General features: G+C 69.0%; 200 protein-coding genes, 1 pseudogene and 1 riboswitch (2 of these 202 running past the window's edge). Of the genes and pseudogenes, 69 read left to right on the forward strand and 132 right to left on the reverse strand.

The window, feature by feature from the left end; all coding sequences use genetic code 11:
- A protein-coding gene (locus AB0F43_RS01270; protein ID WP_360468943.1) for an acyl-CoA dehydrogenase family protein crosses the window boundary here: on the forward strand, positions 1 to 45 show its 3' end. The gene continues 1119 nt to the left of window position 1, outside the view; only the last 45 of its 1164 coding nucleotides appear in the window; its start codon lies beyond the left edge, outside the window; it ends in the stop codon at positions 43 to 45.
- Between the two features lie 160 nt (positions 46 to 205).
- On the forward strand, positions 206 to 535 hold the full coding sequence (locus tag AB0F43_RS01275; protein WP_360468945.1) for a hypothetical protein: 330 nt from the start codon (positions 206 to 208) through the stop codon (positions 533 to 535).
- Here AB0F43_RS01275 and AB0F43_RS01280 read toward each other — a convergent pair.
- From AB0F43_RS01280 to AB0F43_RS01295, 4 genes are all read right to left on the reverse strand, one after another.
- Complete coding sequence (locus AB0F43_RS01280) at positions 459 to 1007, reverse strand: GNAT family N-acetyltransferase (RefSeq protein ID WP_360468947.1); 549 nt, start codon at positions 1005 to 1007, stop codon at positions 459 to 461. The genes AB0F43_RS01275 and AB0F43_RS01280 overlap by 77 nt on opposite strands.
- 43 nt (positions 1008 to 1050) lie before the next feature.
- Positions 1051 to 2715 carry a ribonuclease Y gene (rny, locus tag AB0F43_RS01285; RefSeq protein WP_360468949.1) on the reverse strand — a complete coding sequence of 555 codons (1665 nt, stop codon included), beginning with the start codon at positions 2713 to 2715 and terminating at the stop codon, positions 1051 to 1053.
- 1189 nt (positions 2716 to 3904) lie between these two features.
- Positions 3905 to 4720, reverse strand: coding sequence for an Rv0909 family putative TA system antitoxin (locus tag AB0F43_RS01290; protein ID WP_360468951.1), 816 nt, complete (start codon positions 4718 to 4720; stop codon positions 3905 to 3907).
- A 104-nt stretch (positions 4721 to 4824) separates the two neighbouring features.
- Positions 4825 to 7083, reverse strand: a complete 2259-nt coding sequence (locus tag AB0F43_RS01295) for an excinuclease ABC subunit UvrA (RefSeq protein WP_360468954.1) — start codon at positions 7081 to 7083, stop codon at positions 4825 to 4827.
- Between the two features lie 62 nt (positions 7084 to 7145).
- On the opposite strand from AB0F43_RS01295, the gene AB0F43_RS01300 reads away from it, so the two are divergent.
- Positions 7146 to 8111: a WYL domain-containing protein gene (locus AB0F43_RS01300; protein ID WP_360468956.1), complete on the forward strand. Its 966-nt coding sequence runs from the start codon at positions 7146 to 7148 to the stop codon at positions 8109 to 8111.
- Between the two features lie 324 nt (positions 8112 to 8435).
- On the opposite strand, the gene AB0F43_RS01305 is transcribed toward AB0F43_RS01300, so the two are convergent.
- From AB0F43_RS01305 to recA, 3 genes are all read right to left on the reverse strand, one after another.
- Complete coding sequence (locus AB0F43_RS01305; RefSeq protein WP_360468959.1) at positions 8436 to 8828, reverse strand: hypothetical protein; 393 nt, start codon at positions 8826 to 8828, stop codon at positions 8436 to 8438.
- Positions 8829 to 9541: 713 nt separating this feature from the next.
- Positions 9542 to 10021, reverse strand: coding sequence for a regulatory protein RecX (locus AB0F43_RS01310; protein ID WP_360468961.1), 480 nt, complete (start codon positions 10019 to 10021; stop codon positions 9542 to 9544).
- Between the two features lie 1669 nt (positions 10022 to 11690).
- Positions 11691 to 12764: a recombinase RecA gene (recA, locus tag AB0F43_RS01315; protein WP_360468963.1), complete on the reverse strand. Its 1074-nt coding sequence runs from the start codon at positions 12762 to 12764 to the stop codon at positions 11691 to 11693.
- 249 nt (positions 12765 to 13013) lie between these two features.
- Between recA and AB0F43_RS01320 the strand changes: the two genes are divergently transcribed.
- From AB0F43_RS01320 to AB0F43_RS01330, 3 genes are all read left to right on the forward strand, one after another.
- On the forward strand, positions 13014 to 13793 hold the full coding sequence (locus tag AB0F43_RS01320; protein ID WP_360468966.1) for a hypothetical protein: 780 nt from the start codon (positions 13014 to 13016) through the stop codon (positions 13791 to 13793).
- Positions 13794 to 13833: 40 nt separating this feature from the next.
- A complete protein-coding gene (locus AB0F43_RS01325) occupies positions 13834 to 14397 on the forward strand; it encodes a GrpB family protein (protein WP_360468968.1) in 564 nt (187 codons plus the stop codon).
- A gap of 146 nt (positions 14398 to 14543) precedes the next feature.
- Positions 14544 to 16661, forward strand: coding sequence for an MMPL family transporter (locus tag AB0F43_RS01330; RefSeq protein ID WP_360468970.1), 2118 nt, complete (start codon positions 14544 to 14546; stop codon positions 16659 to 16661).
- A 23-nt stretch (positions 16662 to 16684) separates the two neighbouring features.
- Here the strand turns inward: AB0F43_RS01330 and AB0F43_RS01335 are convergent, their stop codons facing one another.
- The gene (locus AB0F43_RS01335) at positions 16685 to 16879 is read right to left on the reverse strand and encodes a DUF3046 domain-containing protein (protein WP_360468971.1); all 195 of its coding nucleotides are present in this window, start codon (positions 16877 to 16879) and stop codon (positions 16685 to 16687) included.
- Entirely contained in the window at positions 16876 to 18132 is a 1257-nt protein-coding gene (locus tag AB0F43_RS01340; RefSeq protein WP_360468974.1) for a hypothetical protein, read from the reverse strand. Before AB0F43_RS01340 ends, AB0F43_RS01335 begins: the two co-directional genes overlap by 4 nt.
- 98 nt (positions 18133 to 18230) lie before the next feature.
- Here AB0F43_RS01340 and AB0F43_RS01345 point away from each other — a divergent pair, with 98 nt between their 5' ends.
- The 3 genes from AB0F43_RS01345 to AB0F43_RS01355 all read left to right on the forward strand — a co-directional run bounded on the left by AB0F43_RS01345 (position 18231) and on the right by AB0F43_RS01355 (position 24801).
- Positions 18231 to 22871, forward strand: coding sequence for an ATP-dependent helicase (locus tag AB0F43_RS01345; protein WP_360468977.1), 4641 nt, complete (start codon positions 18231 to 18233; stop codon positions 22869 to 22871).
- Between the two features lie 3 nt (positions 22872 to 22874).
- Positions 22875 to 23663, forward strand: coding sequence for a DNA-formamidopyrimidine glycosylase family protein (locus AB0F43_RS01350; protein ID WP_360468980.1), 789 nt, complete (start codon positions 22875 to 22877; stop codon positions 23661 to 23663).
- Between the two features lie 679 nt (positions 23664 to 24342).
- Positions 24343 to 24801, forward strand: a complete 459-nt coding sequence (locus tag AB0F43_RS01355; protein ID WP_360468982.1) for a DUF4262 domain-containing protein — start codon at positions 24343 to 24345, stop codon at positions 24799 to 24801.
- A gap of 308 nt (positions 24802 to 25109) precedes the next feature.
- Here AB0F43_RS01355 and AB0F43_RS01360 read toward each other — a convergent pair whose 3' ends face one another.
- From AB0F43_RS01360 to AB0F43_RS01395, 8 genes are all read right to left on the reverse strand, one after another.
- Positions 25110 to 25397 carry a helix-turn-helix transcriptional regulator gene (locus AB0F43_RS01360; protein WP_360468985.1) on the reverse strand — a complete coding sequence of 96 codons (288 nt, stop codon included), beginning with the start codon at positions 25395 to 25397 and terminating at the stop codon, positions 25110 to 25112.
- Between the two features lie 163 nt (positions 25398 to 25560).
- Complete coding sequence (locus AB0F43_RS01365) at positions 25561 to 26031, reverse strand: CinA family protein (RefSeq protein ID WP_360472972.1); 471 nt, start codon at positions 26029 to 26031, stop codon at positions 25561 to 25563.
- A 977-nt stretch (positions 26032 to 27008) separates the two neighbouring features.
- Positions 27009 to 27632 (reverse strand): CDP-diacylglycerol--glycerol-3-phosphate 3-phosphatidyltransferase, encoded by a 624-nt coding sequence (gene pgsA, locus AB0F43_RS01370; RefSeq protein WP_360468988.1) that lies wholly within the window; start codon positions 27630 to 27632, stop codon positions 27009 to 27011.
- Complete coding sequence (locus tag AB0F43_RS01375; protein WP_360468991.1) at positions 27629 to 29437, reverse strand: radical SAM protein; 1809 nt, start codon at positions 29435 to 29437, stop codon at positions 27629 to 27631. The genes pgsA and AB0F43_RS01375 overlap by 4 nt, the downstream gene beginning before the upstream one ends.
- A gap of 416 nt (positions 29438 to 29853) precedes the next feature.
- Entirely contained in the window at positions 29854 to 30606 is a 753-nt protein-coding gene (locus AB0F43_RS01380; RefSeq protein ID WP_360468993.1) for a RodZ domain-containing protein, read from the reverse strand.
- A 115-nt stretch (positions 30607 to 30721) separates the two neighbouring features.
- Positions 30722 to 31288 carry a hypothetical protein gene (locus AB0F43_RS01385; RefSeq protein WP_360468996.1) on the reverse strand — a complete coding sequence of 189 codons (567 nt, stop codon included), beginning with the start codon at positions 31286 to 31288 and terminating at the stop codon, positions 30722 to 30724.
- A 1-nt stretch (position 31289) separates the two neighbouring features.
- Positions 31290 to 33911 (reverse strand): DNA translocase FtsK 4TM domain-containing protein, encoded by a 2622-nt coding sequence (locus AB0F43_RS01390; protein ID WP_360468998.1) that lies wholly within the window; start codon positions 33909 to 33911, stop codon positions 31290 to 31292.
- Positions 33912 to 34097: 186 nt separating this feature from the next.
- A complete protein-coding gene (locus AB0F43_RS01395) occupies positions 34098 to 34616 on the reverse strand; it encodes a DinB family protein (protein ID WP_360469001.1) in 519 nt (172 codons plus the stop codon).
- A gap of 92 nt (positions 34617 to 34708) precedes the next feature.
- A riboswitch (SAM riboswitch) is annotated at positions 34709 to 34822 on the forward strand.
- A gap of 16 nt (positions 34823 to 34838) precedes the next feature.
- On the opposite strand from AB0F43_RS01395, the gene AB0F43_RS01400 reads away from it, so the two are divergent.
- On the forward strand, positions 34839 to 36203 hold the full coding sequence (locus tag AB0F43_RS01400; RefSeq protein WP_360469003.1) for an aminotransferase class V-fold PLP-dependent enzyme: 1365 nt from the start codon (positions 34839 to 34841) through the stop codon (positions 36201 to 36203).
- Positions 36204 to 36216: 13 nt separating this feature from the next.
- On the opposite strand, the gene AB0F43_RS01405 is transcribed toward AB0F43_RS01400, so the two are convergent.
- Positions 36217 to 38277 (reverse strand): prolyl oligopeptidase family serine peptidase, encoded by a 2061-nt coding sequence (locus AB0F43_RS01405; protein WP_360469005.1) that lies wholly within the window; start codon positions 38275 to 38277, stop codon positions 36217 to 36219.
- 85 nt (positions 38278 to 38362) lie between these two features.
- Between AB0F43_RS01405 and AB0F43_RS01410 the strand changes: the two genes are divergently transcribed.
- Positions 38363 to 38629, forward strand: a complete 267-nt coding sequence (locus AB0F43_RS01410; RefSeq protein WP_360469008.1) for a hypothetical protein — start codon at positions 38363 to 38365, stop codon at positions 38627 to 38629.
- Positions 38630 to 38644: 15 nt separating this feature from the next.
- Here the strand turns inward: AB0F43_RS01410 and AB0F43_RS01415 are convergent, their stop codons facing one another.
- A complete protein-coding gene (locus AB0F43_RS01415) occupies positions 38645 to 40165 on the reverse strand; it encodes an alkaline phosphatase D family protein (RefSeq protein WP_360469010.1) in 1521 nt (506 codons plus the stop codon).
- 126 nt (positions 40166 to 40291) lie between these two features.
- On the opposite strand from AB0F43_RS01415, the gene AB0F43_RS01420 reads away from it, so the two are divergent.
- Both AB0F43_RS01420 and AB0F43_RS01425 read left to right on the forward strand, forming a co-directional pair.
- Complete coding sequence (locus AB0F43_RS01420) at positions 40292 to 41002, forward strand: GAF and ANTAR domain-containing protein (protein ID WP_360469013.1); 711 nt, start codon at positions 40292 to 40294, stop codon at positions 41000 to 41002.
- 123 nt (positions 41003 to 41125) lie between these two features.
- Positions 41126 to 42205 carry an acyl-CoA desaturase gene (locus tag AB0F43_RS01425; protein WP_360469016.1) on the forward strand — a complete coding sequence of 360 codons (1080 nt, stop codon included), beginning with the start codon at positions 41126 to 41128 and terminating at the stop codon, positions 42203 to 42205.
- Between the two features lie 3 nt (positions 42206 to 42208).
- Here the strand turns inward: AB0F43_RS01425 and AB0F43_RS01430 are convergent, their stop codons facing one another.
- The 3 genes from AB0F43_RS01430 to dapA are packed head-to-tail and all read right to left on the reverse strand — an operon-like array spanning position 42209 to position 45860.
- Entirely contained in the window at positions 42209 to 43240 is a 1032-nt protein-coding gene (locus AB0F43_RS01430; RefSeq protein ID WP_360469019.1) for a LacI family DNA-binding transcriptional regulator, read from the reverse strand.
- A gap of 14 nt (positions 43241 to 43254) precedes the next feature.
- The gene (locus tag AB0F43_RS01435; protein WP_360469022.1) at positions 43255 to 44949 is read right to left on the reverse strand and encodes a ribonuclease J; all 1695 of its coding nucleotides are present in this window, start codon (positions 44947 to 44949) and stop codon (positions 43255 to 43257) included.
- A complete protein-coding gene (gene dapA / locus AB0F43_RS01440) occupies positions 44946 to 45860 on the reverse strand; it encodes a 4-hydroxy-tetrahydrodipicolinate synthase (protein WP_360469024.1) in 915 nt (304 codons plus the stop codon). The genes AB0F43_RS01435 and dapA overlap by 4 nt, the downstream gene beginning before the upstream one ends.
- A gap of 229 nt (positions 45861 to 46089) precedes the next feature.
- On the opposite strand from dapA, the gene AB0F43_RS01445 reads away from it, so the two are divergent.
- Positions 46090 to 46578, forward strand: coding sequence for a hypothetical protein (locus tag AB0F43_RS01445; RefSeq protein WP_360469027.1), 489 nt, complete (start codon positions 46090 to 46092; stop codon positions 46576 to 46578).
- On the opposite strand, the gene AB0F43_RS01450 is transcribed toward AB0F43_RS01445, so the two are convergent.
- Positions 46575 to 47369, reverse strand: a complete 795-nt coding sequence (locus tag AB0F43_RS01450; RefSeq protein WP_360469029.1) for a metal-dependent hydrolase — start codon at positions 47367 to 47369, stop codon at positions 46575 to 46577. The two genes, AB0F43_RS01445 and AB0F43_RS01450, sit on opposite strands and share 4 nt — an antisense overlap.
- 155 nt (positions 47370 to 47524) lie before the next feature.
- Here AB0F43_RS01450 and argG point away from each other — a divergent pair, with 155 nt between their 5' ends.
- Positions 47525 to 48958, forward strand: coding sequence for an argininosuccinate synthase (argG, locus tag AB0F43_RS01455; protein ID WP_360469032.1), 1434 nt, complete (start codon positions 47525 to 47527; stop codon positions 48956 to 48958).
- 99 nt (positions 48959 to 49057) lie between these two features.
- On the opposite strand, the gene paaE is transcribed toward argG, so the two are convergent.
- The 5 genes from paaE to paaA form a co-directional block, all read right to left on the reverse strand.
- Entirely contained in the window at positions 49058 to 50143 is a 1086-nt protein-coding gene (paaE, locus tag AB0F43_RS01460; protein WP_360469034.1) for a 1,2-phenylacetyl-CoA epoxidase subunit PaaE, read from the reverse strand.
- Complete coding sequence (gene paaD, locus AB0F43_RS01465) at positions 50144 to 50620, reverse strand: 1,2-phenylacetyl-CoA epoxidase subunit PaaD (RefSeq protein WP_360469036.1); 477 nt, start codon at positions 50618 to 50620, stop codon at positions 50144 to 50146. It abuts the gene before it with no gap.
- The gene (paaC, locus tag AB0F43_RS01470; RefSeq protein ID WP_360469039.1) at positions 50614 to 51354 is read right to left on the reverse strand and encodes a 1,2-phenylacetyl-CoA epoxidase subunit PaaC; all 741 of its coding nucleotides are present in this window, start codon (positions 51352 to 51354) and stop codon (positions 50614 to 50616) included. Before paaC ends, paaD begins: the two co-directional genes overlap by 7 nt.
- Positions 51351 to 51632 (reverse strand): 1,2-phenylacetyl-CoA epoxidase subunit PaaB, encoded by a 282-nt coding sequence (gene paaB / locus AB0F43_RS01475; protein WP_132315431.1) that lies wholly within the window; start codon positions 51630 to 51632, stop codon positions 51351 to 51353. The genes paaC and paaB overlap by 4 nt, the downstream gene beginning before the upstream one ends.
- Positions 51633 to 51708: 76 nt before the next feature.
- Positions 51709 to 52641 carry a 1,2-phenylacetyl-CoA epoxidase subunit PaaA gene (paaA, locus tag AB0F43_RS01480; RefSeq protein WP_360469043.1) on the reverse strand — a complete coding sequence of 311 codons (933 nt, stop codon included), beginning with the start codon at positions 52639 to 52641 and terminating at the stop codon, positions 51709 to 51711.
- Between the two features lie 260 nt (positions 52642 to 52901).
- On the opposite strand from paaA, the gene AB0F43_RS01485 reads away from it, so the two are divergent.
- Positions 52902 to 54089 (forward strand): DUF418 domain-containing protein, encoded by a 1188-nt coding sequence (locus AB0F43_RS01485; RefSeq protein WP_360469045.1) that lies wholly within the window; start codon positions 52902 to 52904, stop codon positions 54087 to 54089.
- A gap of 67 nt (positions 54090 to 54156) precedes the next feature.
- The gene (locus AB0F43_RS01490) at positions 54157 to 54759 is read left to right on the forward strand and encodes a GNAT family N-acetyltransferase (protein ID WP_360469048.1); all 603 of its coding nucleotides are present in this window, start codon (positions 54157 to 54159) and stop codon (positions 54757 to 54759) included.
- A gap of 52 nt (positions 54760 to 54811) precedes the next feature.
- Here the strand turns inward: AB0F43_RS01490 and AB0F43_RS01495 are convergent, their stop codons facing one another.
- Together AB0F43_RS01495 and AB0F43_RS01500 are read right to left on the reverse strand one after the other, a co-directional pair.
- Entirely contained in the window at positions 54812 to 55252 is a 441-nt protein-coding gene (locus AB0F43_RS01495) for a VOC family protein (protein ID WP_360469051.1), read from the reverse strand.
- Positions 55239 to 55817 carry a DinB family protein gene (locus AB0F43_RS01500; RefSeq protein ID WP_360469053.1) on the reverse strand — a complete coding sequence of 193 codons (579 nt, stop codon included), beginning with the start codon at positions 55815 to 55817 and terminating at the stop codon, positions 55239 to 55241. The genes AB0F43_RS01495 and AB0F43_RS01500 overlap by 14 nt, the downstream gene beginning before the upstream one ends.
- Positions 55818 to 56004: 187 nt before the next feature.
- Between AB0F43_RS01500 and AB0F43_RS01505 the strand changes: the two genes are divergently transcribed.
- Positions 56005 to 57732: an alpha/beta hydrolase gene (locus AB0F43_RS01505; protein WP_360469055.1), complete on the forward strand. Its 1728-nt coding sequence runs from the start codon at positions 56005 to 56007 to the stop codon at positions 57730 to 57732.
- Positions 57733 to 58211: 479 nt separating this feature from the next.
- On the opposite strand, the gene AB0F43_RS01510 is transcribed toward AB0F43_RS01505, so the two are convergent.
- The 4 genes from AB0F43_RS01510 to AB0F43_RS01525 form a co-directional block, all read right to left on the reverse strand.
- Positions 58212 to 60689 (reverse strand): tetratricopeptide repeat protein, encoded by a 2478-nt coding sequence (locus tag AB0F43_RS01510; RefSeq protein ID WP_360469057.1) that lies wholly within the window; start codon positions 60687 to 60689, stop codon positions 58212 to 58214.
- 152 nt (positions 60690 to 60841) lie between these two features.
- The gene (locus tag AB0F43_RS01515; protein WP_360469059.1) at positions 60842 to 61285 is read right to left on the reverse strand and encodes a hypothetical protein; all 444 of its coding nucleotides are present in this window, start codon (positions 61283 to 61285) and stop codon (positions 60842 to 60844) included.
- Positions 61286 to 61298: 13 nt separating this feature from the next.
- The gene (dapB, locus tag AB0F43_RS01520) at positions 61299 to 62045 is read right to left on the reverse strand and encodes a 4-hydroxy-tetrahydrodipicolinate reductase (RefSeq protein WP_360469062.1); all 747 of its coding nucleotides are present in this window, start codon (positions 62043 to 62045) and stop codon (positions 61299 to 61301) included.
- A gap of 61 nt (positions 62046 to 62106) precedes the next feature.
- Positions 62107 to 63903 (reverse strand): hypothetical protein, encoded by a 1797-nt coding sequence (locus AB0F43_RS01525; protein ID WP_360469064.1) that lies wholly within the window; start codon positions 63901 to 63903, stop codon positions 62107 to 62109.
- Positions 63904 to 64550: 647 nt separating this feature from the next.
- On the opposite strand from AB0F43_RS01525, the gene AB0F43_RS01530 reads away from it, so the two are divergent.
- The gene (locus AB0F43_RS01530) at positions 64551 to 66068 is read left to right on the forward strand and encodes a right-handed parallel beta-helix repeat-containing protein (RefSeq protein WP_360469067.1); all 1518 of its coding nucleotides are present in this window, start codon (positions 64551 to 64553) and stop codon (positions 66066 to 66068) included.
- Positions 66069 to 66405: 337 nt separating this feature from the next.
- Here the strand turns inward: AB0F43_RS01530 and AB0F43_RS01535 are convergent, their stop codons facing one another.
- From AB0F43_RS01535 to AB0F43_RS01555, 5 genes are all read right to left on the reverse strand, one after another.
- The gene (locus AB0F43_RS01535; protein WP_360469069.1) at positions 66406 to 67788 is read right to left on the reverse strand and encodes an FAD-binding oxidoreductase; all 1383 of its coding nucleotides are present in this window, start codon (positions 67786 to 67788) and stop codon (positions 66406 to 66408) included.
- 89 nt (positions 67789 to 67877) lie between these two features.
- Entirely contained in the window at positions 67878 to 69191 is a 1314-nt protein-coding gene (locus AB0F43_RS01540) for a pitrilysin family protein (protein ID WP_360469071.1), read from the reverse strand.
- Positions 69188 to 71425, reverse strand: a complete 2238-nt coding sequence (locus AB0F43_RS01545) for a polyribonucleotide nucleotidyltransferase (RefSeq protein ID WP_360469073.1) — start codon at positions 71423 to 71425, stop codon at positions 69188 to 69190. Before AB0F43_RS01545 ends, AB0F43_RS01540 begins: the two co-directional genes overlap by 4 nt.
- Positions 71426 to 71706: 281 nt before the next feature.
- Entirely contained in the window at positions 71707 to 71979 is a 273-nt protein-coding gene (gene rpsO / locus AB0F43_RS01550) for a 30S ribosomal protein S15 (RefSeq protein ID WP_131351575.1), read from the reverse strand.
- Between the two features lie 116 nt (positions 71980 to 72095).
- The gene (locus tag AB0F43_RS01555; RefSeq protein ID WP_360469076.1) at positions 72096 to 73058 is read right to left on the reverse strand and encodes a bifunctional riboflavin kinase/FAD synthetase; all 963 of its coding nucleotides are present in this window, start codon (positions 73056 to 73058) and stop codon (positions 72096 to 72098) included.
- Positions 73059 to 73207: 149 nt separating this feature from the next.
- On the opposite strand from AB0F43_RS01555, the gene AB0F43_RS01560 reads away from it, so the two are divergent.
- Positions 73208 to 74230: an SGNH/GDSL hydrolase family protein gene (locus AB0F43_RS01560; protein ID WP_360469079.1), complete on the forward strand. Its 1023-nt coding sequence runs from the start codon at positions 73208 to 73210 to the stop codon at positions 74228 to 74230.
- Between the two features lie 67 nt (positions 74231 to 74297).
- Here the strand turns inward: AB0F43_RS01560 and AB0F43_RS01565 are convergent, their stop codons facing one another.
- Genes AB0F43_RS01565 through AB0F43_RS01575 form a run of 3 tightly spaced genes read right to left on the reverse strand, consistent with a single transcriptional unit; the run spans position 74298 to position 76308 of the window.
- Entirely contained in the window at positions 74298 to 75176 is an 879-nt protein-coding gene (locus AB0F43_RS01565; protein WP_360469081.1) for an NAD-dependent protein deacetylase, read from the reverse strand.
- 50 nt (positions 75177 to 75226) lie between these two features.
- A complete protein-coding gene (locus AB0F43_RS01570) occupies positions 75227 to 75865 on the reverse strand; it encodes a transcriptional regulator (protein WP_360469083.1) in 639 nt (212 codons plus the stop codon).
- Complete coding sequence (locus tag AB0F43_RS01575) at positions 75862 to 76308, reverse strand: hypothetical protein (protein WP_360469085.1); 447 nt, start codon at positions 76306 to 76308, stop codon at positions 75862 to 75864. Before AB0F43_RS01575 ends, AB0F43_RS01570 begins: the two co-directional genes overlap by 4 nt.
- A gap of 41 nt (positions 76309 to 76349) precedes the next feature.
- Here AB0F43_RS01575 and AB0F43_RS01580 point away from each other — a divergent pair, with 41 nt between their 5' ends.
- Together AB0F43_RS01580 and AB0F43_RS01585 are read left to right on the forward strand one after the other, a co-directional pair.
- The gene (locus AB0F43_RS01580) at positions 76350 to 77543 is read left to right on the forward strand and encodes a PEP/pyruvate-binding domain-containing protein (protein WP_360469088.1); all 1194 of its coding nucleotides are present in this window, start codon (positions 76350 to 76352) and stop codon (positions 77541 to 77543) included.
- Positions 77544 to 77634: 91 nt separating this feature from the next.
- Entirely contained in the window at positions 77635 to 77829 is a 195-nt protein-coding gene (locus tag AB0F43_RS01585) for a hypothetical protein (protein WP_360469089.1), read from the forward strand.
- A 102-nt stretch (positions 77830 to 77931) separates the two neighbouring features.
- On the opposite strand, the gene AB0F43_RS01590 is transcribed toward AB0F43_RS01585, so the two are convergent.
- The 7 genes from AB0F43_RS01590 to rimP form a co-directional block, all read right to left on the reverse strand.
- Positions 77932 to 78795, reverse strand: a complete 864-nt coding sequence (locus AB0F43_RS01590; RefSeq protein ID WP_360469090.1) for an LLM class flavin-dependent oxidoreductase — start codon at positions 78793 to 78795, stop codon at positions 77932 to 77934.
- Positions 78796 to 79073: 278 nt separating this feature from the next.
- Positions 79074 to 79985 (reverse strand): tRNA pseudouridine(55) synthase TruB, encoded by a 912-nt coding sequence (gene truB, locus AB0F43_RS01595; RefSeq protein WP_360469093.1) that lies wholly within the window; start codon positions 79983 to 79985, stop codon positions 79074 to 79076.
- Complete coding sequence (gene rbfA / locus AB0F43_RS01600) at positions 79966 to 80403, reverse strand: 30S ribosome-binding factor RbfA (protein ID WP_360469095.1); 438 nt, start codon at positions 80401 to 80403, stop codon at positions 79966 to 79968. The genes truB and rbfA overlap by 20 nt, the downstream gene beginning before the upstream one ends.
- A gap of 97 nt (positions 80404 to 80500) precedes the next feature.
- A complete protein-coding gene (infB, locus tag AB0F43_RS01605) occupies positions 80501 to 83638 on the reverse strand; it encodes a translation initiation factor IF-2 (protein WP_360469098.1) in 3138 nt (1045 codons plus the stop codon).
- A gap of 112 nt (positions 83639 to 83750) precedes the next feature.
- Positions 83751 to 84098: a YlxR family protein gene (locus AB0F43_RS01610; RefSeq protein WP_360469100.1), complete on the reverse strand. Its 348-nt coding sequence runs from the start codon at positions 84096 to 84098 to the stop codon at positions 83751 to 83753.
- Between the two features lie 45 nt (positions 84099 to 84143).
- Complete coding sequence (nusA, locus tag AB0F43_RS01615) at positions 84144 to 85136, reverse strand: transcription termination factor NusA (RefSeq protein WP_360469103.1); 993 nt, start codon at positions 85134 to 85136, stop codon at positions 84144 to 84146.
- Between the two features lies 1 nt (position 85137).
- Entirely contained in the window at positions 85138 to 85665 is a 528-nt protein-coding gene (gene rimP / locus AB0F43_RS01620) for a ribosome maturation factor RimP (protein ID WP_360469105.1), read from the reverse strand.
- A gap of 152 nt (positions 85666 to 85817) precedes the next feature.
- Here rimP and AB0F43_RS01625 point away from each other — a divergent pair, with 152 nt between their 5' ends.
- The 3 genes from AB0F43_RS01625 to AB0F43_RS01635 all read left to right on the forward strand — a co-directional run bounded on the left by AB0F43_RS01625 (position 85818) and on the right by AB0F43_RS01635 (position 87410).
- Entirely contained in the window at positions 85818 to 86363 is a 546-nt protein-coding gene (locus AB0F43_RS01625) for a cell division protein FtsK (protein WP_360469108.1), read from the forward strand.
- Between the two features lie 135 nt (positions 86364 to 86498).
- The gene (locus tag AB0F43_RS01630) at positions 86499 to 86909 is read left to right on the forward strand and encodes a ferritin-like domain-containing protein (protein ID WP_360469111.1); all 411 of its coding nucleotides are present in this window, start codon (positions 86499 to 86501) and stop codon (positions 86907 to 86909) included.
- Positions 86910 to 87026: 117 nt separating this feature from the next.
- Positions 87027 to 87410 (forward strand): YchJ family metal-binding protein, encoded by a 384-nt coding sequence (locus tag AB0F43_RS01635; RefSeq protein WP_360469113.1) that lies wholly within the window; start codon positions 87027 to 87029, stop codon positions 87408 to 87410.
- 10 nt (positions 87411 to 87420) lie between these two features.
- Here AB0F43_RS01635 and AB0F43_RS01640 read toward each other — a convergent pair whose 3' ends face one another.
- From AB0F43_RS01640 to hisD, 11 genes are all read right to left on the reverse strand, one after another.
- On the reverse strand, positions 87421 to 88821 hold the full coding sequence (locus AB0F43_RS01640) for an alkaline phosphatase PhoX (protein ID WP_360469116.1): 1401 nt from the start codon (positions 88819 to 88821) through the stop codon (positions 87421 to 87423).
- 135 nt (positions 88822 to 88956) lie between these two features.
- Entirely contained in the window at positions 88957 to 90258 is a 1302-nt protein-coding gene (locus AB0F43_RS01645; protein ID WP_360469119.1) for an ABC transporter substrate-binding protein, read from the reverse strand.
- Between the two features lie 10 nt (positions 90259 to 90268).
- Entirely contained in the window at positions 90269 to 91372 is a 1104-nt protein-coding gene (locus tag AB0F43_RS01650; RefSeq protein ID WP_360469122.1) for a branched-chain amino acid ABC transporter permease, read from the reverse strand.
- Positions 91369 to 92256 (reverse strand): branched-chain amino acid ABC transporter permease, encoded by an 888-nt coding sequence (locus AB0F43_RS01655; protein WP_360469124.1) that lies wholly within the window; start codon positions 92254 to 92256, stop codon positions 91369 to 91371. Before AB0F43_RS01655 ends, AB0F43_RS01650 begins: the two co-directional genes overlap by 4 nt.
- The gene (locus AB0F43_RS01660; protein WP_360469127.1) at positions 92253 to 94109 is read right to left on the reverse strand and encodes an AMP-binding protein; all 1857 of its coding nucleotides are present in this window, start codon (positions 94107 to 94109) and stop codon (positions 92253 to 92255) included. The genes AB0F43_RS01655 and AB0F43_RS01660 overlap by 4 nt, the downstream gene beginning before the upstream one ends.
- Before the next feature lie 76 nt (positions 94110 to 94185).
- Entirely contained in the window at positions 94186 to 95013 is an 828-nt protein-coding gene (locus tag AB0F43_RS01665; protein WP_360469130.1) for an ABC transporter ATP-binding protein, read from the reverse strand.
- Positions 95014 to 95182: 169 nt separating this feature from the next.
- The gene (locus AB0F43_RS01670) at positions 95183 to 95926 is read right to left on the reverse strand and encodes an ABC transporter ATP-binding protein (protein ID WP_360472975.1); all 744 of its coding nucleotides are present in this window, start codon (positions 95924 to 95926) and stop codon (positions 95183 to 95185) included.
- A gap of 199 nt (positions 95927 to 96125) precedes the next feature.
- A complete protein-coding gene (gene hisH, locus AB0F43_RS01675) occupies positions 96126 to 96767 on the reverse strand; it encodes an imidazole glycerol phosphate synthase subunit HisH (protein ID WP_360469133.1) in 642 nt (213 codons plus the stop codon).
- On the reverse strand, positions 96764 to 97363 hold the full coding sequence (hisB, locus tag AB0F43_RS01680) for an imidazoleglycerol-phosphate dehydratase HisB (protein ID WP_360469136.1): 600 nt from the start codon (positions 97361 to 97363) through the stop codon (positions 96764 to 96766). The genes hisH and hisB overlap by 4 nt, the downstream gene beginning before the upstream one ends.
- Positions 97364 to 97439: 76 nt before the next feature.
- Positions 97440 to 98558, reverse strand: a complete 1119-nt coding sequence (locus AB0F43_RS01685) for a histidinol-phosphate transaminase (RefSeq protein ID WP_360469139.1) — start codon at positions 98556 to 98558, stop codon at positions 97440 to 97442.
- Positions 98558 to 99883 (reverse strand): histidinol dehydrogenase, encoded by a 1326-nt coding sequence (gene hisD, locus AB0F43_RS01690; protein WP_360469142.1) that lies wholly within the window; start codon positions 99881 to 99883, stop codon positions 98558 to 98560. The genes AB0F43_RS01685 and hisD overlap by 1 nt, the downstream gene beginning before the upstream one ends.
- 101 nt (positions 99884 to 99984) lie before the next feature.
- Between hisD and AB0F43_RS01695 the strand changes: the two genes are divergently transcribed.
- The 3 genes from AB0F43_RS01695 (at position 99985) to AB0F43_RS01705 (ending at position 101291) form a co-directional block, all read left to right on the forward strand.
- Positions 99985 to 100653, forward strand: a complete 669-nt coding sequence (locus AB0F43_RS01695; RefSeq protein WP_360469144.1) for an LON peptidase substrate-binding domain-containing protein — start codon at positions 99985 to 99987, stop codon at positions 100651 to 100653.
- A 99-nt stretch (positions 100654 to 100752) separates the two neighbouring features.
- The gene (locus AB0F43_RS01700; protein WP_360469147.1) at positions 100753 to 100989 is read left to right on the forward strand and encodes a YlcI/YnfO family protein; all 237 of its coding nucleotides are present in this window, start codon (positions 100753 to 100755) and stop codon (positions 100987 to 100989) included.
- Positions 100989 to 101291, forward strand: coding sequence for a type II toxin-antitoxin system PemK/MazF family toxin (locus AB0F43_RS01705; protein ID WP_360469150.1), 303 nt, complete (start codon positions 100989 to 100991; stop codon positions 101289 to 101291). Before AB0F43_RS01700 ends, AB0F43_RS01705 begins: the two co-directional genes overlap by 1 nt.
- An 851-nt stretch (positions 101292 to 102142) precedes the next feature.
- Here AB0F43_RS01705 and ilvD read toward each other — a convergent pair.
- Complete coding sequence (gene ilvD, locus AB0F43_RS01710) at positions 102143 to 103993, reverse strand: dihydroxy-acid dehydratase (RefSeq protein WP_360469152.1); 1851 nt, start codon at positions 103991 to 103993, stop codon at positions 102143 to 102145.
- Between the two features lie 153 nt (positions 103994 to 104146).
- Between ilvD and AB0F43_RS01715 the strand changes: the two genes are divergently transcribed.
- The 4 genes from AB0F43_RS01715 (at position 104147) to AB0F43_RS01730 (ending at position 107986) form a co-directional block, all read left to right on the forward strand.
- Positions 104147 to 104992 (forward strand): AraC family transcriptional regulator, encoded by an 846-nt coding sequence (locus AB0F43_RS01715; RefSeq protein WP_360469155.1) that lies wholly within the window; start codon positions 104147 to 104149, stop codon positions 104990 to 104992.
- Positions 104989 to 105420, forward strand: a complete 432-nt coding sequence (locus AB0F43_RS01720) for a VOC family protein (RefSeq protein ID WP_360469157.1) — start codon at positions 104989 to 104991, stop codon at positions 105418 to 105420. Before AB0F43_RS01715 ends, AB0F43_RS01720 begins: the two co-directional genes overlap by 4 nt.
- A gap of 58 nt (positions 105421 to 105478) precedes the next feature.
- The gene (gene recQ, locus AB0F43_RS01725; protein WP_360469160.1) at positions 105479 to 107320 is read left to right on the forward strand and encodes a DNA helicase RecQ; all 1842 of its coding nucleotides are present in this window, start codon (positions 105479 to 105481) and stop codon (positions 107318 to 107320) included.
- An 87-nt stretch (positions 107321 to 107407) separates the two neighbouring features.
- Positions 107408 to 107986 carry a dihydrofolate reductase family protein gene (locus AB0F43_RS01730; protein ID WP_360469162.1) on the forward strand — a complete coding sequence of 193 codons (579 nt, stop codon included), beginning with the start codon at positions 107408 to 107410 and terminating at the stop codon, positions 107984 to 107986.
- Between the two features lie 100 nt (positions 107987 to 108086).
- Here AB0F43_RS01730 and AB0F43_RS01735 read toward each other — a convergent pair whose 3' ends face one another.
- Both AB0F43_RS01735 and AB0F43_RS01740 read right to left on the reverse strand, forming a co-directional pair.
- Positions 108087 to 109247, reverse strand: a complete 1161-nt coding sequence (locus tag AB0F43_RS01735; protein WP_360469165.1) for a serine hydrolase domain-containing protein — start codon at positions 109245 to 109247, stop codon at positions 108087 to 108089.
- Between the two features lie 25 nt (positions 109248 to 109272).
- Positions 109273 to 110148: a LysR substrate-binding domain-containing protein gene (locus AB0F43_RS01740; protein ID WP_360469168.1), complete on the reverse strand. Its 876-nt coding sequence runs from the start codon at positions 110146 to 110148 to the stop codon at positions 109273 to 109275.
- A gap of 102 nt (positions 110149 to 110250) precedes the next feature.
- Here AB0F43_RS01740 and AB0F43_RS01745 point away from each other — a divergent pair, with 102 nt between their 5' ends.
- Complete coding sequence (locus AB0F43_RS01745; RefSeq protein WP_360469170.1) at positions 110251 to 110961, forward strand: SDR family oxidoreductase; 711 nt, start codon at positions 110251 to 110253, stop codon at positions 110959 to 110961.
- A gap of 18 nt (positions 110962 to 110979) precedes the next feature.
- Positions 110980 to 111741, forward strand: a complete 762-nt coding sequence (locus AB0F43_RS01750; protein WP_360469172.1) for an SDR family NAD(P)-dependent oxidoreductase — start codon at positions 110980 to 110982, stop codon at positions 111739 to 111741.
- On the opposite strand, the gene AB0F43_RS01755 is transcribed toward AB0F43_RS01750, so the two are convergent.
- The 7 genes from AB0F43_RS01755 to AB0F43_RS01785 all read right to left on the reverse strand — a co-directional run bounded on the left by AB0F43_RS01755 (position 111742) and on the right by AB0F43_RS01785 (position 123197).
- Positions 111742 to 112107 carry a VOC family protein gene (locus AB0F43_RS01755; protein WP_360469175.1) on the reverse strand — a complete coding sequence of 122 codons (366 nt, stop codon included), beginning with the start codon at positions 112105 to 112107 and terminating at the stop codon, positions 111742 to 111744.
- 147 nt (positions 112108 to 112254) lie between these two features.
- Entirely contained in the window at positions 112255 to 114177 is a 1923-nt protein-coding gene (locus AB0F43_RS01760) for a DUF3352 domain-containing protein (RefSeq protein ID WP_360469177.1), read from the reverse strand.
- Between the two features lie 61 nt (positions 114178 to 114238).
- Positions 114239 to 114769 (reverse strand): hypothetical protein, encoded by a 531-nt coding sequence (locus AB0F43_RS01765; RefSeq protein ID WP_360469180.1) that lies wholly within the window; start codon positions 114767 to 114769, stop codon positions 114239 to 114241.
- 123 nt (positions 114770 to 114892) lie between these two features.
- Positions 114893 to 118450: a DNA polymerase III subunit alpha gene (gene dnaE / locus AB0F43_RS01770; RefSeq protein ID WP_360469182.1), complete on the reverse strand. Its 3558-nt coding sequence runs from the start codon at positions 118448 to 118450 to the stop codon at positions 114893 to 114895.
- A 253-nt stretch (positions 118451 to 118703) separates the two neighbouring features.
- Entirely contained in the window at positions 118704 to 119027 is a 324-nt protein-coding gene (locus AB0F43_RS01775) for a hypothetical protein (RefSeq protein WP_360469184.1), read from the reverse strand.
- Positions 119028 to 119115: 88 nt separating this feature from the next.
- Entirely contained in the window at positions 119116 to 120759 is a 1644-nt protein-coding gene (locus AB0F43_RS01780; protein WP_360469187.1) for a glycoside hydrolase family 13 protein, read from the reverse strand.
- A gap of 119 nt (positions 120760 to 120878) precedes the next feature.
- Complete coding sequence (locus AB0F43_RS01785; protein ID WP_360469189.1) at positions 120879 to 123197, reverse strand: LuxR C-terminal-related transcriptional regulator; 2319 nt, start codon at positions 123195 to 123197, stop codon at positions 120879 to 120881.
- A 51-nt stretch (positions 123198 to 123248) separates the two neighbouring features.
- Between AB0F43_RS01785 and AB0F43_RS01790 the strand changes: the two genes are divergently transcribed.
- Complete coding sequence (locus AB0F43_RS01790) at positions 123249 to 124043, forward strand: alpha/beta fold hydrolase (protein ID WP_360469192.1); 795 nt, start codon at positions 123249 to 123251, stop codon at positions 124041 to 124043.
- Here the strand turns inward: AB0F43_RS01790 and AB0F43_RS01795 are convergent.
- From AB0F43_RS01795 to AB0F43_RS01815, 5 genes are all read right to left on the reverse strand, one after another.
- The gene (locus tag AB0F43_RS01795) at positions 124040 to 124663 is read right to left on the reverse strand and encodes a Type 1 glutamine amidotransferase-like domain-containing protein (RefSeq protein WP_360469195.1); all 624 of its coding nucleotides are present in this window, start codon (positions 124661 to 124663) and stop codon (positions 124040 to 124042) included. The genes AB0F43_RS01790 and AB0F43_RS01795 overlap by 4 nt on opposite strands.
- Positions 124660 to 125568: an RluA family pseudouridine synthase gene (locus tag AB0F43_RS01800; RefSeq protein WP_360472978.1), complete on the reverse strand. Its 909-nt coding sequence runs from the start codon at positions 125566 to 125568 to the stop codon at positions 124660 to 124662. Before AB0F43_RS01800 ends, AB0F43_RS01795 begins: the two co-directional genes overlap by 4 nt.
- A gap of 20 nt (positions 125569 to 125588) precedes the next feature.
- On the reverse strand, positions 125589 to 126116 hold the full coding sequence (lspA, locus tag AB0F43_RS01805; protein ID WP_360469197.1) for a signal peptidase II: 528 nt from the start codon (positions 126114 to 126116) through the stop codon (positions 125589 to 125591).
- A 113-nt stretch (positions 126117 to 126229) separates the two neighbouring features.
- On the reverse strand, positions 126230 to 126931 hold the full coding sequence (locus AB0F43_RS01810) for a TraR/DksA C4-type zinc finger protein (RefSeq protein ID WP_360469200.1): 702 nt from the start codon (positions 126929 to 126931) through the stop codon (positions 126230 to 126232).
- A gap of 174 nt (positions 126932 to 127105) precedes the next feature.
- The gene (locus AB0F43_RS01815; RefSeq protein WP_360469202.1) at positions 127106 to 127381 is read right to left on the reverse strand and encodes a DUF167 domain-containing protein; all 276 of its coding nucleotides are present in this window, start codon (positions 127379 to 127381) and stop codon (positions 127106 to 127108) included.
- A gap of 279 nt (positions 127382 to 127660) precedes the next feature.
- On the opposite strand from AB0F43_RS01815, the gene ileS reads away from it, so the two are divergent.
- Both ileS and AB0F43_RS01825 read left to right on the forward strand, forming a co-directional pair.
- On the forward strand, positions 127661 to 130804 hold the full coding sequence (gene ileS, locus AB0F43_RS01820; protein WP_360469205.1) for an isoleucine--tRNA ligase: 3144 nt from the start codon (positions 127661 to 127663) through the stop codon (positions 130802 to 130804).
- Between the two features lie 450 nt (positions 130805 to 131254).
- A complete protein-coding gene (locus AB0F43_RS01825; protein ID WP_360469208.1) occupies positions 131255 to 131500 on the forward strand; it encodes a hypothetical protein in 246 nt (81 codons plus the stop codon).
- A gap of 104 nt (positions 131501 to 131604) precedes the next feature.
- Here the strand turns inward: AB0F43_RS01825 and AB0F43_RS01830 are convergent, their stop codons facing one another.
- From AB0F43_RS01830 to mraZ, 18 genes and pseudogenes are all read right to left on the reverse strand, one after another.
- Positions 131605 to 132363, reverse strand: a complete 759-nt coding sequence (locus AB0F43_RS01830; RefSeq protein ID WP_360469210.1) for a DivIVA domain-containing protein — start codon at positions 132361 to 132363, stop codon at positions 131605 to 131607.
- A gap of 245 nt (positions 132364 to 132608) precedes the next feature.
- Positions 132609 to 132914 (reverse strand): YggT family protein, encoded by a 306-nt coding sequence (locus AB0F43_RS01835; protein WP_360469212.1) that lies wholly within the window; start codon positions 132912 to 132914, stop codon positions 132609 to 132611.
- A gap of 50 nt (positions 132915 to 132964) precedes the next feature.
- Positions 132965 to 133519, reverse strand: coding sequence for a cell division protein SepF (sepF, locus tag AB0F43_RS01840; protein WP_360469215.1), 555 nt, complete (start codon positions 133517 to 133519; stop codon positions 132965 to 132967).
- A gap of 70 nt (positions 133520 to 133589) precedes the next feature.
- Positions 133590 to 134303, reverse strand: a complete 714-nt coding sequence (locus AB0F43_RS01845; RefSeq protein WP_360469218.1) for a YggS family pyridoxal phosphate-dependent enzyme — start codon at positions 134301 to 134303, stop codon at positions 133590 to 133592.
- Between the two features lie 76 nt (positions 134304 to 134379).
- Positions 134380 to 135111, reverse strand: a complete 732-nt coding sequence (locus tag AB0F43_RS01850; RefSeq protein WP_360469220.1) for a polyphenol oxidase family protein — start codon at positions 135109 to 135111, stop codon at positions 134380 to 134382.
- A gap of 571 nt (positions 135112 to 135682) precedes the next feature.
- Positions 135683 to 136753 (reverse strand): annotated as a pseudogene (ftsZ, locus tag AB0F43_RS01855) (cell division protein FtsZ); the annotation flags it as partial.
- 122 nt (positions 136754 to 136875) lie between these two features.
- Positions 136876 to 137616 (reverse strand): FtsQ-type POTRA domain-containing protein, encoded by a 741-nt coding sequence (locus AB0F43_RS01860; protein WP_360469223.1) that lies wholly within the window; start codon positions 137614 to 137616, stop codon positions 136876 to 136878.
- A gap of 18 nt (positions 137617 to 137634) precedes the next feature.
- Complete coding sequence (gene murC, locus AB0F43_RS01865) at positions 137635 to 139095, reverse strand: UDP-N-acetylmuramate--L-alanine ligase (RefSeq protein WP_360469225.1); 1461 nt, start codon at positions 139093 to 139095, stop codon at positions 137635 to 137637.
- Positions 139092 to 140180, reverse strand: a complete 1089-nt coding sequence (murG, locus tag AB0F43_RS01870; RefSeq protein WP_360469228.1) for an undecaprenyldiphospho-muramoylpentapeptide beta-N-acetylglucosaminyltransferase — start codon at positions 140178 to 140180, stop codon at positions 139092 to 139094. The genes murC and murG overlap by 4 nt, the downstream gene beginning before the upstream one ends.
- Positions 140181 to 140207: 27 nt before the next feature.
- Entirely contained in the window at positions 140208 to 141482 is a 1275-nt protein-coding gene (gene ftsW, locus AB0F43_RS01875) for a putative lipid II flippase FtsW (protein ID WP_360469231.1), read from the reverse strand.
- Between the two features lie 12 nt (positions 141483 to 141494).
- Positions 141495 to 142934: a UDP-N-acetylmuramoyl-L-alanine--D-glutamate ligase gene (gene murD, locus AB0F43_RS01880; protein ID WP_360469234.1), complete on the reverse strand. Its 1440-nt coding sequence runs from the start codon at positions 142932 to 142934 to the stop codon at positions 141495 to 141497.
- Complete coding sequence (mraY, locus tag AB0F43_RS01885) at positions 142931 to 143992, reverse strand: phospho-N-acetylmuramoyl-pentapeptide-transferase (protein WP_360469236.1); 1062 nt, start codon at positions 143990 to 143992, stop codon at positions 142931 to 142933. Before mraY ends, murD begins: the two co-directional genes overlap by 4 nt.
- Positions 143989 to 145380, reverse strand: coding sequence for a UDP-N-acetylmuramoyl-tripeptide--D-alanyl-D-alanine ligase (murF, locus tag AB0F43_RS01890; protein ID WP_360469239.1), 1392 nt, complete (start codon positions 145378 to 145380; stop codon positions 143989 to 143991). Before murF ends, mraY begins: the two co-directional genes overlap by 4 nt.
- The gene (locus AB0F43_RS01895) at positions 145377 to 146903 is read right to left on the reverse strand and encodes a UDP-N-acetylmuramoyl-L-alanyl-D-glutamate--2,6-diaminopimelate ligase (protein ID WP_360469241.1); all 1527 of its coding nucleotides are present in this window, start codon (positions 146901 to 146903) and stop codon (positions 145377 to 145379) included. The genes murF and AB0F43_RS01895 overlap by 4 nt, the downstream gene beginning before the upstream one ends.
- Positions 146904 to 146959: 56 nt before the next feature.
- The gene (locus tag AB0F43_RS01900; RefSeq protein ID WP_360469243.1) at positions 146960 to 148867 is read right to left on the reverse strand and encodes a penicillin-binding protein 2; all 1908 of its coding nucleotides are present in this window, start codon (positions 148865 to 148867) and stop codon (positions 146960 to 146962) included.
- 445 nt (positions 148868 to 149312) lie between these two features.
- Complete coding sequence (locus tag AB0F43_RS01905) at positions 149313 to 149966, reverse strand: hypothetical protein (protein ID WP_360469245.1); 654 nt, start codon at positions 149964 to 149966, stop codon at positions 149313 to 149315.
- Positions 149966 to 150931: a 16S rRNA (cytosine(1402)-N(4))-methyltransferase RsmH gene (gene rsmH / locus AB0F43_RS01910; RefSeq protein WP_360469248.1), complete on the reverse strand. Its 966-nt coding sequence runs from the start codon at positions 150929 to 150931 to the stop codon at positions 149966 to 149968. The genes AB0F43_RS01905 and rsmH overlap by 1 nt, the downstream gene beginning before the upstream one ends.
- 405 nt (positions 150932 to 151336) lie before the next feature.
- Complete coding sequence (gene mraZ, locus AB0F43_RS01915; RefSeq protein ID WP_360469250.1) at positions 151337 to 151768, reverse strand: division/cell wall cluster transcriptional repressor MraZ; 432 nt, start codon at positions 151766 to 151768, stop codon at positions 151337 to 151339.
- Positions 151769 to 152380: 612 nt separating this feature from the next.
- Between mraZ and AB0F43_RS01920 the strand changes: the two genes are divergently transcribed.
- The 3 genes from AB0F43_RS01920 to AB0F43_RS01930 all read left to right on the forward strand — a co-directional run bounded on the left by AB0F43_RS01920 (position 152381) and on the right by AB0F43_RS01930 (position 157049).
- Complete coding sequence (locus AB0F43_RS01920; protein ID WP_360472981.1) at positions 152381 to 153286, forward strand: AAA family ATPase; 906 nt, start codon at positions 152381 to 152383, stop codon at positions 153284 to 153286.
- Positions 153287 to 153289: 3 nt separating this feature from the next.
- Positions 153290 to 154576, forward strand: coding sequence for a DUF58 domain-containing protein (locus AB0F43_RS01925; RefSeq protein WP_360469252.1), 1287 nt, complete (start codon positions 153290 to 153292; stop codon positions 154574 to 154576).
- 115 nt (positions 154577 to 154691) lie between these two features.
- On the forward strand, positions 154692 to 157049 hold the full coding sequence (locus AB0F43_RS01930) for a DUF3488 and transglutaminase-like domain-containing protein (RefSeq protein WP_360469254.1): 2358 nt from the start codon (positions 154692 to 154694) through the stop codon (positions 157047 to 157049).
- A gap of 340 nt (positions 157050 to 157389) precedes the next feature.
- Here the strand turns inward: AB0F43_RS01930 and AB0F43_RS01935 are convergent, their stop codons facing one another.
- Both AB0F43_RS01935 and AB0F43_RS01940 read right to left on the reverse strand, forming a co-directional pair.
- The gene (locus tag AB0F43_RS01935) at positions 157390 to 157809 is read right to left on the reverse strand and encodes a DUF3040 domain-containing protein (protein WP_360469256.1); all 420 of its coding nucleotides are present in this window, start codon (positions 157807 to 157809) and stop codon (positions 157390 to 157392) included.
- Between the two features lie 619 nt (positions 157810 to 158428).
- Entirely contained in the window at positions 158429 to 159181 is a 753-nt protein-coding gene (locus AB0F43_RS01940) for a methyltransferase domain-containing protein (protein WP_360469259.1), read from the reverse strand.
- Positions 159182 to 159603: 422 nt separating this feature from the next.
- On the opposite strand from AB0F43_RS01940, the gene AB0F43_RS01945 reads away from it, so the two are divergent.
- Positions 159604 to 159963, forward strand: coding sequence for a cupin domain-containing protein (locus AB0F43_RS01945; RefSeq protein WP_360469262.1), 360 nt, complete (start codon positions 159604 to 159606; stop codon positions 159961 to 159963).
- An 82-nt stretch (positions 159964 to 160045) separates the two neighbouring features.
- On the opposite strand, the gene AB0F43_RS01950 is transcribed toward AB0F43_RS01945, so the two are convergent.
- The 4 genes from AB0F43_RS01950 to AB0F43_RS01965 form a co-directional block, all read right to left on the reverse strand.
- Positions 160046 to 161257, reverse strand: a complete 1212-nt coding sequence (locus tag AB0F43_RS01950) for a DUF480 domain-containing protein (protein WP_360469265.1) — start codon at positions 161255 to 161257, stop codon at positions 160046 to 160048.
- A gap of 600 nt (positions 161258 to 161857) precedes the next feature.
- On the reverse strand, positions 161858 to 162067 hold the full coding sequence (locus AB0F43_RS01955; protein ID WP_360469268.1) for a hypothetical protein: 210 nt from the start codon (positions 162065 to 162067) through the stop codon (positions 161858 to 161860).
- 105 nt (positions 162068 to 162172) lie between these two features.
- Positions 162173 to 162628, reverse strand: a complete 456-nt coding sequence (locus AB0F43_RS01960) for an SAV_6107 family HEPN domain-containing protein (RefSeq protein ID WP_360469271.1) — start codon at positions 162626 to 162628, stop codon at positions 162173 to 162175.
- Positions 162625 to 163125 (reverse strand): DUF6504 family protein, encoded by a 501-nt coding sequence (locus tag AB0F43_RS01965; protein ID WP_360469272.1) that lies wholly within the window; start codon positions 163123 to 163125, stop codon positions 162625 to 162627. The genes AB0F43_RS01960 and AB0F43_RS01965 overlap by 4 nt, the downstream gene beginning before the upstream one ends.
- A gap of 367 nt (positions 163126 to 163492) precedes the next feature.
- Between AB0F43_RS01965 and AB0F43_RS01970 the strand changes: the two genes are divergently transcribed.
- Both AB0F43_RS01970 and AB0F43_RS01975 read left to right on the forward strand, forming a co-directional pair.
- Positions 163493 to 164089 (forward strand): DM13 domain-containing protein, encoded by a 597-nt coding sequence (locus AB0F43_RS01970; protein WP_360469275.1) that lies wholly within the window; start codon positions 163493 to 163495, stop codon positions 164087 to 164089.
- 22 nt (positions 164090 to 164111) lie between these two features.
- The gene (locus AB0F43_RS01975; protein WP_360469278.1) at positions 164112 to 164582 is read left to right on the forward strand and encodes a YbaK/EbsC family protein; all 471 of its coding nucleotides are present in this window, start codon (positions 164112 to 164114) and stop codon (positions 164580 to 164582) included.
- Here AB0F43_RS01975 and AB0F43_RS01980 read toward each other — a convergent pair.
- Together AB0F43_RS01980 and AB0F43_RS01985 are read right to left on the reverse strand one after the other, a co-directional pair.
- Positions 164569 to 165306, reverse strand: a complete 738-nt coding sequence (locus AB0F43_RS01980) for a nucleotidyltransferase domain-containing protein (protein ID WP_360469280.1) — start codon at positions 165304 to 165306, stop codon at positions 164569 to 164571. The genes AB0F43_RS01975 and AB0F43_RS01980 overlap by 14 nt on opposite strands.
- A gap of 10 nt (positions 165307 to 165316) precedes the next feature.
- Entirely contained in the window at positions 165317 to 167236 is a 1920-nt protein-coding gene (locus AB0F43_RS01985) for an N-acetylmuramoyl-L-alanine amidase (protein ID WP_360469282.1), read from the reverse strand.
- Between the two features lie 162 nt (positions 167237 to 167398).
- Here AB0F43_RS01985 and AB0F43_RS01990 point away from each other — a divergent pair, with 162 nt between their 5' ends.
- The 3 genes from AB0F43_RS01990 (at position 167399) to AB0F43_RS02000 (ending at position 171614) form a co-directional block, all read left to right on the forward strand.
- On the forward strand, positions 167399 to 168010 hold the full coding sequence (locus AB0F43_RS01990) for a DUF4126 domain-containing protein (protein WP_360469285.1): 612 nt from the start codon (positions 167399 to 167401) through the stop codon (positions 168008 to 168010).
- On the forward strand, positions 168010 to 169317 hold the full coding sequence (locus AB0F43_RS01995) for an NAD(P)/FAD-dependent oxidoreductase (RefSeq protein WP_360469287.1): 1308 nt from the start codon (positions 168010 to 168012) through the stop codon (positions 169315 to 169317). The genes AB0F43_RS01990 and AB0F43_RS01995 overlap by 1 nt, the downstream gene beginning before the upstream one ends.
- Positions 169318 to 169409: 92 nt before the next feature.
- The gene (locus AB0F43_RS02000; RefSeq protein ID WP_360469290.1) at positions 169410 to 171614 is read left to right on the forward strand and encodes a UvrD-helicase domain-containing protein; all 2205 of its coding nucleotides are present in this window, start codon (positions 169410 to 169412) and stop codon (positions 171612 to 171614) included.
- Here the strand turns inward: AB0F43_RS02000 and AB0F43_RS02005 are convergent.
- On the reverse strand, positions 171611 to 172141 hold the full coding sequence (locus AB0F43_RS02005; protein ID WP_360469292.1) for a histidine phosphatase family protein: 531 nt from the start codon (positions 172139 to 172141) through the stop codon (positions 171611 to 171613). The genes AB0F43_RS02000 and AB0F43_RS02005 overlap by 4 nt on opposite strands.
- A gap of 28 nt (positions 172142 to 172169) precedes the next feature.
- Positions 172170 to 173087, reverse strand: coding sequence for a methylenetetrahydrofolate reductase [NAD(P)H] (gene metF / locus AB0F43_RS02010; protein ID WP_360469295.1), 918 nt, complete (start codon positions 173085 to 173087; stop codon positions 172170 to 172172).
- 57 nt (positions 173088 to 173144) lie between these two features.
- Here metF and AB0F43_RS02015 point away from each other — a divergent pair, with 57 nt between their 5' ends.
- Positions 173145 to 174215: a polyprenyl synthetase family protein gene (locus tag AB0F43_RS02015; RefSeq protein ID WP_360469297.1), complete on the forward strand. Its 1071-nt coding sequence runs from the start codon at positions 173145 to 173147 to the stop codon at positions 174213 to 174215.
- 174 nt (positions 174216 to 174389) lie between these two features.
- Here the strand turns inward: AB0F43_RS02015 and AB0F43_RS02020 are convergent, their stop codons facing one another.
- The gene (locus tag AB0F43_RS02020) at positions 174390 to 174809 is read right to left on the reverse strand and encodes a helix-turn-helix domain-containing protein (protein ID WP_360469300.1); all 420 of its coding nucleotides are present in this window, start codon (positions 174807 to 174809) and stop codon (positions 174390 to 174392) included.
- A 98-nt stretch (positions 174810 to 174907) separates the two neighbouring features.
- Here AB0F43_RS02020 and AB0F43_RS02025 point away from each other — a divergent pair, with 98 nt between their 5' ends.
- Positions 174908 to 175258, forward strand: coding sequence for a DUF4180 domain-containing protein (locus AB0F43_RS02025; RefSeq protein ID WP_360469302.1), 351 nt, complete (start codon positions 174908 to 174910; stop codon positions 175256 to 175258).
- A 29-nt stretch (positions 175259 to 175287) separates the two neighbouring features.
- On the opposite strand, the gene AB0F43_RS02030 is transcribed toward AB0F43_RS02025, so the two are convergent.
- The 3 genes from AB0F43_RS02030 to thiE are packed head-to-tail and all read right to left on the reverse strand — an operon-like array spanning position 175288 to position 176794.
- A complete protein-coding gene (locus AB0F43_RS02030) occupies positions 175288 to 175722 on the reverse strand; it encodes a barstar family protein (RefSeq protein WP_360469305.1) in 435 nt (144 codons plus the stop codon).
- Positions 175719 to 176141, reverse strand: a complete 423-nt coding sequence (locus AB0F43_RS02035; RefSeq protein WP_360469308.1) for a ribonuclease domain-containing protein — start codon at positions 176139 to 176141, stop codon at positions 175719 to 175721. Before AB0F43_RS02035 ends, AB0F43_RS02030 begins: the two co-directional genes overlap by 4 nt.
- The gene (gene thiE, locus AB0F43_RS02040; RefSeq protein ID WP_360469310.1) at positions 176138 to 176794 is read right to left on the reverse strand and encodes a thiamine phosphate synthase; all 657 of its coding nucleotides are present in this window, start codon (positions 176792 to 176794) and stop codon (positions 176138 to 176140) included. Before thiE ends, AB0F43_RS02035 begins: the two co-directional genes overlap by 4 nt.
- Positions 176795 to 176955: 161 nt before the next feature.
- Here thiE and thiO point away from each other — a divergent pair, with 161 nt between their 5' ends.
- From thiO to AB0F43_RS02065, 5 genes are all read left to right on the forward strand, one after another.
- A complete protein-coding gene (gene thiO / locus AB0F43_RS02045; protein ID WP_360469313.1) occupies positions 176956 to 178107 on the forward strand; it encodes a glycine oxidase ThiO in 1152 nt (383 codons plus the stop codon).
- Positions 178108 to 178255: 148 nt separating this feature from the next.
- The gene (locus tag AB0F43_RS02050; RefSeq protein WP_360469316.1) at positions 178256 to 179203 is read left to right on the forward strand and encodes a LysM peptidoglycan-binding domain-containing protein; all 948 of its coding nucleotides are present in this window, start codon (positions 178256 to 178258) and stop codon (positions 179201 to 179203) included.
- Positions 179204 to 179295: 92 nt separating this feature from the next.
- Positions 179296 to 181245, forward strand: a complete 1950-nt coding sequence (gene pknB, locus AB0F43_RS02055) for a Stk1 family PASTA domain-containing Ser/Thr kinase (RefSeq protein ID WP_360469319.1) — start codon at positions 179296 to 179298, stop codon at positions 181243 to 181245.
- Between the two features lie 34 nt (positions 181246 to 181279).
- Complete coding sequence (locus AB0F43_RS02060; protein WP_360469322.1) at positions 181280 to 182170, forward strand: DMT family transporter; 891 nt, start codon at positions 181280 to 181282, stop codon at positions 182168 to 182170.
- Positions 182171 to 182191: 21 nt separating this feature from the next.
- Complete coding sequence (locus AB0F43_RS02065) at positions 182192 to 183394, forward strand: glucoamylase (protein ID WP_360469325.1); 1203 nt, start codon at positions 182192 to 182194, stop codon at positions 183392 to 183394.
- Here the strand turns inward: AB0F43_RS02065 and AB0F43_RS02070 are convergent.
- Complete coding sequence (locus tag AB0F43_RS02070) at positions 183391 to 184461, reverse strand: glycoside hydrolase family 172 protein (RefSeq protein WP_360469328.1); 1071 nt, start codon at positions 184459 to 184461, stop codon at positions 183391 to 183393. The two genes, AB0F43_RS02065 and AB0F43_RS02070, sit on opposite strands and share 4 nt — an antisense overlap.
- 116 nt (positions 184462 to 184577) lie before the next feature.
- Positions 184578 to 185105: a hypothetical protein gene (locus AB0F43_RS02075; protein WP_360469331.1), complete on the reverse strand. Its 528-nt coding sequence runs from the start codon at positions 185103 to 185105 to the stop codon at positions 184578 to 184580.
- A 188-nt stretch (positions 185106 to 185293) separates the two neighbouring features.
- Between AB0F43_RS02075 and AB0F43_RS02080 the strand changes: the two genes are divergently transcribed.
- Entirely contained in the window at positions 185294 to 188455 is a 3162-nt protein-coding gene (locus AB0F43_RS02080; protein WP_360469334.1) for an amidohydrolase family protein, read from the forward strand.
- A 61-nt stretch (positions 188456 to 188516) separates the two neighbouring features.
- Here AB0F43_RS02080 and AB0F43_RS02085 read toward each other — a convergent pair whose 3' ends face one another.
- From AB0F43_RS02085 to AB0F43_RS02095, 3 genes are all read right to left on the reverse strand, one after another.
- A complete protein-coding gene (locus AB0F43_RS02085; RefSeq protein ID WP_360469336.1) occupies positions 188517 to 189494 on the reverse strand; it encodes a ribose-phosphate pyrophosphokinase in 978 nt (325 codons plus the stop codon).
- 84 nt (positions 189495 to 189578) lie between these two features.
- Complete coding sequence (locus AB0F43_RS02090; protein ID WP_360469339.1) at positions 189579 to 190604, reverse strand: GntG family PLP-dependent aldolase; 1026 nt, start codon at positions 190602 to 190604, stop codon at positions 189579 to 189581.
- Between the two features lie 13 nt (positions 190605 to 190617).
- On the reverse strand, positions 190618 to 191991 hold the full coding sequence (locus AB0F43_RS02095; RefSeq protein ID WP_360469342.1) for a class II 3-deoxy-7-phosphoheptulonate synthase: 1374 nt from the start codon (positions 191989 to 191991) through the stop codon (positions 190618 to 190620).
- Between the two features lie 194 nt (positions 191992 to 192185).
- Between AB0F43_RS02095 and AB0F43_RS02100 the strand changes: the two genes are divergently transcribed.
- Complete coding sequence (locus tag AB0F43_RS02100) at positions 192186 to 193187, forward strand: type IV toxin-antitoxin system AbiEi family antitoxin domain-containing protein (RefSeq protein WP_360469345.1); 1002 nt, start codon at positions 192186 to 192188, stop codon at positions 193185 to 193187.
- A gap of 20 nt (positions 193188 to 193207) precedes the next feature.
- Here AB0F43_RS02100 and AB0F43_RS02105 read toward each other — a convergent pair whose 3' ends face one another.
- The gene (locus tag AB0F43_RS02105; RefSeq protein ID WP_360469348.1) at positions 193208 to 193600 is read right to left on the reverse strand and encodes a DUF2237 domain-containing protein; all 393 of its coding nucleotides are present in this window, start codon (positions 193598 to 193600) and stop codon (positions 193208 to 193210) included.
- A gap of 36 nt (positions 193601 to 193636) precedes the next feature.
- Positions 193637 to 194401, reverse strand: a complete 765-nt coding sequence (locus AB0F43_RS02110; RefSeq protein ID WP_360469351.1) for a lysophospholipid acyltransferase family protein — start codon at positions 194399 to 194401, stop codon at positions 193637 to 193639.
- 298 nt (positions 194402 to 194699) lie between these two features.
- Here AB0F43_RS02110 and AB0F43_RS02115 point away from each other — a divergent pair, with 298 nt between their 5' ends.
- From AB0F43_RS02115 to AB0F43_RS02125, 3 genes are all read left to right on the forward strand, one after another.
- Positions 194700 to 195482: an alpha/beta fold hydrolase gene (locus tag AB0F43_RS02115; protein ID WP_360469353.1), complete on the forward strand. Its 783-nt coding sequence runs from the start codon at positions 194700 to 194702 to the stop codon at positions 195480 to 195482.
- Positions 195475 to 196443, forward strand: coding sequence for a hypothetical protein (locus AB0F43_RS02120; protein ID WP_360469356.1), 969 nt, complete (start codon positions 195475 to 195477; stop codon positions 196441 to 196443). Before AB0F43_RS02115 ends, AB0F43_RS02120 begins: the two co-directional genes overlap by 8 nt.
- 91 nt (positions 196444 to 196534) lie before the next feature.
- On the forward strand, positions 196535 to 197764 hold the full coding sequence (locus AB0F43_RS02125) for a TIGR00300 family protein (protein WP_360469359.1): 1230 nt from the start codon (positions 196535 to 196537) through the stop codon (positions 197762 to 197764).
- A gap of 64 nt (positions 197765 to 197828) precedes the next feature.
- Here the strand turns inward: AB0F43_RS02125 and AB0F43_RS02130 are convergent, their stop codons facing one another.
- On the reverse strand, positions 197829 to 198383 hold the full coding sequence (locus tag AB0F43_RS02130) for a hypothetical protein (protein ID WP_360469362.1): 555 nt from the start codon (positions 198381 to 198383) through the stop codon (positions 197829 to 197831).
- A gap of 107 nt (positions 198384 to 198490) precedes the next feature.
- Between AB0F43_RS02130 and AB0F43_RS02135 the strand changes: the two genes are divergently transcribed.
- Complete coding sequence (locus tag AB0F43_RS02135) at positions 198491 to 199240, forward strand: enoyl-CoA hydratase-related protein (protein WP_360469364.1); 750 nt, start codon at positions 198491 to 198493, stop codon at positions 199238 to 199240.
- Here AB0F43_RS02135 and AB0F43_RS02140 read toward each other — a convergent pair.
- From AB0F43_RS02140 to AB0F43_RS02170, 7 genes are all read right to left on the reverse strand, one after another.
- Positions 199237 to 201576: a glycoside hydrolase family 95 protein gene (locus tag AB0F43_RS02140; RefSeq protein ID WP_360469367.1), complete on the reverse strand. Its 2340-nt coding sequence runs from the start codon at positions 201574 to 201576 to the stop codon at positions 199237 to 199239. The two genes, AB0F43_RS02135 and AB0F43_RS02140, sit on opposite strands and share 4 nt — an antisense overlap.
- Positions 201577 to 201617: 41 nt before the next feature.
- Positions 201618 to 202418, reverse strand: coding sequence for an endonuclease/exonuclease/phosphatase family protein (locus AB0F43_RS02145; RefSeq protein ID WP_360469370.1), 801 nt, complete (start codon positions 202416 to 202418; stop codon positions 201618 to 201620).
- Positions 202415 to 203581 carry an ROK family glucokinase gene (locus tag AB0F43_RS02150; protein WP_360469373.1) on the reverse strand — a complete coding sequence of 389 codons (1167 nt, stop codon included), beginning with the start codon at positions 203579 to 203581 and terminating at the stop codon, positions 202415 to 202417. Before AB0F43_RS02150 ends, AB0F43_RS02145 begins: the two co-directional genes overlap by 4 nt.
- Before the next feature lie 70 nt (positions 203582 to 203651).
- The gene (locus AB0F43_RS02155; protein WP_360469376.1) at positions 203652 to 204617 is read right to left on the reverse strand and encodes an ROK family glucokinase; all 966 of its coding nucleotides are present in this window, start codon (positions 204615 to 204617) and stop codon (positions 203652 to 203654) included.
- The gene (locus tag AB0F43_RS02160) at positions 204608 to 204988 is read right to left on the reverse strand and encodes a hypothetical protein (RefSeq protein WP_360469379.1); all 381 of its coding nucleotides are present in this window, start codon (positions 204986 to 204988) and stop codon (positions 204608 to 204610) included. Before AB0F43_RS02160 ends, AB0F43_RS02155 begins: the two co-directional genes overlap by 10 nt.
- Positions 204989 to 205103: 115 nt before the next feature.
- On the reverse strand, positions 205104 to 206432 hold the full coding sequence (locus AB0F43_RS02165; RefSeq protein ID WP_360469382.1) for an ArsA family ATPase: 1329 nt from the start codon (positions 206430 to 206432) through the stop codon (positions 205104 to 205106).
- Between the two features lie 4 nt (positions 206433 to 206436).
- Complete coding sequence (locus AB0F43_RS02170) at positions 206437 to 207339, reverse strand: SRPBCC family protein (protein ID WP_360469384.1); 903 nt, start codon at positions 207337 to 207339, stop codon at positions 206437 to 206439.
- Positions 207340 to 207450: 111 nt separating this feature from the next.
- Here AB0F43_RS02170 and AB0F43_RS02175 point away from each other — a divergent pair, with 111 nt between their 5' ends.
- Both AB0F43_RS02175 and AB0F43_RS02180 read left to right on the forward strand, forming a co-directional pair.
- The gene (locus AB0F43_RS02175) at positions 207451 to 209250 is read left to right on the forward strand and encodes an AMP-dependent synthetase/ligase (RefSeq protein ID WP_360469387.1); all 1800 of its coding nucleotides are present in this window, start codon (positions 207451 to 207453) and stop codon (positions 209248 to 209250) included.
- Positions 209251 to 209347: 97 nt separating this feature from the next.
- Positions 209348 to 209758 (forward strand): STAS domain-containing protein, encoded by a 411-nt coding sequence (locus AB0F43_RS02180; protein ID WP_360469390.1) that lies wholly within the window; start codon positions 209348 to 209350, stop codon positions 209756 to 209758.
- On the opposite strand, the gene AB0F43_RS02185 is transcribed toward AB0F43_RS02180, so the two are convergent.
- On the reverse strand, positions 209710 to 210921 hold the full coding sequence (locus tag AB0F43_RS02185) for an MFS transporter (protein WP_360469392.1): 1212 nt from the start codon (positions 210919 to 210921) through the stop codon (positions 209710 to 209712). The two genes, AB0F43_RS02180 and AB0F43_RS02185, sit on opposite strands and share 49 nt — an antisense overlap.
- Positions 210922 to 210987: 66 nt before the next feature.
- Between AB0F43_RS02185 and AB0F43_RS02190 the strand changes: the two genes are divergently transcribed.
- From AB0F43_RS02190 to AB0F43_RS02200, 3 genes are all read left to right on the forward strand, one after another.
- Positions 210988 to 211965, forward strand: a complete 978-nt coding sequence (locus tag AB0F43_RS02190) for a DUF5937 family protein (RefSeq protein WP_360469394.1) — start codon at positions 210988 to 210990, stop codon at positions 211963 to 211965.
- An 8-nt stretch (positions 211966 to 211973) separates the two neighbouring features.
- Entirely contained in the window at positions 211974 to 212621 is a 648-nt protein-coding gene (locus AB0F43_RS02195) for a hypothetical protein (RefSeq protein ID WP_360469396.1), read from the forward strand.
- Between the two features lie 108 nt (positions 212622 to 212729).
- Positions 212730 to 213710 (forward strand): EamA family transporter, encoded by a 981-nt coding sequence (locus AB0F43_RS02200; RefSeq protein ID WP_360469399.1) that lies wholly within the window; start codon positions 212730 to 212732, stop codon positions 213708 to 213710.
- 130 nt (positions 213711 to 213840) lie between these two features.
- On the opposite strand, the gene AB0F43_RS02205 is transcribed toward AB0F43_RS02200, so the two are convergent.
- The 7 genes from AB0F43_RS02205 to AB0F43_RS02235 all read right to left on the reverse strand — a co-directional run bounded on the left by AB0F43_RS02205 (position 213841) and on the right by AB0F43_RS02235 (position 222030).
- Positions 213841 to 215034, reverse strand: coding sequence for an alanine--tRNA ligase-related protein (locus tag AB0F43_RS02205; RefSeq protein WP_360469402.1), 1194 nt, complete (start codon positions 215032 to 215034; stop codon positions 213841 to 213843).
- Positions 215035 to 215228: 194 nt separating this feature from the next.
- Positions 215229 to 216347, reverse strand: a complete 1119-nt coding sequence (locus tag AB0F43_RS02210; RefSeq protein ID WP_360469404.1) for a glycosyltransferase family 4 protein — start codon at positions 216345 to 216347, stop codon at positions 215229 to 215231.
- Positions 216344 to 217588 carry a M48 family metallopeptidase gene (locus AB0F43_RS02215; RefSeq protein ID WP_360469407.1) on the reverse strand — a complete coding sequence of 415 codons (1245 nt, stop codon included), beginning with the start codon at positions 217586 to 217588 and terminating at the stop codon, positions 216344 to 216346. Before AB0F43_RS02215 ends, AB0F43_RS02210 begins: the two co-directional genes overlap by 4 nt.
- Positions 217581 to 219053 (reverse strand): hypothetical protein, encoded by a 1473-nt coding sequence (locus tag AB0F43_RS02220; RefSeq protein WP_360469410.1) that lies wholly within the window; start codon positions 219051 to 219053, stop codon positions 217581 to 217583. Before AB0F43_RS02220 ends, AB0F43_RS02215 begins: the two co-directional genes overlap by 8 nt.
- A gap of 95 nt (positions 219054 to 219148) precedes the next feature.
- Positions 219149 to 220198: an NlpC/P60 family protein gene (locus tag AB0F43_RS02225; protein WP_360469413.1), complete on the reverse strand. Its 1050-nt coding sequence runs from the start codon at positions 220196 to 220198 to the stop codon at positions 219149 to 219151.
- A gap of 216 nt (positions 220199 to 220414) precedes the next feature.
- Positions 220415 to 220651, reverse strand: coding sequence for a hypothetical protein (locus tag AB0F43_RS02230; protein WP_360469416.1), 237 nt, complete (start codon positions 220649 to 220651; stop codon positions 220415 to 220417).
- A 107-nt stretch (positions 220652 to 220758) separates the two neighbouring features.
- Positions 220759 to 222030: an NYN domain-containing protein gene (locus AB0F43_RS02235; RefSeq protein WP_360469418.1), complete on the reverse strand. Its 1272-nt coding sequence runs from the start codon at positions 222028 to 222030 to the stop codon at positions 220759 to 220761.
- A gap of 225 nt (positions 222031 to 222255) precedes the next feature.
- Here AB0F43_RS02235 and AB0F43_RS02240 point away from each other — a divergent pair, with 225 nt between their 5' ends.
- Positions 222256 to 224037 carry a DEDD exonuclease domain-containing protein gene (locus tag AB0F43_RS02240; RefSeq protein ID WP_360469421.1) on the forward strand — a complete coding sequence of 594 codons (1782 nt, stop codon included), beginning with the start codon at positions 222256 to 222258 and terminating at the stop codon, positions 224035 to 224037.
- A 57-nt stretch (positions 224038 to 224094) separates the two neighbouring features.
- Here AB0F43_RS02240 and AB0F43_RS02245 read toward each other — a convergent pair whose 3' ends face one another.
- Positions 224095 to 224520, reverse strand: a complete 426-nt coding sequence (locus AB0F43_RS02245; protein ID WP_360469423.1) for a hypothetical protein — start codon at positions 224518 to 224520, stop codon at positions 224095 to 224097.
- Positions 224521 to 224645: 125 nt separating this feature from the next.
- Between AB0F43_RS02245 and AB0F43_RS02250 the strand changes: the two genes are divergently transcribed.
- On the forward strand, positions 224646 to 225446 hold the full coding sequence (locus tag AB0F43_RS02250; RefSeq protein WP_360469426.1) for a helix-turn-helix transcriptional regulator: 801 nt from the start codon (positions 224646 to 224648) through the stop codon (positions 225444 to 225446).
- Positions 225447 to 225570: 124 nt separating this feature from the next.
- On the forward strand, positions 225571 to 225858 hold the full coding sequence (locus tag AB0F43_RS02255) for an Lrp/AsnC ligand binding domain-containing protein (RefSeq protein WP_360469428.1): 288 nt from the start codon (positions 225571 to 225573) through the stop codon (positions 225856 to 225858).
- A gap of 936 nt (positions 225859 to 226794) precedes the next feature.
- Here the strand turns inward: AB0F43_RS02255 and AB0F43_RS02260 are convergent.
- Positions 226795 to 228603, reverse strand: a complete 1809-nt coding sequence (locus AB0F43_RS02260) for a hypothetical protein (protein WP_360469431.1) — start codon at positions 228601 to 228603, stop codon at positions 226795 to 226797.
- A gap of 522 nt (positions 228604 to 229125) precedes the next feature.
- Here AB0F43_RS02260 and AB0F43_RS02265 point away from each other — a divergent pair.
- A complete protein-coding gene (locus AB0F43_RS02265; protein WP_360469433.1) occupies positions 229126 to 229794 on the forward strand; it encodes a hypothetical protein in 669 nt (222 codons plus the stop codon).
- A protein-coding gene (locus AB0F43_RS02270; RefSeq protein ID WP_360469436.1) for a hypothetical protein crosses the window boundary here: on the forward strand, positions 229787 to 230686 show its start. The gene runs 1086 nt beyond the window's last position; the window shows 900 of its 1986 coding nt (coding positions 1-900); its start codon is at positions 229787 to 229789; its stop codon lies off the right edge, out of view. Before AB0F43_RS02265 ends, AB0F43_RS02270 begins: the two co-directional genes overlap by 8 nt.

Consider the following 230686-nt stretch of genomic DNA (forward strand, 5'->3'; position numbering starts at 1 on the left):
CTGGTCATAGGCCAGGCCCTAACCGGCCACGCCGCCTTCCGCTGAGACCGCACCAGCGCTCGGTCGGGGCGGCTCTCGGCCTGCGCGGTGCATGACTGATGGGGGCTTGGGTACTGAAAGTAAGCGGGGACTACAGACCGTCATACTGACACCCCGCTCCGTCGTCGTCTCCGCCCGCGGCGTTCCACGCCAGGAAGGAGCAATCATGAGGATCGGGGCCGGCATCGCGCTGACCGCCCTCGGCGCCATCATCGCCTTCGCCGTCCGCGACACGTCCGAGTCGCTCAACCTGACCGCGCTGGGCATCATCATCATGCTCGCCGGCGTCGCCGGCATCTGGGTGTCCTATCGCCTCGCCAACCCACGTGCGCGGGACGAGTTCACGGTGATCGACCCGTCGGTCGAGAAGCAGTACAACACGGACCCGCCGGAACAGGTGGCCACGCGGCAGATCGACGTCACGCCGAGCCATCTGCGCGAAGAGCGGCAGGATCAGGCGGGGAATCGTCAGACACGGCCTGGCTCAACGGCTTGAGCAGGTAGTCGCAGGGATCCGCGTGCGTGCGGACAACGTTGCCGTCGGCATCTTGTTCGGTCCAGGTGTCGATCACCTGGGGGCCGTCCCACGGCTCGTAGCCCAGGCGTTCATACAGCCGGCGGGCGCCGTGGTTGTCCAGGCCGACTGCCAAGCCGATCAGCGGCCGCGACCAACTGCCCGCGATCTCCTCGGCCGCCCGGATGATCGCCGTACCGACGCCCTGGTTGGGCACGAAGGCGTGCAGTGCGTTGATCTCGACCGGGTCGAGCGCCGCGCGGACTTCGGCGTAGTACGAGTGGTGCAGCAGCATCGTCTGGCCGACGATCTCGCCGTCGCGGCGCGCGAGCAGGAACAGGCCGTCACCTCGTTGCTGCGTTTCCCAGCGGGCGCGGAGGTGGTGCTGGGCGGCGGGGCCGGCCGCGGCGATCAACTGGTCGACCTCGGCCTGGGTGGCTGGGCTGATGTCCATCGACCGACCGTACGACGTGACTCACCGCCGGCTTTACCGCGTCCTACTTGGCGACTTCGGTGGCGCGGGACTCGCGGACGACGGTGACGCGGATCTGGCCGGGATAGGTGAGCTCCTCCTCGACCTGCTTGGCGATGTCGCGGGCCATCACCTGCGCGCCGATGTCGTCGACCGCGTCCGGTAGCACCATCACCCGGATCTCCCGGCCGGCCTGCATCGCGAACACCTTCTCCACCCCGTCGTGGTGCATCGCGATCTCCTCCAGCCGCTCGAGCCGCTGCACGTACGCCTCCAGCGACTCCCGCCGCGCACCCGGCCGGCCACCGCTGACCGCGTCCGCCGCCTGGGTCAGCACCGCCTCGACGGTCCGTACCTCGACCTCGTTGTGGTGCGCCTCGATGCAGTGCACGACGTCGTCGTTCTCGCCGTACTTGCGGGCCAGCTCCGCACCGACGATCGCGTGACTGCCCTCGGACTCGTGCGTCAGCGCCTTGCCGATGTCATGCAGGAACGCACCGCGCTTGCACAGCTTCGGATCCAATCCGAGCTCGGCCGCCATCATCCCGGCGATGTGCGCCGACTCGATCAGGTGTTTGAGCACGTTCTGCCCGTACGACGTCCGGTACCGCAACAGGCCCATCGTCCGGGCCAGCTCCGGATGCAGGTCGGTGATCCCGACCTCCGCCATCGCGTCCTCGGCGGCGCGCTCGCACAGCTCGGCAACCTCACCCTTGCTGCGTTCGTAGATCTCCTCGATCCGGCTGGGGTGGATCCGCCCGTCCAGCACCAGCGAATCCAGGGTCAGCCGCGCGGTCTCCCGGCGTACCGGATCGAAGCAGGACAGCAGCACGGCCTCGGGGGTGTCGTCGATGATCAGGTTGACCCCGGTGGTCTGCTCGAACGACCGGATGTTGCGGCCCTCGCGGCCGATGATCCGGCCCTTCATGTCGTCGCTCGGCAGATGCACGACCGACACGACCGACTCGCTGGTCTGCTCCGACGCCAGCCGCTGCACGGCCCCGGTGATGATCTTGCGGGCCTTCGTCTCGCCCTCGTCCAGCGCCTGCCGCTCGATGTCGCGGACGATCGTGTGCGCGTGCCGCTTCGCCTCGGCCTCGATCGACGCGACCAGCTCGGCCCTCGCCTGCTCGGTGGTCAGGTTCGCGACGCCTTCCAGGATCCGGCGGCGCTCGTCCTCGAGGTCGCGGATCTCGGCCTTGCGGCGGTCCAGCTCGGCCAGCTGCGCGGTCAACTCGGTCTGCCGCTCCTCGATCGAGCGGTGCTGCTCGTCGAGCCGCTCCTCACGCTCGGTCAGCCGGTGCTCACGGCGTTCCATCTCCAGTCGTTGCTCGCGCAAGTCGTCCCGGATCAACTGCGCCTCTGACTCTGCTTCCCGCCGTACGTCGGACGCCCGCTGCTCGGCCTCCCGACGTACCTCCGACGCCCGGTCCTCCGCGGCCCGGCGGATCTCCTCGGCCCGCTGCTCGGCGGCCTCGGCCCGGACCCGCAGTACGGCGGCCTCCTCCTCGGCCTGGCGTCGTACCAGCTCGGCCGAGGACTTCGCGGCGGCGGTGATGCCGGCGGCTTCGAGCTCGGCGGCCGCTGATCCCTCGGCGGCTTTGCGGCGGGAGAGGGTGAAACCGATCCAGGCCAGCAGCCCGGCGATCAGCAGTCCGATCAGAGACAGCCCGACTGACGTAGACGTCATCGGCGTCTCCCCTCTATCGAGTCACGCACCGGGCGGGACTTTGGCGTCGGTCGAAGGGATTCGCCACTGGGGCGGCCGACTGACGGTACGGCTGACCGCACCACCGGCGTACGGCGGTGCGCTGGTCCGTCCGTTGCGGCGGTACCGCTCGGCTCGTCTGTGCCGGCGACCCCTGGGTGTGCGCCACCCAGGCACGTGCTCATGGCCGCCACCGTCGAACCGCGGTGCCGTCTATCCGACGGCGCTGCGAGTCGCCGTCTTCAGTCCTCAGCTCGGTCGAGCGTGGTGTCGTGTCTTGTCTCCGGCCTTGCGGCCGGTGATCAACCGGCCCGCCGGTGCTATAACCGCCACCGTCAGGTGGAGTGATCCCTTACTGATTCCGAGGCTAGGCGTGCCCCACCACCCGGTCAAGACGGACACTCCCACCCCACCCCACCCATCACACAGGGCCCCGAACTCAACCACCTCCGTCACCCTGCGACCCCGTCGCACCAGCAGACCACCACCCCCACTGGTCCACTCCAGAATCTCACCCCGCAACAAAGTCCCGAACCACTCCAGCCAGCGCGACCACCAACCCACCAGCAGTCAGCAACACCGTGACCCGCTCATACCCCGACTGCGCCGCACTGGCTGCCCTAGCCTGATCCGTCTGCGGCGGAGGCTCCGATCGGGCAACCACCCCGACGAAGTCGTCCCGCGGCCACATGAAGGTAGGAAGCCCGGCAAACCTCGCACCACGAACGAGGCGAGGCAGCCCGCGTTTGAGTCCGCCATGGTGCTCACAGGTGCCCAACGTCCCATGGACTCCCAGTTGACACGGCCGATGCTTGCGGGTCTCGACCCGGCAACGGGTGCGGCGCAGAAATCCGAAGTACGCCATGAGAAGAGCTGCAAGCACGAATGCCGTCGGCCAGTCTTGCGCGTAGGCGGCGAGGCCGATGCTCGCAGTCATCAGCCAGCCCCAATGCCGGAATCGCGCCGACCGCCTACCCCTACGCCGCGACCGTCCCATGCCACCCTCCCCTGAGGATGACACTCTAAATTCGGCCGACTACTCAATGCGACGAGTATCGGCGGGTCGCCTTGACATCAGCAGATGACACTGCATCGACTCCCGTCCCGCGCTGGGCAGAGCGGTGCATCCGGCCGGTCCGACTCTCTCGGACCGGGCGCGGCGATCCGAGGACTACTCTCGTGAACCGGGGAGGCCTTCCTTCGAGGGAGCCGGCTGGCCTGTCACAGTCCCGCCAGTCTCAGCGCCTTCCGGGCGCGAGCCGGCTGAGCTTGCCGGCTCAGTGGACGGGTCCGGCGCTTCTCCGCCTACCACTGCTCCCGGAGCAACGCCACCACCGGGCTCGGGCACATTACCTTCGGTCTGACCCGAAGTTCCCGCCTGCCCCTCAGCCTCCGGAGCTCCGTCACCAGGACCCGACTCGGCCTCCGCCTCAGCACTCGCGGTCCCACCAGTCGCGGCTTCACCACCAGGCGTTCCGGCCTCACGACCAGCGGTTCCGGCGTCACCACCAACACGCCCGGCCTCACCACTCGCAGCCTCACCACTCGCAGCCTCACCGCTCGCAGCCTCACCGCTCGCAGCCTCACCGCTCGCAGCCTCACCAGTCGCGGCGGCATCGACGGAGCTCGCGGCCTCGCCGCCGGCGCTCGCGGACTGCTCTCCGGTTGGAGCCCCGCCCGCCGGCTGCCCGCCGGCCGAGGTCGCCTCGCCACCTGCGGATTGCTCCCGGCCGGCCGAACCCTCGGCTCCCGCCTGCCCCGGCTCGGTGCCGGCGGTCGGCTCAGGCGGCTGGGACGACTCGGAGGACTGTGAATCGACGTAGGTGCCGACCTTCTGCTGCATCGCGTCGACCTTCTCCGCGTACTTGCCGCCGGTCTGCTTGTCGATCAGGTCACCCGCCTTCTCCACGCCGGCCTTGATCTTGTCCGGGTTCTGCTTGACGACGTTCCGGAGCCAGTTCTTCGCCTGTTCCTGGAATTCGCTCATTGCACCCTCCGCGGTGTCAGGGGCGGATCGACCGAAAATGCCAGCCTACGGACCGGCCCAAACACCGGTCCTACTTCGGATCACACACCGTCGCACCCCACCCGTCAACGCCCCTCGCCGTACGGCGGCCTCCCGGCCAGCGCCAGGCTCGTCGGCGTCGAGTGATCGCCGTAGTCAGCGGGTCGCCCTTCGAACAGGACGGTGCCGCCGTGCCTGCCCGGCCCCGGACCCAGGTCGATCAACCAATCGGCTTGGCGGATCACGTCCAGGTTGTGCTCGACAACGACGACCGTGTGGCCGTGCTCAACCAGGCTGTCCAGTACCTCCAGCAGCGTGTCGATGTCATCCAGATGCAGCCCGGTCGTCGGCTCGTCGAGCACGTACGTCGTGGGCTCCTCGGCCTGCCGTAGTTCCTTGGCAACCTTCACGCGCTGACACTCACCACCCGACAATGTGTTGAGCGACTGCCCCAACCGCAGGTACCCCAGCCCGACGGCGGCAAGCTGCCGTAGCGCCCGCGCGATCCGCGCGTCCGGCAACTCCTCGATCGCCTGGTCGATCGTCAGTTCGTCGACGTCCGCGATCGAGTGCCCATTTACTGTGTACGCGAGAACTTCCGGAGTGAACCGCCGTCCTTGGCAGGTCTCGCACACGACCTCCTGCCCCTCCATGAAAGCGAGGTCCGTGTAGATGACCCCGAGTCCCTTGCAATCCGGGCACGCCCCCGCCGAGTTGGCACTGAACAACCCGGCCGGCACATTGTTGTACTGGGCAAACAACTTCCGGATCGCCGGAGCGATACCGGTGTACGTGACCGGCGTCGAGCGACGGTTGGTGCTCACCGGCTTCTGATCGATCACCACCGCGGAGCCCTGAGCAACCAACTCCTGTGCCAGGCTCGACTTGCCCGACCCGGCGACGCCCGTCAGGACAGTCATCACACCGGTCGGGAAGTCGACCGTCACCTTCTGCAGGTTGTTGCGCCTGGCATCCTTCACGGTCAGCTTCCCGGTTGCCTGACGCGGTCTGAGCTTCGCCGGCCGCTGCCGGGCCAGCGCCCTCCCGGTCGGCGTACCGGCTTCCTGGAGCTCGGCAAAGCTCCCTTGGAACACGAGCCGCCCACCGGCCGCACCCGCGCCCGGGCCGACCTCGACGACCAGATCCGCGTGGCGCATCACGGCCGGGTCGTGTTCGACCACGAGCACGCTGTTCCCGCTCTCGCGCAGCCGCTCGAGCAGCTTGATCATCGAGTCGACGTCGGTCGGATGCAGGCCGACGGTCGGCTCGTCCACGACGTACGTCAGCTCGGTAAGGCTCGACCCGAGGTGCTTCACGGTCTTGATCCGTTGTGACTCGCCGCCGGACAGCGTGGTCGTTGCCCGCGACAGGGACAGGTAGCCGAGGCCGATGGTGACCATCGCCTCGAGCCGTGCCGTCAGCGCCGCCACGGCCGGTACGACGCTCGCCGCGTCGATGTCACGGACGACGTCGAGCAGTTCGGTGATCTCGAGTCGCGACAGCTCACCAATGGTGCGTCCGAGGACCGTCGCCGTACGCGCGGCCTCGTTGAGCCGATCGCCCGCGCAGTCAGGGCAGATCTCGGCACGCGTGAATCTGCGAATGGTCTCCTGCTTCCGTTCCGACAGGTTGTCGGAGGTGTGCAGGTAGATTCGCTCGAAGCGCTCGACCACGCCCTCGTAGTCCTTCGGCGGCTTCCGACCCAGGTCGGCTGCGGCTTGTCCGCCGTACAGCAAGGCCTCGCGTTCCGACTCGGTCCAATCTCTGAGCGGAGTGTCGACGTCGAACGTGCCGATGTCGGCGTACTGGCTGTACCAGTAGCCACCATTGCCGAATCCCGGCAGCAGGATCGCGCCGGCGGCGAGTGATTTGCTCAGATCCAGGAACTTCTCGACCGCGCTCACGACCACCTCACCCAGCCCGGAGCAGGTCGGGCACATACCGACGGGATCGTTGAAGGAGAAGTGGTTCGACTCGCCGACGTACGGCGTACTGAGCCGGGAGAACAGCAGGCGGAGGTAGGTCCACGCGTCGGTGATCGTACCTACTGTCGACCGCGCGTTGCCGCCGATGCGGCGCTGGTCGATCACGATCACCGGCGTCAGGCCGTCGATGTGTTCGACGTCGGGGCGCGTCCACTTGGGCAGCCGGTTGCGCGCGAACGGCGGGAACGTCTCGTTCAACTGAAAGCCCGCCTCCGCGGCGATCGTGTCGAAAACCAGTGACGACTTACCCGACCCCGACCTGCCGACGAACACGACCAGCTGATTGCGCGGTACGACGAGGTCCAGCCCGTCGAGATTGTTGGTCCGGGCCCGGTGAATGGTGATGCTTCGGTCAGCCATGCGTACGACGGTATGCGCAGATGTGGCCGGATTCTGGCCGCATTTGCTGGCATCATGGCGACATGGCGGACGTCACCGCACGCATGCTGGCTCTGCTGTCGACCTTGCAGACTGGGCGGTCGTTCAGCGGGGACGAACTGACCCGGCGTTTGAACGTCAGTCCGCGGACGCTGCGGAGGGACGTGGATCGGCTGCGCGGGTACGGCTACCCCGTCGAGACTCAACCCGGTCCAGGCGGTTACTACCGCCTCGCCGCGGGGCGCACGTTGCCACCACTCGTCCTGGATGACGACGAAGCTGTGGCGACGCTCCTCGCCCTGGCCTCACTTGCCGCGGTCGGCCCCGCCGACCCTTCGACTGAAGGTGGCATCGATGACGCGGCGTTGCGTGCCTATGGCAAGGTCGACCAGTTCCTGCCCGCCCGCCTTCGCGGCCAGGTGGTCTCCGTCCGCTCCAGCCTCGAGACCAGTCCACAGCCCGCGCCCAAGGTCACCGCGGATCAACTCGCCCTCATCGCGGAGGCCATCGCTCACCAGGAACTGATCACCTTCTCGTACATGAGCGCCCGCGGCCGGCAGGCGATCCGCCGGGTCGAGCCGTATCGGCAGATCCACCACCTGCTGCGCTGGTATCTGCTCGCCTGGGATCTCGACCGCGACGACTGGCGGGTGTTCCGTCTCGACCGCATTAGCGACGAGCGCCGTACCAACACTTACTTCGCCCCACGCCCACTGCCCGCCGAGTCCGCGACCGCCTATCTCCGCCAGGGACTCAACAAGTCCAAGCAGGAGGTCACCCTGATCATCGACGCACCGATCGCTGCCGTCATCGATGCTCTGAAATACCAGGACGCCGAGATTCAGCCGGTCGACGACGACCACACCAGCGTCACAGTCGCCCTCGACACCTGGCAGTGGCTGATCCTCAACCTCGCATTCCTGGACGCCGACTTCCACTTCACCCCAGGCGCCCCCTTCACCACCGCCTGCCGCGCCTTCGCCCACCGCCTCCTCAACGCCACCACCTAACAAACCCCACTGAACGAACACCGACGATCTCCTGACCACGCCCGCCGTCGAGATCCCCTACACCGGCTCGACAGCGTCAGGCCAAGGGCCTAGTCGCGGTGCAATTCCTTCGCCGACTCACAGCCGTGAAGTCGCCAAGCTACTCGCAGTCGAGCTGCGCCTTCGCCAGCCGTACCGGCCCAAAGACGGGCCAACCTGTACCGGCTCGACAGCGGGGAGCCGCGGGACCTACTCGCCGTCCAGGTGCGCCTGCGCCAGTTGCCGGCCCAAACATGAGCCGTCGAGGTGTCCCGTCACCGGCTCGCAACGGCGAACGCGCGGGACCTACTCGCCGTCGAGGTGCGCCTTCGCCAGCTCTTTCGGCGCAAAGATGAGCCAGCCGTCGAGAAGCGCTTCCCGCAGGACGGGCTCCGAGACCTTGTCGAGCTCGATGAGTACGGCGGCATAGTTGTCGAAGTGCGGGATCGTGAAGAATCCATCCGTCTCCCGTGCCGCGAGCACCGCTTCCTTCTCGGCAAGATCCTCCACCCGGACCGCCAGGATCTGCCCATCCGGCGGGGTTTCAGCTCCGAAGCGCCGCAGATCCGCCTTACTGAACGGGCGTTCCCACGCGTACGCCTTACCAGCGACCGCCCACGTCCGGTTGCCATACCGCGTCGTCTCCACCGTCTCCGGCAACCTCGCGACCAACCGCTCCACATCATCGAACGTCGCCACGACGGTCACGCTACTCGACAGCCATCCCCCGGCCGAGCAACAAACACCTTGGCACGCCGACGCGACGACGCCGCCTGGGGATGCCCAAGTGCCAGCGTGTTCAACGCACCAAACTCCCCCGAGAGTCAGCACATTGACACCATCACCTTCAAACGTTGGTGGCCCGAACCAGCCGGCGAGCAGCAGCCGTCGAACACCATGACCGGCGCATCCGCGATCCCACGACCCCAACCGCCGTACCGTCCGCCGTCCGGGTCCTGTCCGCCCGGCCGTCCTCTCCCGGCAGCGGTCTCGCGCCACGACTGCAGGCGGCATCCAACCAGCCAACTGTGGGTTCCTGAGCCGCCTCACCCGCTGGTCAACAGCCCCGAAGAAGTCGCTCCCGCTCCTGCTCTCAGGAGCAACCAGCCCAACCAGACCCAACAACGCGGAACCAGGGACTCACATCCGACAACCCACCACCCGCACCACCCCAGCAACACACCCCATTCAACCCGGACCCGACCCACACCGCAGGAACCAGCGACACTTACGGCCGAGCAGACAAACCTCAGGAAGTCACCGCACCCACCCAAGCCTGCCGAACTCCACCGGACGAATCAGCCGGACTCGCACCGACAAGGCCACACACTCAAACTCTCAGGAACTCGCCGGACTCCACCTGATGTGGTCGGACTTCGCGCCGAGAAGGAGTGGGCTCGCTTGCGAGGGGTTCAGTCGGGTTCGAGGCCGGAGGGGTCCAGAAGGGGAAGTTCTTCGTGCGAGGCGGAGAGTTCTTGTTTGACCACGGTCATGGCCAGGCCGCCGGGGTACCCCTTGCGGGCGAGCATGCCGAGGAGCCGGCGCATGGCGACTTCGCGATCCAGGGAGCGCATGGACTTGAGCTTTCGGCGTACCAGAGCGCGAGCGGTCTCCTCCTCCTGCTCCGGATCCAGCTCATCGAGCGCGTCGCGGGCCAGTTGGTCGTCCACTCCGCGGCGGCGGAGCTCCTGGGCCAGCGCCCGCTTGCCAAGACCGCGCCCACGGTGTCGAGACTCGACCCACGCATTCGCGAACGCGGCGTCATCGATCAACCCAACCTCGGTAAACCGATCGAGCACCTCGTCGGCCACGTCGTCCGGGATCTCCCGTTCAGCAAGCAACCCAGCCAGTTCGGCGCGCGTACGCGGCTGACCCGTCAGCTTGTCCAGCAAGATCGTCCGAGCCACCGAATGCGGATCCGCCACGCCATCGACCGCGGGATCCGCCGGCCCGTCCGGCCCCTCCGCCGTACGCCGCCTCCCCCGCCGCGACCCCCCGAACTGCCGCCGCGGCACCCCTGCACGCCGACTCCCACCCGCAACCCCGCCCTGACCTCCGAACTGGCCGCCGCGAGCCGCATCATCTTCGTCAGGTTCGCGCAGCTCACTGCCGCCCCGGCCTGGTGCCAGCTCCCGAGTCTCTTTCCCAACTCCGGCGTCAGCGTGACGCCTACCCTCAGCCGAAATGCTGTCTCCAGCCGAAGTCCTGCCTCCGCGCGCAGGCTTTATGTCTGCGCCCACCCCACCCCCAACTCGCGCCTCAGCCTCGGCGTCAGCCGCAGGTCCGCCCCAGTGGCCAGCCTCCGGAAGCTGATCCGCCCCAACCGCCGCACCCCCGGCATCAGCCCCGCTGCCCCGCGCACCGTCAGCATCCGAATCAGCCAGGTGTGCCGACCGCCCTCCCCCGACCGCTGCAGGGCCGGCTGAATGGGTCGCGTCCACGCCAGCGCGAGCCGACTGGTCGGTCCCGTCCATTGCAGGCCGAGCTGGACCGGCCGCGTCCACGCGGGCCGGCTGCTCGGTCGCGCCCACAGCAGGCCGAGCTGGATCGGCCGCGTCCGCGGCAGGCCGAGCTGGATCGGCCGCGTCCGCGGCAGCGCGAGCTGACTGGTCAGTCGCGCCCACAGCAGGCCCAGCTGGACCGGCCACGTCCACGCCAGCGCGAGCCGACTGGCCAGTCGCGCCCACAGCAGGCCGAGCTGGTTGGTCGCTTGTGTCCGTGCCAGCGTCTGGGTTCGCTTTGGGACGCCGTGGTTGGTACTGCGTATGGTCGGCCGCTTCGTCGTCCGGGTCCGCCCACGGATCGACGGACTTCGAGTGCGCCCCGCGGCCCCCGGTCACCTCTGAGGTCGGCCCCTCGTCAGCCGCAAAGGCCCTCGCGGCCGCCAACTGATCCTCAGAACTCGCGGCTCGTCGGACGCCGGCGGCACGGCGACCAGCACGTCCCGAATCGGTGGAAGCGTCGGCCGCGACGTCGCCCCAAGGATCCGCAGACCCGGAAGCTCGTCCGGCTGCGCCGGTACGGCGACCAGTGCGGCCAGACTCGGTGGAGTCCTCGGCCGTGGCTTCTGCCCAAGGATCCGCAGACCCCGCAGTTCGACGGATACCGCCCGTACGGCGCCTGGCACGACCCGACTCGGCCGAGACGTTGTCTTCGGGTTCGTCCCAGGGATCCGTGGTGCCTGGAGTTTGCCGGATTCTGCCGACACGACGGCTGGGGCGGCCCGACTCGGAGGGCTCGTCAGAGGTGACGTCCTCTGCCCAAAGGTCGTCGTTGCTCGCACTGCGCCTGACGCTGCCGGCGGTGTGGCGGGGCCTTGAGTAAGGGGCGCCGGGTACGGCGTCGTCCTCCACCGCTTGTGGATCGGCGGAGGCGCCTGCGCCGCTCTGTCGCCGACGCGGGCTGCGCACGGAGCCGTCGGTGGGTGAGGGGGTCGCACCTGGGCCCTGGGCCAGGAGGGCTCGGGCCAGGGCCAGTCGGTCGTCATGGGGTAATGACAGTGCCGCGGGGGCAGCGTCTTCGACGGAGTGCCGAGGATCGCTGCCGCCCGCGGGGGGTCGATCAGAAGTCGACATCGACCTCGGCCGTGGCGGCCTCGTCGGCCGGCTGGTCCAGCGTCGGACCGATGCCCATCTTCTCCTTGATCTTCTTCTCCAGCTCGTTGGCCAGATCGGGGTTGTCGCGCAGGAAGTTCCGCGCGTTCTCCCGGCCCTGGCCGAGCTGGTCGCTCTCGTAGGTGAACCAGGCGCCGGCCTTGCGGACGAAGCCCTGCTCCACGCCGAGGTCCAGCAGGCTGCCCTCACGGCTGATGCCCTGGCCGTAGATGATGTCGAACTCGGCCTGCTTGAACGGCGGGGCAACCTTGTTCTTCACGACCTTCACCCGGGTCCGGTTGCCGACCACGTCGCTGCCGTCCTTGAGCGACTCGATCCGGCGCACGTCCAGCCGGACCGAGGCGTAGAACTTCAGCGCCTTACCACCGGTCGTCGTCTCCGGTGAGCCGAACATGACACCGATCTTCTCGCGCAACTGGTTGATGAAGATCGCCGTGGTGCCGGTCCCGCTGACCGCTCCGGTCATCTTGCGCAGCGCCTGGCTCATCAGCCGGGCCTGCAGGCCGACGTGGCTGTCGCCCATCTCGCCCTCGATCTCGGCCCGCGGCACCAGCGCGGCCACCGAGTCGATCACGACGATGTCGATCGCGCCGGAGCGGACCAGCATGTCGGCGATCTCCAGCGCCTGCTCACCGGAGTCGGGCTGCGAGACCAGCAGCGCGTCGGTGTCGACGCCCAGCTTCCGCGCGTAGTCCGGGTCGAGCGCGTGCTCGGCGTCGATGAAGGCTGCGATACCGCCGGCCCGCTGAGCGTTCGCGACCGCGTGCAGCGCGACCGTCGTCTTACCCGAGGACTCAGGGCCGTAGATCTCCACCACCCGGCCGCGGGGCAGACCACCGATCCCGAGCGCGATGTCGAGCGAGATCGAGCCGGTCGGAATGACCTCGATCGGCGCCTTGCCCTGCTCGCCCAGGCGCATCACCGATCCCTTGCCGCACTGCCGCTCGATCTGCGTCAGCGCGGTCGCCAGCGCCTTCTCGCGATCCGCCGCCGCGCGCTCCGCACTCGCTGCACCAGCCATGTGACTGCCACCTGACCCATCTGCTTATCGGGGCCGCCATCCCAGCCGCCCAGAGGAAATCCTTGTCGCCAGAGAAGGTACGGGTTACCTCGGACAGTTTTCGTCGCCACCTGAAAGCTGTGGACAACTCGACCCTCCGGCGCACCTTCTGGAGTCCAAACTATCCCGAACACGTGTTCGAATCACAACCTGACACGCCGAGGTTGCCCTGACAACCATCCTGGCCCGTCGACTCCCTACGCTTGCGGCGTGGCAGACCGTCCAGACGTCCCCGACTCAGCCGTCGTCCTCGCGCTCAGCCGGGTCGAGTTCGGGATCGATTCCGTACTCGACGCGCTCCGTACCCAGGACCCGTTCGGCATCCGCAGCATCCTCAGCGACTACTCCGCCCAGGAGCAACCCAATCTGGCCGAGAAAGGCCTGATCCTGGCGATCGACCGGCTGCTGAAGATGAAGGTGCCCGGCCACGCCGAGTGGCCGTCACTGCCGCTGGCGGAGCGCTGTGACTGGTGGGTCGAGCGGCTCGGCGGGTTCGCCGCCGTCGTCGCGGGTCTCCCCCGCATCAGCGGTGCCGCCGCCGACCGGCTGCCCATCAAGGACACCCTCGGTGCGGCCGTCCAGGCCATGGTCATCGGCGCGGTCTGCCGCGAGTACGGCGTCGAGGCCCATGCCGACCGTACGGCGGTCATCGCACGCGTGCTCACGGACCGGCCGATCACGCCGGACGACGTACTCAAGTACGACGACCCCACCGCGGCCGGCGAGGACATCGCCAAGCAACTGGGACTCGGCGACGAGTCGGACGAGGCAGGACTGCGCAAGGGGGTCCGGCTGGTCTGGCGGATCAGCAAGCTGTTCGGTGGGCTTGGCAGGTCTTCGAGGAACGCCCACGCGGGAGTCTGGGTGCCAGGTTCATCGGCAAGCTCCCCGCCATCGGAGTGGTCGGCGGCTTCTTCGACGAGCGCAAGGGCATCCGTAAAGCGGCATACGCGGCCGCGGAGCTCCTCACCAGCAGCGCCTTCCGGGTGAAACCTGTCTGAGCACCGGGCAGGGCTGGGATGATCTCCGCATGACTGGGATCGTCATCGTGAGGGCGGACGAGAGTTGGCCGGCGCAGTACGAGAAGACCGCACGGGTGGTGAGCGACCTGCTCGGGGAGACGGCGCAGCGGATCGACCACATCGGGTCGACGTCCGTGCCTGGGCTGGCCGCGAAGGACGTCCTCGACATGCAGGTCACCGTCGAGACGGAACCGGAGCTGGATGACGTGGTGGAGCGGATGACCGCGGCCGACTGGGAGCTCCGCCCACCCAGGCGGGATCATCCGGTGCCTGGCCTGCCCGCCGACGACCTGCAATGGGTCAAGCGCCTGGTGGTGGAGCCGATGTACCGACGGCGGGTGAACCTGCACATCCGCGTCGCCGGGCGGGCCAACCAGCGCTATGCGTTGCTGTTCCGCGACTACTTGCGCACCCACCCCGAGACTGCTGCGGCGTACGGCGAGTTCAAGCGCCGGGCGGCGGCACTGCCGATCGAATCGGTCGGGGACTATGCCGACCTGAAGGACCCGGTCTGCGACCTCATCTATCTTCCCGCGGAAGAGTGGGCAGCCCGCACCGGCTGGACGCCCTGACCGACCGGGCAGCGAGACGCAGCGTGAGCGCACTACTACAGAGGGATCGTTGACCCTGTCCGGTGCGGCCCGTCAGGCTGGACCGGGGGGTGCGTCGTGGACAGTCCGACGTACGGGCGGGCGTCCCTCCAGGGGGCGTGGTCGCGGTGGGTGGAGCAGGTCGGCTGGCGGCGTTGCCGTGCGGCAAGGTGTCAAAGTGGATCGTGCTGGCGCTGTGGATCGTCGCCATGGCGGCGTCGTTCGGTCCAGCAGGCAAGCTGACTGGTGCTCAGGAGAACGATGCGGTGTCCTGGCTGCCGGGCAAGGCCGAGTCCACCGAGGTACTGAAGGCGACCGAGCAGTTCTCCTCCGCCGACGAAATCCCTGCCGTGTTGGTGTACGAGCGATCGGCCGGGATCACCCCTGCTGACCAGCAAGCGGTGGCACGACACGTGACGCAGTTCTCGCAATTGGAGGACGTCGACCGCGAGGTGGTCGGGCCGATCCCGTCCAAAGACGGCAAGGCGCTGCAAGTGCTCGTACCGATCAACGCCGGTTCCGGCGGCTGGGAGACACTCGGCGAGCGAGCGGATGACATCAGGCACGTGGCAGCCGATCGCCCGGATGGCATGTCGTTCCATCTGACCGGACCCGGTGGCTTCGCGGCTGACTCGCAGGAGGCGTTTGCGGGTATCGACGGCAAGCTCCTGTACTCCGCCGCAGCCGTGGTGATCATCATCCTCTTGCTGACGTACCGCAGTCCTGTGCTCTGGTTGCTGCCGCTGTTCTCCGCCGGGGTAGCTCTGTTCGCCGCTCAAGCGGTCATCTACTACCTGGCGACTGAGGCCGACCTGACGGTCAACGCGCAAAGCGCCGGCATCCTCACAGTGCTCGTATTCGGCGCTGGGACGGACTATGCCCTGCTCCTGGTGGCCCGCTATCGCGAGGAGCTCAGGAGACACGAGGACAGGCACGAGGCCATGGCGTTCGCGCTGCACCGGTCCGGCCCGGCGATCATCGCGTCCGGGTCCACTGTGGTCGCAGGCATGCTCTGCCTGCTGCTCGCCTCGATGAACTCGACCCGTGGCCTCGGACCGGTCGCAGCAGTCGGCATCGTCATCGCACTGGCCGCCATGTTGACTCTGCTGCCCGCATTGCTGGTCATCTGCGGTCGCTGGGTGTTCTGGCCGTTGCGGCCGACCTATGGCTCGGACGACCACACCGAAACGAGCGTGTGGGGTCGCATCGGGCGAAGGATCGCCGTACGACCGCGCCTGACCTGGATCACCACCACCGTCGTACTGGCCATCGCGGCACTCGGCATGCTGCGGCTGGACGCGAACGGACTCAGCAACGAGGAGTCCTTCATCGGTACGCCGGAATCCGTGGTCGGCGAGAAGATCCTGGCAGCCCACTTCCCGGCCGGCGCGGGCAACCCGCTGGTCGTGGTGAGCAACGCCGACAAGGCAGCAGAGGTCCGTACGGCGATCGCCTCGACGCAAGGTATCGCCGCAGTGGCCGAGCCACGCGTATCCGGTGGACTGGCCTATCTCGAGGGGACCATGACGGACGCGGCGGACACCCAGGCCGCGAAGGACACCGTGGATCGAGTCCGGACGGCGGTCCACGCAGTGCCCGGAGCCGACGCGCGGGCCGGCGGCGGCGCCGCGATCCTGCTGGACACGCAGCGGGCGGCCGACCAGGACAACAGGGTGATCATCCCTGTCGTACTGGCGGTGGTGCTGCTGATCCTCGCGCTCTTGCTGCGCTCGTTGTTCGCACCGGTGTTGCTGGTGGCAACAGTCGTGTTGTCCTTCGGCGCTGCGCTGGGCATCAGCGCGCTGGTGTTCGACGTCGTGCTCGGGTTCGGCGGTGCGGATGTGTCGCTGCCGCTGTTCGTGTTCGTCTTCTTGGTTGCCTTGGGCATCGACTACAACATCTTCCTGATGACCCGCGTGCATGAGGAGTCGAAGACGTACGGTACCCGGCGCGGTGCGCTGATCGGCGTGGCCGCGACAGGTGGCGTGATCACCTCGGCCGGGCTGGTGCTGGCCGGGACGTTCGCGGTGCTGGCGACCATGCCGGTGGTGGCATTCGCGGAGATCGGCATCGCGGTGGCGCTCGGTGTCCTGCTGGACACCATCGTCGTCCGCTCGGTGCTGGTGACCGCACTGAACCTCGACATCGGCCGGCACTTGTGGTGGCCGAGCAAGCTGGCGCAGAAGCGTGACTCGGAACCGGTCGACAACCTCCAGGAGCCGGAACCGGAGTTGACGACAACCTGAGCCGGGTCAGCAGCGCTAGTTGGTCAGCGCTCGCTGGGCGGGAGTTGCAGGTGGGCCCAGACGGCGCGCCAAACCGTCTTGGCGTGCTCGCCGTCCGCCAGGGCCTCGGCGACCGTCCGGCCGCCGAGCCCCTGGACGACCTGGGTCTCGGCCCAGGTGCGTGCGTAGGCGGGACCCAGATGGCGTTCCATCCGGTCCCAGAACTCCGTCAGTCTCATGCCTGCCCGTCGTCGTCCCTCGGTCGCTGTCCCCAACCACCCTGTGATCCGTCCTGCCCACCAGGCTGGTCCTGCTGAGTCGGACGACCCTGCTGCTGCGGGCCCCAGCCACCCTGCTGCGGCTGGCCCGGCTGTTGACCCCAGCCGCCCTGACCCTGCTGCGGCGGCTGCCCCTGCGGACCCCACTGACCCTGCCCCGGTTGGCCCTGCTGCGGCTGAGGCTGTCCAGGGTACTGCGGCTGACCAGGCTGACCGGAGTACGGCGCCTGACCCGCCTGACCGCCCTGACCAGGCTGACCTTGCCCCGGCTGACCGCCGTACTGCCCGGGCTGTCCGCCGTACTGGCCCGGCTTACCGGGCTGGCCGCCGTACTGGCCCGGCTGACCGGGTTGGCCGCCGTACTGGCCCGGCTGACCGGGCTGGCCGCCGTACTGGCCTGGCTGACCGGACTGTCCGCCGTACTGACCGCCCGGGCCGGGCTGCGCGTATCCGGTCTGCTGGCCGTACCCAGGCTGTCCGGGATACTGACCCGGCTGGCCGCCGTACTGCGGACCCCACTGGCCCTGCTGTGGCTGACCCGGGTACTGACCGTACTGCCCGTAGCCCTGCTGCGCCTTGGCCTTGCGGCTGCGCAGGACAAAAAAAACGACCGCACCGGCCGCCAGCAACAGCAGGACGACGATGAGGATGATCGCCCAAAGCGGGAAGCTGCTGCCGGCCTCGGAGGTCAGTGACACATTGCCGAGCTTGTCGAGGCTGTCGTACGTCGCCGTACGCCCGTCGACCTTGGCACCGTCGTCGTGCTCGATGATCTTGCCGGGCATGGTGATCTTGAAGTTCACCGAGGGCTGGCTGCCGGACGGCATGTTGCTGCCGAGGTTCGGCACCTTGACCGCGACCTTGATCTTGTCGCCCTCCTTGCGGAAGCCGACCCCATCACCGCTCGAGCTGCCCATCTTGTTGAACGGCACGCTCTCGAAGGTGCAGTTGGAACCGATGTACCGCTCGTCGTCGAAGGCCTTGCAGGTGACCCCGTCGGTGGTGGTCTCCTTGATCCCGTCCTCGATCCGCTCGCGGACCTTGTCGAGCGACTGACCGCTGGACTCCAGCAGCTGCTTGTCCACGCCGATCTGCATATTGCCCGAGACGGTCTCGTTCGACTTGACCTTCAGGTCGGCATCGAGTTTCACGCACCCGGTCAGGGCGACCAGGCAGGCCACGACGACGACCGCTGCACGTACGCGGTTGATCATGCGGCCGATCATTCCAGAAGCCGCGGACAACGCCTTCACCGGAGGGAAAACGCCTGGTCAGAGACGGGAAGTGAAAACTGTCCGAGGGAACCGGCAAGATGGACGACGTGAAGAAGACCAGCGCGTTGAGCCGGTTCTCGCCCGCGACCCGGGCGTGGTTCGGCGACGTCTTCGAGTCGGCCACCCCGGCCCAGCTCGAGGCGTGGGACGCCATCACCGCGGGCCGGGATGCGCTGGTGGTCGCCCCAACGGGTTCGGGCAAGACGCTGGCGGCCTTCCTCTGGGCGCTCGACCGGCTGGCCACGGCCTCACCGCCTGACGATCCGAAACTGCGCTGCCGGGTGCTGTACGTCTCGCCGCTGAAGGCACTGGCGGTCGACGTCGAGCGCAACCTGCGGGCACCACTGATCGGGATCCGCGAAACGGCGCGACGGCTCGGTGAGGCGCCGATCGACGTCGAGGTCGCGGTGAGGTCGGGTGATACGCCCGCCGGTGAGCGACGACGGTTCGCCACCCGGCCGTCCGACGTACTGATCACCACCCCTGAGTCGCTTTTCCTGTTGCTGACCTCGCAGGGACGCGATGCGTTGCGGGGTGTCGACACAGTGATCGTCGACGAGGTGCATGCGGTCGCGGGGACTAAGCGCGGCGCACACTTGGCGCTCACGCTGGAGCGGCTGGACTCCTTGTTGCCGAAGCCTGCGCAGCGGATCGGCCTGTCGGCGACCGTCCGGCCGGTCGAGGAGGTCGCGCGTTTCCTCGGTGGCGAGCGGCCGGTGACGGTGGTGCAGCCGAAGTTCACCAAACAGTGGGATCTGAGCGTCGTCGTGCCGGTCGAGGACATGGCCGAGCTGGCGAGCACCGAGGTCGAGACCTCCGGATCGGCCGCCGGTCCACCACAACACGCCTCGATCTGGCCGCACGTCGAGGAGCAGGTCTTCGACCTCATCTCGCGGCACCAGTCGACGATCGTCTTTGCCAACTCGCGCCGGCTGGCCGAGCGGCTCACCGCCCGGCTGAACGAGATCGCGGCCGAGCGGGCGGAGATGGAGCTGCCCGACGTCGGTTCGCCGGCTCAGCTGATGGCGCAGTCGGGCGCGTCGCTCGCGGCGCCGCCGCTCATCGCGCGGGCGCACCACGGTTCGGTCAGCAAGGAGCAACGGCTGCTGATCGAGGCGGACCTGAAGTCCGGGCGCCTGCCGTGCGTGGTGGCGACGAGCAGCCTCGAGCTCGGTATCGACATGGGGGCGGTCGACCTCGTCGTGCAGGTGGAGGCACCGCCGTCGGTCGCCAGCGGCCTACAGCGGGTCGGACGCGCCGGTCACCAGGTCGGCGCTGTGTCGCGTGGTGTCTTGTTCCCCAAGTTCCGCGGCGATCTGATCGACACGGCCGTCGTCGTGCAGCGGATGCGCGACGGACTGATCGAGAGCCTGCACATCCCAGCCAACCCGCTCGACGTACTGGCTCAGCAGATCGTGTCGATCGTCGCGTTGGACACGGTCGACGTCGACGAGCTCTTCGCGCTGGTACGACGCTGCGCGCCGTTCGCGACGTTGCCACGCTCGGCGTACGACGGTGTGCTCGACATGCTGTCTGGTCGCTACCCGTCGGACGAGTTCGCCGAGCTGCGGCCGCGGATCGTGTTCGACCGGGTGAGCGGAGAGATCTCCGGGCGGCCGGGCGCCCAGCGGCTCGCGGTGACGAGCGGTGGCACGATCCCCGACCGCGGGTTGTTCGGTGTGTTCCTGGTCGGCGAGTCGACGAACCACCGCGTCGGTGAGCTGGACGAGGAGATGGTGTACGAGTCGCGCGTCGGCGACGTCTTCACCCTCGGTGCGTCGAGCTGGCGGATCGAGGACATCACGCATGACCGCGTGCTGGTCTCCCCCGCGCCCGGTCAGCCAGGGCGGTTGCCGTTCTGGAAAGGCGACGCGGTGGGACGGCCCGCTGAGCTGGGCGCGGCGACCGGGGCCTTCGTCCGGAAGATGGCTGCGCTGCCGGCGGCCAAGGCGGTCGAGCGGGCCCGCGCGGCCGGACTGGACGAGTACGCGGCGAACAACCTGGTGTCGTATCTGGCTGAGCAACGGGACGCCACCAGCCGAGTGCCGGACGACGTTACTGTCGTGGTGGAGCGGTTCCGCGACGAGCTGGGTGACTGGCGGGTCTGCGTGCATTCGCCGTACGGCGGTCAGGTGCATGGACCGTGGGCACTGGCGATCGCGGCGCGGCTGCGGGAGCGGTACGGGATGGATGCCCAGTCGGTCTCGGGTGACGACGGCATCGTGCTGCGGTTGCCGGAGACGGACGAGCCGCCTCCGGGCGCCGAGCTGGTGCTGTTCGATCCAGCTGAGATCGAGGACGTGATCACCGCGGAGGTCGGTGGATCGGCGCTGTTCGCCGCACGGTTCCGTGAGTGTGCGGCACGCGCGTTGCTGCTGCCGCGGCGGAATCCGGGTCGGCGGTCGCCACTGTGGCAACAGCGGCAGCGATCCGCGCAGCTTCTCAGCGTGGCCAGCAAGTATGGCTCGTTCCCGATCGTGCTCGAGACTTTGCGTGAGGTGCTGCAGGACGTCTACGACCTGCCCGCGTTGAAGGATCTGCTCACCGGGATCAGTGAGCGACGGGTATCGGTCGTCGAGGTCGAGACGCCTGAGGCCTCCCCGTTCGCGAAGTCCCTGCTCTTCGGGTACATCGGCGCGTTTATGTACGAGGGCGACACACCGCTCGCGGAGAAACGTGCCGCTGCCCTCGCGCTCGACCAGAGCCTGCTCGCCGAGCTGCTCGGGCGGACGGAATTGCGCGAGCTCCTCGACGCCGAGGTCGTGCTGCGGACGGAGGCCGAGCTGCAACGCCTGGCCGAAGATCGCCGTGCTCGCAATGCCGAGGGATTGTTCGACGTACTGCGGATGGTCGGTCCGCTGTCGCTGTCCGAGGCGTCCCAGCGCTGTGTGGACGGTGTGGACACCGAGTCCTGGCTGACGGAGCTGGCGGCTGCCCGACGGGTGGTGCGCGTGCGGATCGCCGGCGAACACCGGTGGGCCGTCGTCGAGGATGTGGCTCGGCTTCGCGACGCTCTCGGCGTACCGCTTCCTCCTGGGATCGCGGAGGCACACGCGGAGCCGGTCGCGGATCCTCTCGGGGATCTCGTCTCGCGGTATGCACGGACGCACGGCCCGTTCCGTGCCATCGATCTCGCAACCCATCTGGGCATCGGCGTGGCCGTGGTCACCGATGCGCTGCGCCGGTTGAATGCGGCCGGCCGGGTCGTCGAGGGCGAGTTCCTGCCTGGCGGGATCGCGCTCGAGTGGTGCGACAGCGAGGTTCTCCGGTTGCTGCGGCGCAGGTCGCTGGCCGCACTGCGCAAGGAGGTCGAGCCCGTCGACCCGTCTGCCCTCGCACGCTTCCTCCCGGCCTGGCAGGGCATCACCAGCAGCCGCGGCCGTGGGTACGACGTACTGCTGGGTGCTGTCGAGCAGTTGGCCGGGTGTGCGGTTCCGGCGTCGGCGTTGGAGTCGATCGTGCTGCCGTCACGCGTGCCCGGGTATCAGCCGTCCATGCTGGACGAGTTGACCGCGACCGGTGAGGTCGTGTGGGCCGGTTCGGGTTCGTTGCCAGGCACGGACGGCTGGGTGTCGTTGCACCTCGCGGACAACTGCGATCTGACCTTGCCTGACCCCGATCCGGCATTCGAGATCGGTGAGACACATCAGGCCGTCCTCGACGCGTTGTCAGGCGGAGGTGCGTTCTTCTTCCGCCAGCTGAGTGATGCGGTCGGGGCCGCGGCCGGCGTGGTGGACGACGAGACCCTGGTCGGTGTGCTGTGGGATCTCGTCTGGGCGGGTCACCTGACGAACGACACGCTCGCGCCGGTCCGCTCACTCGTTGGCGGGGGTCGCGGCGCACATCGAACCCGCCGAACGACGCCACGGGCAAGACCGGGTCGCCCGCTGCGACCGGGGCGACCTGCGCTGCCGGCCCGGAGCGGACCACCGAATGCCGGCGGGCGATGGTCGTTGCTTCCGGCCCGTAATCCGGATGCGACCCGGCGGGCGCATGCGGCCGCCGAAACGCTGCTCGACCGGTACGGGATCGTCACGCGGGGGTCGGTGATCACCGAGCGGACTCCGGGCGGATTCGCGGCGGTCTACAAGGTGCTGAGCGCTTTCGAGGAGTCGGGGCGGTGCAGGCGCGGGTACTTCGTGGCAGGGCTTGGGGCGGCACAGTTCGCGTTGCCTGGTGCGGTTGATCGGCTGCGGGCGATGGCCGAGCTCGGCGGCGTCAGCGGTGCTGGGCCGAGTGGTGGTGCTGGGCCCAGTGGTGCCGGCGGTGGTGCTGGGCCTGGGCGCGGTCGGCGTGATGACGAGCCGGCGGCGCGGGCCGTCGTACTCGCGGCTTCTGATCCGGCGAATCCGTATGGCGCCGCGTTGCCGTGGCCCGAGCGCGAGAGTGCTGGTGGGCACCGGCCCGGCCGGAAGGCGGGAGCGCTCGTCATGCTGGTCGACGGCAAGTTGATCGTGTACGTCGAGCGCGGCGGACGGACGGTGCTCAGTTTCACCGAGGACCCGGATCTGCTCCAGCCTGCTGTCGATGCGCTTGCCCTGGCGATCAGGGACGGTCAGCTCGGCAAACTCAGTGTCGAGACAGCCGATGGTGAGCAGGTCCGACATACTGCGTTCGGCGACGCGTTGGCGAAGGCAGGGTTCCACGCGACGCCGCGGGGATTGCGATTGCGAGCCTGAGTCATGCCTGAGGGCGATACTGTCTGGCGGGCCTGTCAGCGATTGGACCAGGCGTTGGGCGGGCAGGAGCTGGTCCGGACCGACTTCCGTGTGCCTGCCTTGGCGACGACGGACCTCAGCGGGCGGACGGTCCTCGAGGTGGTTGCGCGTGGCAAGCATCTGCTGATGCGGGTTTCCGGTGGGGTGACCGTGCACAGCCACTTCCGGATGGACGGAAGCTGGCACCTGTACCGGCCGGGCGAGCGGTGGCGGGGCGGACCGGACCATCAGGTCCGTGCGGTGCTGGAGACCGCAGCCTGGACAGCCGTCGGCTATCGCCTGCCGGTGCTCGAACTGGTCGCGACCGACGCCGAGGACAGCGTCGTCGGGCACCTTGGGCCGGACCTGCTGTCACCGTCGTTCGATCGCGCGCAGGCGATCGCCAACATCGACGCCGAGCCGGCGCGAACCATCAGCGAGGCGCTCCTCGACCAGCGGAACCTGGCCGGCATCGGCAACTTCTACCGCACCGAGGTCTGCTTCCTTCTCGGTCTGCATCCGTGGCGACCAGTCTCGTCGGTCGACGTCGCCGCGGCGGTCGACCTGAGTCGGCGGCTGATGAAGTCGAACGTGCGCAACGGGACGCAGGTCAGCACCGGCATCGACCGACCCGGCCAACGCTCCTGGGTCTTCGAACGAGCAGGCAAGCCCTGCCGCCGCTGCGGCACCACAATCCAGTCCGCCTCGATCGGCGAACCTTCCCGAGACCGAATCACCTACTGGTGCCCAACCTGCCAACCCGAAACAACCTGACCGCAACGACCAAAGCCCCAACCCCCAGCCCCGGCACACCCACGATTCCATCAGCCCTGCGACCAACCACCACGCCCTGAGGCGGCCCTCTCACCTCGGGCTCACTCACGGTCCGGGCTCCCGCGCGCCGCCTGCCGCATGCCGGCTTCCCGGCGTCCTCGCGCCCCGGCTCGGTCCCTCGCGCCCCACGCCCCGCACGCCAGCGATTCCCGGCTCCCTCCGACGTCCGGCCCTCGCCTGCTCGGCTCCCTCCGACGTCCGGCCCTCGCCTGCTCGGCTCCCTCCGACGTCCGGCCCTCGCCTGCTCGGCTCCCCCCGCACACACACCACGCAGCGCGCCCCACCCCACCTCGGCGTCCCTGGCACCCCGGCTGCGCCCCAACCGCGCAGAACTCGGATCCGGCATCCGCGGATCCATCAGCCTCGCACCGGGTTCACCCGAGTCCCGGTAACTCTGCTCCGGGCGCCACCGCACTCCGGGCACCATCCACGCCTCGGCGCACAGCGAGCCCGCAGCCTCGGCTTGCCAGGCTGAGCGGGCAGCTTTGGGCGGCTGGGTTTCGCGAGGCACAGGAGCTCAGCAGCCCGGTACTCGCCTGTGGACAACCGCAGACGCGGGGTGGAAGGCGGATATCTTCTCCGGCGTATCGAACACCTGTTCGAGCGAGAGGAGAAGTTCATGTGTGACGCGTGTGGTGGCCTGGCCGACGAGCAGTACTCGCAGCGCCTGCGCCGGAACATCCTGACGTACGGCTGGACCATGCAGTTCGTCGAGGGTGACGGCGTACGCAATCCCGCCTTCGGGTACACGCTGGGCCTCAGCCTGTACGACCACCCGGAGATCATCGCCTTCGACCCCGACCCGGACTGGATCTACCTCGGGCTCAAACCGCTGGTGTGGGCAGTGCAGACCGGCGAGGTGTTCGACGAGGGCGATGACTTGTCGGCGTACTTCCCGCCGCCGGAGCGGGCGGAGTTGCTCCGCTTTCCGGACTCGGCGACACATCTGTTCACTGCGAACACCATGTTCCGGCAGCCAGGCGACGACCCACTTCCGGCCCTGCAACTGATCTGGCCAAGCCGGAACGGCCTGATCCAGGCGGCCCTCACAGCGCCGACACGCAGGGAGGACGACTGATGAGCGCCGCATCGTCCAGGTCGGTCAAGCGGGCATGCGCCCTCACAGGCGCGATCGCAGATCGAGTCTCAGTGCTCGCGCTCAGCGACTCGGACGGTACAGCGGTCGCTGCCAGAGTTCCCCTGCTGCGGCTGGTCGACTTGCACCGCCAGATAGCCATCGACGGGCATTCCAGCACGGCAGCGGTCGGCACGTGCGTCCTCACGGGGTCGACAATGCCTCGTCAAGTGGAGGCCCGGATCGTCGGATCCGGCCGCGCAGGTGGTCAGCCCGTCAGGTCGGGCGGCGCGGGAGGCCAGGCCGTTGGGTCAGGCGGCGGAGGCGACTTCGGGCTCGATGGTCGGGTGGGCCAGGACCAGGGCCTCTTCGCGGGCCAGGTCTTCGCTGACCTCGGCGAAGATCGTGGACAACGGGACGTCCAGCGCCATGCAGATCGCCGCCAGCAGCTCGCTGGAGGCTTCCTTCTGCCCGCGCTCGACCTCGGACAGGTAGCCCAGACTCACTCGGGCATCGGCGGATACCTCGCGGAGAGTGCGCCCCTGGCGCAGCCGCTTACGCCGCAGGACGTCGCCCAGCAGGCCACGAACCAGCACCATGAGGTTTCTCCCTTCCGCCTGTCCGGTCGTCTCTACTCGCACGGTAGCTCGACCGTAGGAACCAACGGTACCCGTTGCTGGGTCACTACTCCTCGCAATGTCCACCTTCGGTGCGCCGTGCCAGTCTGCCTTACCTGTCCCCATGGTGGTCTCAACACCCCGGTCAGTCGAGTTCTTCCGCCACCAGCGCCGCGGCGAGTTCCAGAACTGCCTGCACGCTCCCTCTGCGGATGGCTGCCCGATCCCCGCTCAGCTCTAGCTTGCGCACTTCGACCGCGTCTGGTCCAGCGGCTGCGACGTATACAGTGCCGGCCTCCACCCCAGCCTGGGGGTCCGGTCCGGCCACACCGGTCGTTGCGAGGCCGTAGGTGGCGTTCAGCCGCTCCCGGACGCCCCTAGCCAGTGCTGCGGCCGTATCCGGGTGCACCGGTCCCACAGCGGCCAGAAGGTCGTCAGGCACGCCCGCAAGCTTGGCCTTGAGGTCCGTGGCGTAAACGATCACACCACCGCGGTAGACAGCCGACACACCAGGTACGTCGGTCAGCGCTGCCCCGACCAGCCCACCAGTCAGCGACTCCGCCGTGGCAAGTGTCTCGCCTCGACTCTTCAGCAGCCCCACCAACCGCTCCAGCACCGCCTCCAACTCGCCTCCTCCGAGAAATACCCGCTCAGCCTCGTTGACCAAGCCACGCTCGGTCTGAGCCGTCACCCGCAAGGTACCCGGCCAGCCGTGACTGTCCCGCCGAGCACACCGTCAGCCCGTGACGCCCCCAAGTAACCCAGCAGCCCCGTCGCCCCAGCCACGTACCCGTCAGGGCCCTCACCGCCGGGCAAGTACCCCTCAGGGCCCTCACCCGCGCCAGCTACCCGTCAGCCCCGACCCCCGACCAGTACCAAGTCAGTGCCTTCATCCCCGCCAGGCAACCGGTCAGTCCGACTCGCCCTCCAGGTACCCGGGTGAGTCCCGACTCCCCACCGGGGACCCCGTCAGCCCCGTCACCCCCACCGGGGACCCCGCCAACCCCGTCAGCCCCGTCACCCCCACCGGGGACCCCGTCAGCCCCGTCACCCCCGCGGGGACCGCGTCAGTCCCGTCACCCCCGCCGAGTTCCTGGCAACCCTGCTAGCCGCGTCAGACACGGTCAGTCCCGACTCCTAGACCAAGCACCGGGTCATGGCAGTCACCCCCGCCAGGTACCCAGTCAGTCCCGCCTCCCCGCCGCGGACCCCGGCACCCCGCCAAGTTCCCCGGCAGCCGTGTCAGCCGCGTCAGGTGCCCGGGCAGTCCTGACTCCCCGACCAAGCACCAGGGGCAGTCCCATCAACCGCGCCAGGTACCCCGTCAGTCCTGACTCCCACCCAGGCACCAGCTCAGCCCTGTCACCCCACCAGGTATCCCAGCAACCCCGTCGAAGCGGAAGAACTAGCAGCACTCATCTCGCGGGCGGTCAGGTCGGCCGTAGTCGCGTGCGCCGCGGCCCCGCCATGCACTCCGTCAGCGCCATCTCTCCCAGCAAGCACGGGGTTAGCTTCGTCTCGCGCAGCGGCCAGGGCCGCGAACTCCACTTCTCAGATCAGCACCCGTGTCGGCTTCAGTGCTAACCACCGAGGTCATGGGAGGGGGCGTTTGGCGGCGGCGCGGAGGCGGACGGCTCGGCCTACGTAGTCGAGGCCGGTGACGATGGTCACGATGACTGCGGCGCCCATGAAGGCGACGGCGGTCCAGTGGAGGACTGCCACCGATTGCCACGGAAGGAGGTAGAGACCTAGCGCGATCGCCTGCAGAACGGTCTTCAGCTTGCCGCCACGACTGGCCGGCATGACCCCGTGCCGGATCACCCAGAACCGCAGTACGGTCACACCCCACTCGCGGACCATCACCAGCACGGTGACCCACCATGGCAGTTCGCCGAGGAGGGACAAGCAGATGAAGGCGGCTCCGGTGAGCGCCTTGTCGGCGATCGGGTCGGCGATCTTGCCGAAGTTCGTGACCAGGTTCCACCGGCGCGCGATGTCGCCGTCGAAGCGGTCGGTGACGATCGCGACCACGAACGCGGCGGTGGCGAGCAGCCGGTTGCCGTCGTCGGTGCCGGCGTCACGCAGCAGCAACCAGACGAACAGCGGCACCAGGATCAGCCGTAGGACCGTGAGCGCGTTGGCCACGTTCCAGGCGCTGGGCGCGCTGAGCGGACCGGTGGCTGCGCGCGGCACCGGGTTCGTCGGCGGGTTGGTCACGCGGTCAGGTTAGCTGCCGGAAGGCCGTCCCGGGGGTTCACGAGTGCCGCGAACTCGGCGATCAGATCAACACCGTCGCTCCCGACCACCTTCGCCGTCACCAAGTCACCGATCCGCACGCCCGCCGGAAGCCCAGTCACCGAGGTAGACCCATCCACCTCCGGCCCCTGATGAGCGGCCCGCCCCTCGGCGGTACGCGCCTCGACCGAGAGGTCGGCCCCGGCTTCTACTGGAAGGTCGGACTCGGGGTCGATGGATTCGATGAGAACTTCTACGAGTTCGCCGATGCGGGATTCGGCTCGGGCCGAGGTGAGGTCTTCGGCGAGGCGGGTGACGCGGTCCAGGCGGGCGGCGATGGTGTCCTCGTCGAGCTTGCCGTCGTACGTCTCGGCCTCGGTGCCGTCCTCGTCCGAGTAGCCGAACACACCGATCGCGTCGAGGCCGGCGCGGGAAAGGAAGTCGCACAGGATGTCGACGTCTTCCTCGGTCTCCCCAGGGAAGCCGACGATCACGTTGCTCCGGATGCCCGCCGACGGTGCGGCCGCGCGGACCTGCGCGATGAGGTCCAGGAAGCGCTCCGCGTCACCGAAGCGGCGCATACGGCGCAGGAGCGGGCCGGAGGCGTGCTGGAAGGAGAGATCGAAGTACGGTACGACGCCTGGCGTCGACGTCATCGCTGAGATCAGCGTCGGGCGCATCTCGGCGGGCTGCAGGTACGAGACCCGGACGCGGGTGATGCGCGGTACCTCGGCGAGGTCGCCGACGAGCGTCTCGAGCAGGCGGAGGTCGCCGAGGTCCTTGCCGTACGAAGTGGAGTTCTCTGAGACGAGGAAGAGTTCGCGTACGCCGTTCTCCGCGAGCCAGTGGGCTTCGCCGAGTACCTCGGTCGGCCGGCGCGAGACGAACGCACCGCGGAACATCGGGATCGCGCAGAACGCGCACCGCCGGTCGCACCCGGACGCCAGCTTCAACGGCGCCATCGGGCCGCCGTCCAGGCGCCGCCGTACTACACGAGGCCCACTCGCCGGCGCCGAGGGCAGATCAGGCGCTTCGATGGTGAGCTCGAACCCGGTCCCAGAGCCGTCGGCGGATGCCGCCCGGCCCTCGCTCTCACGCTCCGCTGCGGTCGACGGGCCGCCGAGCGCTCTTGCAGCCGCGGCTGGATTTCCGGCGCCCGTAGTACCGCCGAGCTGCGTGCCAGCATCTTGCGAGCCAGCAACCTGGGTGCTGGAGACCGCAGACCCGCCTGATTGAGTCCCAGAGGCCGACGTACCAGCCGGCTGCGTGGCAGAGGACGGTGTTGTTCTGCCCTTGAGTTGTTGGGGGATGTGGTCGCCGTGGCCGGGGATGGCTACGGCGGTGCTGGTGGCGCGGTCGGCGGGGGCCAGTGGGAGGAGCTTGCGGCGGTCGCGCGGGACGTGCGGTTGGTGCTTGGTGCCGGAGAGGATCGAGCGGAGGCGGTCCGAGATGTCGGCGTAGTCGTCGAAGCTGAGGACCGCGTCGGTTTCGGGGAGAGCTTCGGCGAGTTGTTCCCCGTACCGCTCGGCGAGGCAACCGACCGCGACGACTGCCTGGGTGCGGCCGGCGTCCTTGTAGTCGGCCGCCGCGAGGAGGGTGTCGACGGAGTCCTTCTTGGCTGCTTCGACGAACCCACAGGTGTTCACCACCACGGTGTCCGCTTCGGCCGCGTCCTCGACCAGCCGGAATCCACCGGCTTCGAGTCGGCCGGCCAGTTCCTCGGAGTCGACGTCGTTGCGGGCACAGCCCAGCGTGACCAGGGCGACGGTGGTGGGTTGCGTAGTCATCCCCCCGAGTATGACGCGCCGCCCACGCCCCGACCTAACTCACCACCACATCGCCCAACCCCACCCGGACCCTTTCCAGCAGGTTGTGCTGGGGCTCGCACACGAGCGTGCTGGCAGGCGATGCGCTGGGCGCAAGGCGTGGTGGCGGCAACAGCCGGCGGTGTCAGCCGGAGCACGATGGTGGTGACTGCGGCCGCGCGGTGTCAGGCGGAGCAGGTGGCGGTCGCGAGAGTTAGCCGCTGGAGCCGGGGTGGCGTACGGCGCGAACGGCGCAGGGGCGGGACCTCGGGGTTGTGCCGGGATGCCTGTCTGAGGTCGGGCGGCTGTGGGTGGCGGGGGCTCGGGTTCGACCCGGGATGCCTGCGGGAGGCCGGGCTGCCGTGGGTGGGCAGGGCTTGGACAGTGATGGGTGGGGGTTATTCGGGTTTGGTGAGGGTGCCGTTGGGGTGGGCGGTGAAGCGGTAGAGCTTGGTGGAGTGGGTGTGGTTGTTGACGGTGATGGAGAGGTTGGCGGGGACACCTGCGGAGACTCGGAGGTCGCCGGTGGCGGTGATGGTTTGGGAGGTGCCGGGGCCGAGAAGGCCCTGGAAGAGGCGTTTGCCCTTCTTGTCGCGGACGGTCACGTAGGAGCCGTCGCCTTTCGCGGTGAGGGTGAGCTTGGTCTTGGCGGGGACCGGGGGCTTGGTCGCCTTGCGCTTGGTGGGTTTGACCGTCGGCGTCGGGGTCGCCTTCGGGATCACCGGGGTGACGACCGGGGTCGAGGCGGTCTTGGCGGCGTTGGCCTCGACGTCGCTGGGGAGTGTGAAGAGGCGAACCATGCCCCAGCCCATCAGGCCGATCAGGATCGCGCCGACCACGACGGCCCAGCGGGGCCGGGCCGGGTGCAGGGTCGGGCCCTTGAGGGAGGCGCGTTCCTCGCGGCGGGACTTGTCCTCCTCGACGGCGTGTTCGGCGTCGAAGGTGGCCAGCAGCGGCGCCGGGTCCGCTTTGACCACGCGGGCGATCGCGCGGATGTGGCCGCGGGCGTAGAACGTCCCGCCACAGCGGGAGAAGTCATCGGCCTCCATGGCGACGAGCAGGCCCGTTCTGATCCGGGTCGCGGCGCTCAGCTGCTCGATCGTCATGTCGGCCCGTTCGCGGGCCGCCGTGAGCTCGCTGCCGATGCTCACGTCCCCACCGTCCTCTCCATCGCCCGACTGTTCGCGGACCGTCGACATCGAAACGCCGACAGCCGGACCGCCGACATCAAGTCAACGGCCTTGGTACGACGGGGTCACGGACGCGTCAGAGTTGTTCCCTGACCGGACACCTGGCATCCGCCAGCATGTGCAGTGCCTGTACCACTTCCCCGTTCGACGGCCGAGCCGTCAACCCGAACGGTACCGCGAGCGACGAGCCGGTCAACCGACGATTCGCATCGGTTGTCTTGCGAGTCGAACTCGGCATCGCGCCCAGGATCGGGCCCGGATCGTGCAGATGGACGGCGATCCTGCCGTCGTCCAGCGGGTGCCGGCGCTTCAGCACCGTCACCTGGTCGATGTCCTCCCAGCGGGTTCCGATCCAGTCGTGGCCGATCCGCAGCCGGATCCCGACCTCGTCGGCCACCAGCATGTCCCCGACCGTCAGCGCTCGCGCACAGACCAGCGCCAGTACGGCGAACGCACCCGCGGCGATCCAGCGCAGTACGCCGGTCGGGCTGGTGGATGCGGAGGCGGCGAAGCCCACCGCTACCAGCGCGGCGCCGAGGGCGAGCCCGCCGTGCACCTTCTGGGAGGCGCGGATGGTGAACGGCACGGGCTCGGGGTCGAGGTCAAAGCGTTCCTGTCTGGGCAGTGCGCTCGCGGCGGTCACGTCACTCTCCTCGCAGGGTGGTGATGAAGTCCTCTAGGTCGTCGGGTTTCACCAGGACGTCGCGGGCCTTGGAACCCTCGCTCGGCCCGACCACTCCCCGGCTCTCCAGGATGTCCATCAGCCGGCCCGCCTTGGCGAAACCGACCCGGAGCTTACGCTGCAGCATCGACGTGGAGCCGAACTGCGTGGAGACGATCAGCTCGGCCGCCTGCACGACCAGGTCGAGGTCGTCGCCGATCTCGTCGTCGAGGTCCTTGCTCGGCCCGGCCACGGCGGTGACGTCCTCGCGGTACGTCGGCTGCAGTTGCTCCTTGCAGTGGTCGACCACGCCGCGGATCTCGGACTCGGTCACCCAGGCGCCCTGGATACGCATCGGCTTGCTCGCGCCCATCGGCAGGAACAGGCCGTCACCCTGGCCGACCAGCTTCTCCGCACCCGGCTGGTCCAGGATGACCCGGCTGTCAGCCAGCGACGAGGTCGCGAACGCGAGCCGCGACGGCACGTTCGCCTTGATCAGACCCGTGACGACGTCAACCGACGGCCGCTGGGTGGCGAGCACCAGGTGGATACCGGCCGCACGGGCCAGCTGGGTGATCCGGACGATCGAGTCCTCGACGTCGCGCGGGGCGACCATCATCAGGTCGGCCAGCTCGTCGACGATCACGAGCAGATAGGGGTACGGCGACAGCACTCGCTCGCTACCTGGTGGCGGCTTCACCTTGCCGCCGCGGACCGCCTTGTTGAAGTCGTCGACGTGCCGGAACCCGAACGCGGCCAGGTCGTCGTACCGCATGTCCATCTCGCGGACGACCCACTGCAGCGCCTCGGCGGCCTTCTTGGCGTTGGTGATGATCGGGGTGATCAGGTGCGGGATGCCCTCGTAGTTGTTCAGCTCGACCCGCTTGGGGTCGACCAGGATCATCCGCACCTCGTCCGGCGTGGCCCGCATCAGGATCGAGGTGATCAGCGAGTTGACGAACGACGACTTACCCGAACCGGTCGCACCGGCGACCAGCAGGTGCGGCATCTTCGCCATGTTGGCGACGACGAAACCGCCCTCGACGTCCTTGCCGAGCCCGGCCACCATCGGGTGGTGGTCGTTGCGGGCGGTCGCCGACCGGATCACGTCGCCGAGGCTGACGATCTCCTTGTCGGTGTTCGGGATCTCGATACCGATCGCGGACTTGCCCGGGATCGGCGACAGGATGCGTACGTCGGCCGACGCGACCGCGTAAGCGATGTTCTTCGACAGCGCGGTGACCTTCTCGACCTTCACCGCCGAGCCCAGCTCGACCTCGTACCGGGTCACGGTCGGGCCGCGGGTGTACCCGGTGACCTGGGCGTCGATGCCGAACTGCTCGAACACCTCGGTCAGCCGGTCGACAACAGCGTCGGAGGCCTTTGTCCGGGCCTTGTGCACCGAGCCGGGCTTGAGCATCTGCCCGTCGGGCAGCGTGTAGGTGATGTCGCCGGACAGGCTGAGCTGCTCGACCCGCTGCGGCAGCGGCGTGTGCGGCGGCGGCTCCGGCGGCGAGTCAGAAGACTTGGGCCCGGGCACGACCGGGGACGGCGACGGTACGGCGGCCGCCGCGTCGACGTCGTACGCGTCCTCGTCCGAACGAGCGGGAGCAGCTGCCTTCGACTTGCGGCCGCGCTTGGTGAGCTCGCGCCCCTCGAGCACCGGCGAGTCGTACGGCTTGATCGCGGGCTCGCCGTCCTCATCCATCGCAGCCGCCTTGGCGCGACGCTCCTTGCGGGTCAGCCGCACGGTGTCGTCGCTGGACGCGGTCGCGACGGACGGTGCGTCTTCCGGCAGCGCCGTACGTCCCATCAGTACGTCGAACGCCGCGCGGACCCGGAGTGGGATCGCGTAGACCGGGGTGCCGGTGATCACCAGCGCGCCGAAGATCGACAGCAGGACCAGCAGCGGTGCGGCGACGTACTGGGTGAGCAGGTCGGACAGGAAGGTCGAGATGAAGTACCCGATCGCGCCGCCGGCCTCCTGGATCGGGGCGTCGGCGGGGTTGCCGGGCCGCGGCAGGCCGTTGGCGATGTGGATCAGGCCGAGCACACCGAGGGTGAACGTGGTCCAGCCGATCACCTGGCGTCCGGCCGGGCCGTTGCGGTCCGGGTCGCGCATGGTGCGCAGGGCGGTGAACAGGAGCATCAGGGGGACGGCCCAGCCGAGCATGCCGACGCTGCCGCCGACGACGACCCGGATGACGTGGCCGACCGCTCCCGGCAGGTCCCACCAGATGGCGGCGGCCACTACGACCGCCAGGCCGATCAGGAACAGGCCGGCGCCGTCGCGGCGGTGCTCGGGGTCGAGGTCGCGGGCACCGTTGCCGATCCCGCGGACCATGCCGCCGAGCACGTGGGCGATCCCGATCCACATCTTCACGATGCCGCGACCGAGCGCGAGCATGGCGGCGGCGAACGGGCCCGGTCCGCTGTTTTTGGGCGTGCTGGTCCGCGCAGCGGTGGATCCACCGCGCTTCGCGCTCTGCCCACGCTTCTGGGCGCCTGACGGACGGGAGCGTCCACCAGCAGCCGACCTCGCCGTACCCGGCCGGTTGGCTGCTGACTTCTGCGCCCGCGCCGGGGAAGACGTGCGGGTCGCCATATCCCTCAGGCTACCCCGACTACCTCTCGAGTCACACGTGTCACACGCCGGTCACACCGCCCCATCCGTAGCGTCACGACGCCGCCACCGGAACAGGTGCCACAGCACGACGTACCACCCGAGCGCCGCCAGACCGCCGAGAACGAGGCCGGGTCAACTACGAGCGCAGAAGGTCGCCGGCAACAGTCAGGCGCCGGTGGTGCCGTCCAGTTGTTCGCGGAGGAGGTCGGCGTGGCCGCAGTGGCGGGCGTACTCGCCGATCAGGTGGAGGTAGATCATCCGGAGCGTCGACTCGACGCCTTTGAAGGCGAAACGCTCGTCGAGCGATCGCCCGGCCGCGGCCTCGTCGGACAGCTTCCACTCCGCGATCAAGCCGTCGTACGCCGCCTGCGCCTCGGCCGGATCGATCAGCTCGAAGTCCGCATCCTTGCCCAGCTCCAGCGGGAACACCGGCTCAGCCGGCTCCCCCGAGGCGAAGTGGATCCGGAACCAGATCCGCTCCACCTTGGTCAGATGCCGGATCAGCCCGAGCAGCGAGAGGGTCGACGGCGGCGAGGGTCGCTCGGCCAACTGCTCCGCGGTCAGGCCGGCGCACTTGAACAGCAGGGTGGTGCGATAGAAGTCCAGGTACCCCTGCAGCAGGTCGCGTTCGGGCGCGGTCAGCGAGCCGTCCGGTCGTTCGACGGCGGGTGCTCTCCAGGTCACTACGTTCCTCTCGTCCACAATGTGTTCGTCCATCTCATCATATGAGATTGACACTGGCGTTCACCGTAGCCCGTTCGTTACCGTCTTCGGCAGGTCATGAGCGCCAGCGTCAAGCCCCGGCTCGCTGGCCGGCAACCCTCCTCCGCGGTGGGGTGCCCCGGGTGAAGACCAGGCCGTGCGGATACCCCGCTCGGCAAGTGCGGACTTCCTGGGAGCAGCAGCATGTCGATTCTCTCCATCCTCGAGCCTGCCAGTACGACGACCCCGCGGCCTACGGGGGCCCGGCTCGCGACCGGCAGCATCCCCGCCACGGTGGGTTCGGACCTGCTGGTCCCCCTGGCCGACGGCCGGGTCACCGACTACGCCAACTTCGACCACGGCGCCAGTGCGCCGTGCCTGGAGTCGGTGCGCGCGAGCGTCGAGGCGGCGCTGCCGTCGTACGCGTCGGTGCACCGCGGCAACGGGTACGCCTCGCGGATCACCACACAGTGGTACGAGCGGGCGCGTGCCGAGGTGCACGCGTTCGTCGGCGCTCGGCCGGACGACCAGGTGATCTTCACCCGGCAGACGACCGACGCGCTCAACCTGCTCGCGCACGCGGTGCCGGCGGACGCGACCGTGATCGTGTTCGAGTCCGAGCACCATGCAGCGCTCCTCCCCTGGCCGGCCGAGCGGACCGTGCGCCTCGAGGCGCCGAGCACGCCGAACGATGCCGTGAGCAACGTTGCCGACGCACTGCGCAAGGCGCCCGAGGGTCCGCGGCTCGTCGTCGTGACCGGCGCGTCCAACGTCACCGGCGAGATCTTCCCGATCGCCGAGATCGCGGCCGTTGCCAGGGCCCACGGCGCTCGGGTCTGCCTGGACGCGGCGCAGCTCGCGCCGCACCGGCCGGTCGACATCGCCGAGCTCGACGTCGACTGGGTCGCGCTGTCCGGCCACAAGCTCTACGCGCCGTACGGCGCCGGTGCCCTGATCGGCCGCGCTGACTGGCTGGACGCCGCCGAGCCTTACCTGTACGGCGGTGGCGCCACGACCGCGGTCACCGATGACCTCGTGGTCTGGGCGACCGGTCCGGCCCGGCACGAGGGCGGCTCCCCCAACGTCATCGGCGCGATCGCGCTGGCCTCGGCCTGTGCGGCGATCAGCAAGCACCGCGACGCGATCGAGCAGCATGAGCGCAGCCTGCTCGCCCGGCTTCGGACCGGTCTGGCTCAGATTCCCGGCGTCACGACGTACTCGCTCTTCGGCCAGGACGCGGATCGGGTCGGCACGGTGTGTTTCACCGTCGCCGGGCTGACCTCGACGCTGGTGTCCGCGGCGCTGAGCGCGGAGTACGGCATCGGTGTCCGGGACGGCAAGTTCTGTGCGCACCCGCTGGTCGGCCACCTGCTGGCCGGCGCCCCCGAGCACCGCACAGCCGTCCGGGCGAGCCTGGGTCTCGGTACGACGCGCGAGCACGTCGACCGCCTCGTCAACGCCGTCCGAACGCTGGCCACCAGCGGACCCCGGTCGGAGTACGAGGAGTCGGCGCACGGCTGTCAGCCTGCCGACGATCCCCGCGATCTCCACGCCCCGCGGATCTGGTAGTCAAGCCGCCCTCCTACTGCTCAGGAGGTACAAGGCCTACGTGGTGAGCAGCGAACGCCAGTAGGTCCGCCCATTCCGACGCGACCATCGCGGCGGGTTTCCCGAAGCCGTGACCGGTGTTGACCTCAACCCGGGTCAAGACAGGTTCGGCGGAGGACTGGGCATGCTGCAACGCGGCGATGAACTTGTGACTGTGCAGCGGCACCACCCGGTCGTCGTGGTCACCGGTGACCACGAGAGTCGCCGGGTACGCCGTGCCCTCCTGCACCCGGTGCAACGGCGAGTACGCCAGCAGGTCCTCGAACTGGTCCGGATCGTCCGGGTGCCCGAAGTCGGACGTCCACGCGGCCCCCACCGTGAACAGGTGGAACCGGAGCATGTCCAGTACGCCGACGCCCGGCAGCGCGACCGCGAACAGGTCCGGGCGCTGCGTCATCACGGCACCGACCAGCAGACCGCCGTTGCTGCGACCGTGGATGGCGAGCTGCGACGGCGTGGTCACCCCGGTGTCGCGCAGGTGCCCGGCGACGGCGATGAAGTCGTCGAAGACGTTCTGCTTGTTCTTCAGCCGACCCGCATCGTGCCAGTCGCTGCCGTACTCACCACCACCGCGCAGATTCGCGATCACCAGCACACCACCTGCCGCCAGCCAGGCCGGCCAGCCGGGCCGGTACTCGGCCAGGATCGGGATGCGGAAGCCGCCGTACCCGTAGAGCATCGTCGGACGCGGTGACGAGTGGTCCAGATCGGCACGGCTGATCAGGAAGTACGGCACCTCGCGGCCGGGCTCGAGCCGGCGCTCGATCGTGATCGCCGGCGACGTGAAGCCACCCGACCCGCGGACCAGCGAGGGCAGTGCGCGTACGGCGCCGGTCGAGGACGAGACGACGTACGAGAGGGTCGGGTCGGTGGGAGTCGACAGGCCGACGAAGAGCTCGTCGTACTCCGGCGAGGCGTTCAGACCCACCACTCCCCCGCCCGGCGCATCGACGACCCGCGCACCGGAGCCGTCCAGCGCGTACAGCGTCAGCACGGGCTGAGCGTCGACCAGACTCAACGTCGCGAGACCGTTCGCCGTACCGCGGACCGCCTGCAGGGCGCTGTCGCCCTCCGGGATCAGATCGGTGAACCGACCGTCGAGTGACGCGAGCACCACCCGGCCGCGCGGGGCGTCACGATCCGTCCGCAGTACCAGCCGGTCACCGGACATCCGCACGAACGTGATCTCGTCCGCGAAGTAGTCCACCACCTTGACCGGCTCGCCGATGCCGTCGTCCGAGGTGATCGGGAAGACCCACAGCCGGGTCGCCGGGTCGGTCCCTTCGGTGATGTGGACGACGAGGTACCGGTCGTCCTCGGTCACCTCGGGCGTGATGAAGATGCGGTCGTTCTCCGGGAACGCCAGCACCAGTTCGTCCGCGGACTGCGGCGTACCGACCTTGTGCAGCATCAACCGGCCGCCGGACAACGTCTTTGTCTCGGTGCCCTCACTCCGGCCACTCGCCGGGTAGTGCAGATAGAGGTACGCCGAACTGTCCGGCAACCACGTGGCCTCGCAGAACTTGGCTTCCGTCACCACGTCGTCGACAGGAGTGCCGGTGGCGATGTCGAGCAGCCGGAACGTCGTCCAGTCGCTGCCGCTCTCGTTGATGCCGTAGGCGAAGTACTTGCCATCAGGGCTGATCGTGAACGTGCCCAGCGAATCCGTGCCGTCGGCGGACAACGTGTTCGGGTCGATCAGCACCCGGCCGCCGGAGACCAGTTCGTCGAGCGACTCGGCGACGTACACCACGTCCTGCGCCTGGGTGCCGTCGTTGCGGCCGACGAAGTACCAGCCGGACTTCTTCACCGGTACGCCGGCCCGCGGCCGGGCCAGGATCGCGGACATGGTGCGCTGGAACCAGTCCCGCTCCGGATAGGTCGCGAGCTCGGCCTCGGTGAAGGCGTTCTGCCGAGTGACCCAGTCGCGGGTGTCGGGTGAGTCTGGGTCTTCCAGCCAGCGGTACGGATCCGCGATCCGATGCCCGTGCAGCGTTTCGACCACATCGTCGCGGCGGCTTTCCGGATAGGTCATGCGGTCAAACCTAATGCCGACGAGCAACCGGGGTGTCAGGGCGGAGGGGCTGGCGGAGTGGTGTACAGCCGGTCACACTGCGAGCGTGGCCAACACCCGCTCGGTCGACCCCGACGCAGACCGGATGCTCAGCGCCGCCGCCGTGGCCGGCGAGCGGGTCCGCCTCGACGTACTCGGCCGGATCGTCGATCTTCCGGCCGACGACTTCTTGACCGCGGTTGAGGCTCTGGTCCGCTCCGGCGCGCTCGTGGTGGCTCCGGGCACCGCTCCAAGGTGTGAACCGCTCAGGTCGCGGGCGTCGTACCCACCGGCCGCGGTGGGCGGCATCCCGCGCAGGCGCCGGGGCCAGTGAGTACGACGGGCCCTCTCAGTGGGCCGGGTGGATGTCCTTGGTCCAGAGGACCGTGCCGTGCAGGTCGCGCAGTGACGCGGTGAAGACGCCGGTGCGCGGGTCGATGTCGACGTGCCCGAAGAACTGGTTGCCACCGCTCGGCGGCTGGTTCGGGAAGTCGGCCGCCTTGACGAACTCGACCTTCGGCCCGAACGTCGAGTCCAGCGCGTTCGGCCCGAACGTGCCGGCGTTGATCGGCCCGGCGACCAGCTCCCAGAACGGGTCGAAGTCGGTGAAGGCCGCCCGCGACGGGTCGTAGTGATGCGCCGCGCAGTAGTGCACGTCCGCGGTCAGCCAGATCGTGTTGCGCACCTTGCGCCGCTTGAACTGGCTCAGCACCCAGGCGATCTCGTGCTCGCGACCACCCGGCGCACCCGGTAGTCCGTTGGCAACCGCCTCGATCTCGGTGCCGTCCGGGACCAGCAACCCGAGCGGCATGTCACTGGCGATCACCTTCCAGGTCGCCTTCGAAGCCGCGACCTCGCGGACCAGCCACGCGGCCTGCTCCGCGCCGAGGAGCGCCACCGAACCACTCACACCGGGTTTCGGGTTCGTGTCGCGATACGTCCGCATGTCCAGGCAGAAGATGTCCAGCAGCGGGCCGTAACTCACCGTGCGGTAGATCCGGCCGCGACCCGCGTGCTCCATCGGCAGGTACTCCAGGAAGGCTTTCCGGGCCCGGGCCGCGAGTACGTCGACCCGCTTCTCGGTGTACCGGTCATCGGCCAGGATCTCGCCCGGGTACCAGTTGTTGACCGTCTCGTGGTCGTCCCACTGGCTGATGATCGGCACCTCGGCGTACAGGTCCCGGACGTTGCCGTCGAGCAGGTTGTACTTGTACCGGCCGCGGTATTCGGCCAGCGTCTCGGCGACCTTGGACACCTGCTCGGTCACCACGTTCTTCCAGATGGTGCCGTCGGCAACCTTCACCTCGGCCGCGATCGGGCCGTCGGCGTAGATGTTGTCGCCGGAGTGCAGGAAGAAGTCCGGCCGGGTGTCGTGCATCGCCCGGTACGCCGCCATGCCGCCGAACTCGGGGTTGATCCCGTAACCCTGGCCCGCGGTGTCGCCGGTCCAGACGAAGGACAGTCCGCGGTTGCGTCCCGGCGTACTGAACGAACCTTCCAGCGACTCGCCGCGACGGCCGGAGGAGTCCTCGAACGAGATCCGGTAGTCGTACCGCTGGCCCGGGCGCAGGCCCTTCAGCGGCAACTGCGCGGTGAAATCGTCATCCGGCCCGGTGATCGGGCCGCGCAGGCGGATCGCCCGGTCGAACCGGCCGTGGCTGGTAACGTCGACGACGAGGCGGGCCCGGCGGTCGGTCCGGGACCAGACCACAGCCGAGTTCGCGGTGACGTCGCCGGACATGATCCCGGACGGCAACCCGGGCCGGTCGCGCCGGACGAGGTTCGGCGTCGCGGCGGCAACCCCGGGCAGGACCAGGGACGCGCCGGCGACTGTGGATGCGGCCAGGAACTGGCGGCGGCTCGAGTTCATGGCCTGACGGTGACCGTACTGTGCATCAACTCGATGACACCGAGGTGACAGCCGGGCGAATTGGGTACCAAATCACCTACTTCCCGCCGCGGGTGCGGACAATGTAACTGTCGAAAGGGAACACAGTTGAGACGGGAACACCGCATCACGCAGGTCTTCATCGAGCTGGCCGACACGTTGGTGGACGAGTTCGACCTGGTCGACTTCCTGCGCACGCTGGCCGAGGTCAGCGTCGAGTTGCTCGATGTCGACGCCGCCGGGTTGATGCTCGCCGACTCGGACGGCGTACTCCAGGTGATGGCGTCGTCGGACGAGCAGGTGGAGTTGCTCGAGCTGTTCGAGCTCCAGCAGAACGAAGGTCCTTGTCCGGAGTGCTTCTCCACCGGCGCGCCGGTGGTCAATGCCGATCTCGGCCGGTGGCCCGAGTTCGCCGCGGCGGCAGCGGCGGGCGGCTACGCCACGGCCCACGCCTTGCCGCTGCGCCATCGCGGGCAGGTGATCGGCGCGCTGAACCTGTTCCGCACCAGCACAGAGCCACTGGCCGACGAGGACGTCGCGCTGGGCCAGGCGCTGTCCGACATAGCCACCATCGGCCTGCTGCACGAACGTCAGGTGCGCGGACAGCAGGAACTGGCCGAGCAGCTCCAGCAGGCGTTGGGCAGCAGGATCCTGATCGAGCAGGCCAAGGGCATGCTGGCCGAGCGCGCCGGCCTGAGCCCGGACGACGCCTTCACCGCGATGCGTTCGTACGCCCGAGGCACCGGGCAACGCCTGGGCGTCGTGGCACAGGGCGTTCTCGACGGCTCTCTCAAGACCTCGGCGCTGCCGACTCGTTAGCTGGACGTCGGCTTGCGCCTGCCAGCCGAGCGTGGTTCTGTTGAAGTACAAGCCACCTTCTCGTGGCGCTGCCCCGGACCCGGTAGCGCATCGACCGATGCACTCCCGGACTGGGGCGTTCTCATGTCACAGCTTGTCGCGGACGAACACCATCCGCAGGGCCCGCAGCAGCGGTACACGAACCTCTACACCGAGCTCGCCCGGACCGTGCGTGAGCTCGGACTGCTCCGGCGGCGACGCGGGTACTACTGGACTCGCATCGGCCTGGTGATCGCGGCCTTCGCCGGTGTGTGGGTCGGTGTCGGACTGCTCGGAAACTCCTGGCTGCAACTGCTGATGGCCGGCGCGCTCGCGCTCGTGCTCACCCAGGTCGCCTTCCTCAGCCACGACGGCGCGCATCGGCAGATCTTCGACTCCGCGGCCTGGAACGACTGGACCGCACGCCTGCTGGGCGGTGGACTGATCGGGATGAGTTCCAGCTGGTGGCGTTCGAAGCACAGCCGCCACCACCAGGCTCCGAACCAGGTGGACCATGACCCGGACATCGGTTCCGGAGTCGTGGCCTTCACCCCGGAGCACGTCGAGAAGCGCACTGGTTTCAGCGGATGGCTCACCCGCCGCCAGGGATGGCTCTTCTTCCCGCTGCTCACCCTGGAGGGCCTGAGCCTGTATGTCGCGAGCCTGCGCCATCTGCTCCGTCGGTCCGCCACCAGAGTGGAGCGCATCGAGGCCGCGATCATCCTGACCCGGCTCGGTGGCTACCTGGCCGTGCTGTTGATCCTGCTGCCGGTCGGCAAGGCCGGCGCCTTCCTCGGGCTGCAGTTGGCCGTGTTCGGGATCTGCCTCGGCGGCTCGTTCGCCCCGAACCACAAGGGCATGCCACTCGTGCCGGCGACGATGAAGCTCGACTTCCTGCGCCGCCAGGTGCTGATGTCGCGCAACATCCGCGGCGGCGTGGTGGTCGACTTCGCGCTCGGCGGTCTCAACTACCAGATCGAGCACCACCTGTTCCCGAGCATGCCCAGGCCGACCCTCAAAGCGGTCCAGCCGATCGTGCGCGAGTACTGCGAGCTGCACGGGGTGAAGTACACCGAGGTCGGGCTGTTGTCGTCGTACCGGATCGTCGTCGACTACCTGAACAACGTCGGCCTCCGGGCCCGGGACCCGTTCGAGTGCCCGCTCGTCGCGCAGTACCGGAACTGAGCCTCAGCCGGCCGGTGGGATCTCGCCGGAGCCGCGGATCGTCAGCTTGACCGGCACGCGGACCGTGCGGCCCGGGCGGTGCGGTTCCGGGAGGCGCTCGGTCATCAGCTGGATCGCCGTACGGGCCATCACGTCGGCCGACTGGGCGACGGCCGTGAGGCCCGGGCTGAGCAGGTCGCCGAGGGCGAGGTCGTCGAAGGAGACCAGCGCGACCCGGTCCCGCCGGCCGGCGAGACCACGGAGCACCTCGGCAGTGGTCATGTTGTTTGCCGACAGCAACGCCGTGGCCGGCTCCGGCCGATCCAGTACGGCGGACAGCGTGATGCCGATGCCCTCGGTGGTCGGCTCGGACAGGTGGACCAGGTCCTCGTCCACCTCGATCCGGTGCCGGGCCATCGCGGCCCGGTAGGCGACCACGCGTTCGCGGGAGGTGAAGATCCGCTCGTCGTCACCGAGGTACGCGATCCGCCGGTGGCCCTGCCGGACCAGATGGTCGATCGCCTGGTCGATGCCGCCGGCGTTGTCGGCCAGTACGGCGTCCGCCTCGATCCCGTGCGCCGGCCGGTCGATCGTGACCACGGCCATCCCCGCGTCGACGTGCGGCGCGAGGTACTCCTGGGTCTCCCCGATCGGAGCCATGATCAGCGCGTCCGGGCGGCGGGCGACGAACTCCAGGCAGACCTCCCGCTCCCGGTCCGGATCCTCGTCGGTCAGCCCGATCATCACCACCGAGCCGGACGACCGGGCCCACAGCTCGACCGCCCGGCCGAGAGAGGCGAAGAACGGGTCGCCGATATCGCGGATGACCACCGCGATCGTGCCGGTCTTGCCGCGGCGCAGCATCCGGGCGCTCTCGTTCGGGGTGTAGTTGAGCTCCTTGATCGCGGCCTGGACCTTGGCGGTCAGCTCCGGGCTGACGTTCGGCTCCTCGTTCACCACCCGGGAGACGGTCTTCAGCGCGACGCCGGCCCGGGCCGCGACCTCCTTCATCGTCGGCCGGCGCTGACCAGTGCCGTTCACACCGCTGATTGTCATCGCCGGCCCCTCTCTCAGCTCTCGACCACAACCGGGATGATCATCGGGCGGCGGCGGTGGGTGTCACTGACCCACTTGCCGACCACCCGCCGGATCACCTGCTGCAGCTGGTACATGTCGTCCACGCCGCCGCCGATCGCCTTCTCGATCTCCGCCTCGATCTTCGGCTTCAGGTCGTCGAAGACGGTGTCGTCCTCGGCGAACCCGCGCGCCTGGATCTCCGGCCCGGCTGTCAGTTTGCCGGTGACAGAGTCCATCACGGCGATCACCGAGATGAAACCCTCGTCGCCGAGGATCCGGCGGTCCTTCAGCGAGGTCTCGGTGATGTCGCCGACCGTCGACCCGTCGACGAACACGTACCCACAGTCCACCTTGCCGGCCACGACGGCCTTGCGGTCGATCAGGTCGACCACCACACCGTCCTCGACGACGACCACGTTCTGCGCCGGTACGCCGGTCCGGATGGCCAGCTCGGCGTTCGCGTGCAAGTGCCGGATCTCGCCGTGCACCGGCATCACGTTGCGCGGCTGGACGATGTTGTAGCAGTACAGCAGCTCGCCGGCGCTGGCGTGGCCGGAGACGTGCACCAGCGCGTTGCCCTTGTGGACCACGTTCGCGCCGTGCCGGGTCAGCCCGTTGATCACCCGGTAGACCGAGTTCTCGTTCCCCGGGATCAGCGACGACGCCAGTACGACGGTGTCACCCGGCTGGATCTGGACGACGTGATGGTCGTTCGCGGCGATCCGGGACAGCGCCGACATCGGCTCGCCCTGGGAACCGGTCGAGACCAGTACCACCTGCTCCGGCGGGTAGTCGTCCAGCTCGCGCATGTCGATCAGCGTGTCGCCGGGCACGTTCAGGAAGCCGAGATCCCGGGCCACGCCCATGTTGCGGACCATCGAGCGGCCGACGTACGCGACCTTGCGGCGGTGCTTCACGGCCGCGTCCATCACCTGCTGGACCCGGTGCACGTGCGAGGCGAAGCAGGCGACGATGATGCGCTGGTTCCTCGCCTTGGCGAAGACCCCGTCCAGCACCGGCGCGATGTCGCGCTCGTGGGTGGTGAACCCGGGCACCTCGGAGTTGGTCGAGTCGACGCAGAACAGGTCCACGCCCTCCGCGCCGAGCCGGGCGAACGCCCGCAGGTCGGTGATCCGGTTGTCCAGCGGCAACTGATCCATCTTGAAGTCACCGGTGTGCAGCACCAGGCCGGCCGGGGTCCGGATCGCCACCGCGAGCGCGTCCGGGATCGAGTGGTTGACCGCGATGAACTCACAGACGAACGGGCCGATCTGGAGCGACTCGCCCTCGACCACGGTCTGCTGCGGCACGTTGCGGTGCCGGTGCTCCTTCAGCTTCCCCTCGAGCAGCGCGAGCGTGAGCTGCGAGCCGATGACCGGGATGTCACCCCGCTCACGCAGCAGGTAGGGCAGGCCGCCGATGTGGTCCTCGTGGCCGTGGGTCAGAACGACGGCGACGATGTCGTCGAGCCGGTGCCGGATGGGCTGGAAGTCCGGCAGGATCAGGTCCACGCCGGGCTGGTTCTCGTCCGGGAACAGTACGCCGCAGTCGACGATCAGCAGCTTCCCGTCGTACTCGAACACCGTCATATTGCGGCCGACCTCGCCGAGGCCGCCCAGCGGGATGACCCGCAAAGCGCCCGGGGCCAGTGGTCCGGGCGCGTCGAGATCTGGATGAGGATGGCTCATGCAATCAGTCCTGCCGTCTTGAGGTCGGTGGTGAGCCAGTCCACTTGCTCGGCGGTCGCCTCAACCAACGGCGACCGGAGTGTCGCGTGCTCGATGACGCCGGCCAGCTTGAGCGCGGCCTTCACCATGATGGCGCCCTGGGTCCTGGTCATGATCGCCTCGACGGCGGGCACCACCCGTCGGTCGATCTCTCGTGCGGTGGCGAGGTCGCCGGCCACCACGGCGTCGATCAGCTGCCGGTACGGCTCGCTCGCGACATGCGCGACGACGCTGGCGATTCCCACCGCGCCGATCGCGAGCCAGGCGAGATTCAGCTCGTCCGCACCGCAGTAGTAGAACAGATCGGTGTTCGCCAGCACCTTGGTGGCCCCGGCGACATCGCCCTTGGCGTCCTTGACCGCGACGATCCGCGGGTGCTCCGCGAGCGCGATCAGGGTCTCGGTCCTGACCTCGACGCCGGCCCGGCCGGGGATGTCGTAGATCATGTTCGGCAGGCCGGTGGCGTCGGCGACCGCGGTGAAGTGCGCGCGCAGCCCGTCCTGCGGAGGCTTGTTGTAGTACGGCGTGACGACCAGCAGACCGTGTGCACCGGCGGCCTCGGCCTGCTTCGCGCACTCGATCGTGTGCGCGGTGTCGTTGGTGCCCACCCCGGCGACCACCTTGGCGCGGTCGCCGACCGCCGCCAGCACCGCCTGGATGAGCTGGACCTTCTCCTGGTCCGAGGTGGTCGGCGCCTCGCCGGTCGTCCCGTTCACGATCAGGGCGTCGTTACCACGGTCGACCAGGTAGGTCGCGACCTTCTGCGCAGCATCGAGATCGAGCGAGCCGTCGGGCCGGAACGGGGTGATCATCGCCGTCGTCAGGCGGCCGAAGGGCGGCGCCGGTGAGGCGGAGCTTGCTGCTGAGGACATGGACGTCAGATTACCGCTCCGAAGCCTCTGAGAAATGAGTAGGCCTGGTGGCTGTCCGCTCGGGGGTCCGGGCAGCCACCAGGCTCACTCGTCCTATCGGGCCGGCCCTGGGAGGCGTTACAGCTTCCGGCAAAAAAATCCGGAAAAAATTCTGTGCATACTTTCCGCCATCAAGTGGTTGCTCTTCGTGGAGAACTCGGTGACTTCCTGGGCCGTTAGTCTCTGCCGCGTGACCACTGTCTCCCCCGCCCAACGATCCCTGACCGTCACGGCGAGCGCCCTGCTCGCCGCGATCCCGCTGATCACCCTGGCCATGTGGTTTGTGCTGGCCGTCGACGGGATCGGCGACTTCCCGCCCACGTGGGCGCCGTCGTTCGTGTTGCTCGCCGCCGCGCTGGCCTACGCGGTCTGCGAGCTCGTCGGCTTCCGGACTAGCCCGCTTCAGCACAGCGACCGGTCGCCGGCGGAGGTCGGGATGGACTCCTGGCGACGGTTCACCGCGTCGACCTTCGTCCGGTTCGCGGCGTGCGAGGCGGTCTTCTTGATCTCGCTCCCGCTCGCGTTCGTGGTCGAGAGCTTCTGGGTCATCTTGACCGGCGCGGCGCTGGCGATCCCGCTGTTCCTCTGGGAGGTGTGGCCGGGCGTCCGCAACCAGCAGCGGTTCGCGGCTGCGCTCGAGGCCGGCGGCGTACCGTCGTACCTGACCGAAGGGCGCTAGCGTCCCGCCAGCCAGATCGAGGTGGCGGTGAAGAGCCGCTCGACTGCCTGCAGAGCCCCGGGGAGCAGGAGTACGGCGGCGCCGAGCAGCAGCGGGACGACGATCAGGCGCTCGAACCAGCCGTTCGTGCGGAAGCGGAGCGGGCGCGGCAGGCGGATCTCGAACCAGGTCTCGCCGCGGATCGGCACTGGCCACAGCCACGGGCAGCCGGAGCGGGTGAGGCTGTCACCCAGGCAGTGAACGAACATGCCCAGTCCGACGGCCACTCCGATCCACCCGCCGATGCCGGTGAGGCCTGCTTGGACGGCGTCCGCGGTCGTCGTACCGGGTAACGCCGTACCAGCGACGGACCAGGCGGTGGCGCCGAGCGCGAGGACGATCAGCCCGTCCCCCAGCACGTCGGCTGCCAGCAGCAGACCGGTGACGGCCACCGCGAGGACTGCCCACTTGCCGCGGTCACCGGCGCTGGCGGCGAGCATGCCGAGCAGGATCGCGGCGACCAGGGTGTGCGTCGCGTGCCGGTGCCGGCCGGTGCTGTCCTCGTCGCGTGGTCCCTTGGTGAGGTTGTAGAGGACGCTCGAGAAGGCGCGGACCGCTTCGGAGAGGATGCGGGTCACCGGACCGACCAGACGAGACGCGCGCGCTCCTGGGTGATCCAGGTCGGGCACCAGCGCGTACCCAGCCGTCGCCGCGGCGAACGGCACCACCTCAGCGACCGTGGTCAGCCCCACCAGCGGCGCCACCACCAGGCCCGCGCACCACCCCGACAACGCATGCGACCGCCCCATCATCTGGCGCCCCACTCCCCTCAGTCAGCAGAACTGACATCCTCTCAACCCCAACCCCTCCTCCCCCAACAGCCACGCTGACCACACCAACCACCTCAGTTCACGGCGCTTCTCCCACCCGGTTTGCATAATCATTCAGAGGAGTGCATACTTTTCCTGTGTCCAAGGTTCTTAGGTCTTTGCCTGTTGGTGAACGGGTCGGCATCGCTTTCTCGGGCGGGCTCGACACGTCGGTCGCGGTCGCGTGGATGCGGGACAAGGGAGCCGTCCCCTGCACCTACACGGCCGATCTCGGTCAGTACGACGAGCCCGACATCGCCTCCGTCCCGGGTCGTGCCACGGCGTACGGCGCCGAGATCACCCGACTGGTCGACTGCCGCGCGGCGCTGGTCGAGGAGGGGCTGGCCGCGCTCGCCTGTGGCGCGTTCCACATCCGGTCGGCCGGGCGGACGTACTTCAACACCACCCCGATCGGCCGGGCGGTGACCGGCACCCTGCTGGTCCGGGCGATGCTCGACGACGACGTCCAGATCTGGGGCGACGGCTCGACCTTCAAGGGCAACGACATCGAGCGGTTCTACCGCTACGGCCTGCTGGCGAACCCGCACCTGCGGATCTACAAGCCGTGGCTGGACGCGGACTTCGTCACCGAGCTCGGCGGCCGCAAGGAGATGTCCGAGTGGCTGGTCGCGCACGGCCTGCCGTACCGGGACAGCACCGAGAAGGCGTACTCCACCGACGCCAACATCTGGGGTGCCACCCACGAGGCCAAGACGCTCGAGCACCTCGACACCGGGGTCGAGACCGTCGACCCGATCATGGGTGTGAAGCACTGGGACCCGTCGGTCGAGATCCTGCCGGAGGACGTCACCATCGGCTTCGAGCAGGGCCGGCCGGTGACGATCAACGGCAAGGAGTTCGGCTCCGCGGTCGACCTGGTGCTGGAGGCCAACACGATCGGCGGCCGGCACGGGCTGGGCATGTCGGACCAGATCGAGAACCGGGTGATCGAGGCCAAGAGCCGGGGCATCTACGAGGCTCCCGGGATGGCTCTGCTGCACGCGGCGTACGAGCGGCTGGTCAACGCGATCCACAACGAGGACACGCTGGCGAGCTACCACAACGAGGGCCGGAAGCTCGGGCGGCTGATGTACGAAGGCCGCTGGCTCGACCCGCAGTCACTGATGCTGCGGGAGTCCCTGCAGCGGTGGGTCGGTACGGCGGTGACCGGTGAGGTCACGTTGCGGCTCCGGCGCGGCGAGGACTACTCGATCCTCGACACCACCGGCCCGGCGCTCAGCTACCACCCGGACAAGCTGTCGATGGAGCGGATCGAGGACTCCGCGTTCGGCCCGGTCGACCGGATCGGTCAGCTGACCATGCGGAACCTGGACATCGCCGACTCCCGCTCGAAGCTGGAGCAGTACGCCGGCCTCGGCATGTTCGGCTCCACCCACCCGGCGCTGGCGTCCTCCACCGACCTGATCGGCGCGATGCCGACCGGCGGAGCCGAGGCGATCGCCTCCCGCGGCGAGGCCACGGACGAGGACGAACTCCTGGACCGCGCCGCGATGGAGTCGGGCACGGACTGAGTCCCGGCATGTGGCTGGCAGACCGCCCAATTCGTGGGTTTGCCAGCCGGGTTCCTGGTGGCAAACCCACCATTCCGATGGTCTGCCAGCCAAATGGGGTCAGGCGTCGAAGTCGAGGGTGACGGTGGGGGTGGTGGGGTGGGACTGGCAGGTGAGGACGTAGCCGGCTCGGATTTCGTCGGGCTCGAGGGCCCAGTTGGTGTCCATCCGGACCGAGCCTTCCAGGACCTTGGCTCGGCAGGTGCCGCAGACGCCGCCCTTGCAGGCGAAAGGTGCGTCTGACCGGACCGCCAGGGTTGCGTCCAGGACCGCCTTGGAGTGTTCGGCCAGGGCGAACGTCGAGCGGCGGCCGTCCAGGATCACGGTGACCTGGGCGGCATCCTCGTCGACCGGAGCTTCTTCGACCGGAGCCATGGGAGCCTCGTCGCCGACGTGAAAGAGCTCGGCGTGCACGTGCTCCCGCGGGACACCCTGCTCGAGCAGCAACTCCTGCGCGCCGACGACCATCGCGTACGGACCACACAGGAACCACTCGTCGACGCTCGTCACCGGGAGGATCGTCGCGAACATCCGCTTCAACCGCTCGGCGTCGATCCGCCCGCTGAACAGCTCCACCTCGGTCGACTCCCGCGACAACACGTGCACGAGATGGAACCGTTCGGCGTACCGGTCCTTCAGATCGGCCAGCTCGTCGGCGAACATCACCGACCCCGCGGTCCGGTTGCCATACAGCAAGGTGACACGGCTGGAGGGCTCGGTCGCCAGGATCGTCGCGACCAGCGAGAGCACCGGCGTGATGCCGCTGCCCGCGGCGACGAAGGCGTAGTGCTTCGCGTTGGCCGGATCGAACGTCGTACCGAAACGTCCGAGCGGCGTCATCACCTCGAGCTCGTCGCCGACCTTCAGTCCATCCGCGGCGTACGCCGAGAACTCGCCGCCCGGGAGCCGCTTCACGCCGATCCGCAGCACGCCGGATCCGGCCGGTGAGCAGATCGAGTAGCTGCGCCGAACGTCGTCACCGGTACGGCGAATGGTCAGGTGCTGCCCCGCGCTGAACTCATACTCGTCGGCCAACTCGGGCGGCACCTCGAAGGTGATCGCGACCGAGTCGTCGGTGATCGCCTCGATCGCGGCCACCCTCAACGGATGAAAGACCGCCCGCCGCCGGGCCAGAGTCGTCGTCATCTAGATCGCCTTGAAATGGTCGAAGGGCTCCCGGCACGCATTGCATCGCCACAGCGACTTGCAGGACGTGGACCCGAACCGGCTCAGCTCCGTCGTGTCCGGCGAACCGCACAACGGGCACCGGATGGTCAGACTCAGCATCACCGGCCCGACAGCATGCCGTCCGGTCGGCGGAGCGATACCGTACTCGACCAGCTTCGCCTTACCGGCCTCACTCATCCAGTCCGTCGTCCAAGCCGGCGACAGTACGGTCTCCACCCGGCCATCGACCCCCAAGTGGTCAAGCGTCAGCTCCACCTCCTGCCGGATCACATCCATCGCCGGACACCCGGAGTACGTCGGTGTGATCGTCACGACGACCTGATCACCCTCATGCCGAACGCCTCGCAGTACGCCGAGGTCCGCGATCGTCAGCACCGGCACCTCAGGATCCGCCACCTCACCAACGGCCTCGAAGATGGCCGTGTCCGTCACCATGTGGCCCCCGGATGCGAGCGCGCCACATGCTGCAGCTCCGCGAGCAGGTAGCCCAGGTGCTCGGTGTGCCGTCCGGAACGACCGCCAGTGTGCTGGTACGATGATGATGGCCGGCTGCACGTGGACTCGTCGATCACCGCCATCACCCGGCGCTCCCACTCCTCCTGGAACGTCGACGGGTCGACAGCGACGGCAAGACGTCGTACGAGGTCGTCGGACTCGAACATCTCCGCGGTGTAAGGCCAGAACGCCTCCAGCCCGGCCTGCATCCGGCGGTTACTCTCCTCGGTCCCGTCCCCGAGTCGCAGCACCCACTGGGTCGCGTGGTCGACGTGGTACGCAACCTCTTTGACCGCCTTGCCCGCGACACCGGACAACGTCTCGTCAGCGCACTTCAGCAGACCTTCGTAGAGCAGTTGCTGGTACGTCGCGAAGTACAGCAAGCGAGCCATCGCGTGAGCGAAGTCGCCGCTCGGGAGCTCACACAGCTGCAGGTTGAGGAAATCGCGCTCGTCCCGGAAGTAGGCGAGGTCGTCCTCGGACCGCCCCTCCCCCTCGACCTGGCCGGCGTACTGCAGCAGCGATCGCGCCTGGCCGAGCTGGTCGAGACCGATGTTGCCTAGGGCAACGTCTTCCTCGAGCTGCGGGGCGGCCGCGATCCACTCGGCGGTGCGCTGGGCGGAGATCAGCGCGTCGTCGCCGAGCCGGAGCGTGTAGACGAACAGGTCGTTCACAGGTGCTCGACACCTTCCGGGACCTGGTAGAAGGTCGGGTGCCGGTAGACCTTGTCACCGGCCGGATCGAAGAACTCGTCCTTCTCGTCCGGGCTCGAAGCGGTGATGTCGGCCGCACGCACGACCCAGATCGACACACCCTCCTGCCGGCGGGTGTAGACGTCCCGCGCGTTCCGGAGCGCCATCGTCGCGTCCGGCGCGTGCAGACTGCCGACGTGTGTGTGCGACAGCCCACGCCGCGACCGCACGAACACCTCCCACAACGGCTCGATGCTCATCCGCGTCCTCGCTTCGCTCCGGGCGCGGATGAGACACGGGGCGCGCTGTGCTTGATGATGAACTCGCTCCACTCGTTCATGCCGCACTCCCCTCGCGACGAGCAGCCTGCTTGGCCGCGTACGCCGCCGCGGCCTCACGAACCCACGCGCCTTCCTCATGCGCCTTCACCCGATGCGCGAGCCGCTGCTGGTTGCACGGCCCGTTACCCTTCACCACTTCGTACAGCTCGGTGTAGTCGGGCTCGGTGAATCGGTAGTGCCCGGTCTCCTCGTCGTACGACAGGCCGTCGTCGGGCACCCGAAGCCCGAGTACGTCGGCCTGCGGGACGGTCATGTCGACGAAGCGCTGGCGCAGTTCGTCGTTGCTGTGCCGCTTGATCCCCCACGCCATCGACTGCTCCGAGTGCGTGGACGCGGAGTCCGGCGGGCCGAACATCATCAGCGAGGGCCACCACCACCGGTCCAGCGCGTCCTGGGCCATCGCCTTCTGCGCCTCGGTGCCGTTGCACAGCGTGTACAGGATCTCGAAGCCCTGCCGCTGGTGGAACGACTCCTCCTTGCAGACCCGGACCATCGCCCGCGCGTACGGCCCGTAGGAGCAGCGGCAGAGCGGGACCTGGTTGACGATCGCGGCGCCGTCGACGAGCCAGCCGATCGCGCCGATGTCGGCCCAGGTCAACGTCGGGTAGTTGAAGATGCTGGAGTACTTCTGCCGGCCGCTGTGCAGCAGGTCGAGCAGATCCGCCCGGTCCACACCGAGCGTCTCGGCGGCGGCGTACAGGTAGAGCCCGTGGCCGGCCTCGTCCTGCACCTTGGCCATCAGGATCGCCTTCCGGCGCAGCGACGGCGCGCGACTGATCCAGTTGCCCTCCGGCTGCATGCCGATGATCTCCGAGTGCGCGTGCTGCGCGATCTGCCGGATCAGGGTCTTGCGGTACCCGTCCGGCATCGCATCCCGCGGCTCGATCCGGCCGTCGGCGTCGATGGTCGCCTGGAAACTGTCGTCCATACCGTCAGCATAGCCGAGATGTGACACTTCCTGTCGAGATCAACCAACAAGTGTCACAAAGCCGGACGCATGTGCCTGGTTGGCCAGCGAGGTGGATGGTGCTGCACCCGGAATCAGGGTGCAGAACCCACCAGAAGGTGGGTCAACCAGGGTGGTGGTAGGTCCACCGTCGGGGTGGTGGCAGGGCGCTGGGTGCGCGACTGGCGAGCCGGGAGGATTTCAGTGGAAGGACTACACAGTTTCCCGAGAGGGCGGACCCCATGACCACCATGCAGATTCTCCCGGCCGCGGCGGTCCGCGGGCCGGTCACCGGTAAGGAACGTGCGCTCGCCCCCGACCTGATCCGGGGCGCGATGCTGCTGCTGATCGGGCTGGCCAACAGCGCCAACTTCGCGTTCGCCGGGCAGCCGGGCATCGAAAGTACGCCGCACGGCCTCGAGCGCGTCGTCAACTTCCTCAAGCTCACTCTCGTGGACGCCCGGGCCTATCCGGTGTTCGCGGTGATGTTCGGCTACGGCCTGGTCCAGCTGGCCCGGCGGCAGCGATCTGCCGGCGTCGCGCCGAGCGCCGTACGGCGGATCCTGCTGAAGCGGAACGGCTGGCTGATCGCGTTCGGCGCGGTCCACGCGACGCTGCTGTACTTCGGTGACTTCCTCGGCGCCTACGGGATCGTCGGCATCATCTGCACGCTGCTGCTGCTCAACCGCGGGGACAAGTTCCACCGCATCGCGGTCGGCATCTGGGCCGTCGAACTCCTGTACGTGCTCTATGTCGGCTTCCAGTCCGTCGTCGCGGTGATGAGCAGCTCCGGTCCCGCGCATTCGCTCACGAACAGCCCGAACCCGTCGCTGGCGGCATCGTCGTACGGCGAGAGTCTGATCGACCGGTTGCACGAGTACCCGCTGCACACCGCGAGCGTGATCGGCTTCGTCATGGTCGTCTGGCTGGGGATCTGGGCCGCCCGCAAGCAGATCCTGGAGAACCCCGGCGCCCACCGCGGCCTGCTGACCGGCGTCGCCGTCGGCGGCCTGAGCATCACGATCCTGGGCGGTCTGCCGCTCGCGCTCGTCGGCGCCGGCTGGTTGCACGTCGACCAGGCCGCAGTGAACTCACTGAGCTACCTCTCCCACGTCAGCGGGATGTTCGGCGGTCCTGGGTACATCGCTCTGTTCGGTCTGCTGGTCTCTCGGCTGACCAAGCTCACCCTGCCGGTACGGGCGATCTCCGCTCTGGGCCAGCGCTCGCTGTCTGGCTACCTGTTCCAGTCCGTGAGCTGGATGGTGCTGCTGGCCCCGTTCACGCTGGACCTCGACTTCGGCAGTACGGCGTACACCGCGGCACTTATCGCGGTAGGTGTCTGGGTGCTGTCGGTCATCGGCGCTCACGCGATGAGCAAGCGTTCCTATCGCGGTCCGGCCGAGACACTGCTGCGGCGGCTCGTCTACTGATTCATCCGGCCGTTCGCCGGTGGGACCGACGTCCCGACGGCGAACGGCCTTTGCGAGGATGGGCGCCATGAGTGATTTCGGCGTACCAGAGCCCGCCAACCTGTCGGAGCTGTCCGGTGAGAGCCCGGTGGCCGAGAGCAGCGTGCGGCTGGCCCTTCCGGCCGAGGCCAACGAGATCGGCGAGATCCAGGTCGCGGCCTGGCGGACGTCGTACGCCGGTCTGCTGCCCGCGGATGTGCTCGCCGACCTCAACCCGGCGCAGTTCGCCGCCCAGTGGCGAGCCGCGCTGATCGCTCCTGGTGAGGCCCGCAATCGGGTGATGGTCGCGCTGGCCGGCCGGACGCTGGTCGGGTTCGCCGCGATCACGCCGTCGGACGACCCGGACGCCGATCCGCGGCGCGACGCGTTGATCGCCGAGCTGGCGATCAAGCCCGAGGCGACCCGGGCCGGTCACGGCTCGCGGTTGCTCAACGCCGTGGTCGACACCGTCCGCGCCGATGGCTTCAACCGGGTCACCGTGTGGGTCAACTCGACCGATGACGTCGTCCGCGCCTTCTACACCGAGGCCGGCTGGGCCCCCGACGGCGCCCACCGCGAGCTCGATCTCTACGGCGACGAATCCGTCCGCATCAAGCAGATCCGGCTCCACACCGACCCCGGCGCCGAGTGACGGTCCTGCCGGCGACCAACGGCCTACACGGTGCGTCGGCCGGCCTTCGCGCTCAGGCCAGGCAGAACTCGTTGCCTTCCGGGTCCCGCATGATGATGTGAAAACCGTCGGGTTCGTCCAGTCGGTTCGCGACGGTGGCGCCGAGCGGGATCAAGCGTTCGGCTTCCGCTTCGATCGCCGTACGGCGGTCGTCGCCGTCGAGACCGGGGGCGACCTTGATGTCGAGGTGGACGCGGTTCTTCACCTGCTTCGACTCCGGCACGCGCAGGAAGAAGATGTCCGGCCGGGTGCCGCGTTCCTTGTCGACCAGGGTGCGGCCGGCGTTGCGCTGGTCGACCGGGATGCCGTTGGCGTCGGCCCACTCGTCCCAGGACGCGAAGCCGGCCGGGACACCGACCGGGAAGTCGTAGCCGCCGAGCGCCGCCATCCAGAAGCGGGCGACCCGATCCGGATCCGCGCAGTCGAAGACGATGTGCAGGTCAAACGCGGGCACGTCGATCACCTGCCACACCGGCGCGATAGAGATCGCGGAGCAGGCAGATCTCGGCGCCGTGGTGGATGGTCTCGCGGTTCACATGGGTGATCAGGGCGAGCATGGTGTCCTCGGCGAAATACGCCCCTTTCGGCCCGAGCGGACGCTGCAGAGCCTCCTCGGACAGGCCACGAATCGACTGCCGCCAGCGCCCGTACCAGTGCTCGAGGAACGCCAACCCGTCGGCCGCCGTGGCCGGTAGGTCGGCCGGGATGTGCCGCGGGTCGAACATGTCCGCGTCGTCCGGCACGCTCCCGTCGCCGAAGAACGTGCTGACGCGGGTCGCGAAACAGCCGACACCGATGTGCACCAGCCGCCAGGCGATCGTCGTCACCGGCGGCGGGTCCGGCACCGGGTCGTCGTCATCGACAACGGTCCGCCCGCTCTCATCGGGCCGCACCGACCACGCGCCCTCGGCGGGCTCCCACAGGTACTCGTCATCCGTGAGGCCCTGCAGCCGCGGCCACAGATGAAAATCCCAGTAGAACTCCACCTGCCCGATCACCAGGTCACCACAGCCGGACATCCAGCACCTCCACTCCAGTTCGGTACGGCGACCCTAGACCGCCCCACCGACAAACCGACACCGGCATGGACCAGATCCCTTAGCACGCAGCGGATCCGCGACTAGCCGGGGGTGGTGCTCGACCGATCAACCTTGGCATGACAGATTGCGACGGTCCGATTACGCGTGGCCATCCGCTGGAGTCTGCATGAAGTACCTCACCCTGGTCGTCGGCCTAGGGCTGTCCGCTGCTGCTGTTCTCGTCGTACCGGGGTCCGGGGCGACCGCATCGATGGAACAGGCGACCGTGGTCGACCGGGCGCATCCGGTGGCCAACAAGTACCTCAGGCAGAAACCGGCATGGAAGCAGTGTGGGGACCCGGAGCTCCGGACGTTCTGCGCCAAGATCACCGCACCCCGCGACTGGGCCAACCAGTACTCCGGCAACGACATCCAACTCGCGGTCAGCAAGGTCGCGCCGGTGAAGGGCAGGCCGAGCCGCGTGGTCTTCGGCAACCCGGGTGGGCCGGGTGGTGCCGGCCTCGGCATGGCGCCCTACCTGGCCAGTCAGGCGCCGCTGGCGAAGGACCACCTCGCGGTCGGGTTCGACCCGCGCGGCACCGGTGACAGCACCAACGTCACCTGCCAGGGCGCACCCGGGTACACCATGGACGCGCGCGATCGCGACCCGTGGAACCTCGACCTGATCGCGGAGGCGTCGCAACTCAGCCAGCCGTACTGCGACCGGCAGTCCCGCGGCCTGCTCCCGTACGTGACCACCGCGCAGACCGTTCAGGACATGGACCTGATCCGCCGACTGCTCGGTTTCGACAAGATCGACTTCGTCGGGTACTCCGGCGGCACCTGGATGGGCGCCTACTACCAGACCTACTTCCCGCAGCACGTCGGCCGCTTCGTGCTCGACTCCAACACCGACTTCACCCAGCCGTGGATCAACACCTTTGTCGGACAGCCGCAGGCGTTCGAGCGCCGGTTCCGCGAGGACTTCGCGCCCTGGGCGGCGAAGTACGACGGTCAACTGAAACTCGGTGACTCACCACGCGCCGTGATCCGCACCTATGAGAAGCTCCGGGCCGCACTGAAAAAGCAGCCGGCGGTCGAGGAGTTCCTGGACGGGTCGATCAAGATCAGCTACGACCAGAACGCCCTGGACGAGATCGTCACCGGGGATATGTATACGAAGATCGACTTCTATTCGCTCGCGGTCGACCTGGCATTTCTTCGCGACCTTTCCGCCGCGCAGACCACCGACGGTCCGCGCGCCGCACAGCGCAAGGTGGACGCGTTGTCACTCGCCCGGCAGCACGAGCTGGTACGCCGTGCGTCCCGCGACACCGTCGGCCTGCGTCCACTCGGCCGGATCGTCGGCGACGACGCCGAGGGCGCGACCTTCACCGCGATCACCTGCAACGACACCCCGTGGCCGCAGGGACGCGAGTACGGCGACCAGTTGGCCGCTCGCCTCGGGCCGAAGTACCCGCTGCTCGGATGGGGTATGAACGAGAACCCCTGCTTCTACTGGGACCGCCCCAACCTGACCATGCCGCAGCCGACCGGCAAGGGCCTGCCGACCACGCTGATGGTCCAGTCGGTCCACGACCCGGCGACGAACTACTCGCTCGCGGTATCGGCCCACAACCGGTACGCCGGCTCGCGCCTGGTCACCGTCAGCCGGGAAGGCGACCACGGCATCTACGGCGGCGTGAACCAGTGCGCCGACAAGATCGTCAACGCGTTCCTCACCACCGGTAAGGCACCGGCCAAGGACGTCACCTGCGTCGGCGAGGGCATCCCGGCCCCGTCGTCCCCACCGCCAGGCGCGGAGGAGTACGGCGCCGGCCAGGCGTACCAGGCGCACACACCGCTGCGCCGGATCGCCGGACTCACCAAAGCCGTCTCGGGCTATTTGCAATGAGTCCGCGAAGTTTCGCCAACTGCCCGATAGGGCAATAAAACCGCACGATTTCAGGCAGAATCCCCTACCCACCGGGATTTCGTGATCACCGTCCGCGAAGTCGTCGGAGGGCTTTCGTTGTCAGGACATATTTGTCAGGGCGATGTCAGGGTTCCGTCCCTGTGCGACAGAGTGTGATTTCGACAACCTTGAGTCAGCGCGGAGGAACCGCCCGTCGACTGGGAGGGATCGACGAGGGGCGACATCGCCGATACGGTTTCGGCCGGCTGTGGGGTGGGGGGACTGCCTGGGGGGTCAGACAGGGACACAGCCGGCCGAGTCCGTGACTCGCAGCCCGCGCGCTCAGATCCCTCGCGGGGTACCGTCGATCCCCCAGGTCGTGGTGCTCCGCGAGGCTCCATCCGATCAGCAGCTCTGGTGGACTGCTGATCGGTTTCTTCTGCCCGCTGCCTGTCTCCCTGGGGCTGCGGTGGAGACGCTCAGAGCCGGCCGGTGCGGTCGTGGTCCGGGCTGTGCGGGGCGGGTGGGTACCCGTCCGCCACGGCGGCGAGCGGAGCGGCTCGGCCGGCCGACCAGGCGGCCCGGAACGCCCGGCGCTCGAGCGACTGCTCGATCGCGGTCCGGGTAGCCAGGTAGTCGGCCTTCTCGATCTCGGGCACCGGGGCGCCGATGACCTCGCGGACGTCGTCCGCGGCCCCGAGCAGGAAGGCGGCGTACTCACTCCTTCCCCGCTGCTGTGCGACGGTCGCCAGTTCTTCGAGCACACTCGCCGACCGCCACCGGTCGCCCAGGTCCCGGTGCTCGGCGAGACTCTCGTCCAGCAGGTGTACGGCGCGCTCCGTCAGGCCGCGACGCCGTTCGACGATGCCGAGCTGGTTCAGCGACCAGGCGACACCTTCGCGGTATCCGAGCCGCTGGGACAACGCCAGGCTCTCCTGCAGCAGGTCCTCGGCCTCGATCAGGTCACCGCTGTACTGCGCGATCGTCCCGAGGCTGATGAGCGACCAGGCGAGTCCTTCGCCATCGCCGAGCAGCCGGAAGCTGTCCCGGGCCTGACGACACCGCCGGGCACCGACCTCGAGGTCACCGCGCAGCCAGGCGACGAAGCCCAAGTGGTTGTGTGCCCACGCCATCCCGGCCCTGTCGCCAAGACTCTCGTACAGGTCGTAGCTCTCGCAGTGCAGGTCCTCGGCGGCCGCATAGTCGCCGCGCTCCCGGGCGATCCCACCAAGCCGTTGCAGCACCAGCGCCGTACCGGCTGTGTCGCCCAGCTCCTTGTACAGCGTCAGTGCGGTTCTCAGCCGTGCGGTCGCCGCGTCGTACTCGCACTGCAGGAACGCGAGCATCCCTGCGCCCAGGTTCGCCTTCGCACACGCGGGAGCCAGCGCGGCGGTCTCCGCCGCGGGCATGGTCTCTACCAAGGCCAGAGCGCGCTCGAGCCACTGACTGCCCTCCGCATAGTGCCCTCGCAGGTAGCAGAACTGCCATAGCCCACCGGCCAGCCGCAGGGCCTCCTTGACCGACCGTGTCCGCAAGGACCAGCCCATGGCTGCCCGGAGGTTGTCGAGCTCATTGTCGAGACGTTCGAGCCACTCCGCCTGGCTCTCGCCGCGCAGCCGGGTTTCGGCTTCCTCGGCCAGACCGATGTAGAAGTGCGCGTGCCGACGGGCCGCCTCGTCCGCCAAGCCTGCGGCCCCAAGCCTGTCGGCGGCGAACTCTCGGATCACCGCGAGCATGTAGTACCGCCCAACACCGCTGCGCCTGGTGACCCGGATCAGCGACTTGTCCACGAGCCGTCCGGTCAGGTCGAGCGCTTCGGCTCGCTCCAGGGGCCCCGGTGACGGCTGCCCGGACATGACTGTGGCGGCCGCGCTCAGCGTCCACCCGCCGACGAACACCGACAGCTGCGCGAACACCTCCCGCTCCGCCGGGGTCAGCAGGTCATGGCTCCACTCGATCGCGCCGTACATCGACTGTTGTCGTGGCGAGGCCGTCCGCGGTCCGCCGGCCAGGATGCCGAACGACGTCTCCAGCTCGGACGCGAGCTCCTCGACGGTCATCACGTTCGTCCGGGCCGCGGCCAGCTCGATCGCGAGCGGCATCCCCTCCAGCCGCCGTACGACGCGGGCGATCTGGTCGACTTGGCCGTCCACGTCGTAGCCCCGGGCGGTCGCTCGCTCGACGAAGAGCCGTACGGCGGCGGCCGACTCGAGCTGGTCCTCGTCGTGCGGCAGCGCCAGCGCGGGGACGACGTACACACTCTCGCCGGGGACGCGGAGGAGCTCCCGGCTGGACGCGAGGATCGACAGGTTCGGGCAGTACTCCAGCAGTGAGACGCAGATCTGCCCGACCGTGGCGACCACGTGCGAGCAGTTGTCGAACACCAGCAGCATGGTCCGGCGGCCGATCTGCTCGGCGATCGTCTCGACGAGCTGGGTGTTCTCCATCGGGTGCAGACCGGTCGAGGCCGCGACGGCCGGGATCACGCCGGCGGGATCAGTGAGCGAGGCGAGGGGAACCCAGCAGACGCCGTCGGGGAAGCTGTCCTCCAGCTCAGCCGCCAGTGCGAGCGTGAGGCGTGTCTTTCCGACTCCGCCCGGCCCGGTGAGGGTCAGCAGCCGGGTGATGCGTTGCCCGAGCAAGCGTTTGGTCGCCGTCAACTCGGTGATGCGGCCGATGAGCTCGTTCGGCGGGGCGGGCGGCCGGCGCAGCTGGACCTGCGCGGACTCGGTGTCGCGGCGGGCGGCGGCGGTGAACTGCGCCCGGTCGGCCAGGCCGAGCCGGAGCGCGTCGGCGAGCAGGCGCAAGGTATGCGCCCGAGGCGCACGACGGCGTCCCCGCTCCAATGCCGCGATCGCGTCGACACTCAGACCGGCGAGCTCGGCCAGACCTTCCTGCGACAACCCGGCCTCACGCCGGTGCCGCCGCAACAGATCGCCGAAACCTGCCCCCTGCATATCGTCCGTGCCGCGGCGAGACCCGTCTGATGGCACAGGACGGCTCCGCCCAGTCTCCGACCCACACGTGACGGTTGCCACGCGCCTTCCACTGAAAGTATCCCGTTCCGCACCGGGTTGTCAGTTCCCTTGACCGCCAACTCCCGAGTAACTCAGCTGGACCGGTCGTGGTGCGCAATCGCGGTGCGCATCGTGGCGCGGGCTCGTCGCCGGTCGCCGGCCGCGTCGTACGCGGTCGACAACCGGAACCAGACCTGCCAGTCCTCGGGCGCGGCTTCGGCTTCGGCCTTGTACTTCTCGAACGCCGCGTCCGCCGCGGCCCGGTCGATCCGGCCGGACGGCCGGCGCGGCAGATCGTCGACCGGCAAACCGCCGACCGCCTCCAGTTCGCGCGCCAGAACCTCGGTACGGCGGCCGAACTGCAGCTCGCGCCAGACCAGGTACGCCCCGAGCACCGGGATGACCAGTACGGCGATCCCCAGACCGACCGCGACCGGATCGCCGGTGCCGATCAGCAGCACGCCACGCCAGCCGAGCAGTACGGCGTACACGCCGAAAACGACCGCCAGCACGACCGCGGTCCGCTTCCCGGTCACGGGGCCTCCCGCCCTAGTCGAGGTCCATGAAGTGCTCGAGGCCGACGGTGAGACCCGGCGTGCCGCCGATCCGGCGGACACCGAGCAGGACGCCGGCCATGAACGAGACCCGGGCCATCGAGTCGTGCCGGATGGTGAGCGTCTCGCCGGTGTCGCCGAACAGCACCTCCTGGTGCGCGATCAGGCCGCGGAGCCGGACGCCGTGCACCCGGATCCCGTCGACGTCCGCGCCGCGCGCGCCGTCGAGCGCCGTGGTGGTCGCGTCCGGGATCGGCCCGGCCCCGGCTGCCCGGCGCGCCTCCGCGATCAGCTCGGCGGTACGGCGCGCCGTACCCGACGGAGCGTCGACCTTGTCCGGGTGGTGCAGTTCGATGATCTCGACCGACTCGTAGTACCGCGCTGCCTTGGCGGCGAACTGCATCATCAGCACGGCGCCGATGGAGAAGTTGGGCGCGATCAGCACACCGGTGCCGGGGCTCTTGTCCAGCAGACCACGCAGCGTCGCGAGGCGGTCGTCGTCGAACCCGGTGGTGCCGACGACCGCGTGGATGCCGTGGTCGATGCACCAGGCCAGGTTGTCCATCACCACCTCTGGACGGGTGAAATCGACCACCACCTCGGCGCCTGCCGCGGTCAGCTCGTCCAGCTGGTCGCCATGGTCGAGCCGGGCGACCAGCTCGCAGTCGTCGGCTTCGTCCACCGCGAGGCACGTCTGAGCGCCCATCTTGCCCTTGGCCCCGAGCACACCGACCTTGATCATCCGCACCCTTTCGACAGACTTCGACCGACCCAAGGATCTCATCAGGCCGCTCGGGCCCGAGTCAGGGTGTCGCGGTGACTCTTTCGGCACGCGGCACGTACACCTGCAGGTTCATCGTCTGCTGCGGCGGAGCCAGCAGCTCGTAGTCGGCGGTGAAGTCCAGCGCGCAGGCACGCAGCGCGGTGATCTCGACGTCGGAGATGCGGCGGTTCAGCAGGATGATCGGCGGCCGGCCGGGACTCCACGGCTGGCCTTGCCGGCAGACCTCCTCGATCCCCGCGGCCGTCCGGTTGCGCTCCTTCGGCGCGACCCACGCCTCGCCGACAGGTTTGCCCTGCAGGACCAGGACCAGCCCGGCCATCTTGTCGAACGCGAGGACCGGCCGGCCGGGCGGCTGCAGGTACGGCCGCAGCACGGCCTCGAGCTCGGCGTACTTCCGCGCCGCCGAGGGCTGGAGGTAGACGCCCTTCAACGGCTGCAGCGTGGCCGGCTCGGTCAGTTCGGCATGACCGACCGAGCGGTACGGGTGCAGGAACATCCCGCTGTAGGAGATGGACGCCACCGCCACCAGCGACGCCACCGTGACCAGGCCGACGGTCATGCGCGCCACCACCGGGACCGCCCAGATCCCGGTCACCACCGCGATCAGCACCGCGACCCACGCGGCGAACGCATTGAAGCCGATCGTGTAAAGCGGGTTGTTCGTGCCGAACGCCTGCACCATCGGCAAGACCAGGAGCAGCCCGAGAACGACCCAGCCGCGGGTGTTCTCCCGGCTCAACGCCGACCGCCGCGTCAGCCCGTACCGTCCCGCGACCACAGCGGTGACAGCCGTCACCAGCCCCACCAGTACGGCGGCCAGCAGCGTGACGGTGTAGTCCGAGGTGTGGGCCGACCCACCGACCGCGGCATCGTCGATGACGACCCGCCGGACCGACAACACGAACCCGGCCACCGCGAGAACCGCGGCAAGGATCCGCAGCCACGGCCAGCGGCCGATCACCGCGACGGCTGCCGCGAACAGCAGGATCGCGTGCTGGCGCAGGGTTCTCCCGAGCAGGTCGAGACCGGTCGACCAGTAGACCTCCAGCAGCGCGGTCGGCGAGTACGACGTCTCCGCGATGAACCTGTTCACGGTCACGATCCCCGGCACCGCGACGTTCAGCCGGACCACGAACAGCTGCACCACGAGCGCGGCCAGGCCGAGCCCGGCCAGCGCGAGACCGATGCCTCGGGCAACAGCTTGCCAGCCCTGCCCGGCCAGCACGATCAGGGCCGCGAGCACGATCAGCCCGATCAGCACGATCGACGTCCACTTCGCCAGCACCATCACGCCGATCACGACACCGGCGACCACCAGCACCCAGAACGGCACCGGCGTACCGCGATCCACCGCGGTCGCCATCCACAGCACGCACGCGACCAGCGTCAGCGCCCCGAGCAGGATGACGTCGTTGTAGCCGGGCGACATCGGCAGCCAGCTGTAACACATGCCGCCGGCTGCCAGGATGGTCGCCATCCCGGCCAACTCCCACAGCTTGGTCGGCGGTGCACCCGGCCGCCGCCCGCGCAGCCAGCGCATGAAGCTGTAGCCGAAGAGCAGGTGTACGACGACCACGGTCAGCAGCCGGAAGAACCGCAGCCGGACGATGTCGTACCCGAGCCACTCGAAGACCGGGCCGTAGAGGTACTGCACCCCGGTCAGCGCGAGCGGGTTCTGGTCCCACCACCGGTAGGACAGCAGGTAATAGCCCTCGTCGGTGATGTCGAAGCCCTCGTTCGCGGCCCGTCCTGCGGTCAGCACCCACCATGCGGCGAGCCCACCGGAAACCACGATCACACCGATAAGCAACACCATCTGCCTACGCAGCGTGCTCGTTCGGGCCACCGACTCCACGGCCGACACCTTAGGCCATCACTCCGCGATTACCCGGGCGGCATCAAGCCGTGGCCGCCGGGGCGTAAGCGGTCTGGGCCTGTTCGGCGAAATGGCAGGAGACGGTCTGCACCGGCAGGTGTACGACGTACCGGCGCATCCCTGCCGGAACACCTCCATCTGCTCACGTCGCCGTGAGAGCGATGTGATCTGGGCCATGGCCCTGGAGGTCGCTGGTGAGAAATCCCAGGGGGCGCGGCTTGCAGACACCCCTCCAACGTTTACCGACCAGAGGAGTCATGCCTGTCCGCAACTCGCATTGGTCACCGATTTCCGCCGCCCCGGCAGGACTTTGGTCCTGAATTTTCCCTTCGCCGAAATTTCGCGATCCGAGGCTTCCGTTCTCTCTCATGGGACTTTGGTCCTCAGTTTCTGGCCGGCCGCGAGCGTCTTGGTCCTGAGTTGACGGGCCGGCCGAAGGACTAAGGTCCCGCATTTTATGATTTCCCCCCAAAATACCCGCGGTCCCGGATTTCCTAACATTTCTCACTTTCCGTATTCACCTGGTTATCTAGCGTAATGTCGCTGATAGGTCGCGTTTTAGCGACCTGTCGTGGAAGGCACTAATTATGAAGCTCGTGAATACCTCGCTCACAATGATCGTCGCGGCCCTCGCCGCGGGCGGTCTCGCCGCACCAGTGGCGCAAGCGACAACCCTGGCCGCCTCGGCGGCCCCCACCGGACCCATGGCCGACTTCACCGTCGGGCCCAGGTACCTCACCACCGCCTGTCAGGGAACGTCGATCCAGACGACCCACAACGCCGCTGCTGTCATCGCCGCGGCACCGGCCGGTACGACGTTCTGCTTCGCCGCCGGCACCCACCGGATCGGACAGACACTCAAGCCCAAGAACGGTGACAGCCTCGTCGGCGTCAGCGGCGCTCTGCTCACCGGCTCGATCCGCCTGCCGACCTGGACCGCCACCGGCGGCCAGTGGCGAGCGACCGGTCACTTACCTGCCGCCTACGCCGCGTCAGGACAGTGCGAGAACAACGTCGCGAACATCTGTGGCTTGCGAGAGCAGATCTTCGTGAACGGAGTCCATCTGACCCGCGTCGCGAGCCAGGCGGCCGTCAAGGCCGGGACTTTCTACGCCAACTACGCCACCAACGCGATCTACCTGGGCTCCGATCCGACCGGCAAGGCAGTTGAGATGTCGAAGACCGGCACGGCGATCCAGTCGACCGCCGTCGGCGTCACGGTTCGCGGCCTCGCCATCGAGCACTTCGCTTCCGCCCCCCAAGGCGGAGCCCTGGTCGTCGGCAAGCAGTGGTACGTGTGGGCCAACGACGTGCGCTGGAACCACGCGGTCGGGATCATGATGGTCACGGCCGACAACGCCCGGGTCCTGCGCAACAACGTTCACCACAACGGGCAGCTCGGAATGGGCCAGTACAAGGCCGTCAGCGCGACGATCTCCCGCAACTACATCACCGCCAACAACACCGACGGATTCTGGATCGCCGACTGGGAGTCCGGTGGCCTCAAGACCACTTGGTCGACCGGCGGATCGGTGCTGGAAAACATGATTCACAATAATCTCGGAGTAGGGCTGTGGAGTGACGCCTACGATGACAACCGATTGTTCTCCGGCAATTCGATCAGGACCAACGCCGCGGACGGCATCCGCTTCGAGATCGGCCGCAACGGCGTGATCGAGAAGAACTGGATCGCCGGCAACGGCTTCGGCACCGGCCGCAATTCGGGAACGTCGCTGTGGGACGGCGGAGGGATCAACGTGAACACTTCCAACACCGTCGCGGTTCGCAACAACAGTGTGGTGGACAACGTGAACGGAGTCTCGATCCAGTCACGCACCCGCGGCACCGGGCCCTGGGGCACGAACGTCCTGCGTGATGTGACGGTCAGCGGGAACTTCATCCGCATGCACGCCGGGGTTCAGTCGACCGGGATGGTACAGAACAGCGGCTCGCCGATCCCGGCGGGCGAGGTGGTGCTGAGCGCGAACCAGTACCGCGTGGACAGCCTGACGGCGAAGCGCTTCCAGCGGGCGGGCGTCTGGTACACCCCGGCCACCTGGGCACGGGCAGGCCTGGACGCCGGCAGCACTTACGCAGTCGGCTGATCACACTCACAGGCGGCTGATCGGCGGAGAGACTTCCACTGAGTAGCTGCCAGTACAAGAAGCGGCCGTTGCGATCGACTCGCAACGGCCGCTTCGGCGATCAGTTCGGCTTCGCCCGGCCCCACCGCGACTTCCGCGACCTCCTCCGACGCCTCTGCCCGCTACCTTGCTCGGTGACGATTCGCGACGTCCGGGCGGCGGGGAGCAGTCAAGCTATCAGCCTGGGCAGGTCGTACCGGGGCGAGCGGCGGCCCTCACTCCACTGGTGCGGCGAACCGGCCGCCCCCAGCGGCAGATCACGTGGTGGCGCGACACAACTTCTCGAACGGTTGCCGGGTCACTGAGGTGGGATGTTCTGGTTGAGGTGGAAGAGGTTGTTGGGGTCGTACTTGCGTTTGAGGTCTTTCAGGCGGTCGTAGGCGGTGGCGCCGTACGCGGAGCGGATCCGGTCGGTGCCCTCGTCGGTCAGGAAGTTGACGTAAACGCCGCTCTGGTGGGGCTCCATCGCCCGCCAGGAGTCCCGGGCCCACTGCCGCTGTTCCTCGAAGCCTTCCGGCCCGGGCGTGGCGGCGACGAAGTTGAAGGTGTGGCCGTTCGAGCGGTCGCCGAACGCGGTGGCGTCCGCCTGGACCCGGGAGATCGCGCCACCGAGGTGGTAGATCGGGTACGACGTGAGCGGCCCGCTGATCGCCAGACCGCGCTCGACCGCGATGTCGACCACCTCGTCGGTCAGCTCGGCGACGTCACACGCGCGCATGTAGTACCACCTGCCGTGCGGGTAGCTCAGGTCGAACATCGCCTGCACGTCCACGAACGGCTTCGGCGCGCACAGGTCCAGCAGCGGCGGCGCGAACGCCTTGAGCGGCGCCACGACGCGCTCGCCGTCCTCGATCGAGCCGGCGTAGCAGGCCAGGACGACCACCACGGGCCGGCCGTGCAGCTCAGGCGGGATCGCCGGCAGCGCCGGAATCCACCGGTGGATCACCGCGGTGGTCAGCTCGTCGGGTACGCCGGTGATCCAGTCCCGGTAAAAGCGCAGGATCCGCGGCGACTCCTCCATCGGCCACATGATGGGGCCGGCGTACACGATCGGCCCGACCGGGTGCAGCTGGAACTCGAACTCGGTCACGATGCCGAAGTTCCCGCCACCACCCCGGATACCCCAGAACAGGTCGGCGTTGACATCCTCACTCGCGGTCAGCAGTTCGCCCTCGGCGGTGACGAGGTCGACCGAGAGCAGATTGTCGATGGTCAGCCCGTACTTGCGCATCAGCCACCCGATCCCACCGCCGAGCGTGAGCCCGGCGACTCCGGTGTGCGTGACGATGCCGGACGGCGTGGCGAGGCCGAACGCCTGGGTTTCCCGATCGAGTTCCCCGAGCAGCACACCTGCCTGCGCCCGGGCGGTACGCCGTACCGGGTCGACCCGGATCCCCTTCAGCGGCGACAGGTCCAGCACGACACCGCCGTCGCAGGTCGAATGGCCGGGGAAACTGTGCCCGCCGCCGCGCACCGCGACCGGCAGACCGGTGCGGCGCGCGTACGTCAGCGCGGACCGGATGTCGGCGACACCGGTGCAGCGGGCGATCAGTGCGGGCCGACGGTCGATCGACCCGTTCCAGACACTCCGGAGCTCGTCGTACGACGGTTCGCCCGGATGGACCAGCTCCCCGCGGAAGTCGTCGCCGAGTGCCTGGATTTCCGACGTGATCGTGCTCATGACCAGCTCCCGCAGCCCCTCCCCCAGGCCCCCTTTGCACGGCCAGTCTGCGCCTGCCGGGAGAGCCTGTCGAGGCGGACCCAGGCTGCTCAGAGCGTGAAGGCCGAGGTGTCCTCGTCGAACGGGCCCATCACGGTCAGGGCCGGGGTGCCGGCGTACAGGTCCGCGGCCAGCTGGATGACGTCGTCGAGGGTGACCGCGTCGATCCGGTGCAGGATCTGGTCCACGGTCGGCAGCTCGCCGTACACGAGCTCGGCCTTGGCGATCCGGGTCATCTTGGCGCCGGTGTCCTCCAGGCCCATCACCACCGAACCACGCATCTGGCCCTTGCCACGGAGCAGCTCGTCCGGCGTGATGTTGCCGCTGGCAATCGACTCCAGCTCGGCCCGGACCACGTCGAGCACCTCGCCGGCCTTCTTCGGCAGGCAGCCCGCGTACACGCCGACCATGCCGGAGTCGGCGTACGCCGAACCGAAGGTGAACACCGAGTAGGCCAGACCGCGCTTCTCCCGGACCTCCTGGAACAACCGCGACGACATACCGCCGCCGACGATCCCGTGCAGGACGCCGGCGACGTACCGGCGCTCGTCGTTGCGGACCAGGCCCGGCATCCCGAGCACCAGGTGCGCCTGCTCGACATCCCGGTGGTGCACTCGCACCCCGCCGTACGTCGGAACCCGCCGGCCGGAGCCACGGCGCACCGGGGCGGGCTCGGCCTCGCCGGTCACCCAGTGGCGCTCGAACGCCTTGCGGACCAGGCGGACCACGTCGGTGTGGTCGACGTTGCCCGCGACCGAGACGACGATGTTGGCCGGCTTGTAGCGGCGGCGGTACCACCCGACCACCTGCCGGCGGGACAGTCCGGCCACGGATTCCGGCGTACCGGTGATCGAACGGCCGAGCGGGGACGTGCCCCACAGCTGTTCGGCGAAGAGGTCGTGGATGTGGTCCGACGTCTCGTCGGCGTGCATCGCGATCTCCTCGTCGATGACGTCGCGCTCACTCTCCAGGTCCGCGCTGGTCAGCGTGGCGGAGGTGATCATGTCGCAGATGACGTCGACCGCGAGCGGCAGGTCGGAGTCGAGCACCCGCGCGTAGTAGCAGGTGTACTCCTTGCCGGTGAACGCGTTCATCTCGCCGCCGACCGCGTCGATCGCGGCGGAGATCTCCAGCGCGTCGCGCCGCTCGGTGCCCTTGAACAGCAGGTGCTCGAGGAAGTGCGTCGCACCGGCCAGTTGCTCCGGCTCGTCCCGGGAGCCGACACCGACCCAGACGCCGAAGGTGACCGAGCGGAAGCCCGGCTCGGACTGGGACAGAACCCGGAGCCCGGAGGGCAGGACGGTCCGTTTCACCGGACCGCCCGCCTCCGGGCTCAGCAGGGTGCTGGTGATCGCTCGGGTCACTCGGCCTCTGCGGCCTCGGCCCCTGCGGAGGACGCCGCCTTCTCGTCGGCCTTGTCGTCACCCTCGACCACCGGGATCAGCGACAGCTTGCCCCGGTCGTCGATCTCGGCGATCTCGACCTGCAGCTTCTGGCCGACCGAGAGGACATCCTCGACCGCCTCGACCCGCTTGCCGCCGGCCAGGCCGCGCAGCTTGCTGATGTGCAGCAGGCCGTCCTTGCCCGGCAGCAGGCTGATGAACGCACCGAAGTTGGTCGTCTTCACGACCGTGCCCAGGTAGCGCTCGCCCTTCTCCGGCATGGTCGGGTTCGCGATCGCGTTGATCGCGGCCCGGGCCGCCTCGGCCGACGGGCCGTCGGTCGCGCCGATGTAGACGGTGCCGTCGTCCTCGATCGAGATGTCGGCGCCGGTGTCCTCGGTGATCTGGTTGATCATCTTGCCCTTCGGGCCGATGACCTCGCCGATCTTGTCGACCGGGACCTTCACCGAGATGACCCGCGGCGCGAACTCGCTCATCTCACCCGGCGCGTCGATGGCCTTGGCCATCACGTCCAGGATGGTGAGGCGGGCGTCCTTGGCCTGCGTCAGGGCCGCGCCCAGGACACTGGCCGGGATACCGTCCAGCTTGGTGTCCAGCTGCAGCGCGGTGACGAAGTCCTTTGTGCCGGCGACCTTGAAGTCCATGTCGCCGAAGGCGTCCTCGGCGCCGAGGATGTCGGTCAGCGCGACGTACTCGGTCTTGCCGTCGACCTCACCGGAGATCAGGCCCATCGCGATACCGGCGACCGGGGCCTTCAGCGGCACACCGGCGGACAGCAGCGACAGCGTCGAGGCGCAGACCGAACCCATCGAGGTCGAGCCGTTGGAGCCGAGCGCCTCGGACACCTGACGCAACGCGTACGGGAAGTCCTCGCGGGACGGCAGCACCGGCACCAGGGCCCGCTCGGCCAGCGCGCCGTGACCGATCTCGCGACGCTTCGGCGAACCCACCCGGCCGGTCTCACCGGTCGAGTACGGCGGGAAGTTGTAGTTGTGCATGTACCGCTTGCGGGTCTCCGGGGAGAGCGTGTCCAGCTGCTGCTCCATCCGCAGCATGTTCAGCGTGGTGACACCCAGGATCTGGGTCTCGCCGCGCTCGAACAGCGCCGAACCGTGCACCCGCGGCAGCACCCGCACCTGGGCCTTGAGCGGCCGGATGTCGGCCAGCCCGCGGCCGTCCATGCGGACCTTGTCCTTCAGCACCCGCTGCCGGACCAGCTTCTTGGTCAGCGACCGGAACGCCGCGGACAGCTCCTTCTCGCGGCCCTCGAAGTCGGCGGCCAGCTTCTCCACCACGGCGCTCTTGATCGCGTCGGTGGCGCTCTCGCGCTCGGCCTTGCCGGCGATGGTCAGCGCCTGGCTGAGCTCCTCGGTGGCGGCGGCCTCGACGGCGGCGAACGCGTCGTCCTGGTAGTCCGGGAAGACCGGGAACTCGCCGGTCGGCTTCGCGGCCCGCGCGGCCAGGTCGGCCTGCGCCTCGACCAGGGTCTTGATGAACGCCTTCGAGGCCTCCAGGCCCTCGGCGACGATCTCCTCGGTCGGCGCCTGCGCGCCACCGGCGACCGCGTCGAAGGTGCCCGGGGTGGACTCGGCCTCGACCATCATGATCGCGACGTCACCGGAATCGGTCACCCGGCCCGCGACCACCATGTCGAAGACCGCGTCCTCGAGCTCGGTGTGGGTCGGGAACGCCACCCACTGGCCCTCGATCAGCGCGACGCGGACGCCGCCGATCGGGCCGGAGAACGGCAGGCCGGCCAGCTGGGTCGACATCGACGCCGCGTTGATGGCGAGAACGTCGTACAGCTTGTCCGGGTTCAGCGCCAGGACGGTGATGACGACCTGGATCTCGTTGCGCAGGCCGGACACGAACGACGGCCGCAGCGGGCGGTCGATCAGCCGGCAGGTCAGGATGGCCTCCTCGGACGGGCGGCCCTCCCGGCGGAAGAACGAGCCAGGGATGCGGCCCGCGGCGTACATCCGCTCCTCGACGTCGACCGTCAGCGGGAAGAAGTCGAACTGGTCCTTGGGCTTCTTGCTGGCCGTGGTGGCCGACAGCACCATCGTGTCGCCGTCGAGGTAGGCGGCGGCCGAACCGGCGGCCTGCTGGGCCAGACGGCCCGTCTCGAAGCGGATGGTGCGGGTGCCGAAGCTGCCGTTGTCGATGACGGCTTCAGCGAAATCTGCGCCCTCCATGGGCACACTGGTGGATCCCGACACGGGATACCCCTCTCTCACGGTCGACGACTGCGAGGCGCGAGCTTCCGGGGTGCCGGTCTTCGATCGAGGCCCGCGGGTGCCAACTGCTGTGTGTGCAGTCCGCACCCGAGAGCCACTACCGAGGACCGGTCGTCCTCCCGCTACGCGCTCCGCGGCGTCTCGTTTGTCGCTTGGTTATTCGGTTGTGCCGTACCCAGTCTGGGCACGGATACGCCAGGAGCGGCCACCCCGGAATCGGGAGGCCGCTCCTCGCGACGTCATCGGCGAAGGCCGAGCCGCTCGATCAGGGACCGATAGCGGTTGATGTCCTTCTTCGCCAGGTAGTTCAGCAGCCGGCGGCGCTGACCGACGAGAAGCAGCAGGCCACGACGGCTGTGGTGGTCGTGCTTGTGCTCCTTGAGGTGCTCGGTCAGATCGGCGATGCGGTGGGTCAGCAGCGCGACCTGGACCTCGGGGGACCCGGTGTCACCCTCGGTCAGGGCGTACTCACCGATGATCTTCTTCTTCGTTGCGGCATCAACAGATGACACGGAGTTCCTCTCGATTTCCGTTGCGCGGCGCACCGGGGCATTCTTCACCCGAGCACTCTCTGTCCGCGGCCGTTCAGACGGCAGCAGCCAGCGTATCAGTCCGTGGACGCGCCACCCTAATTCCCTGCCAGGATGCGGCGGGCCCCGTCGGCATCGGCCTTGATCTGGAATCGCAGCTCGTCGATGGTGTCGAACCGGATCTGACTGCCGCGCAGCCGGGCGACGAAGTCCACCGCGATCGTGGACCCGTAGAGCTCCAGGTCGTCGCGGTCCAGCACGTACGACTCGACCCGCCGGTCCACGCCGTCGAAGGTGGGGTTGCTGCCCACGCTGATCGCAGCCGGCAGCGGTTCGGGGTACGACGGAGTGCCCGGAGCCGGCTCGAGCACGGTCAGCCAGCCCGCGTACACGCCGTCCAGCGGGATCGCGGCGTGCGGGTCCGCGGGGATGTTCGCGGTCGGGAACCCGAGCTCCCGGCCACGCTTGTCACCCTCCACGACGACCCCGGTGATCCGCAGCGGCCGCCCGAGCGCATCCGCGGCCGCCTCGACGTCACCCTCGGCGATACGCCCCCGGATGTACGTCGACGACCACGGCTGCCCGTCCCCGGCCAGACTCAGGCCCTCGACCTGGAACCCGTGCGTCACCCCGGCCTCGACCAGCGTGTCCACGTGCCCGGCCGCCTTGTGGCCGAAGCGGAAGTTCTCGCCGACCACGACCGCCTTGGCGCGCAGTGTGCCGACCAGGACGCGCTCGATGAAATCCTCCGGCGGCCAGCTCGCCACCTCCTTGTCGAACGGCAGGATCAGCACCGCGTCGGCGCCGTGCTTTCCGAGCATCTCGGCCCGCTCCACCGGCTCGCTGAGCATCGCGGGCGCCCGGTCGGGCCGCAGGACCGCCATCGGGTGCGGATCGAAGGTGAGCGCGACCACCGGCAGGCCACCCAGCTCGGCCGCCCGCGCCTTGGCGTGCGCGAGCACCTCCTGGTGCCCCCGGTGCACGCCGTCGAAGTTGCCGATGGTGACGACCGACGGGCCGAACTCGGGCTCCACCTGGTCCAAACCGTGCCAGACACGCATGAGAGCAGGATTCCATGTCTGTTGCTGCCCCGCCCCACCGCCCCGGTCACCGGACCCGGGCTCACTCAAGCGGGTCCATGGTCACCCCTTGTAATCGGAGTGTCACTCAACTTAGGGTGTGTCGGCACCACGTTCAGGGGAGGTCACAGGTGAAGCTTCGTCGAATCGCCGCCGCCACCGTCGTGGCATTGTCGCTCTTTCCCGGTACGGCGATGGCAGCCGCACCGACCGGATCGTCGTACGAACCGCCGATGTTCAAGCACTACGTGGCGCTCGGCGACTCCTACACCTCGGCACCGCTGGTTCCGCTGCCGGAGCTGCTGTCGCTGGGGTGTGTGCGGTCGACGAGCAACTACCCGAAGATGCTGGCCACGATGCTGCGGACCTACCAGTTCACCGACGTGAGCTGCGGTGGTGCCGACACCACGAACATGACGCAGCCGCAGAGCACGCTCGTCGGTACGTCCGCGCCGCAGTTCAACGCACTGCGGCCGGACACGGATCTGGTCACGCTCGGGATCGGCGGCAACGACTTCGGGGTCTTCGGCGACATCATCGACACCTGCCCGGCGTTGCGGGCCTCCGATCCGGCCGGGGCGCCGTGCAAGGCGCACTTCACCGTCAACGGCGTGGACTCGCTGAAGGCGCGCATCGTCCAGACCCAGGCCCGCATCACGACCGTTGTCAAAGGCATCAAAGAAAGGTCGCCGAAGGCAACGATCGCGCTGATCGGCTATCCGAAGATCGCACCGGAACACGGCACCTGTCCGGCGATCCTGCCGTTCGCGGACGGCGACTACGCCTATCTGTACTCGATCGAGCAGGCGCTGAACGCCGCGATCGCCACCGCGGCGGCCGCTACCGGGGCGACGTACGTCGACACTTTCGAGCCGTCGACCGGGCACGACGCCTGTGCGCCGGACGGGCAGGCATGGATCCAGGGCAAGGACATCAACCTGCTGCGGGCGCTGAACTACCACCCGCGCTACGAAGGGCAGGCCGGTGTCGCATCGCTGACCTACAAGACCTTGACCGGTGAGCCGGTCGTCGTGACCGCGGCCGAACAGGCCGCCTGGGCAGCCCGGGGACGCGAGCTGTCCCGGCAAGCGGCTGCCTCACCTCAGGCCCTCCAGGCCTCCCTGAACCGTCTACGGACCAGCGCGCAACGCTGACCCTTTCCAATCCGTAGAGCGGACCCCGGGCCGAGCCACCTCACGCGTGGCCCGGCCCGGCGGTGTTCTACAGCAACTCGGTGAGCTCGCTGAGGGCCTGGCCCAGGGGGAGGTTGACGCGGTGGGCGGCGTACGGGTCGCCGCGGGTGACGCCCTGGTTGACGATCAGGACCGGTTTGCCGGCCTTGGCGGCGTGGCGGACGAACCGGAAGCCGGACATCACGGTCAGGGACGAGCCGAGGACGAGCATCGCGGCCGCTTCGTCGATCAGGCGGTAGCACCGTTCGACGCGTGGTTTCGGCACGTTCTCGCCGAAGAACACCACGTCGGGTTTGAGCACTCCCCCGCAGTTGGTGCAGTCGACGAGGCGGAACTCGCGGACCGCCGCCGCGGGCAGCTCGGCGTCACCATCGGGATTGATCCGCGTCACCTCGGCCTCGAAATCGGGGTTCGCGGCCCGGAGGCGACGGTCGAGAGCCTCGCGGGCGGACGTCGTACCGCACTGGAGACAGATGACGCGGTCGAGGTTGCCGTGCAACTCGATCACGTCGCGTGCGCCGGCGGCCTGATGCAGGCCGTCGACGTTCTGGGTGATGACGCCGCTGAGGTAGCCACGGGCCTGGAGGGCCGCGACCGCTCGATGGCCGTCGTTCGGCAGCGCCCGGGCGATCGTGCGCCAGCCGAGGTGGCTGCGCGCCCAGTACCGTTGCCGGCCGGACTCGCTCGCGACGAAGTCGCCGTACGTCATCGGCGTGTGCGTCCGGAGGCTGCCGGTCTCGCCGCGGTAGTCCGGGATCCCTGACTCGGTGGAGATGCCAGCGCCGGTGAGTACGACGACATCCCCGGCGGACACCACGTCCGCGACCGGCGCGACGTCCGTCGTACCGGGCTCGAGCGCCAACACGTCAGGGCCGGGAACCCATTGCAGTGTCGGACGCGAACGCACCCCTCCAGGGTAACCAGGACACGGTTGTGCGGACTGTCGACGCGGTCCCGTCACGCAGGCTCGACGCCGCGGGGAAGTCCGAGGGTGGCGATCAGGTCCTCGTGGAGTTCGAACCAGACCCTGTGGCAGGAGTCGACGTCGGTTCGGTCGACCCAGGCGTGGTCGCCGGCCAGGACGTGGTCGAGGGCGGCGGTGAAGCGGGGCCGGTAGCCCCGGAAGCGGTCGAGGACCGCGGCGAGGTCCTCCGACAGTGGGCCCAAGTGATCGGCGAGTGCGGACAGTTCGGCGACGACGCGGCGGTCCCAGGCCGGATCGGAGTGGTCGTTGAAGGCGTGCGGGTCGGCGTCCGTGGGTCTCAACTGCCATTGGGTGCAGGCGATCTGCAGCCGCTCGTTGAGTGGGAGGAAGGCTCGATAGACCTCGCGGACCGCGTGGGCGCCCTCAACCAGTTCGAGCTCTGCCGCGAGGCGGCGCTCGTTCTCCTCCCGTCCGCGCGCCGTCAGCGACCAGCCACCGATGCCGGCGAACTCGTTCCAGGTGATCCACCCGAAGGCCTGATCGTCGAGCAGCAACTCCTTCGCGACCGCGGGGTCGAGGGCGAAGCGCCGAGCGACCGCGTCGTCGTCTGCGACGCCCAGCAGCCGTACGGCGTGCAGGACCAGGAGGTCTGCGGTCGAGGCGTGGGTCATGTCTTCGAGTCCTCTGCTGAGTGGGTCGTGCGTGCGGTCAGCCGGTCCAGTCGTTGCTGACACGCCTGAGGCGAGTTGAGGCCGAGTGCTCGTGCCATCTCGGCCCAGGTCAGACCGAGGCCGCGCGCCGTGAACATCAGGCCTGTCTCGAGTTGATCGAGCTCGGCCCGTGCGGCCGCCAGCAATCGCAGACCGGCCACCGCCAGCTCCCGCCCGGCTTGCTCCGTTTCGTCGGCCGGCGCACTGGACTTCCAGACAACGAAGTGGAGGAGGTCGATCGCGGACGGCGGCACCGGGTCCTGCTGCCAGGGGCGCCGCGTCAGCTGGTCGGCTCCACGGTCGAGCAGGAGTCGGCGGGCCTCGTGTTCGCGCCGGGCCTGCACCTGGTCGTCGGCCGCATCGGGCCAGTCGTGGTTGCCTCGCACCCCAGGATCCTGGATCATTCAACAGAATGTTGTCAATGTTTTGTTGAAAGGATCGTCTGGTGATCGTCAGCCTGGACGCGGCCACCCCTTTGGAGGCGGGTGGGAAGGCCGCCGTCCTCGGAGCGCTCGCCCGGGCGGGCTTCCCGGTCCCACCCGGTTTCGTCGTACCGGCCGGCGTGTATCGGGCGGTGACGAGCGGCTTGAGCCTGCCCGCCGTACTGGCCGAGCGCGGGCCGGAGGACGTACGGCGGCTGATCGAGGCCGCTGCTTTTCCGTCAGAGCTCATCGCCGAGCTGACGGATGCGCTGCGGCGGCTCGGCGACGACGCGGTCGCCGTACGGTCGTCCGGGTCGAGCGAAGACGGTGCGGTCGCATCGGCCGCAGGGCAGCACGACTCCTTCCTGGGCGTGCGTGGACAGGCCGCAGTTGCCCAGCGTCTTGTGGCCACCTGGGCGTCTTTGTGGTCGGACCGGGCGGTCGCGTATCGCGGGGCTGGTGAGGCTGAGATGGGCGTCGTCGTCCAGCGACAGATCGACGCCGAGGTCGCAGGGGTGCTCTTCACCGGGAGTACGACGGTGATCGAAGCGTCGTGGGGTCTTGGAGAGAGCGTCGTCCGGGGCGTGGTGACGCCGGACGCCTACACAGTCACCGCAGCCGGTGTGGTCGATCGGCGCATGGGAGACAAGCAGACACGCATCGATCGCGGCGAGAACGGGACCATCACCACCCAGGTGCCACCCGAGGCCGCCGGCCGACTGTGCCTCGACGACCAGCAGCTCGTCCGCCTGGCCCAGCTCGGCCAGGACGTCGCCGAGCACCTGGGCGCACCGCAAGACATCGAGTTCGCCCTCAAGAACAACGAGATCTGGCTACTCCAGGCCCGCCCGATCACAGCCCCCATCTCTCAAACCCCCGCCGGACGCAGTGCAGCAGGCGGCGACCTCCATGGGACCGGCGGCAGTTCTGGGCGTGTGTCGGGGACGGCTCGGGTCGTGCACGGGCCGGAGGACTTTCGCAGGGTACGTCGCGGCGACATCCTCGTCTGCCGCTTCACCGACCCGGCCTGGACTCCGCTGTTCGGCGTCGTGGCCGGAGTCGTCACCGAAACAGGCGGTCGCCTCTCCCACGCCGCAATCGTGGCTCGCGAACACCGCATCCCCGCCGTCCTCGGCGTCCCCGGCGCCATGACCACGCTCCACGACGGCCAACAGCTGACCCTGGACGGCGCCGCCGGCACAATCCACCGGCGATAACCAGGATGCGGCCGCACGGCCGGACGGCCGCACGGCCGGACGGCCGGACGGCTAGCGTCTCCCATCCTGGATGGAGCTGGAGGGATTTGCGGTGGACACGGGTTGGCACGGATTGACGCTGCGGATGTTCCGCAGGGTGCGCGACGACGTGCGTACGTCGATCGAGGGAGCGACCGCCGAGGAGCTGGACCAGCGACTCGGGTCGCGTACCACGACGCCACCCATGGGCTCGCTGAGGCATACCTGGCGGCCGCGGCTGATGACGACCTCGCGCGGCTCGTCGTGAGCCCCACGCTCGGCAACACCCACACCGTCGCGGACCGCCTGGCTGGGCAGTTGCATGATTCCTTTGCCCACGCTGGACAGATCGGGCTGCTGCGCGGCGGGCTCAGCTGACTCGGGGTGGGCCTGCTTTGAGGCGGCGTTCGGCGGCGGTGCGGACCTCGGCGGGATCCAGGGAGGACCAGTCGGCGTCGATCCACCAGGTGGCGCCGGCTTCGGCCCAGGGGCGGACGGTCTCGGCGGCTTTGGGGTCGTCCGCGGAGGTGTTGCCTTCGGCCACCACGTCGTACCCGTCCATCGTCAGGCCGTGGGCGGCGCGCTCGGCGCGGATCCAGGCGACACCCTCGGCGAGCAACTCGGGTGACCACTCCCCTGGCTCCGCACCCGGCTGGACGATCGGCGCGTGGTTCGGCAGCCAGCCGTCCTGCAGGGCCGCCCGGCGCATCGACTTGGGCCGCGGCCAGGCACCCACCACCCAGGTCGGGATCCGCGGCTGCTGAACCGGTGGCGGCGGCGCGGGCGGCACCAGGTCGGCGATCTTCCGCGACCGGTAATGCTTTCCGGCGTACTCGAACGGCTGGTCGCGCCACAGGTGCTGCAGCATCTCCAGTGACTCGTCCATCAGCTCCGCGCGGACCTTGCGGCCCGGATCGTCCTCGAACAACCAGAACCGATCCTGGCCGGCGACACCGAGCCCGACCGCTAGAGTCACCCGCCCGTTGCTCAGGTTGTCCACGGTCGAGGTCTGCCCGGCCACGTCCCATGGTTTTCGCCGCGGCAACGGCGTCAGCATCGTGCCCAGCCGGATCCGCTCGGTCGTCATCGCCGCGGCGGCCAGCATCGCCCACGCGTCGATCCCCCAGATCGACTCCCAGACGAAGAATCCGTCCCAGCCATGCTCCTCGGCCAACTGCGCCAACTCAGCCGCAGCCCGGGCATCCCCATACGCCATCACGAAGCCGTATCTCATGTTCCCAGAGCGTAGAGCCGAGCACGGACAGTTTCGGCACACCAGCCCCAAGCAATCGGTGGAAGGCGCCCGGAAGCGTCCGCTCAGCGGTTCACTTCCGAAAAATTCCGGCACGGCCCGGTCCGAATCGGCCTACGCTGAAGGAGTCCACCTGGCGGCACATACCCCACTACCCGGACAGCCCGCCGAATGCGCCGGGCCGCGACTCTCCCCCCACGAGCGTCGCCGAATCGCCCCGATCGGCCAGCCAGCTGTCTGGGGCCGCCAGGCGGACCTGCCTAGCCGACGAAGACAGCCGTGGGTTTGGCAACCGGTCCGTGGGGTTCATACAGGGCCAGGAACGTGCCGGTCGGGTCGAACATCGCGGTCTGGCCAGCCGGCAGCTTCAGCCCCGGCAGCGGGCGGCCGGTGCGGATCGCGGCCGCCTGCTCGGCGTCGGCGTCGTACCGGGGAAAGGTCCCCGCCGCGACGTCGGCAATCGGCAGCCACTCGAACGAATCGGCCAGCGACTCGAGCGTATGCGCGACCGAGAGGTCGAAAGCACCGACCCGGGTACGGCGAAGTGCGGTGAGGTGACCGCCGACGCCGAGCTCGGCGCCGAGGTCACGGGCGAGAGCACGGATGTAGGTCCCGCTGGAGCAGTCGACCGAGATGTCGACCTCCAGGCCGGACGGCCCCGGGCGTACGTCGAGCACGTCGTACCGGGACACCGTCACGCTCCGGGGCTTGAGTGCGACCTCCTCACCGGCCCGCACGCGTTCGTACGCCCGCCGCCCGTCGACCTTGATCGCGGACACCTTCGACGGGACCTGCGAGATCTCGCCGCGGAACCCCGCCACAGCAGCCTCGATCGCCTCGGCCGTCACGCCGTCGACCGGCGCGGTCGTCAGGACCTCTCCCTCCGCGTCGTCGGTCGTCGTGGTCGCCCCGAGCAGGACGGTGGCGTCGTACGACTTGTCGGCCAGCTGGAGGTGGCCGAGCAGCCGGGTGGCGCGGTTCAGGCCGACCACCAGGACGCCGGTGGCCATCGGGTCCAGCGTGCCGGCGTGACCGACCTTGCGGGTGCCGGCCAGCCGGCGGATCCGGGCCACCACCGTGTGCGAGGTCAGGCCCGCCGGCTTGTCGACGATGACGATGCCATCGGCAACAGCGGAGGCACCGGCGCCGGCCTCATTCGTCGTCGCTGTCATCGTCCTCGCGGTGCTTGTAGGGGTCGGCCTCGCCGGCCGGCTTGGCGCGCGCGGCGGCCTTGGCCACCTCGGCGTCGGCCTGCCGGGCCTGCGCCAGCAACTCCTCGATGTGCCCGGCAGTCTCCGGGACGGCGTCCAGGAAGAACGCGACGCTCGGGGAGTGCCGCAGCCCGAGGGCCTTACCGACTTCACTGCGGATCAGCCCGCGCGCCGACTCCAGCGCCGCCGCGGTCGAGGCGCGCGCCTGCTCGTCGCCGTACACCGTGTAGAAGACGCTGGCCTCGCGCAGGTCGCCGGTCAGCCGGGCGTCGGTCACGGTGACGAAGCCGAGCCGGGGGTCTTTCACCCGGCGCTCGAGCAGTTCGGCCACGAGTACCTGGATCCGGTCGGCCAGCTGCTTCGCCCTTGCTTCACCCATCAGGGCTCACTCCCTCAATCATGAGTAACGTCCGGAGAGAACGATCGCCTCCCCGGACGTTACTCCGGTGCCCGGAGGACCCGGGCACCGACTGCTGTCAGTTGCGCGGCTTCTCGCGAAGCTCGAACGCCTCGACCACGTCGCCGATCTTGATGTCGTTGTAGCCGTTGACGGTCAGACCACACTCGAAGCCCTCGCGGACCTCGGACGCGTCGTCCTTGAACCTCTTCAGCGACGACAGCTCGGTGTTGTCGACCACCACCGCGCCGTCCCGGATCAACCGGACCTTGGCGTTGCGGCGGATGACGCCACTGGTCACCCAGCAACCGGCGATGTTGCCCACCTTCGAGGAGCGGAAGATCTCCCGGATCTCCGCCTGGCCCAGGGTGACCTCCTCGTAGATCGGCTTGAGCATGCCCTTCAGGGCGGCCTCGATGTCGTCGATCGCCGAGTAGATGACCGAGTAGTACCGGACATCCACGCCCTCGCGCTCGGCCAGGTCACCGGCCTTGCCCGCCGGCCGCACGTTGAAGCCGATGATGACGGCGTTCGACGCGATGGCCAGGTTGACGTCGTTCTCGTTGATCGCACCGACACCGCGGTCGATGACGCGCAGGTTGACCTCGTCGCCGACCTCGATCCGGACCAGCGCGTCCTCCAGCGCCTCGACCGAACCGGACACGTCGCCCTTGAGGATGAGCAGCAGCTCCTGCGTCTCGCCCTTCTCCATCGAGGCCATGAAGTCCTCGAGGGTCCGGCGCGCGCGCCGCTTGGCGTTGGCCGCCGCACGAGCGCGGGCTTCCCGCTTCTCGGCGATCTGCCGCGCCATCCGGTCGTCGTCGACCACCAGGAACTTGTCACCCGCACCTGGTACGGCGGTCAGACCGAGGACCAGCACCGGACGCGACGGAGTCGCCTCCTCGACCGGGTCACCGTGCTCGTCGAGCATGGCCCGGACCCGGCCGTACGCCGGACCGGCCACCATCGAGTCGCCGACCCGCAGCGTGCCGCGCTGCACCAGCACGGTCGCCACCGGACCACGACCCTTGTCCAGGTTCGCCTCGATCGCGATGCCCTGGGCCGGCATGTTCGGGTTGGCCCGCAGGTCGAGTGCCGCGTCCGCGGTCAGTACGACGCTTTCGAGCAGCCCGTCGATGTTGATCCGGGACTTCGCCGACACGTCGACGAACATGGTGTCGCCGCCGTACTCCTCGGGGACCAGGCCGTACTCGGTCAGCTGACCGCGCACCTTGGCCGGGTCCGCACTCGGGACGTCGATCTTGTTCACCGCGACCACGATCGGGACGTTCGCCGCCCGGGCGTGGTTCAGTGCCTCGATCGTCTGCGGCATCACGCCGTCGTCGGCCGCGACCACCAGGATGACGATGTCGGTGGCCTGCGCACCACGGGCACGCATGGCGGTGAACGCCTCGTGACCCGGGGTGTCGACGAAGGTGATGGCCCGCTGCTCGCCGTCGACCTCGGTGGTCACCTGGTACGCACCGATGTGCTGGGTGATGCCACCGGCCTCCTTGGCGACCACGTTCGCCTCGCGGACCGCATCCAGCAGCTTCGTCTTACCGTGGTCGACGTGACCCATCACGGTCACCACCGGCGGCCGCTTGACCAGGTCGCCCTCGTCGCCCTCGTCGGAGCCGAAGTCGATGTCGAACGACTGGAGCAGCTCGCGGTCCTCGTCCTCCGGAGACACGATCTGGACGTCGTAGTTCAGCTCGGTGCCGAGCAGCTGCAGCGTCTCCTCGTTGACCGACTGGGTCGCGGTCACCATCTCGCCGAGGTGGAACAGCACCTGCACCAGCGACGCCGGGTCGACGCCGACCTTCTCGGCGAAGTCCGTCAGCGACGCGCCACGGGCGAGCTTCACGACCTCGCCGTCACCGTGCTTGACCCGGACGCCGCCGACCGCCGGCGCCTGCATGTTGTCGAACTCCTGGCGCTTGGCCCGCTTCGACTTGCGGCCACGACGGGCCGGACCGCCCGGACGCCCGAAGGCACCCTGGGTGCCGCCACGACCGCGGTTGCCCGGACCCGGACGGCCACCGCCGCCACCGGGCGGGCCGCTCGGGCCGCCACCGCCACCCGGACGGAAGCCGCCACCGCCGCCACCGCCACCCGGACGCGCGCCGGCGCCAGGTCCACCCGAACCGCCGCCGGGACGGCCACGGCCACCGCCGCCGCCACCCCCGCCGCCGCCCGGACCGGACGGACGGCCGGTGAACGTACCGGCCGAGGACTTCGGCATCATCGCCGGGTTGGGCCGCGGCGCACCGGGCACACCCGACGGACGCGGACGGTCGCTACCGCCACCACTGCGGGCCTGCGGCGGCCGCGGCGGCATCCCGGCCGGGCTCGCACCCTGGCCGGGTCCACCCTGACCGCCCGGACCCGGACGGGCGCCACCGCGCTGCATGCCCTGGGTCGAGCTGAACGGGTTGTTGCCCGGACGCGGCGCACCCGGACGCGAACGGTCGCCACCGCCCTGACCACCTTGACCGCCGGGGCGCGGGCCGCCGCCGGGACGCGGGGCGCCACCGGGACGCGGCGCACCACCCGGACGCGGGGTCGCACCCGGCGCGCCGGGACGCGGCCCGGAACCCTGTCCACCCGGACGCGGCGCCGGCCGGGCCGGAGCCTCGGCGGCGGGCCGCTGCTGGGCCGGGGTGGCCGGCTGAGCCGGCGTCCGGCTCGGCGCCGGAGCCTCGGGCGTGGCCTTGGCGGCCGGAGCCTCGAACGACGGAGTCGCCGCGGGAGCCTCGGCCGGCGCAGCCGGCGCGGTCTCCTGCCGCGGACCGGGCTTGGGACCCGGACGCGGACCCGGCTTGACCGGGGACGGCGCGCTGGACGCCGCCTTGGCCGGTGCCGGCGCTGCCTTCTCTGTGACGGTCGGTTCGGCGGCCACCGGAGCCGGTGCCGCCTCAGCGGCCGGCGCGGGGCGCTCGGCCGGGGCCGCGGGCGCGGCCTTCCTCGCCGGCTCGGCAGGCGCGACCGGTGCGGTCGCCTGCGGCGCGGCAGACGTGCTGGCGGCGGCCTTCTTGGCCGCGCGCTTCTTCGGCGGGTTCTTCTCGAACTCTTCCGCCAACCTACGGACTACCGGCGCCTCGATCGTCGAGGACGCCGATCGGACGAACTCGCCCATGTCGTTCAACCTGGTCAGAACGACCTTGCTGGTAACTCCGAGCTCCTTCGCGAGCTCGTAGACCCGGACCTTTGCCACTACTCTCCCTCTGGTCCGAGCCTGGGCGCGGACCGTTAGTTGACGTACGTGCTCATCGCATTGCACTCATCGGTAGACACTCATCGAGTGGTCATGAGTCGATGACCCGCCTTCATGTCGTCGCGACGGTCGTCGCGGGCGGCCGGGTGGCCGCCGTTTGCACTGCACTTGCGTCTTGCTTATCACGCTGCGCGACGTACTCCCGCAGCGCGGTCACATCGAGCGGACCCGGGACCCGGAAGGCCCGCGGGAACGCCTTGCGCCGCTCAGCGAGGTCGAGACACTCGGCCACCGGGTGCAGATGCGCCCCGCGGCCGGGCGCCCGATGAGCGGGATCCGGGAGGACACGCCCTCCGGAAACCGTCATCCGCAGCAGGTCAGCCGGACTGCACCGCTTCCGGCACCCGATGCAGGTACGCTCCCTGGGCTTACCAGGGCGCGCTTCCACCGTCACTGACACGTGATCCTCAGGGTGTGGTTGCGACTCAGTCGACCGACCGAGAGATCAGTCTACCTTCTCGCCCTCACGAGTCACATCAGTATCCGGCCGGATGTCGATTCGCCAGCCGGTGAGGCGGGCGGCGAGGCGGGCGTTCTGCCCCTCCTTGCCGATCGCGAGCGAGAGCTGGTAGTCGGGCACGACGACCCGCGCGGCGCGGGCCGCGGCGTCGACGACCTCGACCGACGTAACCTGCGCCGGCGACAGCGCATTCCCGACGAAGGTGGCCGGGTCGTCGCTGTGGTCGATGATGTCGATCTTCTCGCCGTGCAGCTCGTGCATGATGTTGCGCACCCGCTGGCCCATCGGCCCGATGCATGCGCCCTTGCCGTTCACCGACGGGTTCAGCGTCCGTACGGCGATCTTGGTCCGGTGACCGGCCTCGCGGGCGATCGCGGTGATCTCGACCGTGCCGTCGGCGATCTCCGGCACCTCGAGCGCGAACAGCTTCTTGACCAGGTTCGGGTGGGTCCGGCTGACGGTGATCTGCGGTCCCTTGAAGCCCTTGCGGACGCCGACCACGTAGACCCGCAGCCGGGAGCCGTGCTCGTACTTCTCCCCCGGCACCTGCTCCGGGGCCGGCAGCACCGCCTCGATCTTGCCGAGGTCGACCATCACCGAGCGCGGGTCGCGGCCCTGCTGGATGACACCGGAGACGATGTCACCCTCCTTACCCGAGAACTCGCCGTACCGGACCTCGTCCTCGGCGTCGCGCAGGCGTTGCAGGATGATCTGCTTGGCCGTGGTGGCCGCGATCCGGCCGAAGTCGTGGGGTGTGTCGTCGTACTCGCGGGCCAGCGTGCCGTCCTCGTTGAACTCGCGCGCGTACACGGTGACGTGCCCGGTCTTGCGGTCCAGCTCGGCCCGGGCGTGCTGCTGGGCCCCCTCGGTGCGGTGGTACGCCACCAGCAGTGCCTGCTCGATCGCCTCGATGACCACGTCCAGGGAGATGTCCTTCTCCCGCTCCAGCGACCGCAGGACGGCCATGTCGATGTCCATGTCAGTTCTCCTCCACCGTGCCGTCAGCAGGTGATTCTGGGCCAGCTTCGTCCTTGCCGGCAGCCCGGTTGAACTCGATCTGGACCTTGGCCTTGGCCACGTCGGTGTACGGCACGGTCCGCAGCGTGCCGTCCACGTCCAGTTCGGCCGCCTCCTCGGAGGCGGACTTGATCCGGCCGGTCACCTTCCCGCCCGCGGTCAGGGTGACCGCGACCAGCCGGCTGACGTTGCGGCGCCAGTGCCGGGGCAGGGTGAGCGGCCGGTCGACGCCCGGGCTGGAGACCTCCAGCGTGTAGGCGCCGTCGCCCATGATGTCGTCGGCGTCGAGTGCCTTGGAGATGGCCCGGGTGACCTCGGCGACGTCATCCAGGCTGATCCCGCCGTCCCGGTCGACGAGCACGCGCAGCAATCGCCGGCGGCCGGCCGGCGCGATGTCGGCGGCCTCCAGGTCGCAGCCGAACTGCTCGACGATCGGCCGCAGGAAGTTCTCGAGGCTCGAGGTGTCCGTGTGGTCAGTCTTTCGGCTCACAGGTAGACCTGCCTCTCTCCAGTTGTGCACCCGTCCCACCACCCGGCGATCCAACCGAGGGCAGTAGCCCACCATATCCGGCCAGTGGCGGTGTGCGCGTCACCGCCTCGTCCCAGGCCGGTCACCGGCTCGTCACCAGGTATCGTTCCGCCGTGCCGAACGAACCTCTCCGCCTGTCGCGCCGCGCCGCACTCACGACCGCAGCCCTCGCCTCGGGCGCGCTCGTGCTGTCCGGCTGCGACGACGAACCGGGCGGTTCCGGTACGCCGGGCGGCGCCGGCCGGCCGAAGTCCGGCCAGCCGGCCGAGGAGACGCCCAGCACCGACCCGGTGATCGTCGCGGCCCTCAGTACGGCGGCCGCTCAGGTGACTCAATTGTCGCTCCGATACACCACGATGACTCAGAAATTCCCCGCCCTCCGTGCCCAGCTCGCGGCCGGCGCGAAGTACCACGCCGGCCACCTGGCCCGGCTCAAGGAGACCGCGGGCGTGCAGGCGGCCGCGGCCGGCAAGCTCCCGGCCCTCCCGAGTACGTCGTCCGCCGCGCTCGCGGACCTCGCGAAGCGCGAGAAGGCCGCGGCGGTCGCGCATGCCGCGGCCGCGGGCAAGCTGTCCGGCGAGCACGCTCGCCTGCTCGCGATGATCGCCGCGGCCGAGACTCAACTCGCCATCACGCTCACCCCGAAGAAGGCCCGATGAAGAAGGCAGAGACCGAGTGACCGTGTTGAATGCCGCACCTCCGGCGCGGGGGTCATGGGGCCTTGGCTCCCGGCCTTCCCTCGTCACTCCAGTCGCTGCGCTCCTTGCGCTCCTCAGTCCAGGCCGGGAGGCCCCATGACCCAGGTAGAGGCGCTCCAGGCGGCGCTCGCCGGTGAACACGCGGCCATGTACGGCGTGGGCGTTGCGGGCGGCAAGCTCAGCGGCGCCCGGTTCCGCGCGGCGACCGACACCTACGAGCTACACCGCCGCAATCGCGACCGCCTGACCGAGCTGGTGGTCGCGGCCGGCGAGACACCGGCCGCGGCCGAGGCGGCGTACGACCTGCCGCAGGCGGTCACGAACGCGGCGACGGCCTCGGCTCTGGTCCTGCTGATCGAGCGCCGGCTGGCGGCCGTGTACGGCGACCTGGTCGAAGCGGCCGAGCAGCCGGCCGTCCGCGCGTTCGCGATCCAGAGCCTGCTGGCGACAGCGAGCGCCCAGCTCGCCTGGGGTGGGGTCCCAGTCGCTTTCCCCGGCGACGTCTGAGCGTAACTAGACGCTCACTGAAAGCATCTCTGACGAAGAAACATCCGGGGCCGGCTAGTTCGGCGATGGCCCAGGCCCGGGCGGACACCACCGCCCCGGCCGGGCCACAATCTGCCTATGCCCAGACCCTCTTCTCCCTGCCCCTGCGGGCTCGACGCGTCGTACGGCGAGTGCTGTGGCCGCCTCCACGACGGCCGTGCCGAGGCGGCCACCGCCGAACAGCTGATGCGGTCGCGCTACTCGGCCTTCGTCGTCGGCGACGCGGCCTACCTCCTCCGCACCTGGTCGTCCGCGACCCGTCCGGCCGGCCTGCAACTGGATCGGGACATCGAATGGACTGGCCTCGAGATCCTCGGCACCGCCGACGGAAGTCCGTTCCACACCGAGGGCATGGTCGAGTTCCGGGCCGGCTACCAGGTCGGCGGACGGCCCGGTCACCAGCACGAGCGCAGCCGCTTCGTCCGCGAGGACGGCGCCTGGGTGTACGTCGCGGCGCTGTGACTTCCTCGGACTACCTCCTCCGGCGCCAGGGTCCGGTGATCGCGTAGGTGATCCCCGGGGTGTAGACGTTGAAGAACATCGTCCGGCCGTCGGCGGAGAAGCCGGCGCCGGCCAGCTCACCGAACTCCGGGTCCTCCGGGGTCCCGTTGTTCACCCGGTTGCGGGCGAACTTGAACACCTCGCCGTCCTCGGTGGTGCCGAGGATGTGCTGCTCGCCGAGGCCGTCCTCACACATCATCAGACCGCCGTACGGCGACATCGTGATGTTGTCCGGGGCATCGAACTCCGGGTCGTCCGACCCTGGCTTCGGCCGGGTGAAGATCACCTCGAGGCGCAGCGTCTTCTTCCGCGGGTCGAATCGCCAGACCTGACCGTCGTGGTCGACCTTCGGCCCGAGCTCGGTCCGGGCGAACGACGAGACGAAGTACACGCAGCGGTCCCGGGTCCCCCACCAGCAGCCCTCGAGCTTGTAGCCGCCGGTGATCGGCTTGCTGTAGTCCTGCGCGCGGACCGACTCGGTGGTGGCCAGCGGGTCCGGCACCTTGACCCACTGCACGCCACCGAACTCGGCGCCCGCCTCCTGGACCACGGACAGATCCGGCAGGCCCGGGATGTGCATGGCCTGCAGTTCCCCACCCGCCCGCAGCGAACCCCATCCACCGCGCGGACGGTTCGGCAGGAACCGGTAGAACCCGCCGAGCGGCGCGACGAACGCGTCTTCGGTCTCGTACACGATCCCGGTCGCCGGATCGACCGCGACCGCCTCGTGCTGGAACCGGCCCATCGCCGTCAGCGGGACCGGGTTCACGTTGCGGCGGTCGTCGTACGGATCGACCTCGAAGATGAAGCCGTGGTCCTTGGTGTAGCCGCGGGTGCCGGCCTTGTCCTCGGTCTCCTCACAGGTCAGCCAGGTCCGCCACGGCGTGATGCCGCCGGAGCAGTTGATCGCCGAGCCGCCCAGGCTGACGAACTCCTTGGTGGTGTTGTTGTGCCGGTCGACCACCAGCGTGCTGGTGCCGCCCGCGGCGGCCGGGTCGTAGGTGCGCTCGGGCGGCGCGACCACCTTGATCGTGGCGGTCGGGCTGCACTCGTGGTTGCGGACCAGCCGCGAGCCGCCGTGCCGGTCCGGGAAGGCGCCCATACCGTCGAACCGGCTCGGCACCTTCAGGCCGTCCGGGCGGACGGTGCCCTCGCGGGACAGGATCTTGTAGCTGAACCCGCGCGGCAGGTCGAGCATGCCGTTCGGGTCCTCGACCAGCGGGCCGTACCCGATCTTCGGGCCGGAGGTGCCGAGGGCCGGCTGAGCGGTGTACAGGGCCTCCACCGAGCCGGCCAGGCTGACCGCGACTCCGGCCGCGGCGGCGCGGCCGACGAACTGGCGGCGGGACAGGGGATTCGAATCGACGGACACGGATGCCTCCTCGTGGGCGGAAAAGATCTGCCGGTCATCGATGAACGTACGGTGAACGACAGACAACGACAAGGGGAACCGCGCGCCGCGACACCCGCGAGTTCCAGCCTCGCGGGTGCCACGAAATTCAACTAACTATTGGTAACAGGGCTTGGTGAACTTGTGCGCCTGAGCCGTCTTCCCGGTGAAGAAGTCCCGCTCCACCGTCACGCCGGTCGGTGCCGACGGGTTCACCTTCGAGATGATGCTGGCCCGGAACACCCGCTCGTTCGGCTCACCGCCGAACCGGCCCGCCTCGGCCGGCAGCATTCCTTCGTAATCCACTGTCTGCAGCGACTTCACCGCGGCCAGCAGCCCGGCCCGGGTGAGATCCTTCGACTCGACCGCCTTCGTCAGCGCGGCCTTCAGCGGGTACGACCAGATCCAGCCGGCCGTGTACCCGTCGTTCGGCGCGGCCTTGAAGGTCGCCTGGTCGATCGACTCGGCCAGTGCCTTGTGGCCCGGGGTGTCCGCGCCGTACGGCGCCCAGGGACCGGATTGCCGGTAGAGCGCGGTCAGTGCCGGCGCGGCCGGGCTCTTCAGCAGGGCCGGGTTCCAGGTCGGGCTGGTGCCGATGAACTGTCCCTTGAAGCCGCTCTGCGCGGCGCCGCCGACGATGGTCGCCGCTTCGGTCGGACCGGTGGTCAGGATGACCAGATCCGGCTTGGCCGCGATCAGTTTCTGGATCGCCGCGCCCTGGTTCTCCTGGCCCGGCGCGGTCGGAATGTCGGTGAACGCCAGCCCGTTGGCCTCGGCCGCGATCTTCGCCCCGGCCGCCGCGTCGTCACCGTAGTCACCCGGGAAGTGCACCGCGGCGACACTCTTCGGTTTGAGCGTCTCGACCGCGAAGTCGACCGAGTTCATCGACTCGAAGCAGTAGTTCGTGCCCGACTCCAAGATGACGTCCTCGAACGCCCACGCCGACGTCCAGGACGCCGGTACGCCGATCATGCCGCTGGACTTGAGGTCGGCCAGGATCGCCGCGGTGGTCGGTGAGCCGAGGGTCTGGGCCAGTCCGAGCACGTCCGGCTTGATCTCGGCGTACACCTCGTTGTGGATCTGCGGGTTGTACTTGTTGTCCTTGACGTACTTGGTCACGTCGACCTCGAAGTCGCCGATCCCGCCGGCCTCGTTGACCCGGTGCCAGAACGCCTTCTGGCTCTCGGTGATCGGTACGCCGAGCGCCTTGAACGGGCCCTCGGTGAGATCCGAGATCGACCCGAGGTAGATGCAGCCCTTGGCCTTGTCGACCGCCGCCGGGCACGGCTCGGACGTGACCCCGACGTCGAACTTGACGCCCGAGCCGCCTTCTTGCGTCTCCGGGGCGTCGTTGCGGCACCCCGCGATCACGACCATCGCCGCCACCAGCGCGATGGTGATTCCCTTGTGAATGCCCATCGATACTCCTTCAATGCGAGAACGGCCACGACTTCCAGTAGGTGCGGACTCTGATCCAGATCCCGAACAGCCCCCGCGGTTCGAAGATCAGGAAGCCGATGATCAACAGGCCGTAGAGGATCGTCTCGACCTGGAAGACCGTGATGCCCCCGGCCGCCGAGCTGGCGCTGATGAACGGCAGCACGGCCGGGAGCTCGCGGGTGACCCGCGGCAGCAGGGTGATGAACAGCGCGCCGAGCACCGATCCGGAGATGGTGGCGACACCGCCGATCAGCACCATCGCGATGTACTGCACCGACATGCCGAGGTTGAACGATCCCGGCTCGACGAAGCCGATCATCACGTACAGCAAGGCGCCCGCGACACCGGCGTAGAACGACGACACCGCGAACGCGATCATCTTGTACCGGGTCACGTCGACCCCGATCACCTCGGCGGCCAGGTCCCGGTCCCGGACGGCGGCCAGCGCCCGGCCGATCCTGGACCGGACCAGGTTCCGGGCCAGTACGCCGAAGATCACCAGCAGCACGAGCATCAGCAGGTACAGCTTCTGCGCCTTGGTGAACATCGCGCCGTCCACCGCGAACTCGAACCCGAACAACTCCGGTACGGCGGCCGGCCGCCCGACCCCTACTCCCCCGGTGAGCTCACGCCAGTGCTTGAACACGTGTTCCCCGATGAACACCAGCCCGAGCGTCACCACGGCCAGGTACAACCCGCGCAACCGGGCCGCCAGCGGCGCCACGATCAACCCGGCCAGCCCGGCGACCAGTCCGGCCGCGAGCAGCCAGATCGGCAGCGAGGTGATCCCGAACCCGATCAGCCGGGTGCTGTCCGGATCCCCTGACAACGCCGCCGCCGTGTAGGCACCGATGGCCAGGAAGAACGCATGCCCGAGCGACACCTGACCGGCGTACCCGGTGACGATGTTCAGCCCGATCGCCCCGATCGACGCGACACAGGCCGTCGCCAGCACAATGAGCAGGTCGTCAGTGAGCAGGAACGGCAACGCCACCGCCCCGAGCCCCAGCACCAGCGTCCAGACCCGCTTGGCCGGCGTGTTGAGCAATGCCATGTCCTGCTTGTAGGACAGGTAGAGCAGTGGCCGACTCATATCCGCTCCACCTCTCTGGTGCCGAACAAGCCGTACGGTTTGACCAGCAGGACGAGGAGCATCAGCAGGTACGGGACGACCAGGAAGAAGTCACCGCCGAAGACGGGGTGCAGGTTGTCGCCGTAGCTGCCGACCAGCGCCTCGACCACTCCGATGGCGATCCCGGCGATCACCGCACCGCCCAGGGAATCGAGACCGCCGAGGATGATCACCGGCAACGCCTTCAAAGCCGTCAGCCAAAGGTTCTGCTCGAGTCCGATACCGGTTGACAGGAACACCCCGGCCAAGCCGGCGAGGGCGGCCGCGAGCGCCCACGACAGCGAGAACACCCGCCCGACCGACACGCCCTGCGCGAGGGCGACCTCCTGGTCCGACGACGCCGCCCGCATCGCCAGTCCGGTCCGCGACCAGCGGTAGAACGCGAACAACGCCGCGACCACGATCAACGTCGTCACCAACGTGGCCAGATGCCGCTGGTCGATCTTGGCCCCCAGTACGTCGACCTGCTTCAGGCCCCACGGATCACCCATCTGGCGGATGTCCAGGCCGATGAACGAGTTGACCACCGTGCGAATGACGATGTCGACGCCGAGGGTGATGATCGCGATCACGAACACCGGCTTGCCGATCATCGGCCGCAACGCGAGCCGTTCCACCCCGACGCCGAGCAGCGCGGTCAGCAGCAGCGCGACCAGCACGGCGAGGAAGAAGTTCATCGACAGCACCAGGTAGCCGACCAGCAGCGCGCCGGCCATCATGAACGCCGGCTGGGCGAAACTGATCACCCGCATGGACTTGTAGACGATCACGAAACCCAGTGCCAGCAGGGCGTAGATCGCCCCGTTGCCGAGACCGCGGACGACGGTTGCGACGAACTCGTTCACCTGGCACCGCCGGCGTACATCGACTCGACCAGGCCGGCGAACAAGTCCTCGACCGCCTTGCGCTTCACCTTCTGCGTCGCGGTCAGCTCGCCGTCCTCATGATCGAGCAGCTTCGGCAGCAGCCGGAACGCTCGCACCTGCTCGACCGTGGCGAACCGTTCGTTCACCTCGTCCACAACGCCTTGGACCAGCGCGATCACCTCAGCCTTCGCGGACAGGTCGCCGTACGTCGTGTACGGCAGCCGGTGGACCTGGGCCCAGTGGCCGACGGTGTCCGGCTCGATGCCGATCAGCGCGGTGAGGAACTTCCGCCGGTCGCCGATCACGACCGCTTCCTTGATGTACGGCGAGGCCTTGAGCGCGTTCTCGATCTCGGACGGAGCGACGTTCTTACCGCCCGCGGTGATGATGATGTCCTTCATCCGGTCGGTGATGCACAGGTGCGTGCCGTCGACCCACTCGCCCACGTCGCCGGTGTGCAGCCAGCCGTCGGGGTCGATCACCTTGGCGGTCGCCTCGGGGTCCTGCCAGTAGCCGGCGAACGTGCCGGGATGGCGGGTGAGGATCTCGCCGGTGCTCTCGTCGATCCGCACCTCGACACCGGCGTGCGGTTCGCCGACCGTGCCCACCTTGACCCGGCCCGGACGGTTGGCGGTCGCGACGGCGGTGTTCTCGGTCATGCCGTACACCTCGTGCATCGGCAGGCCGAGGCCCATGAAGAACCGGAGTACCTCGGGTGCGATCGGCGCGGCCCCGGAGGCGGCGTACCGGACCTTGCGCAGGCCGACGCGATCCTTCAGCGCGCGGTAGCAGAACAGCCAGCCGACGGCGTAGACCGCTTTGGAGACAGCGGTATGACGGCCGCCGTTGGCCGCGAGTACGCCGCCGATCCAGTCCGCCCGGCGCAGCCAGTAGCCACCGATCATCCGCTTGACCGGATCCGCGGACTCGACCCGGATCTGCACCCCGGCCGCGATCTTCTCCCAGATCCGGGGTACGCCGAACAGGATGCTCGGCTGGACCTCGTGCAGGTTGGTCGCAACGGTCTCGATCGACTCGGCGAAGTGGACGCAGACGCCGGCCCCGGCGCCGAACCAGCCGCTGAAGATCCGCTCGGCAACGTGGCACAACGGCAGGTAGGACAGCACGCTGTCCCGCGGCGACGGCGGCGGTGCGGTGAACCCACCCCGCTCGACCAGCTCCTGGATGGCGAAGTCGACGTTCGCCGCCGTCAGCATCACGCCCTTCGGCGGACCGGTGGTGCCGGAGGTGTAGATCAGCGTCACCACGTCGTCCGGCTGTGACTCGTCCATCCGGTCGGTCACGGCGTGCGGGTGTGCCTCCCGGTGCTCATTGCCGAGAGCAAGGAAGTCGGGCCAGGCGAGCAGCCGCGGGTCGTCGTACCGGTACCGGATGCCGCGCGGCTCGACGTACACGATGTGTTTCAGATCCGGCAGGTCGTCGATCGCCAGCGCTTTGTCGACCTGCTCCTGGTCCTCGGCGATCAGGACCTTGGCACCCGAGTGGCGGAGCAGGTAGCCGACCTCGCTGACCGGGTTGGTCGGGTAGAGACCGACGGTGGCGGCCCGGACGGCGACCGTGCCGACGTCGGTGTAGAGCCATTCGCGGCGGTTCTCCGAATGGATCGCGACCCGGTCACCCGGTTCGATGCTGAGGGCAATCAACGCGTGACCGACCAGCTCGGCGGTGTCCCAGTACTGTGCCCAGCTGACCTGCTGCCAGATGCCCAGATCCTTTTCCCGCAAGGCGATCACGTCCGGTCTCGCGGCAGCCCGGTCCCGCACCCGGCCCGCGATCGTCCGCACCCGCGTCCGCGTTGCGACGGTGCTCATCCACGTCCTCGCTTCACTCCGGGCGCGGATGAGACACGACCTGCGCTGTGCTTGATGCTGAACTCGCTGCGCTCGCTCATGACCTCTCCACCACCCGGTGTTCCTCGCCGAGGTAGGCGCGGACGACGTCGGGGTCGGTCGCGACCTCCTTGGGGGTGCCGGTGCGGATCGGCTTGCCGAAGTCGATCACCATGATCCGGTCGGCCAGATCCATCACCAGGCCCATGTCGTGCTCGACCATCACCATCGGCAGTCCGAGCTCGTCGCGAATGTCGAGGATGAACCGGGCCATGTCCTCGGTCTCCTCCAGGTTCATCCCGGCGACCGGCTCGTCCAGCAACAGCAGCTTCGGCTCGGCCGCGAGCGCCCGGCCGAGCTCCACCCGCTTCTGTACGCCGTACGGCAGCAGGCCGACCGGAAATCGTCGCCACTGCGCGAGCTCGAGGAAGTCGACGATCTCCTCGACGGCCCGGCGGTTGGCGCGTTCGTTCCGGCTGGCCTTGCCGAGCCACGCGAACGCCGCGAGCACGCCGTACGGGTGATGGTGGTGCCGGCCGAGCATCAGGTTGTCGAGCACGGTCAGGTTGGCGAAGAGCTCGATGTTCTGGAACGTCCGGGCGATGCCGAGCCGGGCGATCGCGTGCGGCCGCCGGCCGAGCAGATCCTCACCGCCGAACCGGACGGTCCCACGTTGTGGCCGGTACACACCGGAGAGCACGTTGAAGATCGACGTCTTGCCGGCACCGTTCGGCCCGATCACCGCGAACAACTCGCCCGGGTCCACGGTGAAACTCACGCCGTTCAGCGCGGTCACCCCTTCGAACCCCAGGACGACATCCTCGAACGTGAGCACCGGATCCGCCGCTCGCGTGCTCTCGCTCTCCCGAGCCTGCGTCGCGGTCATGGGGCCTCCCGCCCTGGACTGAGGAGCGCAGGGAGCGAAGCGACGGTCATGGGGCCCTCCCGCCCTGGACTGAGGAGCGGAGGGAGCGCAGCGACCGGAGTGACGAGGGAAGGGCGGGAGCCAAGGCCCCATGACCCCGCCGCGCCGGAGGCGCGGCAATTCAACACGGTCAAGACAACCACCGCTTCCGGCGGCGGTAGTGCTTCACGTCGCGGAACGACTTCGCCGATCCTTCGGCGCCGAGGCCGAGGTAGAACTCGCGGACGTCGCCGTCCGCGAGCAGATCGGCCGCGGGCTTGTCCATCACCATCGCGCCGTTCTCCAGCACGTAGCCGTGCTCGGCGATCGACAGCGCCATCGCCGCGTTCTGCTCGACCAGCAAGACGGTCGTGCCCTGCTGGTTGATCTGCACGATCACGTCCCGGATCTGCCGCACGATCATCGGGGCCAGGCCGAGGCTCGGCTCGTCCAGCAGCAGGTACTTCGGGTCGGACATCAGCGCCCGGCCGATGGCCAGCATCTGCTGCTCGCCGCCGGACAGATAGCCGGCCAGCTTGCGGCGCCGGTCGGCCAGCACCGGGAACAGCTGGTACGTCCGGTCCAGGTTGGATCTGATCGAACGCGGGCTGACGTGACCGCCGATCCGGAGGTTCTCCTCGACCGTCAGATCGGCCAGGATGCGCCTGCCCTCCAACACCTGTTTGATGCCCAGGGCAGCGATCCGGCTGGCGCCGTACGTGTGGATCGGCTCACCGTCGAGCGTGATCGACCCACGCCGGACCTCGCCGTCGTGGACGTCGAGCAGGCCCGAGAACGCGCGCAACAGCGTCGACTTGCCGGCGCCGTTCGCGCCGAGCAGGGCGACGATCCGCCCCTGCGGGACTTCGAGACCGACACCCCGCAGCACCAGCATCACGTCGTCGTAGACGACTTCGAGGTTCTTCGCCGCCAGCACCAGGCCTCCTCAGTGCTTGGAGGTTCCCAACCACCGTCCTGGCGAGTGAGTGTGACACCGCGAGTGGCGTCTTTGAAGGGGTGGCAGCCCGGAAATCGGACACTGCCACCCAAACCGTGACCGATGGTCAGGTGTAAAACCAGCTATGCCACTGGTATTACAACGAACGCACCCAGTTGGCAAGCAGGGCGGCGCCGGCGTCACCGGACTTCTCCGGGTGGAACTGGGTGGCGGACAGCGGGCCGTTCTCGACGGCGGCGACGAAGCGGTCGTCGCCGTACGTCGTCCAGGTCACCAGCGGAGTGACCGACTCGCGGGTGTCCTGGAGCTCCCACTCGCGGACGCCGTAGGAGTGGACGAAGTAGAACCGCTCCTTCTCGATGCCGTCGAACAGGGTGGTGCCGCCCGGGACGTCGACGGTGTTCCAGCCCATGTGTGGGACCGGCTCGTCATTGTGCGGCTGCAGGCGCTCAACCGTCCCCGGCCACTGCTCGCAACCGTCGGTCTCCACACCGTGTTCGATGCCGCGGGCAAAGAGGATCTGCATGCCGACGCAGATGCCGAGCACCGGCCGGCCGCCGGTCAGGCGGCGGTCGACGAGAACGTCACCGCGCACCTTCCGAAGGCCGGTCATGCAGGCTTCGAAGGCGCCGACGCCCGGCACCAGCAGGCCGTCGGCGTTCAGCGCCTGGTCGAAATCCGAGGTGACGGTGACGTCCGCGCCGACGCGCCGCAGCGCCCGCTCCCCCGACCGGATGTTGCCGGAACCGTAGTCGAGCAGGACGACCTTCTTGCTCACAAGGCTCCCTTCGTGGAGGGAATCCCCGGCTGCCGCGGGTCGAGCTCGGCGGCGGCCCTGAGCGCGCGGGCGAACGCCTTGAACTGCGCCTCGACGATGTGGTGCGGGTCCCGACCGGACAGCACCCGGATGTGGATGCAGATCGCGGCGTTGAACGCGAGCGTCTCGAACACGTGCTGGGTCAGCGAACCGGCATAGTCGCCGCCGATGATCGCGTACACCTGCCCCTCCGGCTCACCGGTGTGCACGCAGTACGGCCGGCCGGACAGGTCGACCGTGCAGTGCACGAGCGCCTCGTCCAGCGGCACGGTCGCGTCACCGAACCGCCGGATGCCGCGCTTGTCACCCAGCGCCTCACGCAACGCCTGGCCGAGACCGATCGCGGTGTCCTCGACCGTGTGGTGGGCGTCGATCTCCAGGTCGCCGACCGTGTTCACGTGCAGGTCGAGCAGCGCGTGCTTGGCCAGCGCGTTCAGCATGTGGTCGTAGAACCCGACACCGGTCGAGATGTCGGCGCGGCCCTCGCCGTCGATGTTCAGCTCGACCAGGACCTTCGACTCGCTGGTCTCCCGGTCGATCCGTGCGGTCCTGCTCATCCACGTCCTCGCTTCGCTCCGGGCGCGGATGAGGCACCAAACGCGCTGTGTTTTCTGATGACCTCGCTTCGCTCGCTCATGTGAGCCTTCCCACGTCTGTCTTGAGGACGCGCTCCAGCGAAGCGCGGAATGCGGCCATCTCGGCACCGGTGCCGATTGAGACCCGCAGCCAGCCGTCCGGGCCGGTCTCGCGGATCAGTACGCCGTCGTCCAGCAGCGACTGCCAGACCGCGTGCCGGTCGGCGAAGGTGCCGAACAGGACGAAGTTCGCGTCCGAGTCGACCGCACGCAGGCCCAGCGACCGCAGCCAGTCGACCGTCTCGTCCCGCTCGACCCGCAACTGCTCGACCCGGCCGAGCAACTCGTCGGAGTGCCGCAGCGCCGCCCGCGCGACCGCCTGGGTCACCGCGGACAGGTGGTACGGCAGCCGGACGATCCGCAGCGCGTCCACCAACTGCTTGCTCGCGGCAAGGTATCCGACCCGGCCGCCGGCCATCGCGAACGCCTTCGACATGGTCCGCGCGACCGCCAGGTTCGGGTACGACGGCAGCAGCGTGACAGCACTCGGTGTCCCGGCCCGGCGGAACTCGGCGTACGCCTCGTCCACCACCAGGACGGCACCGATCGCGGCGGTCCGGGCGGCGAGCGCCTCGACCACCTGGATCGGCAGCGCCGTACCGGTCGGGTTGTTCGGCGAGGCGAGCAGCACGACGGACGGGCGGTGCCGGGAGATCGCGGCCAGCGCCTTGCTCTGGTCGAGGGTGAAGTCCTCGGCCCGGCGGCCGGTGACCCATGCCGTATTCGTGTCACGCGCGTACTCCGGATACATCGAGTACGTCGGGGCGAAGGACAGCGCCGTACGCCCTGGGCCGCCGAAGGCCTGCAGCAGGTGCAGCATGACCTCGTTGGAGCCGTTGGCCGCCCACACCTGCTCGGCGGTGAGGTGCGCACCGGACTCCCGGCCCAGGTACGCCGCCAGGTCCGCCCGGAGGTCGAGGAACTCGCGGTCGGGGTACCGGTTCATCCCGCGCGCCGCCTCGGTGACCGACGCGGCGATGTCGGCGACGGTCTCCTCACTCGGCGGGTACGGGTTCTCGTTCACGTTGAGCAGGACGGGTACGTCGAGTTGCGGGGCGCCGTACGGCTCGAAGCTCTTCAGCTCCTCGCGGATCGGCAGCCCGTCGAAACGGCCCATCAGCTCTCCCCCGGGAAGCGCACGGACACGGCGGCGCCGTGCGCCGGGAGGTCCTCGGCGTGGGCGAGCGCGACCACGTGACCGGCGACCTGCTGGAGGGCGTCGCGGGAGTAGTTCACGACGTGCATCGCCTTCAGGAAGCTGCGCACGGACAGGCCGGACGAGTGGCACGCGCAGCCGGCGGTCGGCAGGACGTGGTTGGAGCCCGCGCAGTAGTCACCGAGGGAGACCGGCGACCAGCCGCCGATGAAGATCGCGCCGGCGTTGTTGACCAGCCCGGCCCGCTCCTCGGCGTCCTCGGTCTGGATCTCCAGGTGCTCGGCGGCGTACGCGTCCACGACCGCGGTGCCCTGGTCCAGGTCGTCCACGAGGACGACGGCCGACTGCTGGCCGGCGAGCGCTTCGGTGATGCGGTCCTGGTGCTTGGTCTTCGCGACCTGGCCGGGGAGCTCCGCCTCGACGGCCGCGGCGAGCGTTTCACTCGGGGTGACCAGCACGCTGGCGGCCATCGGGTCGTGCTCAGCCTGGCTGATCAGGTCGGCGGCGACGTGCGCCGGGTCGGCGGTGTCGTCGGCCAGGACCGCGATCTCGGTCGGCCCGGCTTCGGAGTCGATGCCGACCTCGCCGAGCAGGAACCGCTTGGCCGCGACCACGTAGATGTTGCCGGGGCCGGTGATCAGGTTGACCTTCTTGCAGCCGTCAAAGCCGTACGCGAATCCGGCGATCGCTTGTGCGCCGCCCATCGCATAGACCTCTTCGATCCCGAGCAGCGCACACACCGCGAGCACCGTCGGGTGCGGCAGACCGCCGTACTCCTTCTGGGGCGGAGACGCGACGGCGAGCGATGGGACGCCGGCGACCTGCGCCGGTACGACGTTCATCACCACGCTGGACGCGAGGGGGGCGCGGCCGCCCGGGACGTACAGGCCGACGCGCTGGACCGGGACGAAGCGCTGCGTCACCCGGCCGCCGGGCGCCGGCTCGGAGGCGATGTCAGCCGTCAGCTCGTCCTGGCTGACTTCACGGACCCGGCGGATCGATTCTTCGAACGCGCTGCGGACCTCCGGGTCGAGCTCCTCGAGCGCGGTCTTCAAGGCGTCGGCCGGGACCCGGAGGTCCTCGACGCGCACATGGTCGAACTTCTCGCCGTACTCCCTGATCGCCTCGAGTCCACGATGACGGACGTCCAGGCAGATCGGTCGGACGACGTCGAGAGCCTTCTCGACGTCGAACACGGCTCGGGGGACCAGGGCGTTCACTTCGGCTTGGAGGTCAGGCACCTCTCCGGCCGCCACTCGGCCCCGCAGGTCGACGCGGCGAATCATGGCCTCAGTCTAGTGGTGACGACCCGTGGACCACCCGCCATATCCACAAGCTGGTTGTCACCAGGCGTGATCAGGGTGTGGCTGGCACTAAGCTCATTGGCATGGACTCCCGCCTGCCTCTGCTCACTGTCGACACGGTGATCTTCCCCGGGCTGGTGCTTCCCATTCCGGTCACCGACGTCCAGGGCCGGGCGGTCGTTCGTGACCTGGTCGAGAACGGCGGCGAGCTCGTCTGCGGTGCGCTCGCGGTCCGGGACGGGTACGAGCTGGGTGAGCGGGTTTTCCGGTCGCTGTACGGGACCGGCTGCGCGGCGACGATCTCGGAGATCACGCTGGACGCGGACGACGACGGGCCGGTCGAGATCACGCTGACCGGCAACCGGCGGTTCAAGGTGGCGGAGTTGGACGGCAGCGGTGACTACCTGGTCGCGGACGTCGAGTGGATGGTCGAGAGCCTCGGCGACGACCCCCTGGGTACGGCGACCATCGCGATCGACCGCTTCCGCCGGTACGCCGCCGCCGTCACCGAGATCAGCCGCCCGGGCCTGCACATCGCCGACCTTCCCGACGACCCGAGCACGCTCTCGTACCTGATGTCCGCTGCGATGACGCTGATCACTCCCGACCGCCAGAAACTCCTCGAGGCCGAAGACACCACCTCTCGCCTGGTCCAGCTGGTGGGTCTCATCGACACCGAACTCACCGCCATCGCCGCCCTCCCCTCCCTCCCGGCCATCGACATCAGCTGGTCGACCATGGCGCCGAACTGACTGGGACTCTGTCGGGAGCTCGGAGCTGATGTGGGACGCCGTACATTCCCGCACGCTCGACCGGTAGTAAAGTGAATCCCACATCGGTATGCTCTTGGTATGAGCAAGCAGATCACTGTGCGGTTGCCGGATGAGTTGGTGGAGTTCATGGACCAGCTGGTGGCCGCCGACAAGGCGTCGAGCCGGGCCACCGTGGTCGCCCGGGCGATGGAGCGTGAACGGCGCCGGGAGCTCGCCGCGCGTGATCTCGCCATCCTGACCGAGTCCGGCGACTACGACGACCTGGACGGCCTGGCCACCGCCGCGTCCGGGACCGTGCTCAGCGACCTCGACTGATGCGGCCGATCCACATCGCCCGGCTGGACAAGCCGCGGCCGGTGGTGGTCCTGACCCGCGAACTGATCCGCCCGCGCCTCACCAACGTGACGGTCGCCCCCATCACCAGCACCATCCGCGGCCTCTCCACCGAGGTCCCGGTCGGCCCTCGCAACGGCCTGGATCACAACAGCGCCATCTCCTGCGACAACATCCAGACCATCCCCAAACTCCAACTGGGCCGCCTGATCGGCTATCTCCACCCCGACCAGGAACCCACCCTCGCCGAAGCCATCAGCCTCGCCTTCGACCTGGAGTTCTAACCCACCTGCTCGCACTCCAGTAAGACGAATCGTCGGCCGCTGCTCCGAGCTGCTTGATGGTGTTAGACGAGATGTGGGTCGCGGCTCCGGGCTGCCTCATGGCGCTAGACGAATGTGGTGGCGTGCGTCAAGGGCGCCTTCGGCGTCCGCTGCGCGGATCTCGCAGGCTCGACCCTTGACCCACACCACCACGACCAGGGAAGGACGCAGCTATCCCGGAGCTGCTCACCCGAGTAGTCACACTCCAGGGTGGACACGTGAGCCGATGGTGGATCGCCGGTTATGTGGGTTGGCCCGTTGTGTGTATTGGCCGGTTCCGTGGTGGCCGACGGGCCGCCATTTCGGGGGTTGACCCCTCACGTGGGGGGTTGCCCGCTGAGATTCTGAGTGGGCAACCCCCCAGCTCAGGGGGCAACCCTCAAAATGCACGCCTCTGAGGAGGTGCCGGGAGCGGTGTCGCGGTGGTGTGCCCGGATGGTGGCTGGTTTCGTCCGGATGCCGGGATTTCGGGGCGGGACGGGGCTGTCGCGGTGATTTGGGGAGGGTATTACACCGATACGGGGGTAAAACCCTCCCCGAACCAAGTCACCCGGACCCGGCGACACCCACCCGGGGTCCCCTTTACTCAAAGGCATCCCACCACCCGGATCAGACCTCTGCGCGGGATCCGCGTAGCTGCGTCCTTCCCTGGTCGGTGTGGCGTGGGTCAAGGGTCGAAGATCCCGCAGGGACGCCGCAGGCGCCCTTGACGCACGCCACACCGACTAGCACCATCACGCAGCGGAGCCCGCGGAACCACACCGACGTTCCGGCCGCCCGGAACCACGCCGACGTCCTGAGCCCTGACCCGGTCAGCCGAGTTTGCTGACATCCCGTACGGCGCCCTTGTCGGCGCTGGTCGCCATCGCGGCGTACGCACGCAGCGCCTGCGAGACCTTGCGGTCGCGCGACCGCGGGGCGTAGACACCGTTCAGCGCGGCACGGCGTACGTCGAGCTCCTCGTCGGAGATCAGCAGGTCGATGGACCGGTTGGGGATGTCGATGCGGATCTGGTCGCCGTCCTGGACCAGGGCGATGGTGCCACCGGAGGCCGCCTCGGGTGAGGCGTGGCCGATGGACAGGCCCGAGGTGCCGCCGGAGAAACGGCCGTCGGTGACCAGCGCGCAGACCTTGCCCAGGCCGCGGCCCTTCAGGAACGAGGTCGGGTAAAGCATCTCCTGCATGCCCGGACCGCCCTTCGGGCCCTCGTACCGGATCACCACGACGTCACCCGGCTGGACCTGCTTGGCGAGGATCTTCTCGACCGCTTCCTCCTGCGACTCACACACCACCGCGGGACCCTGGAACGTCCAGATCGACTCGTCCACGCCGGCTGTCTTCACTACGCAGCCGTCGACGGCCAGGTTGCCCGTCAGCACCGCGAGACCGCCGTCCTGGGAGTACGCATGCTCCAGATCCCGGATGCACCCACCGGCCGCGTCCGTGTCGAGGGTCTCCCACCGCTCCGACTGCGAGAACGCCGTCGCCGACCGCTTGCACCCCGGCGCCGCGTGCCACAGCTCGACCGCCTCCGGCGACGGCGAACCACCGCGCAGGTCCCAGGTCTTCAGCCACTCGTCGATCGAGTCGCTGTGGACGGTGTGGACGTTCTCGTTCAGCAGCCCGGCCCGGTGCAGCTCGCCGAGGATCGCGGGGATCCCGCCGGCCCGGTGGACATCCTCCATGTAGTAGGTCCCGCCCGGCGCGACGTTCGGCGCGACCTTGGCCAGGCACGGCACCCGGCGCGAGACCGCGTTGATGTCCTCCAGGTCGAAGCCGGCCTCGGCCTCCTGCGCGGCCGCGAGCAGGTGCAGGATCGTGTTCGTCGACCCGCCCATCGCGATGTCCAGGGCCATCGCGTTCTCGAACGCCTCCTTGGATGCGACCGCCCGCGGCAACACAGTGGCGTCGTCCTGGTCGTAGTACCGCTTGGTGATCTGTACGACGGTCTCGCCGGCCTTCTCGTACAACGCGCGCCGGGCGGTGTGCGTCGCCAGCACCGAACCGTTGCCGGGCAGCGACAGCCCGATCGCCTCGGTCAGGCAGTTCATCGAGTTCGCGGTGAACATGCCCGAGCACGAACCGCAGGTCGGGCAGGCGTTCTCCTCGATCCGCAGGATGTCGGCGTCGGAGACGTTCTCGTTCACCGCCTCGGACATCGCGTCGATCAGGTCGAGCTTGCGGACCGTCCCGTCGACCAGCGTGGCCCGGCCGGCCTCCATCGGGCCGCCGGAGACGAACACGGTCGGGATGTTCAGCCGGAGCGCGGCCATCAGCATGCCCGGGGTGATCTTGTCGCAGTTCGAGATGCACACCAGGGCGTCCGCGCAGTGCGCCTCGACCATGTACTCGACCGAGTCCGCGATCAGGTCCCGTGACGGCAGGCTGTAGAGCATCCCGCCGTGGCCCATCGCGATCCCGTCGTCGACGGCGATCGTGTTGAACTCGCGCGCGATCCCGCCGGCCTGCTTGATCGCGTCGGACACGATCCGGCCGACCGGGGCCAGGTGGGTGTGGCCGGGGACGAACTCGGTGAAGCTGTTCGCCACCGCGATGATCGGCTTGCCGAAGTCCTCCCGGGCTACCCCGGAGGCCTGCATGAGCGCACGGGCGCCCGCCATGTTGCGGCCGTGGGTGACGGTACGGGACCTCAGTGCAGGCACGACGACATCTCCTCGCTGTGGGACAACTCATCCGCCGGATCGGGCCGGGGTGGAGGGGATTTACATGGTGCCACGCCCGTCCAGATGGCGGTACGCGGGTCCCGCATTCCGGAGGACGTGAAACTGTCCACGGCCGGTTCTAGCCTGGTGAACATGGCGGGGTTCGAGCTCCACACGCGGCGGGTGCACCCCGCCCTGCGCCCGTACGTCGCCGATCTCACCGGTTACGCGTACGACGGTGAGCCGCCGCCTCTCCATCGCGGCCTGCCGTCGCAGTACCTGACCCTCGTCATCACCCTGGACGACCCGCTGGGGGTCGCCTGGCCGGACTCCCCCGTCCAGAGGTTCGACACCCTGATCGGCGGCCTGCACTCCACCGCTGTGCACATCAGCGAGTCCCCCAATCGTTCCGGCATTCAACTCGGCCTCACCCCCGCGGCCTCGCGCGCTCTGCTCGGCCTGCCACCCGGCGAGCTCGCCTCGACCGTGGTGGGGCTCGACGACGTCCTCGGCACGCCGGCACGGGTTCTGACCGAGCGCCTGCGCGAAGCGCCGACGTGGGTCCACCGCTTCGACCTGCTGGAAACCCTGCTGCTCGGGCAGTGGGCCGACCCACCTGCCGCGGAGACGCGGGCCGAGGTCGGCTGGGCGTGGCGTCGACTCCGCGAGACGGCCGGCGGTATCGGCGTACAGGATCTGGCCGCGGAGGTCGGGTGGAGCCGGCGGTATCTGACCGACCGGTTCACCACCGAGTTCGGGCTGGGTCCGAAGGTGGCCGCCCGGGTGATGCGGTTCGAGCAGGCGGTCGGGCGGCTCAGGCAGGACCCGAACGCCAAGCTGGCGGACCTGTCGGCCGAGCTCGGGTACGCCGACCAGGCTCACCTGACCCGGGAGTGGCACGCGATCGCGGGCTGCTCGCCGCGGCAGTGGATCGCCGAGGAGCTCTTCCCAAACCTTCAAGACGTACCACTGACTGCTGCCGCACAGTCGGAGGTATGAACACCACAACCGAGAACAAGATCGTCATCGGGGTCTGGCCGACCCTGGTGTACCGCGACGGCCAGGCGGCCCTGAAGTTCCTCGCCGAAGGACTGGGCTTCACCCAGGTCTGCCTGTACGCCGGTGAGGCGGAAGGATCGATCGCGCACTGCGAGCTGGCCTGGCCGGCCGGTGGCGGCGTGATGGTCAGCTCGACCGGCCGCAAGGAGGAGCCGGACGACTTCTCCTCGCTGGCCGACCACCCGCAGTCGGTGTATCTCGTCGTCGAGGACGACCCGGACCCGTTGCTGGCCAAGGCGATCGCCGCGGGCGCGGTCGTCGTTCGTGGGCTGCGGGACGAGGACTACGGGTCGCGCGGTTTCACCGTGAAGGACCAGGAGGGCAACCTGTGGAGTGTCGGCACCTATCGCGGTGAGATCACCGAGTAATCCACAGGTCCCCGCTCGGCACCCTTCGCCGTCTCGTGAATCTCACTAGAATCGCCGGGTGACCGAGACAGCCGTAGTCCTGGACGAATCCGCCGGCGAAGCACTGCAGGTGCTTCGCCGGGTGTTCGGGTACGACGCCTTCCGCGGTGAGCAGGCCGACATCATCGACACCGTCGTGGCGGGTGGGGACGCGCTGGTGCTGATGCCGACCGGCGGCGGGAAGTCGTTGTGCTACCAGATCCCCGCGCTGGTCAGATCCGGTGTGGGTGTGGTGATCTCGCCGTTGATCGCGCTGATGCAGGACCAGGTGGACGCGCTGACGGCGCTCGGGGTGCGGGCCGGATTCCTGAACTCCACCCAGGACTTCGAGCAGCGCCGTGAGGTGGAGCAGGCGTTCCTGGCCGGTGAGCTGGATCTGCTCTACCTCGCGCCCGAGCGGCTCCGGGTCGAGGCGACGGTGCGGTTGCTCGACCAGGGCAAGATCGCGCTGTTCGCGATCGACGAGGCGCACTGCGTGTCCCAGTGGGGCCACGACTTCCGGCCCGACTACCTGATGTTGTCGGAGCTGCACGAGCGCTGGCCCGACGTACCGCGGATCGCGCTCACCGCGACGGCGACCGAGGCGACGCACCGGGAGATCGCGACCCGGCTGAAGCTGACCGACGCGAAGCACTTCGTCGCCAGCTTCGACCGGCCGAACATCCAGTACCGGATCGTCCCGAAGGACAACCCGCAGCGGCAACTGCTCGACCTGCTGCGCACCGAGCATGCCGGCGACGCCGGCATCGTCTACTGCCTGTCCCGCAACAGTGTCGAGAAGACGGCGGACTTCCTGACCAGGAACGGTATCGAGGCCGTGCCGTACCACGCGGGTCTGGACAGTCGCACCCGTGCGGCGAACCAGGCCAGATTCCTGCGCGAGGACGGCCTGGTCGTGGTCGCGACGATCGCGTTCGGGATGGGGATCGACAAGCCGGACGTGCGCTTCGTCGCCCATCTCGACCTGCCGAAGTCGGTCGAGGGGTACTACCAGGAGACCGGTCGCGCCGGGCGGGACGGGCTGCCGTCGACCGCATGGCTCGCCTACGGGCTGCAGGACGTCGTCCAGCAGCGCAAGATGATCGACACGTCCGAGGGAGATCTCGCGCATCGGCGCCGCCTGAGCACGCATCTCGACGCGATGCTGGCGCTGTGCGAGACCGTGGAGTGCCGCCGGTCGCAGTTGCTCGCGTACTTCGGTCAGCACGGCGACCCCTGTGGCAACTGCGACACCTGTTTGACCCCGCCGGAGTCGTGGGACGGCACGATCGCGGCGCAGAAGCTGCTGTCGGCGGTCTATCGGCTGCAGCACGAGCGCGGGCAGAAGTTCGGCGCCGGCCAGCTGATCGACATCCTGCTCGGTAAGGAGACCGACAAGGTCAAGCAGTTCCGGCACGACCAGTTGACCGTGTTCGGGATCGGCACCGAGCTGACCGATTCCGAGTGGCGCGGTGTCGTCCGGCAGTTGCTCGCCCAGCGGCTGCTCACGGTCGAGGGCGATTACGGCACCCTCGTGCTCACCGAGGAGAGCGGCGAGGTGCTCGGCCGCCGGCGCGAGGTGATGATGCGCCGCGAGCCGGAGCGGGTGCGCACGAAGAGCAGGTCCTCCGCAGGCAAGAAGGCCGCCGCGGACCTCTCCCCCGAGGCGGCCCCGATCTTCGAACGGCTGCGGGCCTGGCGGGCCGGTGTCGCCAAGGAGCAGGGCGTCCCGGCGTACGTCATCTTCCACGACGCGACGCTGCGCCAGATCGCCACCGACCTCCCGGGCAGCCTGGCCGAGCTCGGCCGGATCAGCGGCGTCGGCGAGAACAAGCTGGCCAAGTACGGCGAGGGCGTGCTGGCGGCTCTGGACGAAGACTAGGCGAAGGTGTCGATCCGGGTCGGCCTGCTTCGACGGGAAGGTACGGAGCGCGGAACGGCCGCGCCGACGGACTGAAGGAGCAGGCTCATGTCTTCATCGGTGCTGTTGATGTCGATGTCCCTCGACGGCTTCATCGCGGGCCCGAACGACGTACCGGGCAACCCGGGCGGCGACGGCTTCATGCGGTTGCACAAGTGGTACGAGCGCGCGGACGGGGAGTTCGGCAAGCCGGAGGGGCCGGCCGGGGTCATCTGGGACGAGCTGAACGCGACCGGCGCGGTGCTGGTCGGGCGGCGGACCGCGGAGCAGGTCGACTACTACGGCGGTGACCATCACGGTGCGCCGCTCTTCGTGTTCACTCAGGATCCGGCGCCGGCCGCGGCGGCGAAGTACCCGGCCGTGACCTTCGCGACCGACATCGAGAGCGCGATGGCCCAGGCGAAGGCGGCGGCCGGAGACAAGGACGTCCTGGTCCACGGTGCATACACCGCGCAGCGGGCACTCGAAGCCGGCGTGCTGGACGAGTTGCAGATCGACCAGGTCCCGGTCCTGTTCGGCCAGGGACGCCGGTTGTTCGACGTACTGCCGGATCGGATCGAGCTGGACATCGTTCGCGTGATCGACACCCCGGCCGCGACGCACATCCGCTACCGCGTCCGTCGCTGAGCCGATCAGCTGGGTGACTTCGCGACGGTTCCGACGCGTCTTTGGTCTGTTGGAACCCGCTGATCGCAGACGCCTTGCTGAGTCGTCGGCGGCAAGCCCGCTAGCTGAGCAGGGGCTGAAGGGCCGCGGTCAGCTCGGTCATCGCGGTGTCGATCTGTTTGTTGCCGTCGGCAAGGAGGAGGGCGACGGACATCTTCTTCTCCGGTACGACGACCAGGAGGCTGGTGTAGTCGGGCATCACCCCACGGTGCCCTACCGCCGTACCGATACCGAAGCGCTGGGTGAACAGCATCGTGCCCAGGCCGTACTCCCCGTCGCCCTTCGTCATCTGGCTGACCAGCTCGGCCGGGACCACGCGGCCGCCGTACAACTGGTAGCCCCAACGCGCGACCGTCGGTGCGTCCGCCGCGAGTCCACCGTTCGCGGCGGACAGGCTCGCGATCGCCCGGCAGGGCAGGTAGCCGTCATCCGCCTTGCCACACACGGGATTCGCGTCGCCGACGACCGGCGGCTGCGGTTTCTCGCCGTCCTGGAACGCGGCCCGCCGCAGACCGGCGGGATCGGCCAGTTCCGTCCGGAGCACCGTCGACAGCGGCCGGCCGGTGATCTTCTCGATCAGCCGGCCGAGGACCACGTAATTGGGGTTGCTGTAGTCGTACGTGCCGCCCGGTTGCCCGATCGGCGCCGTGTGGTACGCCAACGCCTGCTCGGGTGTGAAGTGCCTGGCCGGCGCCGCCTTGATCGCGGTGTCCATCCGGCCGTAGTCGGCGGCCAGGTAGTTCGGTACGCCGGACAGCATCGACAAGTGCTGTCGCACAGTCGCGTCGTTGGCGGTGAGCTTGTTCTTCACGTACGTCGATACCGGTGCGTCCAGGTCCACCTGCCCGGCCTTGGCGAGCAGCATCACTTCGGCCGCGACGAACGTCTTGGTGATGCTGGCGACGCCCATGCTCGTCGTCGGGCCGATCGTCGTACCAACAGCGTCGCGCCCGGCCGCGCCGGACCAGGTCCACTGATCGGTGACCACGGCCGCCGTCGCACCCCGCGACGCGGACTCGTCGTCCGGGTTCGCGGCGTACCGGCTGACAATCTTGCCCAGCACGGCTTGCAGCGTCTCCGCCTTCGCGGCGTCCAGCGGCGCCGCGCCCGGCTCGGGGAAACTCTGCGCCGGCGCCGGTGTGACCGCGGGCGCCTCCCCGCCGCCGGCACCACATCCGGCCAGTGCGAGCACGAGCACCGCGGCGATCCCCCACCTGTTCATCTGCCGATGGTCCCACCACCGGAGTTCACCGCGGCGGTGTCCAGTCGACGGTGACGGCGAGATCTGCGAAGTCGTAGATCAGGCGGGACCGCCGGGACGCGATCCAGGCCAGGCAGACTTTGTTGGCGGCGATGTCGTTCACCGGTACGGCGGTCACGTCTGCACGCTGGTAGAAGACCGCCACCGACAGCGGAATGATCGACACGCCGCGCCCGGCCGCGACATGCTCCAGCTTCTCCTCGACACTGCGCATCTCCGGCACCGGCTTGGCCTTGCCGGTGCGCAGTTCCCGCGCGATGTCCCGCCACTCCGGTACGGCGTCCGGCGGCTGCAGCAGGTGCTCGCCGGCGAGATCGGCGATGTCGATGGCGGGCTTGCCGGCCAGCCGGTGGTCGGCCGGGAGCATCGCGACCCGCGGCTCCTCGAACAGCGGGCGGATACTCAACCCCTCCTGCGGTATCGGCAGCCGGACGAGGCTGACGTCGACCCGGCCGTCGCGCAGCACCTCCACCTGGTCGATCCAGGTCGTCCGGATCAACTCGACCTCGACAGCGGGATGTACGGCGCCGAACGCCCGGACGGCTGGGGTGACGGTGAGGCCGGGCATGAAGCCGATGGTGAACGTCTGCGGCCCCCGGGACGCCTGTACCACCCGCCGCCGCATCGCCTCGGCGGAGGCGAGCAGTGGCCGGGCGTCGTCGAGCAACTGCCGGCCGGCCGAGGTCAGCTCGGTGGACCGCTTGGTGCGGGCGAACAGCTGAACCTTGAGCTCGTCCTCCAGCGCACGGATCTGCCGGGACAGCACCGGCTGCGCGATGTGCAGGCGATCGGCCGCCCGGCCGAAGTGCAACTCCTCGGCGACCGCGACGAAGTACCGGAGCTTGCGGAGGTCGACGTCCATAATACCTTCAGGGTATTACAGCCGCCGAAACAGGTCTTGGACCGCAGCGGCCGTACGGACGCATCGTGGACGCGAGATCCCCACCACGAAAGGCAGTTCGTCATGACTCTGCAGGACCAGCGCGTCGTCGTTCTCGGTGGTACGTCGGGTATCGGCCTGGCGACCGCCCAGCTCGCCGCGGCCGAGGGCGCCACCGTAATTGTTGCCTCCAGCAACCCAGAGTCGGTGAAGCGCGTCCTCGAAACCCTGCCGCCGTCGGCGACCGGTGACGCCGTGGACCTGACCGACGCCGGGGCGGTCAAGGCCTTCTTCGACGGTCTCGAGCCCTTCGACCACCTCGTCTTCACGGCCGGCGAACCGCTGACACTGCTCGAGGTCGAGTCGATAGAGCTGGCCCGCGCCCGGCAGGCGTTCGAGCTCCGCTACTTCGGCGCCCTCGGTGCGGTCAGCGCCGCGGCACCGCGGATCCGCCCGGGTGGTTCCGTCGTACTGACGACCGGAGCGGCCGCCGATCGTCCCGGGCCGGGCTGGTCGGTCGCCGCGAGCATCTGTGGTGCGGTGGACGCCCTCGTGCGCGCCCTCGCGGTCGAGCTCGCGCCGCTGCGCGTCAACGCCGTCAAGCCCGGAGTGGTCCGGACACCTCTGTGGTCCGGCCTGTCGCCTGAGATGCTTTACGAAGAGACGGCCAAGACGCTACCGGTGGGCCGGGTGGGTGAACCGTCCGACATCGCCGCCGCCTACGTCTACCTGATGAACCAGGGGTTCGCGACCGGTGCCATCATCAGTGTCGACGGCGGCCACGTGCTCGCGTGACCTGGCAGAGTGGGCACCATGGCACGGATTCTGGTGACTGGTTCTGCTGACGGTCTGGGGCAGCTGGTGGCGGGTGAGCTGATCGACCAGGGGCATGAGGTCGTTCTGCACGCGCGGAACGAGAGGCGTGGCGACGATGCCCTGGGTGCGTTACCGAAGGCCGCCGGCGTGCTGATCGGCGACCTCGCCAGCATTGCCGAGACGCGTGAGCTGGCTCGGCAGGCGAACGAGTCCGGCCGGTTCGACGTCGTGATCCACAACGCGGCGGTCGGCTATCAGGAACCGCGGATCGAGACCGTCGACGGGCTCGAGCATGTGTTCGCGATCAACGCCTTGGCGCCGTACCTGCTCACTGCGCTGATGGACCGTCCGGAGCGGTTGGTCTACCTGAGTTCCGGCATGCACGAGAGCGGCGACGTCGTACTGGACGATCTGCAGTGGGTACGGCGGCGGTGGAGTGGATCGCGGGCGTACTCCGACTCGAAGCTGCACAACGTGATCCTCACGTTCGCGGACGCGCGACTGTGGCCCGGCGTACTGTCGAATGCCGTCGACCCGGGCTGGGTGCCGACCAAGATGGGCGGCCGGGGTGCGCCCGGCGATATCAGCCAGGCGCACCTCACCCAGGTCTGGCTGGCCACGGCCCCGACCACACCCAGCGGTGGGTACTACTACCACCTCCGCCCGCACGCGACGCACCCGGCGGCCTCGGACCCCGAGGTCCAGGACGCGTTCCTCGAGGTCTGCGGCTCGCTCACCGGCGTGCCGTTCCCCAGCTGATCACTCCTGTACGACGTACAGCGTGTTGCCGTCCTGGTCGCGGAAGGTGAACATCGGTGGCACGCCCGGCCAGGTGATCAGCTCGTCGGTGTCCACACCCTCCTTGGACAGATGCTCGTGCGCCGCGACGGAATCCGCCGTGACCAGGCGTACGCCGGTGTCGACCGGGCCGTCATTCGAAGCGGGCGTGAGCGCGAGGTTCGTCGCCGCGCCGGGCGGGGCAACCACGATCCAGCGGCCGCCGATCTGCGGCAGCGGCGCGTCCATCACCAGCTCGAACCCGAGCGTCGCGGCGTAGAACGCGACCGCCCGGTCCTGGTCACGGACCGGTACGCCGATGGTCCGGATGCCAATGAAGTGGTTCATCTCTACCTCCTGGTGGTGGGTCCTTTCACCACGAGGTAGAGACCGCCACCCCGATTTCGACATCAGCGCGCGACGAATTCCCAAGATGTTGAGACAGCGAAGCCCCGGACGGCTACAGCAATGCCGTCCGGGGCTTCGTGAGAGCAACTACTTCGCGACCACCCGGAGGCTGAACTCGGCCTCGCCGTTGCCGGTGGAGCGGACGACGTAGCCGGCGGAGCGGAGTGCGGCCAGGTCCTTCTCGGAGCTGAACCGCTCGCTCAGCGAGCCGGCCGCCTCGAAGTCGACGTAGCCGATCGTCACCGCGCCCTTGGTGTCGGGCAGGGCCTGCTTGAAGTTCTCGGTGCCGCCGAGGTTGCCGCCCTTCAAGACCTGCTCGGCGTACGACTGGTCGGTGGCGACCACCAGCGAGTCGTTGTCCTTCGCCGTCTCGATCGGGATGTTCGCGGACGCCTTGCGACGCAGCAGCGTGGTCAGCTTCTCCACCACCGGCTCGGCCTTGGCCGGGTCGGTCTCCATCCGGGCCGCGATCTTCGGGCCGTTCCCGGCGTCCTTGTCGATCGCGACGGCCAGGTTCTTGCCCAGCAGGCTCTTCAGGTCGTCGGGCAGGGTCAGACCGGTCTCCTCGGTGACCTCCTGGGTCAGCTCCTCGAGGTTGCCGTTCGACGCCTTCTCCAACTGCTTCCACATCGTGTCGACGAGGTTCTCGCCGCCGGAGATCGCGAGCGCACCGGCCGTGGTGTCGGGCAGTTGCCCGATCAGCTCACCGGCGTCGGCGCCGTCGACCTTGACGCTCTGGTCACCGCGGGCGATGCCTTTCAGCTCGACGTACGAGGAGTCGAACCGGAGCGCGGCCGCCATGGTCGCGTCGGTGATGCCGGCCAGCTGCTCCGACTGCACCTTGCCGGAGATCCCGGCGAGGCCCTTCATGTCGGCCCAGACCGAGGCGAAGCCCTGCTCGCCGAGCGCGTCCATGTCGGCGCTGAACTTGGCGTTCTTCTCCAGCGGGTTGTCCTTGCTGGTGGCAACGGCCTGGTCGACGGTGGCCTGGTCGTCGGCGAGCAGCACGTAACCGTTGCTGAACGCACGACCCGGCTTCTTCTTCTCCTTGGCCATCAGCTTGTCCAGGCCCTTGGCGGCGTCGTCCTCGTTCTTCACCTCGATGGCGACCACCACGACCGGGTCGTCCTTGCCGTCAGCCGGCGGCAGCGCGGCCAGGCCGGCGCGTTCGCCGAGCCACGGCTTGACGTCCTTGTCGTAGTCCACATCGGCCAGGTCGTCACCGGCGTACTTCTTGATGCTCTCGAACAGCTTCTGCCGCAGGTCGTCGTTCTCGCCGGTCAGGCCGAGGTTCTCCTTCACCGACGGGAACTTCAGCAGGTACCGGATCGCGGCGACCTTCTGGCCGGCCGACGGGTTCAGGTCGACGCGGGCGTAGGCGACCGCGTTCCCCGGCAGCACCGCGGCGGGCTGCTTGCCGCCGTTCAGCTTGCCGTAGGCGAAGATGCCGCCGCCGGCGACGACCAGCACCATGGCCAGCGCCGCGATGATCGGGATCAGCTTGCCGCGCTTCTTCTTCGGCTCCGGCTGCCACTGCTGCTGCCCCGGCCCGAACCCGGGCCCCTGCGGCGGCTGCCCACCGACGTGCAGCTGCTCGTACGACGACTGACCGCCGGCATGACCGGCCTGAGCCGGCTGCCCGTACGATGCCGCACCGGGCTGACCGTACTGCGGCCCACCCTGCTGCTGGTACCGCGGCTGCTGCGGGCGACGCGGCGGCTGCCCATACTGCTGCCCAGCCTGACCAGACTGACCCGGGAGCCCAGGCTGTCCCTGCTGCGGGCCAGACTGCCCGTACTGCGGCTGGCCCGGCTGGCCGTACTGCGGCGGCCCCTGCGGCGCCGGACCAGGACGGCCCTGCTGCGGCCACTGGCCCTGCTGGTTGCCCTGGGCATTCATCGGCGGACGCGGTGCGCCCGGCTGACCGCCGTACTGGTTCGGGTTCTGCTGCGGACCGCCCGGGTACTGCGGGTTGGGCGGGGTGTTCTGGTCGGACATATGCTCCCTCATGTGGTCCAGTGGCCTCACCCACCGGCAGGGTCGTGTCTCGTGATCGACCCGACCAGACAGGCTAGTGCACCTGCGGCGAGGACTCGGACGCACCAGGTTGCGATGTGGTTGCAACCGGCTCGCTGCGCCAGGTCGTGGCGGCGATGATCGCGGCCGCCAGCGCCGCACCGACCAACCATGCCGCGGCAGGGGTCCAGGTGTGCAGCTCCAGCGGCGCTGCGACCAGATCACCCGGTTTGGCGGCCTGCAGCCGGGGCTGTAGCGGCTCATGGCCGAGCAGCATGCCCACGCCCCAGGCGACACCGGAGCCGAGCAGCGCCCCCAGCGCGACGATCCCGACCGACCACGGTCCGTAGTTCCGCAACCACAAGAACAGCGCGGCGCCGAGCACCAGCGCGGTGATGAACCCGATCGCGGTGAAGGTGCCGTCCGGCCCGAACACCCGAGTCATCTGCTCCTCCCCCAGCGCGCCGCCGTTCTCGTCCACGGTGTACTGCGCCAGCGGCGAGAACTGCTGCCACGCCCACCCGGCCACCACACCGGCGACCAGGAACACGACCACGGTCACCGCGATCGCCTTCGCCCAGGGCATCTTCGGCTCCGGCGGAGGCGGCGTACCAAAAGGAACCCCCGATGGCGGGGGCAGGTACGGCGAAGATTGAGCAGACTGAGGTTGCGTCACCTCGACAGTGTGCCGCACTGATTCCACCAAACCTCAACTGGCCAGGCAGGAGGGACCGAGCAGCGCCTTCAGATCCGCCATCAGCGCCGAGGTCGGCGTCACCCGGAACCGGTCGCCGATCCGCATCACCGTCGTCTTCTGCCGGGCCTGCAGGCGCAGCTGCACCTCCGTCATCCCCGGGTGCGACTGCAGCACGTCCCGGAGCTGCTCGACGACCGGCGGCGTACACCTGTTGACCGCCATCGTGATGACCACCGGGCCGCTCGGGCCTTCGGTCAGGTCCGGCACGATCACCTCGGAGCCGCTCAGCTCGACCCGGTCCTCGCGACGGCGCAGCCGGCCCTTCATCAGGATGATCGCGTCGTTGCTCAGCAGGTGGGCGTGCAACTGGTACGCCGAGGAGAACATCATCACCTCGATCGAACCTTCCAGGTCCTCGATGGTGACGATGGCGTAGATGTCGCCGCGCTTGTTCACCTTCCGCTGGACGGCGGTGACCAGGCCGCCGATCGTGACCTGGGAGCCGTCCGGCCGGTCCTCGTCGGCGAGCAGCTGACCGATCGTGCAGTCGCTGCCGTTGGTGAGCACGTGCTCGACACCGAACAGCGGGTGGTCGGAGACGTAGAGACCGAGCATGTCCCGCTCGTGCGAGAGCTTGGTCGCCTTGTCCCACTCCTCGATCTCGGGCACCGTGACGGTGAGCCGGCTGTTGGCTGTGCCGTCCTCGTCCGCCTCGTCGTCCGGGAGGCCCATCGAGAACAGGTCGAACTGGCCGTGCGCCTCGTTCCGCTTCAGGTCGATCGCCTCGTCGACCGCCTGCTCGTGCACCGCGACGACCGCGCGCCGGGCGTGGCCCATCGAGTCGAACGAACCGGCCTTGGCCAGCGACTCGATCACCCGCTTGTTGCAGACCGGCAGCGGCACCTTGTCGATGAAGTCGACGAAGTCGGTGAACCGGCCCTTCTCCTCCCGGGCCGCGACGATCTCGGCCACCACGTTGACCCCGACGTTGCGGATCGCGGACAGGCCGAAGCGGATGTCGGTGCCGACCGGGGTGAAGTTCGAGTCCGACTCGTTCACGTCCGGCGGCAGCACCTTGATGCCCATCCGGCGGCACTCGTTCAGGTAGATGGCCATCTTGTCCTTGTCGTCCTTCACGGACGTCAGGACGGCGGCCATGTACTCCGCCGGGTAGTTCGCCTTCAGGTACGCCGTCCAGTACGAGACCAGCCCGTACGCCGCCGAGTGCGCCTTGTTGAACGCGTAGTCGGAGAACGGGACCAGCACGTCCCAGAGTGCCTTGATCGACTGCTCGGAGAAGCCGTTCGCCTTCATCCCCTCGGAGAAGCCGACGTACTCCGCGTCCAGCACCTCGCGCTTCTTCTTGCCCATCGCGCGGCGGAGCAGATCCGCTTTGCCGAGCGTGTAGCCGGCCAGCTGCTGGGCGATCGCCATCACCTGCTCCTGGTAGACGATCAGACCGTAGGTCGTCCCCAGGATCGGCTCGAGTGCGACCGCCAGCTCGTCGTGCGGGTAGCTGATCTCCTGCTGCTTGTTCTTGCGCAGGGCGTAGTTGGTGTGGCTGTTGGCACCCATCGGGCCGGGCCGGTACAGCGCGCCGACGGCGGAGATGTCCTCGAAGTTGTCCGGCCGCATCAGCCGCAGCAGCGCCCGCATCGGACCGCCGTCGAACTGGAACACACCGAGCGTGTCACCGCGGGCGAGCAGGTCGTACGTCGGCTTGTCGTCGAGCGTCTTGGCCAGCTCGTCCAGGTCCAGCTTGATCCCGCGGCTGGCCTCGACGTTCTTGACCGCGTCGTCCATGATCGTCAGGTTGCGCAGGCCCAGGAAGTCCATCTTGACCAGGCCGAGCGTCTCGCAGCTCGGGTAGTCGAACTGGGTGATGATCTGGCCGTCCTGCTCACGGCGCATGATCGGGATCAGGTCGATCAGCGGCTCGCTGGACATGATCACGCCGGCCGCGTGCACACCCCACTGGCGTTTCAGGTTCTCCAGGCCGCGGGCGGTGTCAACGATCTTGCGGACGTCCTGGTCGGACTCGTACAGCTGGCGGAACTCGGTCGCCTCGGAGTACCGCTTGTGCTGCGGGTCGAAGATGCCGGACAGCGGGATGTCCTTGCCCATCACCGACGGCGGCATCGCCTTGGTGATCCGGTCGCCCATCGCGAACGGGTAGTCCAGCACCCGGCCGGCGTCCTTGATCGCCTGCTTGGCCTTGATGGTGCCGTAGGTGACGATCATCGCGACCCGGTCGTCGCCGTACTTCTCGGTGACGTAGCGGATCACCTCGGGGCGGCGGCGGTCGTCGAAGTCGACGTCGAAGTCGGGCATCGACATCCGCTCCGGGTTCAGGAACCGCTCGAAGATCAGGCCGTGCTGGAGCGGGTCCAGGTCGGTGATCTTCATCGCGTACGCGCACATCGAGCCGGCCCCGGAACCACGGCCCGGGCCGACCCGGATGCCGTTCTTCTTGGCCCAGTTGATGAAGTCCGCGACGACGAGGAAGTAGCCGGCGTACCCCTTCGAGACGATGACCTCGATCTCGTACTCGGCCTGCTTGCGGACGTGGTCCGGGATGCCGTCGGGGTAGCGGTGGTGCAGACCGGTCTCGACCTCGGCGACGAACCAGGACTCCTCGTTGTGGCCCTCCGGGCAGGGGAAGCGCGGCATGAACCGGCCCTCGCCCTCGGTGAAGCTGACGTCGCACTGCTCGGCGATCAGCAGCGTGTTGTCACACGCCTCCGGCAGGTCCTTCCAGACCTCCCGCATCTCGGCCGCGGTCTTGACGTAGAACTCGTTCGCGTCGAACTTGAACCGGTTCGGGTCGGACAGCGTCGAGCCGGACTGCACGCACAGCAGCGCGGCGTGCGCGGTGGCGTCCTCGGGCTTGGTGTAGTGCAGGTCGTTGGTGGCGACCAGCGGCAGGTCGAGCTCCCTGGCCAGCTTGAGCAGGTCCTTCTGGACGTCCCGCTCGATGCCGAGGCCGTGGTCCATCAGCTCGCAGTAGTAGTTCTCCTTGCCGAAGATGTCGCGGAACTCCGCGGCCGCCTCGACGGCCTCCTTGTACTGCCCGAGGCGGAGCCGGGTCTGCACCTCGCCGGACGGGCAGCCGGTGGTCGCGATCAGGCCCTGGCCGTAGGTGTTCAGCAACTCGCGGTCCATCCGGGGCTTGAAGTAGTAGCCCTCGAGGCTGGCCAGCGAGCTCATCCTGAACAGGTTGTGCATACCGGACGTGTTCTTCGCCAGCAGCGTCATGTGCGTGTAGGCACCGCTACCCGAGACGTCGTCGCGACCCGAGTTCGCGTCGCCCCACTTGACCCGCTTGCGCTCACTGCGGTGGGTGTGCGGTGTCAGGTACGCCTCCACGCCGATGATCGGCTTGACGTCGTACTTCTTCGCCGTCTTCCAGAACTCGTACGCCCCGAACACGTACCCGTGGTCGGTGGTCGCGATCGCCGGCATGCCCATCTCCTGGGCGGTTTTGAACAACTCGTCGATCCGCGCGGCGCCGTCCAGCATGGAGTACTCGGTGTGCACGTGTAGATGCACGAAACTGTCGCTGGACGCCATGTCTGCGCAGACCTCCCAGGGCGTGAGTGTGGGTGACTACAGCACCCTAATCCGCGCCACCGACAGTCTCTGAACCGGCGCTCCGATCACCGCTCCACCGCCCGATATCCGGGCAGGCGGCGGCCCGCGACAGGGCCCGGGGGATAGCGCTGTCGCGGGCCGCCGGATCCATCTCTCCGATCGGAGGGGGCGAAGAGATGGAACGGCGGGCCTGGCGCCGAGCAGGGGTCCTCAAGACGCCAGGCCCGCCGGTCTAGGGGTGTGCCGCGACCATCACGTGCACGGTTCCGTGGTGCTCGAGGCGGCTTCTCATCGCCGGCAGACCGCCGTCGGGCTGGTGGTCGGCCGTCGGCACCAGCACGGCCCAGACGTCGTTGTCGCTGCGGACCTCGTCGAGCAACGCCTCGAACGCGGCCGGCGCGGTGTGCGGGTGTTCGAGGTAGACGGTGCCGAGGGCGAGTCCTTCGGCCAGGGCGAACGCCGCCAGGCTCACTCTCGCCGCAGAGATGTCGTCGGCTGTCATCAGCACGCCCGCCCGGATGTAGCCGAGAGCCAGTGGGCGCGTACAGGTCTCCATCAGCGGTCCCGCAGGTCACGCGCCACGTCGCGCACCATCAGGATCGCGATCACGCCGGTGATGAGGATCAGGGCCCACATGCTCGCGATCACGACGCGACCTCCAGCATGATCCACGCGGCGGAGTTGGCGGGCAGCTTCTCGCCGGCCTCGAGGTCGCTGGCGAGGAGCAGGATGCCGTCGACCGGCATGCAGACCGGCCGGGACGTGCAGTTGACCACGCAGGCGAAGCCGTCGCCGCGGGTGAACGCCAGTACGCCGGGCTCCGTCGGCAGCCAGCGGAAGTCGCCGGAGCCCAGCGCGGGGATCCGGTGCCGCAGCGCCAGCGCCTCGCGGTAGAGGTGCACCATCGAGTCGCCGCTGCCGAGCAGCAGGTCTGCCGCGTGGTCGGCGAACCACTCCGGCTGCGGCAGCCACGTCGTACCCGGACCGCCGTCGGGTGAGAAACCGAAGGAGTCGTGCTCGGCCTTCCACGGCAGCGGCACCCGGCACCCGTCCCGGCCGCGGCGGACGCCGCCGGTGCGATGGAACATCGGGTCGGTCAGCACGTGCTCCGGCAGGTCGGTGACCTCCGGCAGGCCCAGCTCCTCACCTTGGTAGAGGTACGCCGATCCCGGCAGCGCCAGCATCAGCAGAGCGGCCGACCGGGCCCGGGCCAGTCCGAGCTCGAGATCGCCGGGTCCGGCGCCAGGCGCACCGCCGGCATACCGGGTGACGGACCTCGGCATGTCGTGGTTGTTCAGCACCCAGGCGACGGAAGATCCGGACCCGGCGATCGTCTCGAGGCCCCGGTCGATCACGTCGTACAGCGACCGGTCGTCCCAGGCGGCGCGGAGGAACTCGAAGAAGAAGGTCTGGTGCAGCTCGTCCGGGCGCTGGTACCGGGCGAGCTGCTCGGTGTCGAGCAGGCCGACCTCGCCGACCAGGACGCGCTCACGCCCGGTGGCCTGGGTGTACTCCTCCGCGATCGCTCGCCAGCTGCGCCACACATCGTGCACCTCGGGTTGGTTCCAGGCGTGCGGGTTGATCGGGTCCCCGGTCAGCTCGTCGTGGTCGGCGTACTCGTGGTCCGGCAGTCCGTCGGCCTTGTGCAGCCCGTGCGCGACGTCGATCCGCAGCCCGTCCACGCCGCGGTCGAACCAGAACCGCAGGACCTCTTCGAAGGCCTGCTCGACGTCCGGGTGCCGCCAGTTGAAGTCGGGCTGCTCGGCCGCGAACGTGTGCAGGTACCACTCGCCGTCCGGCACCTGCTGCCACGCGGAACCGCCGAAGATCGACCGCCAGTTGTTCGGCGGCTGGTCGCCCCGGCCGGCGGCGAAGTGAAAACGCGCCCGCTCCGGGCTGCCGGGACCGGCCGCGAGCGCCTCCAGGAACCACGGATGCTCGATCGAGCAGTGATTCGGTACGACGTCGACGATCACCTTGAGGTCGAGCCGGTGGGCGTCCAGAATCAGCCGGTCGAACGACTCCAGCGTTCCGTACTCTGGGTGCACGCCGCGATAGTCGGCGACGTCGTACCCGTGATCGTGCTGAGGTGAGGGGTAGAACGGGTTGAGCCAGAGGCCGTCCACGCCCAGGCTGCGCAGGTACGGGAGCCGGGCCCGGACACCGTCGAGGTCCCCGATGCCGTCACCGTTGGAGTCGGCGAAACTGCGCACGTACACCTGGTAGATGACAGCGCTTCGCCACCAGTCGGTGCTGCCCCGCAATGGCAGGCAACTCGTCTCGGGCATCGGGACCTCGGCAACGTATGGAGGGGCAACGTTGTCAGAAAGGATCCCGGTCAGCACCCCCGGCAGACATCGGTACTCTCACGGATTTACGTACGGAGATGCGGATTCGGGTGAAACCGTTACCGCTCAGGATGCTCGGCCACCCAGCGGGCGACCTGGGTGCGGGAGGCGAAGCCGAGCTTGCTGAGAATGTGCTCGACATGGGTCTCGGCGGTGCGCTGCGAGATGACGAGGCGGCCCGCGATCTCGCGGTTGCTCAGGCCTTCGCCGATCAGCACCGCGATCTCGTGCTCACGCCGCGTCAGCCGGCCGGCCATCCCCGGCTTGGCTGTCCGCTCCCGCAGCGTCTCCTCCCCCAGCGCCAGCGAGACCGCCTGGTCGAAGGAGTACGCCGCCCCCAGCCGGAACGCCTCGTCGAACGCCGCGTCGCCGATCGCGGCCCGGATCCGCGCCTCGGTCCGGTCGTCGAACTGGCTGTACGGCGTCGTCTCGTCCACATGGGCCCCACTCGACCGCCAGACCGCCCGGGACGCACCCATCAACCGGGCCGCCTGCTCGGTCGGCGCGGCCGACCCGGCGCACCAGGACAGCGCTTGCACACAGAACCCGATCCCGGTCCGGTCGTTCAGCGGCTGCCACAACCGGATCGCCTCCCGGAACGACCGGGTCGCCGCCTCGACCTGATCGTGGTCGCGCCACTGGACGATGCCCACACTCCACAGCGCGTACGCCTTCGACGAGACCGCACCCCGGGAGTCGGCCAGCTCGTACGCCTGCCGGCTGAACTCCTCCACCCGTGGGTCGCCGAGGAAGAACGTTGCCGCCGACAACAGGATGAGGATGTCGAACTCACCGAGGTTGTCCCCGACCGCGCGGAACCCGGCCAGCCCGACCTCCAGCCGGCCGATCGCACCCGGCAGGTCACCCTGGTAGATCAGGGCATGCCCGGCCACCTCCGCGATCCGCGCCCGCAGCCGGTCGTCGTCGTACCGCTCGGCGAGCTCCTCGCACTCCCTCAGCAGCCGGGTCAACTGCTCCGTCTCGCCGAGGAACATCGACAGGTAGCTGCCGGCCCAGAGCCCGAGCGCCCGCGTCGGCGTCTGCTCCGGCGCGGCAACGATCGCCCGGCTGAGATACCGATGGCCCTCGCGCAGGTACCCGGCGAACCAGAAGTTCCAGATCGGTGCGGCGATCTCCAGCGCGGCCTGTCCTTCCCCCGGCTCGGCCAGGCAGAAGTCGAGGGCGGCGCGCAGATTGTCGTGCTCCCGCCGCATCCGGATGAACCAGTCGGCCTGACGCGGACCGAAGCTGTCCTCCGCCCAGCCCGCGGCCAGCCGCCGGCAGTAGTCGCGGTGCCGGAGCCGGAACTCGCGGGTCCGGCCGGCCTCGGCCAGCCGCATCCCGCCGTACTGGCTGATCGTCGTGAGCATGTCGTACCAGGCGACCGAGTGGTCGGTGGCCATCGTGCGGGTGATGATCGACTTGTTCACCAGTCCCGCGACGAGGTCGAGCACCTCGTCGCGCGCGATGCCGTCGCCCGAGCAGACCTCCTCCGCTCCTTCGAGGTCGAAACCGCCGGAGAACACCGACAACCGCTCCCACAGCAACCGCTCGCCCGGCGAGCACAGGTCGTAGCTCCACGTCACGGCGGTGTCCAGCGCTTGCTGCCGGGCCGGTCCGGCCTGCCGCCCGCTGGCCAGCAGCCGGAACCGGTCTTCGAGCCGGTCGAGGATCTGCGCGAGCGACAAGGTCCGCATCCAGACGGCCGCGAGCTCCAGCGCCAGCGGTACGCCGTCCAGCTGCCGGCAGACCTCGATCACCTGCGCCCGATTCCGCTCGTCGAGCTCGAACTCAGGCAGTACGGCGCGGACGCGGTCGACGAAGAGAACCAATGACTCGTACTGATCGGCGTCGGCGAACGGGACCTCGCCCGGCGGTGTAGACAACGGAGGCACCGACAGGACCTGCTCGCCTTCCACACCCAGCACGTGCCGGCTGGTGGCGAGGATGCGGAGCTGTGGTGCGGCCGCCAGCAGCTTGCTCACCAGTACGGCGCATGGCTCGGCGAGCTGCTCGCAGTTGTCCAGGACCAGCAGCAGGTGCTTGTCCTCCAGGTACTCCGCCAGGTCGGCGGTTGGGTTCGCCGACACCTGGCTCAACTCGAGTGCTCCGGCCAGGGTGTGCCCGAGCAGCGCCGGATCGTGCAGTGCGGCGAGCTCTACGAACCACACCCCGTCGGCGAACGTACGGCGTACCTCTGCGGCCATCCGCAGCGCCAAACGCGTCTTGCCGACTCCCCCTGAGCCGGTCAGGGTCAGCAGGCGGCTGCTGGACAGCAACCGCCTCGTGGCCGCCAGTTCTCGACGCCGCCCCACGAAACTCGTCAGCTCGGCCGGCAACCGCCCACGAGGCGTCGCGACCGGCTTCGACTCCGCCATGCCTCAGAGTAGGCCCGATCGACGCTGTTGAGACCGCCTTAGGCTGGGTGAATGGTGCGCGTCGCGCTGGTGGTGGGGTCGGTGGTTCTGCTGCTGTTGGCCGTCCTCTGGGGATGCCAGCGGCAGTTGATCTATCTGCCGGACACATCCGCGGTGCCTGTCGGTGTGGGCGCCAAGAACGTGGTGCTGGCGACGAGCGACGGGCTGCAGCTGGGTGCATGGCTCGTGCCACCGCGAGGGCCGGACAGTGGCGTCGCCGTACTGATGGCCAACGGGAACGGCGGCAACCGGGCCGGACGCGGACCGCTCGCGCAGGCGCTCGCTGCAGAGGGGCTGACCGTGCTGCTGTTCGACTACCGCGGGTACGGCGGTAACGAAGGCAGCCCGAGTGAGAGAGGCCTGGCTCGGGATGTTCGTGCGGCACAGCAGTATTTGGTCGAGTACGGCGTACCACCGGAGCGGACTGTTTACTTCGGTGAGAGCCTCGGGGCTGCGGTGGTCACCGAGCTGGCCACGTCGGTTGAGCCGGGAGGACTCGTACTGCGGTCGCCGTTCGTCGACCTCGCGTCCGTCGGGCGGGCCCACTACCCGTTTCTGCCAGTCGAGCTGTTGCTACGGGACAAGTTCCTGCTGGCTGAGCAGCTGGCTGGTGTGAAAGCGCCGGTTGCTGTGGTCTACGGCAGTGGTGACTCCGTCGTACCAGCTGAGCAGAGCCGTGCGGTGGCTGAGGCGGCACCGACGTTGAAGCATCTGGTCGAGATCCCAGGAGCGGACCACAACGACGCCGCGTTGGTACATGGACCAGAAGTGGTCGCGGCTGTGGTCAGGCTCGTCGAGCAGCTCTAGACGAGCTCGCGGTGATCACCGTCGATCACCAGGGCCTGACCGTCGCGCATGCCGAGGTAGCGGACGCCGGTCCGGTCGTAGAGGTCGGCAACTTCCGCTACCAGGTCTGTTTCGGGGTGACCGGGTGAGTCGAGGTGCGGGACGATCGCGTGGTCGAGCACGCCGAGGCCTTCCCAGCTGACCTCGCCGTCAACCGCCTTGGGGTCGTCACACAGCTCGAGACCGCGCAGACTCGGCGCGAGGACACAGGCTCCGGCGCTGTATCCGGCGTACACGATCTCCTCGCTGCGGATGAGCTCGGGGAGGAGCTTGTCCGCGCCGCTCACGGCAAGTGCTGCTCGAAGGACGAAGGCATTGCCTCCGCGCACCCACACACCGTCACACTCCGGCAACTGGGCCTTGAGCGCGCCGCCTGTGCATGACCGCAGGTCCAGCTCGTGGGGGTTAAGACCCAGCTCGGTCAGCCAGGTGATCTCGTCGGTGACCTTCTCCCGGCGTACGGCGGAGTCCTCGGTGTCGATGGAGTTGCAGATGACGGCGACGCGGGCGGCCGGCGGGAGGAGAGCGACGAGGCGCTCGGGGTGGTCGCCGAGGCGGAACGACGACAGGTAGAGCTTCACTGGCTGTCGACCAGGAGATCGAGGGCGTGGTCGAGGTCGTCCGGGTACTTCGAGGTGAACTCGACGTACTCGCCGGACCCGGGGTGGATGAAGCCGAGTCGCATCGCGTGCAGCCACTGCCGGGTCAGCTGGAGACGCTCGGCGAGCACCGGATCGGCGCCGTACGTGAGGTCGCCGCAGCACGGGTGGCCGATCGCGGACATGTGGACGCGGATCTGGTGGGTGCGGCCCGTCTCGAGGGTGATCTCGAGCAGGGTCGCGTACCGGAACGCCTCGAGCGTCTCGTAGTGCGTCACGCTCGGCTTGCCGCCCGCGATCACGCCGAACTTGTAGTCGTGGTGCGGGTGCCGGTCGATCGGCGCGTCGACGGTGCCGGTGAACGGGTCCGGGTGTCCCTGGACCAGCGCGTGGTAGATCTTCTTGACCGTCCGCTCCTTGAAGGCGAGTTTCAGCACGGTGTACGCGTACTCCGTCTTGGCCACGACCATCAGTCCGGACGTGCCGACGTCGAGCCGGTGCACGACGCCCTTGCGCTCGGCGGCGCCGCTGGTGGAGATGCTGAACCCCGCCCCGGCCAGGTGGCCGATCACGGTCGGGCCGGTCCACCCGGGCGACGGGTGCGCGGCCACGCCGACCGGTTTGTCGACCACGACGATCTCGTCATCGTCGTACACGATCCGCAGGTTCTCGACGGTCTCCGGTACGACGGTGACCTCGCCGGGCGGCGGTGGCAGTTCGACGTCGAGCATGACGCCGGCGGCGACCCGGGCCGACTTGGGCGCCGTTGCGCCGTCGACCTGGACCAGGCCGGACTCGATCAGCTCGGCGGCCTTCGTCCTTGACACGCCGAACAACCGGGACAACGCCGCGTCCAGCCGCTCGCCGGCCAGGCCGTCCGGGACCATCACGGTCCGGGAGTCGCCCGTCACTTCTTGGGTTCCTTCGTCCCGTCCAGCCTGACCCCGCGCAGGGTCTGGATCACCAGCAGGGCGGCGGCCGACGTGACCGCCATGTCCGCGACGTTGAAGATCGCCCAGTGCGGGGTCTGCAGGAAGTCGATCACGTGCCCGTGGAACGGCGAGGGCTCGCGGAAGATCCGGTCGATGATGTTGCCCAGCGCACCGCCGAACAGGAAGCCGAACGCCACCGCCCACCCGGCCGACCCGAGCCGCCGGGACAGGTAGACCACCCCGAGCGCGACGACGATCTGGATCGCACTGATGTACGGCGTGTACCCCGCCCCGAGGCTGAACGCGGCGCCGGAGTTCCGGATCAGGTTGAACTTCAGGAAGCTTCCGATCACGTTCACCGGCTCACCCGGCGTCAGATGCTCCAGCGCCAGCGTCTTGGTGACCTGGTCGAGCGCCAGCACCACCAGCCCGACCAGCGCGAAGACGGCGATCCACTTCCAGGACCCACGCTGGGCAGGCGGGATCTCACCCTCCGTGGGCACGGCGTCAGGCTCGGTGGGCTCCGGCGACGACGGAGAACCGGCCGACGGGGAGTCGGCCGGTTCCGGCGTTGCTTCTGGGGCGTCCCCCACCTGACGGGACGACTCGGGTTCGCTCAGCGGCGTTCTTCGCGTTCTTTGCATGACACGCACAGTGTCGCACGCGGGAATGCCTGCAGCCGACCCTTGCCGATCGGGTTGCCACAGCTCTCACAGATGCCGTAGGTGCCGTCCTCGATCCGGGCCAGCGCCCGCTCGATCTGGTCCAGCATGTCGCGGGCGTTGTTCGCCAGCGACATCTCGTGGTCCCGCTCCAGCGTGGTGGAGCCCACATCGGCCTGGTCGTTGCCGGCGCCGTCACCGCCGTCGCGGAGCAGCCCGACGATCTCCTGCTCGGCGTCGCGGATCTCCTTCTTCAGGTGCACCACGTCGGCTTCCAGCTCGCCGCGCAGCTCGGTCAGCTCTGCCGCCGTCCACGGGTTCTCGCCGGACTTCACCGTGAGGGTCTCTGCCTTGTGTGCTGCGGACTTCGCCGGCGCTGTCGCCGGGGTCCTGTTCTCGTTCGTCTTCATGGCCACCCTCTTCGTCGGAGCCTGCTTGGCAGGGGTCTTCTTGGCCGGAGCCTTCTTCGCCGCGGTCGAGCCGGTGGTCTTCGTGGCCGCCGTCTTCCTCGCGGAAGTCTTCTTCGCCGGTGACGCCTTCTTCACCGATTCCTTGCGGGCCGCCGTCTTCTTGGCCGGCTCGGCGGATGTCGCGGCGCTCTTCTTGGCCGCGGCCTTGCGTTGGGGGGCGGACTTCTTGGGAGCCGATGTAGCCATGGTCAGCTACCCCCTGCCTTCGTCGGAGACTGAAGCGGACTGGTCGCAAGACACTAGGCCACGTGCCCACCACGTGCCAGTCCGACGCGCAGACCGTGGACATACGGTAGTCGGTTCTTCAAGCTCACTCGACGTTCCGCGCGTCACAGCAACATTTCAGCGTCCCACTGCGTATTAGCCGAGCAAGTGTTCGAGCCTCGGCCGGATCTCGCTCTCCTCCCCCTCCACCGCGACCAGTTTGTCCCTGCTGGTCGCGCCCCGCACCAACGTCACCGCGGAGCGTCGTACTCCGAACGCCGCTGCGACCGCCGCCAGGACAGCCTTCGTCGCCTGCCCCTCCACCGCACGGGCCGACACCGACACCACCAGCGCCGGGCCGGACGGACCGTCGTACCGGCCGCCGACCGCGGTCCGGGAGGCCCCCGGTTTGACCCGCAGCAGAATTCTCATCGCTGAATTCTCGCCTGACCACCGATTAACGATTCGTAGTTGCCCAGTACGAAGTCGTACACTGGGAGCCGCGATCCGCAAGGCAGTGATGGGGCCATCACCCCGGAGCCGCCGGAAGAACGGTCCGTAGCGACTTATTAGAACCGGCAGCGACGCAGAAAGGAAGTGGGTGGCTCCCTGCGGGCCGCCAAGGAGGGTGGTACCGCGCGGCCCGGCGACAGCGCCGGCGCTTCGTCCCTCGTCCAGCACGCACCAGGCTCGACGAAGGACGACGAAGAGATGGCTACAACTCCGTGGCGCCAGGTCCCGGCCCAGGTCGACTTCCCCGCGCTCGAACGCGAGGTGCTTGCGCACTGGGACGAGCACGACACCTTCGCCAAGAGCCTCGAGCAGTCCGCCGGCGGTCAGCCGTGGACCTTCTACGAGGGCCCGCCGACCGCGAACGGGATGCCCGGCACCCACCACATCGAGGCGCGCGTCTTCAAGGACGTCTTCCCGCGCTACCGGACCATGAAGGGCTTCTCGGTCGAGCGTAAGGCCGGCTGGGACTGCCACGGCCTGCCGGTCGAGGTCGCGGTGGAGAAGGAGCTCGGCTTCAACGGGAAGAAGGACATCGAGGCCTTCGGCATCGCCGAGTTCAACGCCAAGTGCCGCGAGTCGGTGCTGCGGCACGTGGACGCGTTCAACGAGCTCACCGTCCGGATGGGCTACTGGGTCGACCTGGAGCACCCCTACCGGACGATGGACCCCGAGTACGTGCAGTCCGTCTGGTGGTCGCTCAAGCAGATCCACGACAAGGGTCTCCTGGTCGAGGACTACCGCATCACGCCGTACTGCCCCCGCTGTGGGACCGGCCTGTCGGACCACGAGCTCGCCCAGGGCTACGAGACGGTCATCGACCCCTCGGTGTACGTCCGCTTTCCGCTGACCTCCGGTCCGCTGGCCGGGCAGGCGTCGCTGCTGGTCTGGACGACGACTCCGTGGACCCTCGTGTCGAACACTGCGGTCGCGGTGCACCCCGACGTCCAGTACGTCGTCGCCACCGATGGCACCGAGTCGCTGGTCGTCGCGGAGCCGTTGCTCGGCACGCTGGGCGAGGGCTGGACGGTCACCGGTCAGTACGGCGGCCGCGACATGGAGCGGTGGACGTACCAGCGGCCGTTCGAGCTGGTGGAGTTCCCCGAGCCGGCGCACTACGTCGTACTGGCCGAGTACGTGACGACCGAGGACGGCACAGGTCTGGTCCACCAGTCCCCCGCGTTCGGTGCGGACGACCTCGCGGTCTGCCGTGCCTACGGCCTGCCGGTCGTGAACCCGATCGAGTCCGACGGTCACTTCGGCGCCGATGTACCGCTGGTGGGCGGGCAGTTCTTCAAGAAGGCCGACGAGTCGCTGGTCAAGGACCTGCAGCAGCGCGGTGCACTCTTCCGGCACGCGCCGTACGAGCACCCCTACCCGCACTGCTGGCGCTGCCACACCCCGGTCATGTACTACGCCCTGCCGTCCTGGTACATCCGCACCACGCAGGTGAAGGACGCACTGCTCCGGGAGAACGAGAAGACCAACTGGTACCCGGACTCGGTCAAGTGGGGCCGGTACGGCGACTGGCTGCGCAACAACATCGACTGGGCCGTCTCCCGGTCCCGCTTCTGGGGTACGCCGCTGCCGATCTGGCGGTGTGCGGACGACCACCAGGTGTGCGTCGGCTCGCTGGCCGAGCTGGGTGAACTGGCCGGCCGGGACCTGAGCGACACCGACCCGCACCGGCCGTACGTCGACGACATCACCTTCGACTGCCCGACCTGCGGCCAGACGGCACAGCGCGTCCCTGAGGTGATCGACGCCTGGTACGACTCCGGCTCGATGCCGTTCGCCCAGTGGGGCTACCCGTGGGTCGAGGGGTCGAAGGAGAAGTTCGAGCAGGCGTACCCGGCCGACTACATCTGCGAGGCGATCGACCAGACCCGCGGCTGGTTCTACACGCTGATGGCCGTCGGCACGCTGGTCTTCGACGAGTCGTCGTACCGCGATGTCGTCTGCCTCGGGCACATCCTGGCCGAGGACGGCCGGAAGATGTCCAAGCACCTGGGCAACATCCTGGAGCCGATCCCGCTGATGGACGACCACAGCGCGGACGCGGTGCGCTGGTTCATGGCCGCCTCCGGGTCGCCGTGGAAGGCGCGCGGCATCGGGCCGAACGTGCTGAACGAGATCGTCCGGAAGGTGCTGCTCACCTACTGGAACACAGTCGCCTTCCACTCCCTGTACGCGCGACTGGCCGACTGGTCGCCGACGGCCGACGTACAGCCGGTGGCCGAGCGCTCGGTGCTGGACCGGTGGCTGGTCAGCGAGACGCACCGGCTGGTGCGCGACACCGACCAGGCCTACGCGGTGTACGACACGCAGCGGCTCGGGTTGCTGATCAACTCGTTCGTCGACGTCCTCTCCAACTGGTACGTGCGGCGTTCGCGTCGCCGGTTCTGGGCCGGTGACGCCGGCGCGCTCGCCACGCTGCACGAGACGCTCGACGTACTCACCCGGGTGATGGCGCCGCTGACGCCGTTCGTGACCGAGCGGGTCTGGCAGGACGTGTTCCGTCCGGTCACCCCCGGCCTGCCGGAGTCGGTGCACCTGGCGTCCTACCCGTCGTACGACGAGACGCTCATCGACGACGCGCTCGCGCAGCACGTGTCGATGGCGCGGCGCGTCGTCGAGCTCGGCCGGTCGGCCCGGGCGGAGGCCAAGGTACGGACGCGCCAGCCGCTGTCCCGCGCGCTGGTCGGGTCGGCCGCGATCGCGGACCTGTCCGCGGACCTGCTGCAGGAGATCGCCGACGAGCTGAACGTCGGCTCGGTCGAGCCGCTCTCCTCGGCCGGCGCCGACCTGGTCGAGTTCTCCGCCAAGGGCAACTTCCGCGAGCTGGGCAAGCGGTTCGCCAAGCAGACACCGGTGGTCGCCGCCGCGATCGCCGCCGCCGACGCCGCCGCCCTGGCCGCCGCGCTGAAGCAGTCCGGTACGGCGACGGTCGTGGTCGACGGGGAGAACGTCGAGGTCGGCGAGTCCGAGGTGCTGCTGTCGGAGCGGCCGCGTGAGGGCTGGTCGGTGGTGAACGAGCAGGGCGAGACCGTTGCCCTCGACCTCGAAGTCACCCCGGAGCTCAAGCAGGCCGGCCTGGCCCGCGAGGTGGTCCGGACGTTGCAGGAGGCCCGGAAGAACGCGGGTCTCGAGGTGTCGGACCGGATCAAGGTCTGGCTGACCTCGACCGACACCGACCTCACCGATGCCCTCGGCAAGCACGCCGACGAGATCGCCCGCGAGGTCCTCGCCGTCGAGCTCACCCAGACGGCCCCGTCGCAGCCCACCGACGTTGCCACCGGCACCGATGAAGACCTGCAACTGACCTACTGGCTGACCAAGGCCTGACCCGCCGGCCCGCCCTCATTTGGCTGGCTGACCAGCCAAATGAGGGGTTTGCCACCCTGAGAACGGGTGGCAAACCCCCAATCTCGGTGGTGAACCAGGCAAATGGGGTGGGGTCAGCGGGGTGTGGGCGGGCTGCTCTGGCTCGGAGTGCCGGGGCGGCGCCGAGCAGGTTGAGTGTGTCGACCAGCAGCAACCGTGCCGCCTCGACTCGATCGGCACCCAAAGCTTGACGAAGCTCCGACCCAGCGCGGCCCGATGCCTGCGCGCCGCCGCGATCACCGCCTGTCCCCGCTCGGTCAGTACGACGTTCCGCGCGCGAGCGTCGGCGGGACCCGGCTCGCGGGCCAGATAGCCGCGCTTCTCCAGATCGGCCACCGACTTGGAGGCTGCCTGCTGAGTCGGACATCCGCTCGGCCGCCCCATGACCCGCCGCGCCAAAGGCGTGGCCATGTGCACTGCCACGAGGTGGCGGCGGCGGACTGCGATGCGGAGTGGATCGGCGATACCGCGACCCGGCAACTTGTGTGGGAGCTGTACCGGGATGCTCCGGCGCCACTCGGGTATGACTTCTGGAGTGTGTTCCCCGATGGGCCGGCCGGGGAATCACCCTCACTGCTGCGGCTCACGCCGTACCGGCTGCGGCTCAGCGATGTGGAGACGCTGAGCGGCCGGAAGGAACCTCTTGCCTGGCCCTAGGATTCACCTGACACCGCGTCACCACTCGGAGACGTTCTGTCAAAAGAGCCCGGACATGACGAAGAGGCGGTGCCGCCGGAAAGCACCGCCTCTCGTCCGAGGTTTTAGACGCCGTGACCGTGAGCCTGGGCGCGGGCCTCCGGGCGGAAGCCGTTGCGCGGGCTCAGCGTGTCATCGCCGTTGCCCAGTGCCTTGAGCTGCTCGGTGAAGTAGGTCTTCAGCCGGCTGCGGTACTCGCGCTCGTAGGCGTGCAGGTCGTCGATCGTGCGCTCCAGCTGGCCCTTCTGCTTCTCCAGCGAACCGAGCATCTGGGCCCGGCGCTCGGCGATCTCGCCGTCCAGCTTCTCGGCGCGGGCGCGAGCCTCACCGGTCATCCGGTCGGCCTTGCCGCGTGCCTCGTTCTCCAGCCGCTCGGCCTTGGCGCGGGCCTCGCCGATGATCTTGTCGGCGGTGTCCTTCGCCTCCTGGACGAGATCGTCGGAGTGCTTGGTGGCCATCTCCAGCAGCCGCACCGCGGAGCTGGAGGCGTCACCGACGGTCCCTGCCGCCGCAGCAGCCCCCGCGGCCGCTACAGGCGCGACGACGGGTGGCTTCTCTTCCGGCTTCTCGACCACGACCGGGGGCTTGGGCTGTTGCACGACGGGCGGCAGCGCGGCGGTCTGGTCGACCGGCCGGTCCTGCCCCGCACCCGCGCGCTGAGCCGCCGCGAGCTTGGCCCGCAGCTCCTCGTTCTCGGCGAGAAGTCGCTCGAGCTCGGCTTCGACCTCGTCGAGGAAGGAGTCGACCTCAGTGACGTCGTAGCCCTCCCGTAGTCGGACGGGCGTGAACTGCTTCGAGCGGACGTCATCCGGCGTCAGCGGCATCTTTCACCTCGTTTGTCTGTGTCTTGGCGGAGTCCCCGTGGCCTTCACCTCGGCGACTCAGTAGATCACGTTATCGCTTCGTTGTGTTCTAACGGAATCCGGGCGGGCGAAACGGCCCACTTCCCGGCGGACGCCATCAACGAACCGGCCCCGTGTTCGAGACTGTACCTACCCCGTCCCCGGCGTCCTCACCCTCCGACTCGGCGGGTGATCCACCGGTTCCGGACCACCTCCGGTGCGCTGGGTCACAGTGACCGGAGGGCGGTCGAGTTGATCGACATCGCCAGCGAGACGATGACGAACAACATCAGCATGGACAGGTCGATCCGGATCCCGCCGGCCCCGATCGGGGGCAGGATCCGCCGGAGCGGACGCAGGAACGGATCGGTGACCGAGTAGACCAACTCGAAGAGCAGCAGCAGCGGCCCCTTCGGGTGCCACTGCGGCGCGAACATGACGATCAGGCTGAGCACGAACCGCGCCACCAACATCAGGAAGAAGGCGAGCAGTACCCAGTAGAGAACCGTGAGGACGAGCGCTAGAGCAACCATGTCGTCAATGAGTGTAGAAGACCGACGGAAACCGTGGTGGACGCCGGGCGTCAACTCTGGTTGTAGAACCCATCCGCGGCGATCTTCTCCTTCTCCTCGGCGGCCACCGTCACGTTCGGTGGGCAGACCAGGAACACCTTGGTGGTGATCCGCTCGATGGAGCCGCGGCAGCAGAAGATCAGCCCGGCGGCGAAGTCGACCAGCCGCTTGGCGTCGGCGTGGTCCATCTCGGTCAGGTTCATGATGACGGGCGTGCCGTCGCGGAAGTGCTCACCGATGACTCGCGCCTCGTTGTAGCTGCGCGGGTGCACGGTGGTGATGCGGGCCAACTCGGTAACCTCCGGGGTCGGTGCGACACCACGTCGATCTGGAAACTTGCTGACCGTCGCGCCCTGCTCCTCGCGGGTGTCACGCGACTCCCTGGACTCGCGCGTCTCCCGGCCGGCGGGCACCGGCTCGGTCTCGTGGGACTCCCCGTCGACGGCTTCGACCGCGTCATCGTCGTATTCGTCGTACTCGTCGTAGTCGTCGTACCGCGCGTTGTAGCGCTCCCCGTCCTCGACCAAGCCGAGGTAGACACCCATCTTGCGCAGCGCGCCGCTCATGGCCCTCCAGCCCCTCGATCCGGTTTCGACGACAACGGTGAGCAGGAAGGAAACCTGCTCGATGTCGACACTAACCCGGCGGAGTACGCGTTCCGAGTAAGGCGCGCCCGAGCCGTACGTGTGTCGCTCCCTGCCTGATCGCCGCGTCCAGATCGCCGGTCATCCCGGCGGAGATCCAGTCGGCCCCGGCATGTTCGGAACGTAGTCGGGAGGCTACTTCACGCAGCCCCGCGAACGCCTCGTCCGGGTCCGATCCCAGCGGCGCGACAGCCATCACGCCACCCACCTCCAGCCCGTCCGCCGCAGCCACCTCCCCGGCCAGCTCGAGTACGCCGGACGGCTCGACGCCACCGCGGCCGGCTCCGGTCGCGGCCTCGGCCGATCCGTACGCCGCCAGGCTCACCTGCAGCAGACAACGCACGGTGCGTTCTTCGGCGACCGCGGCCTTGGACAGCGCGGTCACCAACGACGAGCGGTCCACCGAATGCACGACCGAGGCGTACCGGACCACCGAACGGGCCTTCTTCGACTGCAGCTGCCCGACGAAGTGCCAGGTCGCTTCCGGGCAGTCCGGCGCCTTCACCTTGAGCTCCTGCTCGCGGTTCTCGCCGACGTCGCGTACGCCGAGGCCTGTCAGCGTCCGTACGTCGCTGATTGGGAAGGTTTTGGTGATCGCGACAAGGGTGACCTCGTCCGGAGACCTCCCGGCCGCCTCACAGGCCTTCTCGATCCGCTCCCGCGCCAGCCGCAGGTTGTCCCGCAGCTCGTCCTCCCGCAGGCTCATCCGCGTCCTCGCTTCGCTCCGGGCGCGGATGAGGCGCAATGCACACTGTGCTCGATGATGAACTCGCTACGTTCGTTCATGCCGCGGCCAGCTTGACCAGCCCGGCCAGCCGGCCGCTGACCGGGCCTTCCCGCCGATAGGAGTAGAGGTTCTCCGACTCGATCGTGCACGCGGTCGCGTCGACCACCTCGACGCCGAGCTCGGCGAGCTGCGACTTCACCCCGGCCGCGACGTCGATCGCCGGTGTCCCCCAACTCGTCTCCGAGTACGAGGCCGGCACCCGCTCGGCAATCTCGGCGCGCAGCTCGGCCGGCACCTCGTAGCACCGTCCGCACGCATGCGGTCCGAGTACGGCGGTGATTCGCTGCGCACCGAGATCCCGCATCGCCTCCACCGTCGCCGGCACGACACCGGCGTACATCCCCGGCCGCCCGGAATGCGCGGCGCCGATCACACCCTGGGTCGAATCCGCCAGCAGCACCGGGAGACAGTCGGCGGCCCGGACACACAGGACCACGTCGGACCTGGTCGTGACGATCGCGTCCGCGGTCGGCACCGGCCGCACCGGCAACTCGTCGCCGGGACGAACCACGTGCACGTCCCGGCCGTGGACCTGGCTGACGCGAACGATCGCCTCCGGCGGGACAGCGAAGGCGTCCGCGACCCGGCGGAAGTTCTCACCGATCAGCTGCGGGTCCTCACCGGCTCCACCGAGGTTCAGCTCGCCGTACGGCGCTTGGCTCACACCGCCGAAGCGGTCGGTGACGGCGAAGCGAACGGCGGAGATGACCTCGTCGTAGCTGAACACGTCCAAAGGCTACCGGCCCGGACGCTGCTTACTTGAGGAAGTCCGGGATGTCGAGGTCCTCTTCCGGCTCGGGCTTGCGAGCCGGGCGGGTTGGGCCGGGCTGCGAGTTGCCGGAGGACGACGTGGTGCTCGGGCCGTTGACCGGCCAGGAGTGCTGGGTGGTCGGCGACGCCGGGGTGTGCGGCGTGGGCTGCGCGGTCGGTGGGACCGTGCGGACCGGGTCGCCGGCCTGCGGGCGGGCCGAGTTCGTCGTACCGGCTCCCGGACGGCCTTCGGTCGGCGCCGGCACCGGGACGGTGTGGTCGGTCGGTGCCGGCGGATTCGCGGGCTGCCCGGTCGCCCCCGGCCCGTTCGACGACGGCGCGGTGGCCGGCGCGTTCCCTGGCTGGCCGGTCGCCGGCTGAGCCGAGGTCGCCGGTGCCGAGGCTGGCTGGGTCGACGCAGGCGATGGCGGGGCCGGTTGCGTGCTGGGCGGCGTCTGGGCCGGTGGCGTCGCGGCAGGCGGCGTGGAGGCCGGTGGAGTCCCACCCGACTGCATCGGGGCGGAGTAGCTCTGGTTGTCCGATCCGGTCGACGGACGCGACGTCTGCGGCCGCGCATTCATCGCCTGCTCGCGGCGCTTCGGCATCCCGCCGTCGAACCCGGCCGCGATCACGGTGACCCGGACCTCGTCGCCGAGGGCGTCGTCGATGACCGCGCCGAAGATGATGTTGGCGTCCGAGTGTGCCGACTCCGACACCAGCTGGGCCGCCTCGTTGATCTCGAACAGACCGAGGTCGGAGCCACCGGCGATCGACAGCAGGACGCCGTGCGCACCCTCGATACTTGCCTCGAGCAACGGAGACGAGATGGCCGCCTCGGCCGCCGCGACCGCTCGGTCCTCACCCCGCGACGAGCCGATGCCCATCAGCGCGGAGCCCGCGTTCGACATGACCGCCTTGACGTCGGCGAAGTCGACGTTGATCAGGCCGGGGGTGGTGATCAGGTCGGTGATACCGGAGACACCCTGCAGCAGCACCTGGTCGGCCTGCTTGAACGCGTCCAGCACGGACACGGCGCGGTCGGAGATGGTCAGCAGCCGGTCGTTCGGAATGACGATCAGCGTGTCCACCTCCTCGCGGAGGGTGCTGATGCCATCCTCGGCCTGGGTCGCGCGCCGCTTTCCCTCGAAGGAGAACGGCCGCGTGACGACACCTATCGTCAGCGCGCCGAGCGACCGGGCGATCCGGGCCACCACCGGCGCGCCGCCGGTCCCGGTGCCACCCCCCTCGCCGGCGGTGACGAAGACCATGTCGGCGCCCTTCAGCGCCTCCTCGATCTCCTCCGCGTGGTCCTCGGCGGCCTTCTGCCCGATCGCCGGGTTCGCCCCGGCGCCGAGGCCGCGGGTCTCCTCCCGGCCGATGTCGAGCTTGACGTCCGCGTCGCTCATCAACAGCGCCTGCGCGTCCGTGTTGATGGCGATGAACTCAACGCCCTTCAGACCGTGCTCGATCATCCGGTTGACGGCGTTCACGCCGCCTCCGCCGATGCCGACGACCTTGATGAGTGCTAGGTAGTTCTGCGGTGCCGCCACGTCCGCGCCTCTCGCCTCGTTCTGTTCCCGTTGTGGCCGGTTGGCCCCTGTTCCAGCGAAAAGTTCCAGCGAAAAGACTGAACCTCAAGTGGATGCTTAGACTTATGTCAACTTTAGATTACGCCGCACGGTACGGGACCGCTTCGGGCAATGTCCACGCGCCTCGCCGCACACGGCCGTGATGTGATCCGTCACCGCTTTTCCCCTTTGGTCACAGGGAGATCGGGCGCCGACACGTCGTACACCTGCGCCTTGCGCTTCATCAGCACGCTGAGTACCTCGGCTTTGCGCTCACTGTCATCGGAACTGCCCCAAACGACCTTCACCCCGGACCCGAGATTCAGGGTGATCGAGTCCGGTGACGCGGCCGAGATCGAGCCCACCTGTGCCCGCAGTGTGGACGGCAGCGCGGCCGAAACCGTCACCACCGAACGGATCGTCACCTCGCGCCGGGTCCCCGTCACCTTGGCCTCCGGCAGTCCGGCCGGCCGGTCCGGCACCGTCCGGTACGCCGTACCGGTCGCGTCGACCAGCTCGAACCGGGACCCGTCGGTGACCACCACCACCGGAACCCGTTCGGTGACGACGACCACGACCTTGTTCGGCCAGGCTCTGGTCACCTGCGCGTCGGCCACCGCCGGGATGGTCCGCACCCGGGCCGCGATCGCACCCAGGTCGACCTTCGCCAGCGGCGTACCGACCGGGGCCTGGGCCACGTTCTCGATTGTTGCCACCGGCACCGTATCCGCACCGCTCACCCGGACACCGTCGACCGCGAGTACGGCGGAGAAGTAGAACAGCCAGACGATCAGGCCGCCGAACACCAGCACGGCGCCACCGATCGCCCACGGCAGCCAGCTCCGCCACCGCACCAAGCGTTGCCGGCGCGCGAACCGCTGTTGTGCCCGAGCCAGATCAGCGCTCTGGCTCATTCAGTAGACCCCACCCTTTTACTCCACCACAGGAATGAGGGCCTCGGCGGCAGACTCGCGGGCGGCGGCTCGTTCGGCCAGCAGATCGACGACTTCGGGCCCGATCAGCGTCACGTCGCCGGCGCCCAGGGTGACGACCAGGTCGCCCGGCTCGGCCAGGTCGGCGACCACCTGCGGTACGGCGGACCACGACGGCTCGAACCGGACCTGCTCCGGCTTCAGCGGCACGTGGTTCGCGATCAGGGCACCGGTGACACCGGGCTCCGGATCCTCACGCGCGGCGAACACGTCCATCACGACGACCTCGTCGGCGAGCGCGAGCGCTTCGGAGAACTGGGTGGCGAAGATCCTGGTCCGGCTGAACAGATGTGGCTGGAAGCACGCGATCACACGCCCCTCCCCCGCAACCTGCCGGGCTGCGGTCAGGTCGACGGCCAACTCGGTCGGGTGGTGCGCGTACGAGTCGAACACCCGGACGCCGTCCTCGAGCCCCTTGAACTCGAACCGCCGGCCGGTCCCGGTGAACGATGCCAGCCCCTCGGCCAGATCGGCCGCCGAGAACTTGAGCCCCAACCCGACCGTCAACGCGGCCGACGCGTTCAGCGCGTTGTGCCTACCCGCCTGCTGCAGCTGTACGGTCGGCAACTTGCGCCCGCGGTACACCGGCACGAACGACTGCGTCGCCCCGGTCGCGGTGATCTCCGTGACCCGCAGGTCCGCGTCGACCGACTCGCCGTATGTGCGTACGTCGATGCCGCGCTGGCGGGCGTAGTCGGCCAGCTGACGGGCGCCGGCGTCGTCGTAACAGATGACCATGAAGCCGCCCGGGATCACCCGGTCGCAGAACTGCTCGAATGCGAGCCGGTAGCTGGCCTCGTCGCCGTAGTTGTCCAGGTGGTCCGGCTCGACCGATGTGACGATCGACACCTCGGGACGGTAGGTCAGGAACGACTTGTCCGACTCGTCCGCCTCGGCGACGAACAGGTCACCGGTGCCGTCGTGCGCGTTCGAGCCGGACTCGTTCAGGTTGCCACCGATCGCGTACGACGGATCGGCCCCGCAGTGCTGCAGTGCGACGGTGAGCATCGACGTGGTGGTCGTCTTGCCATGCGTGCCGGCGACCGCCAGCGTCCGGCGGCCCACCATCACCGAGGCGAGCGCGGCGGCCCGCGGCAGGATCGGGATCCCGGCGGCACGGGCGGCGACGACCTCGGAGTTGGTCTCCCGGATCGCCGTGGACACGACCACGGTGTCCGCCTCCGCGACGTGCTCGGCGGCGTGACCGACCCAGCAGGTGGCGCCGAGCGCACGCAGCGCGGCCAGCACCTTCCCGTCCTTGGCGTCGGAACCGGACACCTCGATACCGCGGGACGCCATGATCCGGGCGATTCCGGACATCCCGGCGCCGCCGATCCCTACGAAGTGCACTCTGCCCAGCTTCTCCGCGGGCAGTGTCGTGTCAGGTGCGGTGACGATCACGAAGCAGACCCCACCACATCCAGGATGATCCGCGCCAATCGCTCGTCGGCATCCGTGCGAATGAGGCCCTTCGCGGCAGTGGACATGGCTGTCAGACGCGCGGTGTCGTGCAGAAGTTGCGGAACAGTCGCGCGAACCCAGTCCGGCGTCACGGTGGCGTTGTCCACCAGCAGCCCGCCGCCCGCGTCGGCCACCGGCTTGGCATTCAGCGCCTGCTCACCGTTACCGTGCGGCAGCGGAACGTAGACAGCGGGCAGACCGACACCCGACACCTCGGTGACCGTGTTCGCCCCCGACCGGCAGACGGCCAGGTCCGCGGCGGCATAGGCGAGGTCCATCCGGTCGACGTAGTTCAGCACGACATACGGGTACCCACCCGTCGACGCGACCTCGAGAGTGTTCTTCGGGCCGATCGCGTGGAGCACCTGGATCCCGGCCGCCTGCAGGTCGGCGGCGGCACCCGCGAACGCCTCGTTCAGCCGCTGCGCGCCCTGCGAACCGCCGGTCACGAACAGGGTCGGAGCGTCCGGGTCCAGCCCGAAGAACTGCCGTGCCTCGGCCCGCAGCGCGGCCCGGTCCAGCGTCGAGATGGCCCGCCGGATCGGCAGACCGACGTACGACGCGTGCGGCAGGTCGGTGCCCGGGAACGAGGTGGCCACGTTCCGCGTGCAGTACCGGGCGGCGAACTTGTTCGCGATCCCCGGGACCGCGTTGCCCTCGTGCACGACGATCGGGGTCTTCCGGCGCCAGGCGGCGACGTACGCCGGGGTGGAGACGTAGCCACCGAACCCGACCAGCACGTCGGCCTTGGCCTCGTCCAGGATCCGGCGGGCCGCGTTCACCGAGGCGAGCATCTTGCCCGGCACGGCGAGCAGCGCCGGCGTCGGCTTACGCGGCAGCGGCACCGGCGGAATCAGCTCGAGCCGGTAACCGGCTTCCGGGATCACCCGGGTCTCCAGGCCGCGTTCGGTGCCGAGGGCGAGGATCTCGACGGTCGGGTCGATCCGGCGCAGGGCGTCGGCGGTGGCGATCAGGGGTGAGGTGTGGCCGGCGGTTCCGCCTCCGGCCAGGACGATGCTGGGCACAGCTTTCAACGCTCCCGCGTGTTCTCGTCAGGACGTACGCGACGGCAGCCATCCGAAACGTGGCCGCCTGGTCTCCTTCAGGGCGGCCTGCGCGCCGGGTTCGGCCTTCGCGAAGGACAGCAGCATGCCGACCGCGATCAGCGTCGGCAGCAGTGCGGAACCACCGTACGACAAAAGCGGAAGCGGAATCCCCACGATCGGTAGCAGTCCGATCACAGCCCCCAGGTTGACCAGGGTCTGCGCCATGATCCAGATGGTGATCCCGGCCGCCGCGTAGCGGACGAACGGCTCGGTGTTCCGGGTCGCGATCCGCACCCCGGCGTAGGCCAGGACGAGGAACAGGGCGAGCACGGTGAGCGACCCGACCAGGCCGAGCTCCTCACCGATCACGGAAAAGATGAAGTCGGTGTGGGCCTCCGGCAGGTTGCCCCACTTCTGCCGGCTGTTTCCGATCCCGACTCCCCACCAGCCACCGGTCGACAGGGCGTAGAACGAGTGGTACGCCTGCCAGCCGACCCCGGACGGGTCCGACAGCGGGTTGGTGAAGTTCATCAGCCGGTCCATCCGGTGCTGCGCGGTCGTCACGAAGTACGACGCGATCGCGCCGACGACCACGATGGTCGCGACGAACAGCCGGGTCGGTGCGCCGACGATCCAGATCAGGCCGAGCATGACGGCCATCAGGACCAGCGCCGTACCGAGGTCGTGCTGACCGACCACCAGCGCGATCACCAGGCCGCAGACCGGCACCATCGGGACCAGCAGGTGCTTCCACTGGGTGAGCAGCTTCTCCTTGCGCGCGTACAGGTCCGCGCACCACATCACCAGCGCCAGCTTGGCGAACTCACTTGGCTGGATCTGCAGTGGACCGCCGAGGTTCAGCCAGTTGGTGTTGCCGTTCACGCCGACACCCAGACCGGGGATGTAGGTCAGCACGAGCAGGAACACCGAGCCGAGCAGGGCGACGTAGGCGAGCATGCGGAAGTGGCGCGGTGTCATCCGGGAGGCGACGTACGCCATCGGCAGGCCGACGCCTACCCAGATCAGCTGCCGGATGAAGATGGTGTAGCTGTTGCCGTTCGCGCGCAGTGACAGCACGCTCGACGCGGACAGCACCATCAGCAGCCCGAGCACCAGCAGCAGGCCGGTCGCGCCGAGCAGGATGTGGTACGACGTCAGCGGCCGGTCGAGCACCTCGCGGATCCCCGCGACCCATGGGCGCTCACTCTGACCGGGCCGGTGGAGTGGGGCCGGAGTTTGCGGAGTCTTCTTCTGATCCGGCTGGTCTGCGATCGACGTCATGCGATCACCGGCTCAGTGGTCGCCCAGCCGATGCACGGCTTCGGCGAAGGCATCCCCGCGGGCTCCGTAGTTGGCGAACATGTCCCAGGATGCGCAGCCGGGCGCGAGCAGCACGGTGTCTCCAGTCTGTGCAAGCTTCGCCGCCTCCCCAACCACGATCTCCATGGCTTCAGTGTCCGTTGCCTCGATCACGATCCTCGGGACATCCGGTGCGTGTCGGGCAAGAGCTTCGGCGATCACCAGCTTGTCCTGGCCGAGCAGCACGACACCGCGCAACCGATCCCGGGCGGCGACCACCAGTTCGTCGAACGTCGCGCCCTTGGCCTGACCGCCGGCGATCCAGACCACGTGCTCGTACGCCAGCAACGACGCCTGGGCCGCGTGCGGGTTGGTCGCCTTCGAGTCGTCGACATAGTTGACCCCGGCAACTTCCGCGACGTGCGCGATCCGGTGCTTGTCCGGCCGGAATCCGCGCAGGCCGTCCCGGACCGCGGTCGCCGGTACGCCGAACGCCCTGGCCAGCGCGGCCGCGGCCAGCGCGTTCGCCACGTTGTGCGGCGCGGCCGGGGTGATGTCGTCGAGGGTCGCCAGCTCGAGCGCGGATGACGCGCGCTGCTCGATGAAGGCGCGGTCGACCAGCAGTTCGTCGACCAGGCCGACCATCGAGATGTCCGGCGTACCGAGGGTGAAACCGATGGCGCGGCAGCCTTCGATCACGTCGGCGTCCATGACCAGCTGTTCGGTGGCCGGGTCGGCGACGTTGTAGACGCAGGCGACCTGGCAGTTCTCGAAGATCCGGCCCTTGTCCTTGGCGTACGCGTCCAGCGACCCGTGCCAGTCGACGTGGTCCGGCGCGATGTTCAGCACGGCGGCCGAGTGCGCCGACATCGAGTGGGTGTAGTGCAGCTGGTAACTCGACAGCTCCACCGCGATCACGTCGTACGGCTCGGGGTCCATCACGGCTTCCAACAACGGCAGGCCCACGTTGCCGGCGGCAACGGCCCGGTGACCGGCCGCAGTCAGGATCGCAGTCAGCATCTGCACGGTCGTGGTCTTGCCGTTGGTGCCGGTGATGCACAACCACGGCGCGGCGTTGGCCGGGTCGCGCAGTCGCCAGGCCAGCTCGATCTCACTCCAGACCGGCACCTCACGCCCGGCCGCCTGCACCAGCAACGGCGCGTGCGGCGGTACGCCGGGCGACGTCACGACGACGTCGACGTCCTTGGGCAGCTCCGCAGTACTGCCCGGACCGAGGGTGATGGTGGCACCCAGGGTCTCCAGGATCTGCGCCTTCTCCCGGAGTGCGTCGGTGTCGCGGTCGTCCAGTACGACGAGGTGCTCCGCCCCGGCCTGAAGCAACGAGTCCGCACAGGCGTAACCCGCCGTACCGAACCCGAGTACGACGAAGCGCGTCGTGGCCCACCCGTCATCGGTGCGTGTCTCGAGAGTCACCCGGCTACCCATTCTGCGTAGAAGATCCCGAGCCCGGTGACGACGCACAGGCCCTGGATGATCCAGAAGCGGATCACTACGTTCACCTGTTCCCACCCGAGCATCTCGAAGTGGTGGTGCAGCGGCGCCATCCGGAACAACCGCTTGCCCTTGGTGAGCTTGAAGTAGCCGACCTGCAGGATCACCGAGGCGGTGATGATGACGAACAGGCCGCCGAGCAGCAGCACCAGCAGCTCGGTCCGGGTCATCACGGCCATCCCGGCCAGCGCGCCACCCAGGGACAGCGAGCCGGTGTCGCCCATGAAGATCTTGGCCGGCGACGCGTTCCACCACAGGAAGCCGAACAACGCACCGGTCAGCGCGGCCGCGACGACGGCGAGGTCGTGTGGATCGCGGACTTCGTAGCACTTCGAGGTCGGCGCGGTCGCGCAGCTCTGGTTGAACTGCCAGATACAGATCAGCGTGTACGCCCCGAACACCATCATCGACGCGCCGGTGGCCAGGCCGTCCAGACCGTCGGCCAGGTTGACGCCGTTCGACATGCCGGCGATCAGCAGCAGGATCCAGATCACCACCAGTACCCCAGCCAGGTGCAGCCAGTCGATGTCGCGGATGAAGGAGATGAACGGCGAGGCCGGACGCTGACCGCGCTCGTCCGGGAACTGCAGCGCGAGCACCGCGAACGCGACCGCGATCATCGTCTGGCCGGCCAGTTTCGCCTTGCTGCGCAGGCCGAGGCTGCGCTGCCGGAAGATCTTGATGAAGTCGTCCAGGAAGCCGACCGCACCCATCCCGGCGAACAGGAACAGCACCAGGATCGCCGAGGCGGTCGGCTCGGTCATGGTGAACAGCTTGGCCGCGAAGTACCCGACGATGGTCGCGACGATGAAGACGGTGCCGCCCATCGTCGGCGTACCGCGTTTGGTGTGGTGCGACGTCGGCCCGTCGTCGCGGATCTCCTGGCCGTAGCCGCGCCTGGCCAGCAGGGTGATCGCCCAGCGGGTGCCGAGCAGGGTCAGCACCATCGAGACGGAACCGGCGAGCAGGATGGATTTCACTGCATGTCCTCCAGCAGAGCGTCGGCCAGGCTGCGTAGTTTCGCCGCCTTCGAGGACTTCACCAGTACGACGTCGCCGGCCCGCAACTCGGAGCGGAGCAGCTCGAGTGCTTCCCCGATGGTGTCGACGAAGGCCGACTCGTTGCCCCAGGACCCTTCCAGCGACGCGCCGAGGTGGATCGGCTTCGCCCCGGCCCCGACCACGAGCAGCCGGTTGACGTCGAGCCGGACCACGAGCCGGCCGATCGCGTCGTGCTCCTCGGCGGAGGTGTCACCCAGCTCCAGCATCTCGCCGAGCACGGCCCAGGTCCGCGCACCCCGCGCCCGGCCGATCGCGACCAGCGCCTTCAGCGCGGCGCGGACCGAGTCCGGATTGGCGTTGAACGCGTCGTTGATCACGGTCACGCCGTCCGCGCGCTCGGTGACCTCCATCCGCGCCGCCGACACCGGAGTGGCCGAGGCCAGTCCTTCGGCGATCTGCTCTGGGGTGAGGCCGACGGCGTACGCGACGGTGGCCGCTCCGAGTGCGTTGGACACGTAGTGCTCGCCGACGAACTGCAGCTGGACGTCGCCACTGAAGTCGCCGATGTGCAGCGCGAACGCGGGACGTCCTTCGCCGTCGAGCTTCACACCTTCCGCGCGTACATCCGCGTCGGGCGCCTCACCGAAGGTGAGCACCTTCTCCCGCGTCCGGCTCCGCATCCCGGCGACCCGATGGTCGTCGGCATTGAGTACGGCGGACCCTCCCGGGACCACGGCCTCGATCAGCTCGCCCTTGGCCACCGCGATGTTGTCCTGGCTGCCGAACTCACCAATGTGCGAGGTGCCGACATTCAGGACCAAGCCGACCTTCGGTGGCGTGATGCCGCACAGGTAGGTGATGTCGCCCATGTGCCGGGCGCCCATCTCTGCGACCAGGAACTTGGTCGTCGCCGTCGCCTGCAAGGCGGTCAACGGGTGGCCGATCTCGTTGTTGAACGAACCTTCCGGCGAGACCGTTTCGCCGTACGGCCGGATCAGCTGGGCGATCAGGTCCTTGGTGCTGGTCTTGCCGGACGACCCGGTCAGTCCGATCACGGTGAGCCCCGGCAGCCGGCTGACGACCAGCCGGGCCAGGTCTCCGAGTGCCTTCTGCGCGTCGCCGACGACGATGCACGGAGAACCGTCGACCGCTCGCGTGGTCAGCGACACCGTGACGCCGGCCTCGGTCGCCGTACCGACGTAGTCGTGCCCGTCCACGCGCTCGCCGGGCAGGGCGACGAACAGCCCACCCGGTCCGGCGGCTCGCGAGTCGATCACCACCGCGCCGTCGACGACAGCCGCCGGATCGACTCCGGTGAGCTCACCGCCGACCACGTCCGCGATCTCGCCGCAACTGACAGGGATCACCGCTTCGCCTCCAGCAACTCACGCACAGTCTCGCGATCGTCGAACGGGTGGATCACACCGCCGACGTCCTGGCCTGTCTCATGGCCCTTTCCCAGTACGACGACGGTGTCCCCCGGTCCGGCCAGCTCGATCGCGGCGGCGATGGCTTGGCGGCGGTCACCGATCTCGTGCAGGTCGGCGCCCGGCGCCGCGGCGCGGGCACCCTCCAGCGCGGCGGCCCGGATGGCAGCCGGGTCCTCGCTGCGCGGATTGTCGTCGGTGATGATCACGACGTCCGCCGTTCGCGCGGCCGCGGCGCCCATCGCCGGGCGCTTGCCCGGATCGCGGTCGCCGCCGCAGCCCACGACGGCGTACAGACGGCCCTTGGTCGCACCGCGGGCGGCCTCGAGCGCCAGCGCGATCGCGTCCGGCGTGTGCGCGTAGTCGACGATCACGGCCAGACCGTCCTGGCGGGTGAACGTCTCCATCCGGCCCGGTACGGCGGCGGTCCGCAGCCCGGCCGCGATCTCCTCGGCCGGTACGCCGACCTGCCGCAGCATCACGGTCGCCAGCAGCGCGTTGGCCACGTTGAAGTCACCGGGCAGCCCGAGCTCGATGGTCAGCGACTCATCCGGTCCTACGACGTCGAACACAGTAGTGCCGTGCTCGGACTGGTGCAGGTTGGACACTGTCCAGTCCGCCTCACCCGTAGTGGACACAGTCACCAGCGGTACGACGGTCTGCGCGGCCAGCCGGCGTCCGTACTCGTCGTCGATCGTCACCACCGCCACATCACACCGCTCCGGAGTGAACAGCGAGGCCTTCGCCGCGAAGTACTCCTCGAACGTGTGGTGGAAGTCCAGATGGTCCTGGGTGAGGTTGGTGAACCCGGCGACCGCGAACCGGGCGCCGTCCACCCGGCCCAGCGCCAGCGCGTGGCTGGACACCTCCATCGCGCACCACCCGACGGCCTGCTCCCGCATCACCGCGAACAGCGCGTGCAGGTCGGTGGCCTCCGGAGTGGTCCGGACGCTCTTCACCACCTCGTCACCGATCCGGGTCTGGATCGTCCCGATCAGGGCGGCCGGACCGAGCCGGCGCAGCACGGCGTCGAGCAGGAAGCTGGTCGTGGTCTTGCCGTTGGTACCGGTGACGCCGAGCAGACGCAGCTCCTTGGTCGGCTCGCCGTAGATCCGGGCCGCGACCGCGCCGAGCACGTCCCGCGGCCGGTCGACCACCAGCACGGGCAAACCGGTCTCCCTGGCCCGCTCCTCGCCGGTCGGGTCGGTCAGTACGGCGACAGCCCCGGCCTGCTGAGCTCTGGCGACGAAGGCGGCGCCGTGCGTGACCGCACCGGGCAAAGCGGCGTACAGGTCACCTGGGAGGACTGATCGCGAGTCGAGCGACACACCGGTCACCTCGACGCTGCTGCTGGTCGGGATCCGCGCATGTGCGGTCCTGGCGACCTCGACAAGACTGAGCGGCACGATGTGCCGCGGCCTGATCGCTGCGACGGCTCCGCCTGCGGCGGTAGGGGTGGACACGGGCCCTGAGGCTACCGCTCCGGCCCGTTTGACTCCCACCGGACCCTCAACCTCAGTCACCACTCGAGCGGTACGACTGGCTGCTTCGCACCGGTCGGCGGTACGACGTACTTCTGCAGCGCGTAGCTCATCACGTCACGGAACACCGGTCCTCCCTGTCCACCACCACTACGCCCGTTCGTCGGGTTCTGGAGTACGACGTACGTAACGAAGCGCGGGTTGTCGGCGGGAGCAAATCCGGCGAAAGACGTGGCCCACTTGCGGTAGCAGCCGCAGGCGGAGTCGACTTCCTGGGCCGTACCCGTCTTGCCGGCCACCCGGTAGCCGTCGATGGCGGCCTGGGTCGCTGTACCGCCCTTGGCGGTGACGGCCTCCATCATCGTGGAGACCTCCTTGGCGGCTTTCTCGCTCACCACCCGGCGGGACGCCCCGGACGGGTTCGGGATGACGGTGCCGTTCGCATCGACGTAGTTCCTCACCAGCTTCGGCGGGACATAGACGCCACCGTTGGCGACCGCGTTCACCGCTGCCGTCATCTGGACGGCGTTCGCGGACAGGCCCTGGCCGAACGCGACGTTCGACCGGGTCAGCTCGCTCCACTCGTCACCGGGTGGCATCAGGCCGCGGCTCTCGCCCGGGAAGTTCAGCCCGGTCGGCGCGCCGAAGCCGAAGTCCTTCAGGTACTTCACGAACTGCGGGACCCGCATCTGCTGCGCGGCCATGATCGTGCCCACGTTCGACGACTTCGCGATCACGCCGGCGATGGTCAGGTCGAGCGTGCCGTGCTCGAAGTGGTCTTTGATGGTCCGGCGCTGGACGGTGATGCTGCCCGGCACCTTCAGCTTGGTGTTCAGGTCGATCAGCCCGGCATCGGCGAGCGCGGCCATGGTGACCACCTTCTGCACACTGCCCGGCTCGTAGACCTGCTCCAGCGCGGGGTTGTAGAGCTCACTCGACTTGACCGGCTTGTTCGGGTCGAAGGTCGGGTAGTTCGCCATCGCCAGGATCTCGCCCGACTTCACGTCCTGCGTGACCACCGTGCCGGAGGTGGCCTTGTACTGCTTCACCGCCTGCTCGATCCGCTTCTCCGCGAACCACTGCAGGTCCGCGTCCAGGGTCAGCTGCGCGGTGACACCGGGCTTCGGCTCCTGGACCGTGTGGTTCGCGTTCGGGATCTTGTTGCCCTTGGTGTCGACCTCGTACATCGCCTTGCCGTCCTGGCCGGACAGCTTGTCGTTCATGCCGTACTCGAGCCCGGACAGGCCCTTACCGTCGGCCCCGACCACGCCGACCACGTTGGCCGCGATGGTGCCGTTCGGGTGACTGCGGATCGGGTCGTCCTCGGTGTAGATCCCGGCCAGCAGCGGCGCCTGCTGGTCCTGCGGCTTGCCCTCGTTCTGCTCGCTGATCGCGGCGTTCCTCGTCTTCAGCTCCGCCTCGATGGCGTTCCAGGTCTGCGGGCTGACCTGACGGGCGAGGTAGGCGAAGCGGCCCTTGCCGGTCATCGCGGTGACGAGCTTCGCGTACGTCGTACCGGTCAGCTTCGGCGCCAGGATCTGAGCGAGCTGCGGTGCGACCTTGCTGGTCTGGGTCGGGTCGGCGGTGATCGCGACGGCGTCCTCGGACACGCTCAGTGGTACGCCGTTGCGGTCCAGGATCGCACCACGGGACGCGTGCAGCACGAACGGCTTGGTGTTCTCCCGGGTCGCCGCCAGCGCGTAGCTGTCGGGGTCCACGCCCTGCAGCAGCACCAGCCGCCCGGCGAACAGCGACAGCACGAACGCCATCACCCCGAACGTCACCCGCAGCCGGAGCGTGGGCCGGCCGAGCTTGAGCGTCCGGGGTGGCCGCTTGACCTTCTTCTTCTTGGGCGGCCGATTCTGCGGTGGGCGCTTCTTGGCCTGGCTCTTCTGACCAGGCGCCTTCTTGGCCGGGGCCTTGCGCGCGGTCCCGTCCGCACCCATCCGGCGAGGCGCCGGCCGTGCCGCAGCCTTTCGCGGCCGAACTGCGGGCGCTTCGGCCCGCGCAGCCACGGCCTTCCGGGCCCCTGTCCGCTTCCGCGGCACTGCGGAGCCTCCACCCGACGCCTGCTTCCGCGCCGCGGCCGAACTCCCGCTCGACGCCTGCTTCCGCGGCGCGGGCTTGCTTCCGCCTGACCCATCTCTTCCCGCCTGCTTGCGCGGGGCCCGCCCGGAGCGTTCTCCACCTTCCGGTCGGTGCGGAGTGCCGTCCGCCTCCTCGCGGGCTTTGCGGAGGAGGCGGTCTCGGGTGGACTCGGGACGCTGTGGGGTGGACCGGGTGCTGTCCGTAGCCGACGAAGGACGAGGCTGAGACTTGCGGGGCGGAGTGCTCCGGCCCGGTTCACCACGCTTGCGTGGTGGCTCGCTGCCTCGTCGGTCCGTCATCCGATCATCCCCCGGTGGTCGTCGTACGTGTGGTCGTGCCGGCGGGCGGTTTGTTACCCGTCGCCGTACCTGTCCGTGCTGTCGTGCCGGTCACCGGCGGCTTCGTGGCGGTGGCCGGCGGCTTCACCGTGGCCGGGGGCGGCCTCAGCCTCGCCGCCGGTGGCTTCACGGCGGTGGCAGGCGGCTTGACCGTGGCGACCGGCGGCTTGGGCGTCGTACCCGTCGGCGTGCCGGGACCGAACATCGCCGTGCCCGTGCCGGCCTTGCCCTCCTCCGGCACACCCAGCACCTGCCCGTCGGACAGCCGCAGGAAGACCGGGTTCGGGTTCGGCACCATGCCCATCCGCAGCGCGCGGTCGGCCAGGTTCTGCGGCGACTCGAGCGTGCGCACCTGCTTCTCCAGCTGCTCCTGCTGGTCCTTCAGCTGGTCGGCCTGCTTGTTCAGCGCGGTCACCTGGAACGTCCCGCCCTGCAACTCCGTGTTGAGCAGCAGCAAGCCGACCAGGCCGGCCGCCAGCAGCGACACCACGAAGATGACGAACGGCATCCGCGGCGGCCGGAACGGCGCACCGTAGACGACCCGGAGCTTCGGCTCCGGCCGCTTGGCCGGCGCCGGGTTGACGACCCGCGCCTTGGACGGACTGAACACAGTGCTCATCAGGCCACCAATCCCTTCTCCCGGACCCGCTCGGCCGCCCGCACGCGAACGGAGGCGGCCCGCGGGTTCGCCGCGACCTCCTCCTCGGTCGGCCGCTCGGCACCCCGGGTCAGCAGCTTGAGGTACGGCTCGTGCCCGGCCGGAATCACCGGCAGGTCGTCGGGTACGTCGGACTTGGTCCCGGTCGCGAACGTCTGCTTGGTGATCCGGTCCTCCAGCGAGTGGTAGCTCATGACGACGATCCGCCCGTGCAGCGCCAGCGCCTCGATCGCGGCCGGCAGCGCACGCCGCAGTACGTCGAGCTCGCCGTTCACCTCGATCCGCAGCGCCTGGAAGGTCCGCTTGGCCGGGTGTCCCCCGGTCCGCCGGGCCGCCTGCGGGATCGCGTTGCGGACCAGCTCGGACAGCCGGGCACTGGTGGTGAAGGGCTCGGTCGCACGCTCGCGCACGATCCGGTCCGCGATCCGCCGGGCGAACTTCTCCTCGCCGTACTGGAACAGGATCCGGGCCAGGTCGGCGGCGCTGTAGGTGTTCACGATGTCGGCCGCCGTGGTCGGGCCGGTGGTGTCCATCCGCATGTCCAGCGGCGCGTCCTGCGCGTAGGCGAAACCGCGCTCGGCCTCGTCCAGCTGCATCGAGGAGACACCCAGGTCGAACAGGATCCCGTCGATCGCTGGTACGTCGAGGTCCGCCAGCACCTGCGGCAGTTCGTCGTACACGGCGTGCACGAGAGTGGTCCGCTCCTGGTACGGCGCCAGCCGGTCACCGGCGAGCCGCAGCGCCTCGGGGTCACGGTCGAGGCCGATCAGCCGGGCGTCGGGGAACCGGCGCAAAAACGCCTCGGAGTGACCACCGAGGCCGAGGGTCGCGTCGACGAGGACCGCGCCGGGGTGCGCGAGCGCCGGTGCCAGCAGCGCGACCACGCGCTCCAGCATCACCGGCACATGCCGCTCCGCAGCGTCCATCCTCGACCCTTCCCGTCGCCGCGGGAGCGACCCTGCCCCCGCAGGTTCTCGTGAGTTGCGTCCTGCCCTTCCGGCCAGCTGCGGTGAGCCGGCCTTTCCGGTGAGCGCCGTCCGGATGTCGCGGATCCGGTCCGGCTGTTCGCCGTACTGCGTCCTGCCTGTGGTGCGTCGGGGCGGGGTCGAGCCGGTCCAGCCGGCTGCTGTGAATGTTCGGTGGAGCGGTCCGGGGACACATCACCGTCCGGTCAGATCGCGGGTACGCCTTCCGGGGAAGTACCTCGGGGTCTTGGCGCCGGGGAAGTGACGCCAACACCTGAGGTCGGAAGTCGGACCCGTGATCTCACCGGACGGCCGGTGTGTTCCCGGTCCTGCTCGCCCACTGTTCAGCTGGTAGATGCCGGTCAGCTAGAAGATGCCGGGCAGAACCTCCTCGGAGAGGTCGGCGAACGCCTGCTCCTGCTCCGCGGAGTACCTGTTCCAGTTCTCCGTGTTCCAGATCTCCACCCTGTTCATCGCCCCGATGACGACGCAGTCGCGATCCAGTCCCGCGTAATCGCGCAGCATCGGCGGGATGGTGACCCGGCCCTGCTTGTCCGGCACCTCGTTCGAGGCTCCGGCGAACAGCATCCGCAGGTAGTCCCGCGCACCCTTGTTGGTGATCGGTGCCTGCTTCAACTGCTCGGTCAGCTGGACGAACTCGCTCTCGGGCCACACGGACAGCGACCGCTCCTGTCCACGCGTGATCACCAGGCCGTCAGCCAGTTCGTCCCGGAACTTCGCCGGCAGGAACAGCCGTCCTTTGTCGTCGAGCTTGGGGAAGTGAGTTCCGAGGAACACGCTCCACCTCCCCGTTGCGGACTCTCCGTCTCAGGCGAGCTGTTTCCACCATTTCAGTTCCACTGCGCTCCACCTTACTCCACTTTGCACCACCGTCAACCAACTTCCGCCCCGTTTCCCCCACGTGCCGCCTGATTCTCAGCGCGTCCACCGCGTGCCGCCGCCCCCTCAACCGCCTGCCCACCCCGAGCTCACCGCCTGCCCGCCCCCAAGCTCACGTTGAGAAGCCACCGACCATCTCCGGCCGCGAAAATTGGTTGGTGGCTTCTCAAGGTCGCGCTCGGGCCTGCTCCACTTCGCTCCACGTGAGTTCGGCCGGGAAGCTTCGGCCGGCGGCATCGTCGTACGCGCGGCGGATGGTTTTGCTCACCCGTACGCTTGGAGGGACGACTTTCCGACCGATGCCGGTGAGGGCCTGTGCCGATGAACACCGAAACGCCAGGTAACGAAACTTCCCCTGCTCTAGGCCGGACCCCTACAGCGGGTGAGAATGTGTCGGCCGTCAACGATTGGGGAGGACACAGGGTGAGCACCACCGCGACCAGCTCGGCGCTGGCAGGAGCCGGAGACTTCGACGAGCTGTCCGAGGTGGCGGGCCGGGTCCGCCGGGCGATGGAGCAGGTGATCGAGGGCAAACCCGACGTGGTCGAGGTCGCCATCACGGTCCTGCTGGCCGAGGGACACCTGCTGATCGAGGACGTGCCGGGCGTCGGCAAGACGATGCTCGCGAAGGCGCTGGCCAAGTCGATCGACTGCAGCGTGCGCCGGATCCAGTTCACGCCGGACCTGCTGCCGTCCGACATCACCGGCGTGTCGGTCTTCAACCAGGAGATCCGCGACTTCGAGTTCAAGCCCGGCGCGGTGTTCGCGAACATCGTGGTCGGCGACGAGATCAACCGCGCCTCGCCGAAGACCCAGGCCGCGCTGCTGGAGTCGATGGAGGAACGCCAGGTCACCGTCGACACCACGACGTACCAGCTCGAGGCGCCGTTCATGGTCATCGCGACCCAGAACCCGATCGAGATGGAAGGGACGTACCCACTCCCCGAGGCACAGCGGGACCGGTTCATGGCCCGGGTCTCGATGGGCTACCCCGAGCCGGCCGCAGAGCTGCGGATGCTCGACGGTCACGCCGCCGACGACCCACTGGCCAGCCTGCAGGCCGTCACCGACGGCCAGCAGATCCTCCGGCTGGTGAAGACGGTGCAGTCGGTGCACGTGTCGGAGTCGGTCAAGGAGTACACGGTCGCACTCGTCGGAGCGACCCGCCGGTCGCAGGAGCTGCGCCTGGGTGCGAGCCCGCGGTCGACACTGCACCTGATCCGCGCCGCTCGTGCGGCCGCGGCACTGGACTCCCGCGAGTTCGTCCTGCCGGACGACATCCAGGAGCTCGCCGTACCGGTGCTGGCGCACCGAGTACTTCCTGCGGCTGAGGCGCATCTCGGTGGGCGCGGTGCAGCCGACATCATCTCCGGGCTGGTGGCCACGGTGCCACTGCCCCGCACGCGTCGGGACTGAGACATGCGGCAGGCACTGCGCGGGCTGACCACCAGAGGGCGGGCCTTCGTCGCGGCCGGCATCACCGCGTCGCTGTGCGCGCTTCTGCTCGGGCAGAAGGACCTGCTGCGCGTCGGCATCCTCCTGGTCGCCCTGCCGCTCGTCGCGGCACTCGTGGTCGGGCGGACCAGATTGCGGCTGCAAGTACGGCGGAGCCTGGCACCGGACCAGGTTCCGGTCGGCCAGCAGGCGACGGTGGAGCTTGCCCTGAGCAACCAAGGCCGGATGCCCGCCGGCCTGCTGCTGCTCGAGGACCGGATTCCTTATGTACTGGGGCACCGGCCCCGGTTCGTGGTCGACCGGGTCAGCCCGAACTGGCGTCGTACCGTGAGCTATCCGGTCAAGAGCGACGTACGCGGGCTGTTCCAGGTCGGGCCGTTGATGCTGACGGTGGCCGACCCGTTCGGTCTGGTGGAGACCAGCCGGACGTTCACCCGCAGCCAGCACCTGCTGGTCACACCGCGCGTCTACAAGCTGCCCGAGATCCGGCTGGGCGCGGACCGGGCCGGCTCGGGTGAGAACCGGCCGCGCGCGATCGCCTCGGCCGGCGAGGAGGACGCGACCGTCCGCGAGTACCGCGACGGTGACGACCTGCGCCGGGTGCACTGGCGGTCGACCGCACGCCGCGGCGAGCTGATGGTGCGGCGGGAAGAGCAGCCCTGGCAGAGCAGGTGCGCCATGTTCCTGGACGCGCGGACCATTTCGCACCACGGCCACGGCCCGTCGTCCAGCCTCGAGTGGGCGGTCAGCGCGGCCGCCTCGATCGGCACCGACCGGATCCGCCGCGGCTACGCCACCACCCTCCTGGGCGGCCCGACCACGCTGTCGGCAATCAGCCACCGTACGTCGGCCGCCGTACACCAACCACTCAGCGCACAGCAGTTGCTGACCGAGTGCGCGACCATCGAGGAGCACAAGTACGCCGAGATCGGCCCGCTGCTGACCGTCGACCGGCGCGCGCAGGAGCCGAGCCTGGTGATCGCGATCGTCGGCGCGTTGAGCTCCGACGACGTCATCGCGCTCAACCGCTGGCGGACCAGTCAGGCGATCGGCGTCGCGCTGGTGCTCGACGCCTCCAGCTGGGCGGTCGGTGCCGAGACCACCGAGAAGGCGGCCCGGCTGACCGCCGCCGCGGACGCCACCGAGAACGAACTACGCCGGAACGGCTGGCGGGTTGCCAGAGTCAGACGCGGCGACCACCTACCCACCGTGTGGTCCGGCCTCGGACTAAGGACCGGAAGGATCGCATGACCGTGCACATTGCCGCGCTGCCGCGCGACGGGTCATGGGGCTGTGACTCCCGGCCTTCCCTCGTCACTCCGGTCGCTTCGCTCCCTCCGCTCCTCAGTCCAGGCCGGGAGGCCCCATGACCGGACACGCCAGGATCTCTCTCGCGGCGTGGGGAGCGACCGTGCTGGGGTCGCTCGTCCTGACGCCGGTGTTCTCCGGGCCGTTCCTGTTCATCAGCGCGTTCCTGTGCGGCGCGATCACCGGTGTCGGCGTCCTGCTGCAGAACCTGCGCACCCCGCGGATCGTCGTACCGTTCGTCCAGCTGCTGGTGCTGGTGGAACTGATCTCGTTGTTCTTCCTGCGCGAGACAATGAAGTTCGGGCTGGTGCCGGTCAAGGCGACCGCCCTCGAGTTCAACCAGCAGATGGTCAACGCGATGGACTCGATCAATCGGTTCAGCGCGCCGCTGCCCCCGGACTCGCACCTGACCCTGTTCGCCGCCTCGGTGATCGCGGCGACCGGGTTGCTCATCCACGTCATCGCCGTACAACTTCGCCAGGCAGCGTGGGCCGGCTTGCTGTTGCTGATCATGTACACGGTGCCGGCCGCGACCGTGCACGGCGGGCTGCCGGCGTTGCTGTTCGTCCCGCCGGCGCTCGGATACATCGTGCTGCTGTCGGCCGAAGGGCGCAGTCGGCTCAGTCGTTGGGGACGCCGGATCTCCGGTGTGTCACACCTGGATGCCGCCGAGCCGGTGGAGGCTTCCGCGCTCGGTCAGGCCGGCCGGCGGATCGGTTTGACCGTCGTGGCCCTGGCCGCGCTGCTGCCCGCGTTGCTGCCGACGTTGCCGGAAGGTGTCATCGGCAACGGTCTGGCCGGCGGCGGGACCGGTACCGGTATCGGCGCGTCGATCTCGTCCACGGACCCGATGCTGGACATGGGCAAGAACCTGAAGCGCGGCGACAACGTGGTCGCACTCACCTACAAGGGCGGCCCGGCCGGCGGTAGCTACCTGCGTCTGACCGCCCTCGACTTCTTCGACGGTGACACCTGGCGGATCGCACCGCGCCAGGAGGGCCGCAAGATCGGCGACGAACTGACCCCGCCGCCCGGGTACGGCGGTGACCTGAGCAAGGTCCCGCAGTCCAAGATGGAGATCGACGTCAGCCGGAGCTTCCGCTCCCAGTTCGCCCCGGTCCCCTACCCGGTGCGCTCGATCTCGCTCAAGCGGGACTGGCGGTACGACGCCGGCAGCCTCGACGTGGTCTCGTCGAACGGACAGGTGGTCGGCGGCAAGAAGTACGACCTCACGACGTACGACCTGCAGCCGACGTCGCAGCAGCTGCACGACGCGACCGGCGCCGCTGAGCCGGACCGGTACACCAGCCGGGTCCCCCGGGAGACGCCGCAGTCCATCCGGGAGCTCACCCTCGACGTCACGAACGGTGCCAAGGGCAACCAGTTCGAGGCGGCGGTCCTGCTGCAGAACTGGTTCCGCAGCGGCGGCGGGTTCAGCTACAGCACCGAGAACGCGCGCGGCAGCGGTATGCGGGCGCTGCGCGAGTTCCTGCTGCAGAACAAGACCGGCTACTGCGAGCAGTTCGCCACCGGGATGGCGCTGATGGCCCGGATCATCGGCATCCCGTCCCGGGTCGGCATCGGGTTCCTGCCCGGCCAAGCCGGTGAGGACGGCGAGTACACCGTGCGGATGCACGACATGCACGCCTGGCCGGAGCTGTACTTCGACGGCATCGGCTGGGTCCGGTTCGAGCCGACCCCGGCCGCCCGGGTCGCGGGCACGCCGAACTGGACCGTCGCCACCACCCCGGACCCGAGCAGCCCGTCGACGGCACCGACCACCGCGCCGACCGCGCCGGGCGCGACCGAGAACCCGGGCATCGAGAGGCCGAACGGCGACCGCAACCTGCCGGACGACACCGGAGTGGCTGTCGTCGACAGCGGCAACTGGTTCACCAACGGCGGTGGGCGGACGATCGCCATCGTCGCCGGCGCCATCCTCCTCCTCTGCATCCCCTGGCTGATCCGCAGCCTGACCCGGCGCCGCCGTTTCGCCAGACCACCGGGCAGACTCGGGGCCGAGGGTCTGTGGGCGGAGATCCGCGACACGGCGCGCGATCTGAGCCTCGACTGGTCCGACATCGCCACCCCACGCCAAGCGGGCGAGTGGCTCGTCAACCAACTGCCCGCCGACGCACACCCGCAAGCACTCCGCCTCGCCCGCGGCATCGAGGCCCTGCGGTACGCCGGTGACACAGAGCTGAGCCTGGACCTTCGCGCCGAGGCCTCCGCCGTACGCCAGGCCCTCTGGTCCCAGGCGTCGCAGTTCCGCCGGTGGCGAGCGCGCCTGCTCCCACCGTCCTGGCGCTGGTACCTGAACCGAGGCAGCACAGAGGCCTCCGACCTCCTCGACGAGTTCGACCTCCTCCTGGCCCGTCTCCGCTCCCTCGTCCTACGCCGCCGTCCCGCAAGTTAGCCTCCCGGCCGCGCAGCCCTCCAGCTGCGCGGCCGACCCATGTGCGCCACCCAAACTCCCCCACCCGCTCCCCGCCCGCTTACTCCGCGCGTCCACCGGCTGCTCCTCGCCTGAACCATCCCCCCACGCCAACCGCTCACGTTCGGCGCTTTGCCAAGCCATCAACGATCAGGCGAAAGCAAACCTGCAAAGCGCCGAACGGGAGCAACCCGCACCCGAAGAACAAAGGCTGCGGCAGCGGCACCCCCGCCGTACCCCAAGAAACAAAGAACCACACCCGCGCCAGCAGGGGCGCGGGTGTGGTTCGTCGGCCGGTTGCGCGCTCAGGCGCGGCGTACCGTCAGAGGTCTTCGTCGCGGCGGCGCCGCCAGCGGTCCTCCATCCGCTCCATGAAGCTGCCGGACGAGTCGTGCTTGGTCCGGTGCCGTTTGGTCGGCGGCGGAGGCGGCGGGATGTCGTCGGAGTCCCCGGCGTTGCTGATCCGCTTCATGCTCAGCGCGGCGATGTAAAGACAGGCGACCATCATCACGAAGCCGATGACTCCGATGATGGTGTTGGGGATGATCGCGCCGGTCATCAGGACAACGATGCCCAGCACGAATCCAACGCCGGCAAGAACTGCCCGGCGCTTGTAGTACAAGCGCACATTGGTCCCTCGCATGGCGGAAACGAACTTCGGGTCTTCCGCAGCAAGGGCACGTTCGAGCTGCTCGAACTGGCGCTGCTCTTCTTCCGAGAGGGGCACCGTCGATCCCTCCATGATGAGCGCGATCTCGATAGGCCGACTCCAGTCTAGGCCGCGCGTGCGTCACACGAAACCCTGACCGCCTGTCCAGCGCGTCACGGTCCCGCAACTCCCCCCTCAAACCCCATCCCCGAGGCGTGTCGCGCCCACTTCCGCACCCAATCCAGCTGACCGGTCTATTCCAGGCGCAACCCTCACCCGCCCGCGACCAACCCCGAGCAGTCACCCATGCACCCCCTCCCCCGCGGCAAGCCAGCGCCCAACCACCGATCTCCCCGCGCCGTCGGCTCCCGGCCCACCTTGCGCTGCCGCCTCCGAAGCACCGCCCGGTCAGGCGGTCCCCGGCCAGCCCCCGCTACAGCCATGGGCTGCCCCCGCCCGCCCCAGTCTTTGGGCTTCCGGCCCCGGTATCGCCTGGTCAGGCTGTCCCGGCCAACTCCGGCTACACGCGTGAACCCAGCCCAGGTGGCGCGGGGCCAGGAGCTCCCGTCCCCGACCGGTCAGACTGCCGCGGCCGGCCACGTCACCGGTCAGTCACCGTCCGTCGCCGCGGTATCGCGTGCAGCTTCGAATCTGGTGTGACCACAACAGATCCACGCCGCGGCGGTCGCCAGCGCCGTACCTGCGGGAGGGCTCAGCGGGTGGCGAGGATGTGGAGCTGGGTCGCGAGTGCCCGGAACGCGGGATGCTGGCTGGCAGCGCGCTCGAGCTCGGCCAGGGACTCAGCGGCGCCGGGCTCCGAATCGACGAAGGCAGACGGCACCAGGTCCGCGAACGTGCGGACGCCATGAACCGTGTGGACCATGAACCCGGCATCGGCCAGCTGCTCACTGATCCCAGCCTCGTCGAACCGCCGCGGCATCGGATCCGTCGCACCCCAGCGCCCATCCGGATCCTCCAGCGCGATCCGGGCCTCAGCCAGGTGCCCCGCGAGCGCCCGAGCCAGTACGACAGCGTTGCGCTGGGCAACAAGAAGGCTGAGTACGCCGCCTTCCCGCAGTACCGAAGCCATCGCCTGCAAAGCCTGCACCGGGTCATCGACGACCTCGAGCACCCCATGGCACAGTACGGCGTCCGCACTCGACTTACCCGCGAGGCCGGGGAGCTCAGCCGCGTCACCCTGCACACCGCGGACCAGTTCGCTCACACCTTCGTCACTCGCCCGCCGCTCGAGGGACGCCAGCGCATCAGGGCTCGGATCCACGACGGTCACCCGGTGTCCCTCGACGGCCAGCGGTACCGCGAACCCACCGGTCCCACCACCCAGGTCGACGATGTCCAACCCGGCATCGGGATCGATCCGCGCCCGCCCCGCCAACGCAACCCGCAGAGCCTCGGCCACCAGCGCCGTCCGCACAGACCGCCGCCGCCGATCGACCATCGTCATAACCCTCCTCAACCCAGAACCCCCACCCCGCCACACCCTACTTCCCCACCTCTCCCCACCCCGCCAAGCCCCACTCGCGGACCCACAACGATCAGGTGGACCGGTTGCCGTCACCCGTGTCAGCTTGTTGCTTGACCGGTCGACGGTCAGCCGGATGGGCTGTGCGGTCCGGAGGCGGCGGTGCCGGTGCATCTCGGGACGCTGGTGAGGTGGTCGGGGTTGCGAGTGCGCGAGGTGGCCGGCATGCATCCGGACGCCGTACGACGAGGTCGCGGTGGCCAGCGTTTGCTGCAGGGGCTCACCAACGACTGGGAACGGTGGCGCGGCTGCCGTAAGGGGTTGTTACGTGGCGGCTCTGTTCGCGGATGGATTTTGGGGTCATTGTCGGGGGAAGGGGACATTCACCAATCAAGGGGGCAGTCATGAGTCTTTTCAGCAAGTCCTTCGACGAGCCGGACGAGCGACGTACGCCGGACAAGACGCGCGTCGACGTGGTCAATCTGCCGGGTATCAGCGTCGCCCGGGTCACCTTCCAGCCCGGCTGGCGCTGGTCGGAGTGCATTAAGCCGGTCGTCGGCGGAGACTCCTGCCAGGTCCGGCACGTGGGAGCACTCCTCTCCGGCGAACTGGACGTCGTTCACAACGACGGCACCAAGGCGCACGTGACCCCAGGCAGCGCCTACGTAGTCGAGCCGGGCCACGACGCCTGGGTCGTCGGCGACGAGCCCGTAGTCGCCCTGGAGTTCGAGTCCAAAGCAGCCGAAACCTACGCCAAGAGCTAGCCACCCAACGAGCTGGCTCCCGAGGCACGCAAACCACCCGGAGCGCTCACCTGACCGCGGCGCTCATCCGGAGCGGCTTCGGTCAGGCGGGGGTGCGGGCCAGGACGTAGAGGCGTTGGGTTGTTTCTTGTCTGGTTTGGAGGGGGCCGCGGAGGTACCACTCGATGTCGACGAGACCGGCGGACTCGGCGACTGCGACCACGTGGGCGGGGTCGTGGAGCACGACGTCCAGGTTGACCTCGTGGCCGAAGGCCTCGGTGACGTGGCGGATCTCGGCGCCGGCGTGCATGGCGAGGACCAGCAGGCCGCCGGGATCCAGTGGGCGTACCAGAGCCGAGATTGCGTCGGGGAGTTCGGAGGCGGCCAGGTGGATGAGCGAGTACCAGGCCAGGACGGCTGCCCAGCCAGAGCTCGTGGGCGGGCGGCCAAGGCGTCGTAGATCGCCGACCTCGAAGTTGCGGTCAGGGAAGCGGCGGCGGGCCTCGGCGACCATCTCGGGCGACAAGTCGATGCCGGTCGCGTCGGCGCCGTGCTCGGCCAGGTACGCGGTGATGTGTCCTGGGCCCGAGCCGACCTCCACCACTGGGCGACCGGCCGCGCGGGCGATCACCCGGTCCAGCAGCCAGGTCTCGAACGGCAGGTCGTTCAGCTCGTCCAAGAGGCGATCGGCGTACGCGCTTGCGACGGCGTCGTACGACGAGCGCACTCGGTCGTCACGCACATCCGGCCCTTCGGCGATCACCGCGTCCCGGTCGACCGTTTCGGCGGCGACTGTCTCGGACTGCTCCGGCACCGGCCCGAGGAGGTGGATCCAGCGACGGTCGTGTTGGCCGGCGCGCCGTTCGAGTTCGCGTACCAGGGGCTCGGGGCGTTCCGCCATGCGGCGTAGGCAGGCCTCGACCTCGGCCCGGTCGGCGAACCTGTGCAGCCGTTCGGTTCGGGTGCGCAGCTCGCCGGGTGTCTGCGCGCCGCGAAGTAGCAGCACCGTCAGGAGTGCCCGCTCGTCGGCGTCGAGACCGAGCCGCTCGTCGAGGGTCTGGTGGTACTTGAGCGTTCGCCGGCCCGTGTCGGCCCACACGATGCGCACCAACTCTCGGTCCCTGAGCGACCGGGCGGTCCGCTCCACCGTCGCCTGGTCGTAGTCGACGATGGGGTCTCGATTGCTTGTCTGGTTGCACGCGGTTCGCAACGCGTTGGCGGTCAGAGGGTACGACGCCGGCACCGTCGTCTGCTTCTCCATCAGACTCCCGAGCAGCCGCTGATCCTCGGGCTCGAGCACAGGAAGTTCACTCACCCTGACGACCTTAAGTCCCACGAGGTCCCAACACGCGAGCCGGACCAACCCGGCACGCAGCTCTTAGGTGGACGCACGCACTCTGCCGGAGCAAACACGGCACGCAGCCCTGAGGTGCGGCGCGCAATCTGCACAGGTGGTGATGCGCAGCGAATCCAGGCATCCGTCCACAGGTTGGCGCACAGCCGCGCAGCTCCACGAGGTGGCTCAGAAAGCTGGCCGACGCGATGCTGAACGCCTGAAACCAGGATGCACTGATCAGCCACGTCCACCACGCACGGCTGGGCGACGGCAGGCGACCGGGGCGTTGGACAGGATGCGGAGGCCGTGAACATGGCATTACCTGTCGAAGCTCCCCAGAAGGTGTCCAAGGTCCCGCCAGCTGGAGCGCAGCCGGTGGGCGAGAGCGCGACCGGTGGGCGGCGAGAGCGCGGCCAGTAGACGAGGGCATGGCCGGTGCGAGGGCCGGTGCGAGAGCGCGACCGGAGGGCGAGAGCGCGGCCAGTAGACGAGGGCGCGGCCGGTGGATGATGCACGCCGAGCTGATGCAGTACTGGCGGTGGGCTCGCGGGTCGTGCGCGGGTTGATCTTGGGGGTCGGTCAGCCGGGTTGGTAGGTGTCGGGGTCTATGAGGGCTATGGGTTCGAAACCGGTGGCGTTGCAGCGGTCGCAGATGATGTTGTGCCAGGTGCCGCCGCCGGCGCATTTGCTGCAGAGGCCGTCGTGCCAGGATTCGCCGGTGAGGGATTGATGGGGTTGTGGAAAGTGGGTGTCGGGCAGGTAGCACTCGATGCCGGTGATTCCGTGCACTCGGCCGCACAGGTCTTTCCCGACGCCTCTGCGTAGGTGGCCCACTCGCAATTCTCCGAGTCTTCTGTCGTGCTGGTCCTCTTCAAAGCCGTCGGCGGCAGCGGTTCAGCTGGCTTGCATCCAGGGTTGGGTGAGGACGGACTGGGGGTCAGTGGTGGCGGAGAGGCGGAGGCTGGTCTCGACCAGGTCGTAGAAGGTCTCCACGGCGCGGACGAGGTCGTCCGCCTCGCGGGTGGTGACGGCGCGCTCCAAGCCGGCTTCGGCGGCGGCGCGCTGCGAGGCGCCGGCGGCGAAGAAAGTGGCCCACTCGCCGAACTCGGGGGCGACCTCGGCGAGCAGGACCCAGGCGTTGCGCTGGACCCGGCGGCGCGTCCCGGACCGCACCGGACGGGCGCGGACGGCGAGGACCGCGGCCGCGACGCGAAGGGCCGCGACGTGGGCGCTCGAATAGCGGATCAGGTGGTCGCTCGTCTCCCGCGCCTCGGCCAGTGCGGCTCGTGCGCGGGACAGCTCCCGGCTGGCCGCACCGGCGGCTGCCGGGGATACCGGTGAAACAGTCATCGGTCCGTCACCCTTTCCAGTTGCCAACGGCCGGAGTCCGGGTCGTGGGCGAGATCGAACAGCTCCCGCCGACCGTGCCGGCCACACCCCGCCTCCACTCGGTACACCGCACGTCGCGGCCCCCAGTCCGCATCCAGTACGCCGACCGCCGCCGGACTCTCGGCGATCCCGGCACCGGCGGGTGCCGGGGTGGCGCACCCGGCGGGAGCGAGGGCGGTCGTGCTCCCGCCGGGAGCGTGCGCGGCTACGCGGTCCGGGCGAGATCGGGGACTCGCCGATGCTGCCACGCCGTTCAGGTTGGTGCGGGGATGGCCGTCGTACGCGGCGCCCAGGCCGGCACCGATGACTCCGCGCTCCCACCAGGCGGCGGTCTCGGTCCACTGGGCCTGGACGGAGCACACGCGCCAGAGCCGGCCGCGCCAGAGGAACTGCGCTGGGGTCTCGACGCCGTCCACGACGTCCGAACGCACTTCGACGGCCTCGTCGAACTCCCACATGCTCCATCGCCTCCTGTGTACGAACTCCTCCGCCTGATCAAGGACTTGCCCCTGATCGACGGCCGGTCCCGAGGCCCGGCGGGCGGACCCGAGGTGGGGGTCGAGGACCACCTCGGTGCCCGGCCCGCCGGGACCACCGGTTTCCGATGCGGCCGCAACTCCGCACCGGAGCCGTCCAGCTGTCCGGATCACCTCTGGCCGGTCTCCCGACGAAACCAGGCCGGAGGTAATCGAACATCTGTTCGAACACGAACAGCGTATCGCCGCCCGCCGACAAACGTCAACGGGCCGTAAGCCCGGCGCGTCTCCCTGTTGCCGGTTCGCCGTCCACACTGAGGAGGAAGCCAGGAGAACGGAAGGAACCCCCATGCCGAAGTTCCGGACCCGGACAGCCGTCATCGCCGCGGCGGCGGTGGCCGTCGTGGTCACCGCGGTCGCGTTGCCGCTCTTCCAGCCGTGGCGGGTTTTCACCGACAAGGTCGTCGACGAAGCGCTGCCCGGCGCCGTTCCGATCTCCACACAGTCATCGTCGACGACGCCACCGACAGTTTCCGCGAAGCCTTCAGCCCCCGCCGCTCCGTCAACCTCCGCGGCTCCGACCCCGGCGACTCGGGTGGTCCTGCTGACCGGGAAGCTGATCGCGCACGAGCACGACACCGCAGGCACGGTCGCCGTACTCAAGCTCCCCGACGGCTCCCGCATCCTTCGCCTGGAGAACCTGGCAACCTCCGACGGCCCCGACCTCAAGGTCTGGCTCAGCGACGCACCGACCATTCCCGGCCGCAAGGGCTGGCACATCTTCGACGACGGCAAGTACCAGAACCTGGGCAACCTGAAGGGCAACCACGGCAACCAGAACTACGCCATCCCCGGCACCGTGCAGCTCGACGACTTCCGCAGCGTCACGATCTGGTGCGACCGCTTCAACGTGTCGTTCGGGGCGGCCGAGCTCAAATCCGCGTGACAGGCCGCCTAAGCTCACGAACGTGAGCAATCATCCCAACGTGCAACGCGTGGCCGAGGCGCTTCAGGCGGCCGGCGCCACCGGTGAGATCGTGATCCTGGACGAGGCGGTGCCGACCGCGGCGGCCGCGGCGGCCGAGCTCGGTTGTGAGGTCGGTGCGATCGCGAACAGCCTGATCTTCGATGGCGACGGCGCCCCCGTGCTGATCCTGACGTCTGGCGCGCACCGGGTCGACACCGCGAAGGTCGCGGCAGAGCTCGGCATCGCCAAGCTGCGCCGCGCCACCCCGGACTTCGTCAAGGAGCACACCGGCCAGTCGATCGGTGGCGTCGCACCGGTCGGTCACCAACGCCAGGTCGGCACGTACGTCGACACCGCCCTCGAGCAGTACGACGTCGTCTGGGCGGCGGCCGGGATCCCGCACTCGGTCTTCCCCACCACGTACGCCGAGCTCCTGGAGCTCACCAAGGGCACCCCGATCACCGTGAACTGACCACCATGGGAATCGCCGACTGCAGGAACCGCTGGGTCAACACCGCCCGGCGCTGACGCCAGAACGGATTCGCCCGCCGCGCCGGACCGTACCGCCGGCAGGCGACGTCCCGTACGACGGCCTCCGGCGCACCGAGCCCCGGCAGTACGTCGAGCGCCGCCCGCTTGGTGATGAGTTCACCGGTCGTCAACGTGACGTAGGCCCGGGCCACCGTCACGAGTCCCAGATCGACCCAGATGTCGGCGTACCAAGGCGTTCGCCGGGCTGTGACCGGCAACCAGAACTCGCGCAGATCGTGACGGATGAAGGCGAAGAGCTCGGCATCACCGGTTGCTGGCAGCAACGAGGCCGGCGGCGGCCCGTACAACGACCTGTTACCCAGGGTGAGCTCGCGTCGGGTCACCGGCGTCACCGGGCGGTCGAAGTACCGCCCCTGGGCGAAGGTCGGATGCCGGACCGAAGGATCCGCCAAGTCGGAAGCGACGATGTAGGAGCAGTGCAGCTTCGCGGCCAACGGCGAGGACGCGATCAGGCGACGATGAAGGTCCGCGACCTCCGGCGGTGGCGGGGACGAGACGACAGCCACGACGTCGAGGTCGCTCCGCTCCGGCTGGAAGTCGCCCAACGCCAACGAGCCGTGCAGCCAGATCGCCTCGATCTCGGCGATCTGGCGTATTGATGTGACGAAGCCGTCCAGCAACGCCTGGACGGCTGCGTCGATCACGGCGCCCAAGCTAGACGGCAGGCCGCAGGTCTACGTCGGCGGCTCGAACGTAGGCCATCCGGTGGCCGAACCAGATCTGGTAGTAGCGATCCTTGCCGATCACCTGCACGTGGTCGACCGGCGGCTGCTCGGCGAACGTGACGGCCCGGTAGTAGTCGGTCTCGATCGACGGATCGCCGACCGGGTAGGCCTGGCCCGCCCCGATCGAGTACTGCAGCGGCGTGACGACCTGGTACGGGATGCCCGCCGGGTACGCCGACTGCTCCGGGTAGGCCCGCCCGTACACCGGCACCGACGTCCTACCCGCCTTCGGCTTCACCACGAGACCGGGCTTGGCGAACGCATCCGGAGCCGACGCAGGACTCTTGAACCACGCCAGCGCACCCAGGTACCAGACACCAACCCAGTCGCCTTGGCGCTCCGCCACGACGTACTGCGAACCAGCAGCCGCCCGTGCACCGATGTCGGACACCACAGTGGTGCTGTTTGAGCCGTCAGGGCGCAGTCCGAGGTCCTTGACCAGCGGAGCCGCGTCGTCCGGCGCCTGACGCAGGTAGACGAAGTTAGTGCCCTGCGGGGTGCACGTCGTACCCGCACCGGTGCAGTTGGTCAGCACCTGCACGTTGTCGTCGAACCCAGGCTTGATGGTGACGATCGAGCCGGCCTTCACCGGGAACACGGACTTACCCCAGATCGGCGCGCCCAGCAGGTCGAAGTAGTGCTCCCAGTCCCAGTACGGTCCCGGGTCCCAGTGCATGCCGCGGACCGTGCTGGGGAGTGTGCCCGGGATCTGGTCGTGGCCGATGATGTGCGCCCGGTCGAGCGGGATGTTGTTCTTGGCGGCGAGGTAGCGCACCAGCTTGGCCGAGTTACGGTACATCGACTCGGTGTACCAGGTGGCGCCCTGTGCGGCGACCCCTTCGTGCTCGATGCCGATGCTGTGCATGTTCACGTACCAGTTGCCGGCGTGCCAGGCGACGTCCTTGGCCTTGACGTGCTGCCAGGTGTGGCCGTCGGACGAGCGCATCGTGTACTGCCAGCTCACGTACGTCGGGTCCTGCACCAGCCGCAGCGTGCCCTGCCAACTGGTCTCCGTGTCGTGAATGATGATGTAGTCGATCTTCCCGGTCTTGGGCCGGTTCGCCAGGTCGTGGTTGCCGTAGTCGCCACCACCCAGATCCTGGTACGGCGCGGGCAACCACTCACAGCCAAGGGACTCCGGGCACTCCACACCGGAATTGTCAGCGGCGACACCAGCCGGCAACGACAGCTTGCTGACCTGCGACTTGTCCGGTACGACGGCGACCGCCGGCATCACGACCTGCTGCCCGGTGTTCGTCGTACGGGCCGCACCGCGCGCCATGATCGAGTAGACGTCGTCAGCAAAAGCCGCCGCGGCCGCACGGTCCGAGGCCTCTGCGTACGACGCCACTGCGCCGTACCACTGGGCTGCGGAGGTGTCCGCGCCCACGGGAAGACCAAGCGAACGCTGGTACGACGCCAGCAGCGCAGCACCACCTTCGATGTTCGCGGCGGTGTCGTTGCGCAGGGCAACCGGATCCAGTCCGGTCAGCTCCGACGCCTTGTACAGCGTCCGCAGCGAACTGGCCTTCGCGACCTTGCGCCGGCCGGAGAGATCGACGACCGTGACCGGGTCGACAGCGGTCAAGTGCATCGGGCCGTAGCCGCCGTCGGTGCTGGACGCACCCCGGTGGTCGTCCCAACGGGTCTCGGCGTACGACACAGCCAGCAGCACGGACTCCGGTACGCCGTACTTCGCGGCGGCCGTACTGAAGGCCGAAGCGGCCGCAGCCGACGGCCCAGCGGGCGTTGAAGCGGCAGCGGGTGGACCGCCAGACGACACGCCGGTCACGGTGATGGCCAGCGCTACCGCAGCCAGTGCGGCGAGAATCTTCGGACGACGACGCATGTTGTTTCTCCTGAACCGACGGCGGGGATGCCGGTCACACAGACTGGCAGCCTGATCACTGTGAGTCGAGGCGACCCGGAAGTCAACGGTTAACCAAAACTCGCCGAAGAAGGTTCGATACTGACAACAGCAGTGGCGACAGAGGGTTACGGGAGCAGGACGATGGAAGCGTTGCCGTTGGCGTTCACGACGGGCTGGGCAAGTGGGATCAATGCCTACGCCTGCGTGCTGATTCTCGGCCTGCTCGGCCGGTTCGCCGGAGCCGACGACGTACCGGCCGCGCTGACCGGCAACGGCGTGCTGATCGCGGCGGGTGTGCTGTTCGCCTTCGAGTTCGTCGCTGACAAGATCCCGTACATCGACTCGGCCTGGGACGCGATCTCCACGGTGATCCGGCCGACCGTCGGCGCGATCATCGCCGCGCTGCTGTCCGGTGAGGCGAGCACGCTGGAGCAGGCCGTGATCGCCACCACCGGGGGTGTGGTCGCGTTGCTATCGCACGCGGTGAAGTCGAGTCTGCGGCTGGCGATCAACACCTCCCCCGAGCCGGTCACCAACATCGCCGCGTCGTCCGGTGAGGACGTCGCGGTCGCCGGTGTGGTGTCGCTGGCAGCCTTCCATCCCGAGGTCGCGCTGATCATTGCCGCCGTTCTGCTGCTGCTTGGCCTGATCGGCGTGTACGTCGCCTTCCGGTTCATCAAACGTGGTTACGCGAGGTTCAGGGCCTGGCGGGAGAAACGCGGCGACCCAGCGACTGGAGGCAGTGCGATCTGATGGCTCGAGTGATCGTCGTCGGGGCCGGCCTCGCCGGTCTCGCGAGCGCAGTCCGGTTGGCCAAGCTCGGCCACCAGGTCACCATCTGCGAGCGTGACGAGCGCCTTGGCGGAGTGCTGGGCCGAGTCGAAGCAGATGGCTTCAGCTGGGACGCGGGAGCAGCCAGTACGACGCTCCCGGCCGCTCTGCGGGACCTGTTCCGCAAAAGTGGTCGCCCGATCGAGAGCCTGGTCCAACTGGAGCCGGTGACCGAGCCGCGACGCCACATGTTCGCTGACGGCTCGGTGCTCGACCTGCCGATCGCCGACCGCGGTGAGCAACTCCAAGCCTGGAGTGACCTGGCCGGTGAGAAGGTGGCGCAGCAGTGGACCGCACTGGTCGACGGCTACGGCGACACGTGGCAGGTACTGCGCAAAACGTCGCTGGAGCCACCACTCATGGACAAGCTGCCGCTGAGCGCAGTCAGGGCGCTCAAGCCGTGGCAGTCGCTGGAGCGAGTCGCACAGCGCCAGTTGGATGACGAGAGGGCTCGTGCAGTACTGCGGCTCTACGCAGCGCAGGGTGGATCGGATGCGAAGCTCACACCCGGGTACGTCGGCGTGTGGTCCTACCTGGAGCGAACCTTCGGCCGCTGGACGATAGAAGGCGGTTTCGGCGCGCTGGCGGATGCTCTGGCGCAACGGGCAAGTGAGCGGAAGGTCAACGTCCGGACTGGGGCAGAGGTGGTCGCTGTCACCACGTCTGACGGCAGTGTGACCGGCGTACGGCTGGCCGATGGGACTGAGCTCGCTGCGGACATCGTGGTGAGCGACATCGACCCACGTGAGCTCTACGGGCAGCTGGTGGATGACCCGGCGGCCAAGAAGGTGCGCAAGCAGGTCCAGGCGACACACCAGGCCCAGGCGGCGTACGTCGTACACCTCGGGCTGCGGGAGCCGTTGCCGAGCCTGCCGTTCGAGACTGTCCTGCACGGTACGCCGACAGTCGTCATACGAGTCGGCGGTCAGGCACCGGGTGGGCATCAAGCGTGGTCTGTGCTGGTGCACGGCTACCCGACGGACGACGTACTGGACCTCCTGGTGGCGCGTGGATTGCATGTTCGGGACAAGGTGGTGTCGCGGCAGACGTCGCCGTCCTGGTGGGCAGGGGTGGCGTGGGAGGGGTACCGAACCGCCCGTCGGCGTGCCGCCAACGTCTCCCCCGTCAAGGGGCTGTACTGCGTGGGTGCGGGCGCTCACCCGGGTTCCGGCGTACCGGCGACGACTCTGGGTGCGGCCATCGTGGCTGACGCGGTCGGGAAAGCCTGAGACCGGGTGGGGTTCGGTCAACCGGCGCACGTAGGATTGATTGTTCATGTGTTCCATGTCGGGATGGGTGCCCGGCAGTAGAGAGGACCTCGGTGGATCAATCCCCCACGTCGGCCGATCACGAGAACGTCGAGCGCGCTGAGCTGGCGGCTGAGCAGCAACACGTCGACCGGGTGTACGAGCGGGTCGCGGAGGCGGCCCGCTCAGCGTCCCGGATCGCGGTCGAAGGCCACCAGCGCGGACAGGCTCAGAACGTCGGCCGGGTCCGCGAGGAGGAGCAGACCGGTCTGTACGAGCGGGACGTGCTGGTGTTCGCGGCGGCCCGGCGGATCGCCGAGCTGGACGCCGAGCACGAGGGTCTCGTCTTCGGCCGGCTCGACTCCGACCGCGGCGACGACCAGCCGACCGCTGACAACGCCGCGGACCTGGAGAAGCTGTACGTCGGCCGGATCGGCGTCCGCGACGCGGAGTACGAACCACTGGTGATCGACTGGCGCGCGCCGGCCGCTGAGCCGTTCTATCGCGCCACCTCGACCGACCGGCTGAAGGTCGTCCGCCGCAGGGTGCTGCGCAACAAGGGCCCGCGCATCATCGGGCTCGAGGACGACCTGCTGGCGCCGGAGCGAGCGCCCGAGGACCTGCCGGTGATGGGTGAGGGCGCGCTGATGGCGTCCCTGTCCCGGGCCCGCGGTCACACGATGCGCGACATCGTCGCCACCATCCAGGCCGAGCAGGACAAGGCGATCCGGGCGCCCGCCCGCGGTGTCACCGTCATCGGCGGTGGCCCTGGTACTGGCAAGACCGTGGTCGCCCTGCACCGCGCGGCGTACCTGCTCTACAGCGACCGCAGGCGGTTCGAGCGTGGCGGCGTACTGGTCGTCGGGCCGTCCGCCGCGTTCATGGCCTACATCGAGCGAGTGCTGCCGAGCCTGGGCGAGAACACGGTGTCCCTGCGGGCTGTGGGCGAGCTGGTGGACGGTGTCAAGGCCACTGCGGTCGACGAGGCGGAGGTTGCCGCCATAAAGGGCTCACTGCGGATGCGCGGCGTACTGTCGCGTGCTGCCCGCGACCGCGTGCCCAACGCGCCCACCACGCTCCGCGTCTTCCTCGGTGGCGCGACCGTCGAGCTGGATGCGAACCAGCTGGACAACGTACGACGGAACGCGTTGCGCCGGACGCCCCGCAACAGGGCCGGAGCTGAAGCCCGCAAGGGTCTGGTGGCCGCGCTGTGGCAGCGGTTCCCAGATGACCTGCGCAACGGTGTGTACGGCGACCGTGAGGCGTTCGGCGACCAGGTGACCGAGACATCTGCGTTCCGGACGTTCTTCAGCCAGTGGTGGCCCGTTCTGACGCCGGAGGCGGTGCTGCGCTGGCTCGGTGACCCACGGCGGTTGCAGCGGTGGGCCCGCAACGACCTGAGTCCCGCAGAGATCGACACGCTCGCTGCAGCCATTCGCGGCACGGATGACTTCACCATTGCCGACGTTGCCCTGCTGGACGAGCTTGACACCGTGCTGGGACGCGCACCGCTCGCCGAGGTCAAGGACGAGGAGTTCGACTGGCTGGAGGGTCTGTCCGACGGCGTCAACGAAGTGCTGACCACGTCGGAGCGTCGGGCCCGGGCTGTCGCTGCCAGAGACGCAGAGGAGCCGGAGGAGTACGCGCACGTCCTGGTCGACGAGGCGCAGGACCTCTCCCCCATGCAGTGGCGGATGGTGACCCGCCGCGGTCCGCAGGCGAGCTGGACGATCGTCGGTGACCCGGCGCAGAGCTCGTGGCCGGACCCGGACGAGGCCCGCGCGGCGATGGACTCGATGCTGTCGCACCTGCAGCGGCACAGCTTCCGGCTGTCCACCAACTACCGGAACTCGGCCGAGATCTACTCGTTCGCCGGTGAGGTGATCCGTCGGTCCCTGCCCGGTGCGGACCTGCCGGACGCGGTACGTCGTACCGGCGTCGAGCCCGAGCACCGGGTTGTCGACGCCGGCAAGATCGCCGAGGCCGCTGGCGACACCGCGGTCGAGCTGCTCCAGCTGGTCGAGGGCACCGTCGGCGTGATCGTGCCGCCGAAGCTGCGACCAGCCGTCGACACGGTGCTGGCCGAGCTGGGCGACCCGCGCGTGGTCGCCGTGAGCCCGCTGGAGTCGAAGGGTCTCGAGTACGACGCGGTCGTGGTCGTCGAGCCGGACCGGATCGTCAGCGACACGCTAGGCGGCGTACGAGCCCTGTACGTCGTCCTGACCCGCGCGACTCAACGCCTCGTCACCGTCAACAGCACCACGGACTGGCTGCCTTAGCCGCGAGGTACGACGTACGAGACGAGATCGGCATCGTCGGCCGAGAGGTCGGACCAGCGGCAGGTGAGGTGGAGGACGGCCAGGCCGCTGGTCGGGTACTTCTGGGTGAGCTCGACGCGTTCCGGGCTGGTGCCGTCGAGGGCCAGCTCGTCGGCCAGCCACGGTAGGCCGGGGGCGTGGCCGACCAGGATCACCGTGCGGGCCTCGGCCGGTGCTTCGCGGATGACGTCGAGCAGCTCGTCGCTGTCGGCGTTGTAGATGCGGCGGTCGTACCAGATGTCGGTCGCGGTCGCGCCGGCCTCGGCGGCGTACTGCCAGGTCTCGCGGGTGCGCTGCGACGGCGAGCACAGGACCAGGTCCGCGTCGATGCCGTGGGCAACGAGGTAGCGACCGGCCGCACTCGCGTCGGCCCGGCCGCGGTCGGCCAGCGGGCGCTCCAGGTCGGGCATCGACTCGGGCGGGACCGCTTTCGCGTGCCGGAGCAGCACGAGGGTGCGGTCGATCAGCAGATCCGACGGGTCAGCCATCCGCACAGGATACGACCGGCAGCCGGGGTCAGGACACGACGGACGAGCGAAGGTTGAGGAACACCTGACGGGTCGCGGTGGATCTGTTCAGAGTGATGAAGTGAATACCGGGCGCACCGCCCGCGAGCAACCGCTCGCACAGCTCGGTCGCGATCTCGATACCCACCGCGCGCACCGCGCCGGGGTCGTCCTCGACCGCGAGCAGCCGGTCCGTCACCGACGTCGGCAGCGCCATCCCGGTCAGCTCCGCCATCCGCTGGATCTGCTTGATGTTGGTGACCGGCATGACGCCCGGCAGCACCGGGATGTCGCAGCCCAGCGCGGCCGCGCGCTCCACCAGCCGGAAGTAGTCGTCCGCACCGAAGAACATCTGAGTGATCGCGTAGTCGGCACCAGCGGCGGCCTTCGCCGCGAGCACCTGCGCGTCGGCCTCCAGCGACGTCGCCTCCGGATGCTTGTCCGGGAACGCCGCCACCCCGACGCAGAAGTCGCCGAGCGACTTGATCAGCTCGACCAGCTCGACCGCGTGGTTCAGGCCTTCCGGATGCGCGACCCAGGGCTGGTTCGGACCGCCCGGCGGGTCGCCGCGCAGCGCGAGCATGTTCCGTACGCCGGCGCCGGCGTACGCACCGATCACCGACCGTAGCTCGTCGCGCGAGTGGGAGACACAGGTGAGGTGGCCGAGCGGCGTGAGCGAGGTGTCCTGGGCGACCCGTTCGGTGACCCGGATGGTGCCGTCCCGGGTGGTGCCGCCGGCGCCGTACGTGATCGAGACGAAGGTCGGCCGCAGCTGCTCGATCTCCCGGATCGACCGCCACAGCACCTCCTCGGCCTCGGGCGTCTTCGGCGGGAAGAACTCGAACGAGAAGGAGCGGTCCCCGGCGGACAGCAGCTCGCGGATCGTCGGCCTACCGCCGGGCCGCGTCGAGGGAAGACCGTTCGCCATGGCGACAGGTTACCCGCGGTGTCCATCACGGCGCTGCCACCGACTACGCTCCGAGACGTGTATGGCGATGTGGACATCCCGGCCGAGGTACAGCGTGCGCTGACCGGTTTCCTCGACCTGCAGCAGCAGCGGCTGGCGGCGATCGGGCCGGAGCTGACCGAGCAGGTGCAGGCCGCGCGGGACGCGACCAGCGGCGGCAAGCGGCTGCGGCCGTCCTTCTGCTACTGGGGCTTCCGGGCCGCGGGCGGCGATCCGGCGCAGCCGATCCTGACCGCCGCGGCCAGTCTGGAGATGCTGCACGTCAGCGCCCTGGTGCACGACGACGTGATGGATTCCTCCGACGTACGCCGAGGTGCTCCCGCCGCTCATCGTCGCTTCGAGGCGTTGCAACGGGCCCGGTCGGAGGCCTCCGGGGTCGGCGGCGACCCGGTCGGTTTCGGTATCGGCGCGGCCATCCTGCTCGGCGATCTGTGCCTGATCTGGGCGGACGAGATCCTGCACACGTCCGGTTTCGACGCGGCCGCACTCGCCCGGGCGGCGCGGTTCTTCGACGCCGTCCGGGTCGAGGTGACAGCCGGGCAGTACCTGGACCTGGTCGCGCAGGCGAGTGGCGTGTCCGACATGGACCAGGCTTTGCGCGTTCTGCGGTACAAGTCGGCGACGTACACGGTCGAGCGGCCGTTGCACATCGGCGCGGCGTTGGCCGGCGGCGATCGGCGGTTGCTCGAGGCCTTGTCGGCGTACGGCCTGCCGGTGGGTGAGGCGTTCCAGCTGCGCGACGACCTGCTCGGGGTGTTCGGCGATCCGGCGCTGACCGGGAAGCCGGCCGGTGACGACCTGCGCGAGGGCAAGCGGACGGTGCTGGTCGCCTACGCGGTCGACCACGCGTCGGAGGTGCAGCTGGCCGAGTTCGACCGGCTGTTCGGACGGCCGGACCTGGACGACGACGAGATCCAGTTGCTGCGCGAGATCCTGCAGGACTCGCGGGCGGTGCAGGCCTGCGAGGACCTCATCACCGAGCGGACCGAGGACGCCCTCGACGCCCTGGACCGCGCTCCCCTCGCCGACGGCACGGCCCGCAAAGCCCTGGCCGACCTGGCCATCGCCGCCACCTCGCGCTTGCTGTGACCCGTCCGCGCCACTGATCCCACACCCGCGAGTGAAGCCACCGTGCGACAGTCCGTGCACGCGAGTGAAGCCACCGTGCGTCAACTCCGTCGAGTGTGGCGACCTTGCGGCCGGCAATCGCTTGCCGGGCGCCCACTTCTTTCACTCGATCCCCGCTCCGCCCGAGGGGCGGGGTCAGGGGGTGGTCATTAGGTTGATAAGGCGGAGGAGCTCGGCAGTCGGGGCCAGGTCGCCGATGATGATGACCTTCAGTACGGCGCGATCCTCGTCGTACACGGTCTCGACCCGGAGGCGGCCGACTCCGGGTTGATTGAGCGCGCCCATCACGTGGGTGCTGATCCGGTCCGCACCGGTCCGGTCGATCGCGTCGATGTGCACGATGCTGGACGCCTCGACGTGCCGGGACCGTTCGTCCGCCTCGAGCGCGGCGGCACTGGTCCCGGTGAACGCCTCGAGGTCCTCGCGGGCGATCCGGTACTGCTTCCCGATCCGGACGGCCTTCAGCCGGCCGTCGCGCACGTAGTTCCGGATCGTCCGGACATGCAGGCCGAGCCGGCTCGCCACCTGCTCGACCGAGTACAGCTCCTGAGGCATCCGCTTCCTTCGTCGTCGTGGGACTCCAGGCTAAGGCAGGTTCCTTAGAATTCCCTATATTTAGCAAGATAGGGGTTGTTTAAGGTATTTTCGATGCCATGATTGAGGAACTTGGAGGCATCCGGGTGTTCGTGAGCGACAGCCGCCTGGGGGACGACCGGGACGCCGTACAGCTCATCGCGACGGCGCACTACGAGCACCAGGCCGAGTGGGTCGCCTTGACGGCGGAGGGGTTGGGCGAGGAGTTCTTCGAGTTGCGGACCGGCCGGGCGGGAGCGATCGCGCAGAAGTTCGTGGACTACCGGATGGGCCTGGCCGTGGTGGGTGACATCTCGGACAAGCTGGCCGAGAGCAAGCCGCTGCGGGACTGGGTCCGGGAGAGCAACCGAGGACGGTCGGTGTGGATCGTGGAGGAGCTATCCGTACTGGCCGAGCGGCTGGGCGCGTGATCAGCACCGGGAGCTAGCCCCGGCCGCGGTCACAGCACAGGCTGCGAGCCGAGCAGGTCCGGCGTCTCGGCACCGGGGCGCTCCTGGATGAGAACCCGGAGCTGACCGGATGCCGTCGTGTCCTCGGTGAAGATCTGCAGTGCGACATCGACGGTGTCGTGGTCGTGCTCGAGCAGATGGTGGAGACCGGTCCAGAGCACGATCTCGGGTTCGCCGGTGGAGCGGTCGCTCAGCGAATCGGCGAGTGCGTCCCAGTTGCGCCCGAACCACCGCGGCAGGTCGAAGGCAGTCGCGCAGAGGTCCAGGAACCCGGCCTTGTCGTGGATCTCGTGTGTGTCCAGGAGGACGAAGTCCCAGCCCGCCCCGGCGACGTCGCGTCGTACTTGGTCTGCGGTCGCGTCGGACTGCCAGCGGTAGACGCCGGGCCGCAGGCCGTTGGACAGCAGCGTGCGCAGGTCAGTCATCCGTCGGTCCCCCCGTCCGCCGCGATCCGGCGGAACGATTTGTAGTGATCGTCGGTGTAATAACGCTCACCACCCTTCCCGGTCACGATCCGCCGGGCGCCGCGATCCTTCTCCTCCGGCGTCTTCACGGTGTACTCGCGGTAGTACCCACGGTCCTGCCTCGGCAGGATCTTCTCGAAGTTGCCGAACCCGGCCCCGTCCCGGCTGTACGGGAACGGCCCACCCTGATCGATCAGCTTCAGCGTGTCCTGCGCCTCGGCCGGCAGGTCCGCCACCGCGACGATGGTCAGGCCGCTCTCCGGATCAGTGCTGCTCGACTTGGCGGCACTGCAGCCGAACAGCGAGGCAGCCAGCGTGATCACCAGCATCGCGACCACGACGGCGGCGACGATCCGGGCTGCCTTCGGGTTGTTGATCACCCGGCCCCCCGCAACCGCCGGCTGAACTCCGCGGCCGCGGCACCGGGGTCGTCCGCGTCGGTGATCGCGCGTACGACGACCACGCGAGTGGCACCTGCTTCGAGGACCTGGTCGAGTCGGCCGAGATCGATACCACCGATCGCGAACCACGGCTTCGGCTGCTGACGGCTGGCGGCGTACGCAACAAGCTCGAGCCCGGCGGGCTGGCGGCCCGGCTTGGTCGGCGTCTCCCAGGTCGGCCCGACGCAGAAGTAGTCGGAGCCCTGCTCGGCAACGGCTGCGTTCACCTGACTGAACGTGTGGGTGGAGCGGCCGATGATCAGGTCCGGACCGGTGATGGCCCGGGCGGCCTGCACCGGCAGGTCACGCTGACCCAGGTGCAGTACGTCGGCTCCGGCGGTGAAGGCGATGTCCGCACGGTCGTTGACGGCCAGCAGCTTGCCGTGCCGCTTGCACGCGGCCGCGAAGACCTCCAGGGCGGCCAGCTCGTCGGCAGCCTCCATGTCCTTCTGACGGAGCTGCACGATGTCCACGCCACCGCCGAGGGCGGCGTCCAGGAACTGTTCGAGGTCGCCCTGCTTCTCGCGGGCGTCCGTGCACAGGTAGAGGCGTGCGTCCTGCAAGCGGTCGGTGTGCTCGGTGTGCTCAATCACACCACACAGCCTGCCATGTACGCGCCGTCGTAGTGTGGTGGCATGCCTGTGCTCATTGCCGCGCTGCCGCGCGGCGGGTCATGGGGCTTTGACTCCCGGCCTTCCCTCGTCGCTCCGGTCGCTGCGCTCCCTCCGCTCCTCAGTCCAGGCCGGGAGGCCCCATGACCGGGTTCACATCCGATGTGGTGGTGGTCGGGGCCGGGCTCATTGGTCTTGCCACCGCCTGGCGGCTGGCTGCAGACGGTATCCAGGTGACGGTATGTGACCCGACACCCGGCACCCAGACCTCCGCCGTCGCCGCCGGGATGCTGGCACCGGTCACCGAGGTCGAGTACGGCGAAGACGACTTGCTCGCCCTCAACCTCGCGAGTGTCGCCGCGTGGCCTTCGTTCGCCGCCGAACTGGAAAGCACCACAGGTCTCTCAGCCGGTCTGCACCAGACAGGGACCCTGTCGGTCGCGTACGACGTCGACGACGCAGCAGCACTCCGGAGATTGGCGGACTACCAACGACGCCTCGGCCTCGAGGTCGAGGAACTGTCCGGCCGCGACGCCCGCAAACGCGAGCCGATGCTGGCCGCCGGCGTCTCCGGTGGCGTGTGGGTCCCCGGCGACCACTCAGTCGACAACAGGCAGGCAGTGGCCGCACTCCTCCGCGCAGTAGAAGTCTCCGGTGTCACCCTGCTGCGTGAGCGCGTGTCGCGCGTCCTCACCTCAGGTGCGACGGCTGTCGGCGTACAACTGGACAACGGGGACACCGTGCATGCGGGGCATGTCGTTGTGGCGGCGGGGCCTTGGTCTGGGCAATTGGACGGGGTACCGCAGGAGCTGCGGCCGCCTGTGCGTCCCGTGAAGGGCGAAGTACTGCGGCTGCGGGTGCCTGAGGCTTATCGGCCTGCACTGACTCACACCGTACGTGCGACCGCGCGAGGCTTCTCTGTCTACCTGGTGCCGCGGCCAGGTGGTGAGCTCGTAGTGGGTGCCACCAGCACTGAGCTCGGCTATGACACCCGGGTGCTCGCAGGTGGCGTGTTCTCGTTGCTGCGGGACGCCCGGATGGTGCTGCCGATCACGGATGAGCTCGAGTTGGTGGAAGCGATCGCCGGGCTGCGACCTGCGACACCGGACAACGCGCCAGTGCTGGGACCGTCCGGTCTCGATGGGTTGCTCTGGGCAACGGGTCACTACCGCAACGGCGTACTGCTCACGCCGATCACCGCGCAGCTCATCGCCGACACTGTGCGCACCGGCGTCGTACCCGAGCTGGCAAAGCCGTTCCTCGGGAGCAGGTTCGCGACCGGTCGGTTGCTCTGAGCACTCATCGCTTGTGAACTACACGCATGTAGTTCAGCCTTGAATTGTAAACATTGGATTACAGGCGTAACAAGCACCCCATTGGCCCCTGTTGTCACATGAGTATCGCACTTACGGTCAAGTGACGCTCACACGGGGAGATGGAACCATGCGCAACGTCGTACGTGTTCTGAGCGGCATAGCCGTGCCGTTGCTGACCGCAGGCGTGATCACCGCCGGTTCACCGGGCTTCGGCTCGTACACGGTGAAGGACGGTGACACCCTCAGCCACATCGCGAGCCGCTACGGCACCACGGTGAAGAACCTGGTCGTCCTCAACAAACTGCCCGGCAACGGCAACGCAATCTACGCCGGCGCGGTGCTGAAGGTGCCAGGGAGCGCCGGGAAGCAGGCGAGCACCAAGCGCTCCCAGCTCGGCCGGGTCACCTATATCGTCAAACCGGGTGACACGGTCTCCGAGATCGCCAAGCGCTTCAAGTGCTCCCAGGCGAACCTGCTGGCCGCGAACGGCCTGCGCGCCGGCGACCACATCTACGCCGGGAAGCCGCTGCAGGTCCCGGTCAAGCTCCGGCCGAAGGCCAAGGCACCGGTCAAGAAGAACAACAGCTTCGCCGGCCGCACCTACGCGGACCACATCGTCGCCAGGGCCGACCGCAACCGGGCGATCCTGAAGAGCCGCAAGCTGCCGACCAGGGCCCAGATGCGCAACCTGATCGTCAGCACCTCCAAGCGGTACGGCGTCGACCCGGAGCTCGCGCTCGCGGTGAGCTGGCAGGAGTCGGGGTGGAAGCAGCGGGTGGTCTCTCCGGCGAACGCAATCGGTGCGATGCAGGTGATCCCGTCGACCGGCCAGTTCGCCTCGTCCATCGTGGGGCGGAAGCTGGACCTGCTCCGGCCGCAGGACAACGTCACTGCCGGAGTGGTGCTGCTGGACCGGCTGACCGGCGCGGCCCGGCTGGACATCGCCGTCGCGGGGTACTACCAGGGCCTGGGCGGGGTGACGCGGAACGGGATGTACCCGGACACGAAGCTGTACGTGAAGAACGTGCTCCGGATCAAGGCGCAGCTGGAGCGGGGCTGGGACCCATTACGGTGAGGTAGCACGTTTGCGGTGAGCCTGGCGCGGTCATGCTGGGGCCTTATCTACACTCTCTGAGCAGGACGGCTTCGAGAGGCGGCTCACCGCAAGTGACGGACGACGTGGACACGCAGGTCAGCGACCGCCTCGTCGGGCGAGTGCTCGACGGACGGTACCGCGTGGGCGCGCGCGTCGCGAAGGGCGGGATGGCCACCGTCTACAAAGCCCTCGACATGCGGCTGGACCGGGTGGTCGCGCTCAAGGTGATGCACGACGGGCTCGGTGACGACGCCCAGTTCGCCCGCCGGTTCGTGGCCGAGGCCCGGGCCGCCGCCCGGCTCTCGCACCCGAACGTGGTCGCCGTCTTCGACCAGGGTGACGACGACGGCACGCTGTTCCTGGCGATGGAGTACGTTCCTGGCCGCACGCTCCGGGACGTGATCCGGGAGCAGGCGCCGCTCTCCCCCGCTCGCGCGCTCGACCTGCTGGCGCCGATCCTGTCCGCGCTCTCCGCGGCACACGACGCCGGGATCGTGCACCGCGACATCAAGCCGGAGAACGTGCTGATCTCCGACAACGGCGTGGTGAAGGTCGCGGACTTCGGTCTGGCCCGCGCGGTCAGCGCGACCGGCAACACCGCGACGCAGGGCCTCCTCATGGGCACGGTGTCCTATCTGGCGCCTGAGCTCGTCACGGACGGTAGCGCGGATGCCCGGTCGGACGTGTACTCCTCAGGCATCCTGCTGTACGAGATGCTCACCGGGAACAAGCCACACTCCGGTGACACCCCGATCCAGGTCGCGTACGCGCATGTCCACGCCGACGTACCGGCGCCGTCGTTGGAGCAGCCGAGCATCCCGCCGTACGTCGATGCGCTCGTGCAGCGCGCGACTGCGCGTGACCGGGATCTGCGGCCGGCCGACGCGCGGGTGCTGAGCCGCCAGGTTCACCGGGTCCGCAGTGCGCTGGAGGAAGGGCTGCCGGACGACCCGGACCTGACCGGCGACCTGACTGTGCCGATCCAGCAGATCCGCCAGGACAGCGGGTATGACGACGGCTACACGCGCGGCGGCCTGGACGACAACGGTCAGGTCCTGCGGCACGACACGATCGTCGTACCGGTGGAGAACGGACGGCCCACCGGCGCGCCGCGGCGAGTCCAGGCGCCGCCGCAGCGCAAGGGCCGCGGGCTCATCGCACTGATCGCGATCCTGGCCGCCGCGATCGGCATCGGTACGGCGGCCTGGTACTACGGCATCCACCGCTACACCACCACGCCGAGTCTGGTGAGGATGGTGCCGGCGGCGGCCGCGGCTGAGGCCGAGAAGGCCGGGCTGCGGACCACCCTGGCGAACCAGGACTTCTCCGAGGACGTGCCGAGGGGTGAGGTCATGGCGACCGACCCCGCCGCCGGGGACCGGATCCGCAAGAACGGTGAGGTCGGTCTCACCGTCTCCAAGGGCCCGGAACGGTACCGGGTGCCACAGCTCGCCGGGCTGGAACTCGACGCGGCGAAGCGGGCGCTGGACCCGATCAAGCTCATCACCGGGCAGATCAACGAGCAGTACAGCGAGACCGTGCCGGCCGGCCGGGTGATCGCGTTCAGCCCGAAGTTCGACTCGGTGGTGAAACCGGGGACGGCGGTCAACCTCGCGATCAGCAAGGGCAGGAAGCCGATCGCGGTACCCGACACCACCGGGAAGTCCTACCGGGACGCGAGAGGGGAACTGCGCAAACTCGGCTTCGTGGTCGGGCGCACCGACCAGTACGACGAGAAGGTCGCCGAGGGCAAGGTGATCAGCCAGAACCCGAACAGCGGCACCCTGTTCGCCAAGGACAAGGTCCAGCTGGTGGTGTCGAAGGGCCCACCGCTGGTGGAGATCCCGAACGTCAAGCGCAAGAACCTCGCCGACGCGCAGAAGATCCTCACCGAGGCGGGCTTCACGGTGAAGGTGGAGAAGGCGCCGTTCAACCTCGGGCTCAACATCGTCGCCGCGCAGAACCCAGGGGCCGGCAAGTTGGCCAAACCCGGTAGCCAGGTCGTCATCACGGTGCTCTGACCCGTTTTGGCGCCCGGTGGTGGCGTCTGATGAGATGTGCCGCGTGAATCACCCGCGTCTGGCCGTCTTTGCCCTGCTCGCGGTCGCGGCGGCGTGGGGATCCACGTTCTTCCTGACCAAGGACCTGCTCACCAGGATGGACGTCGCCGACTACCTGGCGTTGCGTTTTCTGATCGCCTCGATCGCGCTGGTCCTGGTCCATCCGCCGGCGATCGGCCGGCTGAGCCGCCTGGACCGCGGCCGTGCCGTTGCCCTCGGCATCACCTACGGCATCGCCCAGCTGGTCCAGACCGAGGGCCTGCGGCACACGTCGGCGAGTGTCTCCGGTTTCGTCACCGGCATGTACGTCGTGTTCACCCCGCTGCTGGCCGCGGTCATCCTGCGGCACAAGATCGGCCGCTGGGCCTGGGTCGCCGTGCTCCTTGCCACCGTCGGCCTCGGCGTACTGTCGCTGCGCGGTCTGAGCCTGGGCACCGGGGAGCTGCTCACCCTCGCCTCGGCCGGCCTGTACGCGTTGCACATCATCGGTCTCGGCGCCTGGTCCACCCCGTCGAACGCGTTCGGTCTGTCCGCACTGCAGATGATCGTGATCACCTGCGTGTGCGGTATCGGCGCTCTGCCCGGGGGCTTCGCCGTACCGGGAACAACCGGTGACTGGGTCAGCGTCTTCTACATGGCGCTCGTCGCCGGGGCGCTGGCATTGATCGTCCAGACGTGGGCGCAGGCTCATCTCAACCCGACCCGCGCGGCGATCGCGATGACCATGGAACCGGTGTTCGCGTCGTCGTTCGCCGTACTGTTCGGCTCGGAGAGCGTGACCTGGCGGATGCTGGTAGGTGGTGCCCTGGTGCTGTCCGCCATGTACCTGGTGGAACTCGCACCGCGACGCAAGTTCGAGGCCGAAGTGCAGCATCTGGCTCAGTAGTTCCAGGACATAGGGGGAACGATGCGGGACGACAGTGCGCGGCGGGTCCGGTGGTACCCGGCCGTCGTCATCGCTGTCGTGCTGGCGTTCCTGGCCGCGGGGACAGCGCACAACCTCGTACGCAACCCGCAACCCTTGCTGGTCGCGGACGGCATACCGGGCCGGACGGCATCCGCGCAGGCCGCCGGCGACGGCCGGTACGCCGACATGATGCAGGACGCGATCGCCGACCTCGATGCCCTCACGCTTCCGAGCGGCGCGACCTTGGCCGGCTGGGACGGTCCGTGGCGGTTCGTCTGGCCGCGGGACGCGTCGTTCGTGGCAGCGGCGTACTGCTCGATCGGCCGGTCCGCGGACGCCGGACGCGTGCTGGATTTCCTGGACCGCATCAGGCCTTCCACCGGTCGCTGGGAAGCGCGGTACTCGGACACCGGCGAGCCGATCCGGGACGGCCGCGAAGCACAGCTGGACGGATCAGGATGGGTGCTGTGGGCAACCTGGTTCTGCCAGGCCGGCGGCGCCCACTGGGAGCTGGTCCGGGAGTCCGCGGACCAGATCGTGACCGAGCTCGGACCGAACGGCCTGCCCGGTCCGTCAGCGGACTACTGGGAACGTCCGGAGGCCGAGCTGACCCTCGGCACCGTCGCCCCGTTGCTCACCGGCCTCCGCTCCGCGGTCGGGATCGCCACCAATCTCCAGCACGACGCCGAGGCGGCGCGCTGGAACGAAGCGCTGGAAAAGTTGTCCACGGCAACGGATCGGCACTTTGGTCCGGAGTATCCGAGGACCCGGGCGCGAGCGGTCGGCTTCCTGGAGCCGGGGCTCGAACCGATCGGCCTGGGCGGCGGCGCGGATGCGATCGTGACCGTTCTCGGTCCGCCGTTCGCACCGGCTCGCGCCGAGGTCGACCACGCGATCGACCGGGCGCGCGCCGTACTCACGCAGCCCAATGGCGGTGTCACACCTGGCGAGGAGTGGCGTACCGACGGCGTCGCCTGGACGCCGGAGACGGCGTTGTTCGCGTTGAGCGCCGCGGCCCGGGGAGATCGTGCGACCGCCGGTGAACTGCTGACCTGGCTGGACCACTACCGCACCAGCACCGGCGCACTGCCGGAGAAGGTCAATCGCAACCTCCAGCCGGCCGGCGAGGCTCCACTCGGCTGGACCTCAGCCCTGGTCGTCCTCGCCGGCGCCGCACTCGACAAGCCGTTGCCGATTCCCTAGCAGAGCTCCATCGCGTCGTGCGTCGGCACGTCCGGTCTCGACGTACTCGTCTTCACCGAATAGAAGAAGGCGGTCGAGGCGATGTCGTCCTGCAGCGGGAGGTAGCGCCCACCGGACCGCCAGCCGAGGGCCTGGACGTCGACGCGCAGCTTCTCCTTGAACCGGATCGGGTCGGGCAGGTGGAAGCGGTACATGCCGAATCGTTGCTGGCTCGCGTACTGCCCGTCCGGCCGGAGCACCTGCGGCATGCCGAGGTACAGCGTACTGAACTCGGTGTAGCCGCCGAGGTGGGGGACGTCGAAATTCCACGCTCCGCCGAAGTAGTCCTCGGTACCGGTACCGCAGATGGTCGGGAACTCGTCGTCACCGTCGAGGTAGAACTTCACCTCGCCCTCACCCCACCAACCACTGCTGTTGACACCCCAGGCGAGGTACGTGCCGACGTAGTGCCCCGGACCCTCCACACCGTCGAGCAGAGTGTGCACGGTCTTGGCCGGCAACGGGTTGCTCCGCCGCCACTGCGCATGCAGGTACGCCGTGTTGTCGGGTACGGCACCCAGCCAGTAGTCGACCTGGAAGTACACGATCACCGGCTCGTCGTGGGTGTTCTCCAGCGTCAGCGTCGCCTGCGACTGGAACGGCATCTCCCAGTAACTGTTGAAACCGCCGTTCGGGTTCACCGCAACCGGCAGCGAGTTGACCTGGGCGAACTTGCCCCAACCGGAGCAGAAGAAGTCGCCCACCGGTGTCTCGATCGCGGGCGCCTCGTCGCCGTCCCAGTGCGCCCGCAGCACCAGCCGCCGCCAGTTGTCGACGTGCGTGGTGAGCCAGATGTGCGTGATGCAGCCCTGACCGGCGATGTCCGCCAGGGTCGCGGTCGCCCCCGCGCCGATCTCGATTGACGGCGACACCTTCCAGCCCTGGCCGAGCTCCCGGGCCGCGTGCGCCCCGGTCCCCTCGGTCGACCGGCCACCCTGACCGGGCTCACCGGTGGGGTTCTCCGCACTGATGGAACGCGTCTCGACATCGACGATCGCGCTGATTCCGGACAGCTTCCCAAGAGTCATACCCGCGACCTTAGGTCGCCGCCGGGTCGTGAGAAATCGATTGCCCAGGACCTGGACTCAGCACGGTTGAGCACTTTCGAGGCGGATCCATGCACGAGCCGTGCACACGGTCGTGGCTAGCAGGAGCGGACTTCGGCTTCCAGGCCGTTGGTGAAGGTGATGCAGGCGCGGGGGCGGCCCTGGTTGGGCTTGGGGCGGACGATCAGCGGGAAGGCTTCGGAGCCGCGGATCTCGTCTCTGGGCCCGGTCAGGAGCGAGCCGACGGCGCCACCGCGCGCCTCGGTGGCGGCCCGGACGTCCTCAACGGTCACGACGCTGCGGGCCTCCTTCACCGCCGCGTTCTCGGCATCGGTGGCGACCGCCAGCGCGAAGTCGATCTCCGGCGGTTTCGACCACGTCGTCTGCGAGACCGGGAAGACGAGCCCGAACATGAGCAGGCCGATCGCCGTGATGATCTGACGGAGGCGACGAGTCTGGTCGGTGGCGAGCAGCGCCGCACAGCAGAGTGCGAGGAACAGGGTGAGACCGCGCAGGATCCAGTGCCGGTCGAGCCGGCTGTCCACCGCCAGGGCCGCGACGAGCGCGATCACGACGCAGAGGACGGCGGCGGCGAGCGCCCGGATCCGGGGAGACACGGAATGCATGGCGCAGACGATAGACGGACAGCCGTTCATCGCAGCGCAGTGCCCGCTCGGCGCGCGACGCGCCGGTCAGGATCGTGGGCCGACGACGGTCCTGGCAGATTCGGTCAGGTCGTGTCTGGTGGTCCCGCCGCGGTAGGCGGGCAACAACCAGACCTGAGTCCCACCGCCTCCGAGGGATTGGATCGACCGTGGACCCCACCGACATCGAAACGCCTGGTTCGTGGAGCATCTCGCGGCGTCGAGCGCTGCAACTGACCGGAGGTGTGGCGGCGGCCGGCGCCGTCCACACCGCATCACCGGCGACCGCCGCCCCTGACGCCCCGGCGCAAGCCGTCCTGACCGAAGCCACCAACCAGGCCGTCCTGACCGAGGGCACCAACGTCATGGTTGCCGTCTCGCCCGACGGGAAGTGGCTCGCCTTCGACCTGGTCACCGCGATCTGGGTGACTCCAGCGGCCGGTGGCGTGTCCCGGCGGCTGACCGACGATCTGCAGGACGCGACCCGGCCGCGCTGGTCCCCGGACGGCCGCCGGATCGTGTTCCAGTCGTACCGCGACGGCAACTTCCACCTCTGGTCGATCAACGCCGACGGTTCCGGCCTTCGCCAGCTGACCACCGGCCGGTACGACCACCGCGAACCGCACTACACCCCCGACGGCCGGTACGTCGTCTTCTCCTCCGACCGCGGCGGCAACGGCAGCTACGGCATCCACCGCCTCGAGCTCAGCACCGGTACGATCGTCGCCCTCACCGACGACGCGACCGAAGAGGCCGAGCCGGCCGTCTCCACCGACGGCACCAAGATCGCCTTCACCGTCGACGCCGCGGCCATCGTCGAGCTCAACCTCGCGACCGGCGAACGCAAGACTCTCGTCCCGGCCCAGGCCGGCAGCACTGTCTACGGTCCGGCCTACTCCCCCACTGGTCAACTCGCCTACGTCCGGCTCGCCGGACCGGTCTGCGATCTGGTGGTCGACAATCAGAAGGTCACCAGCGGCAAGGACGTCTTCGCCGTCCCGCCGTCCTGGGGATCCGAGCTCTACTACACCGCCGACGGGCACGTCATGCGTCATCAGGTCGGCGGTGCGCACACCGTCGTACCGTTCACCGCGACGGTGCCGGTGACGTCGAAGCGGCCCCGGCCGAAGGCGCCGGATCTCACCTCGACCGCCCGGCGTCCGGTGCTCGGGATCGCAGGCCCGGCGGTGTCTCCGGACGGACGGTGGGTCGCGTTCCGGGCCCTGAACGCATTGTGGCTGGCGGCAACGAGTGGCCGAGGGCAACCACGGAAGCTGGTTGCCGACGGCTACTTCAACTCCGATCCCGACTTCTCCCCGGACGGGACGAAGGTGCTGTACGCCAGCGATCGGGACGGGACCGCCGATCTCTGGCTGCACGACCTGACGACCGGCGCTGACACCAAGCTCTCTTCGTTGCCCGGGGCACAGACCGCGCCGCGGTTCTCCCCGGACGGCAAGCAGGTCGCGTACCAGGACCAGGACGGCATCGCCTGGGTCCTCGACCTCGCGTCGGGTCAGGTCCGGCAGCTGACACCGACGCTGTTCCAGCCCGGCCGGGTGAGCTGGTCGCGGGACGGGAGGACGATCGTGCTCGCCGCGGTCAAGCCGTTCTCCAAGCGGTTCCGCGAAGGCACCAGCCGGCTCCTGTACGTCGACCTCGAGACCGCACCGGCCACCACCGCGCTGGAGTACGTCGAACCGATGCCGTTCCGATCGCTCGCCACCCGCGGCGACGACGGCCCGATCTTCTCCCCCGACGGCAAGTGGCTCGCGTTCGTCGTCGAGAGCCTGCTGTACGTCGCTCCCGTCGACAAGCGCGGCCGCTTCACCGGCGAGCCACGAGCCGTCACCGACGAGGTGACCGATTCCCCGGTCTGGCAGGACAGCAACACCCTGCTCTACCTGAACAACGGCCGGCTCCGGCGCACCAACCTCACCGGCTCCCGGCCCCAGACGATCAAGCTCGACCTGCACTGGCGCCGGGCGACCGTGAACCAGCACGTCACGATCCACGCCGGCGCCCTGTGGGACGGGCGCGCGACCACGCTGCGCCGCGACGTGGATGTCGTACTGGATGGTTCGCGGATAGCCGCCGTACGACCGCACCAAGGCTCGGCGGACGTCGACGCCAAGGACCTGACCGTCATGCCGGGTCTGATCGATGCGCACAACCACTGGCATCTGCGCGGCCGGGCCTGGGGCGCTCGGCAGGGCAACCTGTGGTTGTCATACGGGATCACGACCACCCGGTCGCCCGGCGATCCGGTCTACCAGATGCAGGAGACGCGAGAGGCACTCGCGCACGGGTCGCTGCTCGGGCCGCGGTACTTCGCGACCGGTGAGGCGATCGACGGGTCCCGGGTCTACTACAACTTCATGCGGCCGACGCTGTCGCTGCGGCAACTAGGTCTGGAGCTCGACCGGGTCGAAGGGCTCGCCTACGACCTCGTGAAGACGTACGTGCGGTTGCCGATCGAGTATCAGCGGCGCGCGATCGCCGCCGTACATCGCCTTGGGTTGCAGCTGTCGTCGCACTACCTCTACCCGGCCGAGCACCTGGGCATGGACGGGATGGAGCACACCGGCGCGACCAACCGGCTCGGCTACTCACACACAGTCAGCCGGCTCGGCCGTGCGTACGCCGATGTCGTGACGCTGTTCACCAAGGCCGGACTGTCCGTCACGCCGACGCTCTTCAACTCGACGATGGCACATGTCGACGACCCGTCGTTGCTGACCGACCGGCGAACGACCACGCTCTTCCCGTCCTGGGAGTACGCCGCTCTGCAGAGCGAGGTGAACACCGCGGCCGGACCAGCGGGGGTGACGACGCGGGAGCTTCTCCGTGGCAACGTCGACATGGTGCTGCGGATCCATCGCGGCGGCGGCCTGGTCATCTCCGGCACCGACACCCCGCTGGACAACATCGCGATCTCGCTGCACGCGAACCTGCGCTCGATGGTGGCCGGCGGCTTCACGCCGTACGAGGCGCTCACGACGGCGACGCGCAACCCGGCGAAGTGGCTCAACCTGGAGGACAAGCTCGGCGTGATCAAGCCCGGCGCCCAGGCCGACCTGTCGTTCGTGACCGGCGACCCGCTCGGCGACATCCGGGCCGCGGCCGCGGTCGACCGGGTGATGATCGCGGGCAAGCTGCACACGATCGACGATCTGCTCACGCCGTACGCCGGCAGCGCGCGTACGACGGCCGCCCTGCAGGCGCCGGCCGATGCGCCGAGGCCACTCAGCCGGGAGCAGGCGCACGCACACGACAGCGCCTACTGGTGGCACGAGCCCGAATGGCTGCACCGGGCGTGCTGCGAAGGCTGACCCCTCCCTTACGTCCGAAGAACTGGCGAGAGGTCCCGCCAGTTCTTCGGACGTCAGCGGCTCAGAAGGGGAGCTTGGGCTGCGGTGGTGCGTGGGTCGGGTCGACGCCGTCGAACAGGCTGCTGACCGACTCACCGTCGTGGATGCGCTTGATCGCCTCGGCGAACAGGGTGGACACCGAGCTGACCTGGAGCTCGGGGAAGCCGGCCGGCCGGGGCACGGTGTCGGTGCTGATCACCTCGGTCACCGATGGGTGCGACCGGAGCCGCTGCACCGCCGGACCGGCGAACAGGCCGTGGGTGCAGGCCACCGCGGCCTGCGTGCAGCCGCGGTCCTTGAGCCGGTCCAGCAGCTCGATGATCGAGCCGCCGGTGGCGATCTCGTCGTCGAGGATGATCGCCCGCTTGCCGGACACGTCGCCGACGATCGCGTCGATCACCACGCGGTCGTCGGCCAGCCGCTGCTTGCTGCCGGCCGCCACCGGCAGCCCGAGCAGCCGGGCGAACTGGGTCGCGGTCTTCGCGTTGCCCAGGTCCGGGCTGACCACGACCGTGTCGGACAGGTCGTGGCCGCGGAAGTGGTCGGCCAGGACGCCGATCGCGGTCAGGTGGTCGACCGGGACGGAGAAGAAACCGTGCACCTGCGGCGCGTGCAGGGCCATCGTCAGCACCCGGTCGACGCCGGCCGCGACCAGCAGGTCGGCGACGAGGCGGCCGCCGATCGAGATCCGGGAGGCGTCCTTCTTGTCGGACCGGGCGTAGGCGTAGTGCGGCATCACCGCGGTGATCTGCGCCGCCGAGGCGCCCCGGGCGGCGTCGATCATCAGCAGCAGCTCCATCAGGTGCTCCTGCGTCGGCGGCACCAGCGGCTGGACGATGTAGACGTCGCGCTGCCGGCAGTTGACCTGGAGCTGCACCTGCAGGCAGTCGTTGCTGAACCGATGGATCTCGACCGGTGAGAGCGCCACACCGAGATCGGCACAGATCCGCTCCGCCAAGCCTCTGTGGGCACTTCCGCTGAACACGACGATCTCTCGCACGGATCTCCCCGAACACGCTGCCGACCCCGACACTCGCACCCTATCTCGCCGGGCGAAAGACTCGTGCCGGCGGCCGTGGACAGCTCAGGTGCTGAGCAGGCGGCCGAGCGTGTGCGCGGCGCGTCGGCAGTCGTCGGTCGAGGCGTCCAGGTGAGTGACGACCCGCAACTGGGTCGGTCCGACGCCGCCGACGAGCACACCGGCCGCGCGAGCGGCTTCCACCACCTCAGGCACTGACTTGCCGGTCGCGGCAAGGTCGGCGACGACGATGTTGGTCTCAACCTGGTCCGGCTTGACCGAGCCGGGTGCGACGTCGGCCAGCACCTCGGCGATCAGCCGCGCGTTCGCGTGATCCTCGGCCAGCCGCTCGACGTTGTGCTCCAGCGCGTACAGCCCGGCAGCGGCCAGGACGCCGACCTGACGCCAGCCCGCGCCGAGTCGCTTTCGCCACACCCGCGCTTCCCGAATCAGCTCGGTCGACCCGACCAGCACCGAGCCGACCGGCGCGCCGAGCCCCTTCGACAGACACACGCTCGCGGCCGCGGCCCGGGACGCGTACGACGCCATCGACACGCCCGACGCCACGGACGCGTTCCACAGCCGCGCGCCGTCGAGATGGAGCCGCAAGCCATGGGCGTCGAGTTCGTCGGCCAGTGCGTCGTACGCGTGCTGGATCGAGCCGCCGCCGAAGTTGTGGGTGTTCTCGACCGAGACGGCCGCGGTCGGCACGAAATACGGGCCGAGGTCCGGGGCGATCAGCGCGCGAATCTGCTCGAGGTCGATCTGGCCCGCGGCAGCGCTCCAAGTGCGGGTGGTCACTCCGCTCAGCGCCGCGTGTGCACCCAGCTCGGCCCGGGCGATGTGCGCGCTCGCCTCGCAGAGCACCTCGGAGCCGGGCGGCACAAGTGCCCGGACGCCGAGGATGTTCGCGAGCGAGCCGGTGACCGTGAACAACCCGGCCTCGTGACCGAGCAGGCCGGCCACGGTCTCCTCGAGCCGGTTGACCGTCGGATCCTCGCCGTACACGTCGTCACCGACCGGCGCCGACGTCATCGCCGCCAGCATCCCGGCCGACGGCCGGGTGACAGTGTCGGACCGCAGGTCGATCACGCAGCGCCCCCGGTCAGGCCTGGGCGCCGCGGAGCCGCTCGGCGACCAGGAAGGCGAGCTCGAGCGACTGGTGCCGGTTCAGCCGCGGGTCGCAGGCGGTTTCGTAGCGGTTGACCAGGTCTTCCGCGACCAGCTCCTCACCGCCGCCCAGGCACTCGGTCACGTCTTCGCCGGTCAGCTCGATGTGCATACCGCCCGGCCAGGTCCCGACCTGCTCATGCGCGTCGAAGAAGCCCTGCACCTCGTGCATGACGTCCTCGAAGTTGCGGGTCTTGTAGCCGTTCGGCGTCTCGAAGGTGTTGCCGTGCATCGGGTCGCACACCCACGCGATCGGCGAACCGTGGTCGCGGACCGCCTCCAGCAGCGGCGGCAGCGCCTCGCGGATCTTGCCCGCGCCCATCCGCGTGATGAAGGTCAGCCGGCCCTCGATGCCCTTCGGGTTCAGCTTGTCGATCAGCGCCCGGATGTAGTCCGGCGTCGTGGTCGGGCCGATCTTCACCCCGAGCGGGTTGCTCAGCGAGGCCAGGAACTCGACGTGCGCGCCGTCCAGCTGGCGGGTCCGCTCCCCCACCCAGAGCAGGTGGCCGGAGACGTCGTACGGCTGCTCGGTCCGGGAGTCGATCCGGGTCAGCGCGTGCTCGTACTCCAGGATCAGCGCCTCGTGCGAGGCGTAGAAGTCGACCGTGTGGAACTCCTCCGAGTTCGCCCCGCAGGCCCGCATGAAGGCGAGCGCGCGCTCGATCTCGGAGGCGAGCCGCTCGTACTTCTGCCCGACCGGGGACGACTTCACGAAGTCGGTGTTCCAGGCGTGCACCTGGTGCAGGTCGGCGTACCCACCGGTGGTGAACGCGCGGGTCAGGTTGAGCGTCGCGGCGGCCGCGTTGTAGACGCCGCGCAGCCGCTGCGGGTCCGGGATCCGCGCCTCGGGGGTGAACTCCAGCCCGTTGACGGCGTCACCGCGGTACGACGGCAGCGTGACACCGTTGCGCGTCTCCTCACCGGAGCTGCGCGGCTTGGCGTACTGACCGGCGATCCGGCCCACCTTCACCACCGGCACGCTCGCGGCGTACTGGAGGACGACGGCCATCTGCAGCAGCACCCGCAGCTTGGCCCGGATGTTCTCCGCGGTGACCCCGTCGAAGGTCTCCGCGCAGTCCCCGCCCTGGAGGATGAACGCCTCGCCGCGCGCGACCTCGCCGATCTTCGTGGTCAGGTCGTCGCACTCACCGGCGAACACCAGCGGCGGCAACTTCCGCAGGTCGGCGATCACCTGGTCCAGCGGCGCGGACTCCGGCCACTCGGGCTGCTGCAGCGGCTTCAGCGCCCGCAGCTCATCCAGGCTCGGAACTCCGGGCACTTCCCCCGCACTCAACATCGCGAATTGCATGCGGCCAGCCTAAGCCAGCCCGCCACATCCCCACTCCCCCGTCTCACCCCACCCCGAAACCGGGTTCGGGGAGATTCCTCATCCGTTTCGGGCGCACGACTCTCCCCATACCAGCTGTCCACAGGTGACGCGTGGGTGGGGAGAGGGAGGGCAGGAGGGGGCATCTTCTCTGGTGGAGGACGAAGGGAGAGGACTTGACCGGGTCGTTCGTGGAGTTACGGAGGAAACAGCTGGGGGCGTTCAGCCGGGCTCAGGCGATTGCGCATGGGATCACCGACAAGGTGCTCCAGGGCCGCTGCCGAGCTGGGCGGATTCAACGGGTGTACGACGGCGTGTACGTCGACTTCACCGGTCCATTGCCGTGGGAGACCAGGGTATGGGCCGCTTGGCTCGCGTACGGGCCGGAGGCCGCCCTGACCGGCGTGACCGCGCTGCGTTGGTACGGCGTGGACGGCACCTGGAGGGACGACCTCATCCACCTGGCGCTGCCCCAGTCGCGCCGCGTTGTGCGTCGTACGGGAGTCGTCGTCAGCCGCCATCGCGACCTGCCGGCCCGGCTCCACAGCGCCCGCGAACCGGCGACGGTGCGCCTTGAAGTGGCCGTCCTCGTCACTGCTAGCGCCGAGCCGGGTGTGTCCCGGCAGGCTGCAGTCCTGCTCGACGCGTGCCGCCAACGCCGTACGACGCCCGAGCGCCTGCTCATGGAACTCGGCTCACTCCCCAAACTGCCCAATCGCCGACAGCTGAGCAGGGTCCTGCTGGACGCGGCGGATGGCGTCCAGTCCTTCCTCGAACAGGTCTATCGACGACGAGTCGAGCAACCACACCGCCTGCCCGCTGCCGAGCGGCAGATTCGGGTGGTGGCGGCCGAGGGACCGCGGAACGTGATCTACCGAGACATCGAGTACTCGCCGTACGGGCTTATTGTCGAGGTCGACGGCCGGGCGGGGCACTTCGACACGTTGTCGCGATGGCGCGACATGAGTCGTGACAATCTCGCTGCGACAAGCGGCAAACTCACCTTGCGGTTCGGCTACCAGTTGCTCAGCGAGCCGTGCACGGCCGCCGCCCAAGTCGCCGCCGTTCTCCGCCTTCGAGGCTGGCCAGGTTCCGCCCACCCCTGCTCCGGCACGTGCCCCGTGGCGTCCGTCAGCGAGCCGGTTCGGGGAGTTTCTTCGCCCATTAGGGGCGCATGATTCTCCCCAAACGAATCGGGTCAGGTGAGGGCACCGGGGTCTGGGGGTACGTCGACGGCGTGGGCGCGGAGCAGGGACAGGGGGATGGTGTCCAGAGAGCGGGCATGCGTGGACGCCAGTACGACGGGAGCCGCTGCGCTGTCCTGGTACGCCTGGAGCCAGCGGACCGCCACGACGCACCAGCGATCCCCCGGCTTCAGCCCGGGGAACCTCAGCTCGGGCCGCGGGGTGACCAGGTCGTTCCCGACCGACACCTGATGAGCCAGGAACTCCGCCGTCATCACCGCGCACACCGTGTGGCTGCCGAGATCCTCCGGGCCGCTCGTGCAGCACCCGTCCCGGTAGAACCCGGTGACCGGATCGGTCCCGCACTCCTCCAACGCTTCGCCGAGCACGTTCAGGTCGCCGTCCATGCGACCATCCTCACACCGGCGGTTCGCCGAAACGCCTCAGCTGGCCTTGGTGTCGCCCAGGCGGAGATGCTCGTCCACCGACTCGCCGGCCTTGATCAGCTCCTTGGCCTTCTCGGCGTACATGTCGACGTACTCCTGGCCGGACAGCTCCATCAGCGCGTACATGATCTCGTCGGTCACCGAGCGCAGCACGAACCGGTCCCGCTCCATCCCCTCGTAGCGGGAGAAGTCCAGCGGTTTGCCGAACGCGACGCCCGGGCGGACCAGCCGCGGCAGCCGGCGGCCCTTCTCCCGGTAGAACCACTGCGGCCAGAGCTTGCCCGGCGGCTGCAGCTTCTCGGTGTCGATCATCGCGACCGGGATGACCGGCACGCCGGCCACGATCGCCATCCGGGCGACGCCGGTCTTGCCCTTGTACAGCCGGCCGTCGGGTGAGCGGGTGCCCTCGGGGTAGATCCCGAACAACTCGCCCTTCTTCAGGATCTCCAGCCCGGTGTTGAGCGCGGCCAGCGAGGCGCGCCCACCGGACCGGTCGATCGGGATCTGGCCGACGGACCGGAAGAAGGTCGCGACCAGCTTGCCCTTCAGCCCGGGCGCGGTGAAGTACTCCGACTTCGCCGGGAAGACGATCTGCCGCGGTACGGCGACCGGCAGGAAGATCGAGTCACTGAACGCGAGGTGGTTGCTCACCAGCAGCGCGGGGCCCGTGGTCGGGATGTTCTCCACTCCGGTGACCTTCGGGCGGAAGAGCAACTTCACCAACGGTCCGACGAAGAACCGCCTGAGGAACAGGTACAGCATCGCCCTACCTCCGTCACTCGTCCACAACGCCACTCACCGGGTCCAGATCCGGCACTGCTCACAATGCACCAGTGTCCGCCGGTAGCGACGGTCGCGACAGCTCTGGCGCCCACCGTCGGCAGGACATTACGTTCCAGCTTCCTCCTCAGGCAATGTCACGGCCAGGAATGCGGGCGTTGCACACCGTGTTGTCACCTGGATGCAGACTGGTTGCAGCCTAGATGCGACCATTGGCCTGCGGCTTGGGCCCGTCTGGGCCCGACCGTCTGTGAGGACCGCGACCGGCGAGGAGTCGACCGTGCCAGTGCAAGGCCATGCGGAGGACTTCCGCAGCCCGGGATCCGGGCAGAACGCCGCCGTCGGGGTCCTGCTCAGCCACGGCTTCACCGGTTCGCCGAAGTCGATGCGCCCGTTCGCCGAGCACCTGGCCGCGGAGGGGTACGGCGTCGCCGTACCGCGGCTGCCCGGGCACGGCACGAGCTGGCCGGAGATGAACAAGACCGCCTGGCCGGACTGGTACGCCGTACTCGACAACGAGCTGGAGCGGTTGCGCAAGGAGCACGACCAGGTGTTCCTGGCCGGGCTGTCGATGGGCGGCTGCCTGGTGCTGCGGCTGGCCGAGCAGTACGGCACCGAGATTTCCGGTCTGATCCTGATCAATCCGTCGGTGCGGACCGACGACAAGCGGCTGGCGCTGTTGCCGGTGCTGTCGCGGCTGGTGCCGTCGTTCCCGGGGATCTCGAACGACATCAAGAAGCCGGGTGTCGACGAAGGCGCCTACGACCGGATGCCGCTGCGGGCGCTGCACTCGTTGTCGCAGCTGTGGCAGCTCACCCGGGACGACCTGGCGAAGGTCACACAGCCGGTGCTGATGTTCCGCAGTACTGTCGATCACGTGGTGGAACCGAGCTCGGGGCGGACTGTGCTGGCCTCGATCTCGTCCCGCGACGTGACCGAGACCCTGCTCGAGGACAGCTATCACGTGGCAACTCTGGACAACGACGCACCCCGCATCTTCGCGGACTCCGCGGCCTTCATCCGGCGGCTGAGCACGATCGGAGAGCAGGGCGCCGATGCGTGACAACGGCCTGACCGCCACCGAGTACACCTCCCTGGGCGGCATCGACCCCCTGATCGCCGAGCCGGTCCTCACCGCCCTGGCCGAGGCCGGCATCGCGGCGTACTGCGCGAGTTCCGGTGAGTCTGCGACTGACGCAGGTGAGAGCGCCGGCGTGGCCGAGCCGGCGGACCACTCTGGCGCCGCCTCCGGCTCCGCGCATGCGGCGGAGCCCACCGCTGGTGACGCGAGCGGTGGCTCGGCGGGCGGGCGCGCCGCCGAGGCGTCGGCCAAGGCCGAGCAGCCGGAGGCTGATGACGAAGTTGCCGGTGACGACACCTCCGCCCCGACAGTGGCTGATGCGGGCGGAGCGGCTGAGACGAGCGGGGCGGCCGAGCCGGCGGCGAAGGCCGATGCGGCCCCGGCGAAGGCCGAGGCTCGGCCTCGTGTCCCGTCGGGCTTCGACGAGATCTTTGTGGACAGCGGGGCGGTGGAGCGGGCTCGGCCGGTGATCGCGCGGAGCACCGAGGACGCGGAGTGGAAGTCGCTGGTCGAGCAGTTCAACGCACCGTCCGCGCCCGGGCACGACGGCGGTGCGACGCCGGTGCCGCGATGGCCGGCCAGTGAGGACGTCGACGACAAGTACGAGCCGCTGATCGACGTACCGGCCGGACTGGACGCCGAGGACAGCAGGGACGACGAGGAAGAGGCCAAGCCGGCCAGGAAGCGGGACGACCCGCACGACCACTTCGTCCCGCCGGAGCCGCCGCGCGGCCCGAAGCTGGACTGGATCAGCCGGATCGCCTGGCTCGGCCTGATCGGCGGTCCGCTGCTGCTGATCGCCGCGGCCGTGCTCGACTTCGGCACCGGCCGGATCACCACGATCGCGGTGGTCGGCTTCATCGCCGGCTTCCTGACCCTGGTGATCCGGATGAACGACCGGCTGCCGCCGGGTGACAGCGGGGACGACGGCGCGGTCGTCTGATCGCCGCACCGGCAACTGGTGAAGCATTTGTCACACCGGAACGCTAGAGTGCGGATCGTCGGACAATCCGACGAACTCCGAGGAGGTATCCGTGCAGGTCACCGAGACCGTCGAGATCACCGGCCACCTGATGGATTCCGGGCTGCTGTCCCGGGTCCTGGACGACATCCGCGGGTACGGCGGTGAGTACACGCTGGACAAGTTCGACCTCGGCTACGACAAGGACGACCCGTCCACGGTCCGGATGACGGTCGGCGCGGAGGACGAGGAGGCGCTGCAGCGGCTGCTGATGCGGATCCAGACCAAGGGCGCGAACCTGGTCAATCCCGGTACGCCGGAGATCACCGAGGTGACCCAGGACGGGGTGTTCCCGGACGGGTTCTACTCGACCACCAACCTGCCCACCAGCGTCCGGCTCGGCGGGCACTGGGTCGTCGTACAGAACCCGGAGATGGACTGCGGGCTGCTGGTCGAAGGCGAGACCGTGCGGACGATCCCGATGTCCGAGGTGAAGGCCGGGATGCGGATCATCACCAGCGCCCAGGGCGTCAAGGTCACTCCCCCGATGGTTGTGCACACCGAGGAGGGGTTCGGCTTCATGGAGTCGGACGTCTCCAGCGAGAAACCGCAGCGGGTGCTGGTCAAGCAGGTCGCGGACGGCATGCGGGAGGCGAAGGCGAACGGCCAGAAGGTGCTCTGGGTCGGCGGCCCGGGCATCGTCCACACCGGCGCCGCTCCGGCCATGGTGGCACTTGTCGAGGCCGGCTTCGTCGATGTCCTGTTCGCCGGGAACGCGCTGGCCACGCACGACATCGAGTCCTCGCTCTACGGTACGTCGCTCGGCGTCGACCTGGCCCGGGGCCGGGGTGTGGAGCACGGCCACGAGCACCACATCCGGGCGATCAACACGATCCGCAAGGCCGGCTCGATCGCGGCCGCGGTCGAGCAGGGGGTGCTCACCTCCGGGGTGATGCACGCGCTGGTGAAGAAGGGCAAGAAGTTCGTGCTGGTCGGGTCGGTGCGCGACGACGGACCGCTGCCGGACGTCTACACCGACGTCCTCGAAGGCCAGCGGGCGATGCGGGCCGAGCTGCCCGGTGTCGGCTACTGCCTGATGGCCGCCACCATGCTCCACTCCGTTGCCACTGGCAACATTCTGCCGGCATCCATCCCGCTGACCTGTGTCGACATCAACCCGGCCACAGTCACCAAGCTGGCCGACCGCGGCTCGTCCCAGGCCCGCGGCATCGTCACCGACGTCGGCCTGTTCGTCGAGCACCTCGCCCGCGAACTGTCACCGTCGTACGCCGACAACAAATGAGTCAGAGCTCCGCGCTACGAGTGGGCGGCGACGCTGTCGGCCGCCCACGTGACGTCCGCAGAGCTCAGTAGCCGCGCGGCCCCTGGGTGCTCGACCGTCCGCCGCCCTGCCGCGCGTCGCCCCACGTCTTCGCGCTGTCCTCGGCTTGCACCCGCCGCGGGCTGCCGGCCGGCGCCAGCGGGTCACGCGACCTCTCCGCATCGACGCTCGGACCGTGCCGAACAGTGTGCTCCAGCCTTTCAGCGAACGCGATGGTGGAATTGATCTCGTCGTCGCGGCTGTAACGCCCCGTCGTCCGGGTTCCGGTGGCGGGCTGGTCGTGCCGGACAACCACCGCGGATTGGTAGGTCTTCTTCGGATCGATGTAGGCGGAGGTCTTGTCCGGTGTCACCAGCAGGTTCTCGTACTCGAGGGACGAACTGCGGCCGACGACGTGGAGGTACCCATCGTCGTACCTCTTGTCCTCATAGAAGCTGCTGTTGTTGCCGGTTCGGTACCCGTCCGCATGACCGGGTGCCTGCGCGCAGGTGGCTCGCACGGCATCGATGAGCTCCTGGCCGGTGATCGGCCGGTCGAACGTGACTTTGTGCTTGGCAACCGAGTCGGTCAGGTCGATCACGTCACTCCTTCGGCAGGGTTCCTGAGCGGCCGATCGTAACGACCGTCGAGGCCATCGCGGCGGTTCGGGTCACAGCGGTCTGGAGGCGGACAGGGCAGGATGTGTACATGACGGAACTCGTGCACCTGGACGTGGCCGGCGGCGTGGCGACGGTGACGTTGGATTCGCCGCAGAACAAGAACGCGTTGTCGCAGCAGTTGACCGGGGAGTTGCTGGAGCGGCTGGAGGAGGCCGGTGCCGACGATGCGGTACGGGTGATCGTGATTCGCTCGGCGCTGGACGTGTTCTGCTCGGGTGCCGACCTGTCGGAGGCGACCACGGTCGGCATGGGGGTCGGCGCCCAGCGGATGGTCGACGTCCAGCGGGCCATCGTGGCCAACCCGAAACCGGTCGTCGCGCGCGTCGCCGGGCCGGTGCGGGCCGGTGGGATCGGGATCGTCGCTGCGGCCGACATCAGTGTCGCGGCCTCGGGTTCGACCTTCGCCCTCACCGAGGTGCGCCTCGGTCTGGCGGCGGCGACCATCTCGCTGACCGTCATTCCCCGGCTCACCGACCGCGCCGCGTCGTACACCTTCCTCACCGGCAACGGGTTCGACGGGCTGGAGGCGGCTCGCTTCGGGCTGGTCACCCTCACCGTTCCCGACGACGACCTGGACGCCGCGGTCGCGACGGTCCTGGAGTCACTGCTGAAGGGCGCTCCGCAGGGCCTGCGGGAGACCAAGAAGCTGCTCAACCGCGAGCTTCTCGCCGATATCGATGCCCGTGGCAAGGATCTCGCCGAGCTGTCCGCCGGGTTGTTCGGCTCCCCCGCCGCCCAGGAGGCAATGCTCGCGTTCCTGAACCGCCGGAAGGCCTAGCTCAGCTCAAGCCTGTGCAGGGCTCCTGCGGTCAGGGTGACCGGGATGCGCTGGTCGCCGTACCGGATGATCCGTTGCTGGTCGCGGCTCGCGGTGAGGACGGCGCCGACGCCCGACGGCGACCAGGCGAGGTCGACGGTCACTCCGCCGCGTGCCCGCAGTCCGGTCACCCGGCCGGTCGTCCACGCTGCCGGTACGGCGGGCAGCAGCTCGATCTCGCCGGTGTGGCTCTGCAGCAGCATCTCGGCGATTCCGGCTGTCGCGCCGAAGTTGCCGTCGATCTGGAACGGCGGGTGGGCGCAGAACAGGTTGGGGTAGACGCCGGCGCCGCTGCCGACGTAGTCCGTGCCGGTGTCGTCGGCCGGCGTCAGGAACGCCCGGACCAGCCGGTGCGCGCCTGCCGCGTCGCGCAACCGGGCCCGGAGGTTGATCTTCCAGGCCAGCGACCAGCCGGTGGCCTGGTCACCACGCAGGTCGAGCGTGCGCGCGGCGGCTGCCGCCAGGGCCGGGGTGCCGTCCGGAGTGATCGCGTCGCCGGGGTGGAGACCGACCAGATGCGACATGTGCCGGTGGTGCGGATCCTCCTCGGGCAGGTCGGCGGCCCACTCCTGCAGTTGCCCGCGGCCACCGATCGACGGATCAGGGATGCGCTTGCGGGCCGCGGCGAACTGCTCGACCAACGGATCGGTCAGCTCGAGCTCCTCGGCGGCGAGCTCGCAGCGGTGGAACAGGTCCGAGATCAGCGCGAGGTCCATCGTCGACGAGACCGTCACCGAGGCGGGTTCTCCGTCGGCGGCCAGGTAGGTGTTCTCCGGTGACGTCGACGGCGACGTACCCAGACTGCCGTCCGGCAGCTCGACCAGCCAGTCGAGGCAGAACTCGGCCGCTCCCCGCAGGATCGGCCAGGCCCGTTCCAGGAACCCCCGGTCGCCGCCGAACGCGTAGTGATCCCACAAGTGCCGGACCAGCCAGGCACCGCCCATCGGCCAGTTGGACCACCGCGGGTCGCCCTCGACCGGCAGAGTCCAGCACCAGGCGTCGGCGTTGTGGTGTGCGGTCCAGCCGCCACATCCGTACCGCTCCTTCGCCGTGCGACGACCTGCCTCGGCGAGATGCCCGAGGAAGTCGAGCAGTGGTTCGTGGCACTCCGGCAGGCTCGTCGTCTCCGCCGGCCAGTAGTTCATCTCGGTGTTGATGTTGACCGTGTAGTTCGAGCTCCACGGCGGCTGGAGGATGTCGTTCCAGATGCCCTGCAGGTTCGTCGGCAGCCCGCCGGGGCGCGAGCTCGCGATCATCAGGTAGCGCCCGTAGTTGAACACCAGCGCCGCAAGGGACGGGTCCTCCGCCGCGACGGCCCGAGTCAGTCGTACGTCTGTCGGTACGTCGGACTCGTCGCCAGGTCCCTCCAGTTCGAGTGACGATCGGCGGAACAGTTCCTGGTGGTCCGCGGTGTGCTCGGCGACGAGTTCGTCGTACGCGCGATCGAGGGCGGCGGCGACCTTCTCCTCGGCCTGGGCGAAGCATTCGCCGGCGGTTCGGGTCGGTGGTGTCGACGGGCCGTCGTACCCGGTGGCGGTGGAGAGGATCAGGGTGATCTCGGTGGCCCGGGTGATGGTGAGGCCGGCCTCGGTCGCGGTCTGTTCACCGTCGCTCCGGGCGCCGAGTGCGATGGCTGCTGCCATGCCGCGGTCCGCTCCGTCGGAGTAGCGGACGGGTTCGGCTACGCCGCGGTGCTGGGGCGAGACGTCGGCAGGGGCCTGCAGGAGGAGGCCGAGTCCGTCCGGTGCCGGTTCGGATCGCAGCTGGGAGGTCAGGCGTGCGGTGAGAGCGATCGGTTGCGAAGCCGTCAGCCGCAGTACGAGGACGCCGGCCGGAGCGCTCACGAACACCTGCTGGCGAACGGCAACGCCGCCGAGCTCGTACGACGCTTCGGCCGTCGCCGCATCGAGGTCGAGGGTCCGCCGGTACTGCGTTGCATCGCCGGCGGTCGGCGTATCGCCTGCGATCCGGAGATCGAGCAGCAGGTCACCAAGCGGCAGGTACGCCTGCGAGTGGCCGGCCTGGAAGCCGCGGACCAACTCGTGCGCGCGACGGATGTCACCGGCCGCCAACGCTGCTCGCACGTCCTCGACCGCCTCCGGGCCGGTAACACCCAGCGGCGCGGACAACAGGCGTGCGGTCTCCGGGCTGCCCGACCAGCAGGTCTCGTCGTTCAGCGCGATCCGATCCGTGCCGACCCCGCCGAAGCACATCGCCCCGATCCGGCCGTTCCCCAACGGCAGCGCCTCCACCCACGCACCAGCCGGCCGGTCGTAGGACAACCGCTGAGCCCTCATGCACCCCTCACCCGCAACAGATCCGACGAATCCCCGGGATCCTAGCCAAGGCCCGACCTCTCAGCTAGATCACCACCGGAAACATCCGACCACCCAGAAACTCGTCCCGTGAGTTCGATGAGCATCGGGAGGTGGTCGGAGGCGGCGGCCAGGTCTTGGGGGCTGGCGGGGGTGGGCAGGATGCGGCCAGTGAGGGATGGGGTGAGGTGGGCGCCGTCGATGCGCTTGTGGGGGTTGGTGGAGCTGAAGGTCGGGCCGGCGTCGGCGCCGAGATCGACTAGGCCTTCTTCGGCGAGGCGTTTCCAGACCGGGCCGTCGGGCTCTTCGTTCAGGTCGCCGACCAGGAGGTACGGCGTACCGAAGGAACGGCAACCGCGGAGGACCTGCTCGAGTTCGTGCTGCCGGCCGCGGATGTGCAGGCCGAGGTGACAGACCACAAGGGCCAGCGTGGCGGTGCCGAGGGTGACGCGGCCGCCGACCGCGCCGCCGGGGAGCTGGGTCGCGATCAGGCGGAGCCGACGGCGCAGGAACGGGCGCCAGATCCGCCAGTGCAGCGGTTCGGCCAGTTCGGTGCCGTCGGCAACCAGAATCGCGTTCCGGGCCGAACCGATGACGTACGTCATCCCGAAGCTCGCGGCCATCGCCCGGCGTTTGCGCCTGGTGCCCCACCAGGTCGGCGCCTCCTGCACGAGCATCACGTCCGGCGCGCACGCCTTCACCACCCGCGCCAGTGCGGCCCTGTCGTCACCCGACCGGTGCACGTTGTACGACAGCACCCGCAGCACCGTGGTCCGCCCGAGGTCACCCGTCGTGCCTGATCCCGGGTCGGGATCCAGACTCATGCCTCGGTGTCGCCGTTCAGCTCGGCCTTGAGTTCGCCCGGTCGTTCGGAGTAGTGCAGGTCGGCGTCCGGGGCCGCCGCGCGCATCCCGGTACGGCGACCGGCCGACTTGCGAGCGGCTCGTTCGAGGCGGGTCGAGCGGTTGCGGGCGACCGCGGTCTTCGCGGTCACCGCGGTCGTCTTGACCCGGACCCGGCGCAACCAGGTCGCCTCCTCCCGGGCCAGGTCGGCGGCACCGACCAAGCCGGCCTCCGGACCGAGGACGGCTCGCACGATCCGCGCCTCCGGCCGGAACCCGCGTCCGGTCAGCGTCCGCTTGAACGCCTCCCGGGCCGGCGCCAGCAACAGCTCACCGGCGTCCGACACACCGCCGCCGATCACGAACGTGCCCGGATCCAGCGCCGCCGCGAGGTTGGCCAGGCCGATCCCGAGCCAGCGACCGACGTCCTCCAGCAGCTCGACCGCGACCGGGTCGCCGTCCTTGGCCAGCTCGGTCACCATCGGCCCGTTGATCTTCCGCGGATCGCCGTCCGCCTGGCGCAGCAGGTTGTGGGCGACCGGCGAACCCGACAGCGCGAGCTCGCGCGCCTCCCGGGTCAGCGCGTTGCCCGAGGCGTACTGCTCCCAACAGCCGCGGTTCCCGCACTCGCACCGATGCCCGCCCGGCACGACCTGCATGTGCCCGAACTCACCAGCGATGCCGAACTTCCCGCGCTGCAGCGAACCGTCGTTGAGGATCGCCCCACCGATACCGGTGCCGAGCGTCACGCAGACCAGGTGGCTCTCGCCCTGACCGCCGCCGAACCGCCACTCGGACCAGGCCGCGGCGTTCGCGTCGTTCTCGACCACCACCGGCAGGCCGAGCCGGCGCTCGACCGCATCCCGCAGCGGCTCGTGCCGCCAGGCGAGGTGCGGGGCGAACAGGACCGACGAGCGCGTCCCGTCCACGAATCCTGCCGCGCCGATGCCGACCGCGATCACGTCGTGCCGGGACTCCAGGTCGCGGACGATCTCCGCGATCGCGTCCTCGGTCTCCTTCGGGTCCTTCGTCGGCGTGTCCCGGCGCAACCGGTCCAGGATGTTGCCCTCCGGGTCGACCACCCCGGCGGCGACCTTGGTGCCGCCGATGTCGATCCCGATCGTCAAAGCCTGCGTCAGAGCCACCGCACGACCCTCCTCGCCGTACCCCCAGCCCCCGCCGGACTACGTCCAGTATCCACCAACTGGTACGTCTTCATCCGGTCGGTGAGACCGGGCGGCGAGCCAGGTCGGCGGCGCCGATGATGCCGGCGTCGTTGCCCAGCTCGGCCAGGCCGAAGGCGGGATGCGGACGGTTGGCCTTGGCCGGGAGGTTCTTCTCGAACGCGACCTGCGCCGACTTCAGCAGCAGCTGCTTGGCCGCGCTCACCCCGCCGCCGATGACGACCACACTCGGGTCGAACAGCGTCGTGATACTGGCCAGGCCCTCGCCAAGCCAGCGGCCGAGGTCGTCCAGCAGCTCGACCGCGCACGGGTCGCCTTCCGACGCGGCCTGCGTGATCATCGGCCCGGTCAGCTCGGCCGGGTCCGAGATCCCGCACACGCTCAGCATCTGCGCCGCCGCCAGCGATCCGGACTCGGCCAGCGCCCGACCTTCTCGCACCAGCGCGCTGCCGGACGCGTACTGCTCCCAGCATCCGCGCGCACCGCAACCACACCGATGCCCGCCCGGTACGACGCGCATGTGCCCGAGCTCGGCCGCGACACCATGGGCGCCGCGCAGCAACTCGCCGTCGATCACGACTCCGCCGCCGATCCCGGTGCCGACCGTGATGCAGACCATGTGCTCGACGTCCTTCGCCGCACCGAAGGCGAACTCGCCCCAGGCCGCCGCGTTCGCGTCGTTCTCGACCACGACCGGGATCTTCAGCGTCTCCGCGACCCGCGCGCCGAGCGGCTCGTCGCGCCAGGCGAGGTTCGGCGCGAACAGCACCGTCGACCGGTCCGACGAGACGAAGCCGGCGGCCCCGATGCCGACCGCCTCGACGTCGTGCCCGGCGGCGATCAGTTCGGCCGCCGCGTCACAGATCGCCGCCGCGGTCTCGTCGACCGAGGTGGCCGGGGTGTCGCGGTGTGTCCGCGCGCCGATCGCACCGTCCAGGCCGACGACGCCGGCCGCGATCTTGGTACCGCCGACGTCGATGCCGATGGTCAGTCCCATGGTTCGGGGTCCTCACTCACGTCGATCCGGTCCACCCGGGACCGGCTCGGCTCCTCCTCCTGCTGCGAGGAGCGCGACGCTGCGTCCTCCCGCGCCTGCTGGGCGGCCTCCGCGGCCGCCTCCAGCAACGATCGCACCGACCCGAGCACGTGCGCCGCCGCTGTCGACAGCTGCTCGATCGTCTCCGGGCTGGTGTTCCGCACCTTGTTGATCAGCTGACAGACCGGACACCACACGCAGTCCGGACCGAGTTTGTGTTCGTGCTCCGGTACGTCGGATGTCGTCGTACCACCCGTGTCGGTCGCCTGCTGCAGGACGGCGAACAGCTTGGCCGCCTCCTCCGCAACAGAACCAATCGGCTCCTTGGTCATGGGGCCTCCCGGCCTGGACTGAGGAGTGAAGGGAGCGAAGCGACTGGAGCGACGAGGGAAGGCCGGGAGTCAAAGCCCCATGACCCGCCGCGCCGGAGGCGTGGCATCAGTACGCTCATGGGGCCTCCCGGCCTGGACTGAGGATCGCGGCCTCGCGCTCGAGGCGCTGCGCGTGGTACTCCGCCGTCAGGCCCTGTGCCAGCTCCTGGGCCGACTCCAACGGACCGGTCCCGGTCGGTACGTCGGACATCACCGGGCGGGCCAGCTCCCGCGGAGCGAACCGCACCTGCAACCGTCCGTCATCCAGCCGCGCGCCGGCGACGACGCCACGCGCCAAGGCCGCCGGCAGCGGCAGCACCCGCCGGTACGACCCGACCGTGATGATCAGCTCGTCCCCGTGCCGCGCCAGCTCCAGCTCACTGGCGGATGCCAGCGGCAACGGCATCGTCAGCGTGTACGTGCGGCCGTCGGTGTCGATGTGCCGGTCCACCCACAGCGATGTTTCGTCCGTCGCCCGGGCGAACGGGTCGTCACCGCCGTACATCTCGACCGCGAAAGCGGCCAGCTCCTCGACGCCCACCGGTTCGCAGACCCGGTACGGCGACTCCCAGATCGGCAGCGGCCGGAACGAGTCGGCGACTTCCTCGAGGATCCCGCGCTGTGCCGCGACCCACTGACGCCGCCAGGTGTCCGCACCGGCGGCCGGGAACACCCGGTTCGCCACGACGCCGTCCACGCGGTAGCCGTACAGCGAGAGACGGGTCAGCGATCGCCGCGCCTCGGCCACGACCACGGCCTCCGGCGTCAGCACCAGCCGCACCGACGCGTCCGGGCCGGCGAGCAGGGTGCGGATGTCCGAGAGGTCGCTCTGCAGCCGCCGCAACGCGTCGAAGACCGTGTCGTCCGGCATCGGGATTCCCGACGTACGGCTGAGGAAGGGCCGGAAGGTCCGCATCACCTTGCGCTCGGCGTTGAAGATGCGGTCCATGTACCAGTTCAGCGCCTCGGGCAGCGCGAGCAGCCGCAGCGTCTCCGCGGTCGGCGCGCAGTCCACCACGATCACGTCCCAGCGCCCGGACCGGACGTGGTCGCGCACCTCCAGCAGCGCGAGCACCTCCTCGGCCCCCGGCAGCACGGTCAGCTCCTCGGCCTCGATCGGGTCCACCCCGACCATGTGCAGGACCGACCGCAGGTAGGCCTGGATGTCACCCCAGGACCGCTCGAACCGGCGCTGCGCGTCGATCTGCTGGACGAACAGCAGGTCGTCGATCTCGGTCGGCTCACCGCCGACCTCGGAGTCGAAAGCGTCCGACAGCGAGTGCGCGGCATCGGTCGACAACACCAGCGTGCGCAGCCCGCGCAACGCGGCGAGCGTGGCGGTCCCCGCGGCGGAGGTCGTCTTGCCTACGCCGCCCTTGCCTGTGTACAGCAGAACCCGAGTCACTGGATCAGGACTCGACGCGCTTCTTCAGCCCCTTGAGGGCCGTGTCGATGATGACCTTCTCCGCTTTGCGCTTGAGCATCCCGATCATCGGGATCGCCACGTCCACGGCCAGCCGGTAGGTCACCTCGGTCCCTTCCGCGCCCAGGTCGCGCAACACATAGGCGCCGTCCATCCCCTTCACCATCTTGGCCTGCACCAGCGTCCAGGTCACCTCATTGCGGGACCAGGTGTAGTCCAGGGTGTACTCGTCCGAGATCGCCCCGGCGTCGACCTTGAACCGGACCTGCTTCGGCCGGCCCGCCTCGTCGGTGGACAGCACCTCGGTCTCCCGCATCGAGTCGGCCCACTCCGGGTACGCCGCGAAGTCCGCGATCACCGTCATGATCTCTTTCGGGGTCGCGTTCACCACGATGGTCGAGGTGGTCTGTTCCGCCATCGATTCACCTCTTCGCTGCCGGGCCGGGACGTGCTGTGACTTCTGCAGGGACTGCCGCGGGTCGATTCCCTCCCCGGAGACTATCGCGGGATCGGAACCGGTACGCCGCTCGCCCGCGGCGCGGCCCGCTTCGACTTCGTCCTTGAACGCCCAGAGCCGCTCGCGGTACTGCGCGACGTACCTCTCCCGCAGTCTGGTCAGGGCCCGGCCGCGGACCGGTTTCGCCGGGTCGACCCGCAGGTACCAGTGCACGACGACCCCGTCCCGGACCTGCTCCAGCCACCACTCCGCCGTACCGATCGCTGCGCCGGTCACCGCCCAGCGGACGCCCTCGAGGCCGCGCCGCTCGGCCGGCGTCAGGGTCAGCTCCGGCCACCACTCGCGCCACAGGGTGTCCGAACCGAGCCGCTCGGCGACGTAGTCTGGATCAGCAACGACCAGGTCGTCGCAACTGATGTCGAGCGTGGGCATTGCTGAGGGGCACCTGTTCCTTGGGTCACATCAACCTGGCTACTTCTGGGTAGGTGACTGTAGCGTGCGCCGGACGTCGACAATTCGTGACCGACTGAGGAGACGACGCGGATGCGTGAGTACACCGTTCCTGCTGTGACCGAGCCACCCACCGGCAGCCTGAGCGACCCGGTCTGGGCGAACGCGTCGTCTCATCCTGACACCGCCGTCTTCAGCCGCCGCGTCGGGTCCGGCGCAGGGGGCGGCTGGCTGGACATCTCCGCCGCCGAGTTCGCCCGCCAGGTCACCGGCGTGGCGAAGGGCCTGATCGCGGCCGGCGTGAAGCACGGAGACCGGGTCGCCCTGCTCAGCGCGACCCGGTACGAGTGGACCCTGGTCGACTACGCGATCTGGAGCATCGGCGCCGTCACGGTGCCGATCTTCGAGACCTCGTCAGCGTCCCAGATCCAGTGGATCCTGACCGACTCCGAGGCGGTCGCCGCCGTGGTCGAGACCGCCGCGCACGCAGCGGTGGTGGAGTCCGCCCGGGCCGAGGCGCCGGCGCTGCAGGAGATCTGGCAGTTCGAGGCCGGCGCGGTCGAGGAGCTGACCGTGCTCGGCCAGCAGATCACCGACGTCGAGTTCGACAAGCGCCGTACGGCGGTCGTGCCGACCGACCTGGCCACACTGATCTACACCTCCGGTACGACGGGCCGGCCGAAGGGCTGCAAGATCAGCCACGGCAATTTCATGGACGAGCTCAACCCGGCCGTGAAGGTGCTGGACGACCTGTTCGACGTCTCCGGCGCCAGCACGCTGCTGTTCCTGCCGCTGGCGCACGTGTTCGCCCGGATCATCCAGGTCGGTTGCGTGATGATGCGGGTCAAGGTCGGCCACAGCGCGGACATCAAGAACCTCGTCGACGACCTGGGCTCGTTCCGGCCGACGTTCATCCTGAGCGTGCCGCGGGTGTTCGAGAAGGTGTTCAACTCGGCCAGCCAGAAGGCGCACTCGGCCGGCAAGGGCAAGATCTTCGACGCCGCCGCCGAGACCGCGATCGCCTACTCGCAGGCGCAGGACAAGGGCGGTCCCTCGTTCGGGCTGAAGGCCAAGCACGCGCTGTTCGACCGGCTGGTGTATGCCAAGCTGCGCGCCGTCCTCGGCGGCCAGGTCCAGTACGCCGTGTCCGGCGGCGCGCCACTCGGTGACCGGCTCGGCCACTTCTTCCGCGGGATCGGCGTACCGGTGCTGGAGGGTTACGGCCTGACCGAGACCACGGCCGCGGTGGCGGTGAACCTGCCCGACAACATCCGGATCGGCACGGTGGGCCGTCCGCTTCCCGGTGTGACGGTCGGTGTCGCCGACGACGGCGAGCTGTGCTTCAAGGGTGGCCAGGTGATGCAGGGCTACTGGAAGAACGACGACGCGACCGCGGCCGCGATCGACGCGGACGGCTGGTTCCACACCGGTGACCTGGGCGAGTTCGACGTCGACGGGTTCATCAAGATCACCGGGCGGAAGAAGGAGATCCTGGTCACCGCCGGCGGGAAGAACGTGGCGCCCGCCGTCTTGGAGGACCGGATTCGCCTGCACCCGTTGGTCAGCCAGTGCATGGTCGTCGGCGACGGCAAGCCGTTCATCGCCGCCCTGGTCACCATCGACCCCGAGACGATCGTCGCCTGGGCATCCGAGCGCGGCAAGCCGACCGACGTACCGTCCCTGGTGGACGACGCCGACCTGATCGCCGAGGTCCAGAAGGCCGTCGACGAGGCCAACGACGCCGTCTCCAAAGCCGAGGCGATCAAGAAGTTCGTCATCCTCCCGAACGACTGGACCCAGGAGAGCGATGAGCTCTCCCTCAAACTCTCCCTCCGCCGCCACATCGTGATGCGCAACCACCAGTCCGACATCGAGGAGCTCTACGCCAAGTAGGGGTCTCGGACGACGCGTTAGCGGGCGGGTACTGAAGATCGTCGAGGGCGATCGTCGCTTGGGTCCGGTCGCCGTACTGGATCGAGGAGACATCGTCGTGAGGCCAGTAGAGAGTCGTGTCCTGATGCCACGGGTGGTCGCGTCCGCCCGTCCGCCGTCGGATGTGAGCGGCCCGTTCGTGTGTGGGTGGAGCGCCGTCGGTGAGTGCGCGGTCGTCCGGGTCGCCGGACAAATCGACCTCGCCACGGCGCCGGCGTTCGACACCGAACTAAGGCACGTGATCACCACCAAGTTGCCGAAGCTGGTGGTGGATCTGCGGCGGGTGACCGCACTCGAGCCGGCCGGGATCGACGTCCTTGCGCAGGCCCACGACCTCGCTGTTGAGCATGGTGGATGGTTGCGTACGTCCGGGGCCGCGACGTGGCTGGCCGACCTGCTGCGGACCATCGCGCCCAGGCACTACCCGACCTTGGCCGAGGCACTTCCGGCGTACCGACCGCTGGTCTGAAGTGCCCGACGGGCCAGCAGGAGCGTGACCGTCGTGCCGAGGATGCCGGCCATTGCGATGGTGAGGTTTGGTTTGACGAAGGTGCCGACCAGGCCGGCGAGAGCGATGCTGAGGCCTTGGATGGCCATCAGGCCGCTGGTCTGGAGGGTGAAGAGACGGCCCCGGTACGACGGGTCGACGATGGCGAGGATCATCGGGTCGATGGCCTGGTTGAAGGCGTAGCCGGCGCCGGAGATCGCGAGCAGGACCGCCGCCAGCGGGACGGAAGGCGTTGCCAGGAAGGCGATCGCGGGGACCTGGCTGGCGATCAGGAGTGGCACGACGAGCCGTCGCCGCGTGGTAGGGGTGAACCGCGCGGCGACGAGCTCGCCGAGTACTGTGCCCGCCGCGTAGCCGGTGAAGAGCGCGCCCGCGGACGCGGCGGCCGCGCCGGTCTGGGCGGTGTAGGCGACGGCCAGACCGTCGGGGACCGAGGAGAAGGCGGGCGCGATCCAGGTCAGCAGGACCAGGTTACGGAGCCGCCTGGTGGTGAAGAGATAGCGGAGACCGGCCAACGAGTCGCTGACCGTGTTGCGCTGCCGCTCACCCGCCGGCGTGTACGGCGTACCGACGCCGATGAGGACTGCGGACAGCGCGAACGTGACGACGTCCAGCGCGAGCAGCCAGATCGGCCCGATCGCGGCGACGGCGATCGCCCCGAGGGCGAAACCGGTCAGCACGGTCAGCTGACTGATTGCCCGAAGCAACGACCGGCCGATCGGGAAGAGGTCGGCCGGGAGCAGGTGCGCGAGGCTGGTGACGCGGGCGCCGGCGAAGATCGGCGCGATGATCCCGGTCAGCAGCAGGAGCCCGAGCAGTCCGCCGACCGGTAGATCCGGGATCAGCATCAGGCCGATGCAGACCGCGCTGAGCAGGTCGCACACCACCAGCACCCGGCGCGCCGGGAAGCGATCCGCGATGGAGGAGAGCACGATCCCGCCGAGCGCGTAGGGCAGGAACGAACACACCAGCACCAGGGCGGACAGCAGTGGTGAGCCGGTCCGCTCGAACACCAGGATGGACAGTGCCACCTGAGCCGCGACCGTCCCGAGCATGGAGACGGTGTGAGCGAAGAAGATGCTCCGCATGCCGGGGAGGCGCAGGACGGCCTGGTAGTTCCTCACCTCACGAGGGTGTCCGGTCTGACGAGGCCCGAGTAGACTTTTGGTTGTGGCCGAAAGTTCCGGGCGATGACCGTTCTGCGGTTCACCCACAAGGATGCGCTGCGCTGCCGGTTCGGGGCTTCGCCGTTGTGGGAGACCATGTCGGCCGTGCGGGTGCTGCATGGATCCAAGCACCGGCCGCTGTACTCGCCGTGGGTAGCGGCAAAGACTGAAGCGGCGGCCAAGCTGGACCTGCGCGGGTTGAAGGCAGTGCAACCCCGCGTCGGCTTCACACCGGATTTCCTGACACCGCCACCCAAGGCGTCCCGGGCGAAGTTCACGACCGAGATCGCCCGGGTACGCAGTACGCCGCTCGAGCAGGTGCGCACCGAGCTGATCCGGTCCCGCGACGAGCTCGACAACCCGGGCGCACCGGAAATCAACCGGATGCTGCAGGACCTGGCCGGCACCCGGGAACGACTGGCCGACGAGATCGAGAGCGCATGGACCACTCTGGTCAAGCCGGACTGGCCGCTCATCAGCCGCGTCCTCGAAGACGACATCGCCTACCGCGGCCAGCAGTTCACCGGGGGCGGCCTGGCGGCTCTGTTCGACGACCTGCACCCGACGCTGACCTGGGAGGACGACCGCCTCATTGCGACCCGCTACCGCGAGCCGGACCGCGAGCTCACCGGACAAGGCGTCCTCCTCGTCCCCGGAGTGTTCGCCTGGCCGCACCTGGTGATGGTGGTCGACCCGGCTTACCAGCCCACAGTGGTCTACCCCGCTCGCGGTGCCGCCCGGCTCTGGTCCGACGCCCCCGCTCCCCCGGATCCGCTGGCTCGTCTGCTCGGCCGTACTCGCGCAACACTGCTGGTCGCCCTGGACCCGCCGGCCACGACCAGTGCGCTCGCCGCGCAGTACGGACTGGCCCTGGCAACAGTTGCCGAGCACCTGGCCGCGCTGTACGACGCTGGGCTCGCGAGCAGGCGACGTACGGGGCATCAAGTGCACTACCGACGTACCGAGGTAGGACAAGCGGTCATCGACGCTTCCGTTGGTTAAATGCACTGGTGAACAGCACACGTCACACGCGCAGGTGGCCGGCTTCGCTGGCGGTGGTTGCGGTACTGATCCTGCAACTGGTCGTGCCGACCGAGATCGCCGCACTGCCGCGGTGGATCATGCCAGTGCTCGGGGCGGCGCTGCTACTGCCGCTGGTGTGGACCAATCCGTTCCACCTTCGTCGGGACGAACCCTGGCTGCGGTGGGTGGCGTTGGTGCTGCTCGCCGTACTCGTGCTCGTCAACGCCCTGTACCTGACCGGGCTGATCTTCTACCTGGGTTCGACCGAGGCGAACGACGGCCTCGTGCTGGTGAAGGCCGCGCTGCTCATCTGGGTGACGAATGTGGTCGCGTTCGCGGTCTGGTACTGGGAGGTGGATCGGGGTGGGCCCTTCGCCAGAGCGCCCGAACACGAGCGAGAGGCGGAGCGGGCCGACCTGCTGTTCCCGCAGATGACGGTCGACCTGCCGGGCTGGGAGCGCTGGCTGCCCGGATTCACCGACTACCTGTTCGTCGCGTTCACCGCGGCGACCGCGTTCAGCCCGACCGACACGATGCCGCTGACCGCGCGGGTGAAGACGCTGATGGGGATCCAGTCGGCCGTTTCGCTGCTGACCATCGCGGTGGTCGCGGCCCGCGCGGTGAACGTGCTCTGATCGCTGCCCACGGCACCGTACGATCATCGGCTCTCGGCGACCGACTCTTGGCGGCCGACTGAGAAAGGCTCTCGACAGAGATGTAATGGGCATGAGAACGTTATGCGCATGTCAAGCACGAAGTCGGTCGGGCTCGGTTTCGCCGTGTTCTCGGCGATCACGTTCGGTGGTTCCGGACCGTTCGCGAAGGCGCTGATCGGGGCCGGTTTCACCCCTGAACAGGCCGCCTGGCTGCGGATCCTCGGCGCCGCCGCACTGCTCATTCCGCTCGTGCTGATCTTCCGCGGGGTCAGCGGCCTGCGCGCCGCCCGGTCGTCGTGGCGGCCGCTGGCCATGTACGGGCTGACCGGGATCGCCGGCTGCCAGACGCTGTTCTTCATCGCGGCCAGCCGGCTGCCGGTCGGGGTCGCGCTGATGCTCGAGTTCACCGGGCCGGTCCTGGTGGTCGCGTGGCTCAAGTTCGGCCAGCGCATCGCCGTACCGCGGTCGGCCGCGGTCGGGGTCGGGATCGCGCTGATCGGTCTGGCGACCGTGGTGGAGATCTGGTCCGGACTGAAGCTCGACCTGGTCGGCCTGATCGCCGGGCTCGGTGCGGCCGCGTGCCAGGCGACGTACTTCATCCTGATCGACAAGCTGACCGGCGCCGCGGATCCGCTCGTGATGACCGCGGCCGGCAGCGTGGTCGGCGCGGTGGTGCTGACCGCGGTCTCGATGCCGTGGGGTATCCCGTGGCACACGCTGGTCGAGACGATGGCGATCGGCGACCGGTCGGCGCCCGGTTGGGTGCTGGCCGGCTGGCTGATCGTCGTCAGCACGGTCGTCGCCTACCTGGCCGGCGCCGCCGCGGTGCAGCGGCTGTCCGCCGCCGTGGGCGGTGCGGTCGCGTACGTCGAGGTCGTCGCCGCGAGCGTCTTCGCCTGGATCCTGCTGAACGAGACCTTGCGGACCAACCAGATCATCGGCGGCGTGATCGTACTGGCCGGCGCCTTCGTCGCCCAGTCCTCCGTCGGCAAGGTCGCTCCCCCGGAGATCCCGGACTCCGACACTCCGGAACCCCGCGCCGCAGACCTCGATCCCGCCCGCACCTGAGTGACGGGTGGCGCCCCGGGGTGGTAGCTGCCGTTCGGCACTTCTCACCCCCGTCGGGCTCTGCCCGCACCTGCCCGTTGTCTTACGGGTGAGAAGCACCGAACGTCAGCGATTGTGACGAGGGCCTCGGCTAAAGCGAGGGTTGCAGGAGGGAGTCGACCAGCTCCCTCGGCAACCCGTGGGTCTCGTGCAGGTACTCGTAGTCGGTCTGGTCCAGGGACTTGTGGAACCGTTCGTGGCTGAGGACCTTGCGGCCGCGGTCGAGCAGGTTGCTGAACCGGATCTCCTCGTCGATCAGGATCCGGCGGACCAGCGTGACCAGCTCGCCCTGGTGGAAGTGGTTCAGCGTGTGCTCGAACAGCTCCAGCGGCAGGTCGGACAGCGTGCGTGAGTCGTCGTCGCGCCACAGGATGGTCAGCACCCGTCGGATGAGCCGGCGCAGCACGTACCCGCGGCCGGTGTTCGACGGGTGCACACCGTCGCCGACGATCACCATGCTGGACCGCAGGTGGTCGATGACGATCCGCTGCGACTGCTCGTCCAGCCGCCACAACCCCGGAACGATCCGCATCCACGGCTCGAACAGCGAGGTCTCGTAGACCGAGTCCTTGCCCTCCAGCAGCATCGTCAGCCGCTCCAGGCCGAGCCCGGTGTCGATGTTGTATTCCTTCACCCCACCACGCCCGTCGTTCTGCTGCAGCAGCGGCTCGAGCGATCCGTCGTCGAGGCGGCGGTAGCGCATCATCACGTGGTTCCACACCTCGACCCAGCGCTTGTCCGTGCTCGGCGTCCCCTCCGGGTCACCCTCGCCGGTCCAGACGAAGATCTCCGAATCTGGTCCGCACGGGCCGGTCGGGCCGTTCGACCACCAGTTGTCGTCGGTGGTCAGCTCGATCGGCAGGCCGAACTCCTGCCAGGTCCGCAGCGACTCCTGGTCCAGCGGGACCTGGCCGTCACCGCCGAACACGGTCACGTACAGGCGGCCGGGATCGATCCCGAAGCCCTGGGTCATCAGCTCGTAGCCCCAGCGCAGCGTCTGGCTGCTGCCGTAGTCGCCGAGCGACCACGAGCCGAGCATCTCGAACACGGTCAGGTGGGTCGGATCCCCCACCTCGTCGAGATCGGTCGTTCGCAGGCATCGCTGGATGCCCACGAGTCGTCGTCCCAGCGGATGGGGTTCCCCTTCCAGGTACGGCGTCAGTGGATGCATCCCCGAGGTCGTGAAGAGCACCGGATCACCGAGCCGCGGGATGAGCGTGGAACCGGTGGTCGGAACGTGGCCGCGGTCGAGGAAGAAGTCGATGAAGGTCCTGCTGATGTTCATGGTTCTGGTCCTGTCTGTGCAATGACCGGAACCAGACCACCGGGATCGGAAACAACAACACCGGCGAACCGTTTCCGGTCGCCGGTGGGAGGTAGAGGATGTCAGGCAGCGGCAGCCGGAGAGCGGGAAGCTCGTACGGCTGCGACAAGTCGGAACATCCGATGCATGTCGGCCAGAGTACACGACTCCACAGCCTAGATGTCCAGCAATTCCCTCAGCACGGCTCCGCTGCGTGACCACGTCCAGTTCTCGCGGACCCAGGCGCGGCCGGCCGTGCCCATCGTCTTTGCCCTGGCCGGATGGGTGAGGAGGGCAACGAGCCGGGCGGCCACGGCCGGTGGGTTGTACGGGTCCACCAGGTAGCCCGTCTCACCGTGGCGGACGGTGTCCTCGGCGCCGCCGGAGTCGCCGACCACGACCGGTTTGCCGGTGGCAGACGCCTCGAGCGTGACGATCCCGAGCGCCTCCGGCTCGAGCCCGAACCGCCGGGTCCGGCACGGCATCGCGAAGACGTCCGCGGCATCGACGTACGGCGGAATGTCCGCCCAGGGCACCGGCCCGGTGAAGACCACCGACTCGCGGACGTGCAGCGCCGATGCCAGCCCTTCGAGTCGCTCCCGATCCGGGCCGCCGCCAACGAGAAGGAGCATCGCGGACGGTACGGCAGCCAGCACCCGCGGCCAGGCACGGATCAGCGTGTCCTGCCCCTTCCGCGGGATCAGCCTGGACACGCACGCGACCACCGGCTCGTCTCCGAGGCCGAGCCGCTTGCGGACCTGCTCTCCCCCGCATCCCGGGAAGAAACGCTCGGTGTCGACCCCAGGCGGCAGCCGCCGCATCCGTCGTACCGCCGCCGGTGAGAGTGCGGGCGCGATCCGGTCCGCGCACCAGGACGACACCGTGGTGACCGTGTCGGCCGCGTCGCCGATCCGCCGCAGCGCCTGGCGGGCACCGGGCACAGCGGCCCACCACGTCTCGTGCCCGTGTGTCATGGCGACGATCCGCCGCGCCCCGGCCCGTCTGAGCGCCGGCCCCATCAGGCCGAGTGGCGCGGCCGCACCGAACAACACGCGATCCGCGTTGTGCTCCCGCATCAGCCGTACGGCGTACTTCGTGGTCCGGGGTGTTGGCAGCAGGGTCGTCGTGCGGTCCCGGACCACGGTGAACGGCAGTTGGGCGTCGTACGACGTGTGGCCAGGCGACCGGGAGGTGTAGACGACGACGTCGGGCAGCTCGTCGCACAGGGAACGGACGAACGTCTCGATCCCGCCCTGGCGTGGCGGGAAGTCGTTGGTGACGACCAGGACGGTCATCGCCGGGCCAACGGCGGAACGGACGTACCGTGCTCGGCCGCCCAGGCCCGGCCCATCGCGATCCGCTCGGGTGAGGTCGGGTGGCTGGCGAACATCCAGTACCGCCACCAGCTCGGGTTCAGACCGGAGATGTTCGTCACGGCGAGGTCGTGCTGCATGGCGATGAAGTCGCCCGGATCGTTCGTCAGCCTCAGCGAGTGGTAGTCCGCCCGGGCCTCGATCTGGCGGCTGACCAGATTCTGCACCGGCGCGGCGAGCGTCGTACCGGCCACGATCAAAGCCAGGAGCAGCGCGGTCCGGCGCGGGTCGGACATCCGTGCCCCGAGCAACAATCTCAGCAGGGTGATCGCGAAGGCCGCCCCGAGCACGCCGATCAAGGTGCCGTGCAGGACGTCGTCCTCCGCGGCATGACCGAGCTCGTGCGCGACGACGAGCCGGACCTGGGCAGGTGGCGCGTCCCTCAGCAGGGTGTCGTAGACGACCAGCCGCCGGGTCGAGCCCAACCCGGAAACGTAGGCATTCAAGGCGGTTGTGCGCTTGGACGCGTCCGCGACCAGGACATCCTTGACCGGTACACCGTCGTCCGCGGCGAGCTTCATGAAGTCGTCGCGCTGGGCTCCGGCCGGCATCGAGGTGAACTCGTTGAACCGCGGCTCCACCAGGACCGGATACGCGTACGAGACACCGAGCACGAGCACCGCACCGGCGATTGCCGCAGGCAACCACCACCAGCCGCGCCAGCGTTTCGCCAGGCCGATCAGGCCGACCGCGATCACGGCGAGCGCGAGCGACATCAGCAGCCAGTTCACCGCGCGGTCGCGGGTCCACAGCCCCCAGTCCTGCACCGAAAGGCCGTACTTCCGGGCGACCCGCTCGGCCATCACGTCAGTCGGCACGGTGACCACGCTGGTCAGCAGTCCGAGACCGGCGACGAGCAGCGGTACGGCGAGGTACCAGCGGCGGATGCGGATCGCGTCGTAAAGATGCCGGCCGAGCGGGCTGAAGCCGATCACCAGCGGGACCAGCACGGACAGCACCCACGAAGTGGTTGACCATGGCAACAGCTCGTGCCGGAACGCGTTCTGGCGAGCGATCTCGGCGGAGGTGAAGTCCAGAGTCGCGTCAGGCGCCGGCAGGTCGATCAGATGCCAGGGCGTGGTGCTGACGATGACGAGAGCCAGAGCTGCGGCGAGTACGACGGCGGCCACACGTGGTACCCACCGTGCGACCGGATCAGACACCGGCGAGCCTCTTCAGGTACTGCTGCCACTCGGCGACGAACTCCTGCTCGGTCATGCCGAGCACGGACTTGAAGGCGTCGGCCAGACCGGTCGGGCTTTTCGACGCGTGCACGGCCCGGTAGAACTTCACCAACTTGCTCTGCCCCTCCCGCTCGGCGATCAGCCGGCAGGCGAGCCAGGCCGACTCGTAGGCCTGGGGCAGCTCCGCCGACGACGCGGCGAACGCCTCGGGCGCCGGCAGCGCGGACGGTACCTTGCCCGCGCGGATCGCCTTGAACAACTCCTTCGCCGCCGACTCGTCCTGCACGGGGACGGCGGTGAACGCGACGTAGTCGGCAAACCCCTCGGCCAACCACAACGGAACCGGCGAGGCGGTGGCGGTGGACGCGACGTGGGTGGTCTCGTGGGTCAGCACGATCCGGCGGCCCTGCTTGCCGAGCTCATCGAACAGCTTCGGGTTGGCCACGATCCGCACCGGCGCGCCGACAAGCGGGGTGTCCAGCTCGGCCATCGTGACGGCGGCGATCTGGGTGTAGGTGTTCGGCTGCGCGCCGAGCACGTACTCCATCTGGGCCTGTTTGGCCGGCAGGTAGACGATGACCTTCTGCCGCCAGCTACGGCCCCAGACCTTGCTGACCGACTCGACCGCACGATCGGTGACAGAGACGTAGCTCTTCGCGTCCGCCTCAGAGTCCAGGCTGATCACCAGGCTGTGGTCGCCCTTGGCCACGTCGATCGGGCCGAGCGCCCAGATCGGCCGCCGCTGACCGGCCACGAACCGCTCCGAGAACGAGGCGGCGTACGTCGTGCCGTCGCGGGTGACGAAGGTGACCGGCAAGGTTTCACGGGCCGGTTTGGCGTCGTACCCGGCGAGCTGCCAGGAGACCTCGACCTGGGCGAGCCACGACTCGGAACCGCCGAGCTCCGCCTGGCGGTCCGGGGTGAGCGCACCGGTGTCGTCGCTGACGTAGCGGAGCTGGAAGCTGCCGATCGGGAGTTTGCCGAGATTCGAGAAGATCGTCCGGGCACTCGCGCGGAACGCGGTCGACTCCGGGTCGACGGTGGCGAGGAACGCCGACCGGTTGTCGTCGGCGACCGCCGCGGCCATCTTCTGCAGGACCGCTCCGCCGACCGTGGCGCGCCGTACACCCTCGGCCGCCTCGTCCGGCGTCGTCGAGGTCTGTGGGGACTGTGCGATGACCGGAGCGTTCGGATCGGCCGGTGCGTCCGCGATCTGACGGAGACCGGCGTACCCGGCAGCCGCGACCAGGCAGACGGCCACGCTGAGCGCGACCTTCCGCACGAGCGGGCCGAACGTGGGCGGGACGCGGCGCCCGCCATCCGTGGTGCCGGCGGTTTGCGGGCGGTCGTCGGCGGACGGTACCGCCGGCAGGGGCACTGTGTCGCCCTCTTCGTCGATCACCTCGGCCCCTCGCTGCTCACCTGCCCCAGTCAGGCGGGACACTACGTGCCTCCTCTGACAGTAGAGCACTCGGACGGTGGTGAAACGACTCGGCTCCGGGGGGTGAGACCCCGGAGCCGATGAGTAAGCCGTTCGGTTCAGCCCGGACGGACCGCGGTGTTGTACGGCATCAGGTCGATCGGGTCGGTCTTCACCGGCTTGCCCGGGCGGCTCGCGTGCACGATCCGGCCGTTGCCGATGTACATCCCGACGTGGCTGATCGGTGAGTAGTAGAAGACCAGGTCGCCCGGCATCAGCTGGCTCTTGCTGACCCGGCGGCCCTCGCTGGCCTGCGCCTTCGACGAGTGCGACAGGGATACGCCGGCCTTGCCCCAGGCGTACAGCATCAGGCCGGAGCAGTCGAACGAGTTCGGGCCTTCGGCACCCCAGACGTACGGGTCGCCAAGCTGCGCCATCGCCGTTTGCACCGCGATCCCGGCGCGGCCGTTGGCCGGCACCGGCAGGTCGTCCACCCGGTCGCCGTCCCGGCTCGGGCGCTCGTCCCGGGCCTCCTCGGCTTCCTTGTCGTTCTCCGCCTGGATCCGGGCCCGCTCCTCGTCGCTGAGCTTGTCGAGCACCTTCTCGGCGGCGTCCAGGTTGGTCTGGATCTGCTTCTTCAGCGCGTCCTGCTGCGCCTGCACGGCCTGCAGCGCGGACAGCTCGGTCTGCTCACTGGCCTGCAGGTCGGTCAGCTTGCCCTGGGCCTGCTGGTAGCGGCGGAGCGCCGAGTTCTGCTGGCCGGCGAAGGCCTGGGCGGTGGAGGCCTGGCTGAGGAACTGGTCGGGGTTCGTCGACAGCAGCAACTGGGCCGTCGTCGTCATCCCGGAGGTCTGGTAGCCGGCGACCGCGAGCGAACCGATCTGCCGCTTCACCGCGTCCACCTGGCCCTGCTGCTTGGCGATGGCGGCCTGCAGAGCCTTCACCCGGGCGGATGAGGCACTGATCTGCCCGCGCAGGTCGTTGGCCGACTCACCGGCCTGCTCGGCCTTGTGCTGCAGCGCGGCGACCTGCTTCTTCGCCTGCTCCAGGCTGGGTGCCGGATCAGCCTCCGCGCCCGTCTGGATGAAGAACACCCCAGCGGCGACAGCCGTGCTGGTGATGGCGGCGAGGGCGATTCCCTTGGTGCGGTTGATGCGTCCGATGGACACAGCCCGGTCGGTCCCTTCCTCTGCTCGCGCCGTTCCCCATTGACCACGCCGGCCACAGCGGAACTACGCTGCGGGACCTGGCGGGTCACCCATCGGCTTCGTGCTGCCCGGTCGGTCTGATCGGCCGACGCCCTGAGGCAACGAGAGGTAACAGTAGTGACCGTTTCGTGACCAGTGCAATTCGCCCCCCGGGTTTGATCGAAAATTAACGTCCGGTCACCCCAGCCCAACGACCGTTTCGCCTTCGTCGTCAGGGGTTTCGGGGTTGATGCTGCTGACAGCGTGGACGAGGCGCAGTGGTGGCACCAGGCCGGACTCGGCCAAGGCGTCCAGCGCGGCCTTCTCGTCGTCGTCGATCCGCAGCGTGCCGGCCCGTTCCGCGGAGCTGGTTCGTTCGGTGGAGAGGGCCAGCACCACCGTGACCACGCAGTCCTGGCAGCCCGGACCTCTCATCACACAAGCGTCGCAGTCGATCAGCACAACGTCCTCCAAAGTGGGGAAGCACCCGGACTTGCATCCGGCTGAGAAGGACGCTAGAGGGCGGCTCCGACAGTTTGCGGTCAGGAGCGGGCGATCCTGCTGATCAGAGTGGTCGCGGACAGTGCCCGGGCACCCATCGTGATGATGCTGTCGGCAACTTCGCGGTCGGTGGAGACGACCACGACCGGGCGGCCGGGCGGCTCGGCGCGGACCAGTTGCCTGATCACCTCGTCGGCGATGACTCCCGCCGGGCTGAACCGGACGCGTACCCCGCGCGGCGGATTCAGTTGCACCGGGCCCGAAAGCTCGGCGCCGTCGAAGACCACGGTCACCTCGATCCGACGCTGCGCTACCAGCGCCCCCAACGCGGTGACGAGTCGCTGACGCTGCGAGTGCAACGGCGAGTTCGGCCATGCGGTCTTCGTCACGTTGTAGCCGTCGATGATCAGATGCACCTGCGGCAACGACAACAACTCGTCGAACAACGCCGGGTCGTCGTCGGGCGCAGTACGCCCGACGGGGGCGGCCTCAGGCTCCATCCCGGCCACGGTGTCGGCGGGCCTGAGCTCTCCCCCGGGTGGCAGCGCCAGCTCGCGGCGGAGCCCACTCGCTGCCTCGAGTAACGTGTCCAGAAGCAGTCTGGTCCGCATGGAGGCGAGTTCGCGTTCCTGTCCCGCCGTACGCCGGGCTGCGTGTTCGACCGCTTCGAGTTCAGTGATGCGGGCGCGGAGTTTGCGCAGCTCACGGTCCACTTCGGCGCGCGCGGCGTCGACGCGTTCGTCCGCCGTCGCCGCCTCGGTGGTGCGCTGCTCGAGCTCGCTCTGCAGACCGCTGATCCGCTGGCGCGCCTCGTTGAGCTTGCGCCGTAGCGTGACGTTCTCGGCCTTCAACTCGTTGACCTGTTCGCGAAGCCGTTCGCGGACCTGCCGGGTCTCGGTCCGCGCCTGGTCGAGCTGGTCGGCCAGCCTGCTGACTGCCTCCTCGGAGGCGGCGCGTGGCGCCTCGACCGGCACCTGCACGGCGGCCGCGGCGATGTGCCGCTCCCAGTCGTCCGGGCGGAGCAGGTAGGCCAGTGCCGCGACCTCCACCGGGTCCGCGGCCGGCACCGGTACTCCCTCGGCGACCGCATCACCGAGCTCCGGGTGCTCCCGCCGTACCTGAAAGGCCGCCAACCGGCGGAAATGGTCGTCGGTCTCCAGGATCGGCCCGAGAACGGACGCCGAGAGCTTGGCCCGTTTGGCCGGCGCGAAACTGGCGAACCGGCGCAGCGGCGGCGGGATGTCGGAGGCCGGCAACTGGCCGAGAGCCTGCGCGGCGAGGGCGAGAACCCGTTGCCGGACGGGTTCGGGCAAGGAGGTAGCGGCAGAGCTCGCGGCGGTGCCTGCCTCAGTCACCGGTCCGCAGTCCGGCCCTGGCGACGGTCTGGCAGACAGCGCTCAGCCAGTGACGCAGACCACAGCGAGGCGGCACGGGTGCCGTATTCGCGGTGATCGCCTGTGTACGCATACACAGAGCCTAGTCGACTCCCACGCGTGTCACCTGCGGAATTGTCGGTGCCGGCTTTTAGCGTCGTTGCCATGACCAGCCCGGCTCCGGACCAGCTGACGCCGATTCGTGGCGTCCAGCCGAGTTTCGACGACCTCGGTACGCCGCTGCGCGACATCACGTTCTGCGTCGTCGACCTGGAGACGACCGGTGGCGCCCCGGGTGAGTCCGGGATCACCGAGATCGGCGCGGTCAAGGTGCGGGGTGGCGAGGTGATCGCCGAGTTCCAGACGCTGGTCAACCCGTCCGAGCCGATTCCGCCGTTCATCGCCGTACTGACCGGCATCACCAACCTGATGGTTGCCTCGTCACCCCGGATCGAGTCGGTGCTGCCCGCGTTCCTCGAGTTCGCCCAGGGCTGCGTGATGGTCGCGCACAACGCGCCGTTCGACATGGGCTTCCTCAAGCACGACAGCCTGGTGCACGGGTACGACTGGCCCGACTTCGCCGTCGTCGACACCGCGTTGCTGGCCCGCCGGGTGATCACGCCCGACGAGGCGCCGAACTGCAAGCTCGGCACGCTGGCCAAGCTGTTTCGCGCCACCACGACGCCGAACCATCGCGCGTTGTCGGACGCCCGGGCGACCGTCGACGTACTGCACGGACTGTTCGAGCGCGTCGGGTCGCTCGGCGTGCAGACCCTTGAGGATCTGCAGACGTTCTCGGCCCGGGTGGCGCCGGCCGTGCGGGCGAAGCGGCACCTGGCCGAGACGTTGCCGCACGCACCGGGTGTGTACCTGTTCACCGACGACCGCGGCGAGGTCCTGTACGTCGGCAAGTCGAAGGACCTGCGGAACCGGGTCCGCTCGTACTTCACCGCGTCCGAGACCCGGACCCGGATCGGCGAGATGATCGGCATCGCCACCGGGGTGCGCGGGATCGAGTGCGGTACGTCGCTGGAGGCCGAGGTGCGCGAACTGCGGCTGATCGCGGAGCACAAGCCGCGGTACAACCGGCGGTCGAAGTTCCCGGAGCGGCAACACTGGCTGAAGGTCACCGTCGAACCGTTTCCTCGTCTGTCGCTGGTGAAACAAGTGCGCGACGACGACGCCGGGTATCTCGGCCCGTTCAGCTCGCGGAAGACGGCCGAGCGGGCGATGGCGGCGCTGCACGAGGCGTTCCCGATCCGGCAGTGCACGGCGCGGATGTCGCGTCATCCACAGCTGTCACCGTGTGTGCTGGCCGAGATGGGCCGGTGTGTGGCACCGTGCGACGGGCGGATCTCGATGGATTCGTACGGCGAGTTCGTCACGTCGCTGCGGACGGCGCTGACGGTGGACCCGACCCCGGTGGTCGAGGCACTGGACCGGCGGATCGACCTGTTGTCGGCGGACGAGCGGTTCGAGGATGCCGCCGTGCACCGGGATCGGTTGAGTGCGTTCGTGCGGAGCTCGGCGCGGATGCAGCGGATGGCGTCGGTGACGGGCTGCGCGGAGATCTGTGCGGCGCGGCGGACCGAGGACGGCGGGTGGGAGTTGCACGTGATCCGGCGGGGGCGGCTCGCAGCGGCGGGAATCAGCCCGCGGGGGACGGATCCACGGCGGTACCTGGACATGCTCCGCGCCTCCGCCGAGACCGTCCTGCCCGGCATCGGCCCGGTCGCCTCCGCCTCCCCCGAGGAGATCGAGCTCGTCCTCCGCTGGCTCGACCAGCCCGGCATCCGCCTGGTCGAAATGGACGGCACCTGGACCTGCCCCGTCTCCGGCGCCGGCCGCCACCTGACCCGCCTCGACAACGCCCACTCCGAAGCACACCAGCACCCCACCGACCGCCGCCGCCGACTCCGCCCCCTAGGCCCCGCCCGAGCCAGCTGACCCCCCCACGCCCGACCATCTGAGCGCACCACACCAGCTGTTGGGCGCCCGGGCGGCTCAGTCGATGAACTGGTAGTCAGCTGTGATCCGGCCGTCCGGGGCGAGGAGCAAGACGTCCGTGCCACCGCCGACCGCCTCTCCGCCACCTGCGGGGACCATCACCCAGCGGAGCTTCACCATGTCCCGTACCACCTTCACCACCCCCTCCCGCCGGAACTCGAACTCCCCCGGCCGGACGAACTCGTCGTACGCCCGCGCCACCCGCCGTACCAGCGCCGCATGCCCCCGCGCCTCGAACGTCGCGGCGACGTCGAGCTCCTCCGCGCGCTTCACCGCCTCCTCGGGCGGTTCGAGCAGGTGTACGCCGTCCTCCGTCCACAACGCCGCGACCGCCTTCGAGCGCGCGTCGGCATCCGGCTCGTTCCACACCGCCGCATAGCGATCGGCCAGCTCCTCGGCCACCGCGTTCTTCCTGTCCTGCAAGGTTCCTCCTCCAGCATGAGCGACCCGATGCCGCCCTGCCTCGACCTTGCCGACCGCAACCGTCACCGGACAATTCCCTCCCGGGAATCACCCGGACTGTCGGTGCCGTGCGTTAGACAGGACGCGTGCTGACCAAACCCCGCTCAACCGACCTGTCCGCCGGCCTCCGGCTGTGGCGACAACGTCGGCGGGTGAGCCAGCTGGAGCTGGCCATCCGCGCCGGCACCACCCAGCGGCACGTCAGCTTCATCGAGAGCGGCCGCTCGCTCCCCGGGCGCGACATGATCATCCGCCTCGCTGAGTCGCTCCAACTCCCCCTGCGCGACCGGAACGCACTTCTGCTGGCCGGCGGCTTCGCACCGGCGTACGACGAGACGCCGTACGACGACCCGGGCCTCGAAGCGATCCGTACTGCGCTGACCGGGATCGTCGAAGGCCACCGCCCGTATCCGGCAGTCGTCATCAACCGGCGCGGCGACCTCGTGCTCACGAACCGATCGTTCGACGCTCTCATCGTCGGCGTGGCGACGTACCTCCTTGACGAGCCGGTCAACGGCCCACGCCTGCTCCTGCACCCGGACGGCCTCGCACCCCGCATCGCCAACTTCGACGAGTGGTCCTGGCACGTGATCGACGCACTCACCCACGAGGCCGCTCAGAACCCAGACCCCGCGGCCGATGCGCTGATCGAGGAGCTGACGACCCTGGTCCCACCACGTCCACCGGCTGGGCCCGGTCACCTGGGCTTCGCCGTACCCCTGCGGTTGAACTCCGAGTACGGCGAACTGCGGCTGATCACCACGTTGACGCGGTTCGGTACGGCGGTCGACGTGACCGTGTCGGAGTTGCGGATGGAGGCTTTCCTCCCCGCGGACGAGCCGACCGCGAAGGCGCTCCGCCTGCTCGACCCGGCCGCACCGGGCTGAGTGGTGGAACGGCCGGTGGCGGTCGGTGCGTCGTACCGGCGTCCGTCGTACCGGCGGAGCCGGGGTTGGGTGCGGGCGGCACTATGCTTCAGCGGGTTGAGGTGTGATTCGAGGAGAGGACGGCATGGTCACCGCGATCGTGTTCATCAAGGCCGACGTCGCGCGGATTCCGGAGGTCGCCGAGCAGGTGGCGGCGATCGAGGGTGTCAGCGAGGTGTACTCCGTCACCGGCGGGCTCGACCTGATCGCGATGGTCCGGGTCGCCCACCACGACGACCTCGCCACCGTGATCCCGGAGAAGGTGAACCGGGTGGCCGGCGTACTGAGCACCGAGACGCACATCGCCTTCCGCGCGTACTCGACGCATGACCTGGAGGCGGCCTTCAGCCTGGGTCAGGAGGACGGTGTCTGAGGGCTGGGAAACCGCGGTCCTGCTGACACGAGCTGAAGTTACGGTGAGCGCATGAGCAACCCTCCCGCGGGCTGGTATCCGGACCCAACCGGCCAGCCGAACACCATCCGCTGGTGGAACGGGAAGCAATGGACCAACCGCACCGAGAAGGAAGACCTCTCCAACCAGCCGACCCCGGCACCAACTGAGACCGAAGCCACACCTCAGCCGACCCAAGCCGAGTGGTCCCCCCAATCAGGCTGGACCTCCCCCTCCAACCAGCCGACCACAAGCACGCAGGCCGGCGCGTCCCAGGCTGCGGGACCGCACAGCGGCGGGTCACAGACTGGTGGACCACAGGCTGGTGCGACGGCCCAGGGCGGTGAGACGGCCCATGGTGGTGAGACGGCCCAGGGTGGTGCGTCGGCGCAGGCTGGTGCTTCTCAGGGTGGTGCGTCGGAGCAGGATGGCGACGAGGCTGCTCAGGGTACGGCGGATGACGCGGGAGTTTCCCCGTTCGAGCGAGCACGAGCCACCTGGGGTGCGCCAGTGATCGCACCGGCACCACCGGAGCACTGGACGCAGCGACCGGTGCCGACCGAGCCGGTCGACGAGCCAGCCCAACCCGCCCCACAGCGGACCCAGCAGACCGGCTGGACCCTCAAACTCGCCCCGACCCCGCAGGAATCCGCCGGGGGCACGACGGACGCCGCCGACGCAGCCGCTCACGCCGCGGGCGCCGCTGCCTCAGGTGCGGCAGCCGGCGCGGAGGATTCGCAGGGCTGGTCAGCTGTCACCTGGACCCAGCCCCCGAGCGCACACCCCACCGAGGCCCAGGCACAGCAGGCCGTTCCGCAGTCCGATGACGCCGCGACACTCGCCGATGAGCCCACCCAGATCCAGGGCGTCGACCTGGACCAGCAAGGCGGCTGGGTCGCGCCCACAGACCACGAGCCGCTAACCCCGCAGACCTCGGCCACCCAGTCCGGCCAGATCCAGCCCCAAGCCGAACCGCGGGACGCAAAGTCCCAAGCCCACCAGTCCTGGGGCATGCAATCCGGCCAGCACCACACCCAAGGCCAGCAGTTTTGGGGCACCGAGTCCGGCGACACTCAGGCCCAAGGCCAGCAGTCCTGGGGCACCGAATCCGGGGAGCCCCAGGCGCAAAGCCAGCAAGGCTGGGGCACCGAGTCCGGCGACCCCCACGCGCAAACCCAGCAAGGCTGGGGCACCGAGTCCGGCGACCCCCACGCGCAAACCCCGCAAAACTGGGGCGTCCAGGCGGACGACGAACCTACGCAGCTCCAACAAGCGTGGGTTGAGCCAGACGAGCCGGCGGCGCACGACCAGCAGCCACGCACTGCGCAGGCTGGCGAACAGCACACCCAAGCCCAGCAGCCGTGGGGCGTCCAATCCGGTGACACGCAGTCCCAGGACCAGCAGGCCTGGGCTACGCACTCCAGTGGCACGCAGCCCCTGGGCGAGCAGTCGTCGGGGATGCCGTCCAATGAAGCTCAGGTGCAGGGCCAACAGGCGTGGAGCCTTCAGCTTGGCGAGGAGCAGCAGGGCTGGGGCCTGCAGCAGCCTGGCGATGCGGGCCAGACACAGGCTGGCTCTAGCCAGCAGGTAGGCCTCGGGCAGCAACAGATTCAGCAGGGCCCGGACCAGCTGACTCAGCAAGACCAAGCGCAACTCCAGCAGAGCCCGGGCGCACAGGCCAGCGAGCAGCAAAGCTGGGGCCTGCGGTCCGGCGACCAGAACGAACGTGAGCAACCGTGGGGTGCGCAGCACCAAGGCGACGAGCCCACGCAGGTGCCCCACGCCGATGGTCCACAACAGACCGGCACTCCTGAGCAGAACAAGCAGCACTCGGACGTGACGCAGTCCCCCGCCAGCGCCGAACAGACCCACCAGAGCTGGAGCGTGCAGCAAGGCGCGGCCGAAGGCAGCCAAACCCAGCCGCAGTGGGGCGCGCAGCAAAGCACCGGCGACGGCGCCCAGGCTCAGCAAGGCTGGGGCGTGCAGCAAGGAACCGGCGATGGTGACCAGACTCAGCAGAGCTGGGATGCGCAGCAGGCTGGGAATGGCGCTGGCCAAGACCAGCAAGGCTGGGGCGTGCAGCAAGGCACGGCCGGCGGTGACCAGGTTCAGCAAGGCTGGGGAACACCGCCGGCTGGGAGCGAGGCTGATCAAGGCCAGCAGGGCTCGGGCGTGCAAAGCACCGGAGGTGCCGACCAGGCTCAGCAGAGCTGGGGCGCGCAGCAGGCCGGGAACGAGGCTGACCAGAACCAGCAAGGCTGGGGCGAGCAGCAAAGCTCGGACGAAGGCAGCCAAACCCAGCAGCAGTGGAGTACGCAGCAAAGCACCGGCCACGGTGACCAGGCACAGCACGGCTGGGGAACACCGCAGGTCGGAAACGAGGCTGACCAGGGCCAGCAGGACTGGGGCGTGCAGCAAGGGACTGGCAGTAGCGACCAGGGCCAGCAGGGTTGGGGCGTGCAGCAGGCTGGGAATGGCGCTGGCCAAGACCAGCAGGACTGGGTTGTGCAGCAGGGCACGGCCGGCGGTGGGCAGGCACAGCAGGGCTGGGGAGTTCCGCAGGCTGGAAACGAGACTGAGCAAGACCAGCAGGGCTGGGGTGTGCAGCAGGCGGGTGGAGCGCAGGAGCAGCAGGCCTGGGGTGGGCAGGCTGGGGATGAGCAGGCGACTGCCAATCCGTGGCAGGCGATTGATGAGCAGTTGCGAGCCGGCAACGGCTGGGGGCAAGGCTCTGGCGATGGGCAGCAGACGGCTGCTGGGGGTGGGACAGCCGGTGGGCAGCCCGACGCCGGAGGTGCCTGGGGTGCTGGCGAGCAGCAAGCCGCAGCCAGCGCATGGGGTGAACAAGGCGCTGACCAGCCGACCACAGGCCAGGGCTGGGGAAGCCCCCACGGCTCCGGCCAGCAGGCCGCAACCAATGCGTGGGCTGAGCAAGGCTCCGGGCAGCAGACCGCAGGCAGCGCATGGGGCGAACAGGGCTCCGCGCAGCAGACCGCGAGCAGTGCGTGGGGTGAGCAAGGCTCCGCGCAGCAGACCGCGAGCAGTGCGTGGGGTGAGCAAGGGTCTGGGCAGCAGGGCGCGGGCGGGGCGTGGGGTGAGCGGGTTTCTGGGCCGCAGGGGTGGCAGGTTCGGGAGGTTGAGGGGGTCGCGGGCGGCGGGCGTGGGGGAAATGCCAAGGGGAAGAAGGGTGCTGGGGGTGGGGGCGCTGGGGCGAAGCTGCCGTTGGTGATTGCCGGTGGGGTTGCGCTGGTGATGTTGGTGGTGGCGGCGGTGTTCTTGATCACGTCGGGGGGTGACAAGGAGGCGGGGCCGGAGACCACGCCGACGAATCAGCCGACCGGGAGTCAGGCGACCAACCAGCCGACGGGTCAGAACAGCACCAAGCCCGGGCAGTCGAAGAACCCGAAGCTGCACGAGGGCGCCCGGATCTCGTCCGACGCGATCTCGTTCCCGCGCCGGAACCCGCCGTGGTCGGACAAGAAGCGGCTGGTCGAGCAACTGATCAACTCCAGCGGCCAATACATCCTGCTGCAGGAGAACTTCGACGGAAAGAACGACTGGTACGCCGACATCTTCGTCGGAGCGCTCGGCACCGGGTCCGGGTTCAACGGCGATCCGAAGGCGACCGCGGCGGCGCTGTCGATCCAGTTGCGAACCACGATGTACGGCGACATCCCGGTCACGTTCAAGACCGTGAGCAACGGCGCGGTGAAGCGGTCGGACAAGTCCGGCTGGTACTTCCAGCAAACCGTTACCGCGAAGTCGGCGAAGTTGACCGCCCGCGTGCTTACCCTGACGGTGGCCGTTTTCGACCTCGGTGACGGCACCGCAGTCGCCTACATCAGCGACATCCCCACCAACCGGCCGGATCTGAGGGCGGCCGAGAGTCAGGCCTACAAGGGAATCAACGTTGGCTGAGAACGAGAACCAGACCCCACAACCGCCCCAGCGGCCTCCGGCCCGGCACAGTGCACCGCCGCACTCGCCGGTCGGCCAGGACGGCTATCCCCAGGCGTACCCCGGGGACCAGGTACCACCTGCCCCCGCGTCGCCCGGTCCCATGCCGTCCGGCGACCCACTCGCCGGTACGCCGCAGGCGCCACCGGCCCCAGACACTTGGAGCGCCCCGGCGTCACCCACTGAACGACGTACGACGGAACCGGACGCATCCACCGCGCATGCAGGTGGCTCGGGGGATCCGTTGCTTGGGCAGTCACCTGCTCCGGCGCCGCCGCCTCCCCCGTCGGCAGACGTCGCCGAATCCGGTACGCCGTACTCCGGGCAGGCCAACCCGTATCAGCAGCAGCCCCGACCGCAGCACGCGGCGCAGGGCGGGCAACAACAGTCCTGGGCACAGCAACAACTAGCCCAGCAGCAGGCGGCCCAGCACCAGCCGGGCGCTCAGCAGCACGCGGGCGCGGGACACGGCGGTCAGCAGGCTGGTTCACAGCAGCCGGCTCAAGGGCAGCGGCCCCAGCAGCAGTCGTGGGCAGCGCAGCAGCTGGCCCAGCAGCAGGCACCTGGGCAGCAGCCGTCACAGGGGCTGCAGGCGGGGCAGCCGTCGCGGGGCCAGCAGGCTGGGCAGCCGTCGCAGGGGCAGCAGGTGGGGCAGCCGTACCACGGTCAGCAGGCGGGTGGGCCGCAGCAGGTTGGGGGCTCCTACCAGGGGCAGCAGCCGGGTGGGGCGCAGCACGCGGCTCAACCGCCCGGGTCGCCACAGGTCGGCGGCAGCTACCCGCCCGGCCAGGGCCAGTACGGCGGCCAGCCGCAGAGCCCGTTGTACGCGCAGCAGCCTGGGCAGACGTCGTAT

It is taken from the genome of Kribbella sp. NPDC023972 (assembly GCF_040639075.1).
In the GTDB taxonomy this organism is placed as follows: Bacteria; Actinomycetota; Actinomycetes; order Propionibacteriales; family Kribbellaceae; genus Kribbella.

Coding starts and splice junctions, on each gene's coding strand:
- AB0F43_RS01275 (WP_360468945.1), top strand. CDS start 206: ATGAGGATCGGGGCCGGCATCGCGCTGACCGCCCTCGGCGCCATCATC.
- AB0F43_RS01280 (WP_360468947.1), bottom strand. CDS start 1,007: ATGGACATCAGCCCAGCCACCCAGGCCGAGGTCGACCAGTTGATCGCC.
- rny (WP_360468949.1), bottom strand. CDS start 2,715: ATGACGTCTACGTCAGTCGGGCTGTCTCTGATCGGACTGCTGATCGCC.
- AB0F43_RS01290 (WP_360468951.1), bottom strand. CDS start 4,720: ATGAGCGAATTCCAGGAACAGGCGAAGAACTGGCTCCGGAACGTCGTC.
- AB0F43_RS01295 (WP_360468954.1), bottom strand. CDS start 7,083: ATGGCTGACCGAAGCATCACCATTCACCGGGCCCGGACCAACAATCTC.
- AB0F43_RS01300 (WP_360468956.1), top strand. CDS start 7,146: ATGGCGGACGTCACCGCACGCATGCTGGCTCTGCTGTCGACCTTGCAG.
- recA (WP_360468963.1), bottom strand. CDS start 12,764: ATGGCTGGTGCAGCGAGTGCGGAGCGCGCGGCGGCGGATCGCGAGAAG.
- AB0F43_RS01325 (WP_360468968.1), top strand. CDS start 13,834: ATGACTGGGATCGTCATCGTGAGGGCGGACGAGAGTTGGCCGGCGCAG.
- AB0F43_RS01335 (WP_360468971.1), bottom strand. CDS start 16,879: ATGAGACTGACGGAGTTCTGGGACCGGATGGAACGCCATCTGGGTCCC.
- AB0F43_RS01340 (WP_360468974.1), bottom strand. CDS start 18,132: ATGATCAACCGCGTACGTGCAGCGGTCGTCGTCGTGGCCTGCCTGGTC.
- AB0F43_RS01345 (WP_360468977.1), top strand. CDS start 18,231: ATGGACGACGTGAAGAAGACCAGCGCGTTGAGCCGGTTCTCGCCCGCG.
- AB0F43_RS01350 (WP_360468980.1), top strand. CDS start 22,875: ATGCCTGAGGGCGATACTGTCTGGCGGGCCTGTCAGCGATTGGACCAG.
- AB0F43_RS01355 (WP_360468982.1), top strand. CDS start 24,343: ATGTGTGACGCGTGTGGTGGCCTGGCCGACGAGCAGTACTCGCAGCGC.
- AB0F43_RS01360 (WP_360468985.1), bottom strand. CDS start 25,397: ATGGTGCTGGTTCGTGGCCTGCTGGGCGACGTCCTGCGGCGTAAGCGG.
- AB0F43_RS01375 (WP_360468991.1), bottom strand. CDS start 29,437: ATGACTACGCAACCCACCACCGTCGCCCTGGTCACGCTGGGCTGTGCC.
- AB0F43_RS01390 (WP_360468998.1), bottom strand. CDS start 33,911: ATGGCGACCCGCACGTCTTCCCCGGCGCGGGCGCAGAAGTCAGCAGCC.
- AB0F43_RS01400 (WP_360469003.1), top strand. CDS start 34,839: ATGTCGATTCTCTCCATCCTCGAGCCTGCCAGTACGACGACCCCGCGG.
- AB0F43_RS01405 (WP_360469005.1), bottom strand. CDS start 38,277: ATGACCTATCCGGAAAGCCGCCGCGACGATGTGGTCGAAACGCTGCAC.
- AB0F43_RS01415 (WP_360469010.1), bottom strand. CDS start 40,165: ATGAACTCGAGCCGCCGCCAGTTCCTGGCCGCATCCACAGTCGCCGGC.
- AB0F43_RS01425 (WP_360469016.1), top strand. CDS start 41,126: ATGTCACAGCTTGTCGCGGACGAACACCATCCGCAGGGCCCGCAGCAG.
- AB0F43_RS01430 (WP_360469019.1), bottom strand. CDS start 43,240: ATGACAATCAGCGGTGTGAACGGCACTGGTCAGCGCCGGCCGACGATG.
- AB0F43_RS01435 (WP_360469022.1), bottom strand. CDS start 44,949: ATGAGCCATCCTCATCCAGATCTCGACGCGCCCGGACCACTGGCCCCG.
- dapA (WP_360469024.1), bottom strand. CDS start 45,860: ATGTCCTCAGCAGCAAGCTCCGCCTCACCGGCGCCGCCCTTCGGCCGC.
- AB0F43_RS01450 (WP_360469029.1), bottom strand. CDS start 47,369: ATGATGGGGCGGTCGCATGCGTTGTCGGGGTGGTGCGCGGGCCTGGTG.
- paaE (WP_360469034.1), bottom strand. CDS start 50,143: ATGACGACGACTCTGGCCCGGCGGCGGGCGGTCTTTCATCCGTTGAGG.
- paaD (WP_360469036.1), bottom strand. CDS start 50,620: ATGGTGACGGACACGGCCATCTTCGAGGCCGTTGGTGAGGTGGCGGAT.
- paaB (WP_132315431.1), bottom strand. CDS start 51,632: ATGAGCATCGAGCCGTTGTGGGAGGTGTTCGTGCGGTCGCGGCGTGGG.
- paaA (WP_360469043.1), bottom strand. CDS start 52,641: ATGGACGACAGTTTCCAGGCGACCATCGACGCCGACGGCCGGATCGAG.
- AB0F43_RS01485 (WP_360469045.1), top strand. CDS start 52,902: ATGACCACCATGCAGATTCTCCCGGCCGCGGCGGTCCGCGGGCCGGTC.
- AB0F43_RS01490 (WP_360469048.1), top strand. CDS start 54,157: ATGAGTGATTTCGGCGTACCAGAGCCCGCCAACCTGTCGGAGCTGTCC.
- AB0F43_RS01500 (WP_360469053.1), bottom strand. CDS start 55,817: ATGTCCGGCTGTGGTGACCTGGTGATCGGGCAGGTGGAGTTCTACTGG.
- AB0F43_RS01505 (WP_360469055.1), top strand. CDS start 56,005: ATGAAGTACCTCACCCTGGTCGTCGGCCTAGGGCTGTCCGCTGCTGCT.
- AB0F43_RS01510 (WP_360469057.1), bottom strand. CDS start 60,689: ATGCAGGGGGCAGGTTTCGGCGATCTGTTGCGGCGGCACCGGCGTGAG.
- dapB (WP_360469062.1), bottom strand. CDS start 62,045: ATGATCAAGGTCGGTGTGCTCGGGGCCAAGGGCAAGATGGGCGCTCAG.
- AB0F43_RS01525 (WP_360469064.1), bottom strand. CDS start 63,903: ATGGTGTTGCTTATCGGTGTGATCGTGGTTTCCGGTGGGCTCGCCGCA.
- AB0F43_RS01530 (WP_360469067.1), top strand. CDS start 64,551: ATGAAGCTCGTGAATACCTCGCTCACAATGATCGTCGCGGCCCTCGCC.
- AB0F43_RS01535 (WP_360469069.1), bottom strand. CDS start 67,788: ATGAGCACGATCACGTCGGAAATCCAGGCACTCGGCGACGACTTCCGC.
- AB0F43_RS01545 (WP_360469073.1), bottom strand. CDS start 71,425: ATGGAGGGCGCAGATTTCGCTGAAGCCGTCATCGACAACGGCAGCTTC.
- AB0F43_RS01555 (WP_360469076.1), bottom strand. CDS start 73,058: ATGCGTGTCTGGCACGGTTTGGACCAGGTGGAGCCCGAGTTCGGCCCG.
- AB0F43_RS01570 (WP_360469083.1), bottom strand. CDS start 75,865: ATGACCCACGCCTCGACCGCAGACCTCCTGGTCCTGCACGCCGTACGG.
- AB0F43_RS01575 (WP_360469085.1), bottom strand. CDS start 76,308: ATGATCCAGGATCCTGGGGTGCGAGGCAACCACGACTGGCCCGATGCG.
- AB0F43_RS01590 (WP_360469090.1), bottom strand. CDS start 78,795: ATGAGATACGGCTTCGTGATGGCGTATGGGGATGCCCGGGCTGCGGCT.
- truB (WP_360469093.1), bottom strand. CDS start 79,985: ATGACAGCGACGACGAATGAGGCCGGCGCCGGTGCCTCCGCTGTTGCC.
- rbfA (WP_360469095.1), bottom strand. CDS start 80,403: ATGGGTGAAGCAAGGGCGAAGCAGCTGGCCGACCGGATCCAGGTACTC.
- nusA (WP_360469103.1), bottom strand. CDS start 85,136: ATGGACATCGACATGGCCGTCCTGCGGTCGCTGGAGCGGGAGAAGGAC.
- AB0F43_RS01630 (WP_360469111.1), top strand. CDS start 86,499: ATGACCCAGGTAGAGGCGCTCCAGGCGGCGCTCGCCGGTGAACACGCG.
- AB0F43_RS01635 (WP_360469113.1), top strand. CDS start 87,027: ATGCCCAGACCCTCTTCTCCCTGCCCCTGCGGGCTCGACGCGTCGTAC.
- AB0F43_RS01645 (WP_360469119.1), bottom strand. CDS start 90,258: ATGGGCATTCACAAGGGAATCACCATCGCGCTGGTGGCGGCGATGGTC.
- AB0F43_RS01650 (WP_360469122.1), bottom strand. CDS start 91,372: ATGAGTCGGCCACTGCTCTACCTGTCCTACAAGCAGGACATGGCATTG.
- AB0F43_RS01660 (WP_360469127.1), bottom strand. CDS start 94,109: ATGAGCACCGTCGCAACGCGGACGCGGGTGCGGACGATCGCGGGCCGG.
- AB0F43_RS01665 (WP_360469130.1), bottom strand. CDS start 95,013: ATGACCGCGACGCAGGCTCGGGAGAGCGAGAGCACGCGAGCGGCGGAT.
- AB0F43_RS01670 (WP_360472975.1), bottom strand. CDS start 95,926: ATGCTGGTGCTGCGGGGTGTCGGTCTCGAAGTCCCGCAGGGGCGGATC.
- hisB (WP_360469136.1), bottom strand. CDS start 97,363: ATGAGCAGGACCGCACGGATCGACCGGGAGACCAGCGAGTCGAAGGTC.
- AB0F43_RS01685 (WP_360469139.1), bottom strand. CDS start 98,558: ATGGGCCGTTTCGACGGGCTGCCGATCCGCGAGGAGCTGAAGAGCTTC.
- hisD (WP_360469142.1), bottom strand. CDS start 99,883: ATGATTCGCCGCGTCGACCTGCGGGGCCGAGTGGCGGCCGGAGAGGTG.
- AB0F43_RS01695 (WP_360469144.1), top strand. CDS start 99,985: ATGGACTCCCGCCTGCCTCTGCTCACTGTCGACACGGTGATCTTCCCC.
- AB0F43_RS01700 (WP_360469147.1), top strand. CDS start 100,753: ATGAGCAAGCAGATCACTGTGCGGTTGCCGGATGAGTTGGTGGAGTTC.
- AB0F43_RS01705 (WP_360469150.1), top strand. CDS start 100,989: ATGCGGCCGATCCACATCGCCCGGCTGGACAAGCCGCGGCCGGTGGTG.
- AB0F43_RS01715 (WP_360469155.1), top strand. CDS start 104,147: ATGGCGGGGTTCGAGCTCCACACGCGGCGGGTGCACCCCGCCCTGCGC.
- AB0F43_RS01720 (WP_360469157.1), top strand. CDS start 104,989: ATGAACACCACAACCGAGAACAAGATCGTCATCGGGGTCTGGCCGACC.
- AB0F43_RS01730 (WP_360469162.1), top strand. CDS start 107,408: ATGTCTTCATCGGTGCTGTTGATGTCGATGTCCCTCGACGGCTTCATC.
- AB0F43_RS01735 (WP_360469165.1), bottom strand. CDS start 109,247: ATGAACAGGTGGGGGATCGCCGCGGTGCTCGTGCTCGCACTGGCCGGA.
- AB0F43_RS01740 (WP_360469168.1), bottom strand. CDS start 110,148: ATGGACGTCGACCTCCGCAAGCTCCGGTACTTCGTCGCGGTCGCCGAG.
- AB0F43_RS01745 (WP_360469170.1), top strand. CDS start 110,251: ATGACTCTGCAGGACCAGCGCGTCGTCGTTCTCGGTGGTACGTCGGGT.
- AB0F43_RS01750 (WP_360469172.1), top strand. CDS start 110,980: ATGGCACGGATTCTGGTGACTGGTTCTGCTGACGGTCTGGGGCAGCTG.
- AB0F43_RS01755 (WP_360469175.1), bottom strand. CDS start 112,107: ATGAACCACTTCATTGGCATCCGGACCATCGGCGTACCGGTCCGTGAC.
- AB0F43_RS01760 (WP_360469177.1), bottom strand. CDS start 114,177: ATGAGGGAGCATATGTCCGACCAGAACACCCCGCCCAACCCGCAGTAC.
- AB0F43_RS01765 (WP_360469180.1), bottom strand. CDS start 114,769: ATGCCCTGGGCGAAGGCGATCGCGGTGACCGTGGTCGTGTTCCTGGTC.
- dnaE (WP_360469182.1), bottom strand. CDS start 118,450: ATGGCGTCCAGCGACAGTTTCGTGCATCTACACGTGCACACCGAGTAC.
- AB0F43_RS01775 (WP_360469184.1), bottom strand. CDS start 119,027: ATGGAGACCTGTACGCGCCCACTGGCTCTCGGCTACATCCGGGCGGGC.
- AB0F43_RS01780 (WP_360469187.1), bottom strand. CDS start 120,759: ATGCCCGAGACGAGTTGCCTGCCATTGCGGGGCAGCACCGACTGGTGG.
- AB0F43_RS01785 (WP_360469189.1), bottom strand. CDS start 123,197: ATGGCGGAGTCGAAGCCGGTCGCGACGCCTCGTGGGCGGTTGCCGGCC.
- AB0F43_RS01790 (WP_360469192.1), top strand. CDS start 123,249: ATGGTGCGCGTCGCGCTGGTGGTGGGGTCGGTGGTTCTGCTGCTGTTG.
- AB0F43_RS01800 (WP_360472978.1), bottom strand. CDS start 125,568: ATGGTCCCGGACGGCCTGGCCGGCGAGCGGCTGGACGCGGCGTTGTCC.
- AB0F43_RS01810 (WP_360469200.1), bottom strand. CDS start 126,931: ATGGCTACATCGGCTCCCAAGAAGTCCGCCCCCCAACGCAAGGCCGCG.
- AB0F43_RS01815 (WP_360469202.1), bottom strand. CDS start 127,381: ATGAGAATTCTGCTGCGGGTCAAACCGGGGGCCTCCCGGACCGCGGTC.
- ileS (WP_360469205.1), top strand. CDS start 127,661: ATGGCTACAACTCCGTGGCGCCAGGTCCCGGCCCAGGTCGACTTCCCC.
- AB0F43_RS01830 (WP_360469210.1), bottom strand. CDS start 132,363: ATGCCGCTGACGCCGGATGACGTCCGCTCGAAGCAGTTCACGCCCGTC.
- AB0F43_RS01835 (WP_360469212.1), bottom strand. CDS start 132,914: ATGGTTGCTCTAGCGCTCGTCCTCACGGTTCTCTACTGGGTACTGCTC.
- sepF (WP_360469215.1), bottom strand. CDS start 133,519: ATGAGCGGCGCGCTGCGCAAGATGGGTGTCTACCTCGGCTTGGTCGAG.
- AB0F43_RS01845 (WP_360469218.1), bottom strand. CDS start 134,303: ATGAGCCTGCGGGAGGACGAGCTGCGGGACAACCTGCGGCTGGCGCGG.
- AB0F43_RS01860 (WP_360469223.1), bottom strand. CDS start 137,616: ATGAGCCAGAGCGCTGATCTGGCTCGGGCACAACAGCGGTTCGCGCGC.
- ftsW (WP_360469231.1), bottom strand. CDS start 141,482: ATGACGTCGATCGCAGACCAGCCGGATCAGAAGAAGACTCCGCAAACT.
- AB0F43_RS01900 (WP_360469243.1), bottom strand. CDS start 148,867: ATGGGTGCGGACGGGACCGCGCGCAAGGCCCCGGCCAAGAAGGCGCCT.
- AB0F43_RS01905 (WP_360469245.1), bottom strand. CDS start 149,966: ATGAGCACTGTGTTCAGTCCGTCCAAGGCGCGGGTCGTCAACCCGGCG.
- rsmH (WP_360469248.1), bottom strand. CDS start 150,931: ATGGACGCTGCGGAGCGGCATGTGCCGGTGATGCTGGAGCGCGTGGTC.
- AB0F43_RS01920 (WP_360472981.1), top strand. CDS start 152,381: ATGGAGCAGGTGATCGAGGGCAAACCCGACGTGGTCGAGGTCGCCATC.
- AB0F43_RS01925 (WP_360469252.1), top strand. CDS start 153,290: ATGCGGCAGGCACTGCGCGGGCTGACCACCAGAGGGCGGGCCTTCGTC.
- AB0F43_RS01930 (WP_360469254.1), top strand. CDS start 154,692: ATGACCGGACACGCCAGGATCTCTCTCGCGGCGTGGGGAGCGACCGTG.
- AB0F43_RS01935 (WP_360469256.1), bottom strand. CDS start 157,809: ATGGAGGGATCGACGGTGCCCCTCTCGGAAGAAGAGCAGCGCCAGTTC.
- AB0F43_RS01940 (WP_360469259.1), bottom strand. CDS start 159,181: ATGACGATGGTCGATCGGCGGCGGCGGTCTGTGCGGACGGCGCTGGTG.
- AB0F43_RS01945 (WP_360469262.1), top strand. CDS start 159,604: ATGAGTCTTTTCAGCAAGTCCTTCGACGAGCCGGACGAGCGACGTACG.
- AB0F43_RS01960 (WP_360469271.1), bottom strand. CDS start 162,628: ATGACTGTTTCACCGGTATCCCCGGCAGCCGCCGGTGCGGCCAGCCGG.
- AB0F43_RS01965 (WP_360469272.1), bottom strand. CDS start 163,125: ATGTGGGAGTTCGACGAGGCCGTCGAAGTGCGTTCGGACGTCGTGGAC.
- AB0F43_RS01970 (WP_360469275.1), top strand. CDS start 163,493: ATGCCGAAGTTCCGGACCCGGACAGCCGTCATCGCCGCGGCGGCGGTG.
- AB0F43_RS01985 (WP_360469282.1), bottom strand. CDS start 167,236: ATGCGTCGTCGTCCGAAGATTCTCGCCGCACTGGCTGCGGTAGCGCTG.
- AB0F43_RS01990 (WP_360469285.1), top strand. CDS start 167,399: ATGGAAGCGTTGCCGTTGGCGTTCACGACGGGCTGGGCAAGTGGGATC.
- AB0F43_RS01995 (WP_360469287.1), top strand. CDS start 168,010: ATGGCTCGAGTGATCGTCGTCGGGGCCGGCCTCGCCGGTCTCGCGAGC.
- AB0F43_RS02005 (WP_360469292.1), bottom strand. CDS start 172,141: ATGGCTGACCCGTCGGATCTGCTGATCGACCGCACCCTCGTGCTGCTC.
- metF (WP_360469295.1), bottom strand. CDS start 173,087: ATGGCGAACGGTCTTCCCTCGACGCGGCCCGGCGGTAGGCCGACGATC.
- AB0F43_RS02020 (WP_360469300.1), bottom strand. CDS start 174,809: ATGCCTCAGGAGCTGTACTCGGTCGAGCAGGTGGCGAGCCGGCTCGGC.
- AB0F43_RS02025 (WP_360469302.1), top strand. CDS start 174,908: ATGATTGAGGAACTTGGAGGCATCCGGGTGTTCGTGAGCGACAGCCGC.
- AB0F43_RS02030 (WP_360469305.1), bottom strand. CDS start 175,722: ATGACTGACCTGCGCACGCTGCTGTCCAACGGCCTGCGGCCCGGCGTC.
- thiO (WP_360469313.1), top strand. CDS start 176,956: ATGACCGGGTTCACATCCGATGTGGTGGTGGTCGGGGCCGGGCTCATT.
- AB0F43_RS02050 (WP_360469316.1), top strand. CDS start 178,256: ATGCGCAACGTCGTACGTGTTCTGAGCGGCATAGCCGTGCCGTTGCTG.
- AB0F43_RS02060 (WP_360469322.1), top strand. CDS start 181,280: ATGTGCCGCGTGAATCACCCGCGTCTGGCCGTCTTTGCCCTGCTCGCG.
- AB0F43_RS02065 (WP_360469325.1), top strand. CDS start 182,192: ATGCGGGACGACAGTGCGCGGCGGGTCCGGTGGTACCCGGCCGTCGTC.
- AB0F43_RS02070 (WP_360469328.1), bottom strand. CDS start 184,461: ATGACTCTTGGGAAGCTGTCCGGAATCAGCGCGATCGTCGATGTCGAG.
- AB0F43_RS02075 (WP_360469331.1), bottom strand. CDS start 185,105: ATGCATTCCGTGTCTCCCCGGATCCGGGCGCTCGCCGCCGCCGTCCTC.
- AB0F43_RS02095 (WP_360469342.1), bottom strand. CDS start 191,991: ATGCAATTCGCGATGTTGAGTGCGGGGGAAGTGCCCGGAGTTCCGAGC.
- AB0F43_RS02105 (WP_360469348.1), bottom strand. CDS start 193,600: ATGGACGGCGACCTGAACGTGCTCGGCGAAGCGTTGGAGGAGTGCGGG.
- AB0F43_RS02110 (WP_360469351.1), bottom strand. CDS start 194,401: ATGCTGTACCTGTTCCTCAGGCGGTTCTTCGTCGGACCGTTGGTGAAG.
- AB0F43_RS02120 (WP_360469356.1), top strand. CDS start 195,475: ATGCGTGACAACGGCCTGACCGCCACCGAGTACACCTCCCTGGGCGGC.
- AB0F43_RS02135 (WP_360469364.1), top strand. CDS start 198,491: ATGACGGAACTCGTGCACCTGGACGTGGCCGGCGGCGTGGCGACGGTG.
- AB0F43_RS02140 (WP_360469367.1), bottom strand. CDS start 201,576: ATGAGGGCTCAGCGGTTGTCCTACGACCGGCCGGCTGGTGCGTGGGTG.
- AB0F43_RS02145 (WP_360469370.1), bottom strand. CDS start 202,418: ATGAGTCTGGATCCCGACCCGGGATCAGGCACGACGGGTGACCTCGGG.
- AB0F43_RS02155 (WP_360469376.1), bottom strand. CDS start 204,617: ATGGGACTGACCATCGGCATCGACGTCGGCGGTACCAAGATCGCGGCC.
- AB0F43_RS02160 (WP_360469379.1), bottom strand. CDS start 204,988: ATGACCAAGGAGCCGATTGGTTCTGTTGCGGAGGAGGCGGCCAAGCTG.
- AB0F43_RS02170 (WP_360469384.1), bottom strand. CDS start 207,339: ATGCCCACGCTCGACATCAGTTGCGACGACCTGGTCGTTGCTGATCCA.
- AB0F43_RS02175 (WP_360469387.1), top strand. CDS start 207,451: ATGCGTGAGTACACCGTTCCTGCTGTGACCGAGCCACCCACCGGCAGC.
- AB0F43_RS02190 (WP_360469394.1), top strand. CDS start 210,988: ATGACCGTTCTGCGGTTCACCCACAAGGATGCGCTGCGCTGCCGGTTC.
- AB0F43_RS02200 (WP_360469399.1), top strand. CDS start 212,730: ATGTCAAGCACGAAGTCGGTCGGGCTCGGTTTCGCCGTGTTCTCGGCG.
- AB0F43_RS02205 (WP_360469402.1), bottom strand. CDS start 215,034: ATGAACATCAGCAGGACCTTCATCGACTTCTTCCTCGACCGCGGCCAC.
- AB0F43_RS02210 (WP_360469404.1), bottom strand. CDS start 216,347: ATGACCGTCCTGGTCGTCACCAACGACTTCCCGCCACGCCAGGGCGGG.
- AB0F43_RS02230 (WP_360469416.1), bottom strand. CDS start 220,651: ATGAGAGGTCCGGGCTGCCAGGACTGCGTGGTCACGGTGGTGCTGGCC.
- AB0F43_RS02240 (WP_360469421.1), top strand. CDS start 222,256: ATGACCAGCCCGGCTCCGGACCAGCTGACGCCGATTCGTGGCGTCCAG.
- AB0F43_RS02255 (WP_360469428.1), top strand. CDS start 225,571: ATGGTCACCGCGATCGTGTTCATCAAGGCCGACGTCGCGCGGATTCCG.